Source organism: Meridianimarinicoccus sp. MJW13 (genome assembly GCF_014901205.1).
Lineage (GTDB): Bacteria > Pseudomonadota > Alphaproteobacteria > Rhodobacterales > Rhodobacteraceae > Meridianimarinicoccus.
The window spans coordinates 1-230,686 of sequence record NZ_JACNMU010000001.1 but is presented as its reverse complement, the minus strand read 5'-3'; the positions used below and the strand labels follow the sequence as shown (position 1 = coordinate 230,686).

Below are 230,686 nucleotides of genomic sequence, written 5' to 3'. Positions count from 1 at the left end.
CGGCGGCTATGGCGCAGCCGCCCCGCAAGCGCAGGCCACATCTAACCTGCACGAAAAGGCTGCAAAGGCCGATGGCTACGATTCGCCCGGATGGCGGCGGCTTCAGGCGCGCAGCAGTACCCGGCCGGTGTCGCAGCCACGCGAAAGCCGCAACTCGGTCATCGACCTGCAGGCGGTGTCGGCCTTCTCGGAAGGGGACCGGGTGTTTCACCAGAAATTCGGCTACGGCACGGTCTCCGGGATCGAGGGCGACAAGCTGAAAGTCGACTTCGACAAGGCCGGATCCAAGCACATCGTGGCCAAATTCGTGGTTGCGGCAGAATCAGCGGACGACATTCCGTTCTAATCGATTTCTGCAAGTGCAAAAAATACGTATGGAATGCTGGAAACTTGCCGGATATTTCGGTATGCGTTGCATCAGCACGCAACTTTTTGCCGCATTGGAGTTTCAGTATTGCATTATCTCATTGTCGAGGATGATCCGAACCTGAGGCTGTTGTGGCGAACGATCCTGTGCGATCGGGGATATCAGGTGACCGAGGCGGACAACCTGGGCGCGGCGAGTTCGGCCCTGTCGCAGACATCCTATGACGCGGTGATTCTGGATCTCTATCTCGGGCGCGAGAACGGCATGTCGCTGATCGGCGAGATCGAAGCCGTCAATCCCGACTGCAAGGTCATCATCGTGACCGGTGCAGCGGATGTGGCCGAAGGCAAGATGCAAGCCGGATCGCAACTGGTGGTGACGGTGCATCGCAAGCCCGTCGATATCGAGGATCTGATGGAATCCTGCGCGCTTATCGACTCGTCCAGCCAGCGACGAACGGCCTGAAACACTCCTGATACCCTGTCAGACCTGGAACCTGGGGCGACGGCGCTGCAAGGCTGTGCGCGCTCTACGGCTCACATTTTTGTCATGCGCTGAAATAATGTCCGCCCGATCCCTGTCCGCGCAGAACAAAGAAAGCGGCGACACCAGGGAGGAGGAGGGTGCCGCCGCTAAAAACAGAAAACCCAGGGAGGAGGAGGGCCTTCTGAACTTTGTCTGTCATCGAGATGGGGCGAAATTTGCTCGCCAGCGATGATCTGAACCTGATGTAGGTCTTGATCTTTCGCTTTCCATCCCGGGCTGCAGGATCCTTTCTGCCGCCGTTGAAAGAAAGATAGCCTTTTTCTGCGGGCGCACAATAGCCGCCGCTTCAGAGCCGCTATGCGTTTTCTGCATGGGTTGCATCGCCGGGTCCTAAGTTGCAGGTCTGTCGCGCCGCATCATGTATGGCGGGTGAGCAAGTATGCGAGGAACCATGCCGATATCGAAATCCGAAATTCTTGACGCCCTGGGTGGCATCGCGCTTCCCGACGGCGGAACCCTGGTGTCCCGCGATCTGGTCCGGGCCCTGACCGTGGATGGCGCGGCTGTGCGGTTCGTGATCGAGGCGCCCTCGCCGGAGGTGGCCAAATCCTGGGGCGGTGTGCGCGAGGATGCCGAGCGCGCGGTTGCCGCGCTGCCGGGGGTGCAGAAGGCCAGTGCTGCATTGACCGCGCATGGTCCCGCGGCCAAACCTGCCGCGCAATCGGCGCCGCCCAGCCTGAAGGTCGGCAAGCATCCCAGTCCGCAGGCCGGACCGCAGGCGGTGACCGGCGTGGATCGAATCATTGCCATCGGATCGGGCAAGGGCGGGGTCGGCAAATCCACCGTCTCGACCAACCTTGCCGTGGCGCTGGCGCGCGAAGGTCGCAAGGTCGGCCTGCTGGATGCGGACATCTACGGCCCCTCGGTGCCGCGGATGATGGGGATCAACAAACGTCCGGCCTCGCCCGATGGCAAGACCATCATTCCGCTGCAGGCACATGGGGTCACCTTGATGTCGATCGGTTTCATGGTCGATCCCGATGCCGCCGTGGTCTGGCGCGGGCCGATGCTGATGGGCGCGTTGCAGCAGATGCTGGGGCAGGTGGAGTGGGGCAAGCTGGATGTGCTGCTGGTCGACATGCCGCCGGGCACCGGCGACGTCCAGCTGACCCTGTGCCAGAAAACCCAACTGACCGGGGCCCTCGTTGTATCGACCCCGCAGGACGTGGCGCTTCTGGATGCCCGGCGGGCGCTGGACATGTTCAAGCGCCTGAATACGCCGGTTCTGGGCCTGATCGAGAACATGAGCACCTATGTCTGTCCCGAATGCGGTCACGAGGCGCATATCTTCGGCCATGGCGGCGTCGAGGCCGAGGCCGAGAAGCTGGACGCCCCCTTCCTTGGGGCGCTGCCGCTGGATCTGGATGTGCGGCTGGCCGGGGATGATGGAACCCCCATCGCGGCCACCGACAGCCCTCTGGCAGCGCCGTACCGGGCGCTGGCCCAGCGACTCATTCAGGGTGGTATGGCCTGAGTCGCACCCTTCGGCAGGGGAAATCGCGGCACTTCTTGCCATTTTCGGGAAATCGGAGGAGATTCAAGGCGCGTCCTGCCAAGGGCGCGCTTTTCGCGTACTGCGCGTAATTGGTGGTTGGTGGTGTATTGAACTACTAAATATTGTGTTAAGAGGGGACCATTCCTAGATCTGGTATGTCGTTAACCAGTTTTTCCCCTGAATTCCCATAAAATCCCTTGCCAAATCGACGGGCCGTCTGCCATAGTCTCTACACGATGAAGACGATCGGTCCTTCGGGGCCACACAAAAAAACAAAATGGCAGGTTACATACAGGCAATCGCTTTCATCCCACAAAAAGAAGTTCCGCCACGCGCATGAGCAGTCCCCCAAAGACACGCGCGCAGGTGGGCGCCCCATCGAGGGACAGGAAAACGGCGGATTGAGCGGTGGCAGCGGCGCAATCCGCCGTTTCCACGTTCAGAACAGATGAATTGAGGCCAGGGCAGTGGCACGACGGTTCAGAGGTGAACACACCCAGAAGGTGGACGGGAAGGGGCGCGTGTCCATTCCCGCCACCTTTAAACGTGTGATCCAGGCCAATGATCCGGACTATGAAGACGGCGGTGCCGCCACCCTGATCATCGTGTTCGGCAACGAACGCCGGAACTATCTGGAATGCTACACCATCACCGCCATGGAGAAGATCGAGGACGCCATCGAGCGGATGCCCATGGGCTCGCCCCAGCGCATGGCGATGGAGGATTTCTTCTCGGCCAAATCCGAAGAGGTGCAGGTCGATGGCACCGGTCGGCTGGTGTTGCAGAAGAAGTTGCGCGACAAGATCGGGCTGGGCGGCGAAGCGCATTTCAAATCCGCCGTGGATCGATTCCAGATCTGGGACAAGCCGACCTATGACGCCGAACAGGGCGCCGCCATTCAGGCTGTCTTCGACGACATGCCCACCGACGCCGACCCGCTGACGCTTCTGGCCCCGTATCTGGAGAGCTGAGAGATGCCCTCCGATGCTGCCCGCCCCCATATCCCGGTCCTGCTGGCCCCGCTGTTGCAAGCGGTGGCGCCTGTGCAGGGGCACTGGATTGACGGCACTTTTGGGGCAGGGGGGTATACCCGCGGATTGTTCGCGGCCGGGGCCGATCATGTGACCGGTGTGGATCGCGATCCGCTGGCGATCGAGATGGCAGCCCCCATGCAGGCCGACTACGGCGCCCGGCTGACGCTGGTGCAGGGCACGTTTTCCGAATTGGATGCCTATGTCGATGCGCCCGTCGATGGCGTGGTGCTGGATCTGGGCGTGTCGTCGATGCAGCTTGATCTGGCCGAGCGCGGCTTTTCCTTCCTGCGCGACGGCCCGCTGGACATGCGGATGAGCCAGGATGGCCCCTCGGCGGCGGATCTGGTGAACTCTGCCGATGAAAGCCTGCTGGCCGACGTTCTGTATCACTATGGCGAAGAGCGTGCCTCACGCCGGATTGCGCGGGCCATCCTGCGCACCCGTGCTGACGCACCCTTCGAGACCACCGGGCAGTTGGCCAAGGTGGTCGAAAGCTGCCTGCCGCGTCCCAAGCCGGGGCAAAGCCATCCCGCGACCCGGAGCTTCCAGGCGCTGCGCATCGCGGTGAACGATGAATTCGGGCAGTTGGCCGAAGGGCTGGAGGCCGCCGAGCGGGCGCTGGCCCCCGGTGGCGCGCTGGCCGTGGTGACCTTTCATTCGATGGAGGATCGCGTGGTCAAGCGGTTCTTCCAGGCCCGGTCCGGGCGCGGCGGGCGGGCCAACCGCTATGCCCCCGAAACCGAAACCGTTCCGGCCCAATTCCATCTGAAAAAGGCCTCGGCCATTCCACCGGCCGCCACCGAGCTTGCGGACAACCCGCGCGCCCGGTCGGCCAAGCTGCGGGTCGGGTTTCGCACCGAAGCGCCCGCCACCCTGGTGGATCGCAGCGCCCTGGGCCTGCCGAAACTGAACATGGAGGCATGGTGAGATGCGTTTGATCTTCGGTCTTCTTCTGGGCGTGTCCGTGCTGGGACTGGCCTTCTGGGCGTACCAGGAAAACTATCGCACCCGGCAGGCGCTGGCTGACAACCGCGGTCTGGCGCGCGAGATCGGGCGGTTGCAGGAACATCTGGGCGTGCTGAAGGCGGAATGGGCCTATTTGAACCGGCCCGAGCGACTGCGCGAATTGAGCGAACTGAACTTCGAGCGTCTGCAGCTCTTGCCCATGGCGCCCGAGCATTTCGGGCGACTGGACCAAGTCGCCTATCCGCCGCGCAGTGTGCCCATCGAGCCCGAGATCGTCATTGCCACGCCAGTGGCCGCCGCAACGGAGCAGCGCCCATGACCGATCTCCCCCCCGAAGGCACACCGCGCAAGCCCCTGCGCCCGCTGGCCCGCGTGCTGGAAGCCCGCGACAAGGGCGAAAACCCCGATCTGATCGAGCGTGAGAACCTCAACCAGCGCAATGAACGGCTGCGCGACGGTGCCCGGCGGCAGGCCGAAGGCCGCCTGCTGGTGCTGGGGTTGGCCTTTGTTCTGGCCTTTGGCGCGGTCGGTACGCGCATGGCGGCGCTGGCGACCTCGGCCCCGGTCGAGGCGCGCAATTCGACCTATGGCAGCCAGATCACCTCGGCCCGCGCCGATATCGTCGACCGCAATGGCCGGTTGCTGGCCACCAACTTGACCACGCAGGCGCTTTATGCACATCCGCACGACATGGTGGATATTCCCCATGCGGTGCGCGAACTGGCCAAGATCTTCCCGGACATCGACACCGAGAAGGTGCAGGCACGGATGCAGGACGGGCGGAAATTCATGTGGATCCGCAAGACCCTGTCGCCCGAGCAGATCCAGCAGGTACACGACATCGGCGATCCGGGCCTGCTGTTCGCTTCGCGCGACATGCGCGTCTATCCCAACGGCAAGATGGCCGCGCATGTGCTGGGCGGTGCGCGCTTCGGCGAAGAAGGCGTGGCCGCGGCCGAGATTCTGGGCGTGGCCGGGGTCGAAAAAGCCTTTGACGCGCGCCTGCGCGATCCCGCCTTGCTGGTCGAGCCGCTGCAACTGTCCATCGACACCACCGTTCAATCGGCGGTGCGCGAGGTTCTGGCCGGCGGCATGCGCCTGATGAACGCCAGGGGCGCCAGCGCAGTGGTGATGGACATTCACACCGGCGAAGTTGTCTCGATGGTGTCGCTGCCCGATTTCGATCCCAACGACCGCCCGCAGCCGCTGACCAGCGGCGATCAGGCCGACAGCCCGTTGTTCAACCGCACGGTGCAGGGGGTCTATGAACTGGGTTCGGTCTTCAAGATCTTTGCCGTCGCGCAAGCGCTTGAGATGGGACAGATTTCCCCCAGCACCATGATCGACACCAAGGGGCCGCTGGTCTGGGGCCGCCACAAGATCCGCGATTTCCATGACTACGGCGCGACCCTGTCGGCCACGGATGTGATCGTGAAATCCTCCAACATCGGCACCTCGCGGATCATTCAGAACGTGGGTGCCGAGAACCAGAAGGAATTCCTGCGCCGGTTCGGCTTTCTGGAAGCCACCGAGGTGGAGCTGTCCGAAGCGCCCTCGGGTCGGCCCCTGTTGCCGGGGCGTTGGGGCGAGATCCAGTCGATGACCATCTCTTTCGGCCACGGCCTGTCGACCAGCCCGATGCATCTGGCCCAGGGTTATGCCGCGCTGCTGAACGGCGGCACCAAGGTCACGCCCACGTTGCTGAAACGCGATGCCCGCAGCATCGGGCCGCGGGTGGTGTCGGAAGACACCTCGCGCCATGCCCGCGAGATGCTGCGCGCGGTGGTGGTGCGCGGCTCGGCCCGGTTCGCCGAAGTGCCCGGCTATGCGGTGGGCGGCAAGACCGGGTCCGCCGACAAGCCCAAGCCGCGCGGCGGATACTACAAGGACAAGGTTTTGGCGACTTTCGCCGGCGCCTTCCCGATGCATGACCCGCGCTATGTCTTCGTCATCACCCTCGACGAGGGCTATGAGATCGTGAACGATATTCCCCGCCGCACCGCCGGATGGACCGCCGTTCCGGTCAGCGCCGAGGTGATCCGCCGCGTCGCGCCGCTGTTGGGAATGCGGCCCGAGATTGCACCCGGCCCCGATGCTGGGATACGAGAGGCGCGCAACGGCGGCTGAACGAGGGTGGATATGGACGCGGATCAGGCAAAACGCAGCTTGGCAGAGCTTGGTCTGCACGCCCAGGGCGGGCAGGAGGCCCGGATCACCGGCCTGTCCATCGACAGTCGCGCGGTGCGGCCCGGCCATTTGTTCGCAGCCCTTCCCGGCGCACGGTTGCATGGCGGCGAGTTCATCGGCACCGCACTGCGCATGGGCGCGGCCGCCATCCTGACCGATCGCGAAGGGGCAGCCCTGGCCCAAGAGGCGCTGGCGGTAGCCCGCGACAGGGCGCTGGTGGTGGCCGAGGATCCCCGGCAGGCGCTGTCCTATGCGGCGGCCCTGTGGTTCGGCAGCCAGCCCGAGACCTGCGTGGCGGTCACCGGCACCAATGGCAAGACCTCGGTGTCCAGCTTTGCGCGCCAGATCTGGACTCATCTGGGCCGCGAAGCCTGCAATCTGGGCACCACCGGCATCGAAGGCGCCTATGAAGCGCCGTTGCAGCACACCACCCCCGACCCGCTGACCCTGCATCGCCATCTGGCCGAGATGGCCCGGCAGGGGATCACCCATCTGGCGATGGAAGCCTCCTCGCACGGGCTGGACCAGAAACGGCTGGACGGGGTGCGGCTGGCGGCGGCGGGGTTCACCAATTTCTCGCAGGATCATCTGGACTATCATCAGGATTTCGAAAGCTATTTCGCGGCCAAGGCGGGGTTGTTCGACCGGGTGCTGTCCGAGGATGGCATCATCGTCAGCAATCTGGACGACCCCAAGGGGCGGGTGGTGGCAGAGCACGCCATGGAGCGCGGGCAAGAGGTCATCGGCATCGGCCGGCACCCGGATGCGGCGCTGCGGATCGAAGGCCAGCGGTTCGACACCACCGGGCAGGATCTGCGGTTTTCCTGGCAAGGCCGGCCCCGGATGGCCCGGTTGAACCTGATCGGCGGATTTCAGGCCGCCAACGCGCTGCTGGCCGCCGGTCTGGTGATCGCCGCCGGGGAAGATCCCGACGATGTGTTCACCACGCTTGACCGGCTGAAGACCGTGCGCGGGCGGATGCAGCATGTGGCCAGCCGCGAAAACGGCGGCGCGATCTTTGTCGATTACGCCCATACGCCCGATGCCATCGCCACGGCGCTGACCGCGCTGCGGCCGCATGTATTGGGTCGGCTGATCATCGTGTTCGGCGCGGGCGGCGATCGCGACACCGCCAAGCGTGTGCTGATGGGGCAGGCGGCCGCGCAACACGCCGACCTGTGCATCGTCACAGACGACAACCCGCGTTCGGAAGATCCGGCGGCGATTCGGGCCATGGTCCGCGACGGCTGCCCCGAGGCCGCCGATGTGGGCGACCGGGCCGAAGCGATTCTGCGCGGCGTCGATGCAGTGGGACCGGGCGACGCGCTGCTGATCGCCGGCAAGGGCCATGAAACCGGCCAGACGATCGGCGACGATGTGTTCCCCTTTGATGACGCCGAGCAAGCCTCGGTCGCCGTGGCTGCCCTGGAAGGACGCCTGACATGACCCCATTGTGGACCGCCGCCGAAGCCGCCGAGGCGACCGGGGGCAAGGCGTTTGGCGACTGGCAGGCGACGGGGCTGTCCATCGACAGCCGCTCGATCCAGCCCGGCGATCTGTTCATTGCCCTGAAGGATCAGCGCGACGGACATGACTTCGTGGCCGATGCCTTGGCCAAGGGCGCCGCCGCCGCGCTGGTCGCCCATCGCCCGCGTGGTGTGGCCGACGATGCACCGCTGCTGATGGTCGAGGACGTTCAGTCCGGTCTGGAGGCCTTGGGCCGGGCAGGACGCGCCCGCACAAGGGCGCGGGTCATCGCGGTGACCGGCTCGGTCGGCAAGACTTCGACCAAGGAAATGCTGCGGGCCACCTTCGCGCCACTGGGCCGGGTGCATGCCGCCGAGAAAAGTTTCAACAACCATTGGGGCGTGCCGCTGACGCTGGCGCGCTGCCCGGTGGACGCGGATTTCGCGGTGATCGAGATCGGCATGAACCATCCCGGCGAGATCGCGCCGCTGGCCGCGCTGGCCGCGCCCGATGTGGCGCTGGTCACCATCGTGGCAGAGGTGCATCTTGAGGCCTTCCCCAATGGGCTTCCCGCCATCGCGCATGAAAAGGCAGCGATCTTCTCGGGCCTGAAACCCGGCGGCTGGGCAGTGTTCAATGGCGACCTGGAGGTCTCGGGCATCCTGTCCGAAGCGGCCCGCGCCGCCACCGACAACTGCGTGTCCTTCGGGGCGCTGGATTTCGCCGATGTCCGGCTCAGTGGGCTGGAGGTTACGGCAGACAGCACCCTGTTCACCGCCCATCTGGAAGGAGCAGGTTTCCCGGTGCGGCTGAACACGCCCGGTCGCCATTTCGCGCTGAACGCCCTTGGCGCGCTGGCCTGCGTCGCAGCAGCGGGTGGCGATGTGACAAGGGCCATTGTCGGCCTGTCCCATTGGACGCCCCCCGGCGGGCGCGGCACGCGGGAGACGGTCGATCTGCCGGGGGGCGGCAGCTTCGCGCTTCTGGACGATGCCTATAACGCCAATCCCACCTCGGTCGGCGCGGCGCTGGAAACCCTTGCGGCCAGCACCCCGAAAGGCGCGCGCATCGCGGTTTTGGGCGACATGCTGGAACTGGGGCCAGACGAGGCGGCCCTGCATGCGGGTCTGGCCGCCCATCCGGCCATGGAGGCACTGGATCGCGTCCATTGCGTCGGCCCGCGCATGAAGGCGCTGCACAAGGCTCTGCCCGAGGCAAAACGGGGTCATTGGTGCAAGACCGCCGCCGAAATGGCAGGCATGGCACCCGATCTGGTGCGCCCCGGCGATATCGTGCTGGTCAAGGGCTCCTTCGGGTCGCGGGTCGGGCAGGTGGTTGACGCGTTGCGGAAGATCGGCGATGCCGCACCGCAGACTTCCAGAAAGGCAAACTGATGCTGTATTGGCTGGCGGCCTTTTCCGATGGCGGCGACTTTTTCAACCTGTTCCGCTACATCACCTTCCGGGCCGGGGCGGCGTTTTTCACGTCCCTGATCTTTGGCTTCCTGTTCGGGCGGCCCCTGATCAACCTGCTGCGCCGTCGGCAAAGCAACGGCCAGCCGATCCGCGAGGATGGACCGGAAAGCCACAAGCTGACCAAGGCCGGAACACCGACCATGGGCGGGGTGCTGATCCTGGGCGCCCTGTTGTTTTCGACGCTGCTCTGGGCGCGTCTGGACACGCCGTTCATCTGGATGGTGCTGTTCGTGACCTACGGGTTCGGCGCCATCGGCTTTGCCGATGACTATGCCAAGGTCAGCCAGAACAACACCAAGGGCGTGCCGGGCAAGGTGCGGCTGGGATTGGGATTTCTGATCTCGGGCATCGCCGCACTCTGGGCCATGTATTTTCACCCCGCCGAGCTTTCGGGCGCGCTGGCCTTTCCGATCTTCAAGGATGTGCTGCTGCCGATGGGGGTGCTGTTTGTTCCCTTCGCAATGATCGTGATCGTGGGGGCTGCCAACGCGGTGAACCTGACCGACGGGCTGGACGGGCTGGCGGTCATGCCGGTGATGATCGCGGGCTCGGCGCTGGGGATCATTGCCTATGCGGTGGGCCGGGTCGACTTCACGCAGTATCTTGACGTCCACTACGTGCCCGGCACCGGTGAATTGCTGATCTTCGTGGCGGCCCTCGTGGGCGGCGGGCTGGGGTTCCTGTGGTACAACGCGCCCCCTGCGGCGGTGTTCATGGGCGATACCGGATCGCTGGCCCTGGGCGGGGCGCTTGGCGCCATCGCGGTCGCCACCAAGCACGAGATCGTTCTGGCCATCGTCGGCGGCATCTTCGTGGTCGAGGCGCTGTCGGTCATCATCCAGGTCGCTTACTTCAAACGCACCGGGCGGCGGGTGTTCCTGATGGCACCGATCCATCATCACTTCGAGAAGAAAGGCTGGCACGAGCCGCAGATCGTGATCCGCTTCTGGATCGTGTCGCTGATCCTGGCCCTGATCGGGCTGGCTACGCTGAAGATCCGCTGAACCGAACGGAGGATGCCCTTTTGTACCATGCCCGCCGCACGTTGATTTCCCTGGGCAGATGGCGGTTGGCCGTGCTGGCGCCAATGTTTGTGGCCCTCGGGCTGGCGGGATGTGCCCCGGTGCCCCTGGATGCGCCGAAACCGGTCAGCCGCGCCCTGGTGTCCGATGGCTCCACCATGCTCCAGCGCATCGCCCGGACGCACACCAGCGACAATCCCGACGGCGACTCCTCGCTGGTTACGCTGGAAGACGGCAATATCGCGCTGGGGGCCCGCCTGCGGCTGATCGAACGGGCCGAGCGCACACTCGACTTGCAGTACTTCCTGATGAAGCCCGATCTGGGCAGCGCGCTGGTGCTGACCGCCTTGCTGGATGCGGCGGATCGTGGCGTGCGGGTGCGCGTCTTGCTGGACGATGTCTTTACCACAATGTCGGACGACGCGCTTGGGCTTCTGGATGTGCATCCGGGCATCGAGGTGCGCATCTTCAACCCCTCGCCGCGCCCGGGGTGGAAAGCGGCGGGCTTTGTCACCGATTTCAACCGCGTCAACCGGCGCATGCACAACAAGTCCTTCGTGGCCGACGGAAGCTGGGCCATTGTCGGCGGGCGCAACATCGCCGATGAGTATTTCCAGATCGATACCAGCTCTGAGTTCGCCGATTTCGAGATGCTGGTGATCGGCCCGGCGGTGCAGGGGATCTCGGCCAGCTTCGATCACTATTGGAACGACGGCTGGTCAGTGCCCATTGGCCAGTTGCAACGCGACCCCAGCCCCGAGGAACTGGCCGAAGTTCGTGCCAACCTGGTGGCGCGTCTGAAACCGGCCCGGAATGTTTATGAAGGGGCCGTCAACGATCCCTTCTTCAAGCGTCTGTCCGCCGGGCAGATCCCGAGTTTCACGGGAAGGGTCGAAGTTGTTGTGGACGATCCCGCAAAACTGAAGGTGCCGGTCCCCGAGGGCCAGAAGATTCTGGCGCAGGATTTGCTGACCCGGATGAAAAACGCGAAAAAGCGCGTGGTTCTGCTGACGCCCTACTTCGTGCCGGAAGACTATGGTGCCCGGCTGTTTTCCGACCTGGCCGAACGCGGTGTGCGCGTGCAGATCGTCACCAATTCGCTGGGATCGACCAATCACGCTTATGTGCACGCGGGCTATAGGCGTCATCGCGAGGCGCTGCTGGCCGCCGGGGTGGAACTTTATGAGATCCGCTCGGACACGCCGCAGGCCCTGGGTCTGGTCCCGGAAGGCGATGAAACCGGCCTGGTAATGCACACCAAGCTGGCGGTGATCGACGATGACGCGGTGTTCGTCGGCTCGCTCAACCTCGACCCCAGGTCGATCAAGCAGAACACCGAGTTTGGCACCTTCGTGCGCAGCCGCGCCTTCGCGGGTGCCGTCTGGTCTGCACTGGACAACGATCTGCCCTTGTACACCTACCGGGTGGTCGCGGGCCCGGACGGGGATCTGCTGTGGTACTACGACGCGCCGGGGGCGGCGTCGGTGACCGATCGGGAACCCGGCGCAACGGCATGGAAGAATTTCGTGGTGGGCCTGACGGCCTTTCTGGGGATCGAGGAACAGCTCTGAGCCTGCGCGGGTCCGGCTGTGCCGTGCCGCCCCTTGACCCCGGTCCCCGGCAGCGCGCAGGTTGCGCGCCGACAATTGGAGTGTAGCTATGATCCCGGTGCGCGGTTTTGACGGACAGGTGGTGGCGGTGCTGGGGCTGGGGCGCTCGGGCCTTGCAGCGGCGCGCGCCTTGCAGGCCGGCGGGGCCGATCCGGTGGTCTGGGATGACGGCGCCGAAGGCCGGGCGCGGGCCGAGGCCGAAGGATTCACCCTGCGCGACCTGACGCGATCCGGGGCCTTCGACGATGTGGCCTGCCTTGTGGCCTCTCCCGGCATTCCACATCTCTTTCCAAAGCCCAACCCGGTGATCCATGCAGCCCTTGAGGCCGGGGTGCCGGTCGACAACGACATCGGCCTGTTCTTCCGGTCGTTCGCGACCGAGGATTGGGATCGCTTTGAAAAGGCGCCCAAGGTGGTGGCAGTGACCGGGTCGAATGGGAAATCGACCACCTCGGCCCTGATCCACCATTGCCTGACCGATGCGGGCCGTCCCAGCCAGTTGGCCGGCAACATCGGGCGCGGGGTGCTGGACATCGATCCGCCGGAAGATGGCGGCGTGGTGGTGCTGGAACTCAGCTCGTACCAGACCGACCTGGCCCGCGCGCTGACGCCGGATATCGCGGTGTTCACCAACCTGTCCCCGGATCATCTGGACCGCCACGGAGGCATGGGCGGCTATTTCGCTGCCAAGCGCCGGTTGTTCGCCGAAGGCGGGCCGGATCGCGCCGTGATCGGGGTGGACGAAGACCCGGGCCAGTTCCTGGCCGGGCAGATGGCCGAAGGCCCCGGCGACGACCGGGTCATCCGCGTGTCGGTTACCCGCAAGCTGGCCGGCATCGGCTGGAACGTACATGCCCGGAAGGGCTTTTTGTCCGAGACCCGAAAGGGGCGGCAATTGGCCAGTATCGACCTGCGCCCGATTTCCGGGCTGCCGGGCACCCACAACCACCAGAATGCCTGCGCGGCCTACGGGGCCCTGCGCGCCCTTGGCCTGCCGCCCCGCACCATCGAAGCAGGGTTTGCCTCTTTCGGCGGGCTGGCCCACCGCAGCCAGACGATCGCCGAGATCAACGGGGTGCGCTATGTCAACGACAGCAAGGCCACCAATGTGGACAGCGCGGCACAGGCGCTGAAGGCGTTCCACCGCATCCGCTGGATCGCTGGTGGGCTGGGCAAGGACGGCGGCATCAGCGGTCTTGCCGCCGAGTTGGGCAATGTCGAGAAAGCCTATCTGATCGGCCATTCCGCCCGCGATTTCGCATTGCAGTTGGCCGACACGCCGCACGAGATCTGCGAAACGCTGGACGCCGCCGTGGCCCGAGCCGCGGCAGAGGCCGCGCCCGGCGATACCGTTCTTCTGGCACCCGCCGCGGCCAGTTTCGACCAGTTCCCCGATTTCGAAAAGCGCGGCGAGGCGTTCATTGCGCTTGTCGAGGCACTAGCGCCCGCCAGCTAGGGGGCTCCCGCCGCCGTGTCGACCTGTCGGTCGAAAGGCGTTGGGCCGGGCGCCGCTGCGCGGCGCAAGATGAGTATTTGACCCAAGAAGAAGTTGCCACGGCGCAGGGGTTCTTCTTGGCACAAATACTCACAGCACCGCTGCCGCCAACCGGGCCACTCGACGGTCCGGGCGCTGTACGCCTGCTGCTTTCAGTGGCGTGGTCGAACACATTGGTGTAGGGTTGCTGAAAGCCCGGATACACGGGCACGGCAGAGCAGACAGTTTGGTACGGGCATACCCATGACAGAGATGGCGCACGGGGCGATTCCGCGAAGCGCGGGAGAACCGTTGATTCCGAAATGGTGGCGGACCATCGACCGGTGGTCTCTGGTCTGCGTGCTGGCCTTGTTCGGCATCGGCATGTTGCTGGGGCTGGCAGCCTCGCCCCCCCTGGCCGAGCGCAACGGGCTGTCGCCGTTCTACTACGTGCAGAAGCAGGCGATTTTCGGGGCCATGGCCTTTGTCGTGATGCTGTTCTGTTCGATGCTGGATCCACGCGAGGTGCGGCGGCTGGGGGTCATTGCCTTCGTGGGCGCGTTCATTGCCCTGATCCTGCTGCCGGTGTTCGGCACCAATTTCGGCAAGGGCGCCGTGCGCTGGTACTCGCTTGGGTTCGGCTCGTTGCAACCCTCTGAGTTCCTGAAACCGGCCTATATCATTCTGGCGGCCTGGCTCATGGCGGCCTCGCAACAGGTGGCCGGACCGCCGGGGCGGCTGATGTCGGCAGCCCTGGCGCTGGTGATCGTTCTGATCCTTGCGATGCAGCCGGACTATGGGCAGGCCTGCCTGGTCCTGTTTTCCTGGGGGGTGATGTATTTCGTCGCTGGTGCGCCGATCGTCCTGCTGATCCTTGTGGCCGGGGCGGTCGTTGCCGGGGGGGTGCTGGCCTACAACAGTTCGGAGCATTTCGCGCGCCGCATCGACGGCTACCTGTCGACCGAAATCGATCCCACCACTCAGATCGGCTATGCCGCCAATGCCATCCGCGAAGGCGGCGTGTTCGGCGTTGGCGTGGGCGAGGGGGAAGTGAAGATCTTTCTGCCCGATGCCCATACCGATTTCATCATCGCGGTTGCGGCCGAGGAATACGGGCTGGTGCTGGTTCTGGCGATCATCGTGCTCTATTGCGCCGTCACCGTGCGGTCGCTGCTGCGTCTGCTGAAGGAGCGTGACCCCTTCGTGCGCTATGCCGGCACCGGGTTGGCCTGCGTTCTGGGAATGCAGGCGATGGTCAACATGGGCGTGGCGGTGCGGCTGTTGCCCACCAAGGGCATGACCCTGCCGTTCGTGTCCTACGGCGGCTCGTCGGTGATCGCGGCGGGGATCACCGTGGGCATGTTGCTGGCCCTGACCCGGACCCGCCCGCAGGGACGCATGGCCGATGTTTTGAGACACCGGAGTTGAGAATTTGAGCCAACCCTTGCTTGTCATTGCCGCTGGCGGCACCGGCGGCCATATGTTTCCCGCCCAGGCGCTGGCCGAGGCCATGTTGCGGCGAGGCTGGCGTGTAAAGCTGTCCACCGATGAACGCGGTGCCCGCTATGCGGGCGGCTTTCCGCATACGGTCGAGGTCGAACAGGTGACCGCGGCGACGTTTTCGCGGGGCGAAGGGATTGAAAAGGCCCTGGTGCCGCTGCGCATCGGGCGCGGCGTCCATGCCGCCTGGCGGCAGATGAAGCGCGAGACCCCCGCCATCGTGGTGGGGTTTGGCGGATATCCGTCGGTGCCGGCGCTGGCGGCGGCCAGCCTGCTGAAGCTGCCCCGGCTGATCCACGAACAGAACGGCGTTCTGGGGCGGGTGAACAGGTTCTTCGCCCCGCGCGTCGACGCCATCGCCTGTGGCACATGGCCCACGACCCTGCCTGAGGGGGTCGAAGGCATACCCACCGGCAATCCGGTGCGGGCCGAGGTGCTGGAGCGTGCCGGTGCCCCCTATATCCCGCCCGGCGATTACCCCATGCATCTTTTGATCATCGGTGGCAGCCAGGGCGCGCGGATCCTGTCCAACATGGTGCCGCAGGCCATCGTTGGCTTGCCCGACGACCTGAAGGCGCGTCTGCGCATTTCGCACCAGGCGCGGGGCGAGGACGAAGAACGCGTGCGGGCCTTCTATGATCTGCACAACCTGCAGGCCGATGTGCAGCCCTTCTTCCGCGATGTGCCGGCCCGGCTGGCGGAATCGCAACTGGTGATCTCGCGCTCGGGCGCCTCGTCGGTGGCCGACATCTCGGTGATCGGGCGGCCGTCGATCCTTGTGCCCTATGCCGCCGCCACCGGCGATCACCAGACCGCAAACGCGCGCGGGCTGGTCGATGCCGATGCGGCCATCCTGATCCCCGAAAGCCACCTGACCCAGCAAATCATGACCGAGCAGATCGCGGCGGTCCTGCAACACCCGGATGCCGCTGTGAAGATGGCCCATGGCGCTTTGGCGCAGGGCAGGCCAGATGCCACCGATCGCCTTGTGGCGCTGGTCGAGACTTACGCCGACAAAGGACAGAACAGATGAAGCATTGGGAAGCCCGCATGAACGCCGCCACGAAACTGCCGCTGGAACTTGGAGCCATCCATTTTGTCGGGATCGGCGGGATCGGCATGTCGGGCATCGCCGAGGTGCTTCTCAACCACGGCTACCAGGTGCAGGGATCGGACCTGAAGGCCTCGAAGATCACCGAGCGACTGGCCAAGCTGGGCGCACGGATCTTCGTGGGGCAGACTGCCGAGAACCTGGCCGAGGCCGATGTTGTCGTGATCTCGTCAGCGATTAAGCCGGGCAATCCGGAACTGGACGAAGCCCGCCGCCGTGGCCTGCCCGTGGTGCGCCGGGCCGAGATGCTGGCCGAGCTGATGCGGCTGAAGTCCAACATCGCCGTCGCCGGAACCCACGGCAAGACCACCACCACCACCATGGTGGCGACGCTGCTGGACGCAGGCGGCATCGATCCGACGGTCATCAACGGCGGCATCATCCACGCCTATGGTTCGAACGCGCGGATGGGGCAGGGCGAATGGATGGTGGTCGAGGCGGACGAAAGCGACGGCACTTTCAACCGCCTTCCGGCCACCATTGCCATCGTCACCAACATCGACCCTGAGCACATGGAGCATTGGGGCGATTTCGACACGCTGCGGGATGGATTCCATGAATTCGTCTCGCGCATTCCGTTCTACGGGCTGGCGGTCTGCTGCACCGATCATGCCGAGGTCCAGACCCTGGTGGGCCGGATCACCGACCGCCGGGTGCGGACCTTCGGCTTCAACGCGCAGGCCGATGTGCGCGCCGTGAACCTGCGGTACGAGGGCGGTGTGGCCCATTTCGACATTCGCCTTCAGTTCGAGGATTCGGTGATCGAAGGGTGTACCCTGCCGATGCCGGGCGATCACAACGTCTCGAACGCGCTGGCGGCCGTGGCCGTGGCCCGCCACCTGGGCATGAAGCGCGCGGAAATCCGGCAGGCGCTGGCCAACTTCAAGGGCGTCAACCGGCGCTTTACCAAGGTCGGCGAGGTCAACGGCATCACGATCATCGACGACTATGGCCATCACCCGGTGGAAATCGCCGCCGTGCTGAAAGCCGCGCGACAGGCCACCGAGGGCCGGATCATCGCCGTGCATCAGCCGCACCGCTATTCGCGCCTGCATTCGCTGTTCGAGGATTTCTGCACCTGTTTCAACGAGGCTGACGTGGTCGGCATCGCCGAGGTTTTCGGAGCTGGCGAAGATCCCATCGAGGGCGCCACCCGCGAAGGTCTGGTTCAGGGGCTGATCGCCCACGGCCATCGCCACGCCCGCGTCGTCACTTGCGAGGATGACCTTGTGCGTCTCGTCCGCGAACAGGCCCGCCCCGGTGACATGGTGGTGTGCCTTGGGGCCGGGACGATCAGTGCCTGGGCCAATGCGCTGCCGGGGCGGTTGGACGTTAGTAGATGAATGAATGATTTCGAGTACAGAGAATGGGCAGAGGGGCGTCCAGATGATGATTTAAGGACCATCACTTACCGTTCGGCGATCCGTATCGCGCCGTATTTCTGGAAAGAAGTTCCCCCATGTGCAGATGAAGGGCGCCAAATCGTTGATGATTGGTGGAAAGTCGAAAACCAACATCCAAACGCGTTCGTGCTTGTTCGCGCCCTTCTGTTCGGCTCATTTTTAGTCGATGGAAAGTCTGTTCCCGGTGCACTTGCCGATTCGCGCCTTTCGATTGTGGAAAAGCTTCTGGATGCGGGGAAAGCAGTCAACAATTTCCTGGATGCAAGGAGTTTCGGGGATGACGCGGCCGTCAATGCTGCGGCGCTTCTTCAAGGAGATGACGACTGCGATTCGATCGTCCACGATATTTCGGACGGATGGGAACAAGGCACGACAGGGTTCATTGAATCAGTAGCAAGAGACTGTGAGTTTCTTGGAAATGGGAGGTCTCTGAAAGATGTCCCAGTTTGGGCCAAACTTGACTACAATACCTCCGCAGGTTGGGATGAAGTGCGCGCGGCGTGGGCTGAAGCAGGCGATGGCTGGCAGTTTTGGATTGACTGGTATGAGGACGCTCTAGCAGGCGGGGTTCCGGATTGGGATCGGTTGTACGATATCGCCCTGATTCCAGATGAGATCTGGGACGGCGGGCACGACATACTGAATCCGGCAATACTCGAAATCATTACTAATCATCGCACAATCGACAGTGTGGAAGCGCGTACGCCCAATTGTGAGGACATACGCCTTGATCATTACACTGGACTACTGACAGCATTGCCGGTTCCCTGTCTGGATACAAATCTCTCCCGACACATAATCGGCCGCGTTCAAACAGCTATCGATAGATTTTCAGTTCACTACCAATCCAACAGCTCAAATTTTGGACCAGTTTTCCGTGAGTGTTCGGCCGATGATCTTAAGTATCTGCGTGAGGACCTTGAAGACTGTTGTGGCTACGATTTAGCCCTGCACGATGCTATTGATGAGTGCCTTTCCTCGTTGCGGCGGAAATTCGAGAAAGAACGCTTGAACGCCGATCCGGACGTTCGACGCTTGCTGGATGTTCTGGAGAGGGCGACAATCGATATCTATGCTGGCAGCGAGTCGGCCCGCGAGGTGTTGGAGAAGCGCGCTGACGAAACTTATCGCAGAATTTCGATCGAGCATCATTTGCAGTTCAACGAACTATGCCAAAGTATGGCGGCGCAATCAGATCTACTATTGCAAAGGTCGATTCATGATGACCTTGATGTGGCCGACGATGCGTCCGCGGATCCCGAACTTCGGCGTAAAGCGCGGTATCGGACAATCAGCCGTTTGCCGAGAGGCGCGAGAGCCGTTCACTACAGCCGGTTCGTAAGCGGCGAGCGTGTTGTCGATCCTCCCAGGAAACCGGACAGTAAGTTGTGGGTTGCAACGGTCCTGGGCCCGTCTGGCGCAGCGATCCTTTCAAAGCTCTTGGGGTCTTGATCTCAACGTTCCTACCGTCGCCGCCCGGGTTTCAGGGCGTGGGGCAAGCCTGCGCGATGCGCGTGGCCGGCCAGTCGCGATCCAACACCAGCGGCATCAGGTTGAGCATCCCGTCGTCGTCGATCAGCGTGGCAAGTTCGGCCACCATCGCGCCGATCTGTGCGGCCAGTTCGGCCTCGCGGTTTGGGTCAAGTTCGCCATGGGAATAGGCCATGGGATCGCCGGTCAGGCGCGCGGCCAGGGTGGCGATGCGCGCCGGGCTGACCGGGTGGGAACTGGCGTCGCGCCCGGCCTCATCCAGCGGATCCAGCCACCAGGCGGCCATGTAGTACCAGAACACCCCCATCGGCAGCCCGCCCAGCCGTTCGAAATGATCCAGCGCGAAGGCGTCGGCGGCGATCTCTTGTCGCTGGCTTTCGGCACTGGGCAGCTCGCCTTCGTGGTTCAGCAGGATATGGCCCAACTCATGCGCAAGGATGAATTGCAGGCCGGAACTGACGATCTTGCCCGAGACGTTGTAGGTGAATTCATCGGCAAAGGCGGTGTCGCGGTCGATGTTGAAAGCGCGCAGCGGCGAGGGCAACGGGCGCCCTTCGCGCAGCTTGGCCCAGAGATAGGCCTGGATGGCCTCGGGATTGCAGTTCTGGCTTTCAACCCAGGCGAACAGCGTGGCGACATCGTCGAAAAAGCGGATCGACTCAATCGGGAAATAGATCACGCCGCGGCCGGGGTGGGCAAAAAAGTCCAGTGGCGAGCGGCCCAGTTCGGGAAACTCCAGCCGCACCTGTGACGCGCGCGGGCGCAGATCGCGCGGCAGGTTGCCCAGTATGTCCTGTGTGAACACACGCTGGATGTCGGGCGTGGCCGCCTGGAAGGTGTGGCGCATCTCGTCAGGCGTATAGAGTTGCGCCGACACCGGGGCGGCGAGCAGGGCAAGGGTGTTGGCAAGGGCCCTCAGCACAGCGGGTGCAGCGCGGACCAGGCGGTGCGCGCCTCCTGTGACGGGGTGGGGCCGCCCGTGTTGCGGGCCCAGTCGGCGAAATCGGATCGGTTGCCCCAGGCCGGTTGCCACAGACCTGCCAGCAGCGACAGCTTCACGTCGGTCACGTCGATTTCGGTCCGTGCGGAAAGGGTCTGCCCGTCGATCAGGCAATTCAGGCTGCGCAACTGCCGCTGTGCGACGGAAGCGTCATAGCCGGTGCCCGTGGTCTGCGGGCTGGGGCCGGCATCGGGATAAAGCGGCGCCACGCCGGTAAACCCGCCGGCCGGTGTCCCGCCTTCGGCCACCTGCATCCCTTCTGGCGCGGCAACCGGGGTGACTTCGATCGGGTGTTCCAGCGAGACCCAAGCGTAGCCGATCAGCGCCATCAGCACGAAGACCGGTGTCGAAAACACGAAGGAGCCGCCAAGCCCCAATGGCGCGCCCTCGGCCAGATTGATCTTCTGGACCGTGCGCCAGAAGCCGATCATCACCACCAGTGCCACCAGCAGGACAACGGCTGTCAGGGTCAGCCGTTCGGCAATGCGGAACAGAATGATGGTGTCCATGAGGCACTCCTTGTCCTTGGGGAAGTGTTGGCCATTTCCCGCACCCGATCAAGTCAGGTCACCGCGACCCGCAGTTCTATGCGTGACAGGGCGGGGGTTTCGCGTTACCCCGCGCCGGAACCCTGATCCTGATCCATATCCGGAAAGCCGACGTGCCGACGACCCCTGCAAGACCCCTGTCTGACCTGACCTGGCTGCGGGTGGGCGGCCCCGCCGAGATCTTCTTCCAGCCCACGGACCTGGAGGATCTGAAGGCGACGCTGGCTGGGCTCGACCCCATGGTGCCGGTGTTTCCCATGGGCGTGGGGTCGAACCTGATCGTGCGCGATGGCGGCATCCGGGGCATGGTGGTGCGGCTGGGGCGCGGGTTCAACCAGATCCGAATCGACGGCGATCTGGTGGTCGCCGGAGCCGCGGCGCTGGATGCCCATGTGGCGCGCAAGGCTGCGCAAGCCGGGCGCGACCTGACGTTCCTGCGCACGATTCCCGGTGCCATTGGCGGGGCGGTGCGGATGAACGCAGGCTGCTATGGCCAATATGTCGCCGATCATTTCGTGTCCGCGCAGGCGGTGAGCAGAGCGGGCGACTCGGTGACCCTGAGCGCCGATGATCTGGCCTTCGGCTATCGCCACAGCACTTTGCCCGACGGCTGGGTGTTGACGGAAGCCACCTTCCGCGCCCCAGCAGGCGATCCGGAGGAGCTGGAGGGGAAGATGGCCGAACAGTTGGCCAAGCGCGATGCGACCCAACCCACCAAGGACCGCACGGCCGGATCGACCTTCCGTAACCCGTCGGGGTTTTCCTCGACCGGGCGGGCCGACGACGTGCATGACCTGAAGGCCTGGAAGCTGATCGACGACGCCGGGATGCGGGGCGCGCGCAAGGGCGGGGCGCAAATGTCGGAAAAGCACTCCAACTTCCTGACCAATGCCGGGGGGGCAACCGCCGCCGATCTGGAAGATCTGGGCGAGGACGTGCGAAAAAGGGTTTTCGAAAACAGTGGCATCACGCTAGAGTGGGAAATCATGCGTGTAGGCGAAAAACCCGGCTGAACGGGACGCCCACACCAGAAGATCAGACCGGAAAAATCCGGCGGTTCGAGCAGCGGGGCCAGGCGCCCCACAACAGATTGAGGCAGGGTCATGTCGTCCAAGACAGATCCCTTGGTGGCCGTCCTGAAAGGCGGGCCGTCCGCTGAGCGTGACGTATCGCTCAGTTCGGGGCGGGAATGTGCCGTGGCCCTTCGGGCGGCGGGCTTTCGTGTGACCGAAATCGACGCGGGGGCCGATCTGCCCGCGCAACTGGCCGCGACCGCGCCGGACGTGGTGTTCAACGCCCTGCATGGCCGCTGGGGCGAGGATGGCTGCGTGCAGGGCCTGCTGGAATGGCTGCGCCTGCCTTATACCCATTCAGGCGTGCTGGCTTCGGCGCTGGCGATGGACAAGACCCGCACCAAATCGGCCTATGCCGCCGCCGGCCTGCCAGTGGTCGAGAGCGGGATTTTCGACGCCGATGCCGTGCGCGCCGGGCACGTGATGACGCCGCCCTACGTGGTGAAGCCCAACAACGAAGGCTCCTCGGTCGGGGTCTACCTGGTGCACGAGGCCGCCAACGGCCCACCGCAACTGGCCCCCGAAATGCCGGGCCGGGTGATGGTCGAGCGATTCGCGCCGGGCCGCGAAATGACCACCACCGTTCTGGGGGCGGGCGTCGGCGGGGACGCATCGCGTGCGTTGACCGTGACCGACATCCTGATGGACGGCTGGTACGATTACGAGGCGAAATATGCCCCCGGCGGCTCGCGCCACGTGCTGCCCGCCGATGTGCCGACCGAGATTTTCGAGGCCTGTCTGGATTACGCCGTGCGCGCTCATGAGGCGTTGGGATGCCGGGGCGTATCGCGCACCGATTTCCGCTGGGACGAAAGCCGCGGGTTGGACGGGTTGATCCTGCTGGAAACCAACACCCAGCCGGGCATGACGCCGACCTCGCTGGTGCCCGAACAGGCCGCACATTGCGGCATCGACTATCCGACCCTCGTGCGCTGGATGGTGGAGGACGCCTCATGCGACCGTTGATCCACCGCCGCCGCGACCTGAACGATCCCGCGCCCAGCCGCGCGGCCTATCGCATGACGCGGTTGTGGCTGTCGCCGCTGTTCCGGCGTCTGGTCACGGCGGTGATGCCCGCGGCCCTGATCTTTGGGGGGGCGGCGGCTTGGGTCACCCAGCCCGCGCAGATCGACATGGTGAAGACCTGGACCGGGGATATCCTCGCCTCGGTCGAAGCCCGTCCCGAGTTCCAGATCCGGCAGATGGCGGTGACCGGGGCCTCGCCGGTGCTGGCCGAGGCGATCCGCGCACGGCTGTCGCTGGAGTTTCCGGTCAGCTGGTTCCGGCTTGACCCGGAACTGTTGCAGGCCAGCGTCGCCGAGCTGGACGCGGTGGCGCAGGTGCAGGTGTCGGTCGAACTGGGCGGTGCCCTGAGCATCGCCGTGCGTGAACGCGAACCGGCGGTGATCTGGCGACGGCCCTTCGCGCTGGAGATGCTGGACGCCACCGGCCATCGCATCGCCTATATCGACCATCGCGACGGTCGCCCCGACCTGCCGCTGGTCACCGGAACCGGGGCCGATGCGGCCATCCCCGAGGCGCTGGCCCTGATCGCCTCGGCCGAGCCGATCCAGGACCGCCTACGGGCCCTGACCCGGCGCGGCGAACGGCGCTGGGACATCATGCTGGATCGCGACCAGGTGATCCGGCTGCCCGAAACCGGCGCGCAGCAGGCGCTGGAACGGACGCTGGCGATTCATGCGGCGCTGGATCTTCTCAATCGCGACGTGCCGGTCGTGGACATGCGCAATCCGGGCCGTCCGACGGTCCGGCTGGGGCCGGGGGCGATGGACTACCTGCGCCTCACCCGCTCATTCGAACAGGGACTTGCAAGCCAATGATGGACGTATTCGAAACGCAACGCGCGATGCGCCAGATGCGCAAGGCCGCCATGCAGCGCGGCGTGGTGGCGGTTCTGGACATGGGCACGCATCAGGCCACCTGCCTGATCCTGCGATTTGATGGCGGCGACCTGCCCACGGTGGACGGGGTCGGACCGATGGCCGGGCAGTCGCAATTCCGGGTGATCGGGGCCGCGACGACACGGGCACGCGGTATGCGGCATGGCGAGATTTCGGCCATGCAGGAGACCGAGCGGGCCATCCGCACGGTGGTGCAGGCCGCCCAGAAAATGGCGCAGGTGCGGGCCGACCATGCCATCGTGTGTTTCTCGGGCGCCAATCCGCGCTCGTACGGGGTCACAGGCGAGATCGACGTGACCGGGCAGGAGGTCAGCGAAAGCGATGTGGCCGCCGTTCTGGGCAGTTGCGACACGCCGGATATTGGCGGTCATCGCACCATCCTGCACGCGCAACCGGTGAACTTTGCGCTCGATTATCGCTCGGGCCTGTCGGATCCGCGCGGCCAGATCGGCAACACGCTGACCACCGACATGCATCTTCTGGCGGTGGATCGGGCGGTTGTGCAGAACATCCTGCACTGCGTGAAGCGCTGCGATCTGGAACTGGCCGGGCTGGCGTCATCGGCCTATGCGGCGGGCATTTCGGCGATGGTCGAGGACGAGCAGAAACTGGGCGCCGCCTGCATCGACATGGGTGCAGGCACCACAGGCATCTCGATCTTCCTGCGCGGCCACATGATCTTTGCCGACACGGTGCGCATCGGCGGTGCACATGTGACCCAGGACATCTCCAAGGGGCTGGGCATTCCGCTGGATCTGGCTGAACGCATCAAGACCCTGCATGGCGGGCTGGAGGCCACCGGGCGCGACGACCGCGAGATGATCCCGCTGACCGGCGAGACCGGCGATTGGGAACATGACCGGCGCGAAATCTCGCGATCCGAACTGATCGGCATCATGCGGCCCCGGGTCGAGGAGATCCTCGAAGACGTGCACGCCCGGCTGGAGGCTGCGGGCTTTGACCATCTGCCCAGCCAGAAGATCGTGCTGACCGGCGGCGCCAGCCAGGTGCCCGGACTGTCGGCGCTGGCCACGCGGATGCTGGGCCAGCAGGTGCGGCTGGGCCGGCCGCTGCGCATCCAGGGGATGCCGCAGGCGGCGGCGGGACCGGGGTTTGCGGCCACCGTGGGGCTGTGCCTTTTCGCGGCACATCCACAGGACGAATGCTGGGATTTCGACATCGAAACCCACCGTTATCCGGCCAGATCCCTGCGTCGCGCCGTGCGCTGGTTCAGGGAGAACTGGTAGATTGGCGGCGCGAAGCCGCCAAATCTTGTGGTTTTTGACCCAAATGTACAGATTTTGGCGTGACCCAGCGCCACGGGGCGGATACACTCGCTGCCAATGAGCACGCGCGGGCGCAAAGTCCGTAAATTAACTACAGGCGGATCCAGACATGACATTGAACCTGACTATGCCCGAGCAGGAAGATTTGACTCCGAAGATCACCGTCTTCGGTGTGGGCGGGGCCGGCGGCAACGCGGTCAACAACATGATCGAAAAGGCGCTGGAAGGCGTCGAATTCGTGGTGGCCAACACCGATGCGCAGGCCCTGCAGCAAAACCGGTCGGTTTCCAAGGTGCAGATGGGCATCAAGGTGACCGAAGGTCTGGGCGCGGGGGCGCGGCCTTCGGTCGGTGCGGCGGCGGCGGAAGAATCGATCGAACAGATCGTTGATCATCTGGTCGGCAGCCACATGTGCTTCATCACCGCCGGCATGGGGGGCGGCACCGGTACCGGGGCGGCCCCGATCATCGCGCAGGCCGCGCGGGAACTTGGCGTTCTGACCGTCGGCGTCGTGACCAAGCCGTTCCAGTTCGAAGGCGCCAAGCGCATGCGCAAGGCGGAAGAGGGGATCGAATGCCTGCAAAAGGTCGTCGACACCCTGATTATCATTCCGAACCAGAACCTGTTCCGTCTGGCCAATGAAAAGACCACCTTTACCGAGGCCTTCTCGATGGCCGACGACGTTCTGTACCAGGGCGTCAAGGGTGTCACCGACCTGATGGTCCGTCCGGGCCTGATCAACCTCGACTTCGCGGACGTGCGCGCCGTGATGGACGAGATGGGCAAGGCCATGATGGGCACCGGCGAGGGCGAGGGCGAGCAGCGCGCGATCCAGGCCGCCGAAAAGGCCATCGCCAACCCGCTGCTGGACGAGATTTCGCTGAAGGGCGCGCGCGGCGTGCTCATCAACATCACCGGCGGCTACGATCTGACCCTGTTCGAACTGGACGAGGCCGCCAACCGCATCCGCGAGGAAGTGGACCAGGACGCCAACATCATCGTCGGCTCGACCCTCGACACCGACATGGAAGGCTGCATGCGCGTTTCGGTTGTGGCCACCGGCATCGATGCCGCTGTGGAAGCTGCCGACACCCCGGTGCCGCGCCGCAGCCTTGCGACGCCGCTGACCAACAAGGTCGCCGCCGAGGAAAAGCCGGCAGAAGCCGCCGCACCGGCACCGGTGGAAGCGCCCGTTGTCGCGCCTGCCGCGGCCATGGCCCAGCCCGCCGCCGCACCGGTGGTGGCAGAGGAGCCGACGCTGTTCCACGATCTCGATCCGCAGCCGCAAGCTCCGGCAGCACAGCAACCACAGGCCAGCGATGACCTGCCGCCGCCCGCCTATGCGCCGGCCCCGGCTGGCGATGCCGCCGGCATCGCCGCGCGGTCTGCCGGAACCCCGTCTGCCGAAACCCTGCGGCGCCTGGAAGCGGCGGTCCGCAAGGCTCCGGAAGGCTACGAGACCGCAGCGCGGCCCGCCGCGCAACCGGCGGCAGCCCCGGTGGCTGAACCGAGCCATGACAAGGCCCGCTTCGGGATCAACTCCCTGATCAACCGGATGACCGGCCACGGCACTGAGCAGCGCCCGGCAAGCCCCACCGCACGGCAGCAGCCGCCGATGCAATCGATGCCCCAGGACCTGCCCGAGGATGACGCCGACCTCGATAAAATCGAAATCCCGGCCTTTCTCCGCCGCCAGGCCAACTGATTTTTTACACGGTCTGAAACAATTGAAGGGTCGCGTGAAGCGGCCCTTTTTCTTTTTAGAGCAATATCTTGCTGCGACTGCGAAGGCCTATGAGCGAAAACCCGCCGACCTGATTTTTGGGATGTTTCAGACCGACATGAAGATTGAGTTGAGACATCGACCCCCCTCCCATACCTAACATCTGCAAACTGTTGAAACTGTTGAAGCAGGATCACTCCCAATGCAGATGACCGTCGCAAAAGACATGCACTTCAAGGGTACCGGGCTCCACTCGGGCCGCCCTGTGCATATGATTGTGCACCCGGCACCGCGCAACCACGGGATCGTGTTCCGCCGCAGTGATCTGACCGGCGAGGCCGCGGTTCTGGAAGCCCGCTGGGATCGCGCCGAACAGACCCCGCTGTGCACCCGTCTTGTCAACGATCACGGCACCCAGCTGTCGACCATCGAACATCTGATGGCGGCCTTTGCAGGTCTGGGCGTCACCAACGCGCTGGTCGAGGTCAACGCGCCCGAGGTTCCGATCCTCGATGGCAGCGCGGCCCCCTTCGTGCGCAAGATGCTGGCCGCGGGTCTTGTCCGTCAGGCCGGACCGTTGCACGTGATCCGCATCCTCAAGCCGGTTACCGTCACGCGGGGCGATGCCATGGCCACGCTGACCCCGTCGCACGGCTTCCACATCGACTTCCGCATCGACTATGACGATGCTGCCATCGGCCATCAGGCCCGCTCGCTGAACATGCGCAACGGCGCTTTCGTCCGCAACCTGTGCGACAGCCGGACCTTCTGCCGCCAGTCCGACGTGGACGCGATGCGCGCTGCCGGGCTTGCCCTGGGTGGCACGACCGAGAACGCGGTGGTCTTTGACGGCGACGTGGTGCTCAGCCCCGGTGGTTTGCGCCATCAGGACGAACCGGTGCGCCACAAGATGCTGGACGCGCTTGGCGATCTGGCGCTGGCCGGTCTGCCGATCCAGGGCCGTTATACCGGTGTTCGCGCCGGGCACAGTCTGACAAACGCGCTGCTGCGGGCGGTGTTCGCCGATCCCGAGGCCTTTGAAATCGTCGAATGCGACGCCGAAATGGCCCAGTCGCTGCCCGGCGTCGGGGTGCAGGCCAGCGATCTGGCGCTCTGCGCCTGACACCTTCCGGCAGAAAACGGCGGAACGGCGCGCAATTTTTGCGCGCCGTGTTCTGCAATCCCCATTTTTCCCGCCAATCTTTCATGATAACCCCGTCTCAATTGAGGACAAAACCTCGGGATTGGTAAGAACAGGCATGCGCGCATCCGGGTCACTGCGGAAATCGATTCTCGTGCTTCTGGTGGCAGGAGGGCTGGGTGGCTGCGTGGGCAACCGCGAGCCCAGTTTCGAGAACTTCTCGCCCAAGGAAATCTACGATCGGGCCGAATACGAGCTTGAGACCGGCAACCTTGAGGATTCGGCGCGCTACTTCGGCGAGGTCGAGCGGCTGTATCCCTATTCGGAATGGGCCAAGCGGGCGCTGATCATGCAGGCCTATGCCTTCCACTGGGATCGGAACTATGAAGAGTCGCGGTCGGCCGCGCAGCGCTATATCGACTTCTATCCGGCGGATGAAGATGCCGCCTATGCGCAGTACCTTCTGGCACTCAGCTATTACGATCAGATTGACGACGTGGGCCGCGACCAGGGCATCACCTTCCAGGCGCTGCAAGCCCTGCGCACGGTGATCGAACGCTATCCCGACAGCGAATATGCCGACTCGGCGATCCTGAAATTCGACCTGGCCTTCGACCATCTGGCGGGCAAGGAGATGGAGATCGGGCGCTTCTATCTGGGCAAGCAGTACTACGCGGCGTCGATCAACCGGTTCCGCGTGGTGGTCGAGGATTTCCAGACCACGAGCCACACGCCCGAGGCGCTGCATCGTCTGGTCGAGGCCTATCTCGCCCTTGGCCTGATCGAGGAAGCCCAGACCGCTGGGGCGATCCTGGGCTACAACTATCAGGGCAGCGAATGGTACAACGACAGCTATGCGCTGTTGACCGGGCAGGGGCTGTTGCTGGAGCCTGTTGGCTCGAACTGGTTGAGTGGCATCTACCGTCAGTCGATCCAGGGAAAATGGCTCTGACACACACCACGGCATGACGGGAGACAGCGCCGCATGTTGCGGGAACTGGACATACGCGACATCCTGATCATCGACCGGCTGGAACTGTTGTTTCAGCCGGGGCTGAACGTATTGACCGGGGAAACCGGAGCCGGGAAATCGATCCTGCTGGACAGCCTGGGTTTCGTGCTTGGCTGGCGCGGCCGTGCCGATCTGGTCCGGCAAGGGGCCGAGCGTGGCGAAGTCACGGCCCTGTTCGACATTGGCGACGACCACCCCGCGCAAGCGGTTCTGGCCGAGGCCGGTCTGCCCGGCGGGCGCGAGTTGCTGCTGCGCCGCACCAACTCTCCCGATGGACGCAAGGCCGCCTGGGTCAACGATCGCCGCTGTTCGGGCGATGTGCTGCGCGCCCTGTCCGGCACGTTGGTTGAATTGCACGGCCAGCATGACGATCGCGGCTTGCTGGACCCGCGCGGTCATCGCGCGCTTCTGGACGATTTCGGCGGGCATGGCGCGCTTCAAGCAGCCGTGGCCGGTGCGTGGAAGGCGCTGGCTGCAGCCCGCAAGGAAGAGGCCACGGCCCGCGCCCGTCTGGATGCCGCGCGGGCCGAGGAAGACACCCTGCGCCATGCGGTCAAGGAGTTGGACGATCTTGACCCGCAGCCCGGCGAAGATGCCGAACTGGACACCCGCCGCCGCCTGATGCAGGGCGCCGAGAAAGTGCGCGACGACGTGCAGCGCGCCGCACAGGTGCTGGGCGGCGAGGGGGCCGAAAGCAATCTTGCCGGGGCCATTCGCTGGCTGGAAGGGGCGGGCGAGTTGCTGGAGGACAAGATCCAGGAGCCACTGGCCGCGCTGGACCGGGCGATGACCGAACTGGCCGAGGCACAGGCCGGGGTCGAGGCTTGTCTCGACGCGCTGACCTTCGATCCGATGGAGTTGGAGCAGGCCGAGGAGCGGCTGTTTGCGCTGCGGGGGCTGGCCCGCAAGCATGGCGTTCTGCCCGACGAACTGGCTGAACTGGCCGGTGATCTGCGCACACGCCTCAAAGCGATCGATCACGGCGCCGAACACATCGCGGGGCTGGAGGCGGCGGTCATTGCGGCGCAAGCAGACTACGACACCGCCGCCGAGGCGCTGCAACGGGCCCGGCAGGCGGCGGCCCGTCGTCTGGATGCGGCCATGGCGGCAGAACTGGCCCCTCTGAAGATGGAGCGCGCAGAGTTCACAACCGAGGTTCTTCCCGCCACTCCGGGGCCAGATGGCATCGACGCGGTGCAATTCACCGTGGCCACCAATCCCGGCGCGCCCTCGGGTCCGCTGGACAAGATCGCCTCGGGCGGAGAACTGTCGCGTTTTCTTCTGGCGCTGAAAGTCTGTCTGACCGCCGGCGACACCGGGCTGACCCTGATCTTCGACGAGATTGACCGTGGCGTCGGCGGGGCCACGGCGGATGCCGTGGGGCGGCGTCTGGCAGCCCTGGCCGCGCGCGCCGAAGGGCAGGTTCTTGTGGTCACGCATTCGCCGCAGGTAGCCGCCCTGGGCCAGCATCACTGGCGCGTGGAAAAAGCCGTGTCCGAAGGGCGGACCCTGTCGAACGTGGTGCCGCTGGATCCCGACGCCCGAGTCGATGAAATTGCCCGGATGTTGGCGGGCGACCAGATCACCGATCATGCGCGCTCTGCCGCGCGGGCGCTGCTGGCGGGATAGGGCCGGTGTTACGCCCCCTCCGCATCACCCGGACCCGCCCCGCGCAGGGCCACCGGGTTTACGGTCGGGCGGGGGTGTAGCATGGGCTTGCGGCTGGGACGGATTGCAAGGCAGGCAGTGGCGCGATTGCGCAGCCATCTTGTCAGCATCCGCGACGCGCTGCGCCTGAAAGGGCCGGGCACCATCCAGTTCTGGTTCATCGCGCTGCTGGTGGGCTGCGTGTCGGGACTGGCCGCCATGGGGTTCCGCAAGGGCATCCAGGTGCTGCAGACAACGTTTTACGGCACCGACGACGTTTCCCTGGCGTCGGTGGCGGGCGAATTGCCGTGGTGGTGGGTGCTGATCATCCCGATCCTTGGCGGGCTGGCCGTGGGGATCATCCTCGACCGGTTCACCGACGATGGCCGCGTGCGCGCGGTGGCGGATGTGATCGAAGGCGCGGCCCTGCACGAGGGGCGGCTGGAGCGCAAGGCCGGCATCGCCTCGACGGTTGCCTCGCTCATCACCCTGTCTACCGGCGGCTCCACCGGACGCGAGGGGCCGGTGGTTCATCTGGCCGGAGAGATCTCAAGCTGGGTCAGCCGTCGGATGCACGCGGACGGTTTGCACGGGCGCGAATTGCTGGGCTGCGCGGTGGCGGCGGCGGTTTCGGCTTCGTTCAACGCGCCGATTGCCGGGGCGCTGTTCGCGCTGGAAGTGGTGCTGCGGCACTTCGCGATTCATGCCTTCGCGCCCATCGCCATCGCCTCGGTTGCCGGTACGGTGATCAACCGGCTGGAGTTCGGCGGGGTGACCGAATTCGTCCTTCCGGGAATGAACACGCTGGATTTCTTCATCGAACTGCCGGCTTTTCTGCTGCTGGGGCTCGTCTGCGGGCTGGTGGCCGTGATCTTCATGAAGCTGGTGCTTTGGACCGAAGGCGTGGCCAACGACATCCAGGCCGAAACGGGTCTGCCGCGATGGGCGCGCCCGGCGGTGGCCGGGGTCTTTCTTGGGGCGCTTGCCATCTTCTTTCCGCATATCATCGGGGTCGGCTATGAAACCACGGCCCGCGCCCTGACCGGAGAGTTGGTGCTGCACGAGGCGGTGGTCTTTGCCGTTCTGAAATGCGTTGCTGTGGCCATCACCATGGGCGGGCGCATGGGTGGCGGCATCTTCTCGCCCTCGCTGATGATGGGGGCGCTGACCGGGCTGGCTTTCGGGCTGATCGCCACCGGGGTTTTCCCCGACGTCTCGGGCAGCGAGACGCTTTATGCGCTGGCGGGCATGGGGGCAGTGGCGGCGGCTGTGCTGGGCGCGCCCATCTCTACCACGTTGATCGTGTTCGAGCTGACCGGCGACTGGCAAACCGGGATTGTCGTGATGACCTCGGTGGGATTGTCCACGGCGCTGGCCAGCACCATGGTGCATCGCTCGTTCTTCCTGACGCAACTGGAACGGCGCGGGATCCATCTGGCCGGAGGGCCGCAGCAATACCTGCTGGCGCTGCACCGGGTGTCCGTGGTCATGCGCAAGCCCAACCACCCCCACTATCCGGGGGAGGAGGCCGCACGGGCGCTGATCACTGAGGGGCTGAGCCTGGATCGCACCGCCACGCTGGAACAGGCGATGCCGTTGTTCGAGCAAACCGACAGCGATTTCCTGCCGGTGATCCAGCAAGGCGACCCGCCCGGAGAGGTCGTGGTGGTGGGCGCCCTGTATCATCTGGACGCCCTGAAGGCCTATAACCGCGCCCTGGTCGCCACCGCTGCCGAGGAGCATTCCTGAGGGTCAGTGTTCCTCGACGGTGACCTTGTCGGTGTCGAAGGTCAGATGATCCTTGATCGCCGCGGCCGCAGCGGTCGGGTTCTCATAGGACCAGGCCGCATCGTCGATCACCTTGCTCTTGGTTTCGATCGAGTAAAAGCTTGCCGTGCCCTTCTGCGGAGAGTCGGTCGACGTTTCGGACTTGTCGAAGAAGGCCATGGCTACATCCGCGCGGGGAATGAAGATTTCCCGCGCGCCGTCGCCGTCGACCAGTTCCAGCGCGTTCTGGGTTTCGGCATAGACGGCGCCCGAGGCGTAGACCACATATTTGCCAGGCAATTCGCGGATGGTGAGCGCGACACCATTTGCATTGGACGTATCGGACATGCGTTCCCCTACTCGTTTCAACTTTTGTGTATGGCCCGATCCTTAGACCGGATCGGGCCGACATACACGCAAAAATCCGTCTCAGAGCGGATCGGTCGCGCGAAGCAACCAGTCGTGCGCGGCGCCGTCCAGCAAAGGTGACAGCCGTTTGCGGGTTTCGGCGTGGTAGGCATCGACCCAGTCGCGCTCGGCCCGGCTCAACGCGTCGACCTCGATCAGGCGGCGGTCGATGGGCACATGTGTCAGGGTCCGGAAACACAGCATCTCGCGGTCGTCGCCACCGGGCAGGGGCGGGGCCTCGTGCGTGAGGATCAGGTTCTCGATGCGGATGCCGAAGGCGCCTTCGCGGTAGTATCCCGGTTCGTTCGACAGGATCATGCCGGGGCGCAATTCCTCGTTCCCCGTGCGCGAGATCCGCGCCGGACCTTCATGCACCGACAAATAGGCGCCAACGCCGTGGCCGGTGCCGTGGTCATAGTCCTGACCGGCGGTCCAGAGCGCGAAGCGCGCCAGCGCATCCAGATCGCGCCCTGTCACCCCCTTGGGAAACCGCGCACGGCTGAGCGCGATAACCCCCTGCAGCACGCGGGTATGGGCGGCCACGGCGTCGGGATCGGCAGGGCCACCGGGCACAAGTACCGTGCGGGTGATATCGGTGGTGCCGTCCTCGTACTGGCCGCCGCTGTCAATCAGGAACACCCCGCCCGGTTCCAGAGCGCGATTGCTGTCCTCGGTCACGCGGTAGTGCACGATGGCGCCGTTGGGACCGGCCCCGGCGATGGTGTCAAAGCTGATATCCTTCAACGCGCCAGTTTCGGCGCGCAGGGCTTCCAGACGGGTGACGGCGTCGATCTCGGTCACCGTACCGCCGCCGGCGGTATCGTCCAGCCAGTGCAGAAAGCGCACCATGGCGGCCCCGTCGCGCAGATGCGCGGCTTCGGATCCGGCGATCTCGACCGGGTTCTTGCAGGCCTTGGGCAGAACGCAGGGATCACGGTCGAGCGCAACCTCGGTGCCGGCGTCGGTCAGGTACATCTGCACTGCCTGCGGCGCGCTGGACTTGTCGATGCGCACCGGGCCGGGCAGACCCTGCAGGGCCGCGCCGAAGCGGTCCTGGGGCGCGATGCGAACCGCGTCGCCCAGATGATCCTCCAGCCCGGCAAGCTTGGCCGGATCGGTGAACAGATCCACCGCACCGTCGTCATGCAGGATAGCAAAGGCTTGTACGACGGGAATGCGGGGAATGTCGGCGCCGCGGATGTTGAGCAACCAGGCGATGCTGTCGGGCAGCGTCAGGACCGCCGCGCGCTGTTCGTCCTTGCGCAGGTCGGCGGCCAGATCGGCGCGCTTGTCGGCCGCACTCTTGCCTGCCAGTTGCGAGGGATGCGCCCAGGCCTGTGCGGCAGGCGCGGCGGGGCGGTCGGTCCAGACCTGATCCACAAGGTTTTCGCAATCCACCAGCGTGATCTGGGTGCCGCGCAGGTCGCGGCGCAGGGTGTCGATTTCCTGCACCGTGTGCAGCCACGGGTCAAAACCGATGCTCATGCCCGGCTTTGCGTGAGCCTTCAGCCAGTCCGACAGGCCGGTCGCAGGCCAGGCTACCGGTGTGAACACCGCCGGATCCACCTGCGCGCGGACCTGCACCGTATAGCGCCCGTCGACGAAGACCCCGGCGAGATCGGGCAGGATCGCGGCAAAGCCCGCCGAACCGGTAAAGCCTGTCAGCCAGGCCAGACGATTGTCGCAGTCGGCCACGTATTCGCCCTGATGGGCATCGGCGCGGGGCACCAGAAACCCGCTCAGCCCGGCCGTCGCGATGGCCTCGCGCAGGGCTGCCAGACGCGGCGCGCCCGTTGCGGGGTTGGAAGTTGTCTCGAAGGATTGGAACAAAACGCTCTCCGCCCTGAAAGTTGCCGCGCGCGCCGGGATCGGCGCGCGAGCAAAGCCTAGCAAAGCCCCCGGCGGGCGAACAGGGGGCAGGCGGTCAACTGGCGCGGGCAATGCCCATGACGCGGGCGCGGGCGCGCGGGTCGCTGTCGAACAGGGCGGCCAGTTGTTCGGTGATGGCCCCGGCCAGTTGTTCCACATCGGTGATGGTCACCGCGCGGTCGTAATATCGGGTCACGTCATGGCCGATGCCGATAGCCAGAAGCTCGACCAGCTTTTTCTTCTCGACCATGGCGATGACATCGCGCAGGTGCTTTTCAAGGTAGTTGGCCGAGTTCACCGACAGGGTCGAATCATCCACCGGCGCACCGTCCGAAATCACCATCAGGATCTTGCGTGCCTCGGGCCGTACCGCCATGCGCCGATGCGCCCATTCCAGCGCCTCGCCGTCGATGTTTTCCTTCAGCAGCCCTTCCTTCATCATAAGTCCCAGATTGGGCCGGGTCCGCCGCCATGGTGCGTCAGCGGATTTATAGATGATGTGGCGCAGGTCGTTCAGGCGACCGGGCTGTTGCGGGCGGCCTTCGTTCAGCCAGTCCTCGCGGCTTTGGCCACCCTTCCACGCGCGGGTGGTGAAGCCCAGGATCTCGACCTTCACGTCGCAACGTTCCAGCGTCCGGGCCAGCACGTCGGCACAGATCGCCGCGATCGAGATCGGGCGTCCACGCATCGAGCCGGAGTTGTCCAGAAGCAGCGTCACCACCGTGTCGCGGAACTCCATGTCCTTCTCGACCTTGAAGCTGAGCGGGGTGGTCGGGTTGGCAACCACGCGCGCCAGTCTCCCGGCATCCAGAATGCCCTCTTCGCGGTCGAACTCCCAACTGCGGTTCTGCTGGGCCTGAAGGCGGCGCTGCAGCTTGTTGGCCAGACGGCTGACGGCCCCTTTCAGCGGCTCCAGCTGCTGGTCAAGGTAGGCGCGCAGGCGTTCCAACTCGACCGGTTCGGCCAGATCCTCGGCGCGGATTTCCTCGTCGTACTGGGTGCTGAAGACGCGATAATCGGGATCGGCATCCGAAACCGGCGCGGGTGGCGGCGGGTCCAGCGGCGCGTCGCCGTCGGGCAGGTCGGACTCTTCGGAAATCTCGGCATCGGCCATCTGATCCATGGTGACCTGCGCTTCCGAGGCATCGCCGGCATCCTCCTGCGATTGCTCGGGGGCGGCGTCGCTGTCTTCTTCGCTGTCCTCGTCCTCTGACGGGGTGCTGTCGGGATCCTGATCGTCTTCGGAGGAGGCCTCGTCCTCCTGATCTTCATCCGGCCCTTCGGGGTCATCCCCCAACTGGTCGCCATAGCCCAGATCGGTGATGATCTGGCGCGCGAAGCGGGCAAAGGCGGTCTGGTCGGTCAGGCAGTCTTCCAGCCCCTCAAGGGTGGTGCCGGCCTTGGCTTCGATCTGGCCGCGCCACAGGTCCATGACGTTGTCGGCCCCTTCGGGCAGGGGGCGCCCGGTGGCCAGGTGGCGCAACAGATAGCCCGCCGCGACCGACAGGGGGGCGTCGGCAATTTCCTCGATCTGGCCATAGCCCTTCTTGGCCGCTTCCGTGGCGATCTTGGCGTCGATGTTGCCGGCGGTGCCGGGCATGGCGCGGGCGCCCACGGCCTCGCAGCGCGCGGTTTCCAGCGCGTTGTAGATATCGCGCGCCAGCTGACCTTCTGGGGTATAGCGCGCGTGGGTGACCGCGTTGTGATAGCGCCGCTTCATGGCATAGGCATCCGCGGTGCCGCGGGCCAGCAGCACCTCGGCCTTGGTCATGCGGCGGCTGACCTGCGGCAGGCGCATGTTGTCGTCGGTCATCCCCGAGGGATCGACCGAGAAGCTGACGCCGATGTCCGGATCATCGGCCAGAACCCGCGTAGCTTCGGCGAGTGCCTTCTTGAACGGATCGGCGGGATTGTCGGATTTTGCAGACATGACAGCCTCGGCAGCGGGTCGGTAAGGGATGGCGCCGGTCAGGCCGGGCCGTTGCCCCGTTTATGTCCTGTCCGGCGAGGCTTGACCAGAGGCGGCGCGCGGGCGCGGCAAAGGTCTAGGGGCCGGGCTTGTGGGCGCGAAGGTCCTGCCACAGGTGCTGGGCCTCGGCCCAACGCAGGTCTGCCCGTACCCGGTGGCTGCCCAGCACGCGCCCCACCGCCCGCTGCACGTCCGGATCCCTGCGTCCCGGCGCATCGGGTGCAAGCAACAGCCTTTCGACCGTGGACAGATCGTTGAGGTCGCCGAAGACATCCTGCAACCGCTTCAGCCGCCGCAGCGCGGATTTCGTGCGTTTTCGGGGCAGAAGCGGCGCGAGGAACTCCATCGCGTAGCGCAGTTTCTTCAATTCCTTGCGCAAGGCGTGGCGGGCATCGATGGACAGGGTTTCGATCCCTTCGGCGCGTGTCTCGCAGGCTTTCCAGCGGTTGTGGATCGCGCGGCGGACCAGCTTTTTGGCCGGTCGCGACAGGCGGTAGTCCTGGGCGAAATCATCCGGACGCAACCAGCCACGGGTTTCGATGAAACGGGCAAGGTCCAGCAGGAAGGCTTGCGTCCGGGCCGAGGTCAGAACCTCGCGCACCCTGTCGCGCTGCGTCTGGCGCCGGGGCACCAGCAGGTCGGTCAGCAGGGCAAAGCCCGGCTCTTCGGGGCAGGCTTCGGCCTCGGGCGCCAGCAGATCGGTCAGTGCCATGTCCAGATCGCGCAGCAGCCCGACCTCCCGGCTCAGCCAGCGGGCCTCGGCGCGCAGCCGGGTCAGATTAGGATGGCCGATGACCGGGCGAAACAGGGCGCTGGCGCTGCGAAGGCGACGCAGACCGATGCGCAACTGGTGCGCGCCTTCGGGATCATCCCTGTCGCGGAATGTATCGATGTTCTGGGTGATCTGGTCGAAGCATACGCGCAGCACCTCGCGGGCGGCGGTCTCGCCCGTCTGTTTGGGGGTCAGGAGCACCGGATGGGCGTGGCGAGGGGCTGGAGGCTCGGCAATGCGGCCTTCGGCGGCCAGCATGTAGCCGCGTGCCGCCTTGGAGATTGGGGCGAACCGCAGCCCGCCTTCGGGAAACAGCCGCGCTGTCAGGGTGAACAGGGCCGAGATCTCGCCGCGCACCAGTTCCAGTTCGACCTCGTGATAGGGTTCGCAGCGCTCCCCGGCCCGGATTTCTCCGCGGTCGATGGCCAGTTCCACGCGGCCCTCGGCGGCGATGTCGACAAGGGCGGCGGTCCGTTCCATCCGGGTTTCGCAGATCGGCGCCAGATCTCGGCGGCGGCACAGCGCGGTGATGCGGTCGCGCAGGCCGGTGTCAGGGATCAGCTTGAGGCGCAGGGTTTCGCCGTCCGCCGGACAATCGGATTCCTGCGTGGTGTGCAGCCCGCCGTGGCGCTTGTTCTTGGCCTTGACGGTCTGGACCCATCCGGCCCCATCGAACCGCAGCCGCAGGGCAATACCGTTGTGGCGCAGCACCTGATCCGGCGTGTCATAGTAGATGCTGCGCAGCAGCCGGGTGGTGGGCGGCGTGACCAGACCCGGCAGGCCGGGCACCTGCGTACACAGCGCGGCGGTCTGTTCCGCGCTGGACACGAATTTCAGTTCGATTTCATCCATTCCCCAGTCGTAGGACAGGGCCGGAGCCGCGACAAGTTTCGCGCGGGCATGGGCAGGACGCAAAACGGCCCGCGACAAGGCGCGGGCCGTCACAGACACTATAAGGGGTGGACTTAGCCCAGGCTGATGCTGGCAGCGCTTTCGGGCAGTTCCTCGTCAAAGCAGCGCTGGTAGAACTCGGCAACGGTCTGACGCTCCAGCTCATCGCATTTGTTCAGGAAGCTCAGGCGGAAGGCATAGCCCACATCGCGGAAGATCTCGGCGTTCTGGGCCCAGGTGATGACGGTCCGCGGGCTCATCACCGTGGACAGTTCGCCATTGGTAAAGGCGGTGCGGGTCAGATCGGCGACGGTGACCATCTGGCTGACGGTCTTGCGCCCGGCCTCGGTGTTGTAATGCGGGGCCTTGGACAGGACGATCATCACCTCGGCGTCGTGGCTGAGATAGTTCAACGTCGCCACCAGCGACCAACGGTCCATCTGCGCCTGGTTGATCTGCTGGGTGCCGTGATACAGGCCCGTGGTGTCACCCAGACCGACGGTGTTGGCGGTGGCAAACAGGCGGAAGGACGGGTGCGGGGTCAGGATCTCGTTCTGATCCATCAGCGTCAGCTTGCCGTCATGTTCCAGAACCCGCTGGATCACGAACATCACGTCGGCGCGCCCGGCGTCGTATTCGTCGAAAACGATGGCGCAGGGGTTGCGCAGCGCCCAGGGCAGGATGCCTTCCTGGAATTCGGTCACCTGCTTGCCGTCGCGCAGCTTGATCGCATCCTTGCCGATCAGGTCGATGCGGCTGATGTGGCTGTCGAGGTTGACCCGGACCGCAGGCCAGTTCAGGCGTGCGGCCACCTGTTCGATGTGGGTCGATTTGCCAGTGCCGTGATAGCCCTGGATCATCACACGGCGATTGTGGGCAAAGCCGGCAAGGATCGCCCGCGTGGTGTCGGGATCGAACTTATAGGTCGGATCCAGATCCGGTACTCGGTCGGATCGGTCGGCAAACGCCTTGACCGTCATGTCCGTGTCGATGCCGAACACATCGCGGACCGAGATATTTTCCGTGGGTTTGCTGTTCACATCCATAGTTCGTCCGCCATCGTGCCGCTTCAATACATTGCGCCGTGGTGCAACATATCCCCGCCGCGTGCAAGAGGCAGGTCGGATCGAAGAGGGCGCCGGGGGCGTGTCAGTCCGGGCCGCGCGCGGCAATTGCCGTGCCCGCCGCCCAGCCCGAGGACCACGCCCACTGGAAGTTGTAGCCGCCCAGCCAGCCGGTCACATCGACAACCTCGCCAATGAAATGCAGTCCCGGCACGGTGCGCGATTCCATGCTGCGCGACGACAGACCGGCGGTGTCGACGCCGCCCAGCGTGACTTCGGCCTTGCGGTAACCCTCGGTGCCGGTGGGGCGCAGGCGCCAGTCGGTCAACCGGTCCAGCAGCGGGGCAAGGGCGGCGTCCGACAGATCGGCCAGCCGCCCCTTCAACCCGCTGTCGCGCACCACCTGCGCGGCCAGCCGTTTTGGCAGAAGTCCGGCCAGAACCGTTTCCACGTCCCGACGCCCGGCGCGCTGGCGTTCGTCCTTCAGGCTGCCCAGGAAATCCAGATCGGGGCACAGGCGCACGGAAATATCTTCGCCCTCGCGCCAGAAGTTCGAAATTTGCAGGATCGCGGGGCCCGACAAGCCGCGATGGGTAAACAACAGGGCTTCGTCGAAACTGGTGCCGTTACACGACAGGCGCGCCGGGCAGGCCACCCCTGCCAGATCGCTGAAACTGTCGCCGAAGGTCAGCGGCACAAGGCCGGGGCGGGTGTTGGTCAGCGCATGGCCGAACTGCTCGGCAATGCGATAGCCCAGACCGGTGGCGCCGATCTTGGGGATCGACTTGCCGCCCGAGGCCACCACCAGCGCGCGGGTCGTGACCGTCAGCGGTTGGCCGTCGCGGATCAGATCGACCCGGAACTGCCCGTCCACATGGGCGATCTCGCGCACCTCGGTCTTCAGCCAGACCTCGGCCTGCGCGGCGGCAACTTCGTCCAGCAGAAGCCGGATCACCCGTTCGGATTTCTCGTCGCAGAACAACTGTCCAAGGGTCTTCTCGTGCCATGTCACGCCGTGCCGCGCCATCAGGTTGACAAAATCCCATTGCGTATAACGGCTGAGCGCGGACTTGGCGAAATGCGGGTTGGCCGACAGGAAATTCTGCGGCCCCGCGTACATATTGGTGAAATTACAGCGTCCGCCGCCCGAGATGCGGATCTTCTCGCCGGGGCGATCCATGTGGTCGATCACCACAGCACCCGGTCCGGCGTGGGCTGCGCACATCAGGCCGGCGGCGCCAGCGCCAAGGATCAGGGCGGGAAGGGGCGTGGGAGCGGGCATACAACCTGTCCGATGTCGGGGCGGCAGGTTGCGCCTTGCCCGGTGTGGCGGCTCAGTCCCGGAAGGACCGGCTTTCCTTGATCTGATCCCAGGCCCAGACGACTTCCTGCAGGCGATCCTCGTCCGAGCGGTCGCCGCCGTTCATGTCCGGGTGCAGGATCTTGATCAGGCTGCGGTACTGCTTGCGGATCTCGATCTTGGTCCAGTGGTCCTTGGCTTCAAGGATTTCCAGCGCGCGGCGCTCGGTGGGCGGCAGGCGGCGGGTTCCGGTGATCGACTTGCCGGGGTTCTGCGTGGCGTTCTCGCCCAGCACTTGATGCGGGTCGTCCACGCCCAGCCGCGACCAGGCGCGCTGTTCCTCGGAGGGTTTTCCGAAGGGCTTGGTCGGACGGTCCCAGACACGATCCTTGTCGATCTGGGCGTTCATTTCCTCTTCGGTGCTGCCGTTGAAGAAGTTCCATTTCAGGTTGTACTCGCGAACGTGGTCCTTGCAGAACCACAGGTACTCGTCCAGGTGATCGGGCGATTTCGGGGCACGATACTGGCCAGCCAGATCGCAACCGTCAAATTCGCAGACGCGGGTCGAGGTTTCGAATGCCCCGGACATGCCGCGTTTGCCACGGGTCCGCTTTTTCTTGGCCGAGGACACCGACATGTCAAAACCAAAAGGATCACTCTTTGCCATGGGCATACTCCTGTCCGACTCGCGCAAGACCGTTTTCTTCGAAGGCCGCAGAGTTTAACCTTTCTGACGCCAAGAAAAAGGGGGCAGAACCGAAAATGACGGTTGCCGAGGAAATCGAGACGCGGCTTTCACAGGCCTTCGGGCCGGAACGTCTGGAAGTTGTTGATGAAAGTGAGATGCATCGCGGACATGCGGGCTATCAGGAGGGTGGCCAAAGTCACTTTCGTGTCCAAATTGCCGCAGCCGAACTGGCGGCAATGAGCCGATTGCAGCGGCATCGCGCCGTTCATGCGGCCATCGGCAAGGATATTCTGGCGCGTATCCACGCGCTGGCGCTGGAGATCGACGCCTGATCGCGGTCAGCGTGGCGGGCAACTCCAGTCGGTCACGGTGAAATAATCGGCAGGGTAGAGCCGGGCTTCGGTCAGCTCGGCCACCTGCGTCTCGTCATAGCGGTTAAGGTACTCCCAGACGACCCGGCCCTCGGCGTCGGTCTGGAAGGCGCGTCCGCCTTCGAATTCGGTGATGATGAAGCCGCCGCCCGGCACCGGGTCGTGCTTGCCCCGGATCACCGACAGGAACGCCTGTCCCGGCGCCATTCCGGCCGCGATCGAAGTCGCGCGAGTCTCGGGATCGATGCGCAGGATGTTGCTGACCATCGGCGTGTCGGGCAGGGAGCGGTCGAGCGGGCCGAGGTCGGTCAGGAAGCGGTTGTTGTTGAACACCGTGATGGTGCCATCCGCGCTGAACTCGGGATCATGCTGACGCAGCCAGGGTCCGGTCTGGTGCCACTTGACGTGCCAGTCGTCGGGATCGACCACGAACACGAGGTTATGGGTGCGCAGCGACAGCATCAGATCGCCTGCCTCGAACATCGGGAAGGCCGGGGCCAGTTCGGTGCTCAACTCGGTGATCTTGTTGACGTGGACAAGTTCGTCTTCCCAGTCGTTGCGCGGATCGAAACTGAAACCGCCGGCGGTCATCACCCCCTGCAGCTCGTTGTCCCACAGGATTTCAGGGACCGACTTGCGTTCGATGACCTTGCCGTCGCTATCCAGCCGCAGGATCAGATCCTCGGGATAGGCGACCTTTTTCTGCAGCCGGGTGACGGGGGGATAGAGATCCGCGGTATCCGTCCCCAGATAGGCGCGTCCCGGCACCCAGTAGCCGCCCGTTTCGGCCTGTTCGATGGAATGGTGGGTGATCTCGGGCACCGTCCACGTCACGTCACCACAGCGCGACAGCTTCACGCTGCCGCCGTATTCCCAGTTGAACACCAGCGACCCATCGGGCAGCGCCAGCGAGCCGTGAGTGTCGATGTTGCGGTCGGTGGCCGGGGCAAAACGCAAATGCGCCGGGTCGGGGAAATGCTCGGAAAACCGCAGCGGCCATTCGGCCAGCAGGGTGCCGTCGCGGCGCATCAGCCGGGCCGCGTTGCCGCCGTCGAAGAAGCCCGCGATCAGGATGGTGACGCCGTCGTCGGGCAGGCTGTTGACCGTTACCCCGTCGCCGGGCTTGCGCGCCGGTTGCAGGAAATGAATCGGCTCGCCGTCGGGAACAAGGTTCTCGCGCTCTTCGAAGACAAGGCTGACCTTCTTGGTGAAGCCGATGAAGGATCGGTAGAGCGGGTGGCGGCTGTGGGCCAGGTACAGCCCCGCCAGAAAGGTGACGGCCAGCACCGACAGGGTCAGGGTCGTCAGGAAGACCCATTTGGCAGGGTCACGCGTCTTGTCCGGGGTGGCCATGGGCTCAGCCTTCGTCCGTTCGGTCTTCCGCGCGGTCTTCGGTTCGATCATCCGTCCGATCTTCCAGCAACCGCAGCGCGGCCTTGGTGGCCTCGTCCTCGGACATATCCACGCTTCGGCGGAACACCAGCATCGAACGGAACACGGTCTTGGTGCTGGTCAGTCCCTGCCGCTCTTCAACGGGCAGGGTCTCGGCGCGCAGGAAGTCCCAGCCGTCCCTGGCCTCCTGGTTCAGTGCCTCGGACAGGGTCGCGGCAAAGCGGCTGCTGGCATCATTGCCGCCCTTGCCTTTCACGCCACGGGCGGGGGCGGGGGTGACCTTGTACTCAAAATGCGACATTGGGAACCTCTTGGCGTTGCCGGGCAATTATCGGCCTCAGATGCCCCGCGGGAAGGCCCCAACATGTCGCGTGAGCGAACGCGCGTCCAGCCGTCGCGTTGAGGTCACAGGGCCGGGCCGTGCCAAAGGGGGGGGCGGGCAAGGGCTTCATTTACCATTTCCGCCGAAACTGGCCCCGCGTCAGGGCTTTTCGCGATATTTTCGACGCGGGCGGAAAGCCGGTTCCGGTCTTGCCGGAAGGTCCGGGGTTCCATGAAGATTCAGATTTCAACAAGTCTGTTGTGTGCCGCGCTTTCTGCCTGTGGCCCAGCCGATCCCGTGGTTCTGTCCTCTGACGCGCCGGTGCAGCCGGGGCATCAGGAACTGGATCGCGGCAAGGCGTTCCGCAAGGCGGTGGTGGGCTATCAACTGCGCGGCGATGGGGTCGATGTCACGGTCGAGCCTGACGGCCTGCTGGTTGGCACCTATCTGGGCAAGCCTTTCGTCGGCAGTTGGGACTATCGCCGGGGCCGGTTCTGCGCATCTTTGCAGGAGGCGGACCTGCGCCGCGCTGCCGACCGGCGCTGTTTCAGGGTCGTCACGCTGGGCCGCCGGGTGATTCTGCATCCCGTGGCCGAGGGTTGAACGGCAACGGGCCGCCCTTGCGGACGGCCCGGCATTTTCAGGGACAGATTGGGCGGATTACTGTGCCAGCTTGGCCGCCACGATCTGGTTGACCGCCTTGGGATTGGCCTTGCCGCCGGTGGCCTTCATGACCTGACCGACGAACCAGCCCGCCAGCTTCGGGTTCTGCCGGGCCTTTTCCACCTGCGCCGGGTTCTCGGCGATGACCTTGTCGACGGCGGCCTCGATGGCGCCGGTGTCGGTGACCTGCTTCATGCCGCGATCTTCGACGATCTGCGCCGGATCACCACCTTCGGTATAGACGATTTCGAACAGATCCTTGGCGATCTTGCCCGAAATATCGCCTTTCGAGATCAACTCGATGATGCCGCCAAGCTGCGCCGCCGAGACCGGGCTTTTGGTGATGTCGTGGTCTTCCTTCTTCAGGCGGCCGAACAATTCGTTGATGACCCAGTTCGCGGCCAGCTTGCCGTCACGGCCCTTGGCGACCTCCTCGAAATAGGCCGCACTTTCGGCCGAGGCGGTCAGCACGCCGGCATCGTATTCGGTCATGCCGAATTCGGTCACGAAGCGCGCCTTCTTCTCGTCGGGCAGTTCCGGCAGGGTCGCGGCGATCTCGTCCACCCAGGCCTGTTCGATTTCCAGCGGCAGCAGGTCGGGGCAGGGGAAGTAGCGATAGTCATGCGCCTCTTCCTTGGACCGCATCGAGCGGGTTTCGCCCTTGTCCGGGTCATACAGGCGGGTTTCCTGCACAATCTTGCCGCCGTCTTCCAGAATGGCGATCTGGCGGCGGGCCTCATGGTCGATGGCCTGCTGGATGAAGCGCATCGAGTTCATGTTCTTGATTTCGCAGCGCGTGCCCAGATGGCTGAAATCCTGGGTGGCCTGGTATTTCTCATAGGCCCCCGGTGCACAGACCGAGACGTTCACGTCGGCGCGCAGGTTGCCGTTCTGCATGTTGCCGTCACAGGTGCCCAGATAGCGCAGGATCTGGCGCAGCTTGCTGACATAGGCGGCGGCCTCTTCGGGGCCGCGAATGTCGGGACGGCTGACGATTTCCATCAGCGCAACACCGGTGCGGTTCAGGTCCACGAAGGACATGTGCGGGTCCATGTCATGGATCGACTTGCCCGCGTCCTGTTCCAGATGGATGCGTTCGATCCGCACCAGACGGGCCACGCCCGGCCCCATGTCCACCAGCACCTCGCCCTCGCCCACGATGGGGTGATACAGCTGGCTGATCTGGTAGCCCTGCGGCAGGTCTGGATAGAAATAGTTCTTGCGGTCGAAGGCCGAGGTCAGGTTGATCTGTGCTTTCAGGCCCAGCCCGGTCTTGACCGCCAGTGCCACGCAGCCCTCGTTGATGACCGGCAGCATTCCCGGCATCCCGGCGTCCACAAAGGCGACGTTTGAATTGGGCTCGGCGCCGAATTGGGTCGAAGCGCCGGAAAACAGCTTGGCGTTGGAGGACACCTGCGCATGCACCTCAAGGCCGATCACCAGCTCCCAGTCCTGCTTGGCGCCTGCGATCACTTTCGGCTTGGGGGCCTCATAGGTGAGGTCGAGCATCCTGTCTCTCCTGCTGTCAACGGAACGGGTTCTAGGGCAGGGGCGCGGGGCTGGCAAGGGGCGGTGCGCGGGGGCCGCAGCAGGCGGTTGCCGTACCCAACCTTTGGCCCGCACACACAACCCTTCACAGTCGCGGGAGGGTGGGATGCGCAGCCCCCCTTGAGCAGGTATTCAACGTTCGACCCTGACAAGATGGAGATCCCCCATGTTCCGCACTTCCCTTCTGGCCCTGGCCTTTTCCGCGACTGCCACCTCGGCGCTCTGGGCTGGTGAGCAGTTCATCGATGAAACCGGCTATGCCGTGTCAGGCTATGACGTGGTGTCCTACTGGACCCTCGATCAGGTCGCGGTCGGCCAGTCCCAGCCCGCCCCGGAAAAGGGGCGTGCCAGCCTGACCGCCGACTACAACGGCGCCACCTTCGCCTTTGCCTCCGACGCCAATCGCGCCGCCTTCCTGGAAGATCCCGAGAAATACCTGCCGCAATACGATGGTCACTGCGCCTATGGTGTGGCCAAGGGCGGCAAGGTGCCGGGCAATCCGACGCTGTGGCGGATCGTGGACGGCAAGCTGTACCTGAACATCACCCAGACCGTTGTGGGCTTTTGGGAAGAGGATATTCCGGGTAACCTGCAACTGTCCGAAAGCAACTGGGTCGGGCTGGAAGAGGCCCCGGCCTCGGGCAACACCATTCCCAAGTGGTCGTCCGACGCGCCGCAGGCGAACTGACAGGCGGCCATTGGCCAGGGAGGCGAAGGCATCATGCGACTGCGACCGGGCGGCCCGTTATCGCGGCGAACCCTGCTTCTGGGCGGGCTCAGCGGCGCAGCCCTTGCCGCCGGGGGCTGGTACGCATGGATCCTGCGCCGACCCTTCGACGGACGGCAGATCACCCCGATCGAAGCGCATGATCTGGCCGCCGCAGGCCAGATCTTCCTGATCGACATTCGCCGCCCCGATGAATGGGCCGCCACCGGCGTGGGCGCGGGGGCGATGCCGCTGGACATGCGCCGCCCCGATTTCACCGAGGCCCTGGCGCGGCTGACCGCTGCCGATCCGGCAAGGCCCATCGCGCTGATCTGCGCGCGCGGGGTGCGGTCCAGCCAGTTGACGGCGCGGCTGGCCGAACAGGGGCTGACCAATCTTGTGGATGTGCCCGAAGGCATGGTCGGCTCGCGCGCCGGCCCCGGCTGGGTGGCGCGCGGCCTGCCGGTGCGGCAGGTACCCGGATGAGGGCGCGCGCGGCGTTGCTGCTGGGGGCTGCGGTTGCCTTGTGCGGTGGCGCGGCCTCGGCCTGTTCCGATCCGGGGGCCGTCTGCGAGATCGATGGCGGCACCTATCACGTGGCCTTGCCCGAGGCGGTCGAGGGGCCGATCCCGGCCCTGATCTGGCTGCACGGCTATGGCGGAACTGGCGCGGGCAGCCTGCGCACGCCGACCGTGGCGGCCCCGTTTCTGGCGCGGGGCTGGGCGGTGATCGCGCCCAATGGTTCGCCCATGGCGGGCAACCGGGCGGGCTATCGCTGGGACTTCCGCGGGCGCAACCCGGACGGGCGCGACGATGCCGCCTTCCTGACACAGGTGCGCGATGACGCGGCGGCCCGCTTTGGTCTTGATCCCGGTCAGGTCGTGCTGGGCGGGTTTTCCAACGGCGCCTTCATGGCCACCTATGTGGCCTGCGACACGCCTCGGGCTTTCACGGCCTATGCGCCGGTGGCGGGCACGTTCTGGCGGCCGCATCCCGAGACCTGCGAGGGCCCGGTCCGTCTGTTCCAGACCCACGGTTGGCGCGACACCACCGTGCCGCTGGAAGGCCGCCCCCTGGGCGGCGGCCGGTTCCTGCAAGGCGATGTGTTCGAGGCCATGAGCATCTGGCGTTCCGCCAACGGCTGTGCACGTCCCGATGCCAGCACCACAGGGCAGACCGATGGGTTCTTGCTGCGCCGCTGGTCGGATTGTGCCGAGGGGGCGGCGCTGCAATTCGCGTTGTTCGACGGCGGCCACACGGTGCCCAAAGGCTGGGCTGATCTGGTGCTGGACTGGATCGAAGACGCGGGCGGCGACTGAGCGCGCCCGCGCCTGCGGGCCTCAGGCCGGTTTGCGCCAGGGCTGGCCCTTGATCCATGCCACGCCAAAGGCGGTCAGGGTGATCAGCGCCATGCCAGTCAGATTGACCAGCCAGAAGTTCGGGGTGGTGCGCCCGATCACGTCCAGCCATGCGCCCAGGACCCGCGCCAGCCACATGGAGGTGATGAACACCGCCAGCGATTGTTGCCCGACCTTCAGGATGCATTTCAGGACAAAGCCCCAGGCCCGCGCCGCAAGGCCGGTGCCATGGGCGCGGATGTGCGACCCGCCGGGCCCCGCCAGCACCCAGAACACATAGGCCAGAAGCAGGAAGTGCACATAGCGCAGCAGCCCGAAGTCGGTCTTGGCGATCAGCACCCGATAGTCGGCCCGCCAGTCCTTGATCCAGTCCACATGGATAAAGATCTGCCAGCGGGCAAAGGGGATGGTCACCAGCAACAGAAGCACCGCCAGCAGCACCAGATCCTTGCGCACCGGTGGCGCGGGCAGCCAGCCGCGAATAAAGGCAAAGCCGGTGAAGAAGATCAATTGCCAGCCGAAGGGGTTGAAGAACCACTCGCGATCCGTCCAGGGTTCCGCCGGCAGCGACAGCGCGCCGGTCTGCGTCACCAGCCAGATCGCGGCCGAGGCGCCCAGGGCCAGGTACGGATGGATCCGCGCCAGACCCATCATCAGCGGGATCATGGCCAGGATCACCAGGTACATGGGCAGGATGTCGAAGTAATTCGGCACGTAGCGCAGGGTCATCAGCCCGATCAGCTGTTGCTGGGTATTGTCGACGAAGAACGGATACAGGTTCAGGTCGCCGATATAGTCGCGCTCGAACAGGCCCGTGGCGTCCAGCGCGGCCAGGGTCATCGCCACCGCGAAGAACAACCCGATATGGGCCCAGTAGACCTGCCAGACCCGGTAGGAAATGCGCAGCGCCCCCATGCCCCAGCCGCGATCTGCAAAGACCCGGCCAAAGGCGATGGCCGAGGCCATGCCCGAGCAGAACACGAATATCTCGGTCGCGTCGGAAAAGCCGAACCGCGCCGGGATCCAGTTGGTAAAGGTGTTATAGGGGATATGCGCCATCAGGATGATGAACATCGCGATGCCGCGATAGAAATCCAGACGGATATCACGGACGCGGGCTGCCGGCGCAGCCGCCGCCTGCGCAGGCCGGGCCTGCGGGGGATCGGAACTCAGGGCACTCATGGGATCGGGTCTTTCCGGGTCGTTACTGGGCGGGCACCGCCATCGCGGGACGCCTCAGGTCGTTGATCATCTCGCGCCGCTGGCGGGCAAAGCTGTCTTCGGCCCCGTCGCGCAGGGCGCTGCGCGCGGCCAGAATATCCTCGACCGGGCCCAATTGCCCCGCGCGAATGCCCGCATCGATGGTGATGCGTTCGAAGACATCCCGCTGGGCATGGCTGCCGCCGGCCCGCTGCATGGCCGGACGGGCGGCGGTGAGGCTTTGGAACGCCTGCGCGTAGTTGCCTTCGCCGAAGGCTTCCAGCCCATGGGCCGCCGCCACACCGGGATGGTCGAACACCGGCGCATAATCAGTGGCCTGCGCCTGACCATCGGCCACGATGCGCGCCACCAGCTTGTGCGCGGCGGCGTCGCGGTCATCGCTGACCAGCGCCAGCAGATAGTGCAGATCGGCAAAGATCAGGCAGCCGTCGCCGACGCGGGATTCCGACAGATCGGCCAGTTCCTCCCAGCGGTTGCCCACGGGCACGCCTTCCAGTTCCAGCCGCATCAGCAGCGAAGTGGCGTTCGAGATATCGCGGTAGTCGTCGGTATGCTCGGCCCGGATCTTGTGGTCGTAAAGGTCCAGCACGGTGGCGTGGTCGCCCTGATCCAGGTGCATCAGCGCCTTGTGCCACCAGACGTGGAAGCGGAAATTGTTGCAATGGGCCCAGGCGGCTTCCTTGCCGCTCAGCCAGGCCAGCCCGCCCCGGCTGTCGCCGGTCATGTCGTGCACATGGGCCACCGCATGCAGGCCCCAGGCGTCGTCGGCGGCGCGTTCCAACCCGGCCTCGCCAGACTTGCGGGCCTCGGCGAAATGGCCGTTTTCTTCCAGCGCGAAGGCGTGGCAGCCCATGAGATAGCCCCTGGCCGCATGATCTTCGCCGATCCGGGGCAGGGCGGTGTTCAGCCGCGCCAGCATCCGGCCCTTGTGCCCAAGGATGAAACGGATGGCATGGCTGATCTTCAGCGCCAGCGTGTCGGTGGGGTCGGTGTCCAGCACGCTTTCGACCCGGTCCGCCGCGCGTGCGGGGCTGCCGTCCAGCCAGGCGGCCAGCGCGTCGATGAAGGCGCGTTCGCGGGCGCTGTCGGCGCGGCCCTGACGGGCGGCCTGCAGCGCCTCGCGCGCCGTGGGGATCAATTCGCGCCGTCCCAGCAACAGCAGGAACAGCCCCTTGGTGGCGTGCCCGAGCGCAAACTCGGGCGCGGCCTTCAGGGTGGCCCCAAGATGATCCGGTGCCGAGGCCCCATGCGCCAGAAAGGCCAATTGCAGCGCGTTCCACGCCTCCACCGCGGTGGAGGTGTCCAACGAAACATCGCTGCCAAAAAGATCTGTCTGCACGGTCACGTCTCCACCTTGTTCAATTCCAGTTGTGGGAAGCGATCGCGGGCCTGTCCAGCGATGAAGCCCGAACCAACGGGTTTGTGTTCGAACGTGTGAAGAAGATGCGGCCAGATGCCCCGAAATACAGCCTATTCGGGTGGCTGTTTGGCGGAAAGGAAGGCTTTCAGTGCCTCGGTGTCGGCTCCGAAATTGGGGGGCGCGTGGTCGTAGCGGACCGGCGTGGCCGAAAGCTTCAGCGGATTTCCCAGCAGACGCACCGGCCCGGCTGGCCCCGGCATCTCGACCACCGCGTCGCGGGCCTGGGCCTGATCCGAGCCCAGGGCGCGGTCCAGCGTGTTGACCGGGCCGACCGGCACCTTGCGGGCTTCAAGCCCGGCGATAATGGCGTCGGTGGTATGGTCCCGCAGGGCAGCGGCGATCTGGGGCAGCAGGTCGTCGCGGTGCTTCAGCCGTGCCGGATTGGTGGCAAAGCGCGGGTCATCGGCCAGGTTCGCAAGATTCAGGAAATCGCAGAAACGGCGGAACTGGGCGTCATTGCCCACCGCTACGATCACATGGCCGTCGTGCGATTCGAAGACCTCATAGGGCACGATGTTGGGGTGGGCGTTGCCGCGCCGCTGGGGCAGGTTGCCCGAGGTCAGGTAGTTCACCCCTTCGTTGATCGTCCAGGCCATCTGGCTGTCGACCAGCGACAGGTCGATGTGCTGGCCCTCGCCGGTGGTCTCCCGGTGGCGCAGGGCGGCGAGGATGCCGATGGTGGCATACATCCCGCACATCACATCGGCGATGCCCACGCCCACTTTCATCGGCATGCCGTCGGCGGCGCCGGTCAGGCTCATGATGCCGCCGTAGCCCTGCGCCATCAGGTCATAGCCGGGCTTTTCACGGTTGGGTCCGGTGTGGCCGAATCCCGAGATCGAGCAATAGACAAGGTCGGGATGGCGCGCACAAAGTGTCTGGTGATCCAGCCCGAACGGGACCAGCCCGCCGGGTTTGAAGTTCTCGATCACGATATCGGCGCGGGCGGCCAGGGCTTCCAGCATGGCGCGGTCTTCCGGATTGCCGAGGTCCGCCGCCACGGACCGCTTGTTGCGGTTGGCGCACATGAAATAGGCCGACAGGTCGCTGTCGCTGCCATCCGCCTGGGGGGCATAGGGGGGGCCCCATTGCCGGGTGTCGTCGCCGCCGGTCTTCGGGTTTTCGATTTTCCAGACGGTGGCGCCCAGGTCGCCAAGAAGCTGGGTGCAGGTGGGACCGGCCAGAATACGGCTAAGGTCCAGCACGACGATCCCGTCCAGTGCACTGCGGGGTTCAGATGCGGCCATCATAGGCCTCCTTGTCGAAGATTGCGGCGATAACAGTAAAGCGGTCGGCAGTGAGCGCGTCGCGCAGGGCGGCTTGCAGCCCGGCGCGATCGGACACCGTGACGCCATGGCCACCAAAGGCCTGACCGATGGCGGCATAGTCATGTCGGGCGAAGTCGACGGCGCTGTTGGGCAGTTGCCGCTGGCGCTGTTTCAGCTCGATCAGGGCAAGGCTGGCATCGACGAAGACCACGATGATCGGTTTCAGCCCGCGTTCCTGTGCCGTGGCCAGCTCGCCCGCGACCATCAGGAATCCCGCGTCGCCGGTAAAGGCCACGACCGGGCGGTCCGGTTCGACGATTGCGGCGCCCAGGGCCAGCGGGATGGCGCAGCCCATGGTGCACAGCGCCGAGGATTGCAGGAGGCTGCGCGGGCCGGGGCAGGTCCACATCTGCGACAGCAGGATGCGATGCGCGCCGCTGTCGACGGTGGCAATCGTGTCGGGCGGCAGGGTGGCGCGGGCGGTGGCGACGATGGCGCCGGGCCCCCAGTCGGCACCCGTGGGAAAGGCGCAGGCCAGCGCGGCCCTGGCGGCATCCGGCGCCTTGTCGGACCATGTGGCACGGGGTGGGGCCCCTGCGGAAAGGGCCTTCAGGCTTTCGGCAACCCCGGCCTGAAAGGTCAGGCTGGATTGATGCATGTAGTGATGGTTGGGCACCGGGGCGATCTCGATCACCCGGTCCAAACTGGCATCCCAGATGTTGCGCCATCCCGGCCGCATCTCGATGGGATCATAGCCCAGCGTCAGGATCAGATCGGCGCTTTGCACCAGCGGCACCAGCGTGGCATCGGCCAGCGGTGACAGACCGGCACCGCCCAGACACAGGGGGTGCGATTCGTCCACGATCCCCTTGGCGCGATAGGTGGTGACGAAGGGCACGCCATGGGCTTCGGCAAACGTCTGCACCGCCGCGCCTGCGCCCTCGTTCAGGGCGTCCAGCCCGACCACCATGATCGGGCGATCGGCTTCGGCCAGCCATGCGCGGGCGGTGTCCAGATCCGGCCCGGCGGGCGCGGCAGGAGAGGCCAGCTGTCGCCGCGCGAAGGGTGAGGGCGGCGGGGCGGCAGCCACCGCCACGCTGATCGGAACATCGACGTGCACCGGGCCGGGGCGGGGCTCGGTGGCGATGGTGACGGCCTTGTCGGCGATCACATCGGCACTGCCCGTCGACAGGCGCAGGCTGGCCTTGGTGATCGGTGCGAAAACGGCGGCGTGATCCAGCACCTGATGGGTGTAGGTCTGGGCCTCGTCCTCGTCCACACAGCCGGTCAGAACGATCAGCGGCACGCGGTCCTGATGGGCGTTGCCGACCGAGTTGATGCCGTTCAGCGCCCCCGGTCCCAGAGTGGCGATCAGGATGCCCGGCGCCCCGGTGCGCGCCCAGACCGCCTCGGCCATGAAGCCGGCGGCGTTTTCATGCTTGACCAGAACAAACTCGATCCCGGCGCGGTTCAGGGCGTCCACAAGGGTCAGCACTTCGCCGCCCGGCATCCCGAAGGCATGGCGGCACCCGGCCTGATAAAGTCGTTGCGCCAGAACATCGGCGGCGCGGGTCTGTGGCGTCATGGGGGCCTCCGTCCGAGCGGGGCCAGAACGCCCCGACCACTGGCTATCACGGCGAGCGCTGGTGTCCATTGTGCTTCTGTCACACCCGCGCGAGAGCGCTGCCCAGAAACTTCCCCGATTTCGGGATTTCACTCTTGACGGGTCCGCCCCAGTCTCTTAGTCAGCGCGCACTCTCTGGCGGAGTAGCTCAGTTGGTTAGAGCAGCGGAATCATAATCCGCGTGTCGGGGGTTCAAGTCCCTCCTCCGCTACCAGTTCCCCCTCTCACATCCTTGGTCGGCCCGGTTTTGCGGCACAATGTCCGTCGGGCATTCTGGAAACCTGTTGTTTCCCGCAACACGTTATGACGGGTCCGAATCGAGAAACATCGACGCGGGCAGGAAAGCCCTGCTTGAGTTTCCTCAATGGGCAGGGATGACTATCCGGATATGAATGTATCTCCCCGAGTGCCGCGGATCGCCGGCCATCGTGCAAGACGGGAACCTTGATTTGCAAAGCGCACAGGCACTGAATCGGATGGGCGGATTGGGCATCGGGCTTGGCCTTGGTCTGCTGATATTGGCCGTTCTGTCGACCTTCGCCGGACCGGTGGCCGAGTTTGCCACAACCCGGCCCGTGGGGCAGGGATCGCTGGTCATCTATCTGGGGGTTGCGGTCACCGCGTTGGCCAGTTCGGCCCTGATCTATGCACCGGGTATCCTTCTGGCGCTGGGGCTGTCGGGACCTGTGCAAGGCATGACCTCGGTGGTCCTCAAGGGGCTGATCTGGTCGATGCTGTGGCTGACGCTGGCGCCCGGTGTTGTTTCGCTGGTGCTTCCCCAGCCTCTGACCGGGGTTGGGTTCAGTCTGTTTCTGATCCTGTCGGCGCTGCCCGGTGCCCTGCTGGTGGCGCATCGCGGATTGCCCGAGGGCGCGGCCCTGAACGCCGGACAGGACATGGCCGCGCTGTTGGCGGTGCCCTTGCTGCTGCTGGCCCTGCTGCTGCCGAAATTCGTCTGGGAGAACTTCAATGGCGACGGGGTGCACAGCTATTATTCCCTGCGCAACATGGTCCTGACCGGCTCGCCTTTCTGGCCGAAAGAGGCGGGTAACATGGCCTCTTACCCGTCCTTGTCCACCTCGTCGGCGGTGGTGTTCAGCTCTTTCACCCTGCGGTTTTTCGGCGAGAACGAATTGTCCGCGCGGTTGTCGGTGCTGCCGCAGATGTCCTTCCTGACGGTGGCGGTTCTGGGGCTGGTGCGCTGGCGCCGTCCGGCACCGCTTGGCAACGGGGCGGTGGTCGCCCTTGGTCTGGCGCTGGTGCTGTTCGCCGCCACCCTCGGGTGGCACGCCACCTATCATCCGTCGTTTGCAGATATTGCCCTGCCGCTGGCGCGCGAACCGCTGGTGGTGGTGGCCGCGCTGGGGGTCATCTGGTTCTTCCTGCAGCGCGAATACCTCTGGCTGTTCGCCTTTCTGCTGCTGCTGCTGCTGTCGATCCCCTCGGCGGTGGGCCTGATCGGCATGTGGCTTGGCGCGGTGTTCCTGGTCTGGCGGCCGATTCCCTGGGCGCGCCTGTTTCTGGCCGGGGGGCTGACGGTGGCGGCCATGGCGGTGACCATGGTGGCACCAATGGTCATGGTGCATTTCGGCCTGCCGGTGCCGGGGGATGAGTTCAGTTCGGGCAACCTGCTGCGCCGGTTGCGCTTTGTCTCGGTCGCCGAGGTCGAGCGGTTCTGGTTCTGGCTGGTACCTTGCGGGTTGCTGCCGGGCCTGGCGGTGCTGACGTGGTTCTGGCAGGACCGCCTGTCGCGGGCCTTGTCGCTGGTGGCGCTGGGATATTTCGCGCTGTTCTACCTGCAGGCTTACCGCGTGTTGCCGCATCATTTCGCGCCGGTGCCGATCCTGTCGCTGATCGTGTTCTGGCGTCTGGCGCCGGTGGTGACGCGTCCGCGGCTGGCGACCGGGCTGGCACTGGCCGGTGTGGCGGCGGGCCTGTGGCTGGCGCGGCCCGACGATTGGGCGCCGAACACTGCCAGCACGTCCTTTGCCGCCGGCTGGCGTCTGGAGTCCATCGATCCGGGCGCGTTTCACGCCGAGGATGTCCGGGTTCTTCAGGATCTGATCAGCCTCGCCTTTTCGGAACAGGCGCTTGCCACCGAGGGGCTGGTGCGCGGCGCAGCCTCGCCGATCATGCTGTATTACTACGTCACCTCGACAGATCTGCCGGACATGCCGCCAGAATTCATCATGCGCAAGGGGGCTGCGCTGCCAGGCGAGGTGCTGATGGCCGAAAGCGACGGTCATGTCCTGGTGGCGACCTCGCCCGAGGCGGCCGAGGTCGGCTTGCTGCCGACACTGGCGCAATCCTCGGTCAACGCGCGGTTCTACGTGCCGCGGCGCATCCTGTTCGGAACCGGGCCGAAAGACGGACCGCGTCCGGTCTGGGATCTGGCCGCGCTGACCGGGCTGCGCTGAGGCGTCAGTCTTCGGTGGGGGGGGCGCTGTCCGGTGCGTCCTTGGCTGTTGGGGCTTCCACCCAGAACATCAGCAGCTCATAGAACACCGCCAGCACGATCGGTCCCATGAACAGGCCGATCAACCCGAAGGACAACGTGCCGCCGATCACGCCCAGCAGGATCACCAGCATCGGCGTGGTCAGACCCTGCGCCATAACGATGGGCCGCAGAATGTTGTCGACGGTGGCGACCGGGACCATATAGGCGGTGAACAGCAGGGCCGGCAACGTCCCCATCGAGGTCCAGGCCCAGATCACCAGCGGCAGGATCACCACCGCCGCGCCGACCTGGACGATGGCCAGGATCAGGGCGGCCAGCGCGAACAGCCCTGCCGCCGGTACTCCGGCCACGATCAGACCGATGCCCAGCAGCATTGCCTGCAGCAGCGACACCCCGATCACGCCGCGCGCCACGTTGCGGATCGTGGCACCGGCCAGGTCCACGAAACCCGCCCCACGGTCGCCAATGATCCGACGCCCGAAATGCCGGATGCCGTCGGCCAGTTTCTGACCCGGCAGGAAAAGGAACCCGGCGATGATCATCGAGATGGTGAATTGCAGGATGCCGCCCGCCAGACCGGCGGCGATTTCCAGCAGATGAGTGCCCAGGTTCAGGACCGTTGCGCCATAGTCATGCAGGAAGGTTTCCAGATTGCCGGTCAACATGGTCCAGGCGTCGTTCAGATTGGGACCGATCACCGGGATATCGGCCAGCCACGTCGGCACCTTCAATTCAAGGGACTGGGTGCGGATCTTCTCGGCAAAACCGGCGACCGACCGGACGGTGCTGGTGACCAGCGCCGCCGCCGGGCCCAGGATGACCGATAGCCCGACCAGCGTCAGCAGGGTTGCCGCCAGTTTCCTGCGGCCGCCCAGACGGGCCGCCAGCCACGCATAGACCGGGTGCAACGCCACCGCCAGGACGACCGACCAGGTCACGATCGCCGCGAAAGGCGCCACCAGCCGCAGTGACAGATAGGCAAAAAGCGCCAGAAACCCCATGCGGATGGCCACGTCGATGGCGATGGCGTCCGTGCTGCGGGATGGTTTGGGGGCGGGAGCGTCGGTCATGAATCTGGCCTTTCGGATGCGCCCGGATCGGACGGGGGGCGTGAGGACGAAGTGTGGCGCGGTCGGACCGAATTGCCAAACGCCCCCACGATACTGCCGATCAGCACCGCGACATACAGGGTTCCGACGGCGGCCTCGAACCCGGCGCAGATCCGGGCTAGGGGATCCACCGGAAGAATATCGCCATAGCCCAGCGTGGTGATGGTCACCAGGCTGAAATAGACTAGCTGGCCATGCTCGGCGGGACCGTCGCGCAGGGCAAAGGCGCCGGGCCGCAGGTTTTCAATGTGAAGATAGAGAACCGACCAGACCAACGCCAACAGCACATAGCCGAACACGGCCCCCATCAGGCTGTCGAAGCTGCCGGCGCGCTCGCGCATCAGATAGGTAAAGACCAGCCACAGGGTGCCACCCAGCAGAAAGGCGGTCTCGACTGCCAGAAGCGAACCGGTGTCAAATCCGAACCTGTCCACCATACTGGTCAGGAACCAGATCACGACAATGAAATTTCCCACAACCTGCTTTTGCCCGGCAACATTGGCGGACTGGATGGTGCCGATGAAAGTCAGGGCCAGCAGACAAAGCGTGAGTGTTTCCACCCAGTTCGCCTTGCCGAAGGCGGGCTCCAGCAACATGCTGACGACCAGAAGGACAAGCAGCAGGCTCCACCTGCGGCGGGCAACGGCGGCGTGATAGCGTTTCAGCACGGTCATCTTCGACAGTTCTCGCGAGACGGTTATACAGACAAGGCCACGCCGTGGCGGCCTTGTCCATGTCAGAGAAGGAAATCAGGGATTGCGGGAAGGGGTCAGACCTTGGTGAACTTGCCCCGGTCGATCACGATGCCCCGCCCGTCAAAGACGTTGCGGCTGTCGAACACCAGACGGGCATGTTCGGCCACCAGCGCGTAGTCCACATGGGTGTGATCCGTGGTCACCAGCACCGCATCATAGCCCGCCAGCGCCCCGGCGCTCAGATCGATGCTTTGACGGCCCGCCAGATCGGGATCGTCGCGGGTCAGGGGCATCACCGGGAAATAGGGATCGTGGTAGTCCACCGTGACGCCCGCGGCTTCCAGATGACGCAGGATGGCAATGGCCGGGCTGACGCGGCTGTCTTCGATATCTTTCTTGTAGGACACGCCCAGCAGCAGCACCCGGGCTTGCGCCGCCGCCACACCGGCCTTGACCGACACATCGGCGATGATCCGTTGGGCGATGGTCGCCGGGGTGGTGTCTGTGTAGCTGCGCGCCAGATCGACCAGCGGCAGCGAGGATCCCACGTCGCGGGCCCGCCACGACAGGAACACCGGCGACACCGGGATGCAGTCGCCGCCGATCCCGGGACCGGGATAGAAGGGCATGTAGCCGAACGGCTTGGTGGCGGCGGCGGGAATCACGTCCCAGATGTCGATGCCCATCTGGTCCAGCGCCACCTTCATTTCGTTCACATAGGCGATGTTCACGGTACGGAAGGTGTTTTCCACCAGTTTCACCGCCTCGGCGATGGCGCAACTGTCCACCGGCACCGCCTGGGACACGACCTTTTCGTAGAAGGTCTTCAGCAGGTCGCGGGTGGCGGGATCGTCGCCACCGACGATCTTGGGGATGGTGTTGGTGTGATGCACTTCGTTGCCGGGATCCTCGCGCTCGGGCGAGAACCCCAGGAAGAAGTCCTTGCCCGCGCTCAGGCCGCTGTCTTCCAGCAGCGGGCGCAGCACCGTCTGGGTCGCGCCGGGCCAGACCGTACTTTCCAACACCACCAGCTGTCCGGGTTGCAGATGCGCCGACAGGCTGGCGCCGGCCTTGCGGACATAGGCCAGATCAGGGTCACCGGCACTGTCCAGCGGGGTTGGCACGCAGATCAGGATGATGTCGGCAGCGCGGATCGCGGCGAAATCGTCGCTGGCCCCGAACCGCCCGCTGGCCACCGCAGTGGCAATGCGATCCTCGGCCAGATAGGTGATGACCCGCTGGCCGGCATTGATCGCCGCCACGCGGTCGGAATTCAGATCCACCCCGGTCACCCGGAACCCGGCCTCATGCACCGTCAGGGCCAAGGGCAACCCCACGTATCCTAGGCCGATCACGGCCACATGGGCCTGATCCGATTTGATTTTGTCTTTCAGGGTGCTGCTAAGCGAAAACTCGGTATTCATGGGACTATACGGCGTTGAACAAAGGGACCGGGCCACCCTAGCACACTCCGGCAGCAAACCACGAGTTGCAGGGCGATCTGGTTAAACTGTCGCGGCGTCAGGTCGCGGGGCAGGGCGTTGCGCCCCGCTTCTGGTCAACGGACTGGCAGCACGCCCGCGGATTCACCAACCCGCCCGATTGCGACGACGCAGCCTTGGCCACGGGGCAAACGGGGTGCTAGACCTTGAAGCAACGGACGATTTGAAGGGTTTCAGGTGACATGAAGGTATTGATCACAGGCGGCGCAGGGTTCATCGGCTCGCATCTGGCGGATCGGCTGGTGGCCGAGGGGCACAGCATTGACGTGCTGGACGATCTGTCCACGGGGCGGCTTGAGAATCTGTCGGACGCGATGGCCAGCGGCAAGGTGACTTTCACCGAAGGCAACATTCTGGATCGCGATCTTGTCGAACGGATGGTGGCCGAGGCCGATCTGGTCTTCCACCTGGCCGCCGCTGTCGGGGTCAAGTTGATCATGGAGGAACCCAGCCGCTCCATCCTGACCAACATCAACGGCACCGAGAACGTGCTGACCGCAGCCCTGACCGACAAGACGCCGGTCTATGTGGCCTCGACCTCGGAAGTCTACGGCAAGGCCCGCAAGTTCCCCTTCTCGGAAGACGACGACCTGACGCTGGGGGCGACCAAAAACCTGCGCTGGTCCTATGCCTGCGCCAAGATGCTGGATGAATTCCTGGCGCTGGCCTATGCCCGCGAAAAGGATCTGCCGGTCGTGGTGCTGCGGTTCTTCAACACCACCGGGCCGCGCCAGACCGGGCGCTATGGCATGGTGCTGCCCAATTTCGTGCAGGCCGCGCTGGAGGGCCGTCCGCTGAAGGTGCACGGCACCGGCGAGCAGACCCGTTGTTTCGGCCATGTGAAAGACGTGATCGAGGCGCTGATGCGGCTGATGGAAACCCCCGAGGCGCAGGGCCGTGTGTTCAACATCGCCAATGACGAGGAAGTGTCGATCAAGGCGCTGGCCGAGCAGGTGATCGCCGCCACCGGATCGACCTCGTCGATCGAACTGGTCGCCTATGACACGGTCTATCCCGAGGGGTTCGAGGACATGAACCGCCGCCTGCCGGATGTCTCGCGCCTGAAAGAAGTCACCGGGTTCCGGCCCGAGCGGCCCCTGTCCGAGATCATCGACGACATCATCGCCGAGAAACGCGCCCAGATGGCTGGCTGAGGGGCTTCCCCGTGGCCGATATCGTCATCGGATCCGGCCCTTCCGGCATTGCCGCCGTGAAGGCGCGGCTGGCGCTGGGGCGCGCGGTGATCCTTCTGGACGGCGGCAAGACGCTTGAGCCGGAACAGGCAGGCGCGCGTGACGCGCTGGCAGACGCAGACCCCGCGACGTGGGCGGCGGTGGATGTGGCGCGCTACAAATCCGGTCAGTACGGTGCCACGCCGGGTCAGATCCGCAAGTTCGGCTCGGATTTCGCGATGGAGCCCGCGGCGGAAACCTTTGCCGAGGCCGGGCCGGTTGCCCTGCGCGCCTCGCGCGCTGTGGGCGGGCTGTCGAACCTCTGGGGCACGGCGGTGCTGCCCTATGCGGCGCGCGACATGGCGGGCTGGCCGATCACGGCGCAGGATCTGGCGCCGCATTACCGCGCGGTGCTGGGATTCCTGCCAGTGTCGGCGCGCCGCGATGCGCTGGCCGACCTTCTGCCCGACGGCTTGCCCGAAGCGCCGTCGCTGTTGACGCCTTCGCCGCAAGCGCGGGTGCTGCTGGCGCGGGCGGAGGCACGCGCCGACAAACTGGCGGCGCAGGGCCTTCGCATCGGGGCGGCGCGACAGGCGGTGCGCGCCGATTGCCGACAGTGCGGATTGTGCCTGCATGGCTGTCCCACCGGCACCATGTGGTCGGCGGCAGACACGCTGCGCGACATGCTGGGCGATCCCCGGCTGGACCATCGCCCCGGACAGATCGTGCGCGCCATCGGCGAGACCGATACGGGCGTCGAGGTTCACCTGTCGGACGGACGCCGGGTGTCGGGCGACCGGCTGTTTCTGGCGGCCGGGGTTCTGGAAACGGCGCGGATTCTGCTGGCGTCGACCGGGTTCGAAGCCGACAGCCTGACCCTTCGCGAAAGCCAGCACGGGTTCCTGCCTGCCCTGCAGATCCGGCCCAACCGGCGGCGGCCCGACCGATTGCCGCATCATACGCTGCCGCAGATGTTCGTGGAATTGTCCGACGACGCGGTCTCGCCGCATCTGGTGCACGGGCAGGTGTATACGTGGAACGATTTCTATGCTCGTGATCTGCTGCAGACCTATGGCGCGAAACTGCCTTTCAGTGCGCCGGTCTGGCCGGTGCTGGCGCGGCGGCTGATCGTGACACAACTGTTCCTGCATTCGGATCATTGTGCCCGCATTATCCTGCGGCGGGCTGCCGATGGCCGGCTTCAGGCGCAGGTCAGCTTGCCCGAAGACACCCATGCCCGCCTGCAATCTGCGGGGCGTACACTGGCCAAGGGACTGAAACACTTGGGGTTGGCCGGGCTGCCCTTCGCCACCCGGCTGGGCGCGCCCGGTTCCAGCTTTCACGTTGGGGCAAGCCTGCCCATGTCCGAAACGCCCGACGCGCGGGGGGCGGACCCCCTTGGGCGGCCGGCGGGAGCCTCGCGGCTGCATGTGGTGGATGCCTCGGTCCTGCCGGCGATCGCTGCCACCACCATCACCCTGCCGGTGATGGCCAACGCCTATCGCATTGCCACCGAAGCGCCCGCGTAGCTGGCGCCGTTTTCGAAGGCCCCGGCGTCCAGCACCTGCGCCAGTTCGGTCTTGCCCGCACGGTGGGCCGCGCGCGCCAACGCTGCGCCGTATTGCGCCAGAACCCGATCCTCGCGCCAGGTGGATGTGAAGGCCTGCCGGGCGGCGGCGGACAGGGCTGCCCGCTCTGGCGCGCTGCCTTGCAGGGTCGTCATTGCCGCGATCAACTCGTCCTCGGTTTCGAACAGGGTGCCGGCCCCGGCATGTTCGACGATCTCGGGGAAGGGGCCCAGGCGGCGGGCGATGACCGGGGTGCCCAGACGGAAGCTTTCGATCAGGATGATGCCGAAGGTCTCATAGCAGACCGAAGGCACGATCAGCCCCAGCGCGCCCCGATAATAGGCCGCCAGTTCATCCGGGGACTTGCGGCCCAGGAAACGGATGCGCGGGTTGTCCTTTGCCAGATCCTTCAGGGCCGGAGCATAGTCGCCATCGCCCAGGATCAGCAGGTCGGCATCGGGATATTTGTCCATCGCCGGGAACACGTCTTGCAAGCCCTTGATCTTCTCAAGCCGTCCGACGAACAGGAAATAGGGGCGGGGATGCCCGGAGAAGGGTTCGGTGGCCTGGTGGTCGAGATCGGGCAGGAAATAGGGCAGCACCTCCATCTCTTGCCGCAGGCCGAAATCGCGATGCTTGCGGCGGCTGAATTCGCTTTTCGCGACGATCAGATCGGCCTTGTCCATCTGCCGGTCAAGATAGCCGGTATAGCGCCACACCTGCGGCGGGCGCTTGAAGCTGAGCACGCAGCGCAGGCAGTCCTTCTTGTCGCAAAGCTCCCGGTTATAGCGCCACAGCACATGCGAGGGGCAGACCAGCCAATGCTCATGCGCCTCGTAAAGTTTCAGGCCGCTGCCATAGTCCAGGATGCCCGGCCCGCCCACCAGCGACACGTTGTTGTACCAGGTGATATCATACGCCCGTTCCGCCGTGATCTCGCGCAGGCGGGCGGCATGCACCACCGGGCGACCGGTCTGCTGGGTCAGCAGGTTCGACGCGAGGCCCGAGCGGCTGCGCAACCCGATGCGGATGACCCCGTCGTCGGGCGGATCGCCCGCGGGGGGCTTGCCGCCGAGGATCAGGAAGGAGTCCTCGTCATGCACCACTGTCACCCGATGGCCGCGCGCCACCAGCGCCTGCGCCATCCGCTGGGTGCCGATGGCATCGCCGCCGAAGGAATAGGGCGGGTAGAAGGTGGTGAACATCAGGATGTCGAGGCTTCTCATGAGGGCGTGTCCTGAGTTTTGGGAGCAGCAGCGGGTGCGGCAGGCCGGAACAGGCCGCTGAGATAGCTTTGGGTCATGGCCAGCCGCCGGCGCATGGTGATCATGGCAACGCCGGCATAAAGCCCGATGCCGACCACGGCCTTGATCAGCAGTGTCGGGAAGGCGGGAAGCCCCAGAAGGTAGGGGTCGATCACCCGAAGACCCAACACCATGATCAGACCGCCGAACAGCGTGGCGAAATGCGGGCGCATCAGGCGCGAGATCGACAGGCTGGCATGACGTCCGATCAGCCACCAGCGCAGCGGCGACAGCAGATAGGCAGTGGCCACATAGGCGATCACCATCCATTCCAGCTTCTGCCCACTCAGCGCAACAAGGGCCAGCGTGCCCGAGATCAGCGCCGCATTGGCCAGGAAGGCCAATTCCCGCACATGACCGAAGGCAAAGGCAAAGGCTTCTTCAATCTTCGCGATACACAGGAAAAACCCGTAGAACGCCAGAACCGACAACACCGGGGCTGCGGGCAGCCACTTCTCGCCGCCAAACAGCACCACCACCTGTTCCGAGACGATGGCCAGCCCGAAGAAGGCCGGCAAGGCCACGAAACTGGCAACGCGCAGGATATCCAGCAGCAACTCGCCAGCGGTGTTGCCGATGCTGCGCTGCGCGGTGAACGACGGCAGCGCCGCCATGCGCAGCGGGGTAACGATGAGAAACGAGCAGATCTCGACCAGCCGCCATGCGATCGTGTAGAACCCGAGGCTGGCCGGACCCAGGGTGGCGCCAATGACGATCGAGGGCATCTGCGCATTGGCCATCTCGGCCCCGCGCATCCCGATCACATGCGAACCGAAAGACGTCAGCATCCGCAGGCGCCGGGGGTCGAATTGCAGGCTGGGGCGCCAGTCCACCGCGCGCCAGGCCAGCACCACGTTTGTCAGGTTCAGCGCGATCCGCTGAAAGATCAGGGCCCAGACGCCGAAGCCGGTCAGCGCCAGTCCCAGCCCGACGATGCCACCGCTGACAACGCCCGCCACTGCCCGGATGGCCAGCGGGCGCAGGCGCAACTGACGGCGCAGCAGGGCCACCGGCACCGCGGTGATCGCCGTGGTGAAGACAATCGGCACCGCGGCCCACATCAGGTATTGCACCTGCTTGATGCCATAGAAGGACGCGACCAGAGGTCCGCCCAGAAACAGGATCAGCGACAGAAGGGCGCCAAAGGCCGCCAGCGCCCAAAACACCGTGTTGATGTCCGAATCCGTGATGTCGCGGGCCGAGAAGACGTATTCCGACAGGGTTTCGCGCACCAGACCTTCGCCCAGAATGACCGGCACGATGGCCATGGTGAGCAGGCCGAAGGACTCGGCCCCCAGCAGGCGCGACAACAGCATGAAAACAAGGAAATTGACCAACTGTTCCGACCAGTTGCCCACGGCCATCCAGGCGACGCCTTTGGAAAATCTTTGTTTGGTCGCCATGGTTACATTGTCCGGTCGGTACGGCCCCTGTCCTTCGCGGCACGACGAAAAACGCCCACCACATGCGATTCTGAAGATCGCGGGCGCCACTGGCTACTGATTACCGTGGCCTCGTTAATGGAGTGATACACCAGAATCACCCTGCAACCAGTTGGTTTTCTGGACTTGTCTTTGTGACCATCGGCACTTCTTGGGGCCGAATCGGGGGTTGAATGTGTCTGCGGACTCACCCGCGCAGCCATCCCGAGAAATCCTCGCCCAGCAGATCGCCCAGTTGGGCAACGTCGTCCTGCAGGCGACTCACCAGAATCGCGCGGGCTTCCGGGGTGATCGCGGGGCGCTGGTCGCGCAGGTTGAACCCGGCGATCCAGTCGCGCACCTGCCAGCGCAGGCGGCGTGGCAGCACCGCGCCGAGCGTTCCGGTGATCGGATTGGGCTTCATCAGGAAATCCTGAAACGCCGCGTTGCGCGGCACGCCCCCGGCATTGTGCCGCTTGTCGACATTGGGCCGATGCGCGGTGTCAGCACCGATGAAGGACTGAACCTCGGCCACCATGGCGGCAGGATCGGCGTCGAAATCCTCGTACCGGCGCACAAGGATCTGCGCGCGGGGAAACAGGGCAAGAAATCGGGCCAGTTGTTCGCCGTAGCGCGGGAAGCGGGAATATCCGAACATCGGCTGCCAGCCCTTGGCAAGTCGGCTGTCCTCGGCCTTCAGCGCCTCGGTGAAGTCGGTCAATGGTTCGATCCGCAGCTTTTGGGCGCGCATGAAATGCGAAAACGCCTGCTCGATGGGATTGCGCAGGATCACCACAAGCCGCGCCTCGGGCACGTGATGATGGATGCGCGCGGCCGAACGGGGTTCGTAGAGGTACAGCGGCGAGGCCTCGCCCAGGATCGCGCCCTCGGGGGCGGGGTCGAACAGCGCCTGATAGCGGGCCAGATCGGTGATCGAATTGTTGATGAAATCGGCGCCCGGTCCCTGGCAGTCCAGGTTCAGCCCCTCGTAGCAGAAAAAGTTCGGCTCCTTGCCGTCGGGCATGAACACATCCGGCGCCTGCCGCAGGTATTCATACAGGGCCGTGGTGCCGGCGCGCGCGGCCCCGATGATCAGGAAATCAGGCATGCGCGACATCGGCGGTCTCCTTGTCCAGTTGGGCTTTTGCGCGCGGCCAGTCTTGCAGCGCGAAAGGAAACGCCCAGTGAACGGATGAATGGTTCACGCCGACGTCCCTTTCAGTTTTCGGTGGCTGGGTGTTCCCGCGCCCCGTCCGGGGACAGGGTCACATGGCGCACCCCGCGATCGGGAAGGGCCGCTGCCGCAGCGGCATTCTGCGCCTCACCCATGTCTTTCAGGTAAATCGGCTTGCCGGGGGGCAGCATCGGATCGTTGAGCACCAGGGCCGGGCCGATGTCGCCCGGGGTCGTCACGAACACCAGATCATGGCCAAAGCGGCCTGCTTCGTGGAGGGCCTCAAGCCCTGCATAGTTTTCGCGGTACTGGTGGTATTTCTCGGCCCCGCGCCACGGCAGGAAAACCATCAGGGCGCTGAGACACAACGCCCAGATCACGCTGCCGGCGCGTTTCGCGGTTTCTTCCGGCGCGCGCGACATGAAGGCGGTCAGCCCGCAGGCGCTGATCCAGAACACCGGCAGACAGGCGATGTACCAATAGCGCGGGCCGACGAAGAAGGTGCCGGTGAACCAGTAGAAGAACATGCCGCCGATGGTGCCCAGCAGCACCAGCCCGAGAAACAGGTCGAACCGGGTGATCCGCCGCCAGTTGCCCCAGGTAAGCGCCAGCCCCGCCGCCAGGAAGGATCCCGTCGCCCATCCCAGGGCCTCGCGGTTCAGGGATGCCAGCCCGTTGGCGGTGTTGATGGCGCCCTCGAACGGGCTGTGGCCGGGACGGAAATCCAGCGCACCCCAGCTTTTCGCGGGCGGGCCAAGGTCGGGACCGAAGCCAAAGGCATTGCGGGTGTCGGGCCAGTAGCCCTCAAGATAGGCGGCCAGCGGCGCCACCAGCGGATTGCCGGTGATCGCGAAGTTGGCAATCAGGTAGATCGCGCCGGTGGCGATGCAGCCCAGAGCATAGCCAAGGATCGGACGCCAGCCAAAGGGCCGGTGCGCCACAAGGGCCAGCCCGGTCAGCACGCCGATCAGAACGCCCTCGAATTGTCGTGTCGCGAACAACCAGCCCATGGCCAGGCCCCCGGCCACGGCCCAAGCCACTGACAGCGGGCGCGCATCGCCATGCCGCAGGAAGCCGCCGCAGCTCAGACACCACCACGCCAGCACTGCCATGAACACCGCCGTCGAATGGGTCATGTACGAGCCGCCGACCGCCAGCACCCAGGGCGAGAATGCCATCAGCAGCGCCACCAGATTGGCCTGCGCCACCGCGCCGCTGCTGCGCAGGGCAAAGCTGCGGGCCAGCAGCACCGTCGCGCCGGTGAGCAGCGGGTTGACCAGCCACGGCATTCCGGCAGCAATCCCCAGCGCCAGCAGGATCGGCCAGCCCGGCGCGGTGGTCGGGATCCAGCGTCCGTCCACGATGTCCAGAAGGTAGTATTCCAGGCCAGGTCGCAGCGCCTCGGGTGGGGCCGGGGCGGTCAGCGCGCCTTGCAGGTACAGCTTGGCCTGCAGGATATAGGGCACCTCGTCGCCCACATGCGGAATCGCCTGCATCGCCAGAACGCCCATCGCCAGACTGCCTGCAACCGCCAGCGCCGCGAAGATCAAGCCCGGCAGGCGCAGCCCAAGATCCGGTCCCGGCACCAGCAACAGCCCGCCCAGGGTCAACAGGTGCAATCCGATCAGGCCGCCCCACAGCATGATCTGCACCGCATAGCTGGGCAGAAAGTCATAGGCGACGTAGAGCGTCGGCGAGACCGCGAACAGCGCCAGCACGCCCATCAGCACGACCAGCCGCAGCCCGCCGCCCCAGCCGATCCGCCGCTGCAGGCCGACCCGGATATCGGGAAGCAGCACCCAGATGGTCACGGCGGCCTGAAGCCCCAGCGCCGCCAGGCCAAAAACGACCCGCAGCGACAGCGGCGTCAGCTTCAGCGCCGGGAAGTACTGATCCTGAACCAGCATCCACTGGCCCATCGAGCCCAGCAGGAACACACCGGCCAGTGCCGCGAAATCGCGATAGCCGCGCAGGGCCACGAATCCACAGAACAGTCCGGTCAGAACAATCGGCAGAATCGGCCAGACAAGGGGATGCGACAGGCCGGCCACGGCGGCTGCGGCCGGGGTGGCGGCAAGGGCTGCAGTGGCGGCAACCAGCGTTCCGGTGGCGGCGATGCGGGCGGATTTCACACAAAGCTGGGGCACGATGACCGATCCCTTGACCAAATACTGCACTCGACGGCGTTGCTGTCAGGGTAGCGGCCCGCCGACACAAGCTGCAAACAATAAACCCCTTCGAAGGAAAGATATTCCGGTATTCCCACGGGCGGACAGGCGCAGGTTGACGCAGGGACGGGCACCAGCGCGGCGGACTTGTTTTCAAGCTTGCATCGCACGGGGGTTGCACCCACAACACGCTTCCCGGACAGTGCCGGGATGGTTGGAGCAAGTCAGGTGGGCGAAGTGCAGGACATCGACTATGGAATCGACGCGTGGGGACATGACCTTGTGACGGTCCTGCCCGACGGCAATGTCGGGCTGCGGGATCCGCTGGCGCCGGGCAGCCCTCCGGTGGCCCTGCCGATGATCGTCGAGGATTTGCGGGCCCGTGGCATCGGCACCCCGATCCAGCTGCGCGTACAGTCGTTTCTGGACTACGGGCTGAACCGCCTGTGCGATGCCTTCGACGCGACCATGGCCGAGGTCGGCTACAAGGGCGCCTATCGCGGGGTCTTTCCGATCAAGGTCAACCAGCAGCATGAAGTCGTCAGCCGCATCGTCGAGGTTGGCCGGGCGCGCGGCTATGGGCTGGAAGCCGGCTCGAAGCCCGAGCTGATCGTCGCGCTGGCGCAGCCGCTGGCCGATGAAAGCCTGATCATCTGCAACGGCACCAAGGATGACGAGTTCATCCGGCTGGCGATCCTGTCGCGCAAGCTGGGCTTCCGCACCGTGATCGTGCTGGAAAGCCTCAACGAGTTCGAGATCGTCCGCCGCGTGGCCGAGGAGTTGGACACCAAGCCGCTGCTGGGCGTGCGGGTAAAGCTGACCCAGTCGGTGGGCGGCAAATGGGAAGCCAGTTCCGGCGACCGGTCGATCTTCGGTCTGGGCACCTATGAGCTGGTACAGCTGATCGACCGGCTGGAAGACAGCGGGTTGATGGAGTGTCTTGTGCTGCAGCACAGCCATCTGGGCAGCCAGGTGCCCAATGTCATCGACGTGCGCCGCACCGCCACCGAGGCCTGCCGCTTCTTCACCGAGTTGCGCCGTCTGGGCGCGCCGTTGACCTACATGGATCTGGGCGGCGGACTGGGCATCGACTACACCGGCGAAAAGCGCCCCTCGGAAAACTCGGTGAACTACTCGGTCGAGGAATATTGCTTCGCGGTGGTCGAGACCGTGGCCCACGCCATGAATGACGCCGGCGAGGCGCATCCGACCATCGTCACCGAGTCGGGCCGCTTTGTGGTGGCGTTGTCGTCGATGCTGATCTTCGACGTGCTGGACGCGACCCTGTATGACGTGCCCGACAAGCCCGTCGCCCGCGACGGCGATCATCATCTGTTGACCGACCTGATGGCGGTGGAAAGCTACCTGGATGGCAACCGCGTGCAGGAATGCTTCAACGACGCGGTCTATTACCGGGACGAATTGCGCGCCCTGTTCCGGCGCGGCGTGCTGGACCTGCGCCAGATGGGCCGGGCCGAACGCACCTTCCTGTATACCCTGTCGCGGATCAGCGAGGTCGAGCGCGCGCAGGATGGCGCCAGCGAGTTGCGCGACCAGCTGGAAAACTACGTGGACTATTACCACTGCAATTTCTCGATGTTCCAGTCGCTGCCGGATGTCTGGGCCATCGATCAGATCCACCCGGTGATCCCGTTGCAGCGGCTGAACGAGGCTCCGACCCGGCGCGCGGTGCTGACCGACATCACCTGCGACAGCGACGGCAAGATCAAGCGCTTCGTCCTGGGCGACGGCATGCACAAGGCGCTGCCGGTGCATGATCTGCGCGACGGCGAGGACTATCTGATCGGTGTGTTCTTCGTGGGCGCCTATCAGGAAACCCTTGGCGATCTGCACAACCTCTTTGGCGATGCCAATGTGGTGACCATCGCGCTGGACGGCGAGGGCGGGTTCACGGTGGAGCACGAGGTCGAGGGCGACAGCATCGCCGAGGTCCTGTCCTATGTGGAATACGATCCGCAGGACTGCCTAGCGGCCTTCCGCAAGCGCGTCGATCAGGCGGTGGCCAAACGCGCCGTGACCTCGCAAGAGCGCCGTACCCTGATTTCGGCCTACAAGGACAGCCTGTCGGGCTATACCTATTTCGAATAGGCCAACACGAACGCATGATCGCCCCGCGGGTCCGACGACCCCGGGGCAGACCCAGAATGAGGGAGACAAGCGAATGGGCAATGTTCTGGTTGTAGGGGCGGGGGGCGTCAGCTCGGTCGCCGTGCACAAGATGGCGATGAACCCCGATATCTTCGGGCCGATCCATCTGGCCAGCCGCACCAAGTCCAAATGCGATGCCATCGCGGCCAGTGTGAAGGCACGCTTCGGCATCGATGTGACCACCCATGCACTGGATGCGATGGATGTGGCCGCCACCGTGGCGCTGATCCGCCAGACCGGGGCCGAGATCGTGGTGAACCTGGCGCTGCCCTATCAGGACCTGGTGCTGATGGATGCCTGCCTTGAGGCCGGGGTGAACTACATCGACACCGCCAACTACGAGCCCGAGGACGAGGCCAAGTTCGAATACAGCTGGCAGTGGGCCTATCAGGAGAAATTCCGCGACGCCGGGCTGACCGCGATCCTGGGGTCGGGCTTCGATCCGGGGGTGACTTCGGTCTTTGCCGCATGGCTGCGCAAGCACAAGCTGAAGACCATTCGACAGATCGACGTGCTGGACGCCAACGGTGGCGACAATGGGCAGGCCTTTGCCACCAACTTCAACCCCGAGATCAACCTGCGCGAGGTTCTGGCCGAGGCGCGGCACTGGGAAGGGGGCGAGTGGAAGACCTCCCCGGCGATGACCCACAAGGTGGAATTCGACTTCCCCGGCGTCGGGCCGAAGAACATGTACCTGATGTATCACGAGGAACTGGAGAGCCTGTCGACCCATTTCCCCGAGATCGAGCGGGCCCGCTTCTGGATGACCTTCGGGGATGCCTATATCACCCATGCCAAGGTGCTGGAAAACGTCGGCATGACCCGGATCGACCCGGTGATGCATGACGGCAAGGAGATCATCCCGATCCAGTTCCTCAAGACCCTGCTGCCCGATCCCAGCGATCTGGGTGAGTTGACCAAGGGCAAGGCCTGTATCGGCGATATCGCCACCGGCGAGGCTGCCGACGGGTCGGGCGAGAAGACCTTCTACATCTACAACATCTGCGATCACGAGGAATGCTACGCCGAGGTCGGCAGCCAGGCCGTGGCCTATACCACCGGGGTTCCGGCGATGATCGGCACCGCCATGGTGCTGAAGGGCATCTGGCGCGAGCCGGGGGTGTGGAACATGGAGCAGCTGGACCCGGATGCCTTCATGGACATGCTGAACACGCAAGGGCTGCCGTGGCAGGTCGAGGAACTGGACGGCCCCGTCGCCTTCTAGGGCAGGGCGCGGCGCGGCCGGGGCATCGAGCCCCGCCCGCGCCGGTCACAGGCCCAGGGGCCTGTTCCGGGCCCCGCTCGACCCATTTTACGGCCCTGCTTTCTGGAGTGCGCCATGCCCCCCATCGATATCGCCGCCGACAGCCGCGCGCGGTTTGCCCGCTTCGACCTGACCGCGGTGCCGTCGCCGTGCTTCGTGATCGACGAGGCGCAGGTGGCGCGCAACTGCGAGATCCTGGCCGAGGTGGCTGAAGCCTCGGGCGCGCAGGTGTTCCTGGCGCTCAAGGCCTGTTCGATGCCGGCGCTGGCGCCGGTGGTGACGCGCTATCTGGCGGGCACGGCGGCCTCGGGCCTGCACGAGGCGCGGCTGGGGCGCGAGGAATTCGGCGGGCAGGTCGCCACCTTCAGCGCCGGATTCAAGCCCGAGGATCTGCAGGAGGTTCTGGCCCTGTCGGACCACGTGATCTTCAACTCGCTGGGTCAGTTGCGGCGCTTTCAGCCACTGGTGGAGGAAGCACGGCGGAGCGGCGAGGATGTGGAAATTGGCCTGCGAATCAATCCGCAGCACTCCGAAGGCTGGACTGACCGCTATGATCCGGCGGCCCCCTGTTCGCGCCTGGGCCATCCGGTCTCGCAGATCCGTGCCGAGGATCTGGCGGGTCTCGACGGGCTGCACATGCACACCCTGTGCGAGCAGGGGTTCGCACCGCTGGCCCGCACCTGGGAGGCGATCGCCCCGACAGTGGGGCCTTGGCTGGACGGCCTGTCCTGGCTGAACCTGGGCGGCGGCCATCACATCACCCAGCCGGATTACGACCGCGCGGGGCTGATCGCGCTGATCCGCAGGATCCGCGACCAGCACGGCGTCGAGGTCTTTCTGGAACCCGGCGAGGCGGTGGTCCTGCACAGTGGCATCCTGGTGGGCGAGGTGCTGGATCGCACCGAGAACGATGTGCCGCTGGCGATCTCGGACCTGTCGGCCACCTGCCACATGCCCGACGTGGTGGAAGCGCCCTATCGTCCCGATTTGCTGGGCGAACGTCCCGAAGGCACCGGCGGCGAGATCCGCATCGGCGGGCCGTCTTGCCTGGCCGGCGACGTGATCGGCGATTTCCGCCCGGCAACGGAGTTTGCGGTCGGGGAGCGTTTCGCCTTTCTGGACCAGACCCACTATTCCATGGTGAAGACCAACACCTTCAACGGGGTGCCGCTGCCGGCGCTTGCCCTGTGGAATTCCGACACCGACCACCTGAATGTGCTGCGCGAATTCGGCTATGACGATTTCCGTATGCGGCTGGGCTGAGGAGCCGTCATGACCCCATTTCTGGATGGCGAGTTGAGCGCCGCCGAGTGCGACCCCGAAACCGCGAAATTCCGGGTGATCCCGGTGCCGCTGGAGCGCACGGTGTCCTACGGCGCGGGCACGGCCGGCGGTCCGGCGGCCTTGCTGGACGCCAGTGTCGAGCTGGAGCGCCTGTGGCGCGGGGTGGAGCCCTGCGAAGCCGGGATCTACACCGAAGCGCCGGTCGATTGTGACGGCCCTTTGCCCGACGTGATGGCGCGAATTGCTGCCCGCACGCAGGCGGCGGTGGCCGCGGGCCGGGTGCCCGTGGTGCTGGGCGGCGAGCATTCGCTGAGCTATGGCGCGGTGCGCGGCGTGGCAGCAGCACTGGAAGGCCCTGTTGGCATCGTTCAGATCGACGCCCATGCGGACCTGCGAGTGGCCTACCAGGGCGAGCGGCACTCCCACGCCTCGGTCATGCAATTGCTGGTCGAGGAGGACAACATCGCGCTGGCGCAATTCGGAGTTCGCGCCCTGTGCGCACAGGAAGCGGACTATCGTCGCAAGTTCGGGGTGTTCCACGTCGATGCCGAGGAATTGGTCACTGGCGGGCTGCACGCGGTGGGTCTGCCCGAAGACTTCCCGCAGCAGGTCTATGTCAGCTTCGACGTGGATGGGCTGGACCCGGCCGTGATGCCGGACACCGGCACACCGGTGCCCGGAGGATTGGGATTTTGGCAGGCACTGCACCTTGTTGCCCATGCCCTGAAGGGGCGGCGGCTGGTGGGGTGCGACGTAGTGGAACTGGCGCCCCGGCCCGGAGGGGCCGTGTCGGATTTCACCGCTGCGCAGGTGGCTTATGGGGTGATGGCGCTGGCCTGAGCGTGTGCTGTATTGCAGCGGCGAGAGATTTCTTGCCTCCGGCGGGAGTATTTTCGCCAAGAAGAAAACAGGACGTTGATCCGGTTTTACGGCCGGAGGCTCAGGCGCGGGCGCAGCGCCGGCACGGCGCTGCCGGGCCCAACCGGCGGAGATGCCTTGCATCGACAGAGGGCGGGAGCCGCCCCCCGTTTGTGGGTCAGTCCGGGTCGGTTTCGCCCATCTTGCAAACAGCGCGCCATTCGGCGTCGGTGACCGGCTGCACCGACAGGCGGGTGTTGTTGACCAGAACCATGTTTTCCAGCGCCGGATTGGTCTTGCAATCGGCCAGGGTCACCGGTTTGGCAATTGGGCGGATGGCCTTGATGTCGACGCACTCCCAGCGGTCATCGTCGGTGGTGCTGTCGGGATGGGCCTCGGCGCAGACTTCGACGATGCCGACCACGGCCTTTTCCTTCTGCGAGTGGTAAAAGAACCCGCGGTCGCCGATCTTCATCTGGCGCATGTGGTTGCGGGCCTGGTAGTTGCGCACGCCGTCCCATTCCTCGCCCGCCGCGCCCTTGGCCACTTGATTGTCCCACGACCAGGTGGAGGGTTCGGACTTGAAGAGCCAATAGGCCATCAGCCGATCACCCGGTTCCAGGTCTGGATCTGCACCGAGGCGAAGAGACCGGCCTTGGCGTAGGGATCGCTTTCGGCCCAGGCTTCGGCCTCGGCGCGGTTGTCGGTGTTCAGCACGATGATGGAGCCCGCCATCTCGCCAGCCTCGTTCAGGACCGGTCCGGCCTGGGCGACGATGCCGGTGTCCTTGAGATAGGCCAGATGCGCCTCGCGGTTGGCCTTGCGGGTTTCCAGCGCGCCGGGTTTGTCCTGGCAGATGAGCACGTGCAGCATGGGGGTCTCCGTGTGATGTAGTCTGGCGCAGGCTAGGGCGCGGGCCGGGGCGGGACAAGCCGCCTTTCGCGATCAGGCCTTGGGGCCCTTGCGACCGCCGCCCAACAGGGCCGGTCCATCCGGGTCCAGCGGCCAGCGCGGGCGGGCGATCAGGGGAGCGTTGTCGGTCAGCCCCGCGCGCAACCGTTCCAGTCCGGCCCAGGCGATCATCGCCGCGTTGTCGGTGCACAGCGCCAGCGGCGGGGCCACGAAGGCGAGGCCGTGCTCGGCGGCCAGCGTGGACAGTCGGCGGCGCAGCGCGTCATTTGCGGCAACGCCCCCGGCGACGGCGATGGCCGGGGCGGGGGGCTGAAGGTCCAGATAGGCGGTCAGCGCGCGGCGGGTCTTTTCGGTCAGAACATCGGCCACTGCCGTCTGGAACCCGGCGCTGAGGTCGTTGACGTCCTGCGGATAGAGGCCATCTTGCGCCGCAAGCAGCTGGTCGCGGGCCCGCAGCACCGCGGTTTTCAGCCCCGAGAAGGACATGTCGCATCCCGGACGGTTCAACAGCGGGCGCGGGAAGGCAAACCGGCGGGCGTCCCCATCCCGTGCCGCGCGTTCCACCGAGGGGCCGCCCGGTTGCGGCAGGCCCAGCAGCCGCGCGGTCTTGTCGAAGGCCTCGCCCGGGGCATCGTCGATGGTGCCGCCAAGGCGGGTGAACCGGTCCGGGCCATGGGCGATCAGGAACTGGCAATGGCCCCCGGACACCAGCAGCATCAGGTAGGGAAACGCCAGCCCGTCGGTCAGGCGCGGGGTCAACGCATGGCCGGCAAGGTGGTTTACCCCCACCAATGGCAGACCCGCCCCGGCCGCAAGCCCCTTCGCGCACATGACGCCGGACAGCACGCCGCCGATCAGGCCCGGACCCGCCGTCACCGCCACGGCATCGACCTGGTCCAGCCGCAGACCGGCCCGGGACAGCGCCTGTTCAACCGCAACGTCGATCTTTTCTGCATGGGCGCGGGCGGCGATCTCGGGCACCACGCCGCCAAAGGCTGCGTGCAGTTCGTCCTGACCGATGACCACGTTGGACAGGATCTGTCCTCGGCCCTCGGCATCGGCGCGCACAACGGCGGCGCCGGTGTCGTCGCAGCTGCTTTCCAGGCCGAGCAGGGTGAGGGGGGCAGGAGACATGGGCGGGGCGATCGGTGGTGTTGTGTCGGGGATGCCTGCCAGCTACCACTGGCGGCGCAAGGCGGCAAGCATCCGCCGCACCAGCGTCGGAGACCCGCAATGATCCTGCTTCTGACCCGCCCCGCCGCGCAATCGGCGCGCTTTGCCACGCAGGTGCGGGCGCGGTTCGGCGACAGGTTTCGGATCGTGATCGCGCCGGTTCTGGATATTGTCGAACGACCTGCGGCTTGCGTCTTGACCCAAGACGCCACCTGGGAGGGTGTCGGGGCCCTGGCCTTCACCTCTGAAAACGCGGTCGCGGTGTTTGCCCGGCACGCCGTTGAACGGCGCTTCCCGGCGTATTGCGTCGGCGCACGCACGGCGGAAGCTGCGCGGGGCATCGGGCTGGAGGCCTTGCAAGGGCCGGGAGAGGCGCGCGGACTGGTGCGCCTGATCGCCCGGCACCCGCCCGAAGGCCGCCTGCTGCATCTGGGCGGCGTGCATCTGGCGCGCGATCTGGTGGCGGATCTGGCCGATCTGGGGATCGCGGCGGCGCATCTGGCGGTCTATGATCAGCAGCCCCGCCCGCTGACCGACGAAGCCCGGACCTGCCTGAGCGGCCCGGCCCCGGTGCTGGTCCCGATGTTTTCGCCGCGCAGCGCCCGCCTGCTGGCCCCGGAACTGTCCCGCGCGCGCGCTGAATTGCGGCTTGCGGCAATCAGCCCTGCTGTTGCCGAGGCAGGACAAGTGCAAAGTGGCGCCCGAATGGAAGTTGCGCCCACCCCCGATGCCGATGCCATGCTGGATCTCATTCAGCGTCTGTCGGAGCGGGGATGATTTCTTGAGCGTGACCGTAGCGCGGGATATGCTCCACGCTGGAGACAGGGAAGGAATTTGGTTTTGAGTTCCAAGGACAAGAAAAACGATCCGGAGCAGACCCCCGAGATCGAAGACAAGCTCGATGGCGCTCAGGAAAGCGAAATCGGGCAGGATGCCGACGATGTCGAAGGTGCCAAGCCTGCGGATGAGGCCGGGGAATCGGTGGAAGACGCCGAGTTCACGGATCTGACCGAAGGGGGTGACGACACCGCCGAGGATCAGGCGTTGGCCGAGGACGTCTCGGAAGACGCCGAATCGCTGGCCGAGGATGACGTTGCCGCCGAGGATGACAGCGTCACGCCCGAGGACATCGAAGGCGATCTTGCCACGGATGCCGATGTGCTGGCCGAGGCTGCGGTGTCGGAAACGGCCGAAGACCTGTCCGAGGCCGAGAAACTGGCTGCCGAAGACACCGAACCTGTCGCAGAACCCACGCCCGAGCCTGCGCCCGTCGCGGCCCCCGCGCCGGCACCGGCTGCGGAGAAATCCGGCGGGGGCTTCATGCCTGCCGTGCTGGGCGGCCTCGTGGCTGCGGGCCTGGGCTTCGGCGGCGCCACCTACCTGGGATCCCAGGATGACGGCACCTCGCAGTCTCTGGCGACACAATCGGAACGTCTGGGTACATTGGAAGCCCGGATCGGCGAAATCGCTGAGGCCGTGTCCAAACCCGCCGACACCGGCGCCGAAGATCAGATTGCCGCCCTCAGCCAGCAGCTTCAGGGCCAGTTGGGCGATGTGGCGACGACCCTTCAGGGGCAGTTCGGCGACATGGCGTCCCGGCTCGAGGCCGTGGGCAGCACCGTGGGCAATGTGGAAAGCTCCCTCAGTGGTGCCATTTCCGGTGTGCAATCGGGGCTGAACGATCTCGACACCCGGCTGGCCGCGATCAACGATCGCCTGACCGCCGTGGAAAAGCGTCCGCTTCAGGAAAGCTCGGAAACTGCCAAGGCGGCGTTCGAAGCCTATGAACGCGAGCTGGACGGGTTGAAAAAGACCCTGGAAGAAGCCCAGGCGCTGAACGAACAGGTCAACGCCGAAATGGCCGCGGTCACCGACCAGGCCCGTGCGCTGCAGGAAGAAGCCAAGTCGCAGGCGGCCGAGGTCGCCGCCACGGCGCAGGCCCAGGCCGCGGAAGTTGCCGCCGCAGCCCAGGCGCAGGCCGCCGAAGCTGCTGCCGCGGCAGAGGCCAAGGCCAATGCCGCCGCCATGCGCGAAGCGCTGGCCAGTCTCGACGGGGCCATCCAACGCGGTGCGCCTTATGTGACCCCCTTGGCGATCCTGTCTGACCTGACCGAGGTGCCCGACGTGCTGAGCGCCCATGCCGAGAACGGCGTGCAATCGCTGGCGCAACTGCGCAGCAGCTTTCCGCAAGAGGCCCGCGCGGCGCTGGACGCTTCCATCCGCGAAACCGTGGCAGACGACACGACCGGGCGCTTTGTCGCCTTCCTGAGGTCGCAGACCGGTGCCCGGTCGCTGACACCGAAAGAAGGCAACGACCCGGACGCGGTTCTGTCGCGGGCCGAGGCGGCTTTGGTCGCCGGAGATCTGGATTCTACCCTGGCCGAATTGGCACTGTTGCCGCCGGCGGGTCAGGCCGAACTGGCGGACTGGATCACGGCGGCGCAGTCGCGCCGTGACGTGACCACCGCCGCGTCGGATCTGGCTGCAACCCTGCTGGCCAACTGAGGAGGCCCCCCATGCTGATTTCGCTGATCAAGATCCTTCTCTTTGTGGCCATCATCGCCGCCCTGATTTTCGGGGTGGAACTGCTGATGACCGAGGGCGAGGGCCTGCACCTTGCCGTGGCCAACTGGGAATTCACCCTCGGTCCGGTTCAGACCCTGGTGGCCGCCGCGCTGCTGCTGCTGACCGTCTGGATCGTCCTGAAACTGCTGGGGCTGCTGATTGCCACCCTGCGGTTCCTGGCCGGGGATGAAACCGCCATCACCCGCTATTTCTCGCGCAACCGCGAACGGCGCGGCTTCAAGGCGCTGTCCGAAGCCTTTACCGCCCTTGCGGCGGGCGAGGGTAGCGAGGCCGTGAGCCGGGCCTCCAAGGCCGAACGTCTGCTGCAACGTCCCGATCTGACCAACCTGATCCGGGCGCAGGCTGCCGAGATGACCGGTGACAAGACCAAGGCCATGGAAGCCTACAAGAAGCTGCTGGGCGACGATCGCACCCGTTTTGTCGGTGTGCGTGGCCTGATGAAGCAGAAGCTGGCCGAGGGCGACACCGACACCGCGCTGAAGCTGGCCGAAAAGGCCTTCGTGCTGAAGCCGCGTCACGCGGAAACTTCGGACACGCTGTTGCAGTTGCAGGCGCAGAAATCCAACTGGAAGGGCGCTCGCAAGACGCTGGGGGCCAAGCTGAAATACGGCTCTGTCCCGCGCGATCTGCACAAGCGCCGCGATGCGGTGCTGGCGCTGGCCGATGCCGAGGCGCGCATTGCTGCCGGTGATCTGGACATGGCCAACGACGAGGCGATCGAGGCCGCGCGCCTGTCGCCGGCACTGGTGCCTGCCGCCGCCATGGCCGCCCGCGCCTATACCGCGATGGGCAAGCCGCGCAACGCCGTCAAGGTCATCAAGACCGCCTGGACCGCCGAGCCGCACCCCGATCTGGCCGCGGCTTTTGCCGCCATCGAGCCCAGTGAAACCCCGGCTGCCCGGATCAAGCGGTTCGGCAACTTGCTGAAGCTCAAGCCGATCCATCCGGAAAGCAAGATGCTGCTGGCCGAACTGGAAATCGCCGCCGAGAATTTCCCGGCAGCGCGCAAGGCCCTGGGCGATTTGCCCGAGACCATGCCCAACGCCCGCACGCTGACCCTGATGGCGGCGATCGAACGGGGCGAAGGTTCGGACGACACCACCGTCAAGGCCTGGCTGGCCAAGGCGCTGACCGCGTCGCGCGGACCGCAATGGGTCTGCGAGAACTGCGGCCACGTCCACGGCGGCTGGACCGTCATCTGCGACAACTGCGATGCCTTCGATACCTTGAGCTGGAAGGAAGCCCAGAAGGGCGGTGCCGTGGTCGATGGCACCGGCATGGCCATGCTGCCGCTGATCGTCGGCGCGCTGGAGGACAAGTCCGAAGAGCCAGAACCGACGGCAGAACCCACCGAGGTGGAGGAGCCCGAGGCCGATATTCTGGACCAGACGGCCACCGAAGTGGAACAGGTCAAGGAGGCTGAAAAGGTTGCAAACTAGGGCTTTCCCCCGCCGGAAAGTCCTGATAGCAACCGCGCCATCGCCGCTGTAGCTCAGCTGGTAGAGCACGTCATTCGTAATGATGGGGTCGGGGGTTCGAGTCCCTTCAGCGGCACCACCAAACTCTACAGAACCAGCCAAAGACATCCACGAAGCCCCTTGAAACAAGGGGCTTCGTCTTTTTTTAGTGGCTGGCTGGTGGCGTTCGATCGCGTCCCATGCCTGCCCCTAGAATAGGGGTATATTTTGGGGGCACGCTGGACTGCGCTGCTGAGAACGGACCCCCGATGCCACAGTCCCAAACCCACCCGGAATAGTAGAGCCCTTCACCGTCGCTGACTTTTTGGGGGGAGTTTGCATTTTTTCGGGGCGTCCGGGTCCAAGTCATGGCGCTTCAAGGACAGGATTGACGGCAAGGTGCAGTTGTTGGCGATCGGAGACTATCCTGCTGTCTCCGTGGCAAAGGCGCGGGCTGCAAGGGCTGATCTTCTCTCCGGCATGCGTCCTTCCCAAGCAAGGCAAGAGGCCAGGAGAACCGGGCTGGAGCTTCAATCGCGGACCTTTGCGGCATTGGCGGACGGCTTCCTGATCAAAGTCGCAAAGGCAGGCCGTGCTGCTGCGACAGCCCAGACCTTGGGGGAACAACGTTGATCGGCCGAACAGGCCCCCGGAATTTTCTTGTTTGGGATGAAAACTGGCGGCAACATCGATTTCAAATGCATCAATTGGCGTGTTTGGGCTCCCCAGCTGCGTTCGAAACAGACCGAACGCCAAGGAGAACCATGTCAAATCTATTCGCCACACTCACCAAATCCGTCATTGTCCTTTATGGATTGAACCCCAGCCCGTCCGGCGCGGCCGATGCCATCGTCAACACATCCGCAGGAACAAGTAACGGGGTCGCATCCGGGGCACATTCAACGGCACGAAATTTGTGACGAACCTCAGCAACGGTGTGATGACGTTCAGGTTCCTCGGGGGTTTCACCGTTGCCTCTGACACGAATGTCCGGGCCGGAGGCAGCAACGGCGCGGCTTTCATGGCCCTGAACAACGCCGATATCGGCGACAATGTGAACTTTGACTTTTCGGCAAGCGGCCGCGTTTCCGGTGCAGGTGGTGGCGATGGCGGCTTTTGTGGCGGGCGCGGGTTCTTTCAGCTTGGTGCCCTGGGTGCTGCTGGCGGTTCGGCCACCGCTGGAGCGTCGGGCGGTTACTGGGCGCGTGACAGGTATTTTCACTATGCGGCAGGGGACGCCCAAGATGGACGTCACGGTAGTGCAGCCGTTACACGCTACTCCTCTGCACTTGGCAGCGACGGCCAATCCGGGAAGACGGGAATCAATGGGGGACTTGGCGGTATACGCGGTGCAGCCACCAATCTGTTTTACCAGGATGCGGCGGGTGGCAGCCCGGGTAAAGGCGGGGATGCTGGCGCGTTCGCGGCGTACAACGGTGCCGGAAATTACGGCGCTCGCCATCCTGGGGGCGTATGAAGTCTGGGCCACCCTGGTGCCGGAAAAGGCCAACCTGGTGAACTTCGGGGCGAATGGACAGTACCGAAGTGTATTCACGTCGGGACAGACAAACAGCATCGCCTATCTGTCGGCAAACGTGCCGCTCCCGGCCTCGGTGGGGCTGTTGCTGGCAGGGCTGGGCGGCCTGATGGGCGTGGCGCGGCGCAGGCGCGTCGCCCAGGATCCGGGGCACGAGAGGCGGTCTGACGCCGAACCCGGAAATCCTGTGTAGAGGGCGTAACGCCGTCAGGACACAGCGCCTTGCGGTGCGGGCTCATCCGGGTCCGCATCTTGCCCTGTCGCCGTGTCGCTATCGGGCTCGAACAGGTCCAGCATCACGATGGTGATCACCAGGATAGGGATGGCAACGATGCCGCCGATCGGCCCCCAGATCCATAGCCAGACCACCAGAGACACGAAGATCAGCAGCGGATTGACCGCCATGTGCCTGCCCAGCAACGCGGGCGTCACGAACTGCGATTCCAGCAGGTTCAGCAGAAGATAGGCGGCCACCGGGGCCAGAACCATCAACCCGTTGAAGGCCACCAGCCCGGCCAGCAGCAGCCCGACCGTCACCATCATCGGGCCGACGTAGACCATGAAATTCAGCAAGGCGGCCGCCGCCCCCCAGATGAAAGGGCCGGGCACGCCGATCAGCGACAGCACACTGCCCAGAAAGACACCCAGCCCCGCGTTGATCAGCGTGATGGTGAAGAAATACCGCGCGACCATACGTTCCGCCGCATCGAAGCGGCGCAACAGGACAAGGGTGTCCGCTGAGGTGCCGATCAGCCGCGCCAGCCCCCGATAGATACTCTTGCGGGTCAGCAGGAAAAAGAACAGCGTGCCGCAGAAGATCAGCAGTTGCGCCAGCACGAAAGGGGCCAGCAGCAGCGCGTCGGTCACGCCGGGCATCTCTGGGGCGGTGGATTGCGCGTCAGCGCCGGTCTCGGCACCAAGGGCGGCGCCGACCTCGCGGTTCACCGCATCGATCCCGCGAAACAGGTCACGGATATCCTGAAGGGTGGCGCGCAGTTCCCACTTGATGCGCGGCAATTCCTCGACAAGGCGCCCGACCATCGGTTCCAGCAGAAACGCCAGCGCGAACAGGCCCGAGACGCCCAGCAGAAGCACCAGAACGGCGGACAGTCCGACGGGCAGGCCGACACGCTCCAGCGCCTGAGTGATGGGGGCGAGGATGACCCCCGCGACCACGCCCATTGCCATTGGCGCGAAGATCTCGGCCCCCAGTTTCAGGGTTGCGAAAACAAGGATGACCGCGATGGCGATGGTTGCGACCCGAAGCACGGGATCGCGCGTGGAAATGAAGCTTTGCATCCCCCCTCAACGCGGCCGCGGCGGAAAAGTTCCATAGGTTTTTCTTGGAACAACCGGCGCGGTGGCGCGTTCAATCCCCGTAACCAAATTGAAAAGGAGACCGCCATGAACTGGGACGAAATCGAAGGCAAATGGATGCAGTTCAAGGGCAGCGCCCGCGAGAAATGGGGCAAGCTGAGCGATCAGGAACTGGAAGAGGCCAAGGGCAACCGCGAACAACTGCTGGGGCTGATCCAGGAAAACTACGGCAAGACCCGCGAAGAGGCCGAGGAAGCCATCGACAGCTGGCTGAAGTCGATCTGATTTCGCACCCGGCGGCCCTGAATGGGGCCTGCCCATTCCAAGATCAGGCCGGCATCCGAAGGGATGCCGGTCCTTTCGTGTGTGCGCAGTGGTTCGCGTCCTTGATGACGCCTGGTCGTCCGTGTCAGATCAGCGGCCGGGTCATCGGTGTCCGATCCGTGGGCAACTGCGCGATCTGGCAGAGCCGGTCATAGTCCAGGATGTTGAGCGACCCGTCCCGCCAGGTGGCAACGCCCTGCTGGCGCAGGCGCGTCAGCGTCTTGTTGGTATGAACCAGTGACAGGCCAAGCGCATCGGCCAGGTCCTGTTGTCGATACGGCAGCGGCATCCGGGCCGCGGAAATCAACCCAAGGGCCGCGCCACGATCATGCAGCCGCACGAAGGCGCGCGCGATCCGTTCAATGCCGCTCATGTGGCCGAGGATGGCAAGGCTTTCGCCCAGGAAGTGTTCCTCGACCGCTGCGATCCATGTCAGGTCGAAAGCGCGTTCCGGATGATCCTTGAACAATTGCCAAAGCGCCCGCCGGTCGAACACGCACAGCCGCATCGGGGTGGTCGATTCCACCGAATGCTGCATTTCGTTCATGACCCCGGCCTGCAGCCCGATGAAATCGCCAGGAAGGACGAAGTTGATGACCTGACGCTCTCCGCTGTCGAGGGTCTTGTAGCGCAGTCCCATGCCTTCCAGCGGTGTATAGAGTTGCGGGCTGTTGGAGCCTTCCATCATCAGGGTGGTGCCGCCCTCGACCACCAGTTCGCCGGTCTTGAACTTCTGCATGAAGGCAACTTCACCATCGCTCATCGGCGCGAAAATCGGCCGGTTGCGCAACGGGCAGTTGAGGCACTTTGTTCCCATGAGCTTTTTCCATTCGGCTATGTCGCAGTTTAATGCGCGGCGTCGGAATTTCGGTCACCAAGGGGGTCCACAGGACGGGAACCCCGACATGAACGATCGCCTGATCACCTCGAAGAACAACGCGGAACCGGACGCGGGTCCGATCTTTCTGGTGCTGGAGCGCGACCATCTGGTCGCCGAAGACATGCTGGGCACGCTTCGTCATCTTGGGCCGTGCCGGGCGATCCACCTGTCATCGCCCGACGAGTTGTTCGCGTATCTGCAGGATGGCATCCAGATCTCGGCGGCATTCCTGGAAATGCGCCTTGCCCAATTGATCGACAGTCCGATCCTGCAACCGCTGATCGACCGCGGCGCCCGCATCGTCCTGACAGTCGGAGAGGATGACGCGGACCGGGCCGAGGCGCAGGGATGGCGCATGCTGGCGCGTCCGTTCACCGACCTGATGATCCGCGATATCCTGGCCGAGTCGCCCAAGGCGACGGCCTAGCGGCGCCCTTTCCGCGCGGCGCGCCCGGCCTGCATGCCGGTTGCGAAACCTTCTGCAATACGAATGAAGGGATCGCCCGGTGCGGCAGGCGGGGGCGGCGGGGTCTTGTGGGACGGTGCGGAGGGTGACCACGCACCGGCGGCCAGCAACCCGGCCCCAAGGGCCAGGAACAGCAGCCCCAGAACCACGCAGGCCGCCAGCGCGCCATGATGCGCCGCGATCAGGATCCACAGGGCCGCGCTCAGCAGGCCAAGGCCGACCAGACCGAACACGATCCCGGCCACCCCGAAGGCGGCACTGCGCACGGTCTGACGCAGGCGCGCCTCAAGGCCTGAAACGAGTCCGGCCATTGATCACCTCCGCCCGAGCAGCAGACCCAGAAGGAACCCTGCGCCGACGGCCAGACCAACGGCCATGGCCGGCTGTTCCCGTACTGCGTTGGTCGTCCGCTCCCCCAGTTCCTCGGCGCTGCGCAGCATCGCATCCACCTGATCCTCGCCCGCCGCACGGGCCTGGGCGGCTTTCTCGCGGGCACCACTGATGGCGGCATCCCGCGACGAGCTGGCCAGCGAGGCAAAGGCACTCGACAGGCCAGAGATGTCTTCTTTCAGCGCGTCGATCTGTTTCGACAGCTCGGCAATGTCCTGACTGGGCGAGGCGGTGGTGGGTTTGGTCTGTGCCATGAGGAAAGTCTCCTGTGGGAAAGATGTCTGTTCAGGCAATCAACGGTTTCGCAGCCTTCAGGTTCCCGATTTTCTTGTGGCCTGTCCATGTGATTCCGGATGCCACCCCGACAGCCGCGAAAAAAACTTCGGAACAAACCGGTCCGCTTGCGGGTTCCTTCCCCAGTCGCAACAGACAAACCATGATGGAGGTTGTTATGCTTTACTGGGCCCTTGTTTTTCTTGTTGTCGCCCTGATTGCCGGTGTTTTCGGCTTCGGCGGGATCGCCTCGGCCTCGGCCGGGATCGCGCAAATCCTGTTCGTGATCTTCCTGGTCCTGTTCGTGGTCGCCATGGTGGCGCGCGCCCTGCGTGGCCGGGCGCCCTGACCGGCACGGCGACAAGACAACGATATCGTAACGCGTGAGACTGGGTGAGTGAGACGCCCCCGCACCGAAAGGGCGGGGGCGTTCTCGTGTCAGGTCTTCAGCGTGTCGGTGCTGGCAAAGAACATCGCCTGACTGACCGCCGATTGCACCTGTTCCTCGGAATAGGGCTTGGTGATCAGGAAGGCCGGTTCGGGACGTTCGCCGGTCAGCAGCCGCTCGGGGAAGGCGGTGATGAAGACCACCGGCACCTCGCCCAGTTCCTTCAGAATGTGATTGACCGCATCTATGCCCGAAGATTTGTCGGCCAGTTGAATATCGGCCAGGATCAGGTCGGGCGGATCGCGACGCGCCAGTTCGACGGCCTCGTCACGGGTGCGGGCATTGCCGGTCACATCGTGCCCCGCGCCTTCGACGATGGCCATGATGTCCATCGCGATGATCGCCTCATCCTCGATGACCAGGATCCGGCCCTGGATGGCGTCCGACATTTCCCGTCGCGCAATGGTCAGAAGCTGTCCGGCTTCTTCCTCGGTCGCGCCGATGATGCTGGCGATGTCGCTGACACCGAAGCCTTCGATGCTGTGCAACAGTAGCGTCTCGCGGGTGTTCGGCGTCAGCGCGGCAAGCCGCTTCTGCGCCTGTGCTTCGGGGGCGGACATGCCCCCGGTTTCCGCGATGGGAGATCCTGAGGAGGTCCAGATCTGGTGAAACGCCCGGAACAGCGCCACTTTCGGCGGCAGCTGGCGATTGAAAACCGCGTCATCGGACAGCATCGTCTCAAGCGTGGCGGCGGCATATTGATCGCCCGATTTCTGGCCGCCGGTCAGCGCCCGCGCATAGCGTCGAAGGAAGGGCAGGGCCGCGGCCACCTGCTGCGCCATGTCGGGCTGGCTTTGGGTTTTGGTCATGTGTGTCCTCGAAAAAATTTTCCGGTCTGCGGGAACCAAACGCCTGTGCGCGTGTTACGTTCCCATCGGAATGCAAAAAAGCGCTCGAACGAGCATGGCAGAAAACTTGGTGCAATGGCAAAAATCCGCAAAGCTGACAGTTTGGACAAGCAGATCGACGACAACCTTCGCCGGGTCTATTCGGACGCGGTGAACGAGCCCTTGCCGGATCGGTTCGCCCAGTTGTTGCAGCAGCTGCGCGATGCGGAAGCCGGGCGCGATACCGCCGAAAAAAACGGCGAGGACACCAAGTGACCGACATTCAGGATCCCAAGGACGAGCTGGTCGAACACCTGCCCGCGATGCGGGCGTTTGCCCAAAGCCTGACCCGCAATTCCGCCGCGGCCGACGATCTGGTGCAGGACGCCGTGGTCAAGGCCTGGGGCAACTTCGACAAGTTTCAGGTGGGCACCAACATGCGCGCCTGGCTGTTCACAATCACGCGCAACACCTTCTATTCGCAGTATCGCAAGCGCCGCCGCGAGATCGAGGATCCCGATGGTGCGCTGGCCGGGCAATTGTCGGAAAAGCCGGCCCATGATGGCCGTCTGGTGATGTCGGACTTCAGGACCGCCTTCGATCAGCTGAGCGACGAACAGCGCGAGGTTCTGATCCTGGTCGGCGCCGAAGGCTTTTCCTATGAGGATGCCGCCGAGATGTGCGGTTGCGCCGTGGGCACCATCAAGAGCCGCACCAACCGCGCCCGCAAGCGTCTGGCCGAACTGATGCATCTGGACGAGGACGAGGCGCTTGAAATGACAGACGCGGCGACGCTGGCGGTCGTGAAAGGTTCGACCGCCGCATGAGCGGCACCAAGACGGCGCGAGGTCGGACCCTGCAGCCGCGTCTGGCGGTGCAACTGGCCCTGGTTCTGAGCATCGCGATCCTGCCGCTGGGCCTGATCTCGGTCTACCAGACCTATTCGGTGCTGAAAGAACGCCAGTCGCTGTCCACAGCAGCCCTTCTGGAGGAAACCCAGCGCGCCGTATCCGACAGCCGCGAGGTGATCCGCACCGCCGTTGGTGCGGCCGAGACGCTGGCCATTCTGGTCTCGGCCTCGGAGTTTACCGATGACGCCTGTACCGCGGCGATGGCCCAGATCGCCGAGAAATCCCGCTGGATCCTGTTTGCCGGTTACCGCGATCTCGCGCGGGGCCTTGTCTGCGGGTCCAAGAACCTGTCCCCCGACGAAGATCCGCTGACGGCCCTGCCGGCTGCGGATCTGGCCGTCGAGGACATCGGGATGACACCGCTGGCCATTCTCAGCGGGGTGGCCACCGTCAACATCACCGTGCCGGTTCTGCGCAACGGCACCTTTCTGGGCACCGTGTGGATCGCCGTGCCCGCCGAAGCCCTGAACGATGCCCTGGCCCGCGCAGCCCCGGATGTGGACCTGGTGCTGTTCCAGTCCGAGGGAGAGATCATTGCCACCGAGGAGTATGCCGATGACCGGCGCTCGGTGCTGCCGAAGGACCGCACGCTGGAAGATCTGGCGCTTGCGGGCCGCCAGACCTTTCGTGGGGAAAACCGCAAGGGGCTGACCCGTGACTTTGCCATCGCACCCATCGTCGACGGTCGCGTCTATGCCCTGGGAAGCTGGGAACCGCGCGAGTTTGGCCTGACGCTTCCAACCTACAAGCGGCTGATGGCGCTGTATTTTCCCATCGTGATGTGGGTGGTGGCGATTGTCGTGGCCTATGTCGGCGTGCAGCGGCTGGTGATCCGCCATGTGCGGCGGCTGCGGTCGTGGATGCGTCTGTATTCCAGCGGGCAGGCGGGGCTGGAGAACGCGCGGCTCGACAATGCGCCCGAGGAACTGGAGGTCGTCGCCGAAGCCTTTCGCGCCATGACCACTCGCCTGTCCGAGCAGGAGCGCCTGCTGGAGGCCGACCTCAAGGAAAAAACTCTGCTTCTGCGCGAAGTGCACCACCGGGTGAAGAACAACCTGCAACTGATTTCAAGCATGCTGAACATGCAGATCAGGGCGACGGACAGCCCCGAGGCCAAGCGCCTGTTGCGGCGGGTGCAGGACCGGGTGATGGCGCTGTCAGCCATCCACCGCTATCTCTATCTTGCCCGAAAATTGTCGTCGCTGCGGGCCGATGAATTGCTGGAAGAGATCATCCAGCAACTGGTTGTCGTAGGCACGCTTGAAGACTCGGGACATCAGATCAGGGTGTCGACCGCGTTGGACCCGGTCGAGATCAGCCCCGATCAATCCGTGCCCCTGTCACTTCTGGCCACCGAAGCGGCAATCAACGCGGTGAAATACTGCGGGGCCACGGGCGATGCCCCGGCTTGGATCGATATTGCACTGCGCAAGGCGGACGGTGACAACATCAGCCTGAGCGTGGTCAATTCCCGCGCCGCGGACACCGGCGAAACCACCATGGACATGCCCAAGGGCTCGGGGCTGGGCGCGCGGCTGATCCAGTCGTTCGTGGCGCAATTGAACGGCACGCGCGAGGTCATCGAACATCCCGATCGCTACGAAATGCACGTGGTTTTTCCGCTGTCCTGGGCGCAGGACGGTGAGGACGACACATCGGATTGATCCCGGCAGCGACACCCGCGCGGGGCAGCAGATCGCTCCGGCGTTCACGGCTTCGTGGTGAGGAGTGGAAATGGCAGCCAAGCTGTGAGACACTTTCCCCGCAGCAAGCGCTGCGCTTCAGGGAGGGATCAGCATGTGCCAAGTCTTCGCCGGGCAAGACCCGGACCGCTACGCATCCACCACGCGCAGGCTGCGGCTGAACGGTCAAAGCACCAGCCTGCGGCTGGAAAACGCCTTTTGGGACATCCTTGACCAGATTGCCCAGGCCGATGGCGTCTCGACCCCGGCCTTCATTTCGAAATTGCATTCCGAGGTGCTGGAAACCCGCGGCGAGCCGGTGAATTTCACCTCGCTTCTGCGCACCGCCTGTCTGGTGTTTGTCGCCCAGCCGGCCGCGGACGCGCATCACGATACGGGCACTGCCTTCGCCGCGGAATGACCCGCCGGTCTTTTCCGGGGCTGTAGTAAACGGCTACTACCCGGCCCCGTGACCGACACGGCATCCTGAACTGGACCGCAACCGGACCAATTCAGGAGAGATCCGTGGCAAAAGCCATTCATACCATGATCCGCGTCCTCGACGAGGCGCGTTCCGTCGACTTCTATCGCCGGGCCTTCGGCCTTGAGGTGGCGCATCGGCAGGATTTTGAAACCTTCACGCTGCTGTATCTCAGCAATGCGGAAAGTGACTTTGAAGTCGAACTGACCGTGAACAAGGGCCAGACCGAGCCGTACGACCTGGGCAACGGTTATGGCCATCTGGCGGTGTCGGTCGAAGACATCGATGCCGAACACGCCCGGTTCGAAGCCGAAGGCCTGAACCCCCGCAAACTGGTGGAGTTCGCGCCGGGCGGCACGCGGTTTGCCAGGTTCTTCTTCGTCGCCGACCCCGATGGCTATCAGATCGAAGTGCTGGAGCGCGGCGGCCGGTTCAAGTGACCTGACATCGACACCGATGGCCCGCGCCGGATCGCGGGCCGACCATGGCTTATGAGGAGGAGAAGACCATGAACACCCCCAAAACCCCAAGGGGCATGACCCGGCGGCAATTGCTGTCGAATGCCGCGATCCTTGGCACAGGTTTCGCGGTCGGCGGCGGGTTCATCGCCGCGGCGGATGCAGCCTGGGCCCGTGAAGTGCAAGCCCTGCAGCCGCAAACCTTCGCCACGCTGGTGCAGATGGCGCGCGATATCTATCCCCACGACAAGGTTGGCGACGAATTCTACGTACTGGCCGTCAGCGGCTATGACACCCCCGAGGCCGCGCCGGCGATCGAAGCGGGCATTGCCGCGCTGGATGCCGCCGCCCGTGGCAAGGGCTTTGGCTCGTACCTCGATACCGGTTGGGAGCGCGACCGTGTCGACATCCTGCGGGGGATCGAGGACAGCGCCTTCTTCCAGCAGATCCGGGGCGGGCTGGTCACCGGGCTTTATAACCAGAAAGCGGTCTGGCCGATCTTTGGCTATGAGGGCGCCTCTTACGAGCAAGGCGGCTACATCGACCGCGGTTTCAACGACATCAACTGGCTGTGAGCCACCTGGGAGGACACGAACATGGCTGCACCTTTTGATCTGACCGACGACAGCGTCGTCGTCATCATCGGCACCGGCGCGGGCGGGGGCGTTCTGGCCAACGAACTGGCGCAGAAGGGCGTCAGCGTCGTCGCGCTGGAAGCGGGCGGACGCTATCTGCCGGAAGACTACGTCAATGACGAATGGGAAAGCTTCGGGCAGTTGGCCTGGACCGATCCGCGCACCACGTCGGGCGACTGGCGCGTCGCCAAGGATTTCAGCGGGCTTCCCGCGTGGATCGTCAAGGCCGTCGGCGGTACTACCACTCATTGGGCCGGGGCCTCGCTGCGGTTCCAGGATTACGAATGGAAGGCAAAGACCACCTATGGCGACGTGCAGGGTGCCAACCTTCTGGACTGGCCCATCGACGGCGCCGAGATGGCGCCCTGGTACGATCTGGCCGAGAAGAAGCTGGGCGTGACCCGCACCAATGGCTGGCCAGGACTGCCCGGCAACAACAACTACAAGGTGTTCGAAGCTGGCGCCAAGGCGCTTGGCTATGAAGAAGTGCACACCGGCCGGATGGCGATCATGTCCCATGACGACGGCGACCGGACGCCGTGCCAGCAGACCGGGTTCTGCTTTCAAGGCTGCAAATGGGGCGCCAAATGGTCGTCGGCCTATACCGACATTCCGGCGGGCGAGGCCACCGGCAACCTGGAAGTGCGCGAGCGCGCCCATGTGGCCCGCATCCTGCACGACGACACCGGCAAGGTCACCGGCGTGGAATACTACGATGCGGACGGCAATCTGCAGATGCAGAAGGCGCGGATCGTCTGCGTGGCGGGCAACTCGTTCGAATCGCCGCGCCTGCTGCTGAACTCGGCCTCGGAAATGTTCCCGGACGGGCTGGCCAACAGCTCGGGGCAGGTGGGGCGCAACTACATGCGGCACATGACCGGATCGGTCTATGCGACCTTCGACAAGCCGGTGCGCATGTGGCGAGGCACCACCATGGCGGGCATCATCCAGGACGAGGCGCGGCACGATCCGTCGCGTGGCTTCGTCGGCGGGTACGAACTGGAAACCCTCAGCCTGGGCCTGCCGTTCATGGCGGCGTTCCTTGATCCCGGTGCCTGGGGACGCGAGTTCACAACCGCGCTGGACAGTTACGAGAACATGGCCGGCATGTGGATTGTCGGCGAAGACATGCCGCAGGAAACCAACCGCGTCACGCTGAACATGGACGTGACCGACCAGTACGGGCTGCCGGTGGCGAATGTGCATTTCGACGATCACCCCAACGACATCGCCATGCGCAACCATGCCTATGCGCGGGGCATCGCCGTTTATGAGGCGGTGGGCGCAACCCGCGTCTTCCCGACCCCGCCCTATCCGTCGACGCACAACCTGGGCACCAACCGCATGTCCGAGAATCCGCGCGATGGCGTGGTGAACCGCTGGGGCCAGACCCATGACATTGCCAACCTGTTCGTGTCGGATGGCTCGCAGTTCACCACCGGTGCTGCCGAGAACCCGACCCTGACCATCGTGGCGCTGGCCATCCGTCAGGCCGACCATATCGCCGGAGAGATGTCGCGCGGCGCGCTCTGATCGGGCCTTGGAATGATTAACGGCGGCGTCCCGAGGTTTCGGGGCGCCGCCTGCCTTTTGGGCGTACCCAAGGCAAGATGCGCTGACGTGTGGCCCCTGGGCCGGCGTGTTTCTGTGGCGCGGTCCATTGCGGGATTATATGTCCTGTATGTCAGCTGTCCGAACACAGACGGGGAGGGCCATGCGAAGACTGTTGCCGCGCCTCGGTCTGGGGCTTCTGGGCTTTCTTGTCCTGCTGTCGGCGCTGGGATGGCTGCTGCTGGAATCCGCGCTGTTCTCGCCCCAGCGCCGGGCGTTTGTCGAAGACCGGTTGAGCATCGCGATCGGCCAGCCTCTTGTGGTCACAAAGGACGTGCGTGTCCTGCTGGCCCCCACGAGCCACTTCTATCTGGCCGGGGTCGAAATCCCGAGCCAGAACATCACGGGCATCAACCTTGCGCGGCTTGACCTGATGGAGTTCGACCTTGATCTCATCGCCATGGCGCGGGGGCAGCCAGGTCTGGACAATCTGGTTGTGAAGGGCGCCCAGATCAACCTGTTGACGCAAGCGGACGGCACGACAAGCTGGACCCCATCGGCTGCAGATCTGGCTGACAAGGCCAGGCAATTGGACACGTCCGGCACCCCGGTCAACTCCAGGGACGGCAAGGGTATCCTGTCGTTCCTGAGTGGGCGCACGGCCCTGTTCACCTCGGTCGGGTTGAAGGTCGACGATGCGAATTCCGGGTTCAGCTTCGACTTCGATCTCGACACCCTGTCACTGGCACAACTGGACGGAGGCCGCCGGGTCGGGTTGAGCAGCAAGGGTCTTATCAACGGCCACACCTTCGGGATTTCGGGCAACTATCCGCAAGGCGCGCCCTTCACCACGGCGGCGACCTTCGGCGATCTGACCATGTCCTTTGACGGCCAGCCGATGCCCGCCGCGGCGGGGGGCGGGTTTCGCGCGACCTTCGATCTGAAGACCGGCGACATTGGCGATCTTCTGGAAGTGCTGAAGCTGCAGCGCGTGCTGGAGGGCGACGGCAAGCTGTCGGCCGATGTGGAAAGCCAGGCCGGACACGTGAAGGTCGCCAACCTTGCCGCCAGCATCGATTTTTCGGAAGGGCAGATGCTGACCGCGACGGGCAGTATCGCGGATCTGGCACGCGGGCAGGGTCTGGATCTGGTGATTGCGGGGCGTCTGCATCCGGAAAAACGCCCGCCCCCGCCCGCAGGGCTGGTCCGGGATATCAGGCTGGCCGGGTTCGAGGCGCATATCGTCGGGCAAGGCCAAGACTTCGAAGTGCGCAATCTCGAATTCCAGACCAACGCTTTTGACAACGGGCTGGAACGACTTGGTCCCGCCCGGATCGAAAAGATCTACAGAACGCCCGATGGGCGGCTGGCCATGGATGGCATCTCGCTGAAGGCCGGTCCGGTTGATGCGCCGATCCTTGATGCCAGCGGCTATATCCATGACGTGCTGCAACTGGATGACCTTGCCTTTCACGGCAAGCTGGCCGGCGCGGCGACGCTGCTGCTGCCCGATCTCACTCCAGTTCAGGCAGGCTTGATGGGCCGGGTCGAGGCGGTGTTCAAGATCGACGACACCGCAGGCGATCTCAGCCTGTCCGAGTTGAAGGCGCAGACCTCGGGCACCGATCTGTGGGATATGACCCTGTCGGCCCGGTTGGGCGATGTGACGGATCTGGAAGGCATCGACGTCGACATGGATCTGTCAGTGGCCGATACGGCGCGGCTGCTGTCCGCGCTGGATCTGAAGGTGATCGACGCCGGGGCGCTGGATCTGACCGCCAGCGTAAAGGGCAACGGGACGGCCTTCACCAGCACCTTGGGGCTGGCCAATGGCAACTCGCATCTGAAGGCGATGCTTGACACCAGCATCGCGCGGCATGTTCCGGTGGTGCGCGGATCCCTGCACAGCGATCTTGTCCGCATCGACACATTTCAGGACACGCTGGCGGCGGTCGTCGAGTTGGTCACCCTTATCAAGAAGGACCGCAAGCCCAAGGTGCAACCGCTGGTTCTGCCCAAGGATGACAACGCGGTGCAGCCACTGGTCCTGCCGAAAGACGACGCCAACGTGCAGCCGCTGGTGCTGCCCGACAGGGACGCGCCAAACCTTCTGGACCCCGAAACCCTGTTGACCGAAGCCGATGTCGACATCGCCGTGGACATTCGCAAGATCACCGGCCAGCGGGGGGTGTCCTCGGTATCCAGCACCCTGAAAGCACGCAAGGGTCAGGCCAGCCTTGGCCCGCTTGAGGTGTCCTATGGCGGGGGATACTTCAACCTCGACCTTGCCTCGGATCTGGTGAACGCGCCGAAGTACTTGTCGGTGTCGGGCAGCACGCGTGGCTGGGACCTCCAACATCTTCTCTCGGTGGCCGGGGTGAAACTGGATGCCGATGGCACCCTTGGCGGACCGCTGAACCTGCGCGGCAACATCAGTTCGCTTGACACCTTCCTGAACACGATGCGGGGCAGCGCCACGATCTCGATGGCCGAGGGGCACATCGCCACCAGCCTGCTGGAACTGGCGGGTCTGGGTGTTGTGCCCTGGCTGTTTTCGCCGGAATTGCGGCACAGCGCCACCAGGATCGTCTGCGTCCGCGCACCGTTGCGCATCGATGCGGGCCGCGTGTCCTCGGACCGGCTGGTGGCCGAGACGACGCGGGTGCAGGTGGTTGCCAGGGGCAGCATCGACTGGCTTCGCAACACGATTTCGGTGCGGGCCGAACCGCGCCCGGTGGGCAAGCCGCTGGATCGCAGTGCCTGGCCCATCGATGTGACCGGCAAGCTGACCGATCCGCAGGTCAACCTGCAGGCCGGCGGAGCGCGCAGCCGGCGCGCCGATGGCGCCGACAAGATGCCCGCCGACCGCAAGCCCTGCGTGCCGGACATCTACCAGTTGCAGTAGGGGCCTATTTCGCCAGATGCGGCGCGGGCTGTGCCTTCTGGCACGCCAGCACCGCGTCGATGGTCTTGCTGGTGCCGGTCAGATCCAGGCGGATGCGATGACCGCCCTCGCCGGAAACTGTCACCTCCTGCCGCTTGGCGAATTCGGTCAGGAAGGCGGGATTGTCGAAGAAGGCATAGCCGCCGGGGGTGCCGTCATGGATCTGGCCAACAACCTCCCCGGCAAATCGCGCATCCCCGAAGTCGAAGGTCAGCGTGCCCTCGTCGCCTGCCTTGATATCGGTCCAGGCCGGGTTGTAGGCGGCGAAAAACCCGCCCTCCTGCACCGGCACGGCACCAAGCTGCACCAGCGTGCCATCATCGAAGGTCTTTTGCGCCAGACAGGCCGGTCCCCTCGCCGGATCGACAAGGATCTGCCACGCGCCGTTGTCGGACCAATGCTCGTATGGTTGGGCCGCTGCGAGCGTGCTGCAGGCGGCTAGGCCAAGGGCGATGGGAATGCGGAACATCGGGCCTCCGGGGCAGGGGGAGTTTCCGCCCAGTCTAGGCGCTTTGGCGCAACCTGTCTTGGGGCCGTTTGATCCCTTGGGCCATGTTCACGGGTGGTGGCTCCTTCCCGCCGGTCCCTGTATAGCTGTGCTGCTGACCCGCGGTGCGCCGGGGTCGCGTGGGCGTTTCATGGCGGGCAAGGGGCATAGGACGTGACAGGGGCAACGCCGGATTTCCGGCAGTACATCGGCGGAGACTGGAGCGTACCGGAAGGCATGCCTGCCATCGCCCAATGCGATCCGGCAACCGGGCAGGCGCGGGCGCCGATGCCGGTGTCCACCCGCGACGACGTGGCCCGTGCCGTGGCCGCCGCCGCCGCCAGTGGCTGGGAAGGGTCGCCCAAGCCCGCCCGGCTGGACCTGATGCGCCGCCTGCTGGAGGCCGTGGCCCGGCGCGAGGGGGATTTCACCGCCCTGATTTCGGACGAGATCGGCGCGCCGGTAGACTTCGCCCGAAAGCAGCAGGTCGGCGCGGCACTGGGACATCTGCAGGCCACCCTGGCCGCCGCAGACGCCGCAAGCGACGACCAGGCCGTTGCCCCCGACAGCCCCGAACATCGGGTGCGCTATGAGGCCCTGGGTCCGGCCGCACTGATCACGCCGTGGAACTGGCCATTGAACCAGGTGGTGCTGAAAGTGGGGGCTGCCCTTCTGGCCGGATGTCCGATGGTGCTGAAACCTTCGGAACTGTCGTCGCGCACGGGGGTTCTGTTTGCCGAATGCATGGCCGAGGCGGGCACACCGCCGGGGGTGTTCAACCTTGTTCTGGGCGGGGCCGAATCCGGCGCCGCGCTGGTGGGCGCGCACGCCATTCGCGTGGTGTCCTTCACCGGGTCCACGGGTGCCGGGCAGGCCATTGCCGCCGCCGCCGCGCCGGGGTTCAAGCGCACGATCCTGGAACTGGGGGGGAAATCGCCCAACCTGCTGTTTGCCGATTGCGATCTGCCGGTGGCGATCCAGCAGGGGATGGCCCATTGCATGCGCAACGCCGGGCAATCCTGCAACGCGGCCTCGCGGATGCTGGTGGAACGGTCGGTCTACGACCAGGCGGTCGCTCTGGCCGCCGAGGCCGCTCGTGACACCGATGTTGGCCGCCCCGATGCCAACGGCGCCCATATCGGCCCGCTGGTCAGCGCGGCCCAGTGGCAGCGGGTGCAATCCTACATCGCGCTTGGCCGGTCCGAAGGTGCACGGTGCATTGCCGGGGGCGAAGGATTGCCCGCCGGTCTGGACGGGGGGTTTTATGCCCGTCCCACGGTGTTTGCCGATGTGACGCCGCAAATGCGCATCTTTCAGGAAGAGATCTTCGGCCCGGTGCTGACGATGACGCCTTTTGACGACGAGGCCGAGGCGATTGCACTGGCCAACAATTCGGACTTCGGACTGGCGGGCTATCTTCAGACCGGCAGCCCCGAACGGGCCGATCGCGTGGCGCGGGCGCTTCAGGTCGGGATGGTCCAGGTCAACGGCCAGTCGCGGGCCGCGGGCGCGCCCTTCGGGGGGCGGAAATCCTCGGGCGTTGGCCGCGAGGCCGGCTTGTGGGGCATTCGCGGGTATCAGGCAGTGAAGTCGATCTCGGGCGCGGCCTTCCACGACGACTAGAGGCCACTGTGCGTCGGTGAACAGCGGCGGTGGAGTCTTCGCTCTACCCTGCGCAGATCCTGCCGCTATCTTTGTCCCATCATCAAAGGAGCCCCGGCATGCAGATCGACCCCAAGGACATCCATGTTCACGAGACCGACAGCAAGGGCCGCTACAGCTATCGCAGCGGTCCCGATCAGCCCGAGGCCGAACTGACCTGGTCCAAGCTGGGTGCGCATCAGATCATCCTCGACCACACCGAGGTGCCCGATGCCTATCGCGGGCAGGGGGTCGGGGTGGCGCTGGTGGCCCATGCGGTGGCCGAGGCGCGGGCGGCGGGACTGAAGATCACCCCGCTGTGCCCCTTCGCCGCCGCGCAATTCCGCAAGCATTCCGACTGGGCCGATGTGCTGGCCTGAGCAAGGAGAACGACCATGAGCTGGAACCCCGCCATCGAGCCGCAATGCCCCGAAGCCGGCCGAGAAGATTCGATCGAGACCCTGATCATCCCGCGTGCCCGCGACATCGGCGATTTCGAGGTGCGCCGCGCCTTGCCCGCGCCCCGGCGGCAGATGGTCGGCCCGTTCATCTTCTTCGACCAGATGGGACCGGTAGAATTCCTGTCGGGTCAGGGCATCGACGTGCGACCGCATCCGCATATCGGGTTGGCCACGGTGACCTATCTTCTGAAGGGCGAATTCCAGCACCGTGATTCGCTGGGCACCAACCAGATGATCTATCCCGGCGAGGTGAACTGGATGGTGGCGGGCAACGGCGTGACCCATTCGGAACGCACCAGCGCCCAGACCCGCGCGCAGCCGTCCAGCCTGTCGGGCATCCAGACCTGGGTGGCCCTGCCCGAAGAGGCCGAGGACAGCGACGCGAAATTCGAACACCAGAAGCAGGAAGCGCTGCCGCTGCTGGACGGCGAAGGCAAGCAGGTGCGCCTGATTCTTGGCAACGCCTGGGGGGAACGGGCTCCGGTGACGACCTTTTCCGAGATGTTCTACGCCGATGCGGTGCTGCAGCCCGGTTCAGCCCTGCCGCTGCCCGACAACCATGAAGATCGCGGCCTTTACGTGCTGGAAGGCAGCGTCCAGATCGCCGGTCAGACCCATGACGCGGGCCGGATGATGGTGTTTCGCCCCGGCGATGCCATCACGATCCGGGCGGGTGCACAGGGGGCACGCCTGATGCTGCTGGGCGGCGAGACCCTGAACGGCCCGCGCTACATCTGGTGGAACTTCGTGGCCTCTTCGCGCGAGAAGATCGAGGCTGCGAAAGCCGCGTGGAAAGAGGGCGACTGGGCCCATGGCCGATTCCAACTGCCGCCCGGCGACGACGCCGAGTTCATCCCCGCCCCCTGATGCGACAGGATACCCTTGCCAGCGGCGTAAGGATAATTTGCCTGCCCACTTTGAGCCGTGCGAAGGTGCTGTTATAGCTAAATCATTCCGCCGCGTCATTCCGGGTTTCGGGCGCGCGGCGGGGGACCTTCGTTGCGCAGGGGGCTGACGGCGAAGGGGGTCAGGTCGGTGCGGTTCCTTTCAGGGCCGTGCGGGCAGGCGGGCAGCGTTCCCGTCCGTCCGGGTTTGACCGGTTTGTAGTGTTCCAGCCCCCGATCTGCCGGAACATCTGCGGGTGGCCGCCAGAGGTGGGGTGAAAGCATGAGATCAACTCCCAAACGTATTCTCGTCACGGGAGGCGCGGGTTTTCTGGGCTCGCATCTTTGCGAAAAGCTATTGAAGCAGGGGCACGAGGTGCTCTGCGTCGACAATTATTTTACCGGCCGTCGGGCCAATGTGGCGCATCTTCTGTCCGAACCGGGATTCGAACTGATGCGCCATGACGTGACCTTCCCGCTGTTTGTCGAGGTGGACGAGATCTATAACCTCGCCTGTCCGGCCTCGCCGGTGCACTACCAGCACGATCCGGTGCAGACGACCAAGACATCGGTGCATGGGGCGATCAATATGCTGGGGCTGGCCAAGCGGGTCGGGGCGAAGATCCTTCAGGCCTCGACCTCCGAGGTGTACGGCGATCCGACCATCCACCCGCAGACCGAGGATTACTGGGGCAACGTGAACCCCATCGGCTTCCGCTCGTGCTATGACGAGGGTAAGCGCTGTGCCGAGACGCTGTTCTTCGACTACAAACGCCAGCACAACCTGCGTATCAAGGTGGCCCGCATCTTCAACACCTACGGGCCGCGGATGCATCCGCAGGATGGCCGCGTGGTGTCGAACTTCATCATGCAGGCCCTGGAAGGGCGCAACATCACGATCTACGGCGAGGGTGATCAGACGCGATCCTTCTGCTTCGTGTCCGACCTGATCGACGGTCTGATGGCGCTGATGGCCTCGCCCGATGAGTTCACCGGACCAGTGAACCTGGGCAATCCCAGCGAAATGACGATTCGCGAACTGGCCGAGAAAGTGGTGGCGATGACCGGCACCGGCTCGAAGATCGTGTTCGAGCCTTTGCCCAGCGATGACCCGATGCAGCGCCAGCCCGATATCACGCTGGCCAAGACCAAGCTGGGCTGGGCACCGAAAGTCAAGCTGGACGACGGGCTGGCCGCCACCGTGGCCTATTTCCGGGACAACTGGGCGCGGCTGGAGGCCCAGCCCGGTCTGAAAACCGCCAAGCAGAACTGATCCGCCAATGACCAGCCGTGACCTGCATAGCACCGCACATTCCGGCGAAGGGCTGCTGTCCTACCTCTGGTACGCGGTCGCCCTGATCTGCTGCCTGTATGTGGCGGTGCTGAACACGCTGCCGTTGTTCTACTTCGACTCCGTTGGCTATTATCTGAAGGGCACCAACGTGCTGAAGATGCTGGGGGTTCTGGACCCGGCAGCATCGGGGGCCGGCGGGGCCGGCGGCGGTCTGGGCGGGGCCGGCGGCACCGAGAAGGCCGGCATCGATGGGTCACATTCGGTCTGGTACTCGCTGGTGCTGGCCATCTTCGCGGGCTTTGCATCGCTGAAACTGGTGCCGCTGGTCAACGCGTTTCTGGTGCTGCTGACGTCCACTCTGGTGGTGCGGGTGGTGTCGCGTGTCCATGGGTATGGTCTGAACCTGCCGTTCGCGGCGTCTTTCCCGATCATCGTGGCGGCGGTTTCGTCGCTGCCGTTCTACGTCGCTTTCCTGATGCCCGATATCCTGACGCCGCTGTTGCTGCTGGTTGTGGCACTGTTGACCGGCTATGCCCGACAGATGCGCTGGGGCGAGATCCTTCTGGCGCTGGCCATCGGCACGATGGCGGGCGTGTTTCATATTTCGCACCTGCCGATTCTTGCGCTGCTGCTGCCACTGTCGGCCCTGGGCGCGCTGGTGGTGGACCTGCGCCGCTGGTGGCTGGCTCCGCTGCTGGTGGGGATCATGCTGGTGCTGGGCGTTGCCGAGAAAAGCGCCTTCACCATCGGGGTTCAGGAAGTCACCAACGAAAAGGTCGTCTACAAGCCCTTCATCACCGTGCGCCTGATCGAGGACGGCCCGGCCTACCGCTTCATGGAACGCACCTGCCCGGACGAGAGCATCCCGACCTGCGCGCTGTACGAGGCGCTGCAATGGTCCGATGACCCGTACCGGCTGACCGCCTCGCACATCCTGCTGGAAGAATCACCGCGGCTGGGGTCGTTCCTGCTGATGACGCCGGAAGATCAGCGGGCGGTGGCCGAGGATCAGATCCCCTTCTTCTTCCGGGTGCTGCTGAACGATCCGCTGGGCACAAGCTATGCCTTCCTGCAGAACACATGGTTGCAAGCAATGGGGTTCAGCGTGTGGATGACCCTGCCGCATGACGACATCATCACCCGCGCCCATGGCTATGGCGGGGATATCGTGACCCTCTTCGTGCACGGCACCCTCTCGGCCGACAAGAGCTGGCTGCCCGCGGTCGAACGGGTGCACGAGGTCGTCTATGCCCTGTCTTTGCTGGTGATCGTCTATCACCTGCTGCGCCCGGCGCCCTTCACGGCCCCGATCCTTGTGCTGGTGGTGATGGTGTTCCTGGGTATCCTGGTCAATGCTTTCGTCTGTGGCGGGGTTTCGCAACCGGCGGCACGCTATGGGGCGCGGGTGATCTGGCTGCTGCCCTATCTGGCGGCGCTGCTGTCGCTGGTTCGGTTTGCATGGCTGGATCGGGCGCGGTTCAAAGAGTGATAATATGAAGCAACCCCATTTCCTCGCTTTTTCTTTACCTTGGGTCGATAATTGGTGCTCATACGGAAATTCCGGAATCCCTGTTGATGGCTGAACCGCGTGTGTTGAAGATTTGTGTTGTGATGCCGGCCTACAAGGCCGAACACCTGCTGCCCAAGGTGCTGACGCCGCTGTTGCAGATGCAGGCGGCCGGTGAGGTGGACGAGGTCCTGGTCGTGGACGATCAAAGCCCCGATGGCACCCGGGCTCTGGCCGAAAAAATGGGCGCGCGGGTTCTGGTCACCCCGGTGAACGGCGGGCCGGGGGCGGCGCGCAACCTGGCGGCGCAAAACACCGATGCCGATATCCTGTGGTTCGTGGACAGCGACGTGATCGCCTGGCCCGGCGGCGCGGCCCTGCTGCAAGAGGCATTTGCCGACCCTACGGTGCATGCGGTGTTCGGTTCCTATGACACCACGCCCGAGGGCAAGCCGTGGTATTCGCGCTACAAGAACCTGATGCATCGCTACTATCACCAGCACACCGGGCAAGAGGTCACGACCTGGTGGGCCGGTTGCGGCGCCATCCGGGCGGATGTGTTTCGCGATGTGGGCGGCTTCGACGTGACGACCTACAAGGTGCCCTCGATCGAGGATATCGAACTGGGCGACCGGATCGCGCGGGCCGGGGGCAGGATCCTGGTTCTGCCGCGCCTGCAAGGCAAGCATCTGAAGGTTTGGACCCTGCGCAATGGCATCTTTACCGATATCTTCCGCCGCGCCCTGCCGTGGTCGCGCCTGATGATCAATCGCGGCGGGCTGGTGAACGAGTTGAACGTCAGCCTGTCGGAGCGGTTCAAGGCCGTGGTTGCCGGCCTGCTGCTGCTGTCATTGCTGGCCCTGCCGTTCGACGGCGACATGTTGTGGCTGACGCTGCTCTTGCTGGGGCTGGCCGCCTGGTTGAACCGCGACCTGATCGCCTTCATGAAGGCCAACGGCGGGCCGGTCTTCGCGGTGAAGGCCTTTCTGTATCACCAGCTCTACTACGTCTATTCCAGCGCCGCCTACGCGTGGTGCCTGTTCGAATATCACGTGTTGGGCCGCAAGGGACGACTGCATGTGCCGTGATCCCTCGAGTCAATGGGACCATGGATGAAATGTCATGACGAGTAAGCCCAGAACGGGCACGACGGGAACCGGGAACATGGACGGAATGGACAAGGCGATGGCGCCGGAGACAGGCCTGGACGGGATGGCGTTGAGCGTCGTGATCCCGGCCTTCAATGAAGAAAATGCCGTCCGTGCGACGGTCGAGGATGTGCGCTCGGCGCTGGATCCCACAGGCATCGACTATGAGATCATCGTCGTCGACGACGGCTCGGAAGATCGCACCCGGGAAGAGGCTGTTGCCTCGGGCGCGACGGTGACGTGGAACGATGCCAATTCCGGCTATGGCGCCACGCTGAAGCGTGGCGTGAAGATGGCGCAGTTCGAATACATCGCCATCATGGATGCCGATGGCACCTATCCGGCACGCTACCTGCCCGCGATGCTTGAAATGTGCCGCCAGCAGGACATGGTGGTCGGTGATCGCGGCGCGGCGATGAAGAACGTGCCGATGGTGCGACGCCCGGCGAAGAAATTCCTCAACTGGCTGGCGTCCTTCATGGCGCAGCGCAAGCTCAACGACATCAACTCGGGCCTGCGGGTGTTCCGCACCAAAGAGTTGATCCCCTTCCTGCCGCTGCTGCCGCAGAATTTCTCGTTCACCACGACGATCACTTTGTGCATGGCCTGCAACGGCAAGCGGATGATCTACACGCCCATCGAATACGGAAAACGGGTGGGCAAATCAAAGATCAAACCCATCGATTTCCTGAACTTCATCATTCTGATCCTGCGGATGATCACGCTGTTCAATCCGCTGCGGGTGTTCCTGCCGGTAGGGCTGGTGCTGTTCTTGCTGGGGTTCTTCAAGTCGCTCTACGATCTGACCCAATGGAACCTGAGTGAAACGGCGGTCTTTGCCTTTCTGGCGGCGATCATGGTCTGGTCGCTGGGTCTGATCGCCGACATGATCTCGCGTCTGCATCTTCGACCCTGATGGGTTCAGTCATGGGATGCGCCCCGCAGGGGGCTGCGTCCGCGCATAGGTTCGGCGCATTGCGCCAAAGGCTCGGAGGCCGACGAAATGGCTGAGAACAGGATCAAGGTGCTGGGGGGCGGCCCGGCGGGGATTGCGGCGGCCTTTGCATTGAACCGCAACGGCCCGCATCCGGCGGGGGTCGAGGTTCTGGATGCCGCCCCGCGACTGGGCGGCAACTCGGCGTCCTTTCAGATCGAGGACATCTGGTGCGACCACGGCTCGCACCGGTTTCACCCGGTGGCCGATCCGCATGTTTTGGCGGATGTGAAGGCGCTGTTGGGCGAGGATCTGCTGTTGCAGCCCCGGCACGGGCGCATCCGGCTGGGCGGGCGCTGGATCCATTTCCCGCTCAAGCTGGCCGACGCGCTAATGCGCCTGCCCAAACCCTTCGCGGCCTCGCTGGTGCGCGACATGGTGCTGGGCAAGTTCCGCAAGCCGCGTGAAGGCGACGCGACGTTTTCCAGTGTGCTTTACGACGGGCTGGGCCCGACGATTTCCGAGAATTTCTACTTTCCCTACGTGAAGAAACTGTGGGGGCTGGACCCGGACGAACTGGCCGTGACCCTGGCCGAACGGCGGGTGTCGGGCAGTTCTGTTGGCAAGATCCTGGGCAAGATGATGCGGATGCTTCCGGGTCTGCGCAGTCCGACCACCGGGCGCTTCTACTATCCGAAGAAGGGTTTCGGGCAGATCTCGGAAACCATGGCCCAGGCGGCGGCGGACAAGGGCGCGACCTTCACCCTGAACACGCCGATTTCCGGGATCGTGCGGGAGGGCGACAAGGTCGTCGCCATCACCACGGGGCAGGGCGATGACGCGGTGCGGCATGACGCCGACCTGGTGATGTCCACCATTCCGATCACCGCGCTGGTGCGGGCCATCACCCCGGCAGCACCGGACGAGGTTCTGAAAGCCGCCGATGCGATCCGCTATCGCGGCATGATCCTGATCTACCTGGTGCTGGAAACCGACCAGTTCACCGAATACGACGCCCATTACTTCCCCGAGCTTTCGACCCCGATCAGCCGGATGTCCGAGCCCAAGAACTACAACTCGGCCAGCACCCCGCGCGGTACCACGCTGCTGTGCGCTGAATTGCCCTGCGATCCTGGCGAGAAATGGTGGGACATGACCGATGCGGAACTGGGCGAGGCCTTCTGCGGCTGGCTCGGCGACCTCGGTCTGCCGGTGACCATGCCGGTCAAATCCTGCGAAACCCGCCGCCTGCGCCATGCCTATCCGGTCTACGATCTGGACTATCAGGCCAATTTCGACGTGATGGATCGCTGGGTTTCCGGGCTGGACGGCGTGCTGAATTTCGGGCGGCAGGGACTGTTTGCCCATGACAACACGCATCATGCCTATGCAATGGCTTATGGTGCGGTAGAGTGCGTTAACGAAGATTTGTCGATTGATCGCAAACTCTGGTCGGAACGCCGGGCCGAGTTTGCCAAACACGTTGTGGAGGATTGAGGATGTCCAGTACCCCGATCGTTGATATTCTGATGTACCACTCGATCTCGCAGGGCAGTGGGCCGACGACCATTCCGCCGGACGTATTCGCCGAACAGATGGATGCGATTGCCGAAGCCGGTCTGCCGGTGATCACCCTGGACGATCTGGTCGAAGCGCGGAACATGGGCAAGCCCCTGCCAGAGCGGTCGATCATCATCACCTTCGACGACGCATTTCTTGATTTTGCCGAAGCGGCCTATCCGGTGCTGCAAGGGCACGGGTTTCCCGCCATCGTCTATCTGCCCTCGGACTACGTGGGACGGGAAGAATTGTGGATCGGCTCGGGCGCCACACCGCGCAAGCTGATGGACTGGCCCAAGATCAAGGAGTTGGCGGCGGAAGGCATCCAGTTCGGCAGCCATGCCGTCACCCATTCCGACCTGACGATGGTCACCGATGACACGCTGGCGATCGAGTTGAATGTTTCGAAGGCCGAGATCGAGGATGAACTGGGCCGTCCGGTCGACCATTTCGCGCCGCCCTACGGCCTGTTGAATACCCATGTCATCAATCTGGCCTCCAGCATCTACAAGACCTGTGTTGGCACGCGGTTGGCGCAGGCCGGACCGGTGGACAACCTGCACGAACTTCCGCGCATCGAGATGCACTATTTCCGGGACATTACACGCTGGAAGGCGCATCTGGCCGGGCGCGGCGGGGCCTATCTTGCGCGCCGCAAGGCGCTGCGCTGGGTGCGCGAACGCCTGCCGTGGATGTAACCTCGACGTCCTAGTCGATCGGGCGCCCGATAAACCAGACCAGCGGGGCCTGCGGGCGATCCGGCAGGATCACGGACACCCGGTTGCGGCCTTCGGTGGCCGTCACCGTCGCCAGAAGCTGCGCCCCCTTGTCGTTGGGGCGGAGCGTGCCCTCGACCGGATTGCCGTCAAACAGCACCTGCGCGTCCGTCGCGGTCTTACCATTCAGCCGCAGCTTCAGGGACAGGGGTTCGCCGGCCTGCGGCGAACCCGAGATCCGTAGTTCGCCGTCAGATTTCGGCACGCGGGAGTAGATGCGTGTCCACTCCGGGGCGAAAACATCGGTGAACCGATAGGTGTAGAGCCCGCCCGCGCCGATCAATCCCGCAAGGATCAGCCATTTCAGCGGCCGCATCCCGCGCCAGGCACGCCGCAGGGCCGGGCCTTTCGGGGTTTCCTGTGGCCGCGGTGCAACCCGCGCGGCGAATACCAGAACACCCGACAGGGCCAGCGCGCTGCTGGCCAGCCCGAACACCAGCCACATGGGCCGGGAAATGCCCTCGGCCCAGGTGCCATAGTGCAGCGACTGCAGGATCCGGGCCAGCTTGCGCCCCGGCACGGCCTCGTCGGCGGGATAGGCGCCCAGCACCTGCAAGTTGGCGGGATCAACGAAAACCAGCGCCGTGCCACCTTCCAGCGTCGCGTGATGGGTCACCCCTTCGATTTCGAACCGCTGTTTCCTGGTGCCGGGCAGGCGCAGGCGTGTGACCTCCATCCCGCCGACGGCATCGCCGGCCAGTGTCGCCACCTGGTCCAGCATCGCACCGTCCAGTCCCGGCGGCAGCACGGTCTCGCGTTCCAGGGTCGGGATAGGCTTCAGGGGGGCCGGGCGAATGCCGAAATGCCCCAGCAGGAAGTACGAGGCCGAGACCGTGGCCACGATCAGGAACGGCGCCGTCCACAAGGCGATCAGCCGATGCACGCCGCCCCACCATCCACGCGATCCGACCGCGCCCGCCGGTGCCCGGAAAAAGCCTTTCCAGAAGCGGCGATAGGTGATCAGACCGGTCACCACCATGCCGAACAGGATGAACGAGAACGACAGCACCGCCAGGTCGCCAAGCTTCATCTTCATCAGGAAACTGACGTGGAAGGCATGGAGGAAACTGCGCAGCCCGTTGACCTTCGTGGTGCCGATAACCTCGGCGGTGACCGGGTCGGTCCAGATGTTGATCTGCTGCCCCCAACGGGTCACGGCAAAGGTGGTGTCGGCCAGAAACCCGCCGCCGCGGGGGGTGATGGAATTGATCTGCACATCGGGATAGGCGTCGCGCACCGACGTGAAGATCTGCCCGACACTGGCAGGGGTTTCGAGGGGTGCGGAATCGGTCCGCATCTGCGGCTGCATCACCGCTTCGATCTCGACCCCGTAGAGCAGCAGCGAGCCGGACAACAGGACCAGGAACATCAGGATCGATAGGTTCAGGCCAACCCAGGCGTGAAGTTTGAAAACGGTCGTGCGAAAGGCGCGGGACAACATGAACGATATACTCCTGACGGCGGCATCTGCCTGAGGTCATTCCACAAATTTCTAACTGTCGGCGGCGATCGCCAGATATCTGCCGACGCCAATTGCCCGTCGAACTGGATACAGTATTCGGGGCAGGGCGGGAGAAATAGGGCCAGACGGATCCTGACAGCCGCAGCGTTCCAGTTTATATTCCAAATATACAACGTGAGCGCCAGCGCAACTATTGCCGCAAAGACGCAACGAATCATCCCGTTGATTCTTGGGGCAAATGTTGAAAATCGACTTGCCCAACTGACATGTGAGAGATCGTCCCCGCAACAAGGCCGGGAAATCGCTATTCGTGACACAAAATGGCGCAGCGTCGTTCATCTATTTCCGAAATTGAAGGTATGCTCAGGAACATTATTGTAACGTCGCGGAAAGGAATCGTGGTAGACCGTTGAGGTGGGAAATTTGCGACGTCCGCCCGCGACCTGACGTGGGGCCGCGAGACGGCGTAAATGTGTGTGTGAATGGTGGGAGCGCTTCTGGTATGTGGAGACACACGAGTAAACAGTGGGGGCAGTTGCCATATGGCCGACGGGATGAACGGCCGGCATACCCAGATCCGCAGATGTCCGTGTCCTCAATCCCTGTTGTCGTGACCTGCGGCACGGGGTTATCTGGTGGACCTGCGGACGTTTCACTAGCATGGCAAAGAACAGCGGAATTTCATTAGATATATGTCGAATTTCCTTGGTTGCTTGGGATGGTAATATTGGTGGCTGAACAATGAGTGAGACTGATACCTCAAAAGTCGTGGTTGTCGGGGGTGGTCCAGCAGGGTTGACGGCGGCATATGAACTTCAGAAACTCAGCAATAAGCACACACCGGTTGTGTTTGAAGGCTCTGACCTTGTCGGCGGGATCTCGCGGACCGAGTCGAACAAGGGCTATCGCTTCGATATCGGCGGGCATCGGTTCTTCACGAAGGTGACCGAGGTTGAGGCCATGTGGCACGAGGTGCTGGGCGATGATTTCATCACCCGCCCCCGCCAGAGCCGCATCTATTATCGCGGGCGTTTCTTCGACTACCCGCTGAAGATCTTCAACGCGCTGTCCAATATCGGGCCCTATGAAACGGTCCGGATTCTGGTCAGCTATCTGAAATGGCAGATCCGCCCGTATCGCAAGGAAGAGAGCTTCGAGGAATGGGTGATCAACCGTTTCGGCGGCCGTCTCTACATGCATTTCTTCCGCAGCTACACCGAGAAGGTCTGGGGCATCGATCCCAAGGAAATCCGGGCCGATTGGGCAGCACAGCGGATCAAGAACCTGTCGCTGTTCAAGGCGGTCTGGAACGCGATTTCCGGCGCCAATGACACCGCCTCGCTGATCGAGGAATTCCAGTATCCGCGCCTTGGTCCCGGCATGATGTGGGAACGCTGCGCGGAACTGGTCGAGAAGCAGGGCGGCGAAGTGCACATGCGCTCGGCCGTGGTGAAAGTGCATCGCGATGACATGCGGGTGACCGGTGTCGACGTGAAACGCTGGGCCGAGGATGGAACCGATCTGGGCACCGAACTGGTGGAGGGCGACGAATTCGTCAACACCATGGCGCTGCGCGACCTGATCCTGGCCTTCGATCCGCCGCCACCGCCGCATGTGATCGAAGCGGCCAACAAGCTGCGGTACCGGGATTTCCTGATCGTGACGCTGGTGCTGAACCAGGCCGATCCCTTCCCGGACAACTGGATTTACATCCACAGTCCGCAGGTGAAGGTGGGCCGGATCCAGAACTTCTCGGCCTGGTCGCCGGAAATGGTGCCGGATCCCAACACCGCCTCTATCGGGATGGAGTATTTCTGTCAGGAGGGCGACGGCCTTTGGACCATGTCCGACGAGGAGTTGCGCGCACTGGCATCGAAAGAACTGGACGAACTGGGGCTTGCCTCGGCGGATACGGTGATCGACGCGGCCATCATTCGCCAGCCCAAGGCCTATCCGGTCTATGACGGCGAATATCAGGACGTGCTGAAGGTGCTGAAAGATTGGATCGTCTCGCTGGAAAACTTCCAGACCGTCGGTCGCAACGGCCTGCACCGCTACAACAACCAGGATCACTCGATGCTGTCGGCCATGTATGCCGCGCGCAACATCGTGGGGGCCAATCATGACGTTTGGGAAGTGAACGTCGAACGGTCCTATCACGAAGAGTTCGAGCTGAAGAAGGAAGACGACGCGGACGCACAAAAGAGCGTGGCCGCCGCCTGATTTCATTTCCTTGGTCGTGACAAGGCCGCCCTGTTCAGGGGCGGCCTTTCGCGTTTCAGGTTGTCGCCGGGGCAGCGGGAGGCACCGCGAAAAGACGCCCATCCCGAAAGGCGCGCCCGGTTTGCACCAGCAGCCATGCGATCAGCCCCGCCAGCGCCAGCGTCAGCCCGTTGCCAAGCCAGACAAGCGCCGGAACCTCAAGGCTGCTGCCGATGCGGATACAGGCCGCGGCCAGCGCCGCCCAGGGGAAGGTCAATCCCCAGTGCGGCAGGCCGAAGGGCTGTTTCAGATAGATCGGCATACGCACCGCAACCAGCAATGCAAAGCTCAGCCCCATGCCAAGAAGGATCACCGCCACCGTGTCGACTGTCCCGGTGACTGACATCCACGCAGCCGCCCCGACAGACGGCGGGGCGACCAGAATGGCCAGCGTCGGGCGCAGCGGGGCCGGGGGCGGGCCTAGCGTCAGAAGGCGCAGGAACACCAGCGGCAGAAGCATCAGCCAGAAAGCCAGACCCGCCGCCATGAATACCCACGAGATCATCTCAAATCCCAGTTGTCCGCCGCCGATCGGGGCAACGATATTGCCCACCGCCGGGATGAACCACGCGGGCGACACCTGGGCCAATTGAAACTCGCGCTGGCCGGTCCAGGCCGACAACACGCCAAGGCTCAGCCCCGCTTGCGCCACGGCTCCGAGGATCCAGATCCAGCGGGCCAAACCAGGCAGCAGCGGGACCAGCGCGGTTCCGGCCAGCATCGTGGCGATGGCAATGGCCGGAAAGAACACCAGGTTCAGCGGCGTGTTCCAATCCGCCACAACCGCCGCGCGATGACGCAGGAACTTGCGGCCATAGCCGCCGACGGCCACCATCAGGCCTGCCAGCCCCAGCAGCACAAAGGGCCAGGACAATGCCGGGCTGGCGCCCATGGCAGCTAGGCTGGCCTGCACCGCAAGGCTCAGGCCGAACAGCCCCATAACGGCGGGAAACAGGCCGATGGGCCAGCGGGCCGGACGATCGACAGGCGGGGCAGGGGGTGTGGGCTCGGTCATGGGATACACTGCTTTCCTTGAATATGACCTGCCATAGCAAGGGCGCGCGCCCCTGCGCCAGTGTCCGAATTGCCTCGGGTCAGTCCGAGCCGTCGAACCAGTCGCGCGACAGGTGAAACGCCTTGGCCATCACGGTGGGCAGGTCGTCGGGATCGAAGGCGTCGCCCGAAATGAACTGGCCGCGGGACGCTGTGCTGGTGTCGGGCAGAAGCGCCACCTGAAGCCGCAGGCGCAGGTGGAAATGCGTGAACGTATGGCGCACTTCACCGGTCAGGGGGGTCCAGTGCCCCGATGCCGGCGGCGGCGTGGGGGCGGGATCTTCGGCCCAGTCGCTGCCGGGCCATCCCAGCATCCCGCCCAACAGGCCCGAGGGCGGGCGCCGTTCCAGCAGCCATGCGCCGTCGACACGACGTCCGACAAAGGCGGTGCCCTGCCGGATCGGCTTGGGTGCCTTGCGGGTCTTGCGTGGCAGTTCGGCGGCGATGCCCTGGGCATGGGCGGCGCAGTCTGCACGCCACGGGCAGAGGCTGCAGGCCGGATTGCGCGGCGTGCAGATCGTGGCGCCCAGATCCATGACCGCTTGCGCGTAGTCTCCGCAGCGGTCCGGAGGCGTCAGGGCGGTCGCCCGCGCGGTCAGCTCGGGCTTGGCGGCGGGCAGCGGGGTCGGCACCGCGTGCAGCCGGGCCATCACCCGCTCGACATTGCCATCGACCACGGTCGCGGGCTGGTCGAAGGCAATCGCGGCAATGGCGGCCGAGGTATAGGGGCCGATCCCCGGCAGCGCCTGCAAGCCCTCGCGGGTGTCGGGAAACCTGCCGTCCAGCTCGTAGGCAATCACGCGGGCGCATTTCAGCAGGTTTCGGGCGCGCGCGTAATAGCCCAGCCCGGCCCAGGCGGCCATCACGTCCTCGTCCGCCGCTGCCGCCAGATCCTGCACCCGCGGCCAGCGCTTGGTGAAGACATCGAAATAGGCCTTCACCGCGGCCACGGTGGTCTGCTGCAGCATGACCTCGGACAGCCAGACCCGGTAGGGATCGGCGCGCCGCCCCTGCCGCGACTGTTCCGGCGGCACGCGCCATGGCAGCGTGCGGGCGTGGGTGTCGTACCAGTCCAGCAGACGGTCAGAGAGAGGATGGTCACACAACTGTCAGGCGGCTCCTGCGGTTTGGGTCTGGCCCTCGGGTACAGCTCAGTTAGGATGGCGCGCGAAAGCGGACAGGGCCTGATGTCGAAAAGCGGATACAATGGCAAGCGCAAGACGCGGTGGAGCAAGGGGTTTGCCCAGGCGGGCGGCCTTGTGCAGCCGCAGATCAAGCGCGCCAGCGAAAGCCGCGGCTTCGCGGTCAGCCGCCTTGTGACCCATTGGGCCGAGGTGGTCGGCCCCGACATTGCCCGCCTGTGCCGCCCGGTCAAGGTCGGCTATGCGCGACAGGGCATGGGCGCGACCCTGACCCTGCTGGCGCGCGGCGCCGCCGGTCCGATGCTGCAACCGCAATTGCCCGCGATCCGCGACCGGGTGAATGCCTGCTACGGCTATAACGCCGTGTCCCAGATCCGCATCACCCAAACCGCCGCCACCGGCTTTGGCGAAGGGCAGGCAGGGTTTGACGGCCCGGCCCGGCGCGTCGACGACCGGCCCGTATCTCCGGGCCCCGAGGCGCAGGCGCGCGGCGCGGAAGTGGCGGACGAAATTTCTGATCCCGGTTTGCGCGCGGCGCTGGCCGGTCTTGGCGCGAGTGTTCATGCGCGCCGCAATCCCCAAGGAGACCCTGATGCATCGTCGTGATTTTCTGGCCACCGGCCTCGTTTCCGTGGCCGCCCTGACCGCCGGTCTTGGCCTTGCCGGTCCGGCCTTTGCCGAGATCGCCGAGATCGAAGACATGGTCATGGGCGATCCGGACGCCCCGGTGACCGTGATCGAATACGCGTCCTTCACCTGCCCGCATTGCGCCAACTTCCATGCGACCACCTTCAAGGAGTTGAAGAAGAACTACATCGACACGGGCAAGGTCCGCTTCATCCACCGCGAGGTATTTTTCGACCGCTACGGCCTTTGGGCCGCGATGGTGGCCCGTTGTGGCGGGCAGTTGCGGTACTTCGGGGTGGCCGACCTGATCTATACCGATCAGCAAAGCTGGACCCAGGGAGAGCCGGCCCAGATCGCCGACAACCTGCGCCGCATCGGGCGCACCTCGGGGCTGAGCAACGACCAACTCGACGCCTGCTTGCAGGACGCCGAGAAGGCGCAGGCGCTGGTGGCGTGGAACGATGCCAACACCAAGGCCGACGGCATTTCGGGAACCCCGTCTTTCGTGATCGAGGGCGAGTTGTATTCGAACATGAGCTACGCTGACTTTGCGGCGCTTCTGGACGAAAAGCTGGCCGCGAAGTAACGGGCTGGCCGCGCCGGGCTAGCGGGCCTTGCGCGGCAGCTGATCCAGCGCTTCGGACAGCGCGGTCTCGTCGGTGAAGCTCAGCCGCACCGGCAGGGCCAGGACCTGTCCGCGCATCCGGTCGGGCAGGCGCACCGCATCCTTTTCCGTGGTCACCAATTGCAGGCCCCGCACCTTGGCTTCGGATTCCAGCCGGGTCAGCAGGGCCGGCGATAGGTCCTGATGGTCGGCCAGCGGCACGGTCTGCACCAGATCGGCCCCGAGGCTGCGCAGGGTGCGGAAGAACTTTTCGGGAATGCCGATGCCCGCGAAGGCCAGCACCCGCAGCCCCTGCCATGTCATGCCGGTTTGCAGCGGTGCCAGATGGGCGCGCGCCCGTGGCACCGGGATCTGTGCTGCCCATTGTGTATCGAACGCTGCCTGATCGTCCTCGGCGCCGATGGACAGCAGCAGGTCGGCCCGTGCCAGACCGGTTGCCACCGGTTCGCGCAGGGGGCCAGCCGGAATGGTGCGGCCATTGCCAAAGCCGGCCCGCGCATCGACCACGACAATGGACAGATCCTTGGCCAGTGACGGGTTCTGGAATCCATCGTCCAGAATGATTGCATCCGCACCGCTGGCGACCGCCAGTTGTGCCCCTTCCGCCCGGTCGCGGGCCACGAAGGTCGGCGCGAAGGCGGACAGCAGCAAGGGTTCGTCCCCGACCTGCGTGCTGGTGTGGCGGCGGGCATCCACCTGCAGCGGGCCGGTTTCCGAGCCGCCGTGGCCCCGGCTGACGATGGCCGCCGACAGCCCGCGCGCGCCCAGCCGTTCGACAAGGGCCATGACCGTGGGGGTCTTGCCAGTGCCACCGGCATTCAGGTTGCCGACGCAGATCACCGGGACCGGCAGGCGTAGCGGCGTGCCCTTGCGCAACCGCCGCGCCGTGCCGGCCGCATAAAGCGCGCCAAGCGGGGCCAGCATCCGGGCCTGCCAGCCGGGGCGTTCGGGCGACCCTTGCCAGAACCGCGGCGCCTGCATCAGGGGGTGTCCTCGCCATCCGGGCGGGCGGGCGCGCCGGGCAGATGGTCCAGGATCAGGGCCAGTGCCTTGTCGGTGACATCCGCGCCGCTGGAGCTGATCTCCCAGGCTGCATAGGCCATCGGCGCGCGGTGGTCGGGGCGGATCAGATCGGTGACCGCTTGCGCCAGCTCGCGCGCGTCGGCAACCTGTCGCGCGCCACCGAAGGCCCCCAGCCGCTGATAGATATCGCGGAAGTTGCGCACATGCGGGCCGTGGATGATGGCCGAGCCGAGGGCGGCGGGTTCGAACGGATTGTGGCCGCCGATATCGACCAATGAGCCGCCCACGAAGCTGAGCGGCGCAAGGCGGTACCACAGCCCCATCTCGCCCACCGTGTCGGCCAGCAGGATCTGGGTTTCGGGGGCCGGATCTTCGCCGGTGCTGCGCCGCGTCACACTGAAGCCCGCGGCCCGCACCATGGATTGGATGTCATCGCCGCGCTCGGGGTGGCGGGGCACGAGGATCAGCAGCAGGCGATGGGAGGTGCGGCGGGCTGTGCGATGCGCTTCCAGCACCTGTGTTTCCTCGCCCGGATGGGTCGAGGCCGCGACCCAGATCGGACGGTCGCCGATCAGCTTTTCCAGCCGGGCGCGTTCGGCCTCGTCGCAGGGCGGCGGCGGGGTGCCTTCCTTGAGGGTGCCGGTGACGGCCAGTTTCTCGCGCGGAAGGCCCATGCGCCGCAGGGCGGCGGCGGTGCGGTCGTCCTGCGCCTGCACGGCGGTGAAACAGCGCATCAGGGCGCGCGCAGAACCGGGCATCCAGCGCCAGCGCCGGGCCGAGCGCGCCGACATGCGGGCGTTCAGCAGCAGCAGCGGGATGCCGCGCCTGCTGGTTTCGGTCAGCAGCGCCGGCCAGAATTCGCTTTCTGTCCAGATCGCCAGATCGGGCTGCCAGTGGTCAAGGAAGCGGCGCACAAAGGGGCGCACGTCGATGGGGACGAATTGATGCGTGGTGCGTGGCGGCAGGCGCGCGGCGAGGATATCGGCCGAGGTCACGGTGCCGGTGGTGATCAGGAAACTCACCTCGGGATCGGTTTCTCCGAGCCGCTTGATGACTTCCAGCAGGGACAGGGATTCGCCCACCGAGGCGGCGTGCAGCCAGATCAGCCGACCCTCGGGGCGCGGGACCGACGTGCCGCCCCTGCGTTCCTCGATCCGCGCGGCGGATTCGCGGCCATCGGCCAGACGCCGGGCCAGCAGCCGGTTGCCATAGCCGGTGGCGTGGGAGGAAAAGGCCAGATAGGCGCAAAGGGCAGGCGCGAAGCCCATGGGCGGGCTCAGTCGCCGAGTTCTTCGGTCGAGGACGCCGCGAGTTCTTCGTCCCGCAGGCGATGGATATGGGCGATGAAATATCGGGTATGGGCATTGTCCACGGTGCGCTGCGCCGCCGATTTCCAGGCGTCATAGGCGCTTTGGTAATCCGGGAACATGCCGACGATGTCGATGTTTTCCACGTCCTTGAACTGGGTTTTGGACGGATCGACGAGTTCACCGCCGAAGACGAGATGCAGTCGCTGGGCCATGGCAAAAGCCTTTGTGATTTCGGTTCGGGCGACCATTGTGCATTTGCGGCACAGGGTCAAGAAGTGGGCAGGTCGCAGGGCCGGGACCGGGGGCGCAAACCGGGGCTGGAAACGGTCTGGAAAACGTATGGCCCGCGTATGGCTGGCGACGGGCCACCTCCGGCGGGAGTATTTGTGCCAAGAAGAAATCGGAAGGGATGCGCTCAGCGCAGCTGGTGCATCAGGGCGTCGTGGATGGATGGACCGCCGGCGATCAGGCCCGACGAGACCGGATGTTCGGTGTTGAAGCGCAGCGCGTGGCCGTGGCGGTCGGAGACGCTGGCCCCGGCCTCGGTCGCGATCAGGCTGCCGGCGGCGATGTCCCATTCCCAGGTGTCGCGGAACACCAGCATGGCATCGAAGCGGCCTTCGGCCACCAGGCCGAGGCGGTAGGCCAGCGAGGGACGGTAGTGGCGTTTGATCGGCGGCAGTCCGTTGGGCCAGTATTTCGGTGCGACGCTGAACTTGTTGGCCAGAAGTGTCGCGCCATCCAGCGCGGTGCGCGGGCTGGCGGTCAGCGGCGCACCGTTCAGCCGGGCGCCGCCGCCCAGCGAGGCGGTGAAGGTGAAGCCGCGCTGGGGCATGTGGACCGCGCCGGCGATGACCTGGCCGCGATGGGCCACGGCCAGCGAATGGGCCCAGCTGCCGCTGCCTTCGAGAAAGGACCGGGTGCCGTCGATCGGATCGATGATGAACACCGTGTCGCGGGCAAGGCGGTCGGTGCTGTCGGGAGTTTCCTCGCTGAGCCAGCCATAGTCGGGACGGGCCGCCTGCAAGGTTTCGGCAAGGTAGGTGTTGACCGCGTAGTCGGCCTCGGTCACCGGACCTGCGCCGGGTTTTTCCCAGGTTTTAGGGTTGCGGCGGAAGAATTGCAGGGCGATTTCGCCGGCGTGCTCGGCGGCCCGGCACAGCAGGTCCAGATCCTTCTGTGCGGTCGGGGGCCGCGTGTCAGGCGCCGGCAAGGGTCATGCCCTCCACCAGAAGCGAGGGCACCACGCGGCTGAGGTGCGGACGTGCGTCATTGGCCGGGATCAGGCGGCCCAGCATGTCGCGCAGGTTGCCCGCGATGGTGCATTCGTTGACCGGGTAGGCGGGCACGCCGTTTTCGATCCAGAGGCCCGAGGCACCGCGCGAATAGTCGCCCGTGGTGGGATTGATGGTGGCGCCGATCAGCCCGGTGACCAGCAGCCCGGTGCCCATCCGGGCCATCAGCTCGGCCGGGGTGTGCGGGCCTTGTGTCAGGGCGACATTGGTCACGCTGGGGCTGGGCGGCGACGACGGGCCGCGCGCCGCGCTGGCGGTGCTGGACAGGCCCAGCCGACGCGCCGTGGCCAGGTCCAGTGTCCAGCCCTGCAGCACGCCGTCCTTGACGATGGCGCGCGGGGAGGCGGTCAGCCCCTCGGCATCGAAGGGGCGCGAAGAATGGCCGCGAAGCTTGCGCGGATCCTCGATCAGGTCCAGCCCGGCGGGCAGCACCGGTTGGTCCAGCGCGTCGCGCAGCCAGGATGCGCCGCGGGCGATGGCGGTGCCGTTCACCGCGGCCAGAAGGTGGCCGATCAGCGTGGCCGCGATCCGTTCGTCGAACAGCACCGGGTAGCTGCCGGTTTTCGGCTGCCGCGCCCCGGCGCGGGCGAGCGTGCGTTCGGCGGCGGTGGTGCCGATCTCTTCGGGGCTGAGCAGGTCGGCGGCGAAGACGCGCATGTCGCCGAAATAGTCCCGCTCCATCCCGGTGCCGGTGCCGGTGATGGCGACGCAGGACAGGCCGGTGCCGGTGCGGCTGTAGCCGCCCGAAAACCCGTTGCTGGCGGCAAGATGCACGCGGCGGCGGCTGTAGGTGGCCTGCGCCGAGGACACTTGCGCGATGCCGTCCAGCGCCAGGGCGGCGGCTTCGCAGCGGCAGGCCAGGTCGCGCAGGTGATCGGGGGCGGGTTCCGGCGCCGGATCGGCCAGGTCGAGGCCGGTGGCATCGCGGTCGCGGCACAGCTCCGTCGGATCGGCCAGGCCGATATGGGGATCCTCGGGGGCTTCGCGCGCCATCGCGACGGCGCGTTCGGCCATGGCGGCCAGCGTGTCGGGGGAGGTGTCCGAGGCCGAAACGCAGGCCTGCCGCTGGCCCACCAGCACGCGCAGGCCGATATCTGTGCCCTCGGCGCGTTCGGCCTCTTCCAGCGCGGCGTTGCGCACGCCGATGGACAGCGAGGTGCCGTCCAGCGCCAGTGCATCGGCGGCATCGGCGCCGGCCTTGCGGGCAGCATCGAGCAGGGCTTGGGTCAGGTCGGAAAGGCGGTCCGGGGACATGGGGTTCTTTCGATCGGGCGCAGGGCAGCCGGTGGCGGCCCCGCGCGGGTCAGGTTGCCAGACAGGTAGCGGCTTCGGTCCGGGTTTTCAAACCCGCAGCGCAGCGCCGGTCAGCGGACCCGGTTGCCGTTGATCACCAGCCCGCCGCCGGGTTCGGCGGTGATGGTCGAAGTCAGGCTGTCGTCCGCGCCGGGGGTGGTGAACATGCCCAGCATCAATTGCACGCCCATGGCCTGATCGCTGGCCAGAAGGCCTGCCGCCGACAACTGTTGCAGCAGGGTGACGATGCCGGTGGCCGTGACGTTCAACTGGCCCACCGGCTGGGTCAGGTTGGGGGCGGGGGGATCGCCCATCATGTTGACCGTGAAATCGCCGGTGGCGGCGACTTCGGCCCCCGCGAAGCCGAGCGTCAGGGCGTTGATCCGCAGGCCGGTGGGCAGCAGGTCGGGCAGCGGCATGTCGGGTTGGGCCTGTGCAGACAGGCCCGGCGCGGGCGGCGCCGGGGTCTGGACCGTGTCGCGCACGATCAGGTCGGCTTCGATGTCCAGGTCCAGATCGGCGGGCGTGCGGGGCAGGGCGCGACCGGGATCGAGCATGTTCCACAGGGCATCGTCGAGGCTGAGTTGCGACAGCTTCAGGGCCAGCCGGGCGATCTGCGCCTCGGGGGCGGCGGCCATCGGGATCGTCAGCGCCGCCACCATTTCGGGCAGGGTGACATTGATCGGCGGGACCGGAAACTGGTCCGAGGCAAAGGTGAAGGCCAGCCCTTTCGCGGTGACATCATAGGACGCGCGCGTCGCGTCCACCGCCAGCCGCGCCGCGGTGCTGTCCTGGCGCGAGGTGGTTTCGACCCGGCCGATCTCGGGGCTGGTCTGCAACGAGCGGGTCTCGGCCTGCCCGGCGGTGAAACTGCCGGCCACGGACCACGTGCCGGATCGGGTGCCGGGCTCGAAGCTGGCCGCGCCGTCGAGATCCTGCTGCGCGGTGGCTGAACTGGAGGTGACGCCGGTGGCCGGATCGGTCAGATCCAGCGTCATGGCGGCGCGTCCGGCGGTGAAGCGGGTCGACAGCGGCGCGCCCGCCGCCGGGTCGGTGCCCGCCACGGTGCCCGCAAGCCGGTCCAGCGTGAGGTCGCCCGCGGCTTCCAGCGGGGTGGTATCCTGTACCAGTTCGGTCAGGCGCATCTGGAAGCTGTCCGAAGCAAAGGCATAATCCGGCGCCGCGATGTCGCCGGCCACCGACAGGGTCAGCCCGTCGCCGCCCAGATCGAAGCGGGCCGACAGAGCGTCGGACGGGGAGTCGGTGCCCTGGGTCGCGATGTGCAGTTCCTGCCCCGGTGCGATGACGACTGTGACTGTGCCGTTGCCGCCGTCCTGCAGGGCGATGGTGTCGAGCCGCGCGGTCAACGCGCCGCCCTCGTGCAGGGGTTGGGTCACGGTGACGCCGTCCAGCCGCAGGGTGCGGCCGTCGGGCTGGCTGCGTTCGGCGGTGACGCTGCGGCCTTCGCTGGCGATGCTGTCCTGCCAGCGCTGCCAGAGTGCGTCCGGGGTGATCTCGGCCTGCGCGGAAAGCGCTGTGGAGGCGAGGAACGCGGCAAGGGCAAGGCGCGCGGGGGCGGTGCGAAGTGCGGGCATGAAAAACCTCTGTCGGGCGGTGTTTGTTGCAGTCCGGGTCAGGCTGGGCCAGACTTCGGCCGGAATGATGTCTGCCTGAAAGGTGGGGCATCCCGGCGGCAGAGGAAAGAGGACATGGATCACGTTTCTGGAAAAACTGTCCTGATCACGGGGGCAAGCCGGGGAATTGGCGCGGCAGCGGCGCGGGAATTCGCCCAGGCGGGGGCAAATGTGGTGCTTCTGGCCCGATCGCGCGAACCGATCGCGGATCTGGCCGGAGAGATCGGAGAGACCGCCCTGGCGGTGCCCTGCGACGTCTCGCGTTACTGGGAGGTGTCGGCGGCGGTGGATGCGGCCGAGGCCACCTTTGGTCCGGTCGAGGTGCTGGTCAACAACGCCGGTGTGATCGAGCCCATCGCCCGGCTGGTCGAAAGCGACCCCGAAGACTGGGCCAAGGTGCAGGAAATCAACACGCTGGGAGTGTATCACGGCATGCGCGCGGTGCTGCCCGGCATGATCACGCGCGGGCACGGGACGATCCTGACCATTTCGTCGGGGGCGGCATCGCGGCCGCTGGAGGGGTGGAGCCATTATTGTGCCTCGAAAGCCGCCGTGAAGATGCTGACCGAGCAGGTGCATCTTGAGGCCGGGGCAGCCGGGGTGCGCGCCATCGGCCTGTCACCGGGCACCGTGGCCACCGAGATGCAGGTGCAGATCAAGGCCAGCGGCGTGAACCGGGTGAGCCAGATGGACTGGTCCGAGCATATCCTGGCGGAATGGCCCGCAAAGGCGCTGGTCTGGCTGTCGGGACCTGCGGCGGATGATCTGGTTGGCACCGAAGTGTCGCTGCGCGATGAAGCGATCCGACACCGCATAGGATTGAACGCATGATAGACCTGACACGGGACGGCGATCTTTGGACCGTCACCCTGAACCGGCCCGACAAGGCCAATTCCGTCACGCCCGACATGCTGGCGCGCATTGCCGAGATCGCCGAGCAGGCGCGGGGACAGGCGCGGGTGTTCGTTCTGACCGGCGCGGGCAAGGTGTTTTCGGCGGGTGCCGACATCGAGGCCGCCAAGGCCGGTCTGGCGGTCGATCCGGTCTGGGAACGGCTGTCGGGTGCCATCGCCGGTTTGCCCTGCCTGACCATCGCTGCGCTGAACGGGACGCTGGCGGGCGGCTCTTTCGGGATGGCGCTGGCCTGTGATCTGCGGATCGCGGTGCCGGGGGCCAGGTTTTTCTACCCGGTGGCCAAGCTTGGGTTTCTGCCGCAACCGTCGGATCCCGGTCGGCTGGTGGCGCTGGTGGGACCGGCGCGGGCGAAGATGATCCTTCTGGCCGGGGCGAAGGTCGAGGCCGAGGAGGCGCTGGCCTGGGGGCTGGTGGACCGGATCGTTCCGCGCGAGGCGCTGGGCGCCACGGTGGCCGAACTGGCCGAAGCGTCGCTGTCTGCCGCGCCCGATCACATTGCCGCCATCAAGGCGCTTGCGACCTGAGTCGCACCCGCATGTGGCATCGGCACCAGAGCGCGGCGACGCGGACCCCCTGTCTGGCGGGTCGGACGGCAATGCGGAACCCCTCGGCCGGGCAGGAGTTGAGAGTTGAGGGTAAGGAGAGCGCCCGACCGAAGGTGTCTTCTGTGTAGAAAAGCGGGGTGTCGCTCGGCGAGGGGGCGCGGATCTGGAAAGTTAACGCGCCGGTCATCTGTCGGGCGCTGACGGTTTCGGCAACTACCTGCAAACGCGCGGAAATTTCGTCTAATCGCCCGGTATGCGTGTGTTTTCCGGCTCGGGCCAAGCTGTTGGCGTGGTTAAAGACGCGCGCGCGTAAAAGGCGAGGGCCTGGACTGTTTCCCGGCCGGGTTGTGCATCGTGGCGGTAGAGCGTCCGATTCGACCCTCGGGCGCGACCACGAGCATTACAGGGATGACAAGCGGCGGCGGATTGGTGCATGGACGCCGGACCCCAAGCAGGAAGGTGCCCAATGTTGCCGATTGAATCCGACCGCCCAAATGCTGTGCCGAATGGCGGGCCGATGACGTCCGAGGTGATCCATGGCTGAGCTGCGCACGCCACGGCGCGCGGTGAACGCGCTGTTCTTCCTCAATGGCGGGCTCTACGGCGTCTGGGCCTCGCGGATTCCGGCGATTGCCGACAAGCATGGGCTTGGTCCCGGCACGCTGGGCCTGTTGCTGCTGTTGCTGGCGGCGGGCGCGATCGTTGCGTTTCCGCTGGCGGGTCGGGCGTCGGATGCATTGGGCGCGGGGCGGGTCAGTCTTGGTCTGGGCGCGGTCTATACCTTGACGCTGTTTGCCATCGGGCTGGCACCTTCGATCTGGATGCTGGCCGTGGCCCTGCTGCTGTGCGGGGCGCTGTTCGGCGGGCTGGACGTGGCGATGAACAGTTGGGCCGGAGAGGTCGAGCGGCACATCGGCCGCCCGATCATGTCGTCGTTCCATGCCATGTTCAGCCTTGGGGCCGGGGTTGGCGCCGGCTCGGGCTATCTGGCGGTGCAGGCGGGACTGGGACCGGAGGCGCATTTCCTGCTGGTCGGCGGGGCCATGTCCGCCATCTGCCTGTGGGCCGGGAACATCGGCTGGCAATCGCCCAGACGCGCGACCACTGCCGGCAGCCCGGTGTTTGCCCTGCCGCGCGGCGCGCTGCTGGCGGTCGGCCTGATGACCTTCTGCTCGGCCATGGGCGAGGGCGCGATGGCGGATTGGAGCGCAATTTTCCTTGTTGTTTCAACAGGTGTCGACGAGGCGCGCGCGGCGCTGGGGTTCGCCGCGTTCTCGGTGGCGATGGTGGCGGTGCGGCTGATGGGCGACCGGATCATCCTGCGGTTCGGCACGGTACGGTCGGCGCAACTGGCCGGGCTGGCGGCCTGTTTCGGCACCACGCTGGCAGTGGTGTTCTCGGGCAGTTTCTGGATGGTCCTGCTGGGGTTCGTGATCCTTGGCACTGGGTATGCGCTGATCTTCCCGCTGGCGTTCTCGCGCGCGGCCAATGATCCCGATATCGCGCCCGGGGCGGCCATCGCCAGTGTCGCGACGCTGGGCTACGGCGGCATCCTGCTGGGGCCGCCGGTGATCGGCTTCGTGGCCGAACTGGCCTCGTTGCGGGTGGCCTTTGGGCTGCTGGCACTGATGCCGCTGCTGATTGTCGGGCTGGCGCGCACGCTGAGGACGGCCCCGACGGACGTTTCGGCGACGGGCTAGGCACGGGTCTTGGGCGGGGACAGAAATGTGGCCCCCGCCGGGGGGAGGCGGGAGCCACTGGGGGACGCCGGTGATCAGGCGATCGAGATGTCGTCCAGGATGAAGGCGTTTGCACCGGTCAGGAAACTGACCGAGACGACGTCGTGGAAGCTGTCATCAAAGGTGACCAGCCCGGTTGATCCCACGGGGGCGTGGTGCGTCGCGCCATTGGACGCGGTGAACGTCAGCCCGCCCCAGTTCCCGATCAGATCGACCGACTCCAGATCGAAAGCCGCCCCATCAGCCCGGCTGAGGACATGGGTTCTGTTGGGCGAGTTGCTGCGGAGTTCGAGATCCGCATCAGCGTCGTGCTGATGAATGATATGGATGTGGTTCTCCAGAGCCGCAAAGACAAATCCGTCTTCTTCGTGCTGGCCGGAGGCCACGGGTGCGCCGGTCTCAAACTCGATGACATTGGGATCACCGCTTTGAAGGTAAGGTGTCGTGCCCTGCAGATCCTCGAAGACGATGTTGTCGATATAGAGACGATCCTGATCATTGCCTCGGGTGGTGTCGTTGTCCAGATTGCCGTCGAAATCCCAGTCGACCCAAGCCACGTCTGTGAACATGGTGCCGAAATCAACGGTGCCATGGCTTCCGATTTCCAGCGCGCCGGTGCCTGGTACGGTGATGCTATGGGTGGCGCCATTGGAGCCGGTAAAGGTCACCGACCATCCGTCGCCGTCCGTATCCTCGAATCTCACCAGATCAAGGGATTTCAAACTGAAAGTTCCGGTGCCGCCTACGCCCTCGATCCGACCCAATCCATCTTGCGCCGAATAGTCGAAGTCTACTGTCCTGATGTTGGCGTCAACGCCCGATAGGTCGGAATATGTCGCCACAATCAGGAAGTCGTCGCCCCGTGGCCCGACTTGCAGGCCTTGGTCAACCGTGACCCATTGCGTGCGCGTGCCGTCGATGGCGGTGTAGATTTCAAATCCTCCTTCGACATCCATCACCCCTGACACCCCATCGTCGGCGCCGTTGATGGTGATGTTGACGGTGGCAAAATCGGTGTCGCCGTCCAGATCGGATACCAGGTAGGTGAAGCTGTCGGTCAGCGTGTCGCCGTCGTTCAGCGCCTGGATGGCCGGGTTGCTGTTGTCGAGGGCGTAGCTGTAGCTGCCGTCATCGTTCAGCACCAAGGTGCCAAGGGCCGGCCCCTGTACCAGAAGAACATCCCCGACCAGATCGGGCACGCTGTCATTGGTCAGGACGTTGCCGGTCAGCACCGGGCCGTCTTCGGTCACCATGGCGGTGTCGTCATTGGCCACGACGGGATCGTCCTCGGGCGAGATCTCAACGCCATCCACGAAGAGTTCCAGCTTCTCGACGCGGTTCACGCGCAGGGTCTGGCCCTCGAAGCAGGTGAAGGTGAAGAACTCTTTCGCGGCGTCCTGCGTGTGGCCGTCGGTCACCGCCGACAGGAAGGCCAGATAGGCGGCCACCTGAAGCTGGACCTGGGGGTCGGCCCAGGTATCAGAAGTCATCAGCAGGCGGATGGTGTCGAACCCGATGCCGCCATCATAAGTGTCGCGGGACCCGGCGTTGGCCGCGACATCATAGATCAGCAGATCGTCGCCGCGCCGCCCGCGCACCGTATCGTTTCCCGCGCCGCCGCTGAGAATGTCGTCGGACCGGGTGCCGTGAATGTCTTCATTGGCCGGGGTGCCGGCAATGGTGAGTCCTGTTGTGGTAGACATGAGATGATCCTCCCGAACAAAGTGGTGAAGCAACGCTGGTACTCGGGAACTTTCGGCCGACGGCTGTACGTATTCCTATGTCTGCATAAAAATCGGTGCAATCGGACCCCAACATCCCGATTATACCGCCGTTGAGATGGTTAACCCTATGACAAGGATCATTGTTTTCAGTATTTCGGTGGGCAAAGGGGCGGCCCGGACGGCGCATCCCGCCTTAACCAGAACAGTTGCGCAGCCTTGCCTCGGGGCCGGACATCCCGTTCATTCGGCCTTGCGTCAAGTCGGCCCCTTGCTTGGGGGGGTATGGAAAAGCCACTCTGTGCCCAAAGCACATATGTGGTAGCCATACGCGTGGTCGATGCGGGTTCGGCGCGAAAAAGGCGACATTTGTTTCGGAGGCAATTTTGGGCGGAATTACGGCATTTCTGGACAGGCATTCCTGGTTGGCGCGCGTGGCCTACCTGCTGTTTTCTGCGGTGATGTGGCTGAAGAACCTGCTGTACTGGAGCGGCTATCGCTGGTTCGGGATCGTGCCGCGCCGGATGTCGGACCGCGGGCAGGATCGCTGGGTCATCGACGAGGTGTTCAAGGGCAAGACCGGTGGGTTCTTCGTGGAACTTGGCGCATTCGACGGGTTCTCGGAAGCCAATACCTTCGTGCTGGAAAAACGCTACGGCTGGCGCGGTCTGTGCATCGAGGCCAACCCGGTGAACTACAAGAAGCTGACCGAGGTGACCAGGCGCGACTGTACCTGCGTGCCGCTGGCGGTCGATCCGGTGGCGGGCAAGCTGGAGTTCTATCTTGACGGCCAGCGCTCCAGCCTTGTGGTGGAGGAGGCCGATCACGCCCTCGACAAGATGGAGCTGGACAAGGCCCGCGCGGAGGGTCGGATCGTGTCGGTGGAGACCCTGCCGCTGGCCGAGATCTTCGACCGCTACGACGCGCCCCGGGTCATCGACTATTTCAGCCTGGACGTGGAAGGCTCGGAAACCCGGATCCTGCGGGAGTTTCCCTTTGATCGCTACACGTTCCTGACACTGACGGTGGAACGCCCGACGCCCGAGTTGAACGAGATCCTGTTCGCCAACGGCTATCACTTCGTGCGCAATTCGCTGTACGACACCTTCTATGTGCACGATAGCCTGCCGGGGTTCGACAGCCTGCCGCGCAAACCGTTCGAACAGCTTCCGGCAAAGGCCTTCTGATCCGGCTCAGGCGGCAGGGTCGTCGCGGTCCGCGTCATCGCGCACGGCGTTGACCTGCGGCTGGCAGATGATCTGGTCGATGATGTAGAGCGGGCGGTTCTTGGACTGCATGTAAAGCCGCCCCAGGTAGCCGCCGATCACGCCCAGCATCATCAACTGGCCGCTGCCAAGGATCAGCACGGCGGTCATGGTGGTGGTCCAGCCCTGCACCACATTGCCCGACAGGAAGCCCCAGACCGTGTAGCCCATGAACATCACGCCGATCACGGCGCAGATGATGCCCAGCCACAACGAGATTTTCAGCGGCAGAACCGAGAACCCGGCGATGGCATCGACGGCGAAATGCACCATCTTGCGAAACGGGTACTTGGTTTCTCCGGCCAGTCGTTCCGAGCGGATGTACTCCAGCGGCTCCTGCCGGAACCCGATCCACGACACCATGCCCCGGATGAAGCGGTGATGTTCGGGCATCTGGTTCAGCGTATCCAGCGTGCGGCGGCTCATCAGGCGGAAGTCGCCGGTGTCGGTGGGGATCTCGATCTCGACCAGCTTGTTGAGCACCCGGTAGAACAGGCGGGCCGAGTGTACCTTGAAGGCGGTCTCGCCGCGCCGTTCGGTCCGTTTGCCATAGACCACGTCAACGCCGTCATCCATGCGCGCCATCATCTTGGGCAGCAATTCCGGGGGATCCTGCAAATCGGCGTCGAGGATCAGGATGCGGTCGCCCCGCGCGATCTGAAGACCGGCGGTCAGGGCCAACTGGTGGCCGTGGTTGCGCGACAGGATCACCGCGACCACATGGGGATCGGCGGCGCTGAGCTCTTCCATCATGGCGCGGGTGCGGTCGGAGGAGCCATCGTCCACCAGCACGATTTCGTAATCCTCGCCCACGGTGTCGCGGCATACCGAGGTGACCCGGCGATACAACTCGGGCAGCACGGCCTCTTCGTTGTAGCAAGGGGAGACGACCGATAGGGCCGGGGATCTTGGGTTAGTCGACGTAGCGGACACCCCTGGGAACCTCCTGAAAACACACCTTGGACGCGCAGAATGGACGTCGCGTCATATCCGTTCTAGTCGGTTGCGGGCGCTTCCCCAAGCCACAGATCAGCGGCATTTTTACATTCCCTTTCAGCCGCGCTGCGCCAGCGGCAGCGCGTCGGCCACGCGGGCGGCATTGGCCATCAGGGTGAAGGTCAGGTTCTTGGCGGGCAGCGCCGGAAAGACCGAGCCATCGGCCACATGCACATTGGCGAACCCGCGCAGGGCGCCATCGGGGGATGTGGTCAGCGGCGTCTCGGCCTGTGACATCGGCAGGGTGCCGGTGTAATGCACGCTGGCGCCCATGGGGCGGATGTGGGTCATGCCCGGTGCCAGCGGGGCGCGCATCATGCGGAATGCCCGGCCCAGATCGCGCAGCGCGGCGCGGATGCGCGGGCGTTCGCCCGAGGGCGGGCGATAGCGGGCCGACAGGACCGGGCCGTCGGCACCGGGCTCCAGCGTCAGCCAGTTGCCATCGCGCCGGGTGTCATGGAAGTTCAGGTTCACCACGCCCAAACCGCTGCGCAGCCGGGCCAGAACCGCGCTGGCCACGGGCAGGGGCAGCGGCAGTTGTTGCAGCACCGGGTGCAGGTCGCCGGCCGTAAACGTGGTGATCTGGCCGTGCACATAGGGCCGCTCCGGGGTGGCCGCCAGCCCCATGGCCAACTGGTGATACTGATAGGCATCCACCGGTGCGCCGCGTCCCAGCATGCCCAGGTTCAGGAAGGGGGCCAGCACCTGCCGGTTGTCCATCAGCCCGTGCAGGCGTGGTGCTGCGCCATTGCGCTCGGCCAGGGTTTGCAGCACCAGCCGCCCGGTTTCCAGCGTGCCGCAGGACAGCAGGAAGTGGTCGGCCTTCAGGTGCAGGGTAGCACCGTCTCGGCGGCGCACACGCAGGGTGGCGATGCGGCCCGTCCCGTCGCCCTCCAGCGCTTCGGCGGCCAGATGCGGCAGGTAGGTCAGGCCGGGATGATCCAGCAATGCGGCCAAGGTCTGCCCCGGTGTATAGAGCGCGCCGGTCGGGCAGCCCCACAGGCAGCGCCCGCAAAGGGTGCAGCCGCGCCGGTCCTCGCGATCCTCGGCCAGCGTGGCCTGCCGGGATCGGCCCAGACGGAAGCCGGGCAAGGCCTTTTGCAAGGCCGTGCGCCGGGTGCTGTAGCTGTCCAGAAGGGTTGCGCTGGCGCGATCCAGGGCCACCGGGTCGTGCAGGTGGTCGTGCAAGGGCAGGTGTGGCGACAGGTCATCGGGCGCGCCGCCAATGCCGATCCGCTGCGCCACAAGATCGTAATAGGGTGCCAGATCCCGCGCCGTGATCGGCCAGTTGTCCAGATCGGCGGCATCGAAGGGATAGGCCCCGGCGGTCCAGGCCTCGGCCAGCCCGCCGGTGGTAAAACTGCGCAACGGGGCGAAACCGTCGCCTGTCAGCACGCGCGGCTGCGGCGACGGCTGGAACACGAAATCCTTGGACGGCGGCAGGCCATAGTATTCCCGCGCGCCCCCGGGGTCGGGCAGATGCACCGCCTGAAAATCCGCGCCCAGGAAAAAGGCGGCGGGATCGTCCAGTGCCGCGGGCAATTCCGAAAACGGGGTGTCGGGCAGGGGATAGCCGGCGTGCAGCCCGCCCGCATCCACCAGCGTCACCTGCGCGCCGCGCGCCAGCAGGGTCTGGACCGCATGCAGGCCGCTGGCCCCGGCGCCGACGACCAGAACGCTCATGCGGGGCCGGAGCCGCGGTTTTGAAGCGACAGGATCAGGGCGGCAAGCCCGCCCGCGACGATGGTGGCCAGGCCACGCAGCCCCTGAAGGCCGGTGACCAGCGTGGCGCGCAGCGGGCCCTCGGCGGGGACGGTCTGGAACGCACGCGCGGTGGGCGGCAGTTTTTCGACGATGGCCAGCAGCAGGATCAGGCGGCGGCGAAACAGGCTCTTGCGGGCGAAGAAGCTGGTGTAGCCGTCCATCAGGCTCAGCGCCATCGGGCTGCGGCGGGAAAACCGCAGAACCGCCGCATCGAAGCTGCCCGGTGCGGGGGTCAGGGCGAAGCGGGCGATCCCGTCCAGATAGGCGGCCTCGGCCTGCGGGCCGGGCAGGGTGCCGCACAGGTGGCGGCTGATGTCCCGGCATTCCTGCACCAGCGTGTCGCGCGGTTCGGGATCGGGGGGCGTGGTGTTGCTGGGCGCGCGGGCGGGCGGCGGCGGCGGATCGCCCGAGATCGCCTCGGCCAGCATGTCCTCCAGCGACACCATCTCGGGCCGCAGCCGATCCATCAGCCAGTTGTCGCGGGCGGCGGAATCATTGGCGAAGACCGCGAACTGCCCGGCGGTGGCGGGCATGACCGGGCGGGCGACAGGTTCCATCACCGCCAGCAGGGCCTGTAGCGGGGTCAGGGGCAGCGGCAGGAACTTCGGGGACTTGCCGGTGATCTCGGCATGCATCCGGGTCAGGAAATCACGAAAGCTCAGCCGCTCCGGTCCGCCCAGATCCAGCACCTCGCCCGCAGGCTCGGCGTCGATCAGCGCGTCGATGGCGCGGGCCACGTCGTCCACATGCACCGGCTGCACGTCCACAGGACCGCCGCGCGCGGGCAGCGGGATGATCGGAGCCCCGGCGATCTTGCCCAGTGTCGCGGCAATGGGGGAGCCCGGTCCGAAGACCAGCGTCGGGCGCAGGATGGTGTGCGGCAGACCGCTGGCGGCCAGTGCTGTCTCGGCGGCCTCTTTGGTCTGGGCATAGGGATAGTGGCGCTTGTCGGGATAGCCGGCGGCGATGGTGCTGACGAAGATTATGGCCTTGACGCCTGCGGCCTTGGCGGCCCCGGTCAGGGCTTCGGTGGCCTGCTGGTTGGCGGCGGCATAGGCTGCGGGCGCGGCCTTGCCGGTCAGCGCGGCCATGTGCAGCACGCGGTCTGCGCCTTCAAGGGCCGCGCGATAGCTGTCAGGCCGGTCCAGATCGCCCTTTATGGCGGTGCAATTGGCGGGCAGGTCGGGCAGGGCCGCCGGATCCCGCAGAAGCAGGGTGCAGCTCACCTGGGGCCGCTGCGCCAGACGCCGCAAGACCTGCCGTCCGACGAAGCCGCTGGCGCCCGTCACGAAAAGCTTCATGGCGCCGTCTCCTTCAGAATTCACCGTCGCTGAATGCCCAGAACCGTCCTGCCAGATAGCCAAAGCTGCTGACCAGCACGATCATCACTGCCAGCGCCAGATTATAGGAAAGCCCGGCGATGTCGACGATGATCAGGACACTCATCTGGCTGATGACAAGGTTGATCGCCGAGATCACGAAGAATCGCGGCATCGAGCGTGAAACTTGCGCCTGCGAGCGGAAGGTCACATGCCGGTGGCCATAATAGGACAGAAAAAACCCTGTGCAGAAAGCCACCAGATTGCCCCAAAAGGCTTCCATATGCAGGATGTGGACGCAGAACAGGCCGACGGCGATGTGAACACAGGTCACGATCCCGCCCATGAAGCCAAAGGTGATCAGACTGCGCATACTCGCCACTTTCCGCAAAGGTACCAACGGGACGACTATAAAGTGGTCCCTTCCTTGGTGGAAGCGGTGAACTGACACGGCGCAGCTTAAAGTTGTGCCGCGATGGTGGGGTCGCGTACCGATTTCAGGCCCGGCTGCGCGCCGTCCAATCGGTGATATAGGCCCGTTCCGACGGGGTGGGTGCGGCGGGATTGCCGGGTGTGGTCGGCGCCGGGGCGGTGTCCACAGGTGCGGGACGGGCCAACAGGGCCGCGCCCTGGCTGGTGCCGGTCGAGCCGTGCATGGCGCGCACCGGCGAGCCGGTGGCGACAGACAGCATCCGGCCATAGCAGCGGTTGCGGGCGAAGGGGCCTTCGACCAGAATCGGGCCATCGTGACCGACCAGTTCCAGACACCGCGCGGTGACCAGTGCCAGATAGAAGCCCACCGCCACGCCGCGCATGCCGGTGCCGATCGCGGGCTCCTGCCCATGCCAATGGGCTGTCTGCCCCTTGAACGGGCCGGTTTCCGACACCACGGCGGGCAACAGCATCACGCCGCCGGACAGCACCGCGTCGATATCGGCCTCGGTCGGCTCAGGATAGGCGCCGCCGCTGGCCAGATCGTGTTCGCGCCCGCCCATGAAGCGGGCCGAGGGCACCGGGTTGCCGAAGGCGTCGGTGTTGATGAGCGTGTCGCGCGACGGGTCCAGATCGACCCTATGCCCGCCCACGGACATGACGATCACCCAGGTGCCCGACGAGATCACCGAGAACGGCCGGGGGTTGCCCAGAAGATGCGGTAGTAGCGAGGCGTTGCTGTCGTGGATGCCGCAATGCACGGGGGTATCCGGGGCCAGTCCGGTGCGTGCCGCGATCTCGGGCAGGATCGGGCCCAGCACATCCGCCGAGGGCCGGGCCGGGGCCAGCTTGTCGGCAATCTCCAACGTGTCGACCAGCGAGGAGAATTCGCCGGTGCGCGGGTTCCACAGATCGGTGTGGCAGCCCAGCGAACTGACGTCTGCCGCCGTGACCCCGGTCAGCCGGGCGCCCCAGTATTGCGGATAGGTCAGGATCGTTTCGGTGCGGGCCTTCAGGCCGGGATCGGTGGCAAACTGCCAGTGCAGTTGCGCGCCCACATTCAGCCCCATGCCCAGCCGGGGCGAGCCGGTTTCGGAGAAGTCAGGCCGCAGGCGATCATAGTCTTCGGCCAGATCGTCGGGGCCGGGGTGTTCATAGTCCAATATCGGCGCGGCCAGACCCCCGTCGGCATCCAGCAGCACCACGGATGCGCCGTGGGTGGTGATCGAAATAGCGTCGATGCCGTGCTCGGCGTGAAAGCGGGTCAGCGCCTCCAACAGGAAGTCCCAGTGCCCGTCCACATCGAAATGCGGCCAGGGCGGGCCGGGCAGCACAAGGTTGGGCCGTGTGACCACGGCTATTTCCGACAGATCGGCCAGATCGACCAGCGCCAGCTTGGCGTTGGTCTTGCCGATGTCGATGACGGCGACATGTCCCTGGGTCATGGCATGTGAAACACGGGCACAAGTGGCACCGCCACGGGTTCGTTGTCATCCTGGGTGCGCATCAGGTCGGCCATATGCGCCCACCATTTCTGCATCACCGGGCTTGCGGGCAGATCGTCCATGCGGTGATCGTCGCTGCGCCAGAGCACGCCGAACAAGGTATGGGTCTCGGGGTCCAGATGGATCGAATAGTCCGCAATCCCGGCCTCTTTCAGCAGCGTGACAAGCTCGGGCCAGATGGCATCGTGGCGCGCCTTGTATTCGGCTTCGCAGCCGGGGTTCAGATGCATCTTGAAGGCGAACTTCTCCATCATTTCCTCCACATCGCCCAAAGGCGGGGCAGGGCGATGACGCCGATCAGCAGGGCGCCGATGACGATGGACATGACGATGCCCGGCACGTTCAGCAGGCCCAGACCGAAGGTGACCAGCCCCATCACGAAGGCGGCGATGAAGACGCCGGGAATTGTGCCGGACCCGCCCAGGATGTTGACGCCGCCCAGCACGACCATGGTCACGACTTCCAGTTCCAGCCCGGTGGCGATCGACGGCCGGGTCGAGCCCAGCCGCGAGGTCAGGCAGATCGAGGCGACCCCGGCCATCAGCCCGGTCAGCAAGAACAGGATGAACTTCACCCGCGCCACCCGGATGCCCGAGAACAGCGCGCCGGTGGGATTGTTGCCGATGGCATAGACCGTGCGGCCGAAGTTGGTCCTGTGCAGCACCACGCTGTAAATGATGGCCAGCAGCACGAAGAGGACGAATTCGAAGGACACCACCCAGAACACATAGCCCTGCCCGAAGAAGGCGAAGTCCGCCGGGTAGCCGCGAAACGCCTGGTCGCCCAGCACGATATAGCTGATGCCGCGAAACAGGCTCATGGTGCCGATGGTCACCACGATGGAGGGCAGGCCCAGCCGGGTGACCAGCACGCCATTGAACGCGCCGCACAGCAGCCCGGTGCCCAGACCCACAAGGATCAGGACCGGGGTGCCGGCGCCAAGTTGCAATGCCGCGCCCATGGCGGTCGAGGCCAGCGCGATGATCGAGGCGACGCTCAGGTCGATTTCGCCCGAGATGATCAGCAGCGCCATGGCAAAGGCGATCATCGCCTTCTCGGTGAAGTTGAAGGTTGCGTCGCTCAGGCTCCAGGCGTTCAGGAAGTAAGGCGAGGCAAAGCTGTTGGCGATGAAGATCGCGATGGCCACCAGAAGCAGCAGGCTTTCCCAGCTTTTCAGACGGGTGGCCAGCGGCGATTGCAGCCGGTCGGGGATGAAACGCTCGGTGGTGCTCATGCCGTGTGCTCCGCGGATTTCAGGATGATCCGACCCTTCTCGCGATTGGCGCGGGCATTGAAGGCGACGGCGATGATGATGGCGCTGCCCGAGATGGCAAGCTGCCAGAAGGGCGAGATGTTGACGACCGGCAGGGCGTTCTTGATGACCCCCAGGAACAGGGCGCCCAGAAGTGCGCCGCCCACGGTGCCGATGCCGCCGGCGATCGAGATGCCGCCGATCACGCAGGCGGCGACCACGTCAAGCTCGAAGCCGCCGGCGATATCCACATAGGACACCGCATAGCGCGACACCCAGAGGTAACCGGTCAACCCCGCCAGCGCGCCCGAGATGGCAAAGGCCCAGAACTGGGTCTTGCCCACGTTCAGACCGGTGTAGGTGGCCGCATGCGGGTTGCCGCCGACCGCATAGAAAGCACGGCCCAGCGTGGTGCGGGTCATCACCAGGGTGAACAGGATGACGGCGGCGATGGCGATCCAGCTGAGCATCGGCAGGCCCAGGACCTGGGCGCGCGGGAAGGCCTTGAAGGCGTCGCTCATCTCGTGGCTGTTGACCCATTTGCCGTCCGACAGCAGGAAGATCATGCCGCGGAAGATGGTCATGGTGCCCAGGGTCACCACGATCGGCGGGATCGCCAGTTTCCACACCAGCAGCCCGTTGATCATGCCAAGGGCGGTGCCAAGACCCACGGCCACCAGCAGGATCACCACGATGGGCAGGCCGGGGGCGGCCACGTTGATCATCGACACCACCATGCCGGTCAGCGCCAGGTTGGCGGCGACACTCAGGTCGATGCATTTGGTCAGGATCACGATCATCTGGCCGACGGCCAGCAGGATCAGTGGCGAGGTATCGTTGAACACCCCGGCCAGATTGGCCGGCGTCACGAAGCCGGGAAAGCGGGTGGCGATCAGCGCCAGCAGCACCCCGATGGCGCCCAGCAGGATGACCTCGCGCGAGGCCAGAAGCCGTTTCAACATCTGTTCGGCCTTTCTCAGATGCCCGCGGCGTGGCGGACAAGGGTTTCGGGGCTCAGGTCATCGCCGGCCAGTTCCGCCGCGATGCGCCCTTCGCGCATCACGATGACCCGGTCGGACATGCCGAGGATTTCAGGAATTTCCGAGCTGACCATGATGACGGCCAGACCCTGCGCGGCCAGTTCGGCCATGAATTCATGCACCGCCGCTTTCGAGCCGATGTCGATGCCCTTGGTCGGCTCATCCAGGATGATGACCTTGGGTTGGGTGGCCAGCCATTTGGCGATGACCACCTTTTGCTGGTTGCCGCCCGACAGGGTGCCCAGTTCGGTGTCCAGCGAGGCCGCGCGCAGGTCGAGCCGCCGTGTGTATTCGCGGGCCAGCTTGAATTCCTCGGCCAGCCGCAAAAAGCCCCGGTGCGAGGTTTTCGACAGCGACGGCAGGGTGACGTTCTGGAAGATCGGCAGCGCGGTGATGGCGCCCTGCTTGCCGCGATCCTCGGGCACATAAACCACGCCGTTGTGGATGGCATCGGCCGGAGAGCGGATCACCCGAACGGTGCCATCGATCTTGGTGACGCCCTTTGGTGGCGTGGTGATGCCGAACAGCGCCTGCATCAGTTCCGACCGGCCCGCGCCGACCAGACCGTAGAAGCCCAGGATCTCGCCCCGGCGCAGGGTAAAGCCGATGTCGGCGAATTCGGTGGGATGGTCATAGCCGGCGACCTGCAGGATTTCCTCGCCGATCTGGCTGTTGCGGGTCGGGAAGATCTGGCTGACATCGCGGCCCACCATCATCTTGACCAGGTCGGATTCGGTGACATCCGAGATATGCCCGTCGCCCACGAATTGCCCGTCGCGGAAGACAGTGAAGCGGTCGGCGATGCGGAAGATCTCGTCGAACTTGTGGCTGATGAACAGGATCGCCTTGCCCTGTGCCTTCAGCTTGTCCACCAGTTCGTACAGCTCCTGAATTTCCTTGTGCGACAGCGCGGCGGTGGGTTCGTCCATGATGACGACACTGGCGTCGATGGACAGGGCGCGGGCGATGGCGACCAGATGCTTGTTGGCAATGCCAAGATCGCGCAGCTTGTGCGAAGGCTCGATCTCGGCCCCGACGCCGCGCAGGATCTCGCGCGCCTTGCGTTCCATGGTGGACCAGTCGATCAGGCCGAAACGGTTTCGCGGGGCGTGGCCAAGGAAGATGTTCTCGGCCACCGACAATTCGTCGAACAGCACGGTTTCCTGATGGATCGCGGTGACGCCGGCATCGGCGGCATCCTGTGCGGTGGCGAAGGTCACCGCCTGGCCGTTGACCCGGATCGCGCCGCCGTCAGGCTGGTAGATGCCGGTGAGGATCTTGACGACCGTCGATTTGCCCGCGCCATTCTCTCCGATCAGGGCGGTGACCTGTCCGGGATAGAGGCCCAGCCTGACCTCGGACAGGGCCTTGACGCCCGGAAAGGTCTTGGTGATCGCGTCAAGCGCCAGGATCGGTTCCGGGGCGCCCGCCGGGGACACCGGTGCGGCAGCATTTCTGGCCATCTCTGCCTCTTCTTCTGTCTGGAGAAATCTGGGGGTGCGGGGGGCAGGGCCCCCCGCGAGGTGACGCGCCGGGGCGCGCGGGCCTCAGAAGATGCTCTTGAACTGATCGATGTTCGAGCTGTCGTAGACGAAGGGATCGGCCATGGCAGCGGCGTTGGTGTCGTCCAGGGTAATCGATCCCATGCGGCCGATCTCGATGGTGGCGCCGGGCTCGGCAACCGCGTTTTCGCTGGCCAGCTGATAGGCGATCATCGTTGCCGAATAGCCCAGGTCGATCGGGTTCCAGATGGCGAAAGACTTGGACGCGCCGCTTTCGATGGCACCGGCCATTTCCGACGGCAGACCCAGACCGGTCACGTTGACTTCACCGATCTTGCCGGCATCGGCCACGGCCTGAGCGGCAGCCACGATACCCACCGAGGTCGGTGCGATGATCGCATCCAGATCCGGATAGGACTGCATGAGACCCTGGGCTTCGCGATAGGATTTGTCGGCCAGGTCATCGCCATAGACGGTCGCCACGACCTCGATGCCCGGATAGTTGCCCATCACCTTGTTCATTTCCTCGATCCAGACGTTCTGGTTGGTCGAGGTGGTGGTGGCCGATAGCAAGGCAACCTCGCCGCCATCGGGCAGGTGGTCGGCGGCCAGCTTGATGATCATGTTGCCGATCAGCGGGTTCGACGACGGGTTCAGGTGGACCTGACGGCCCTCGGGCGCGACGCCGCTGTCCCAGGAAATCACGGTGATGCCGCGCTGCATGGCCTTCTTCAGGGTCGGCACCAGCGCGTCCGTGTCATTCGACGACACGGCGATGGCATCGACGCCCTGCGCGATCAGCGAGTTGATGACCTCGATCTGGCCTTCGGCGGTGGTGTCGGTCGGACCGGTATAGATGACCTCGACGTTGCCCAGTTCGGCGGCGGCTTCCTCGGCGCCCTTGGCGGCCGCTTCGAAGAAGCCGATGCCCAGGGCCTTGACCACCAGCGCGATGCGCATGGTGTCATCGGCCATGGCCGTGGTGCCCATGAAGCTGGTGGCCAGGCTGACGCCGGCCAGAAGTTTGGTGAAGTTGCGACGGATCATGATGAGTTCCTCCCTATGGTCACAACGGAAACAACGTCCTAGGACGCTGCGCTTTCTTTCTGGCCGCGGCCCGTGTGGGCCACGATCAGTCGGATATCTGCCGCTTCAAGCATGGCGGCGGTCTTGTCGGTGATGCCTTCGTCGGTGATCACCGTGTCGATACGGGTCAGCGGGCACAGCACCAGGCTGGACCGGTTTTCGAATTTCGAGCTGTCCACCAGAACCACCAGTTCGTCGGCCTGGTTGATGAGCTTCTGCTCGGCCTGGATCAGCAGCGGATCGGTTTCCATCAGCCCCACCGGCCCCAACCCCTGCGCGCCCATGAACATGCGGCGGGCATAGAAGTTGCGGGTCACGTCATTGTCGAAGGGCGACAGGATGATGTTCTGTTCGCGGTAGATCGCCCCGCCCGACAGCATGATGGTGTTCTTCGAATGCTTCAGCAGATGCTCGGCAATCGGGAAAGAGTTGGTGAAGACCTGGCAGCGGCGCGAGGCCAGGGGATGCACCATCTGGAAGGTCGTGGTGCCGCCGTTGATGATGATCGGTTCGCCATCGGCGCACAGGTCCACGGCAGCCCGGGCAATCGCCTGCTTTTCCTGCGTATGCATGGTTTCGCTGACTTCGAAAGGGCGCCCCGACAGGCCGACGAATTGCGGCGGGGTGACGGCCTCGGCCCCGCCGCGCACCTTGCGCAGCTGCTTCTTGGCATCCAGAGCCGAGATGTCGCGCCGGATCGTGGCTTCGGAAGCATCGGTCAGCGCGCACAGCTCGGCCACGGTCACGACCGGCCGATCCTGGACGGCGGACAGAATGATTCCGTGGCGTTCTTTCTCGTGCATGGCGTCCTCCCTGTTGCACAACCTGCGTGGATTCGTGGCGTTGTGTCAATCATAAAATGTCATAATCAATCATGCTGCATTGCAGTATGACCAAAGATGATTGTTTATGATTGACAACAGGGCTTCCAGATTTCACCTTGTGCGAGACATTACGCACCGGGCGCGCCGCGCTCATCGGGAGGAAGACATGCTTGAATCCGCAGAAAAACAGACACTTGAGAGCCGTTGGGACGAGAGCGTCGCGGATGGAATGAGCGAATCGGAGCTGCTGCTCTACCGTTCCAATATCCTTGGCGCCGACAAGCGCGTGACCAATTACGGTGGCGGCAACACGTCGGCGAAGGTCATGGAAACCGACCCGCTGACCGGCGACGAGGTCGAGGTTCTTTGGGTCAAGGGCTCGGGCGGCGACATCGGGTCGATCGAGATGGATGGTTTCGCGACGCTGTACATGGACAAGCTGCAGGCGCTGAAGGGCCTGTATCGCGGTGTCGATTTCGAGGACGAGATGGTCGGCTACCTGCCGCATTGTACCTACAAGCTGAACCCGCGGGCGGCGTCGATCGACACGCCCCTGCACGCCTATGTGCCGCGCAAACACGTCGATCACGTGCATGCGGATGCGATCATCGCGATTGCCGCTTCGAAGAACTCCCGCGAACTGACGCGGCAGATCTTCGGTGACAAGATCGGCTGGCTGCCGTGGAAAAAGCCGGGCTACGAGTTGGGCCTGTGGCTGGAAAACTTCTGCGTCGAGAATCCCGATGCCGACGGCGTGGTTCTGGAAAGCCACGGGTTGTTCACCTGGGCCGACACCGCGCGCGATTGCTATGACAAGACCATCGAGGTCATCAACACCGCCACCGCATGGCTGGCCGAGAAGACCGAGGGCGTTGCAGCCTTTGGCGGGGCCCGTCATCAAAGTCTGTCGGCTGCAGATCGCCGCGCCGTGGCCGCCCGCCTGATGCCCGCCATTCGCGGGTTCGTCTCGGGCAACCAGCACATGGTTGGCCATTTCAACGACAGCGATGCGGTGCTGGAATTCGTCAACTCGGCCAATCTGGAGCCGCTGGCGGCCCTTGGCACCTCCTGCCCGGACCATTTCCTGCGCACCAAGATCCGCCCGCTGGTGCTGGAGTTCGATCCGGCGCAGAACAACCTGGACGCTGTGCTGGAAGGCCTTCCGGCACAGGTTGCGGCTTATCGCGATGACTATGCGGCCTATTACGCCCGCTGCAAGCATGACAACTCCCCGGCGCTGCGCGACCCCAACGCGGTGGTTTACCTGGTGCCCGGTGTCGGCATGATCACCTTTGCCAAGGACAAGGCCACGGCCCGCATCTCGGGCGAGTTCTACGTCAACGCCATCAACGTGATGCGCGGTGCCTCGTCGGTCAGCGAATACGTCGGTCTGCCCGAACAGGAAGCCTTCGACATCGAATACTGGCTTCTGGAAGAGGCCAAGTTGCAGCGCATGCCAAAGCCCAAATCGCTGGCGGGACGCGTGGCGCTGGTGACCGGCGGGGCAGGCGGCATCGGCGCGGCCACGGCGGAACGTTATCTGGCGGAAGGTGCCTGCGTGATGCTGGCCGACATCAACGAGGAGGCGCTCGGCTCGACCTCGCAGACCCTCGCGTCGCGTTTCGGCAAGGACGTGGTGCGCACCATCACGATGAATGTCACTGACGAGAACGCCGTCGCGGCGGCCTTTGCCGAAACCGCGGTTGAATTCGGCGGCATCGACATTCTGGTGTCCAACGCCGGCATCGCCTCTTCGGCGCCGATCGAGGAAACCTCGCTGGCGCTGTGGAACAAGAACATGGACATCCTGTCCACCGGCTATTTCCTGGTCAGCCGCGAGGCCTTCAAACTGATGCGCGTGCAGGACATGGGCGGCGCGGTGATCTTTATTGCCTCGAAAAACGGTCTGGCGGCCTCGCCCAACGCGGCGGCCTATTGCACCGCCAAGGCGAGCGAGATCCATCTGGCCCGCTGCCTGGCGCTGGAAGGCGCAGAGGCCGGCATCCGGGTCAATGTGGTCAATCCCGACGCGGTGCTGCGCGGCTCGAAGATCTGGGAAGGTGAATGGCTGGAACAGCGTGCGGGCACCTATGGCACCGACAAGGACGGGCTAGAGGAAATGTATCGCCAGCGTTCGATGCTGAAACGGTCGGTCCTGCCCGAGGATATCGCCGAGGCCGCCTATTTCTTCGCCGCCGACACCTCGTCCAAATCCACCGGCAACATCCTGAATGTCGATGCCGGCAACGTGCAGGCGTTCCCGCGCTGAGCGCGGGACCCCAACGGGAGGAATGAGCATGAGCAAGACCTATGACATGGCGCGCGAGACCTTCGCGCAGTGGGGGATCGACAGCGAAACCGCCCTGCAGCGTCTCGCGAGCATCCCGATCTCGATGCATTGCTGGCAGGGCGATGACGTGGTGGGGTTCGAAGCCAGGACCGGCAGTTCCGGCGGTGGCATTCAGGCCACCGGCAACCATCCCGGTCGCGCCCGCACGCCGGACGAGTTGCGCGCGGATCTGGAGTTCGCCTATGCGCAGATCCCCGGAAACCATCGCCTGAACCTGCACGCGATGTATCTGGACACCGATGAGAATCCTGATCGTGACGAGATCGAGTTTCGGCATTTCGCGCCGTGGGTGGACTGGGCCAAGGGGCAGGGGATCGGGCTGGACTTCAACCCGACCTTCTTTGCCCACGCCAGGGCAGACGACAACCTGACCCTGAGCCATCCCGACAAGGGCATCCGTGACTTCTGGATCGAACATGGCAAACGCTCGCGCGAGATCGCGGCGCAGATGGGCGGGGCTCTGGGCAGTGCGGCGGTCAACAACATCTGGGTGCCGGATGGCTACAAGGACACGCCCATCGACCGCATGGCGGCGCGGGCGCGGCTGGAAGCCTCGCTGGACCAGATGCTGGCCGATCCGCTGGGCGCGGCCCAGATGCGCGACGCGGTGGAAAGCAAGTTGTTCGGCATCGGTGTGGAAGCCTGCACCGTGGGCAGCCATGAGTTCTACATGGGCTATGCGATCCGCAAGGGCACGCTGCTGTGCCTGGACATGGGCCATTTCCACCCGACCGAGAACGTCGCCGACAAGCTGAGCGCGGTGTCGCTGTCGCTGGACGAGATCCTGCTGCATGTCTCTAGGCCGATGCGCTGGGACAGCGACCATGTGATCCTGCTGGACGAGTCCATCCTGTCGATGGCGCAGGAACTGGTGACGGCGGATCTGCTGGACCGGACCCGGATCGGGCTGGACTTCTTCGATGCCACCATCAGCCGTACGGCGGCCTGGGTGATCGGCACGCGCAACATGCAAAAGGCGCTGCTCAGGGCGCTGCTGCTGCCGCTGGACCAGCTGACCAAGGCCGAGACGGCGCTGGATTACACCACCCGCCTGACCCTGACCGAAGAGTTCAAGGATCTGCCCTTCGGGGCGGTCTGGGACGAGTTCTGCGCCCGTCAGGATGTGCCCACGGGCCTGCCCCTGATCCGCGAACTGGATGCCTATCAGGCGGCGGTCGCCAGCCGGGGCTAGACCCGAGGGTCAGAAAAAATCCGGCGTCGCGGATCGCAGGACGATCCGCGGCGCTTTTTCGTGTCTGTCAGGTGCCGGACGGGCGCAGCACCCGCGCTTTCAGTCGCCGCCACAGCGGTGTTTGCGACACGAAGATCAGCACCACACCGATGAACAGCACTGTGGACAGCGGGCTGGAGAAGATGCCCGCGAAGAAGCGGCCCAGATCCTCGCGCTCGGAAATGATCGCGCGGCGCCAGTTGTCGTCCAGCAGCCGCGACAGGATCACCCCAAGGATCACCGGCCCCAGCGGATAGCCGTAGTGACGCAGGAAATAGCCGAAGACGCCGAAGCCCAGCATCCAGTAGACATCCGCGATCGAGTTGTTCACCGCGTAGGCGCCGACGATGGACAGCAGCAGGATCAGCGGGATCAGCACCGACCGGGGCATCTCGACGATCCGGGTGAACAGCTTGATGCCGGTCAGGCCGAAGATCAGCATGAAGACATTGGCCGTCAGCAGCGCGCCGACGATGAACCAGAACATCTCGGGCCGGTCGATCATCAGCATCGGGCCGGGGTTCAGCCCGTGAATGAACAGCGCCCCGATCATGATCGCCGTCACCGCATCGCCGGGGATACCCAGCGTCATCATCGGGATGAAGGCGCCCCCCACGGCGGCATTGTTGGCGGTCTCGGGGGCCACCAGCCCCTCCATCGCGCCATCACCAAACGGCCGCTCGGGGTGTTTGGTGACGCGTTTGGCATGGTCATAGGCCATCAGTGCGGCGATATCGCCGCCGGTGCCGGGCAGGGCGCCGATGACAACCCCGATGGTCGAGGTTTGCAGCGACAGCGGCAGGTGTTTTCGCACCGTGGCCAGCGACGGCACGATGCGGTCGATCTTCTGGCGGATCGCGGGCTTGTCCACGTGGTGCAGTTGTAGCAGTGCCTCGGACACGCCGAACATGCCGATCATCACCGCGATGAAGGAAATCCCGCCCTCAAGGATCTGCAGATCGAAGGTGAACCGTTCGGTGAAGGTCAGCGGGTCGCGCCCCACGGCGCCGATGGCAATGCCAAGGGCCCCCGCAAAAATGCCCTTCACAAGGCTGCCGGTGGACAGCGACCCCACCAGCAGGATGCCCAGCAGCGCCAGCAGCATGTAGTCGCGCGGCTGGAACCGCAGCGCGAAGTCCGACACCAGCGGGGCGGCCAGCGCCAGCACGCCGATGCCGACGAAGCCGCCGATGCAGGACATCACCGTTGTGACGCCGATGGCGGTGCCGGCCTCGCCGCGCCGGGCCATGGGATAGCCGTCCAGCGCCGTGGCAATGGCCGAGGGCGCGCCGGGGATGTTCAGCAGGATCGCGGTGCGTGCGCCGCCATAGACGCCGCCCATGTAGATGCCGATCATCAGTGAAATCGCCGGGTAGACATCCCACGTGAAGGTGAAGGAGATCAGGATCGACACCGCCATGGTCACCGAAAGACCCGGAATGGCGCCGACATAGATCCCGGCAAAGGTGCCAAGGGCAACAAGCGCCAGAAGCTGCGGCTCGGCAAAGACGGTCAACAGGGGTGTCAGCACCTCCATCAGCGGCCCCCCGCGCCGAGATCGCGGAAGATCTGGATGAACTCTGCCTCGGGTACGATCCCCGGCGGCATCAGGACGGTAAAGACAATGCGGAAGATCAGCCAGATCGCCAGCAGGCTACCGGCTGAGACCGTCAGCGCAAAGCCCCAGCCGCGCCCGGACAGGATGCGGATCGACACCATCAGGAACAGGCCCGAGGTCGGCAGAAACCCCAGCGGTTTGAGCAGCAGCGCATAGGCGATCAGCAGCAGCACGAAGATCACCACCACGCCCGGCAGGATGTCACGGCGCAGGGTTTCCCCGGCGCTGCGGGGCAGTCGGGCGGTGCGCAGCACCACGATCATCGAAGTTACCACCATCGCCGTGGTCGCCGCCATCGGCACCGATCCGGGGGCCGACAGCGCCTCGAAGCCGGAAATGCCATAGGCGCTCCACAACAGGGCAAGGCTGGCCAGCAGCAACAGGACCACGAAGGCCAGTTCTCCGGGCCGGCGGGCATCGTCACAGCCGCCGGGGGTGGCATCCGCGGTGCCGTCGTGATGGTCGGGGTCAGGTCGTCTCATGGGGGTCCTTGCCGCCGGACAGGTGGCGGCCTGCAGAGAAACGGCGCCGCGCTTCGGGGGAAGGGCGGCGCCGGTAGGGGCCGGCGGCTGTCGGGCCGCCGGTCTTGCGATCATTCACCGGGGCGCGCGATCCCGAACTCTTCCGGCGAGGCCTTGGTGTGGCCGCCGTCCTGCAGCAGCCAGGTCGTGCCCTGCTGCCATTTGGTCAGGAAGTCGGTGGCCTCCTGTCCGGAAATGCCCATCAGCTCGAACCCGCGGTTTTCCATCAACTCGACAAACTCCGGGTTCGCGACGCCCTGGGCATACGCGTCTGACAATTTCGCCACGACCTCATCGGGCGTGCCCTTGGGGGCGAAGACCCCGAAGAACGGCCCCCACGGCAGGTAGGTTTCAAACGCCGGGTTGAAGGCGGTGACCGGGGGCACGCCGGGCAGCTTGTCGGTCTCGGCCACGTCGAAAACCGCCAGCGGCTTCATGGTGCCGGCGCGGATGCCTTCGATGGCGATGCCCAGAACCGCAGGCATCACGTCCACCGCGCCGCCCTGCAGGGCGGTCAGCGCCGGGCCGTCGCCGTCATAGGGCACGGCGATCACGTCCAGCTCTCCCTCGACGGTGTTGATCATCGCGGTGATGACCGATGGCAGCCCGCCCGGCCCGGTGGCACCGAAGCGCACCTCGCCGGGGTTGGCCTTCACATAGGCGACCATTTCGGCGTAGTCGTCAAAGGGGGCATCCACATTGGCCACCACCAGCGGCGTGCCGCGGGCCAGGATCGAAACCGGGACGAAGTCGTTGTAATCCTTGTCGCCCAGACCCATCACCTTGTAGAGCAGCGGGTTCTCAGCGCCCATCAGCAGGGTGTAGCCATCCGGGTCGGAGCTGGCCACATGGTTCAGCGCGATGGCGCCCACGGCGCCGGTCATGTTCTGCATCACGATGGTGCCACCAAGGGCTTCTTCGGCATGCGGCGTGACCGAGCGCATCACGGTGTCCGTAGAACCACCGGCGCCCCATTGGATGATGCCCTGGATTTCCTTGGTTGGATAGTCTTCTGCCTGCGCGGCCCCCAGGCCGATTGCCAGTACCGAGACGGCGCTCAGGATGACGTGTTTCATGTGGTCTCCTCCCCATGCGTGATGATCTTCTTGGGCAGCACCGGCTGCCTGACGCCTGCGACTATCATCGCAACCGGGCGGGAAGGTCAAATATCAATCCGCGAAATCAAGGCCGTGCCGGGCGCTGCGGGGCGGCAGGTGCGGAGTGCGGCGGCTTGACCGGCGTCAAGGCCGACCCCTAGGGTGATACCATCCCGACACAACCTTATGGCCCGATCGCGTGCAGCTGTCTTTCTCTACCCTCGGGCTGCTTGTCAGCCTGACCCTGCCCACGGCCCTGCTGGACCGCTGCAGCCCCCATGAAAGCAACGTGGCGTTGGGAGAACTGGCGCGCGAGCGTGTGGCGCTGACCGCCACCGCGAACGAGATCATCGTCGGGTTGCCAGTGGCCGAGGGCAGCCGGGTGCAGGCCGGTGACCTTCTGGTGCAGCTCGATCCCGCGATACGGATGGGCAACCTGGCGCTGGCAAAGGCCGATCTGGCCAATGCGCAGGCCAATCTGGACAAGCTGCGCGACGGGCCGCGCGCCGAGGAGATCGCCATTGCGCGTGCCGAAGTGGACGGCGCCCGCGCCAGCTTGACCGAGGCCGAGGCGAACTTCGAACGCAACAGCATTCTGGTGGAACGCGAAGCCATCACCCAGGCGCGGCTGGATGCCAACCGGGCCGTCCGCGACGCCGCCCGCGCCAAGCTGGAGGCGACGCAGGCGCGCCTGCTGGAGCTGGAAAACGGCGCGCGTCCCGAAGACATCGCCATGGCCGTGGCCACGCTTGCGGCGGCGCGCGCGCGGCTTGACGTGGAACAGACGCACCTGGACAACCTCGCGATCACGGCCACCCGCGACGGCGTGCTCGACAGCCTGCCGTGGAACCTGGGCGAGCGGGTGACGCTGGGCAGCCCGGTGGCGATCCTGCTGGCCGGGGACCGGCCCTTTGCCCGCGTCTATGTGCCGGAACCGGCGCGGGTGAAAGTGAACGAGGGCGACGAACTGCTGGTCAGTGTCGATGGGCTGGACGAACCCATGCGCGGGGTGGTGCGCTGGATCAGCGTCAACGCTGCTTTCACACCCTATTACGCCCTGAACCAGGAAGATCGCAGCCGCCTGATGTATCTGGCCGAGATTGACCTGCCCGGCGCGGCGGCGGCAGCACTTCCGGTGGGCATGCCGGCGCAGGCGCATCTGCCGTGACCATTTCCCAACAGACCGACCCCGAGGTCGTGGTGTCCACCGCCGGGCTGACCCGCCGCTTCGGGCCCAAGACCGCCGTGGACGCAGTGGATCTGACCATCACGCGGGGCGAGATCTTTGGCTTTCTGGGCCCCAACGGCAGCGGCAAGACCACCCTGATGCGGATGCTCACCGGTCTGCTGATCCCGAGCGAAGGCCGGGCGCGGGTGCTGGGCGTCGATTTGCCGGGCAAACCCGAGCCGTTGAAACAGAAGATCGGCTACATGACCCAGAGCTTTTCGCACTACCGCGATCTGACGGTGACCGAGAACCTGGATTTCGCGGCGCGCATCTACGGCCTGCCGCGCCGCCGCCGCAAGACGCGCATCGAGACCCTGCTGCAACGCTATGATCTGGAAGCACAAGCACATCAGATCGCCGGCAGCATGAGCGGTGGCCAGCGGCAGAAGCTGGCATTGGCCGCAGCGGTGCTGCACGAGCCGCTGTTGCTGTTTCTTGATGAGCCGACCTCGGCCGTCGATCCCGAAACCCGGCGGCAGTTCTGGGCGCGGTTGTTCGATCTGGTGGACGGTGGCACAACAATCATCGTGTCGACCCATTTCATGGACGAAGCCGAGCGCTGCCACCGCATCGCCATCCTGGAAACCGGGATCACGCGGATCGAAGGCGCGCCGCCCGACCTGATGGCGGGGCTGAAGGCCAATGTGATCGAGGTGACCGGTGACCAGTTGCGCCATGCGAAGGACCTGCTGGACGCCGACCCGGCGGTGTTGTCCTCGGCCCAGATCGGCGCGCGGCTGCGGGTGCTGGTGCGCAAGGATCAGGCTGACCCCGAGGCCCATGTGGCCGCATTGCTGCACGACGCCGGTCCGGTCACCTGCCACCGGACCCGCGCCAATCTTGAGGACGTCTTCGTTGCCGCGACCGGGGGCGGGGCCGCGCGCCCGGCCGAGGCGGCCGCGTGATCTCGATCGGGCGCATCGGCGCGATCCTGAAAAAGGAATTGCTGCAACTGCGCCGTGACCGGATGACCTTCGGCATGGTCATCATGATCCCGCTGATCCAGCTGGTGCTGTTCGGCTATGCCATCAACACCAACATCCGCCACATCCCCGTGGGGCTGGTCGATCAGGATCAGAGCGGGCTGAGCCGGATGCTGGTGCAGATGGTGGGCACCACGCAGGTGGTGGATTTCACCCAGACCTATGCCACGCCACAACAGGCGCAGCAGGCCCTGACGGCGGCCGAGGTGCGCGCGGTCCTGATCATCCCGCCGGATCTGCCCGCGCGGCTGGTGCGCATCCCTGCCATCGGTGCCGCGCCGCCGCCGGCGACGGATATGGCCAGTGCCCGCCCGGTGGCGCAATGGATCGTCGACGGCTCGGACACGATGATCGCCGCCGGGATCAAGAGCCTGCGGTCCATGCCCCTGACCGAGTTGTTCCGGCAGCCGCCGAACCGGGTGGTCCCGACCTTCGAGGTGGCGCTGTTCTACAACCCCGAGCAACGCTCGGCGGTGAACATCGTGCCGGGGCTGGTGGGGATCATCCTGACCATGACCATGATCATGTTCACCTCGGCGGCCATCGTGCGCGAAAGCGAACGTGGCAACATGGAGATGCTCATCAACACCCCGGTGCGCCCGATCGAGCTGATGATCGGCAAGATCATCCCCTATATGGTGATCGGGCTGGTGCAGGTGGCGATCATCCTCGGGCTTGGCTACCTTTTGTTCAACGTGCCGGTAAACGGCTCGCTTTGGGTGCTGCTGGTGGTGACGCTGCTGTTCATCGGGGCCAGCCTGTCGCTGGGGCTGGTGCTGTCCACCATCGCCACCAACCAGCTTCAGGCCATGCAGATGACCGTGTTCATCCTGTTGCCGTCGATCCTGCTGTCGGGGTTCATGTTTCCCTTCGACGGGATGCCCGGACCGGCGCAGGCCATCGCGCAACTGCTGCCAGCCACCCATTTCATGCAGATGATCCGGGGCGTGGTGCTGCGCGATGCGGCGCTGATCGACATGGCGGGGGGGATGCTGTGGATGGCGGGTTTCATGGTCTTCGGCCTGATCGTCGCCACCCTGCGCTTTCGCAAGCGGTTGTAGCCGTCGCGTTCAGAAGGTGACCCGCGCCCGCAGGCTGGCGACATAGACCCGGTCCTGCGTCGGGTTGGCCGCAGGATGGATGACCATTTGCACCGACGGCGTGATCGCCAGATGCTCCAGCAGTTGGAAACGGTAGAACAGCTCGCCGGTGTATTGATCCTGCAACCCGTCTTGCGACGGATCCCCCCATCCGGCAGCAATCCCCAGAACGCCGCCCGCCGCGCGGTCGTTCACGTCGAAGCCGACACCCAGCCCGGCCACGAGGTCGGATTTCAGCAGGCTGGCCTTGCCATCGGAATGGCCGCCGAACACGAAGGGCATCCAGCGGTCGTTGAACAGGTGGCTGGCGGCGAAGGTGACGCCGCTGCTTTCGGGAATGCCCGCTTCGGTGCGGGCGTCCTGATGCCAGAGTTGCAGCTTGATCTGATCCCAGCGCCAGCGGTCCGGCGTCGTCGGATGGTAGCGCACCTCGACCGACTTGTAGAACTCATGCGCGCCGATGGTGTCGAACGGGTTGCCGGTGGTCTTGCCGTTGGCATCGTGGATCCCGGCCACCACCACCAAATGTTCCCCCAGCTGGGCACCGATCCCGCCGCCAAAGGCCCGCCCCGGGGCCGGTTTCGAGAGGCTGCTTTGCATCGCCGTGTTCTGGAACCCGCGCATCGAGGACGACAGGGCGTGGGTGTTGTACCACGAGATTGCGCTGATCTTGCCGAAGATGAACTTGAACTTGCCGTCCAGCAGCGACTGCCGCCAGGCGTATTCGGTGACGGCAAAGCCGAAGTCGCTGAACCCGGTTCCGGATGAGGTGAAGCTGCCGAACTGATAGGCCAGTTGCGACGGCGGAATCTCGGTGCCGGCGGTTTGGCGGTGTTCCACGCGGAAGGTGAACTTGCCGACGTTCCTGGTTCCGCGTCCGACCAGTTCCCAGGCGCCCTGGATCTGCCCGCGGGCCGCTGCAGCACGGGTTTCGCCCAGGCTTTGGCTCGCCGCTTGTCCCAGCGCCTGATAGCTGAAGGACAGTTGCAGGCCGGTATTCTGGTAGAGCCGCGTTTTCCAGGCGAACCAGGGTTGCAGGGCGGTTTGCGCGCGCGCCCAGTCCAGCAGGCTTTCGCGCCGGATATCGTCTTGCGAAAGATCCTCGGCCACACCGCCGCCGCCTTCCAGCGGCGAGGTCAGGTTGTACCCCGAATGTGTCCCAGCCCCCTGATCGACGCCGCTCAGCGCGCCTTGGGATTGCGCGTTTGCGGTCCCGGCCGACAGCGCCAGAAGCCCCAGACCGGCAACGCTGCCCAGGGATCGGCGGAAGGCCCGTCGCGAAGGGGGAATTGTCCTCATCCGCCGGACGCCGGGTTCCGCGCGGAAAATTGTTGGACTTCGTCACCGATCCCCTTGTTGGTCTCGTCCGCCGGGTCCTGACCCTCGCAAGCATCCACGGCGGCAAGCGCATGCGTGGCGCAATGCACGGGACGGGGGGCTTTGGTCATGGGATGTCTCCTTGCCGTCATCCGCTGCCGCTGAACTGACCAGTCGGGCAGGGGTCTTGAGGGGAGAGAACGGGCGCATGGGACAGGCCCGGATGCGCGGGTCAGGAATTGGCGGGGCGGCGACATTTCCGCCCCGTCCGTTTGTCAGTTGGTACAGATCAACCGGCCAGCGACGCGTTGCAGGCGCGGGCGGCTTCGATGGCCTTCTTGGTGCCGGTCAGGTCGATCACGAAGGCGATCGGCTGGTCGGGGAAGGCGATCATGGTCTGGCTCTCGGCGATGGCGGTGACCAGGTCGGGATTGTTGGTCAGGACATAGCCGCCCCGGTAGTCGGCGGCGAGCTTGCCGCTTTTGATCGCGTGGGTTTCGCCGACAAAGACCTTGCCACCGACACCAAGCGCGATGTCACCGGATGCCGCTTCAATGTCGGCCTGGGTGAAAACGCCCACATAGGCAAAGTCGCGGTCGGCGGTCAGGCCCATCTGCATGGCATTGCCGGCCTCGTCGGTGCGTTCGATCAGGCAGGTCTTGGTCGAGCCGTCCGCATAGACGGTCCAGCCTTCGACGGTATCATAGACCGTAAACTGGTCGCTGCTGGACGGGATCGGGCTGTCGGACGCAAATGCCGGCGCGGTGGCCAGCAGCATGGCAGCGGCGGCCAGCGTGAAAGGTTTCAGGGACATGGTGAACTCCGTGTTGAGAAGGTTGTTGCAGACGATCAATTCGCCTGAAGGGGCAAGGGCTGCAAAACGATAAAGCCCTTGTCCCACATATAATAGAATCGCCCGCCGTAACCCGGAGAAAGCAGCGTATTGAAGCTCATGGGCTCGAAAAAGGGCGATTGCGCCAATAGGTCGCCGGTCCTGGCGTCCAGCCAGATCGCCTGCTGGCGATAGCTTGGTGCCGAGGTCTGGTTCAACGCCTCCAGCGTGGTGCCGGGTTCGGCCCGCGCGGTGCCCAGCACACGTGCGTCGGCCGGGCCATACAGCGCCTGCAGGGCGGTGGTGGCGCCGTCGCGGGTCCAGGCGGTGGTCATGGCGCCGCTGTTCTGATCGAAGGTGATCCCGGCAATCTGCATCATGTTCTGGTCGGCCGAGAACACCATGCTCAGTTCGGGATCGATGGCGGCCTTGGGCGGCGCCCAGCTTTGGCCGGTGGGCAGATCGGTGCCGAAAGGGTACAGCCGGGTGATGCGGGTCGGGTCGCTCTGGTGGATCGCGACGATGGCCGAGGCCACCTTGCTGGGCAGGCCGTTGACCTGCAGCACCACCCAATCGCCCAGGATGCCGGGGGCGTCGCCGGTGGTCTGGCCCGGATCAAGATAGGTGTCGATCACCCAGTCGGTGTCCTGCGACAGCCTCCGGCTCTCGGGATCCCAGTAGAAGCGATAGGCCTTGGCGACCGAGGGCGCATAGATGGCGATCCGCCCGTCATGCTGGGTGATGGTATGCGGGACCACGGCGTTTTCCGGCACGCCGATCTGGTCGTAGATCTCGAAGGTGTCGGGGTTCACGGCCAGAATCGTCGATCCGGGGGCCGCGGCGATGCCGCCGGGGCACATGAAGGCTGCCAGCGTGCCCTGAATCTGGCAGGGCGTGGCGCGGGTCTGGTTCTTGATGATCAGCGTGCCGTCAGGCGCAATGGTCAGATGCTTGAAGTTGCTGCCTTCGGTCGGGGCAACCCCGCTGGGCAGCGACAGATGCTGCAGGATGCGCCCGGTCTCGCCGTCCAGCTTCACCAGATGGTTGCCGAAGGCCACGGGGATATTGCCATCGGGCAGGATGTTCAGATTGGCCGCCCCGACCCAGGCGCCCGAGACATTGCCGTTTTCAAGGATCGTGCGCCAGATTTCCTTGCCGGTGGTGGCGTCGACCTTGGCAACCCAGGGGCCCACAGGCATCGGGCCCTTGGCCGGGGGCAGGTTGCCGCCGGTCAGGTACAGCTCTCCGGGGTAGCGGTTGTTGATGAACAGCACGCCCTGATAGTCTTCGGGGCTGCGCCACATGAACACCTGGTTGTCGCCCTTCATGGATCCAAGGAACGAGGCACAGGGGTAGAACTGGCTGCGGGTGGCATCCGCAACCTCGGCGCCGTTGAGCGACTTGAAATAGCCCGGCGTCTCGCGCTGTTGCGCACAGTCCCATTCCTGCTGGATGCGGGCCAGATCGACGGGAAAGGGTCCGTTTGCATCGGGCGCGGGCGGCGGGCTGTCCTTGGCCATCCCCGGCAAGGGGGCGGTCAACAGTGTCGCCAAAAGCAGCGCGGACAGGAATTTCATCAAATCGTCTCCGGGTCGCGTCATCAATGTGCGGTGTGGCCATTGCCTTTGGTCCGCTGAACCAAAGGGCCGGCACGGCTTTCAGGCTTGCAGACTAACGGGCTGGAAAACGGATGATTTAGCATTTCGCGCCAAAATTCAGACGTGGGCGCAAGATATTTTCAGGAGGCGCGTTTCGCAGCCTTTTCAGCGAAACTGGGCGGTTTCCCGGTCCAGCGGCGCACGGCGCGGGTAAAGGCGGATTGCTGGGCATAGCCCAGACGTTCGGCCACGTCCCCAACCCGTATTTCGCCACGGGTCAGCAGGTCTTCGGCGATCCGGCGGCGCACGGTCTGCAGTTCGGTGCCAAAGCTGGTGCCTTCCTCTGACAGGCGGCGTTGCAGGCTGCGTACGCTGGTGCCGGCACTTCGGGCCACGCGGTCGATTTTCGGCGCGCCGTCATGGATCATGGACCCCAGGACCGCGCGCACCGAGGCCGCCAGGCTGGCATCCTCGGCCAGTGGCGGCACTTGCAAGGCCATCAGTTGCGGCAGGCGATCCCGCGCGGTGCTGCGGAACGGCGCGCCCAGAACATTCGGCGTCAGTTCGATGCGCAGCACCTTGTCGGGCGCGGTCGTCAACGATGGGCCGAAATGGGGTTGCAGATGCGCCATTCCGTGGGTCGGATGCGGCACCATCTGAACCCGGACATGTGCGGGCGGGCGGGTGCCGTTGAAGGCGCAAATGGTCTGCAACAGGGCCGTGAACAGCCCATGCACCGCGTGCAGCGCCTCGTCATCGATGTCGAAATCGAAGCGCTGGGTCAGGACGAACATGCCGTCTTTCTGGTCCAGCCCGATGTGTTCATGGCTGGAATGAAAGGGCAGGGCGCGCGACACGCGCATCAGCGCCTCGGCCGGGCTGCGCGCACCAAGTGCCACCTGCCCGATATAGCCCAGTTCCGGAAGGCTGGCCTGGGTCACGATCTGCGGTCCGATATCGGGGCCATAGGTGCGCGACAGCGCGCGCATCACGTCCAGTCCGTTGCGCAGCGGGATCGGGTCGATGGGTGACAGGTGAAACCAATAGGCCAGATCCGCCTCGTCCAGAAGCTGCGCGGTGTTGCGCCCGTGGGTTTCGGTGAACCGGACAAGGGGCAGCAGATTTGCCGCGCGGATCAGGGGAATTGTCTTGGCCATCACATGTGCTCGCGGTGGGGTACCACACTGACCTTGGGGCAGACGGGGGCCGGGTGCAACGCCACGGCGGATCAAGGGGCCGTGGCGTTGCCGCATCGGGCGCAGGCGGTCAGCCCGCTTCTTCGGAGCGTCCGGTTGCCGGTTCCAGTGTGGGTGTCAGGGCGGTCAGCCGTGCGCGAAGTTCGGCATCCATGTCAAAGCCCATGGCGTCCAGCGAGGGCTGGAGTTGCGGGACCGAGCGGGCGCTGATGATCGGCGCGGCGACACCGGGATGGCTGGCCGCCCAGGCCACGGCCAAAGTGGCAGGCGATTGCCCCAGGTCCTCGGCCAGCGACTTCAGGTTCGCTGCCACATCCTGCATCCAGGCATCGCCATAGCGCACGCGGTAACGATCGTCGGTCTGCAAGCGTCCGCTTGCGCCGTCAAGATACTTGCCAGTCAGCAGGCCGCCGCCCAGTGGCGAATAGGGCACGACCGCGATGTCCTGATCGGCGGCCATGGGCAGGATCTCGACCTCCACCTGTCGTTTGACCAGATTGTACATGGGCTGCATCAGCGAGATGTTCAGGTCGAACCGGCGCGCCACCGCCACCGCCTTCATGGTCTGCCATGCGGCGAAATTCGACACGCCCACATGGCGGATCTTGCCCGCATCGCGCAATCCGGCGAGGGTTTCGAAGGTCTCTTCCAGCGGCATGTCCGGGTCGAAACGGTGCAGATACAGGCCGTCGACGCAGTCCAGCTTGTGGCGGGCGCGGCTGATGTCGAACTGCGCAAGGATGTTGTCGCGGCCCGAGCCACCGGTCGAGGCAACCTTCGAGGCCACGAAAACCGCCTCGCGCTCGTCCCGCACCATCTCGCCCAGCCAGGTTTCCGACAGCCCGCCGGTATAGACATGCGCGGTGTCGAAGAAGTTGATGCCGGCCTTCCGGCAGGCGGCATACATGGCCTCGGACGCGGCTCGGTCCGCGCCTACACCAAACTGCATGGCGCCGAAGCAGAAGCGCGACAGGGGGGAGCCGTTCAGGGTTTTCAGATCATGCGACATGTGGAGACGTCCGTTGTCAGGAGGTGTGCCGAAGTCTAGGGCAGAAAAGCCGGTGATCAAAGCTGGCGCAGGCGATGCCGTTCCAGCAGGCCAAGGATCATGTCGCGGGCCCGTTCGCGGTGCGCGCGGTGCAGATCACGGGCGCGCTGCGGGTCGGCCTTGGCAATGGCTTCGAAGACGCCACGGTGATCCTCGTTTGACTGCACTGGCAACGGGCGCATGAACAGGGTGACGGCGCGGGCGCGGCGGACCTGATCGCTCATCATCGCGGTGATGGCCATGACGCGGGCGTTGCCGCCCAGACGCACCAGTTCGGAATGAAACCGGTCGTCGGCCTCGGCCCAGGTGTCCAGATCCTGACGATCAAGTGCGGCGTCCATATCGGCGATGGCCCGCGCCAGATCGGTCAGATGGGTGGCGGAATAGCTCTGTTCGGCGGCCCGTTCGGCGGCCAGGCTTTCCAGTTCGGTCAGCACGTCATAAATCTCGCGCATGTCCTCGGGAGAAATCGGCAGGATGCGCACGCCCTTGCGTGCCCGCAGTTCCAGAAGCCCCTGGCTTTCCAGCGTGCGGGCGGCCTCGCGGATGGGCGTGCGCGACATGCCCAGGCGCTCTGCCAACTCGCTTTCCAGATGGTCGGACCCGGCGGGCAGTTCGCCCGAAAACACCAGACGCCGCAATTCGGTGATGGCGCGGTCGGTGTTCGAAACCGGCTTGTCGACCTGTGTTTTCACTCTGCCTCCAACATGATCTTGCGCCCCTCCTGCGCCGATTTGTAGATCGCGGCTTCGATCTCCATGACCGACAGGTAATCCGGGGCGAGGTTCTCCAGCGGCGCACCGTCCAGAAGGCCAGAAACCACATGGGACTGCAAGGCGTGGACGCAGTCGCCGCCGAAACCGTCCCAACTGTCAGGCGGCAACAGGGTTTCGGTGTCGGACCCGCCGAAACGGCGCAGGGTGACGGCGCCGTCGCCGGTCAGCGTCAGCGTGCCTTCGGTGCCTTCCACCAACGCCTCACCCATGGTGCGGCGGGTGTTGTCGGCGGCGTGGTCCAGGCAGCGATTGCCGTCGAACAGGGCGCGCACGCCGCCGGGATGTTCGAACAGGACATGGCCCGCATCCTCGCCGGCGATGACCGGATTGACCTTGCGCAGATCGGCATAGACCGAGACGGGGTCGCCCAACAAATACCGGAAGGTATCGACCCAATGAACGCCGGTTTCGCGGATCAGGAAGGGGTTCATCTGCTGAAAATAGGGCTGACGATCCAGATAGGCGCGCGGGCCCTGCCCGTCGCCGGGGCGCAGGCGGAAAGTCACTTGCAGCACCTCGCCCACCGCGCCGTCGTCGAGCGCGGCCTTGATCCGGCGATACCACGGCTGGAAGCGGAAATTCTCGTGCACGATGATCCGGGCCCCGGCAGCCTCGGCCGCAGCGATGGCCTGTTTGGCCTCGGCCAGATCGTTGCAGAAGGGCTTCTGGCAGATGATGGTTTTTATCCGGGCGTCCAGTGCGGTTCGGATCGCCTCTGCATGGGCCACGGGCGGCAGGATGATGTCCAGCACATCGGGCCGCGTTTCGGCCAGCATCCTTGCCAGATCATCAAAGGCGGGCAGGCCGGTCTTGCGCGCCTTGTCGATGTGCCGGTTGTACGACCCCACCAGCGCCACCCGATCCAGGCGCGCCCAACTGTCGTACTGGAACTGGCTGAAATAGCCAGCACCGGCGCAGGCGACGCGCAGGGTTGCGGGGGCACTCATGCGGTGCGGCCTTTGCGGGCGGGAGTTCGGGTCGGTCGCATCATTCCTCGTTCCTTAGGGTTCTGTGCGGCAATTGCCAGCCCGCCGCAAACAGTGTTTGACAACGTGTAATTTAATGAATACGCAAATAAACGCAATAAAGAACGCACAACTGTCGGGAGGACGTGTTGATGAAGAAGATGTTTGGAACGTTGGCGGGGGCCGCCCTGCTGGCCGCAGTGGGAACTTCCCCGGCGGCCGCGCAGGACTATCCCTATCGTGACATCACCACAGCGGTGGTCTGGGGGGCCGGTGGCGGCACCGACACCATCAACCGCATGATCATGGCCGAGATGGAAAAGCATCTGCCGGTGTCGATCAACGTGATCAACCAGACCGGTGGCGTCGCCGGATCGAACGGAATGGTCTACGTGATGAACCAGCCCGACGATGGCTATACGCTGGTCGGCCTGTCGGAATCCAATGTGACCGCCGCCGTGCAGGGGGGCTGGGACAAGAAGTTCGACTATTGGTATCCGTTCATCGTCGGCGGCTCGCCCGATCTGATCTCGGTGCCGGCCAACAGCCCTTATTCGACGCTGGCAGAGCTGGTCGAGGCCGCCAAGGCCGCGCCGGGGTCCATCCCTGCCGCCGCCTCGGGTGCCGGATCGATCCACCATCTGAACCTGCTGGCCATCGAGAAGGGCGCGGGCGTGACCTTCAAGTTCGTCCCCTACAAGGGCTCCGCGCCGGGTCAGGAAGCTGCCATTGCCGGCGAAGTCGCGCTGGTCGTGACCTCGCTGGCCGAACAGGCACCGCTGATCGCAGGCGGAGAGTTGAAGCCGTTGGCCATGCTGACCCCTGAAACCGCCGAGATCGCGGGCATGACCGTACCGTCGGCCTTCGACCTCTACGACGGGTTGGACGCCTACTTGCCGCTGAAGCAGGCCATCGGATTTGCCGTGCACAACTCGGCGTCGGATGACGTCAAGGCCACGCTGACCGAGGCTTTCAACGCTGCCATGGCCGGCGAGGCCGTCGCCGAATGGGCTGCGGCCAACAACTATGACATCGGCGGCCAGTCCGGGCCCGAGGCGCAGGCGCTGTTCGAGACGCTGGAAGCCAATTTTGCCTATACGCTGCAGGATCTTGGCGTGGCAACCGTGGACCCGGCCTCGCTGGGTATCGAGAAGCCCTGATCGACGCGCAATCGCAACGATGTGGGGGCGCCGATGTGCGCCCCCTCTGACAGGCCGGGAGGGGCTAGGTTTGGAACCCAGCGAAGACAAGAGCATCATGCGCGCCCGCGACTTCTGGGCGGCCCTGATCCTGATGGCCGTTTCGGTCTTCTTCCTGTGGCGCACGGCGGATATTCCGCTGTTCAACACCACGCAGGGCGGGGTGGCCGGGGTGGCCTGGTACAATTCTGCTGCCATCGTGCCGCTGGGCATATTCCTGGCCATGCTGGTGCTGTCGGTGGTGCTGCTGGTGGTGGCCATTCGGGCGGGCGGCGCGCAGCGGGCGCTGACCGCCGTCGGGCTGGGCTGGGACCGGGACGAGGCGCTGCGCTTTGCGACGCTGGCGGTGATCTTCCTGTCCTATATCGCGGCCTTGGTGCCGCGCGTGGATTTCATCATCTGTTCGGGGTTGCTGATCACCGCGCTGATCTATGGCTATCACGAAGGGCGCACCGGGCGCATGACGCTGGCCGCCGGGATCATGGCCCTGGCCGGGGCCGCCGCGATGGTCCTGCATTTCCCGCAATCCGAATGGAGCGCTCACGGCGATGACTGGATCGCGCTGGTGCTGTGGATCGGGCTGACCTGCTGGATGCTCTGGAACGGCCATAGGTCGAGAGTGTTCCGCATCACCCCATGGATCGCTGTCGGCGCGCCGCTGATCCTTGTCTGCGCCATGGCCTTCGGCTTTCGCCAGAACGTGCCGAACCGAGGCGGGCTGATCTTTTCGAAGATCGAATACCACTACTACGTGACCCTGCGACCGCTCTGGAGGACCTGAGGTGGAATTTGTCCTGTCCCAACTTGCAGGCTTCGGCGGGGCCTTTGCGGCACTGGTGGTCGATCCGCTGACCTATGTCTATCTGGTGACTTCGGTGTTTCTGGGGATCACCTTCGGCGCGCTGCCGGGGCTGACGGCGACGCTGGCGGTGACCATTCTGACCGGCTTTTTCGGCAACAAGATCCCGCTGGACTATTCCCTGATTGCCCTGCTGGGGGCCTATGTCGGGGCGATCTACGGCGGTTCCTACCCGTCGATCCTGCTGAACATTCCCGGCACTGCGGCCAGTGCGGCCACCGCCATGGACGGGCACCCGCTGGCCAAGGCGGGCCGGGGCGGCGAGGCCTTGGGCCTGACCACCACGGCCAGTTTCATCGGCACGCTGATCGGCACCTTCGCGCTGCTGGTCTTTGTCTGGGCGCTGCTGCTGGTGTCCAAGAACATCGCCAGCCCGGAAAAGGCCCTGCTGGCCCTGTTTGGCATCCTGTTGTCGGGCACGTTGATGAGCGAGGATCTGGTGATCAAGGGCTGGATCGCCGGGCTGATCGGTCTGGCCATGGCCATGGTCGGCATGGATCCGCTGCTGTCCGAGCCGCGCTATACCTTCGGCTGGTCCTACATGATGTCGGGCTTCCAGGTGGTGCCGGTGCTGATGGGGGCCTTCGCGGTGCCGCAGATCATCGAAGGGCTACGCCATGCCGACGTGGGCAAGCTGGTGCAGTTCCGCGACCGGATCGTGCCCAATCTGGCAACCGTGCGCCGCTACCTGCCGACGATCACCCGGTCGGGCGTGATCGGCACCGGCGTCGGCGCATTGCCCGGCGTGGGCGAGGATGTGGCGGGCTGGGTCAGCTATGGCGTCGGCAAGACCGTCTCGAAGGATGGCAAGAACTTCGGCAAGGGCTCGGTTGAAGGGCTTCTGTCGGCGGAAACCGCCAACAACGCCTGCATCGGCGGTGCGTTGATCCCGCTGCTGGTGCTGGGCATTCCCGGCTCGCCGCCCGCCGCAGCCCTGATGGGCGCGTTCAAGATCAACAACGTCATTCCCGGCCCGACCATCGACCCCGCGATCATCCTGCGCGTGGTGGCGATCCTGGTGCTGGCGTCTTTCACCATGTTCCTGATGGGGCTGTTCACGGCGCGGGTTTTCATCCGCATCTTGCGCATCCCGCAGACCGTGTTCCTGCCGGTCGTCATGGTGCTGACCACCATCGGATCCTTCAGCGTCGGCGGCGGCATCAATGATCTCTACCTGATGCTGGGCGTCGGATTCGTGGCCTATTTCATGAACATGCTGGCCTTTCCCATCGCCCCGCTTGTGATAGGCGTGATCCTGGGCGGGCTGTTCGACGAGACCTTCCGCAGGTCGCTGTTCCTGTCGGACGGGGATCTGTCGGTCTTCGTGTCCCGGCCCGGTGCGGCGATCCTGCTGGCGCTGAACGTCGCGCTGATCCTGAGCCAGATCCCATTTGTGCAGCGCGCCTTCGGGCGGCTGAAGCGGAGGACCGCCTGATGTACGCCGTAACCGTCACCTTCACCATCGCAGCCGGACGGATGTCCGAATTCCTGCCGCGGATGATTGCCAACGCGCGAACCTCCCTGAACGACGAACCGGGGTGCCAGTTGTTCGACGTCTGCACCGATCCCGACCTGCCCGACACGGTGTTCCTGTACGAGCTTTACGACGATCGCGCGGCCTTTGACGCGCATCTGCACAGCGCCCACTTCAAGGCCTTCGATGCCGCGGTGGCCGAGATGGTCACAGACAAGCAGGTGCGCTGCTTCGCCGAGGTGCGCTCATGAGCAGCTGGGAAATCCATGCCATTAAATACGCCGACCGCAATGCGCGGGTGCGCGGCGACAGCTTCGTCTTCGACGACAACCACGACGCGCCGCATCCGATGGATTACTTCATGTGGCTGCTGCGGCGCGGCGACGAGGTCATTCTCGTCGACACCGGCTATGACGATGCCGAGGCTGCGGCCCGCGCCCGTCCGATCCGGCTGGACCCGGTGGCCGCCCTGGCCCCGCTGGGCGTGCGTCCCGATCAGATCACCAAGGTGATCGTGACGCATCTGCACTATGACCATGCGGGCGGGCTGCGACTGTTTCCCAATGCGACGCTGCACATGCAGGCCGCCGAAATGGCCTATGCCACGGGGCCCTGCATGTGTCACGACACGCTGCGGATGCCCTTCACAGCAGGCCATGTCTGCGAGGCGGTCACGCGGCTGTTCTCGGGGCAGGTGGTGTTCCACGACGGCGATGGGCAGGTGGCCGAAGGCGTCACGGTGCATCGCATCGGCGGTCACAGCCGGGGGCTTCAGGCAGTGCGGGTGCGGACCGAAAGCGGCTGGATGGTGCTGGCCTCGGACGCGGCGCATTTCTACGAAAACCTGTTCGCCCGCAAACCGTTCCCGATAGTGGTGGACGTGCAGGACATGCTGGACGGGTTCGACCGGCTGCTGGGGCTGGCCAGCCATCCCGAACTGATCATCCCCGGCCATGACCCGCTGGTGTGCAAGCTGTTTGCCCCCGGCGTGGCCGATCACATACGCCGTCTCGATCCCGGCCCAATCGCCGAGGTGCCGCGATGACCGAAGAGACCCGCCTGCGCGAGGACATCTGCCGCATCGCCAAGTCGCTGTTCGACCGCGGCCTGACCTGCGGCGCTTCGGGCAACATTTCGGCCCGGTTGTCGGATGGCAGCCTGCTGATGACGCCCACCGGAAGCTCGATGGGGTTTCTGGACCCGGCGCGGATCAGTCGGCTGGATGCAGACATGCGGTTGCTGTCGGGCGACCCGCCGACCAAGGAAATTCCGCTGCACAGCGCCTTTTACGAGACGCGGCAGCAAACCGGGGCGGTGGTGCATCTGCATTCCACCCATTCGGTGGCCCTGTCGATGCTGCCCGACACCGACGCCGACAACATGCTGCCCGCGCTGACGCCCTATGGGATCATGCGGTTGGGCAAGGTGCGCCGACTGCCCTTCATCCTGCCCGGCGATCCCGCGATGGCGGAGGCCGTGCGCGGGCTGGCGGGCAAACGCTCGGCGGTGGTGCTGGCCAATCACGGGCCGGTGGTGGCCGGCAAGGATGTCTGGGCCGCGACCTATGCCATCGAGGAACTGGAAGAAACCGCGCGGCTGGCGTTGCTGACGCGCGGCTGCGGAGCGGTCGGGCTGACAGACGCTCAGATCCAAACCGTCGTCCGCAGGTTCGACATTGACTGGGAATGAAAGGAACGGCCGCATGACCACGAAGGCTCGGATTGCGCTGATCAAGGGGGACGGGATCGGCATCGACGTGGCCGAGGCCGCCATGCAGGTGGCGCTTGCCGCCTGCGAACAGGCCGGAGCGCCGGAGCTGGTTTTTGACGAGATCCGCGCCGGGGCCGGGTATTTCGCCGAAACCGGGCAGGACATCGAACCGGGGGGAGAGCAGCGCGCCGGCGAGGCCGATGCGATCTTCCTGGGCGCTATTGGTCTGCCCGCCATCCGTCACGAGGACGGCACCGAAATCTCGCCGCATCTGCGCCTTCGGGATCGCTATGGCCTGTATGCAGGCATCCGCCCGGTGCGCGCCTATCCAAATGCGCCGCAGCGTCTGGCCGATCCGCGAGCCGCCGGGCTGGATCTGATCATCCTGCGCGAAAGCACCGAAGGGCTGTTCTATTCGGCAGCCGCCCACAAGCGCGCCGAAGTGATCGGCGACAGCGAGGTGCGCGAGACCCTGCGGATCACCCGCGCCACCACCGAGAAGCTGCACCGCTTCGCCTTCCGTCTGGCCGAGAAACGCCGCGCGCGCGGAAAACGGGCGCGGCTGACCTGCGTGGACAAGGCCAATGTCTTCACCTCGATGGCCTTCTTCCGCAAGATCTTCGACGAGATCGCCCGCGACCATCCCGACACCGAGATCGGCTACAACTATGTCGATGCGCAGGCGCTGGATCTGGTGCGGCGGCCGTGGGAGTTCGACATCCTGGTGATGGAGAACATGTTCGGCGACATCCTGTCGGATCTGGCCGGGGGTCTGGTCGGCGGCATGGGCATGGCCGCCTGCGCCGAGATCGGCGACAGCACCGGGTTGTTCCAGCCCGCCCATGGCAGCGCCCCCGACATCATGGGGCAGGACAAGGCCAACCCGCTGGCGGCGATCCTCAGCGCCGGGCTGATGCTGGACTATCTGGCCGATAAGACCGGAGTGGCCGCCTATGGGCGGGCCGCAGAACTGGTGGACCGGGCGGTGGATGCGGGGTTTGCCCGGAACCGGCTGCGCCCGATGGAGTTTGGCGGTGACATGGGCACACTTGCCGTTACCGCCGAGATTATTTCGCAGATTGCCGCCGCAACCGAAACACAGGCGGCGGGCTGAATGCCCCTTGAACCGCAGGAGACGTCATGACCGTAGTTCTGGGCGCCATCGCCGATGATTTCACCGGGGCCACCGATCTGGCCAACACGCTGGTCAAGGAAGGCATGCGGGTGGTGCAGGTCATCGGTGTGCCGGATGCGGACACCGATGTGGGCGATGCGCAGGCCGTGGTGGTGGCGCTGAAGTCCCGCACGGCGCCGGTGGACCAGGCGGTTGGCCAGTCGCTGCAAGCGCTGGACTGGCTGCGTGCTCAGGGGGCCGAACAGATCCTGTTCAAATACTGCTCGACCTTCGATTCCACCGAACGCGGCAACATCGGTCCGGTCACCGATGCCCTGCGGGCGGCACTGGACACCGATTTCGCGCTGGTCTGCCCGGCTTTTCCGGCCAACGGGCGCACGATCTATCAGGGGCATCTGTTCGTCGGCGATCAACTGCTGTCGGACAGCCCGATGAAGAACCACCCGCTGACGCCGATGCAGGATGCCAACCTGTTGCGGCTGATGGATGCGCAAAGCGAAGGCCGCGCCGGGCTGATCGGGCTGGGCGATGTCATGGCCGGGCCCGAGGCGATCCTGGCGCGGATCGCGGCATTGCGGCAGGCCGGTATCAACCACGGCATCACCGACGCGGTGCGGGACGAGGATCTGCGCCATATCGGTCGCGCGGCGGCGCGGCATGTGCTGGTCACCGGCGGCTCGGGCATCGCCATGGGTCTGCCCGACAACCTGCGGGCACAGGGGCGGCTGGATCCGGCAACACCTACGGTCACGCCAAAGGTCGCGGGCCGGTCGGTCGTCTTTGCAGGCAGTTGTTCCGAGGCGACGCGCGGTCAGATCGCGGCGGTCCGTGACCTGTGGCCGGTGCGGAAGCTGGACGTGGACCGGATTGCCGCGGGGCAGGACGTGGTGGGCGAGGTGCTGGACTGGGCGGGCGCGCAGCCAAGCAACGCCCCGATCCTGATCTATGGCTCTGCCGATCCCGAAGAAGTCCGGCGCACGCAGGAAAAACACGGCGTCGCGCGCGCGGGCCAGATGGTCGAGGATGCCCTCGGGCGCATCGCCACCGGGCTGCACGCGTCGGGGTTTGCGCGCATGGTGGTGGCCGGGGGGGAAACCTCGGGCGCGGTGGTATCCGCGCTTGGCGTCACCGCGCTGCGCATCGGGCCCGAGATCGCCACGGGTGTGCCGTGGACCGAAGCCGTGGGGGGTACGCCGTTGGCACTGGCCCTGAAGTCGGGCAATTTCGGCGGCCCGGCGTTCTTTCAAGAGGCTTTCGCGGTTCTGGATCAGGGCTGACACTGTGGCCTGACGGCAGCGGTCACATGGCGGCAAAGATGCCATGGCCGTCGTCCCCGTGGCGGGTACAGTTGCGCCCGTCAGACTGAAAGCAGCGTGTGCCAGCGACGGATCGCCCAACACACCGCACGCGCCAGCGCCCGGTTGCCCCTGACAAGTCGCACCAACAACCAGAGGCGGCCAACGCGGCCTGGGGGGTCGTTACGTCAGGTCTCGCTACGGGTGCCGGATCGCGATAATCTGGGTTTGGTCCTTTGGACAGCGCCGTTGCGCTCGGCCTAGGCTGCGGCATCCGGGGCCTGCGCAGAAAACCTCGCGTGGGATCCAATTCTGGAAGGGAGCACCCGTGAAATCCATTCGCCGAATTCTGATTTCATCTCTCTTGACTGCAAGCCTCGCAACGGCCGCCGGTGCCGATGACATGCGGTCCAAGCAGCTTGTGTTTGCAGCGGGGACAACGGGCACACAGGTGAGCGACAGCCTGACCGGCCGCGAAACGGTTCTGTACAAGGTCGGCGCCGAAGCCGGGCAGACGATGACCGTGTCTTTGACCGTCAACAACACGGCGGGCTATTTCAACGTCTATGCGCCGGGCGCGGGGCCGGGCGACGCAGCCCTTGCCGTGGGCTCTCTGATCGGGCCGATGATGCCTGACCTCAACCGGTTCGAAGGCATCTTGCCGACCTCTGGCACCTACACGATCTCGGTATATTTGTACCGTGCGGCGGCGCGGCGGGGAGAGGTTGCGGACTATACCCTGGATGTTGCCGTGACAGGTGCAACCGGCGAGGTGGTGCAGGGCGACTTTGCCGATGGTCTGGCGGGCGGACCGGATTTCTATCAGGTGGCCACCTCGGCAGGCGGGCCATTGAACCTGCGTGCAGGGCCGTCACAAGGAGCCGCCGTCGTGATCGCACTGGCGAACGGGACCAACCTGAGCAACCTGGGCTGCCGCATGGCCGAGGGCCGCCGCTGGTGCCGGGTGGCAACGCTGGCCGATCCCGGTGACGAGGGCTGGGCCGCAGGCGATTTCCTGATCGAGGGCAGCGGGACGCCCGCGCCCGCCCCGACGCCCGCATCGGATGCCGCTGTCGGGGGAACCGATGAACAGCGCGTGCACTTTGATCCGGGCGCATCGGGTGCGGAATTGAACGGCACGCTGCCCCCCGGTGCCTCGCACCGCTATGTCCTGGGGGCGAAGGACGGACAGTTTCTGACCGTGCGGGTGGCCGGGCAGGGGCCGGGCCTGTCGTATCAGATCTTCAATCCCGATCGCAGTTTCCTGCTGGATCAGATGTCTCGGGAACAGGACTATCGCGGCCAGCTTTGGCAGTCGGGCGATCACGTGGTCGAGGTCATCAATCGCGGCAATGACACCGCAAGCTACACCGTGACCTTCGGCATCGAATGACCGGCGACACGGGCCTGACAAATGGGCCCATCGCTGCAAACTCTTGACCCCTTAGAAAGGAATACACCCATGGGAAAACTCTTGATTGGCGTAATCATGCTGGTCGTCGGCCTGTTGATCGGCGCCTTCGTCGGCGCGCCGATGATGATTGGTACGGCCGCAGGTGTGGGCATTGCCACCGGGCTTGGCGCCGGGATCTGCACCACCGTTCAGGCCGCACAGGATGAAGGCCTGCTGAGCGCCGAGCAGGTTGACCAGGTGCTGACCCGCGCCAGCCGCAACCTTGATACTGACGGCAGCTACGACGGTGAAATCGTCGGAAGTGCGGCCCAGTGCGAAGAGGTTCTGGCCAATCTGAAGGAAGCCGCCGCCAAATAGGCACACTGCGCGCTGGACATCCAAGACCAAGGCCGGGACCGCGAGACCCGCGGTCCCGGTATTTCTTCCCCCGGTTTGCGCAGCTCAAGGCGCCCCGGTGGGATGGCGCGCCATGAACCGCCGGATGCTGGCCGCATCCGGTTGGCGCCCCGTGAAGATCTCGACATAGCCGGGCATCAACGCAAGGCGCTGGTCCAGATCCTCGGTCACCTGCAGCGAGATATAGCCGATCTGGGTGTAGATCATGGTGAGCGCGCGCAGTTCCGCCTCGGTGCGGTCATAGCCGAACCGCAGGAACATCCCCACCATCGCCTCTTTGCGGCGCGCGTCGGCCTGATCAAGCCGCTGTTGCAGATCAGGATCATTGCGCGCCCAGTTGCGGATCGCCAGATCCAGCCGCGAGTCGAACAGGCTGTCGTCCAGCCAGCAATCGAACAGGTTGAACACAGCCTCGCAGATGCTGGCGGCATAGGCATCGCAACGTGCGACCAGATTGCCGGTGTTGGTGTCTTCCCAATGCCGGATCATCGCCTCCAGCAGCGCCTCGCGATCCTTGAAATGCCAGTAGAACCCGGTGCGGGTCAGGCCCAGCCGCTTGGCCAGCGGCATGATCTTGACCGCCTCGACGCCGCTTTCGGTCAGCACATCGTAGGCAGCCTTCAGCCAGATTTCTTCGGTGGCACGAGGACGGGCGGTGTCGGGCGGGGTCATGTTGGGAGTGTGGATTTACTTGACAGGTATGTCAAACAGCCCAACACTTATGTCAACAATTCGAGTCGAAAGGCACCGGCGATGCGTGAAGGGGTGGCGGAGAAACGCAGATCACGGCGGCGCACGCGGGGTGCCGGTGGCGCCCCCCGCAGCGGTGTTCCGGGCCAGAACCCGCATCTGGAAGTGCCTTTCATCACCCGTGGCATCCCGCCCTATGATCTTCTGGGCGAAGACGGGCTGGTTCGGATCGAGGCCACCGCCGACCGTATTCTGGCCGAGATCGGTGTTGAGTTTCGGGATGATCCCGAAACCGTGCAGTTGTTCCGCGACGCGGGCGGGCAGGTGACGGATCTGGGCGCGGGGCGCAGCAATATCCGGTTCGAACCGGGCCTGATCCGCGAGATCCTGCGCAGCGCGCCCGCGCGCTTCACCCAGCACGCCCGCAACCCGGCGCACTCGGTCGAGATCGGCGGCGACGCGGTGGTCTTTGCGCCCTCCTATGGGTCGCCCTTTGTCATGGATCTGGATCGCGGCCGCCGCTATGGCACGATCGAAGACTTTCGCAACTTCGTGAAACTGGCGCAGTCCAGCCCGTGGCTGCATCATTCCGGCGGCACCATCTGCGAGCCGACGGACATCGCCGTGAACAAGCGGCATCTGGACATGGTCTATGCCCATATCCGCTATTCGGACCGGGCTTTCCTGGGCTCGATCACAGCGCCCGAGCGGGCCGAGGACAGCATCGAGATGTGCCGCATCCTGTTTGGCGCAGAGTTCGTGGACCGCCATTGCGTCATCATGGGAAATTTCAACACCACCTCGCCGCTGGTGCTGGACGGGGTCACGACGCGCGGCATCCGGGCCTATGCGGCGGCCGGGCAGGGCTCGATCCATCTGCCGTTCCTTCTGGGCGGGGCGGTGTCGCCGCTGACCATGGCCGGATCGGTGGCGCAATGTCTGGCGGAAAGCATGACCTCCTGTGCGCTGACGCAACTGGTGCGCCCCGGCGCGCCGGCGGTACTGGCCAGTTTCCTCAGTTCCATGTCGCTGCGCTCGGGCTCACCCACCTTCGGCACGCCGGAACCGGCGCTGGGATCGCTGGTCATGGGGCAGTTGGCGCGGCGTCTGAACCTGCCGCTGCGCTGTGCGGGCAATTTCAGCACCTCGAAACTGCCCGATGCGCAGGCGATGCAGCAGGCGATGATGTCGATGCTGTCGGCGGTGCAATGCGGGGCCAACTACATACTGCATTCGGCGGGGTTTCTGGATGGGTTGCTCAGCATGTCCTACGAGAAATTCATGCTGGACGCGGATCTGTGCGGGGCCTTGCACGCCTATCTGAAGGGGGTCGAGGTCAGCGACGACACGCTGGCCTTCGACGCACTGGCCGAACACGGCCCCGGCGAGCATCTGTTTTCCACCGCCCACACCCTGCGCCACTACAAGACGGCCTATTGGGACAGCGCGCTGGACGACGCCCAGCCCTGGGAAACCTGGGATGAACAGGGCGGCGCCGACGCGGCGACACGGGCCAACCGGCGCTGGAAGGCGGTGCTGGCCGACTATGTCCCGCCCGCGCTGGATCCCGGCATCGACGACGGGTTACAGGACTTCATGGCTAGGAAAAAGGCGTCGATGGCCGACGCGTGGTACTGAGGTTGCCCATGTCCAAGGATCCCTTGCTTCAACCCTATCAGCTCAAGCATCTGACCCTGAGAAACCGGATCATGACCACCAGTCACGAACCGGCCTACCCCGAGGACGGGATGCCCAAGGACCGCTACCGGGCCTATCACGAAGAACGGGCCAGGGCCGGTGTCGCGCTGACCATGACCGCCGGATCGGCGGCGGTGTCAAAGGACAGCCCGCCGGTGTTCAACAACATCCTTGCCTACAAGGACGAGGTGGTGCCGTGGATCCGCAACCTGACCGACGCCTGCCACGACCACGGCTGCGCGGTGATGATCCAGCTGACGCACCTTGGCCGGCGCACCGGCTGGAACAAGGGCGACTGGCTGCCGTCGGTGTCGTCGTCGCGGCATCGCGAACCCGCGCACCGTTCCTTTCCCAAACTGATCGAGGATTGGGACATTGACCGTATTCTTGGCGACTTCGTCGATGCCGCGGAGCGCATGCAGGCGGGCGGCATGGACGGGATCGAATTGCAGGCCTATGGCCATCTGCTGGACCAGTTCTGGTCGCCGCTGACCAATGATCTGACCGGCCCCTACGGGGCGGATACGCTGGAAAACCGGCTGCGGTTTCCGCTGGATGTGCTGGCGGCGGTGCGCAAGCGGGTGGGGCCCGAGTTCATCGTCGGCTTCCGCTATACGGCGGACGAGGCGCAGAAGGGCGGCATCACGGCCGAGGAGGGGGTCGAGATCTCCAGACGGCTGGCCGACACCGGGCAGGTGGATTTCCTCAACGTGATCCGGGGCCGCATCCACACCGATCCGGCGATGACCGATGTGATCCCGGTGCAGGGCATGAAGAACGCGCCGCATCTGGATTTCGCGGGTGCAGTGCGCAAGGCCACAGGCATGCCGACCTTCCATGCCGCGAAGATCCCCGATGTGGCGACGGCACGCCACGCGGTGGCGGCGGGCCTGCTGGATATGGTCGGCATGACGCGGGCGCATATGGCCGACCCGCATATCGTCCGCAAGATCGTCGAAGGCCGCGAAGAGGACATCCGCCCCTGTGTCGGTGCCACCTACTGCCTGGACCGGATCTATCAGGCGGGCGATGCCCTGTGCATGCACAACGCCGCGACCGGGCGGGAACTGACCATGCCGCATGAGATCGCGCGGGCGGCAACCCGCCGCAAGGTCGTCGTGGTCGGCGCCGGTCCGGGTGGGCTGGAAGCGGCCCGTGTCGCCGCCGAGCGGGGCCATGAGGTGGTGGTTCTGGAAGCCGCCGCCGATCCGGGCGGACAGGTGCGGCTGACCGCGCAATCGCCGCGCCGGCGCGAGATGATCTCGATCATCGACTGGCGCATGGCGCAATGCGCCGCGCGGGACGTGGACTTCCGCTTCAACACCTGGGCCGAGGCCGCGGATGTGGCCGCGATGCATCCAGACGTGGTGATCGTGGCCACCGGTGGTGTGCCCAACACCGGGCTGTTCGAAACGCGGGGGGAACCGGCCCATGTGGTCAGCACGTGGGACATCCTGTCGGGCGATGTGAAGCCCGCCGGGTCCGTGCTGATTTATGATGAAAGCGGTGATCATCCGGGGCTCCAGGCCGCCGAAATGGCGGCCCTGGCCGGATCGACGGTCGAGGTGATGACCCCCGACCGGGTGTTTGCCCCAGACATCATGGCGATGAACCTGGTGCCTTACATGCGGGCGCTGCAGGACAAGGACGTGACCTTTACCGTGACACGGCGGCTGCTGGACGTGCGGCGCGACGGCAACAAGCTGACCGCCACCATCGGCACCGACTACAGCGATCACCGCTTCGATGCGCAATACGATCAGGTGGTGGTGAACTATGGCACCCTGCCGCTGGAGGACCTGTATTTCGACCTCAAGCCGCTGTCGTCAAACGGCGGGGCGGTGGATCACGATGCGCTTCTGGAAGGTCGGCCCCAGACCCTGTGCCGCAACCCGGACGGCCGGTTCCAATTGTTCCGCATCGGCGACGCGGTCAGCGCCCGCAACACCCATGCCGCGATCTATGACGCGCTGCGGCTGGTCAAGGACATCTAGGCGCTGGCTGCCAGGGGGCGGGCCATCAGGACATCCACCTGCGCGACGATCCGATCGATTTCGGGTATGGTCTGACCCAGTGCACGGCCACTGAGCTGGATGATCTTGTCAACGCGTTCGATGTTCGGAGCACCCGCTGCGATGGCACGGGCGAAAGAGGAAGGCCGGACCAGGCCACGCGCGGCACGTGCATAGTGCGAAAACGGAACGATATCGCCGTCACCCGCACCGGCAGCGCGCACGACCTCCAGCGTCTGGTCATATATCCTCTGGCTGGCTTCGGGATCCGCGCCAACGGCCTCGGCAATGGACACGATGCTTCCATCCGGTCCGACACAACGGCAGTTGCCGGCCATCAGCATGGGCCATTTGGCCATCGGAACATGCAGTGCGTTATGCGCAAGCAGGCGCACTGGCAGCGGTCGACCATCCTGACGATAGGCAGACACATCGCGCGAGAGCGTTTCCAACAGTTCTTGATGTGCAGCCTGTTCGAATGGAGCCACCTTGAAATTCGACGCCAGCGTGACCGACAGTTCGTTGGTCCTTTCGGGATCCATGCGCACGGCCTGGGCGTCGGGACTGGCGGCCGAGATCAGCGCCGGGTCAAGATGCTGCCACACCGACCACGCGGTGTAGGCCGGGCGCAGCTGTACGGTGTCGAATGCGTTCAGGCGCGCCAGGAAGGGCGGCGGCAGGGCATTCATCAGCGATACAACCGGCAGGCCGGATGCGCCGATCCGGCGTACAAGCCCGGCCACATCCTCGGACGCGTATTGCGGCTCGCTCATGGCAAGGAACACCATGTCGAAGGGCGACAGATCCACATCGACCCCGGCAAGGCACAGCGCGTTGTCCTTGACCGTTCCGATGGTGCCCGGCGCTGACATCGTGGTGTTGGGCGTGCCGTCCCGCTTCAGGAACGAGATCTGCGCGCCGTCGCTGGCAATACTGGATTGTTCCGAGGCGCGGCACACCACAGTCACACGATGGCCGGCCAACAGGATGCGAACCGCGGGCAGCAGCCCATAGGCCGCCCCCAGCATCAGGATGTTCATCTTGGACATGTCTGGCTCCTCTTCATACTTGTTTCTTGGCCAACTTGCTTTGGAAGGACAGCGGGATGTCGGCCAGCCGATAGATGCCCAACCGCGTCAGCAGCGGGCGCAGGGCAATGCCCAGCAGCACACCGAAAGCCAGTTGGAATACCACGCTGGCCCCTCGCAACTCGCCACGTCCGAAGATGTCCGAGAACACCGATCCGGTCGCATGGTGGGACAGGTAGATGATCAGCGAATGTGCCGCCAAGAGCATCACGACGCTGGTTACGATCCGCGGCAGTGTGATCTGAGGCATCAGCACGCAGAACAACAGTGCAATGACCCACCAGCCTTCGGCGTGAGATCTGTAGAACAGGGCGCTGACCGCAAAATGCAGCAGCACGAAGGCGAAGCTGGCCACCACCCGGCGCTGCGTGTCGGCAGCGGCAACCACGGCGCCAATGACCAGGAACGGCATCGTCGTGGTCGGCCATGAGAGCAGGTAGAACGAGGTCTTTTCGAAGTCGCCGGTCCACTGGGCCAGCGCCGCGATGGTGCCCACCCCTGCCAATTCAGAGATGCAGAACAACCCGACCAGGCTGCGCCACAGATCCCGCCGCAGCAGTGCACGGATGCGGGGCACGGCCAGCAAGACACTGATCACCAGGAACATCTGCAAATAGCTGTGCAGGAACCACAGAAATTCCAACTGGATCTGGTAGTGATCCCGGCCAAGCACCATGAATTCGAAAAAGGGTGCCAGATTGCGATAGGGCAGCAACGTGGACAGATGGGCGTCGTTGTCCATCACCGTGTGTTTCAGATAGTAGACCAGCGAAATCGCGGCCATGGGCACTATGAGCCGCGCCATCAGCGTCAGAATCCGTCCGGCATGGTCGTCCCGCAGAATGGCGGGCAACTGCATGCGTACGAAGGCAAAGCCGGTCAGAACAAACAGGATGATCGAGGCTCCGACCGGCAGCTTCAACCCGGTGTGGAAGGCCACGATCACCGCAATGGCAAGGGCCCGGATCAGGATGAAACTGTCCATCCGGCCCATGGCGATCCAGCGTTTCGACGCCGACCCGCTGGATTTGGCCGCCGGTTGTTGGGCGGCCAGTTCCGAAACGGTCAGCCATTGCCAGCCGTCTGGCAGGGTGAAGCCCGCGCCTTCCAGATCCAGTCGCGCCTCGATAGTGCCAATGCTGTCGATGCCCAGATCGGCCAGCGACTGGTTGCGTGCGACAAAGGTGCGGTTTGTGTTTCGGGCCAGCAGCTTCGAAATCGCGATCTCTTCCGCACCTTTCGGCTGGGCATCGGGCTTGCCAGTCTCGGCTCTGGCCGCTTTTGCCGCCAAAGCCACCAGCGCAGGCTTGTCGACCTTGCCATTGGGCGTGGCCGGGAATCCATCAAGCACCAAGATCTGCGCAGGCACCATGTAGGCGGGCACGTTTTGGGCCAGTCGCGCCTTCACGGTCCCTTCGGCGACGGAGGTGCCGGGCGCCAGCACGAACAGAAGGATGCGATCGTCCGCAACCAGGGCCGTCGCCTGCTTCACCCCGGAAATCCCCTCGGCAAACGCCTCGATCTCGCCCAGTTCCACCCGGAACCCGTTGATCTTGACCTGACCGTCCCGTCGTCCGGCAAAGGTGATCTCGCCGCCCGGCATCATGTAGGCCAAATCGCCGGTGAAATGGCGCAGCGCGCCCGCGCCCTTTGTCTCTGACAGCTTGTCGTTGGCCCCGATGATCGGGTCGGCCAGCATGGCCGTCAGTTCGCCGACCTCGCCGATCGCCACCGGTGTTGCGTCTTCTGCCAAAACCGCCGCCCCTGTCCATGGCAGTGTTCGCCCCAAGGGAATTTCCCCGGCGGGCGGCGCGTTTCGCTGGATCTCGTGGATCAGGAAGGCTTGTGGCGTTTCGGTGGTGCCGAACACGTTGAACTGGCGGGCTTTGGGCACGCGCGACTGCCATTCCGCGACCACGGACCGGGGCAGGCGCTCTCCGCCCCAGAAAATGGCGCACAGATGGTCGAAGCGGTGGTCCCGGGAAGCGCCCGTTGTCAGCAGCCTTGCGGAGGCAGGGCTGAACCGCACGACGTTGCATTGTGCCGTGGCCATGAGTGCGCGCAGCCGCTCGGGCGTTGCCATTTCGCAGGGTGTCGGAACCGCCACGGTGCCACCATGCGACAGGGGCAGAAGCACGTCGCGCAGGGTTGGATCATGGGCCAGGCCCGCCATCATCATGGTCACAACGGGGGTGTCCAGCGCCAGTGTCGCGGCCTGCCAGGCGACAAATCTCTGAACAGTCTGATCGGGATGGCTGATCAGTTTCGGCTGACCCGTCGTGCCCGATGTGAACATGTGGCAGGCCGCGTCTCGGGGTGGTCCGTCGATCACCCTGGCCCTGGCTGGATCGCCACACGCAACCAGCGTCCGCCCGCTGCGCAGGTCCGGCGGCAATTCCGCCCCGGCCTCGATGACGAAGCGCGCCTCAAGCCGGTCGAACATTTGGGAGATGCGCGCCGGCGGATAACTGGCATCAATGATCGCAAAGGACGCCCCGCTGGCGGATACCGCCAACAGGGCTTCGACCAATGCGGGATCGCGTTGGGCGAATATCACCACGCAATTGCCGGGCCCGGCTCATGCGTCCTGCAGGCCTGCCACTCTGGCCCGAAGACGGTCTGCCAATGCCTTGTAGGTCAGGCGGTCCTTCGAAGTGACAAGTGCCACGGCATCCGGGGTCCGCGCTGCCCATTCCAAGAACGCGTTGTGCAGGCGATGCCTGGGGGTGGGGTCCGTTGTGCCTTGCGGCAGCAATGCTTCGGCACCGGAGCGGGCTTGCTTGAGAATGTCCCGGCAGGAGGCCGCAGGATCCGCCAGAACGGCGCGCAGCAATCGGGCTTGCTGATCCAGAAAAAGCCGCGCGCGGGTGTCGGACAAATGCGCCTTGTCATAGAACGCCCGCGCGGTCAGAACGCCGCCATCCTCGGCCCAGACAAGGTTCAAATCGAATTCCGTCCGGCGATCCAGAAACTCGCGCGGGCCGACTTCCAGCGCGCCAGCCTTGATGCGCGCCGCCGGTGGGAACATGTTGATCGAAACGCTCGGTCCTTTCTGGGCGGCCAGAACGGCATCAAGGATCGGCGCACGCTCCAGCGCGACGGTGTTTCCCACCTGCTTGGCAAGATCCCGTGCGAAGCTGCCAAACGCACGGCCCGGATCAAAGCTCAGATCAAGGGGCAGGGTGTTGGAATAGGGCCCGACGATGGAATTGGAAGCCCCGAACACCTTGCGCCCTGAGGTCTGAAAAAAGCTCGACACCTGTGTTTCACCGGAATAGCCGTGCAGCCCCAACGCGTAGACGGCCGAGAACAGACCGAATTTCGTTGTGCCGATCGACTTGGCGGTCATCCGCACCGAGCGAGACAGATCGTCAAAGGACCGCTCGACGAAATGGCCTGCCGAGGATTCTTCGCCGGTTTCGAACCCGTCTCCGATCAGGCGCACGGGTTGTGGTAGCGCCGTCACCAGATCATTGACAGCGCGCAGCTCGGACGGGTCCTGGGCCGCTTTGATATCGATGTCGTAGTAGGAGGGCGCCGACGGCAGATCCTCCCCGGCATAGAGCTTGAGCAATTCCCGTGTCATCACGCCGCGAGAAAATCCATCGGTGGTGGCGTGATGGGCCGCAATGGTAAACCGCCATTGCTCGCCAAGGTTGGCGACGAGAACACGGATCAGCGATCCTGGCACCCTTGGATCCACGTCTTCGAAAACCAGCGGCAATGCCCAGGACCGGAACGCAGAGAGGCTGTCATCTGCAAGCCTGCAGCTGTGGTACTGAAACTGCGGTTCTTCGGAAATACGCGCCTGAACAGCCCCTTGAATGATGTCAAAAGAGGTGCGCAACGCGTCATGACGCAGAACCAGTTGCGTTGCCGCTGCCCGAAACCTTGTCTCGTCCAGTTGGCCCTGCACGAGATGGCCCATGGAAATCATGTACGACCCCGCCTCGGCGAGTTCGGACCTCACATAGCGGGTCTGGTTGGGCGTGGCCGTGACGGTTCTGAAATTGAACGCAGCAATGCGCTGAGCAGCACCGGACATGTCGTATCGTATACTCCTGATGCTGCGCGAGAGTTGTGAAGTCAGGCAGCCGCTTCACTCACAATTAAGCTATGGGTTGTTTGAATGTGTTGCAACTCTACTTTTCCGGGAATTCAGGAAACGTGCCCTTCGGCCGGGTTTTTGTCGTGGTAGCAAAACCGTTGCCAAGTCCAATCTTGCCCCGTAGCGTTCGGTGTGGGGGAGACGTTGCTTGAAAATCACCAAACCAAACTGTGGCAGGCAAGCGCCCGTTTCCCATGCCGGGACCTTTTGATCGTGTGAGTTGCTGCCCTGATGGAACGATTTTTCTTCAAGAAGATTGAGCTTTGGTTTGTTCTCCTCCTGCTTCTCCTTGCCGCGATCGGCGCGATCCTGTTCGGCGCCGCGGTCCGCAACGAGACGCTGGGCCACAGTCGCTTCGGGGCGTTCGGAACCTTTGCCTACAAGCTTGCTGCGGCCCCCGCAGACCTACAGGACGCATTGAGTGCAAAGGACGACAACTGGATGTCGGTCCGGGATCCGCATCGCTTTCCCGGTCTCTCGGGCTGGAACTTTGACCAATCTACCCCTGAGGAGCGTCCTGACGGGTTCATCCTGCTCAGCCGCTATGACCGTGCGGTCGAACGTCATGTGGTGGAACTGGTCGACCTGAAGTCTGGCGCGACCGAACACCGGCTGGTGACCCGCCCGGAAGAGTTCTTCGCCGGCTGGACCCCGGAAATCGAGAACGACATCGCAACGGCGCATATCCCCAAGCGCTTTCGCGCCATCCATCCCTATTTGCTCGAAAACGGCGATCTGCTGATCAAGGACCATCACTCTCCGCTGGTGCGCCTGACCCCCTGCGGCGATCTGGTCTGGCGCAGCAAGCGCGGCTACTATCATCACGCCCTTGAGCGTGGACCGGACGGGCATTTCTGGCTGCCCGACAAGCTGCCGCTGGAAGCTGACTACACGGTCAATGACAACTTCGGAAATGTGGCCATCGCGCAGATCAGCGAAGACGGAGAGGTCCTGTACAGTCGGTCCATCGGTGATGTCCTGATCGAACACGGATACGAGTACCTTGTTTTCAACTCGAGCGAATACAACAACAACCCGATGCACCTGAACGATGTGCAGCCGGTTTTCGAAGACGGTCCCTATTGGAAACGCGGCGATGTGTTTCTCAGCTTCCGGGACTCCTCGATGGTGCTGCAATTCCGCCCCGAAACCGACGAGATCATCTGGATGCGTCGGGGGCCGTGGCGGGCACAGCATGATGTCGATATCGTCGACGACCACACCATTGCCATCTTCAACAACGACGTGATCAACACCTCGGGCCGCGCCTATGTGCGCGATGCCAACAAGATCAGCTATTACGATTTCCAGACCGACAGCGTCAGTGGCCCGCAAGACGATGCGCTGGCGGAACTCGAGGTGAAGGCCCTGTTTGGCGGGCTGTTCGAACGTCTGCCGGGCGGCTTCGTGATGGTAGAGGAAACCTCGCAGGGGCGGCTTGTGATCCTTGATTCCGAGGGTCAGGCGGTGGTCGAATATGTCAATCGCGCCGAGGACGGTCTGGTCTATTTTCTCGGCTGGACCCGGTACATGAGCCGCGCCGATGGTGCGCGGGCCGTCGAAGCCATCAAGGCGGCCAACTGCGAAAGCTGACACAAGGGATCGCGGGGAAGACAGGCCGCTTCTGCCGGTTTCGGTTCCAGCCGCTGGGCGGTGCGGGACGTCTTTGATGGGTGGGCCTGCCGCTGGCCGCCGGTCACCTAAATAGGCCGCCATGGCCAGTGTTTGCGCCGCACGCCATTGAAGACCGGCCTGCGACCGCTCTAGGTTGCGTCAACGAAATGCGCAGGGGATTTTCAGGGCATGGGATTTATCGGGACGCCCACGGGCAGGCATCCAAGGCGCGGTCTGCGGCCATGAGGCTTGCGATTGCCCTCAGCGGGGGCGGCGCTGCCGGGATCGGGCATGTGCCGGTGCTGGAGGTCGTGGACGAGTTGGGGCTTCACCCGATGGCAATATCGGGCACCTCGATGGGGGCAATGATTGGTGCGGCGTATTCCGCGGGCATGTCGGGCCGGGACATTCGGGAGTGGATCCTGAGCATTGCCGACAATCCAGCCCGCGAGATGAAGCGGTTCCTGGCGTCCAGACCGGGCCGGTTCCCGATCATGCCGGGATCTCTCAACGCGCATCACGCCGTTCAGATTGCCTTGCCACCGACCATGCCCGACCGGTTCGACATGCTGGGGATCCCCTTCACGGCAGTTGCGACGGATTTCCACGCGCGCGAAACGGTGTTTCTGCGCGAGGGGCTTCTCAAACCCGCGCTGGCGGCGTCGATCGCGATTCCGGGCGTGTTTCGGCCCACGCTTCTGGACGGGCGGGTGCTTATGGACGGGGGCGTGACCAACAATCTTCCGCTCGATGCGCTGCCGGATGCGGATCTGGTGCTCGCGGTGGATGTGGCCAGTGTTACAGCGCAGGACAGCAGCGAGGTGCCTGGCCCGATGGAGGCCGCAGTCGGGGCGATGCGGATCATGATGCACCGGATGCTGAGGCAGCAGCTTGAAGATCGGCCCGGGGCGGTTCTGATCGCTCCGAAGGCCAGCGCCTTCCCGGCATTGGCATTCCTCAAGGCCGCCGAGATCCTTGAGGTGGCGACGGCCGACAAGGACGCCATGAAGCGCAAGCTGGAACGGGCGCTGGCCTGACACGGCACGGAAGCGGCGGCGCGATCCAGCGGCCGCCAAACCGTGTCTTCATCTATGTCACGCTTCAGGGGCGCTCCCATCCTCTCTGTTTCCGGTGAATTCGTGGGCATCGCGCTTTCTCCAATGCCCCGTTCAGTCTACGTATTCTGGAACTTCGAACACATACACGACAACCGGGCGGCGCGTGCCTGCCCAAAAGACCGTCGACAAGGAGAACCGCCATGCGCCTCGCATTTGCCCTTTGCATTGCCCTTGCGATCCCGCTTTCGACGACAGATGCCACGGCGCAAACAGAGACTTTCCAGGATCGCGTTGCAGGTGCCGAGCTGCGGTCAGGGGCATTCGACCTGTACCAGAAAGACGGCGAGCTGTTGCTTGCGATCCCGCGCGACATGTTTGAACGCAGACTGATCTGGTACGCCGAAGTGTCCGGGTATCCCACCGATGCGGTGGCTTTGGGCGGAAACGCCCTGGGCGCACGACTGATCCAGTTGGAACGGCGCCCGGATCGCGTCATGGTGCGGTCCCTGTCTGGCACCGCGTTCGAAAAGGTCTCGGGTGATCCGCATTACACCGGCGGTCGCGACAAGCTGCGCCCGGTGAACCTCGCCGTGGAGCGCGCCAATCTTGGTCCCATCATCGTCGATTTCCCGATCCTTGCGGAAGACGACACCGGGGCCGTACTTGTGGATTTGCGCGATGCGTTCGGGGGCGATATCGTCGGCTATTCGGTCGCCGCGCTGCTGGCCTCCACCGGTCTCGCGCCCGGGCCGAACGACCCTGACCGGTCCTACGTTGTCGAGGCGTCGGTTTTTCCCGACAACCTCTTTGTCCGGTCGCAACTGACCTTCGAAGCGACCGATCAGTCCGGGCTGGCACAGCCGGTTTCCGTGGAAACGGCGCATTCGATTGCCGTGCTGCCGGAAACCCCGATGGAGCGTCGCGCCCATGACGACCGGGTCGGCTTCTTCTTCACCGAGTATCTGGTTTATGAAAGCGCGTTCGGCGATGTGCAATCGCGCGACCGTGCCGCCCTTCGCTTTCGTCTTGAACACGCCGAACCGGATGCGCCGCGTCCGTCGGACCCGGTTGAACCCATCGTTTTCTATCTCTCGCGTGAAATCCCCGAACGGTGGCGTCCCTACATTCGCCAGGCGGTCGAGGACTGGCAGACCGCATTCGAGGCCGCGGGCTTCACCAACGCGATCATTGCCCGCGATGCGCCAAGCCATGAAGAGGATCCTGACTGGTCCCCGGAAGATGTCCGTCACAGCGTGATCCGCTGGGTTGCGCAACCGGTGCAGAACGCCATGGGTCCGAACATTCACGACCCGCGTTCCGGCGAAATTCTTTCCGCCCATATCCTGGTGTGGCCCGACGTGGTGAACCTTTTCAGCCGCTACTACTATATGCTGATGCATCGGACCGACCCCGCCGCGGCCAAATTACCGCTGCCGGAGGCGTTGCAAGGGCGCATCCTGCGCTATGTAGTGTCCCATGAGGTCGGCCATACGCTTGGCCTGCGGCACAATCATCGCGCCTCGACGGCCTGGACAACGGCACAGCTGAAAGACCCTGAATTCACTGCGCGGAACGGCAGCACGTCTTCGATCATGGCCTATGGGCGCTTCAACTACGTGGCGGCCCCGGATGATGGCGTGTCTCGGTTCATTCCAATCATCGGACCCTACGACCGGCACGCCATCCGATGGGGCTATTCCACCGGACTGAACGCAGAGGAACTTGCGGCCATCGCAGCAGAGGCGGAGGATCGCCCGGAACTCAGGTGGGGCGCCGGCGAGCTTGGCGAAGAATATCTTGCCCGGTTCGATCCTCGGGTTCAGACCGAGAATATCGGGGCGGACCGGATATCGGCGACGCGCGCCGGGATCGATGCGTTACACGCCAGTCTGGCGGCGCTGCCTACGGCTGTTGAAGAGGCGCGCAATCCAGAGGCGCTGCTGGTTGTCACCTACGACGAGGCGCTCAGCCGGTACGTCGGGATCGCGGGAAGTGTCGGCAAACTGATCGGCGGCGTTTCTCAGACGCTTGGTGGTGACAGGCCGTTTGCCTATGTCGACCCGCAGGAGCAACGGCAGGCGGTTGAGTTTCTTGCAGGGGAAGCCATTCTAGGTCTCGATGCCTTCGCCGAACCGGGGTTGCTGGCCCGCTTCCGACCCATCGGCGGGCTAATCACTGTCGAAAGCGCGGCGGCGGAGATCATGAGCGAGGTCCTGAACCGCGAGCGCGTCAGGATGGTTTACATGCAGCGGAAATTGCATGGCGACGCGTTCATGTCTTTGCAGGACTACATCGGACAGATCACAGAGACCCTGTTGGCCGACCTTCCGTCAAAGGGCCTTGTTTCGCCAGCACGGCAGGGCGCAATTCTGGCCTATATCGACATCCTGACGGACCTGACCGCCGAGGACGGCAATGGCGAGGATCTGGCTGCGCTGGTCGACGCCGGGTTCCCCATGGAAGTCGCCATGGTTGCGATGGGCGAACTGAAAGGGACGTCCATTGGCGAGATTGCGACCGCGGAGCTTGAGCGCATGATCGCGTTGCTGGGTGCGGGGTCGTCCGAATCCGGCGAAGGGGAAGAATAGGGCGGGGGGGCTGACAGAGCGGCGCTGGAAATGATGGACGGAGCAATTCCTTTCCTGTTGGACGCAGCCTGGTGGCGCGCTAACCTTGGACAGGAATGGACAGATACGGACATCTGAAAGAGGTTCTCAATGCACAAAGTTGTCGGTCTTTGCCTGGTCCTGGTCGGTGCGGCCAGTGCTGCCCAAGCCTTTGACAGGCAGACAACAAACGCCCTGAAGACCTGTCACGACTACCTTTGGCAAGTTCCCGAGTTCATGGATATGCCCAATGCAGCGATTTCGGTCTTTCCTGCATCTCAGAATGGCGACACCATCATCGTGAACTGGAATGTGAACTGGGACGAGCCGACCGTGCGGGCGGCTGGAAACTGCACCGTCATCGACGGGAATGTCGAAGGTTTCGAAGACTACACGAAGTGACGTCTCGCAAATGACAGACACCGACCGCAGCACCAACCCACGGGCTGAAGGCACGCGCTGGAAAGGGTGCCAGCGCAGATGACGTGCCAATGGCAACAACCCTTGGCGCTTCGGCAGTGCTTGCTGGACAATCACGTCTCACATGAAGCGGATGAGGCATGAGACGGGTGGCATGGTTCGGCTTGCTTTCCTGCATGGTGCTTGTGGTCGTCGTTTTGGCGGTTCCACAGGTTCGGTTCCTGTTCTTCGGGCTTCCGGAAAAACGGCTGGAAGGAAGTCCGATTTCCGAGGGGAAAACAGGCCCGGCGCCGGTGGCCGAGGTGTCCCGAAATGAAGTGCACCAGGCGTTGCGGGACGCGGGGCTGAGCGAACAGCCGCTTCTGGGGGACATTTCCATCGCCGGCCATCTCGCCCGGCTTGATGAGGGTGCGGTCACATCCGCGCAACTGATGGAATATGCGGATGGGCTCAGGGTTCTCGCGCTTCGAACCGGCGACGCCGGCCGCCAGATTCCATCCGCGTTCTGGGACGTGGATACCGACCAGTTGCGCGCAGATGGTTGGGACGCCTATGGCGTTGTCGAAGCGCTTGCCTCGGCAGAGGGCGAACCCTATCTTGCGGCGCTTGGCGCGGCCTACACCCGGTTTCACGCCTTCAAGCTGGCTGATCTGTCGGGGGCCGACACCGATGATACGGCGCTCGACACGGCGCTGGACCTGTTCGAGCCCGCCAACGACCTGATTGATGCGGTGCCGCCGGAGCATATGCTGGAAACGTCTGAGTTCATTGGCGGAAAGGAACAGGCGGCCCTTTACCTTTGGCAGCAACTGGTCGTGGGGTCGTCGCGCCGCAACCCGCTGACACATATCAAGTTGTTCAACCATGGCTTCACCACGCGGTTCCACGTCGGAACGATCTGGCAATACGACACCGGGATTGCTCAGGACAACTCTACGATCTGGGGCGTTTCCGGCTTTGCGCCCGTGTTCGTAGGCCCGCCCGAGAACAACAACCAGATCGAGCATATGTCGATCAGCATGACGGTTCAGGGCATCCTGCGCGAGCCGCTTTTGCTTCTTGAAGCCTTCGAGGAGATCGAAGCCCTTGTGGGGTCGTCATCCGCAGGCGAGGCCGCTGCCGACGACGCGTTGAATGCTGCAATCCAGCAGGCGTTCCTTCCCGGTTTCGAGGACGATCTTCCGTCGGCGGTTGACGCGCTGCGTGGGCAATTGCGCGCGCGCTAGTGGCTGCCATTCCCGCGCGTGGGTGCAATTCCATAACAGATGGTTGTGGGAACGCCGCCTGCCACAGACGCGTTCTCACAGGTGTGCCGCTTGCAGGGGCGCGGCGTTGCGCGTGCGGACCAGCGGCGGGCACCACGAGCAAGTCGGCGGATCTGACGGCCATGATCCCATTCCTTGCCTTTGGTCCTTACCTGATACAGATTTATAGGCGGGGCCGGGATGTCTGTATTGCTGCTGGGTCTGTAGGACACCGGACATGCGCGGAACCCTGCTTTGGGAGGAGTGTGTCATGACATCAAAGATCGAAGGGTCCACACCACCGGACAATCAGGCGCCGCAACGGGGCCTGCCCAAGGTGAACAAGGTGACGGCGGATGATATCACCGCGTCGCTGAAAGAAGGGTTTTCCGACTTTCTGGCGCGCCCCGTCATGAGCGGCTTCTTCGGCCTGTTCTACGCGGTGTTTGGACTGCTGCTGGTCTGGTGCCTGGTCTGGCTCGACATGCTCTGGATGATCGTTCCCGCGGTGGTCGCCTTTCCGCTGGTCGCGCCTTTCGCGGCTGCCGGGCTGTATGAAATGTCCCGCCGGCTGGAGGCAGGGGAGAGCTTCGGCTGGTCTGAAATCCTCACCGTCATGGCCAATCAGCGCAAGCGCGAGATGGGCTGGATGGCCTTCGTCACCCTGTTCATCCTGTGGGTCTGGTTTTACCAGTTCCGCACCGTGTTGGTGATTGTCCTGAAGGATTCATCCTTTTCGGATCTGGACGGGTTCCTGCACACCGTGTTGTTCACGCCGCAGGGCTGGACCTTTCTTGCGATCGGGGCCTGCGTTGGGGCATTGCTGTCTGCGGTCCTGTTCTCGGTGACCGTTGTGGCCATGCCCATGCTGCTCGACCGGGACATGGATTTCGTTTCCGCCATGATCACTTCCGTTCGCGTCGTCGTGGAAAACCCGGCGGTCATGCTCACCTGGGCGGCAATCATCACCGTGACCATGCTGTTATCGCTGGTTCCGGCGTTTCTGGGCCTAATCTTCACCCTGCCGATCCTTGGCCACACCACCTGGCATCTTTATCAGCGGGCGGTGGCCCCGGCGGAGGGGGAGTCCGTGCAGCCATCCCTCTGACTGGCTAGGTGCCTTTTCGAGTGACGGGAAGAAAAGTCCGAAAAAAGGTCATTGGGGAGCGCGTCCCCGGACCGCCGGAATTGTGCAAGTACAGCAAACTGTGAACGCGTAGTTCGCCTGTCCTGAAAGCGGCCGGAACAATCGGCTGTACGTTTCCAAGGCAGGCCGACAGCCATATGCGCGTGAATCCAAGATGATCTCGGCACCGCCAAAAGCCGACTTGGAGCCGGTTGTGATCAGATCTTTTGACGGTCGCGACAGTCCGGGTTTGCAACTGCCCACCGTGGTGTCAGGCGAAACGATCTACTGCTCTGCTGCGCACTCGACTGCGGCAAAGCACACCTCGTGTCCACCCAAGGGAATGGAACCGGTCCTGTCCCGGATTCCTGACAGCATCAGCGTGGCGATATCGACCTCCTCGCCAGATACGGTCACCAGGGTTACATGGTCTTCCGACATCCCGAGATCCGGAAATTGCTCGCCACTTGTTGTTGCGAGTTGGATGTAATCCCGCCCGTGTCTTTGTCTATAGTCGTAGACATGCTCGTGGCCGTTGAAAACAGTGTAAGACCGGTCGGACAAAGCGGCTTCGATGGACGAGAAAGCCACATCTCCCTCCCGTTTCCAGGCCGGTTTGTGAACGAACAGGAAGGTCCAACGGACATCTGGATTGTCTGCAATGACCGCCCGAAAATACGCGGCCTGTCCGGCGCTGATCGTGCCCGAAGCGCGTTCCGGCATCTGGTTGTATTCGGTCGCCGCGAAGGCTTTGGGCCCTTCTGTCTTGTAGATTTCAACCGCTTGTGCACGGGCGGCCGCGATCTCGTCTATCCGGGACGGGGTGTTGTCTTCGGTGTCGAGTACCAGGAACAGGACATCCTTGTAGCGGAAATGGTAAAAGCTTGGCCCGAGCCGTGCCTGCCAGATGTCCTGCGACAGTTGCGTCGACAGGTCGTGATTGCCCCCCACGTAGAAGATCGGTGCTTTCAACGCCTCCACTCTGCGGTCGTAGTCCTCCCATTCACGCAGATGCTGGTCGCGGTCCACGTCACCGCCTTCGATCAGGTCGCCGACGCTGATTACAAATTCGGGGCGCAGCAGATTCAACTGCGCCATGGCGATTTCGAACACTTGGGGTCGCTCGCCGCCTGTCAGGTCGGAATGGATTGCGAACATGAACCGGTCTTCTCCAACGTCAAAGACCTTGTCGGTCCATGGGGTGGGGCCATCCGCGATGCCGTGCGAAAACGGCTGGGCGACAATGGACACGGCCGAAAGGAGGAGAGTGGCTGTTGCGGCGACCAGGTGTTTCATACTTGTGTCCCTAGAACACGATCCGTGCCCGCAGGCTGAGGATGGTCAGGTCGTCCTGACCGGGATCAAGCAGCGGGTTGTTGATATACTGGATCGAGGGCGTGATCTGGAGATCCGGTGAGATATTGAAGCGGTAGAAGACTTCGGTGGTGAACTGGGTGTCATCGATATCTTTCGCCTCGGCCCAGTTGAGGCCGATACCCGCAAGGTCAGTGTTCCGTCGGTACCAGCCCAGACCGGTGGAAAGAGACCGTTGGTAAAGCGAGGCGGTGCCATCGGAAACGCCGGCCCGCAGGAACGGCATCCATGTATTGTCGAAGAACCAGGCGGCAGAGAAGGCGGCACCCTTGTCTTCGGCCCGGCTGCCATCCTCGGCCTCGTCCGATTGCCAGACGGTCAGGTGGACATTGTCGAAATAGATCCGGTCGATGCCGCTGGTATAGCCGATCTCGATGGATTTGAACGTTTCACCGGTTTCGAACACATCGAAACTCGGCTTGGTCGGGTCCCCGTTCGCATCGGCCACCGCACCCACAACATAGAAGTTCTCTCCCAACTTCGCACCGCCCGCAATCCCCAGGCCGGGATTGGGCGCGTTGATCGTGGGATTGGTGTTGAATGCCAGGTTCTGGAACGAGGTCCAGGGACTGACAAGGCCATAGACATCCACGAAATCGGTCAGGTCAAGTTGACCGAACTGCAATGTCCATCGCCCCTTTGCATCCCGCTGGGACCAGAAAAGGTTCGTCAGCATCGTGCCGTTGTCGTTGAAGCCAGTGCCGGTGATCGACATTGCGCCGGAATCAAAGCCAAAGAACTGGGGCGCGATGGCGCCGTAGGCGTGCCGGTTTTCGACCTTGAAGGTCAGCGACCCGTTTTCGGTGGCCTGCCAATTGCCATAGAATCGGAGGATGCCACCGCCGGCCTGTCCTTCGCCCAGGTCGCTGTCGCTCCTCTGGCCGAGCGCAAGGTAGTCGATGTTGAACCGCAAGCCATTGTCGGCCAGCCCGTCTTTCCAGGCAAAGTACCCCGGCAGCACGTTGCGTGGAAAGTCTGTGCGCGGCTGCGGATCGGTGAGCCCGTCGCCGGGTGTCAGGTCCGCCTCGACGGATGACGGGCCAGAAAGGCCCTGTTGGGCCCATGCGGCATGCGGCAGAAGCGTCAGGGCCAGCAGCATTGCCCCCGCGTAAATGAATCTCGACATGGGGTCTCCCGCTTGCCGGTTTTGGCTTGGTTCGCTTTCAGCTTTGCGCATCGGTCACAAGCGTGCGTGCCAGATCGGTCTGGTCGATCGCAACCGAACAGTCGGTCGCCGACAGTGCCGTGACATTCAGTGCCGAAAACCGCATCGCCTTTGACCGGTCCCCGACAGTGTCTGCCAAAGCCAAGGTGCACGCACCCCGGTCGGATCAACCGGGGTGCGGCCCTGCGCTCAGAGGTTTCCGAAATATGCGTCGCGGCTTGGTTCGGCGGGTTTGAAGGCCGGGGCGTTTTTGCCGGGCAGCCAGTTCTTGTAGACGTCCCCATCCTTCATCACGAAATCCACCCGGTCGCGCGAGATGGCATTGATGTCCTCCAGCGGGTTGCCATCGACCAGAATGATGTCGGCGTAGCCCCCTTCGACGATCGTGCCCAGGGTGCCCTCCTTGTAGGGGTTCATGCCGCCCGACCAGGACAGCACTTCGGCGGCATTGCTGGTTGCGGTTTTCAGGGACAGAAGCGTGTTGTTTACAACCTTGTCGTTGAACCAGATGATGTTGTCGGCCTGACGCACCACGTCGGGTCCGAACATGTCGCCGCCGGTGACCATCAGCAGGTCATGCTTGACCGCCCATTCCATCATCTGCTGTGCGCCTGCATTGACCTGGGCGGCCTTGGTTTTCTGGTCGGCGTTAAAGAAGGTGATGCTCTCGGGATCGCCGAAAGCTTCCAGCGACTGGACCGCTTGAACGGAAAGGGCGACGCCCTCTTCCTTCATGCGGATGATGGTATCTTCCGAGACGAGGAAGTTGTGTTCGATCACGCGGACACCGGCGTCAATCGCGCGGTTGACCGACCGGTCGTGATAGGCGTGCACCAGCACGTAGGTGCCGTAGTCTTCGGCAACGCCAACGATCGCCTCAAGCTCTTCTGGCGAGTACTGGGTCGTGTGCAGGGGATCGAATTCGCTGGCAACGCCGCCGCCCGCCATGACCTTGATCTGGGTGGCCCCGGCGCGCAGGTTGTGACGCGCCGCGCGGATCACCTCGGGAACGCCATCGGCGATGAAGCCGAACATATGGGCTTCCAGGTCATCCACGTCGCCGGGAACATCGTTGAACGATCCGGTGTCGGCGTGGCCGCCGGTCTGGCTCAGGAAGCCTCCGCTGGGGTAAAGGCGCGGTCCGGGGATGATGTCGTTGTTCACCGCCTTCGCAATGCCAAGGATGTTGCAGCCCGCGTCGCGCGCGGTGGTGAAGCCCTGGTCGAGATAGTCTTGCAGGACCAGCCCGGTGTAGGCGCCGTTGGCCATCTGGTCGTAATTGTCGCGAAACTCCAGCATGCCGTTCCGGATGCACAAGTGCGAATGCATGTCGATCAGGCCGGGCATCAGCGTGCGCCCTTCGCCATCCACCATGACGGCATCCGGGGCGTCGATGGCATCGGCGGACACCTGCGAGATGAGATTGCCTTCGACCAGGACCGAGCCGTTCTCGATCAGGGCATCGCTCATTCCATCGAAAATATTGACGTTGGTGAAGAGCACCTGGCGCGGGGCGTTGTCCTGCGCGAAGGCGGCGGTCGCAAACCCAGCGGCCAGCGCAATGCTTGCAGCCGAGGCAAGGAATCTCATCATATATATCTCCCATTGGATCAGACCCCGATGCGGGGCGTTTGAGTGGGAAACACTATAGCGCTAGAATATTGCTTCTCTTGTCTTTCAGGGTCACGAGGAACGGGTTTTTTACCCATCCAGACTGTTCTTGAGAGTTTTTCCTATTCCCGCGGCTGTCAGACGCTACGCTGCGTGACAAGGGGCGTGCGGATATCAAGCCAATGACACACAGACTGCCACTCGTCAAACTGAGCCTTCTTCGTCCGTTTGTGGGTGAATTCCATGCGCGCGGCATCGACCCGGAACCGGTCTTCGACAGCGTAGGCCTGACCGAAGAAGCAACCCTTGACCCGGATCTGTCCGTTCATGTCATGGTTGCCACCCAGTTTGTCGAGAACGCGGCGGACGTGGCCAACGATCGGTTTCTCGGCGCGCGCGTGGGCGCCAAGCTTGATCTCGGCGGCTGGCCAATTCTTGCAGATGCGGAAGCCCGGGCGACCACCGCCGGAGACTACCTTTCGATCTTCATCGCGGGCGCCAACGAGGTTTCAAGTTCGGCCACTGAGTATCTCAATATTTCCGGTCAAACTGCGACCTTGGGCGAAAGACGAACCTTCAAGCCGACGATCCTGCCGGCACAGAACGACGCGTTCATGCTGGCGCTGGGCTGGGCCATCCTCCAGCGGGCACTTCGGGACGGGATCGACCCCTCGAAAGTGACCGTTGTTGTCAGCGATCCATCGGTCCTTCCCCCGGAGTTCGACCTGATGCACCCGGTGAAAGGCAACCGGATGGGGTTCAGCATTCGTTTTCCGACTGCGTGGTTGTCGTCATCGTTCGATGCACGTTCTCCCGATCTGACCCCGATGCAGCGGCGCGACGCCGATGTCGGCGAATTCGTGCATTCCTTTCGGCAAGTGGTGCGCGCCTACATTGGGCAAGGCGCCCTGAGCGCCGCGGATTGTGCCGTCCTCGCATCGATGAGCCAGCAGAAACTGAAACGCCGCCTTGCTGCCGAAGGAACCGGGATCAGCAAGGAGATCGACTTTGTCCGGCAAGAATATGCCCGTGCCGCCCTTTTCGAGACCAACCGGTCCATCTCTGACATCGCCACTGCATTGGGCTTCACGGACGTTGCCAATTTCACCCGAGCCTTTCGCCGCGCAAACGACATGACACCAACCACGTACCGAAGCCTGCAAAGAACCCAGAAGGACGGATCCGCTGAATAGGTCACCGAACCTTGCATGCATCGCCTCACATGCATCGACCGCAGAGCTCCGCGATCTGTGCGGTCGACCCCATCCGGGTTTGCGCGTGCTGCGAAGGGCGCCTTCGACGGGCCGCACCGCAGCAATATGAAAGGGTGCCCGAGGTCGGGATCGGGCCGTTCACGCGCGCGCACTCAAGCCGGGACACTGCGCATGGGTCAGATGCTCGGCTGATAGCCCATTCGCGAAAGGGCGTCACCGAAAACGCCCCGGTCCGTATCGGCGACAAACATTGCGTGGACGGCTCGTGGCAGGACGACCTTGGAATTTGGCAAGGCGCACCGGATTTCGTCCGCGCAGGCGTCCAATCCGGGCCGGTCCCCGAGCGCCACGCTTGCAACACTGTCGAACAACGGAAGCCAGAAGTTCGATCGGAACGCGGAAGAGCGGGTTCGGACGGCCAGTGCTTCCCAATCAGCGGCATCAAACAGGGACACGATTTCGGACGCCGTGGCAAAGAAGGATTTTTCCGGATCAAGGACATCCCTGTTCCGCATCGGAAGGCGACACAAGGATCGAAGTAGCACGACATCCGCATCGATTCCCGACAGGCTGACCGCTGCCGGAATACTGCAGGCTGCCTGTCGGGCCGCTGTCTTTTGATCTGTGGCAAGGCAGGCGTATCCCAGCGACAGCACCGCGGCTGCGTTGTCCGGTTCCCATTCAACGGCAGCCGCGGCCATCTCCAGGGCGCGACTGCATCCTCCGCTTTCCGGGCCGATCGCAAAGACCTCGCTGATCCGGCACATGTCCGCCTTCAACGCCAGGGTGGTCGCGGACCGGTATCCGGTGCCTTCCAGCGCCGCAAAGGCATTCATCGCCCGTTCCGCCCAGACAGAGGACTGGGTGCACATGAAGCGGTAGGCCAGCAGGATCAGCGCAAGGCGGGAACTCGGCCAGATCCGCGCGGCCTGGTTCGGAACCAGACCGCTTGCCGGATCGGCCAAAGCGTCCGCAACCAGTTGCACGAGAGGGTCCTCGGGCTGTCCGGGGGAATGACCAACCGTCATGGGCAGTTCGATTCCGGCAACAAGCGCCTCACGATCTGTCCGGCAGAGCGTCAGCCAAGCTCTGGAGGGCCCGGGGTCGGACGGTGAAAGATGCAGATGTGCCGAGATATGGCAGGCATTTTTCCGGGCCTCATGGCAGGCTTGCGCCGCGCTCGTCGCAGTTGCCGGGCACAGCACGAGGGCACCGTCCAGCAAAAGCGGAGACCTGGCAGATCGGCACAGGATCGCGGCAAGCAGCGCGTCTTCACGATCCGGCTGTCCGGATCCCGAAAGACTGAACTGAACCCTCAAACCACCAGGTCTGGGTTCAACTGCTGCCAGTGATTGCCGGGATGCAGCCAGACAAAGCAGGTACTTTCCCTTGGGAATCTCCAGCCGTTGTGCGCCGGCGGGCTGGTCGGCGAAATAAAGCTTCAGGGCGGTCCGCAGGCGACCTACTTCGATACGCGCATGGGGGTCGATTGCCGGATCGAAATCGGGGCCCTTGCCGAGGATCTTGCATGCAATCTGCTGTTGGGTGGTGCCAGCCCCTTCCGGATCATCCGACGTGTCGGCAATGAAAAGCAGCAGCCTGCGCAATCGGTCGGACGCCTGAAACACCGGATCTCGGGCGACACGTCGCGCAAGCGCCTTCACGCCTTCGGTTTCGATCAGGCCGTCGGGTCCGTTCATCCAGCGGTGTCCTCCCCCGGTGCGGATCAGGATTTCCGTTACGTTAGTTACTTACCACCTGTTCGGCGCCGGTGCTACGCGTTTGGGACGATTGCGCAAACAATGGGAAGGACCAGCGATGAAAGGCATCGACTGCCCGGCAGATCTGCGTTTGCTCGCATGCCTGACCTGCGTCGCCTTTCCCTTTGCAGCAACGTCCCAAGAGCAGACCGATGCACCGGATTTCGACTACGGCGAGTTTGGCGTGGTGTTCGAGAACCCGGTCGCGCGCGACGGCTATCTTTCGTTCGGGGCGGTCGGTCGGGCAGGGCTGCAATATTTCGAGTTCAAGGAGCGCGTACAGGACGAGGCAGGGTTCTACTGGGTGATCGAGGATCGCCTGATCAACCAATGGGCTGACGGATCCAGGATCAATGACAACGAGTTGAACGTGATCGCCCGACTTGATTTCGCCGGCGACGCCCCGGGGCACACTTCGCTCAACATCTGGGGGCAGTTCGCCAACAGCCTGGGGGGCAACACGGCTGGCCAGTTCCAGTCCGATCTCGGAATCCTGTCGCCGTTGAATGGCGGAAACGGCGGGCCGGACAATTCCGTCGAGATCCTGCAGATGCTGGCGCTGGAACACATCACGGCGGACGAGCGCTTTCGGTTTCAGATTGGCAAGTTGGCCATGCGGACATTGGTCAACCTGAACCGCTATGCGCATGGCGACAGCGAGATGTTCTTCTCTCCCATGCTCGGCAACAACCCGGTGGTGCCTTACACCGCCTTGCTTGGAAACGGCATCTTCGCGCAGTGGAAGGCCGAGACCTGGTATCTCTCCGGCGTGGTGCGGGCGCCGGATGTGGAGACGGGTCTCAGCCTTGAAGCCTTGCAGGACGGCAATCGGGAGTACGTGATCGAGGCGGCGCTGCAACCTGCCATTCCCGGGCTCGGCTATGGCGAATACCGCCTGACCTGGTCGCTGGACACGGCCACCGACACCCAGTCCGAAGTCCGCAGCCTGTCCGCCAGTTTCGATCAGGACATCGGCGATCGGCTGGGTGCCTTCTTCCGGTATTCGGTGGCCAAGGATACCTTCCGCGCCTTTCGGGAACGCACCGCCATCGGTTTCCAGGTCAAGACACCTTTCGGGTTCCGCTATGACCGGATCGGCGTCGGGGTCTGGCAGGGCGATCCCACGGACGAAAACCTCGGCATGGAGCGCGGCTTCGAGGCCTACTACCGCGCCCAGGTCTCACGTGCCTTCGAGATCACCCCGGACATTCAGTACATTGCCAACCCCGCCCTGTCCGGCGCCGACAGCGAGGTCGTCTTCGGCCTGCGCTTCCGGCTCGTGCTTTAACTTTCAGTCTTCGAATTCGAACAAGGAAACGCAATGAAACACCCCCTGACAGTCCTTCTGCTTGCCGGACTTCTGCTGCCGGAAACGACGTTCGCCCAGATGATGGGAGCTGCCGACACACCCGCGGAAATAGATCCGATCAACGAGGGCGAAGAGCCGTTGATCCGATTGAACAAGGACGACCCCAGCTATGATGTCTGGCGCAAGATGCGAGACGACCTGTCCAGCGGGCGCGAGCCGGGCCCAATCAACGTGCAGCGATACGTCGGCGGGTTCCCTTGGGTCGGTATTCCCACGTTCTTCCATCTGCCCGTTGCCCTGACCCCGGCAGACCTGAAGGCCGGAGAGGTGGAAGTCGCGATTTTCGGTGCCGAAATGTACAACGGGATGCGAGTGCAATCCTACGGCCCGATGGAAATGCGCGCGCCGATGAAGTCCGAGATCTACCACATGTGGGGGGCCTTCACGATGCCGGAGCTCGACTCCGGGCTTGCGGCCCTCGAAGAACTGACCGTTGTCGACTACGGCGACGCTCCGGTTCATCCGCTCAGCATGGAGAAATCCATCCCCGAGGTGCGCAGGATGGTCGCCGAGGTGGCGGGGGTTGAACTGGAAAATGGAAAGCGAACCATTCCGATCATCATCGGTGGCGGACACGTGCTGATGTATCCGGACGCTGCGGGGCTTGCTGACGTCTATGGCAAGGGTAACCTGACGATCGTTCACTTCGATGCTCATGCCGATCAGGCACCGGTGGGATTCGGTGTTTTCAACACGCACGGAAACCCTGTCCGGAAACTTGTGGAAGAAGGGTTGGTCAATGGTGAGGACATCATCCAGATCGGTTTGCGTGGTCCGAATTCGACCGACATGAACGGTGTCGCCTGGAATCGGTCCGCGGGCCTGCGCTATCACATGATGGCCGAGATCGAACGCCGCGGCTGGCAACCTGTGGTCGATGATGTGCTTGCCGAAGCCCGCGCCAACGGCAAGCCGCTGTTTCTGTCTTTCGACATCGACGTGGTGGACCCGGCGTTCATTCCCGGCACCTCGACGCCCGAGCCGGGCGGGCTCTACATGCGCGAAGTGCTGCCGCTGGTGCGTCGGATCTGCGCCGAAAACAATCTGGTGGGCATGGAAATCGTCGAACTCCGCCCCGAGCGCGATCCAGGCTACACGAGCGTTCTCAACTCCAAGGCGGTCCTGCGCCAGTGCCTGAACGGCATTGCCATGGCCAAGAACGGTTTGCCCGACAACTATCTGCACACGGATCTGGTCGATGACGGCAAGTGAAACCACGCTACGCCGGGGCGGGCGCCCGTGGCGCCTGACCGGCTGGATGCGGCGGCTAGATCCGGTGGCATTGTTTTTCGCCGCGGCGCTGGCGATATTCGTCGCCAATGCCCTGCTTGCGCCCGACACGCGGGAGGTGATCGATGTCACTTCGGAACAGGCTGCGGTGCTGGTCGAAAACCACGCCGCATTAGTGGGCCGCCCTCTGTCGCCGCAAGAGTCGGCGCAGGTCGTGGAACGCTACATCAATGACGAGGTGCTGGTCCGCGAGGCGGTGGCGCGGGGTCTGCATCTGAGCGACGCGAAGCTGCGCGCCCGGATGCTTGCCAAGATGGACTTTCTGCTGATGGACGAGGCACCGGACCCGACCCCAGAAGAACTGGCGGCCCTGCGCACCGCCATGCCCGACCGCTACAGCCTTCCCGAAACCATCAGCTTTGAACATCGCTTCTTTGGCGACAACGAGACAGCTTCCCGCGACGCGTTGGCGAAACTGACCGCGGGAAGCGACCTTCCCGAGGGTGCCGCAAATAGGTTCTGGCTGGGCGAGTGGATGGAGGGATACAGCGAAGCCCAGATCCAGACGGTGCTGGGCCCGGAAGTGTTCGAAGCCATCGCCGAACTGCCGCCGGACACCTGGAGCGGGCCGCTGCAGACCGGACGCGGGTGGCACGTGGTGCGCCTGACCTCGGTGACCGGACCACAGCCGCTGCCCGCCCAGGAACTCGACCGACGGCTGCGCGAGGATTTTGCCCTTCGGCATCATGTCGAAACCCGGGACAAGCGCATCCTGGATATGCGGAAAGCCTATGATATCCGCCTGCCGTCCGACGCTCTGCCGGCATCCTCGGGCGCGGCATTTGCCGCAGGAACGCGCTGACATGATGTCCCTTCTGCGTCTTCTCATCCTTGCTCTCACAATTTCCGGACCGGCCTTGGCGCATATGGACGGCATGCCTCAGGGTCCGTCGGTGCCAAGCGGTTTTCGTGCCGAAGCCATGACCGCCCCAGAGGCCGCACTTGGCCTCGCACAGATCCGCCTCGTGAGTACGGCTGAGGGATACGTGACCGTTCGGGCGCGCGTGACCGGCCCGGACCCGGTGACGGCACCGATCTGGCCGCTGCATTGCATCAAGAGCGTCGCGCCGGTTGCCGAGCGGTTGCACAATGGCTGGCGGCTGACGGAAACCCGGCACTGCGACGCGGCACAGGGTGCCATCCTGTTTCCGTGGCGTGTCGAGGCCGCGCGAACGATCGTTATGCGCAACGGAGACAAGGAAGAGCATTTTCTGCGCGCGGGCGGCCGTGGCGTTGCGGTTCCGATGGAACTCGTGGCCACCAGCAGCATGCCGTTCGCGTCGATCGCCACGCGCTATTTCGCCGCCGGTGTTCACCACATCCTTGGCGGCGCGGATCACCTCGCGCTGATCCTGTGCCTGCTGCTTCTGGCGCGCGGGCGGTTGCTGGTTTTGGCGGTTACCGCCTTCACGCTAGGCCACAGCCTGTCGCTTGCGCTCGGGGCGCTTGGCATGGTTCGGGTGCCTGCGATTCCCGTCGAGGCCTGCATCGCACTTTCCATAGTGGTACTGGCGCGGCAGGTGGTGCTGGCTCAGGGGCTTCGGGATCGAGACCTGCTTCCTCTGGTCGGGATCGGCCTGCTGCACGGTCTTGGATTTGCCGGCATGTTGGGCGAGTTCGGCTTGCCGACCGGCCCGTTCCTGTTGGCGCTTCTGAGCTTCAATCTGGGCATCGAGGCTGGTCAACTCGCGTTCATTGCCGTGCTCGCCGTCGGCTGGCGGCTTGGCATGGCCATTGTACCGACGATGGCAGGGTTCGGCCGCGTGCTCGTCGCTCCGGCAGTCGGAACGATCGCCGCATTCTGGACGCTGCAGCGGCTGGCGCTGATGGGCTGATGTCGAGCAGGTGGGCAGAAGCCGGAACCATCACTCGGCCGAAAGGATCAATCCCCCCCAAACAACGAGCAGGACGAGCGGGAACACCACCCGCGCGGCCCGCCCGCAGGTTCGCGGTCTTGGCCTGAAACGGCGCGAAAGCGGGCTTCGGTATCGGCCTAAATGGATGTGCAGAAAGCGTTTTTCCTGCAGTCGGGGAAGACGGGCCTGGGTGGCGGAGCCCGCCGCGAACCTTGGCTCTTGCAAGGCTGACGCCGGATGTGACCCTAGGGCAACAGGCTAGGCTTGATAGGCACCCCTGCGCGCATAGGTTGCGAAAAGCTTGAGTTTGAATCGGTCTGCCCGTTGTCTGGTAGGGGAACAGTATCAGCGCCGGGGGCCGGTCCGAGATGAGAAAATCAAGCAACCTGTCATACCTGCAATTCCTTTCTGCGATGGCCCTTGCGGCGGGGTGGATTCTGGGCCCGGTTCCGGACGCCGAGGCGCAGAACGTCTGCACAGTGGTCGGCAGCGTCTGCACCTTCCCGTCCACGAACGCACCGGCCGTCTACACGTTCACGGGGACCAGCGGCAGCCAGACCACGGACGGCGAGTCGGGGCCGGACTATACCTTCGATATCCCGACCGACATCGACATCAACCTGCCCTTCACCACCGCCTACCAGGGTATTTACCTCAAGCAGATTGGCGGTGACGGCTCCTACAGCGGGCCGTCGGACGGTGGCAATGGTGGCGACATCACCGTCAGCGGACCGCAAACCGTGACCACCACCGTGTCCGGCAACCTTGACATTGGCGATGCTGCGGCGGGCATTCTGGCCTGGACCCAGGGCGGACCGGGCACCGACAACAACGAAAACAACAACAGCGACGGCGCACCCGGCGGGTCCGGCGGCGCGATCCGGCTGGCGCCAAACAGTGCCTTCACCGACGTCACGCTTCAGGGTGGCGCTCCTGACATCTCTACCACCAATGATTTCGTGGGCATCGAGTTGCGGTCCTACGGCGGGCAGGGTGGCCGCCTGAACGGGGGCGTCAAACAGGACTATGACGGCGGCGATGGTGGAGACGGTGGCGATATCTCCTGGACCAGCGGATCTGTCACCGTCGGGACCACCACCGACCCGCTGGTCGCCGACAGCGTCGTCGGTCTGCGCGCGCGCTCGGTCGGAGGGGCGGGCCCGAACAACTACAACTCCTACGACCAATCGGACGATGGCGGCGGCGGCTACAGTCATGGCGGTACGGGCGGCGATGTCACCGTTACCAACCAGGGGGCGGTCAGCGTCGTCGGGCGCACCAGTGCTAGCGGGGCGACACGTGGCATCCACGCCCAGAGCAGCGGCGGCGATGGCGGCTGGGCTTACAACGTCGGCGTCTCGGCCTTCATCGAGAACGGTGGACCCGGCGGTGCGGGCGGCAAGGTCGACGTTACGGCCATCGACACGATCACTGTCGAGGATACCGGAACAAGCGCCGCGCCGGATGGCAGTGCCGCCATCTTTGCCCATTCCCAGGGCGCGGAAGGCGGCGTCGGCCAATCGCAGAAAACCGGCGGCAGCGGCGGCAACGGCGGCACGGTGGATGTCTCCGTCGGCGCGACCATCCATGCAACCGGCATCAACACCGACGCCATCTTTGCGCTCAGCAAGGGCGGGCAGGGCGGCGCGGGCTTGTCGAACGCCAACAACTCTACCGGTGGCGACGGCGGCTCCGGTGGCAGCGTCTATGTCAACGTCAATCCGTCTCAGACTCTGACCATCACCGCACAGAGTTCTGCCGCGGGACAGGACAGCGGCCGGGGCATCGTCGCGCAGTCGCTGTCCAATGTCGGCGGCCTGGGCAGCAACGGCAACGAGTTTGCCGGCAATCCGGGTGACGGTGGATCGGGCGGGAACGGCAGCGCTGTCAGCGTGTCCGTCGGGGGCGGAACCATCAGCACCGATGGCACCAACGACATGAGCGCAGGACTGGATTTCGGGGCTGGCGTCTTTGCCCAGTCCATCGGCGGTGGGGGCGGCGATGGCGGGGACTTCAGCAACTTCCTGCGCGGCTCGGGCGGCTCGGGCGGCACGGGGGGATCGGGCGATACGGTGTCGATCCTCAACAATGGCACCATCAACACCAAAGGGGCGCAGGCCAATGGCATCCTTGCCCAGTCCATCGGCGGTGGCGGGGGTGCGGGCGGCGCGGCGGACGGGCTTGTGATCGCCTTGGGCGGTTCGGGTGGCTCGGGTGGATCAAGCAGTGCCGTATCGGTGTCCAATGACGGCACCATCACGACCCAAGGCTACAATGCGACCGGTATACTTGCCCAATCCATCGTCGGCGGTGGCGGGTCGGCGGGTGTCTCTGGCGCGACGGTGAGTATCGGTGCGACCGGGGGCAGCGACAGCAGCACGGCGGCGGGATCGACGACCGTCTCCAACATTGGCTCGATCAGCACAACCGGCGATGCGGCGGTTGCTGTTCTGGCGCAATCGGTCGGTGGCGGGGGCGGCAGTGCGGCGGGAACCTCGGGATCGAGCAGCACCGGCGTGCTTGCCATCGGGTCGGCCGGCGGTGGCGCAGGGGTCGGCGGCAGGGTCGAGGTCACGGCCATCGGAACCCTGTCGACCAACGGCACCTTTGCACCGGGGCTTCAGGCCCAATCCATCGGCGGCGGGGGCGGTGCGGGCGGCAGCGCCTTCGGCATCGGCATCTTCAGCATTCCGGGCGCTGCGATCGGCGGCCAGTCCGGCGGCGGCGGCAACGGCGGTTCGGTCAAGGTCACCAACGGGGAAGGGGCGCGTGTGCGCACGGTCAGCACCTCTTCGGCGGGTCTGCTTTTGCAATCCATCGGCGGCGGCGGCGGGTCCGGGGGCATTGCGCAAACCGGCGGCATTCTTGACACGTTCCAGTTTGCCATCGGGGGGTCCGCATCGGCGGCAGGCGCGGGCGGCGCCGTCACAGCGACGCTGTCGAACTCCAACATCACCACCGAAGAGTCGCTCTCGGCGGGGATCGTCGCGCAGTCCATTGGCGGCGGCGGCGGGTCGGGCGGATCGGGTACCAGCAAGGCTGCCAGTTTCCTCAACATCGGCCTGACCGTCGGCGGGCTTGCCAACGCCGGCGGCGACGGTGGCGATGTCGCTGTCACGCTGACCGAGCAAACAACCATCTCGACCGGCGGCGGCAACCCGGCCACGACGAACGATTCCATCGGCATTCTTGCGCAGTCCATTGGCGGTGGCGGCGGCACCGGCGGTGCGACCGCGGCCAGCGCCATCACAACAGGTGTGCCGCTCGACCCGACTGATCCGGACTTCACGGTGACGCTCAACGCGCAATTTGCACTTGGCGGTCGCGGTGGTGCGGGCGGAGACGGGCAGGCAGCCACGGTCACCCTGTCGGATCAATCCTCGATCCTGACCTATGGTGCCGGTGCGCATGGCGTGTTGGCCCAGTCCATTGGCGGTGGCGGCGGGTCTGGTGGCGATGCCTCGACCGCGACGACGACAATCCCGGATTCAACCCAGCAATACGGCCTGACCATCAACGGCGCCCTTGGCGGTGCGGGCGGCAATGGTGGCAACGGGGGGACGGCCAGCGTGGCCCTTGGCAGTTCGACACCGGCGGGAATCCCGTCGGTTGTCACCACCACCGATGCCTATTCGAACGGCGTGGTCGTACAGTCCATCGGCGGCGGTGGCGGCAACAGCGGCGTCCCGTCAAGCAAGACCGATACGATCCGCGGCGCGGCAACAGTGGCGCTGACCTTCGATCTGGGATCAAGCGGCATCATCGAAAGCGGCGAGAGCGGCGCGACAGGCGGCACCGCCGATCTCACACTCTACCAGGACGGCATGATCCTGACCTCGGGCGCGGGGTCGCGCGGGGCGGTTGTGCAATCGATCGGCGGCGGCGGCGGCACCGTGCAGGGCGGAGAGATTCAGCTCGGTGCCAGTATCAAGGGCAGTGGCGAAGAGGCCGTCGAAGACGACGAGAACGACACGTACACCGGGACGGTGACCGTCAACGTTGGCATGAAAAGCGGTCAGGGCGGGGGCAGCGGCCTGGTCACGGTGAACAGCATCTCGGGCAGCGGGATCCAGACCAAAGGGGTCGATGCGGACGGCCTTCTAGTCCAGTCGATTGGCGGTGGCGGCGGTTTGGGCGGCAGTCTCGGGTCGGCCGGTGAAGACAGCGGCAGCGGCCCGTCGGCCTTCGCGCCCCAGGACGACAGCGACGACGATATCGATGTGTCCCTGACCGTCGCGGTCGGCGGTGCGGGCGGCACCGGCGGCAGCAGCGGTGGCGCGACGTTCGACTACAACGGCGAGATCCAGACAACCGGTGACTGGGCTGACGGCGTCGTGGTTCAGGCCATCGGCGGCGGTGGCGGTACGGGCGGCACGGCCATGGCCTCGGGTACCGGCGAGACCGCGCAGGTCAACATTGCCGTAGGCGGAACCGGCGGGACGGCGGGCAATGGCGGCCCCGTCACGGCGAGTTTTTCCAGCGGCACCGCCTCGGTTATCACGTTGGGATACATGGCAAACGGCCTTGTCCTGCAGTCCATCGGTGGCGGCGGCGGGCAAGGCGGTGATGGATCTGCCATGGCTGCGGGCACGCTGACAGTCGGCAGCGGCGTCGGCGGCAGTGGCGGGACTTCCGGCACCGGCGGCACCGTGACCATTCCGGCCTCGGGCAACAGTTTTATCGACATCACAACTGGTCTCGACGACTCGCATGGGCTCATTGCCCAGTCCATCGGTGGCGGCGGCGGCATTGGCGGGGCCGGCAGCGCCGCATCGCAGGATGACGCAGGCAGTCATTCGGTGGCCATCATCGTCGGTGGGCAGGGCGGCTCGGCGGGCGATGCGGGCGACGTTTCGCTGACGTTTGGGTCCACCATCCAGACCACTGGCGACCGGTCTTTCGGCATTGTTGCCCAGTCCATCGGCGGGGGCGGGGGCATTGGCGGTGTTGGCAGCGCCGATGGCGTCAAGAGCGTTCAGGTAGGCGGGTTTGGCGGCAACGGCGGCAACGGCGGCGCTGTCAGCCTTGACCTGACGTCGGGAACCTCCATCACGACCAGCGGCTCCGGGGGACACGGGATCATCGCGCAATCCATCGGCGGCGGCGGTGGCATCGGCGGTGACCTGTCGGTCGGCCCGTTCGACGTCACACCCGGCTTTCTTCAATCGGCCGATGGTGTCGGCGGTGCTGTCAGCGTCACCGTGGACGGCACGATCACGACGACCGGGGCAATGGCACACGGGATCATTGCGCAATCCATCGGTGGCGGCGGTGGCCTTGGCGGCGATGGCAGCGGCACTTTCGCAGGCTCCACGGCCGGTGACATGGGGTCTGCATTCGGGTCAGGCGACGTGACCGTCACCACGCAGGGCGCCATCTCGGCAACAGGCGCAGACGCGGTGGGTATTTTCGCGCAAAGCATAGGCGCGGCCAACACCGGCACCGATGTCGGCACCGTGGCCGTCAACGTGTCGGCGGATGTGACCGGCGGCAGCGGCGCGGGCGTCGGCATTCTGGTCGCCTCCGGCACCGGAAATACCGTGACCATCACCAACGGTGCCACGGTTACGGCCCAGTCGGGCACCGCGATCACCTATACCACCAACGGAACCACGGTGAATGGCAGCACGACGGATGTGCTGGTTCAGGATGGAACCGTGATCGGCGATATCCTACTTCGCGACAGCCGGGGCGAGGTCGCGGGGACGATCACCAACAACAGCCGCAATTCCCTGCGCGGTGCCGGGCTATACGCTGCCAACGTGGTCAACAACGGGCGTCTGGTCATCGGCAACGGTCGCGGTGGTCACACGCTTCGCATCGGTGGAAACTTCGTTCAAACCGGCGCAGGCATCACCGAAGCGACCATCGACTTCGTCAATCCTGCGGGCAGTGACAGCCTGCAGGTGGCCGGAAATGCCACGGCGAACGGGGCGATCGCGATCAATGCGACGACGCTTCTGAAGGACAGCGCGGTGACCCTTGTGTCGGCGGGTGGCACGCTGACCGGGGCGCCGACGGTGATCGGCACTGCCGCGGTTGATTTCGCGGCCGAACTTGTGGGGAATGGGATCGCCTTCAGTGTCGCCGATACCCATTTTGGCAGCGCATCCGCGTCCCTGACCGCCAGCGAACGCAGCGCCGGGGCGCACCTTGATGCGATCTTCGACAATCGGTCCCGCAGCTATGGGACGCTGCTGGCCAACATGAACGTGCTGGCCGGCAATTCGGGCGGCGGCACGGCCTATGCGCAGGCCCTGTCATCCCTGACCCCGGGTGCATCCCAGGCGATGGCGGCGGCGCAGGTGCCGCTGACGCGCGGGCGGCTGGACGGTGCCATGAATTGCGCGCGTCGCCTTGGGATGTCCCTCTCGGCAGACGGGGAAAACTGTTACTGGGCCGACGGCAGCCGGGGCTATACGGACCAGTCCGGCACCAATGGTTATGACGGCACGACCTATGGCTTCAGCGGCGGTGCGCAGGTCGATGTCAATGAAGACTGGATCGCGGGCTTCGCCGCGGGTTACGAACATTCGAACTACACCGGCAACAACAGTCTTTCGAGCGTCGAAGGGGACAACGGGTTTCTGGCGGTGTCGGTGGGGCGTCGCTTTGGCAACTTCACGCTGTCCGGCGCGCTGGGGGGCAGCTGGGGCAGTTTCGACACGGAACGGCGTGTTTCGGTGCCGGGGTTCACCGGCACGGCAACGGGCAAGTCCGACCTCAACACGCTGAGCGGACGCATTCGGGCCGCCTATACCATGGCGGACACGCCACAAGGCTATGTCATGCCGATCCTCGACATCGATCTCGTGCACACGCGCGCTGGCGGCTACACGGAAAGCGGTGCCGGGATCTTCGATCTTGATGTTGCTTCCGGGTCGGCCACCGCCATCGTGGTCACGCCATCGGTCGAGATCGGCACGCGCATGGTTCGGCAGGGCGGCTGGGACATCGGCGCCGCGACGACATTGGGCATCAGCCTGTCGTCCGAGGATGACTGGTCAACCACAGCACGTCTTGTTGAGGCACCTGCCGGAGCGGGCAATTTCTCGACCAGTGTGCCGATTGCGCCCGTCGTGGGCCAACTCGGGCTTGGGCTGTCGTTTGCCAATGCAGCGGCTGGGATGGACATCAAGGTGGAATATCAGGGCTCGGTCGGTGACGATTACCAAAGCCATCGTGGCCTGCTGCGCTTCACCAAGAGGTTCTGAGCAGCCAACGGTACATGGGAAAAATGACGGCGCGGGCAGAGGGTTCTTTTGCCGTGCCGTTCTTGGAAGGCGCCATGGGATCGGCCCCCAGGGTCTCGCCTGAGGGGGCGGCCCCGGCACACGACGTCGGTGTTCGAAGGAAAACTCGTTCAGTACCGTGGCGCGCGTATCGTTGAGTGCGCCTTCCAGTCGTGCCTTGAGCGCGTCAATTCGAAAGGAGGGAACAGGTACTGAAATCGCGTGGTAGCGGCCGCTCAGATCTGCGCAGGCAAAGCCGATGGCCGAGATGCCAGCGGTGTGTTCGTTGATGTCATGGGCCAGCCCGCATTTCGCAGTTATCTTCAAGCCAATTGAACAGCGCCGCGCTTGCGCTTTCCGACACCCAGCCTTCCTGCGCGATCAGGGTTCGGGCCTGGTCTACGGCCAAGTCCGGCGTGCTGATCCGGCGATTCACCACCACCATGCGCATCAATGCGCCCGCCCAACTGGTGCAGGGCACGCGCTTCCTCGTCGAGGTGCCGATCATCAATACCGGCTGTCACCTTGACTACAAGGAAGGCGATTACTTTGCCGGTTGTCCGTGTCTGGTGCTTTCGGCTGCCGAATGGAGGGTCGAGAAAGACGTGAAGGTTGTCGGCCCTGACACCCAGGCCAATGACCACCCGCTGAACACCGTGATTGGCCCGCAGCGCACGGGCGGCGACAGGGTCAACTTCTGAGGCGGCCTTTGGCACCACATTACCCACCGGCACAGAATGCGGGTCACGGCGCGGACAGCGGGAAGAGGGCAGCACGAGTGCGCCCGATCATTCTGTCTGCCATCGGCTGATGGTCATCGGGTCAATCTTCTGTTCGGAAGACCTGCAGAAACAGCCCGGAGCGATGCCGGGTTGCGGTTCGACGGGGTCTCGCAGGCCAAGGGTTACGTTGCCGCTTCCACAAGACCTGCGACCTCTGCCGCGATGCCGATACCTTCGTGGCCGGGCACAAACGGAGGGTTCGGCTTTGCCGGCCAATCGCCAAGGGCGGCGTGCAGATCAGTCCGCGCAAATGGCCTGTCAAACGCCTTGAACCGTTGCATTGGGAAAGGCGCACCTGATCGAGAGATGCGTGAATCTGTTGCCATGGTTGTCGGGCGGGGCTGGCGATGACGGATCCGAAGCAGTAGGCCTATGCGATCACGTGCGCGAAGCGAGATCCGTTCAAATGGTCTGGGAATATGGATCGGTGGATCGCGCTGTCGTGTCATATCAAGCACGGCCACGAGGATAGCGCGCCATGACGACCCCACGCACCTACAAGCCATCAAGCAAACGGGAAACCACGGCCCGCAAGACCCGCGAACGTATTCGGGCCGGGGCCTGGGAAGTTTTTTCCCGTCATGGACTGGGGCGGGCGTCGATCGCAGAGATTGTCAGTGCCAGCGATATCTCGACAGGCACGTTCTATAACTACTACGGCACCCAGGAGGCAGTTTTTCAAGAGATCCTCGCCGAGATGCTCGACAGGATCAGGTCGATCACGGCGAATGCACGCGCAAAGTCTGATGACCTTGAGACGATGCTCCTGCTTTCCTACAGGGATTTGCTGGACTACATCCTCTCTCTGGATGGTGCGCGCGCATTTATCGCCTGCAATCAACACCAGATCCGTTCCGCGCTTTACGGGCTGGACGGAACAGAAGGGGTGATTTCCGATATTAAACAAGATGTTGTGCGCGGTCTGCCGGGGCTGGACCCTGACTCGCCCGAGGTTGAACTGATCGCACGGATTGTTGTGTCCATTGCGCTCGAGGCTGTGATCCAGCTGCAAGGCGACGGTACCGTTGAAACGCAGGATATCGCCAGGATGATGGCCAGTCTGGTGATTGGCGGCATCGAACGGGTGCAAAATGGAAAACTTGAAACCACCCTCAAGTTTTCCTAGGTACATCGCATAGCTGGTCTGACAGTCCGGGGTCCATCCTCTTGCATGTGCAAGCCAGTAGGGGTGGACGGACGCCCTGACATTTGCGGAAGAGAAGGCCCGTTCATGAAAGATGTAGTGCACCTCGAATTTCCGGCCTTCCGGATCATGCACACGGCTTCCCGCAGTGACCGTCTACCCGATCTGGCAACGCGCAGGGACCGTCTTGCAGCGCTGCGGCGCATGGTGGTCGAGAACCGCGACGACATCACCCGCGAGATTGATGCCGATTTCGGCGGTCGCCCCCGTAAGGAGACGGAACTGCTTGAGATTGTCCCGCTTCTCAGAGGCGTGCGGTTCACCTCGCGCCACCTGAAACGCTGGATGCGCGACGAGCGCCGCCACGTCGCCTGGCCGTTCCAGCCCGGCTCGGCCTGGGTGCGTCATGAGCCTCTCGGCGTAATCGGGATCATCTCGCCGTGGAACTACCCGCTGTTGCTCGCCCTCGGGCCACTGGTTGATGCCCTGGCCGCAGGCAATCGCGCCATGATCAAACCCTCCGAGTTGACGCCCCGATTTTCCGACCTGCTCCAGCGGCTTGTCGCGACCTATTTTGACGCGGATGTGGTGACGGTCGAGACCGGCGGCGTCGAAGTCGCACAGGAGTTTTCCGCCCTTCCGTTCGATCATCTGATCTTCACCGGTTCAACCGCTGTGGGGCGCAAGGTGATGCAGGCGGCAGCGGCCAACCTCACCCCCGTCACGCTGGAGTTGGGGGGCAAGTCCCCGGCCGTGGTGGCACCGGATTATCCACTGGACAAGGCCGCGCGCTCCATTGTTCTGGGTAAGTTCACCAATGCCGGCCAGACCTGTATCGCGCCTGACTATGTGCTGGTGCCGGAAGGAAAGGCCGAGGCACTCGCGCTTGAGATGATCAAGCGCATCGAAACCGCCTTTCCCGCCACAAATGCAAAGGGCGGCTACGCCAACATCATCACCGCGCGACACCGGACCCGTCTGGTGGACGCTGTGCAGGAGGCGCAAGGCAGCGGTGCAACCATCCTGCGGCCTTCGGGGGACTACGGTGAAAAATTCCCGCCGACCCTGGTCATCGGCGCGTCTGAAGAGGGCTTGCTGCTGAACGAGGAAATCTTCGGCCCGATCCTGCCCATTGTACCCTACAAATCGCTGGATGATGCGCTTGCGTTCATCAACCGCCGCGCGCGGCCCCTTGCGCTTTACGCCTTCACAGGGGACCGCAAGGCACGGCAGACGATCCTCGACACAGCCATCTCGGGCGGGGTGACTCTGAATGGCACGTTGCTGCATATCGCGCAGGATGACCTGCCTTTCGGCGGCGTCGGAAACAGTGGCATCGGCGCTTGTCACGGACGCGACGGGTTTCGCCGGATGAGCCATGCGCGTTCCGTTTTCAAACCTGGCTTTTTCAACGCCTTTGAAGTGCTGGGCCCGCCATTCGGCAGGTTGGCAGAACTCCCCATCCGAATTCTTGGCCGCTAGTCGAGGACGCACACCATGACCGAAATGTCCGGCCGTACAGCCCTGACTGCGGGCGGAGCCTCTGGCATCGGTCTTCTGATGGTGACCTGAGCCCCGGCTTTCTTTCGGCTTTCAGGGGGCAGAGCACAGGCAGGGCAACATTGACATCACATCGAGTTGCTTCTGGGTGTCCGTCATTATGACGTGTTGAACAGGGTGCTGAACGTCGTGATGAACGGATGCCTGGGCATGCTCAGGTCAGGGGGCAATGGTGGACTGTTCCGGATCAGCGTTTCCTCCAGGGGCCCCGGTTCTTGATGAGAAGACCATGCAGGCCGTCCCCTCACACGAAGTCGAAATCGCTGCCGGTAACCGTGGTGGACAGCGTGTCGGCCAGGGTCACCTTGTCGGTGCTGGTCGTCAGCGTGATGATCGTGTGATTGCCACTTTGGGTCACGCTCACATCGGCCATGCTGTTCGCTCCGCTGTGGCCCGAGAAATCCAGACGGTCGACGCCATCGGTAAAGTCCTTCACCACGTCCCGGCCAAAATTGTCGGTCCAGACGAAGATATCCGCGCCAGCTCCGCCAAAGTAGAAATCATTGCCGATGCCGCCGTCCAAAGTGTCATTGCCGGCGCCTGCAATGATCGCATCGGCCCCGCCGCCCCCGAAGATCGCGTCGTCATCGTTGCCAGCAAAAAAGACGTCTCCCACGTCGCCGCCAGTCAGCGTGTCATTGCCGTCCGAGCCCACCAGGGTGATTGACGTTGCCATGCCTGTGGCATCAATGCTGTCGTCGCCCGTCAGGCCATTGATCCGTTCGACGTTCAGCCATGACCCAACGGACAAGGCAATACCCGCCGGTGTCGAGATCACCGCCTTGTCGAACCCGGCGCCGCCATCGCTGACCACATCACCGCTTTCACCGATATAAAAGACGTCATTTCCTGCACCGCCGTCGAACGTGTCGTTGCCTGCGGCCCCCAACATGATGTCATTGCCATCGTTGCCGGTCAGCATGTCATTGCCGTCGCCACCGATCAGCACGTCATTGCCAAGCCCGCCGATCAACGTGTCGTTGCCATCATCGCCGAACATCAGGAGCCCTTGGACCACCGTTGAAGCGTCGATCTGGTCGCCGCCAGAGAACCCGTTGATCCGCTCGAGGCCACTCCAGCCGTTCAGCGACACCGAAATGCCCGCTGCGTTGCTGATCTGCGCCTTGTCGTAGCCATTGGCGCCGGTGTCGTTGACGGTGTCGAATTGGTCGATGACGTAGAGATCCGAACCGTTGCCGCCGTCCATCGTGTCTGCACCGCTGCCACCGAACAACTGGTCCGGGCTGTCGCCGCCCTCCAGAATATCGTTGCCAGAGCCGCCAAACAGCAGGTCATCCGCATAGCTGCCGATCAGGTGATCATTGCCGCCTTGGCCAAACAAGCTGTCTGACCCGCCGCCGCCGTCGATGATATCGTCGCCATTGCCCCCCGTGATGACATCGTCGCCGCCAAACCCGTTCAGGTGATCCGGGCCGTCACTGCCTCGGATGTCTTCGGCTACGTTCGTGCCGTTGACAGTTCCGCCTCCTGCAGGGGCCGTCAGGATTGGCGCTGTCGGAACTACCGTCAAGGTGACGGTTGCTTCACTGCTGTCGTCGGTTCCGTCGTTTGCGATGTAGGTAAAGCTGTCTGTGCCAGAAAAACCGACGTTGGGCGTATAGGTGAAGCTGCCATCGCCGTTGAGCATCACACTGCCGTTCGTGGGCCCGGTTTTGACCGAGGCAGACAGCGTATCCCCGTTCACATCGGAGTCATTGGCCAGAATTCCGGCGGCAGATACCGTAAGCGTAGCGTCTTCGTCGACCGAGTAGCTATCGTCGACAACCTGGGGCGCGTTGTTGGCGCCGGTCAGTTGCAAACGCGCAAACTGGGTTTGGTTCACGCCGACCAGCCGGACGATTTGTGTGTCACTCAGGCTGATGATCGTGCTGACAATCGTCACAGGAAGCGCAAGATCGGACAAGTCGATCGCAGCAAAGTCAGGGTTGATCCGGGCAAATTCAAGTGCGATCGGATCACCAAAGCCAAAACTCTCGGAGACGTATTCCGCATTGGAAAACGCTGCGTCGATTTCGGATTGGGCAAAGGCGCGCAGATCCAGCGTGTCCTGGGTGACGTCGAAATCCGTGATCGTGACGATGCCGTCATTTGCACTGATGGTGAAGTCGTCAAAGCCCGTACCGCCGGTCAGGCGATCAGACGCACCGCCGCCATCCAGAACATCGTCGCCTGCGCCACCGTCCAGGGCGTTGGCATATGTGTTGCCTGTAAGATGGTCATCGAAGTCCGTTCCAATGACCGCTTCTGTCGAGGTCATCGTAACGATATTTCTCAGGCTTCCGCCGGATTGCAGAATCCAGCTTGACGTGTCGGTGGTGGCGGCAACCGCACGCGATGCACCCCCCTCAGAGGCCAGAGGCGCTTTCACCAGATCCACCACCACAGCCGATTGACCCTTTGACAGATCCAGCACGTCATCGCCCAGACCCGCGTCGAATTTGGCTGTGCCGCCTGTATGGACCAGGATGTCGTTGCCATCGCCCCCGGCAATCTGGTCATCGCCAGCCCCATCAACAAACGTGTCATCGCCGGACATGCCAAACAACAGGTCATCCCCATCACCGCCGTCGAGGCGGTTGCCTTCACCGTCACCCGCGATCACATCGTCAAACGCGGTTCCGATGACGTTTTCAACACCAGTAAAGCTGTCTCCGGCGGCATCGCCCTGGGTCCCTTGGTTGGTACCGAGATCCAGCGCGACCAGTGCACTTGCAGATGCAAAGCTTGCGGTATCGACCCCGGCGCCGCCAACGAACTGGTCCGCACCCGCGCCTCCGATCATCGTATCGTTGCCATCGCCGCCTGAAAGGAAGTCGTCGCCGTCTGCACCTTCGATCAAGTCGTCGCCACCAAGCCCATCAAGGATGTTGGCCAAATCGTCACCAGTCAGGACGTCCGCAAACTGGGAGCCGACGACATTTTCGATCTCTGAAAGAACGGCCAGACCGACCGCGGCGGCACTGGCCGTCGCCAATGTGTTTGCACCGGTCCCGGTGGATGTCAGGTCAACGCCGACACCGGTTGCCACATTCGAGAAACTGGCCGTGTCGCTGTCCGCTCCGCCGACCCAGGTGTCAAAACCTCCGCCGTAGGCAAACACATCGTTGCCGGCGTCTCCGTAGACTTCATCGTCACCGCCGCCGTCACTGAACATGTTGCCGCCGTCGGTGCCGCGCAACCGGTCATCGTAGTCTGTGCCGATCACGCTTTCGACGTCGCTGTCGGGCAGGGTGGTCAGAACCCGTTGAACCCCTGTAGTCCAATCGGTGCTATCGCCCGTCGTGACAGATTGGGTGGTTTTCGACAGATCGGCATCAATCGCAGATCCGAGGCCCGAGTAGTCAAGCGTATCGTTGCTGTCACCGCCCATGACGATGTCTTCACCACCGGCATAGACAATCAGGTCATCGCCAAATCCGCCAGCAATCGTATCATTGCCAAAGCCCCCGTTCAGGACGTTGTCCAGTGCGTTGCCAAGCAAGGTGTCTGCGTATTGGCTGCCGATCAGACGCTCGATTTCGGTGACGATGTCATTGCCATCCCCGATGTCAAGACTTGCAGTCACGGCACCGGTCGCGCCTGAATAATCAAGCGTATCAGAGCCATAGCCGCCGGAATAGGTGGTCACGCCGGAATGAATGCGGCCTGCAAACCGGTCGTTGCCATCGTTTCCGGCCAACGTGTCAGAACCACCCGTGCCGCCGTCAAGAAGGTCATTGCCACTCGCGCCAACCAGGGTGTTGTCCCCGCCGTCACCCACCAGATGGTCATCAAACTGCGAGCCGATGACGGATTCTATGCTGGTGAACTGTCCGATCGTCCGCAGGCCTGATGTCGGAAGCGTGGTGCCATCGGCTGTACGCGCTTCGTTGCTGGCAGACAGATCGACCAGAACCGAAGACGTGAACTGTTGGTAGCTGACAGCGTCAACACCGCCGCCGCCGTCATAGGTGTCCATGCCACCGAAATACGAGAACGTGTTGGCGGACGCATTGCCAAGCATCGTGTCGTCACCTGTGCTGCCGATGACATTCTCGATGTCAATCAATGTGTCCGTCCCGATTTCGGAACCGGTAACCGTGTTGGCGTTGAGGTCAACCGATACACCTGCCGTCGTGTCGGTGTAGGAAGCGCTGTCGAGCCCATCCCCGCCATCCAGAACGTCATCGCCAGCGCCGCCCATCAACAGGTCGTTGCCGGCATACGCATAGAGGGTGTCAGCATCATCACCGCCGCTGAGCATGTCGTTGCCGTCACCGCCGAACAGCGTGTCCTGGCCAGCCTCGCCGTACAGGGCGTCATTGCCAAGATCACCGTCCAGAATGTCGTCGCCGGCGCCGCCCCAGTAGATGTTGTCCCGAACACCGCCGTTGATTATGTCGTCAAACTGCGTGCCAATAATGTTTTCGATGCCCGACAACACATCATCGTCACCGTGGGTGTCCACAGCCGTTTCCTGCCCCGGCGTGAAGAGGTCGAGCACAATCCCGGAAGAGCCTGTTTCACGGCTGTAGTCCACGGTATCAAAACCACCGCCGCCGATCAGGATGTCCTTGCCTGCGCCGCCGGTCAGAACGTCGTCGCCGTTGTCGCCGTCAAGCTGGTTGGCCAGTCCGTCACCGACAAGCACATCATCGAAAATGGATCCGCGGACATTCTCGACCGTGACCAGTTGTGCCAGCGTGCGAAGTGGACCGAGTGTCGGATCCAGATCCACACCGTCGCGGGTCACGGCTTCGTCCACTGCGGTCAAATCAACTTGAACGGCAATATCCAGTTGGTTGAAGTCTACAGTGTCGCTGCCCGCATCCCCAGCATAGCTGTCCAGGCCAGACCGATAGGTGAAGATGTCGTTGCCAGTCCCTCCACGGGCCGTGTCATTTCCTGTGCCCGCATCAAAAATGTCGGCACCATCGCCGCCCTCCAGAAGGTCGTTGCCAGCACCACCGCCAAGGAAATCGGTCCCGATGCTTCCCCGCAAGGTGTCGTCGCCCGTGCCGCCCGACATCTGGTCGTTGCCTGCACCGCCTTCGATCAAATCGTTGCCGTGGCCGCCGATCAGCTGATCGTTTCCGCCGCCACCCAACATCGTATCGTCACCGGCAAAGCCCTTGAAGATGTTTTCGGCGTTGTTGCCGATGAAGCTGTCGTTCAGATCAGATCCTTCGATCTGCTCGATCGACACCAAAAGATCGCGGTCGCCAGAGCCGTGGATGGCGCTTTGCGTGCCAAGATCCACCTGAATGGCTGATGTATCCTCTTGGTATGAAACAATATCCTGACCCGCGCCGCCTTCGAATATGTCTCCACCGGCACTGGCCTGGAAGAAGTCGTCTCCGTCAAACCCGCGGAAGAAATCTGACCGATCTGTCCCCATCGGCGCCAGATCATCATCTGGCGTGCCAAGATAAGTAGTTCCAACGCTGGAGCCGGGACTAACGGCCCCAAGGCCCGAGAAATCCTTGCTGAAGGCGCCATCCATGGCTTCGAAGGTGAAATTCATGCCAATGGTCGGATCACCCTTGAAGTAGTCCATGATCCGGACAGAGTCGGTGCCTGCGGTCACAAGCAGGTCGATGTCGTCCAAGCTGAAGGACAGGTCGTTCGTCGTGTGCGCCGTGAACAACATCCGGGAAGATCCAGCGGTTTCGCCCGCGATCGTATCGGTGCCAAAGTTCGCGCCAAAGACATAGACGTCGTCGCCGACGCCACCTGACAACAGATCATTGCCCTCGCGCCCGACCAGCGCGTCATCGCCCGCACCGCCAAACAGAACCCCCAGCGCGGTGCCGCCGACCAGCACATCATTGGCTTCGCTGCCGGACATGAAGGTTTCTTCGATCCCGGTGAATTGAACGGAAGCTGCCCCGTGCGTAACCTTCACCCAGGCATCGGTGGCGACCGTGTAAAAGTCCGTAAACGCGGTGAAACTCGGGACACCAGTAACCATCGAGACTGCCGAGTTTACCAGGGCGGTCGCCCCGTCCATCACGCTGAATACCGCCAATTCCAGCGCATCGTCGCTGCCGCTGATCGTCAGGCTGTCAACGCTGCCGGTGCCACCGTCGATCGTGTCATTGCCGCCGATATGCGTGAACGTATCGTTACCGCCTTCGCCCATGAAGTAGTCGTCGCCAAGCCCGCCGATCAGCTTGTCATTCCCGTGCCCGCCATAGGCGACATTGCCTTGGCCTGCCGCAAGGGCGGTTGTGCCATCCCCTTCATAGGCTGTGGCCACAAGTTCGCCGCCAATGAAGGTGTCGTCGCCGGAGCCAAGCAGAACGTGCATCCGTTCGAAATCGGCAATCCGCGTGCCCTGGCCAATGTCGTAGCCGACCCCGGACGCGTAGGTCACATCAAGGAACAGGTCCTGGGAAAAGCCCCTCAGATCCGCGACAAACACATCCTGATCACCGTCCCGCTCGCCGCCCACATAGGCCACACCGTTCTGGTAAACGACCAATTCGTCATAGGCGTCCGTACCTGCGATATCGACGCTTTCAATCTCGCTGTAGGTTACGTGTTTCAGAGAGGGGTCTTCGCGATTGTTCGGGTTTCCGGGGGTCGAATTGTAGTACTTCCAGGTTGTTGCGGTCAGGGATTTCTCGGCAAGCTCCTGCATCGCATCGCGACCGCCATCGGCCCAGACCTGGCCCTTGGGGTTGATGGTCAGCATGTCGGCACCGGTGTCATCCAGCAGACGCACACGGGAATGGCCGGAGCCGCCGTTGATGATCAGGTTGTCGTTTTCCTGGACATTCTGAACCAGCTGACCGTTCTGATAGAAGTTCCCGACTTCGGTCCCGCCAATGATGTCGTCGTAGCCTTGGGAGTCCCAGATGATGATGTCACTGCCGGACTGTCCGTCCAGATGGTCGTTGCCGTCCAATCCATACAGAATGTCGTTGCCGTCGCCGCCGAAGAAATAGTCGCCGTACTGACCGCCGACCAACAGATCCACACCGCTGCCTGCCTGGATGGTCGCCATTTCAATGCCGCGCAGGAACACCCCGTTGTCGAGGAGATACCCCTCGTCGTCGTTGTAGTTCCCCGGAGGGCTGATGCGGAATTCGATGCCGACGTTCTGAGAGCCGAAGTCAGCGACGAAGCGGTCGAAATCCTTGGAAATAGCCTCGCCCGCGTCATACAGGTTACCGCCCTGATAGATCAGGATGTCATCCCCGGCTTCAGAGCCGATGACGTTGACCTTCTCGATCTCGCTGTAGCTGACACTGTCCGTCCCGAATGAGGCCTGGGTTACAGCCGCCTGCGACGACATCGCCAGAATGTTCAATTGGGTTGCCAGGTTGGTGGTGATTTGCCCGAAGGCCGTCCCCAACACGTTGCCCTGGTCATCAAGGAAGGTGTAGCCAAGCGATCCGCCGGACTGGAACGCACTGGTGTCAGCATCGATCGGGCTTTGGAACGCCCCGATGTTCAGTGTATCGACACCGTTCCCGCCGATGATCGTGTCCGCGCCATTGTCTTGCCACAGAAAGATATCGTTGCCTTCACCGCCGTCCAGGGTGTCTGCAACTGCATCCACCCCGCCATACAGGTAGTCGTTGCCGTAGGCCCCGAAAACATAGTCATCCTCATCGCCACCCGAGATGATGTCATTGTCGTCTGTGCCGATGACGTGAATGCGTTCGATATTCCGGATGACCACGTCACCGAAATAGGATTCCTGGTCCGAAACCGCCAGATTCAGGCCGCCGCGCGCGCCCTTGTCGTACTGCCAGGCTTGAAAATCACCAATGAACGTATCGCTGCCAGCACCGCCGTCGTAGCGGGTGCCACCCTGAAAGACCATCAGGTCGTCGCCGCCACCGCTGCCACTGTCGACATTGACACTGACGTATTCAACGTCACGCGAAATCTCGATCCGGCCTTGCTGCGAGCCACCGTTCAGCAGGAGGTAGTGATTGGGTGCGAAGAAATCATCGCTGCCGTCGTCATTGGTGTCGATCCCGAATGAGGGGTCATCCGCACCGTATGTGTCGGCGTAATCTTCAAGATTTGCGCCATAGTATTGCAAAAGCGTGCTGAAATTTGCGTGGGTATCGTCTGCTCCGATACCTTCTCCGCCGAATACATAGCCGGCGAGGGTGTCATCAAACATGTCATAGCGCAGTCCCTGCACGCCAGAACGTACAAACACATTATCAATGCCAGTGCCGCCAAAGATGTAGTCGGTGAACTTCCCCCCAGGATTGGGAATGTTGCCTAGTTCAACGATGGCCACATCATCGCCAGCACCAAGACGCACATAATCGTCCTCAATATCAACCGGTTGCATACCTGCAGGCCCATTGGGGACAAAGTAGACCAGCTTGACAATATCATCCCCGCCATTGGTCAGGATCACATCGCTTTTGGTCCCTGCAACAATATAGTCATCCTGATTGCCTGTCAGGATCGCCATGGCCTCCACGTTGATGACGTCAATGGATTCGCCGGCATATTCCAGCGTGACACCGCCCATGGTATTCGGGTCGCCATCATTGTCGCGCAGGATCGAATTCGGCAGATCCCAATACACCCCGGTACCCCAGGTCGCGAGGTTGGCGACGAACAGGTCATGGGAATCGTTTTCGTTGCCCCCACCGTCGAAAAACTCGCCGCCTTGACCATCTGAATCTGCGAAGTCGTGATAGGAATAGACCAGAACGTCCCCGCGCACGCCGCCGATGACATTGGCTACGTTCCGGGATGTGAATGTTTTGCCGTTGTATTCGTAGGTGTACGAGTCCGCGAAACGCGACGCGAATATGCCGTCGTAAAGAGACTGAATGCCGCTGTCGTGGTTCAGGAAAACACCGGTGGTCAGATTTGATTGCGGCAAGGTGATATTCAGATCAGCCCGTACCGGGGTCAGATTGACACCTTCAACAGCATCGGGGGCGATCAGGACGCGGCTTTTGTTGCCGTATTTCAGTGTGACCGAGTCCCACGTGATCGCGCCTGCCCAGGTGAACAGAACTTTCTGGGTCTCGTTGGAGTAATCGATGACAAAGTCATCCTCGGCGCTGACTTCTGCCTGCGTAGGTTTCTTGAGATAGGCATTCCCGGGATCAAAGGAATCCGCTGCGGCCGTTCTGGCCTGAAAACCAGCCTCGATGAACCCGTAGGCCGCATGTTCGGCAGACGGCAGACTTCTGTCCCAACCGGTTGGGGCAAGATTTCGGTGCGCATAGAAGACGTCATAGACTTCGGTCTGGGTTCCAAAGATCGAACCGCTGACGGGAAAGGAATCATAGTACAGACCGTCGATATCGATGTCGTAACCGCCTTCGGGGAACTCATAATCCCAGACCGGACCGAAATCGAACTCCAGGAACCCGGGCACAAGATCGCCGCCGAAGCTGCCGCTCAGGATATCGATGGTGATCTTGGAATTTACGTTCAGACCCACTGAATGCGAAAACACGCCTGATCCGACCGAGTATTCAGCTGTGACAAGCGCGTTGCCATACCCGACGGCGGGCGCCGTCAGGCTAAGCACATCGCCAAGGTTGCCGTACACCGTTGTGTCGTCTTTCGGATCGTTGGGAGTGCCGTTGTCCGTTGTCAGTGCAATGTTCACATCCGGGACCATCGAAGGCCCCGGTTCTGTTATGTCCAGTCTGACCTGTTCACTCAGCGCGACCCCGATCGTCCCTTGAACGTCAACCATCGTGAACGAGAACTCGATGTCGCCGCCCCCGACTTCCCACTCGTATTCCGCGAACACGACCCGTTCGAGAAACTTGACCCCTGCTGCAATGTAGGGGTTCTTGATATAGCCCAACAGCTCGGTCAGGATGTTGTCCAGATCGGCATCCAGCGTTGCAAAGCGCGTGTCGGAGATCCCACTCCCGGAAACCACGCCCGACCCCTCGGAAGAGCCTTCGGTGTCTGCGCCGGTGGGTAGCCCCAGATAGAACTCGATCCCCCAACCTTCAACTTTTGCATTGTACGTCGGCTTATCAATGGACACGTCCAACAACGGGCCGCCGAGGTCGAGATCGATCAGAGGGATGTTGCCAAAAGTGAAATTGTCGACCCCGCCGGGGATGGGGCCATAAAATCCGATGCCTTTCAGACCTGCCTTGAACTCTGCAACCAGGTCCAGGCCTGCGGTAACCAGCTTTTCCGGATCATCGGATTCGGCGTTGCCAAAGCCGATCGAACTGATGTCGGCCGAGACCACGTAGTAGTCCGAGAAGTCGAAAACCATCTGATCGGCAGCATAGACAGCATAGGGCAGGTCGATGTCGACCGAGATGTCATAGTCCGCCTGCCAGCTTCCGGTCGAACCGATATCGGCCCAGGCCACCAGCCCGAACCGGGCTTCCATATAGGCTGTTGCGCCGATGTTGGTGTTGAATTTGCTGATGCCGATGAATTCTTCAAGGCTCGGCAGTTCGTACACCAGAAGGTCGCCTGTGGTTAGGAAGCCGTCGAAGGCTTCCCCCGGGGACCAGAGCGACTGGTTGGTTGCGGCGAAATTCAGGGTGGTGTTCTTCTTGGCCATTCGATCCTCGCATGTGCAGAAAGAGCAGAGCAAAGAACTCAAAAGGACCAGAGGTATCCACCCTGAGGCACATCATTACAGAGTTTTCCCAGTTTTTGATATTTTATTTATGCCAGCAGCGGTGTGAAAGCCTGGCACTGGGGCGGAGGAAATTTAGGCTGGTTTGAGTTGCCCCCGAAATTTGGACGCTGACGTAGGTTACGACCTGTGGTCGGCTGATACTCGACGAGAAGGAAATCAGAGATCTTGAAACGGAAACGGCAGCAGGCCACTTCGCGCCGCCCGCAGCAGGCTCATCCCGCCGCAACCGTGGTCGACTTTCGCATCGCCGTTCTCATATCAGATGTGGCTTGCTCCATTTTTGCCAGTTAGAGAAGCACCTTGGACATGACTGCGCCGTCCTCGTGGACCGTCAGGAAGTCCAGCGGACGAGAGCCGGGCCGGCCGGGTCACGCCGGGCGGTTGACTGGGTAAGTCACGCAGTGCCCTTGGGCAAACCGCACGGCTTCCTCTGCGACCTTGCGTTTGAGTTCGTTGGCGGATTCCTCTGAGTACCAGGCCATGTGGGGTGTGACGAGGCAGGTGTCGAGCGCCCGCAGCGGCGAGTCCTTTCGCAGCGGTTCGACCTCGACAGTGTCGATGCCAGCGCCCGCGAGTTTTCCCGAGGCCAGCCCCTCGGCTAGCGCATCCTCATCGACGATACCGCCTCGGGCGGTGTTTATGATGAACGCACCCGGCCGCATTTTGGCGATCTCGGGCGCTCCGATCAGCCCATTGGTCTCCTCCGATAGCGGGCAATGGACCGAGACCACGTCAGCAGCGGCAATGAAATCGTCAAATGGCAACTGCTCGGCCCCCGGAACCCGGCTTTTTCCGTCCGGCTTGTACGGGTCGCACAGCACTACGCGCCCGCCGAATGCCATGGCCTTGAGGGCAAACAGCCGCCCGATCCGACCAACACCCAGCACGCCGATCGTCATGTCCTTGATGCGACGCACCGGTATGGACATCCGGTAATCCCATTCGCCGGCACGCGTGCTGTTGGTGATCATTGGGATCTTGCGGACCAGCGCCAGCATTAGTCCAAGCGCATGGTCGGAGACCTCGTTCATGCCATAGTCGGGCACGTTGCATATCTGCACGCCGAGGCGAGTCGCCGCGTCCAGATCAATGGTGTCGACCCCGACTCCGTAGCGCACGATCAGCCCCAGGTCCGGGCAGAGCGCCGCGAGCACCCTGTCGCTGAAGGGGCCGTACTGAGTCATGATGACATTCGCGCCGGCGCATTTGGCGATCAGATCGTCCTCGGTCCGACAGGCGTGATGCTCATATCCGAAGCCGGCATCGGCGAGGACCTTCTCCTCGATGCGCATGGAGGCGTGGTCGCAATCGGAGACGACAATCTTCATCAGCTGATTTTCCTTGTTCGAGTGTTTCTCGTGTCAGCGGCCAAGGTAGCCGCCGTCCACCGGGAGGATGGCGCCGTTGACATAATCCGAGGCCTCGGAGGCCAGGAACAGCAGCGGCCCCTTCATGTCGTCGGCAACACCCCAGCGGCGGGCCGGGATGCGGGCCGTGATCTCGGCATTGCGTCCGGCATCGGCCAGTAGCGCCGTGTTCATGTCGGTGGCCATGTAGCCCGGCGCGATGGCGTTGACGCAGATCCCCTGGCTTGCCCATTCGTTGGCCAGCGCCTTGGTAAGCTGCGCGATACCGCCCTTGCTGGCGGCATAGGCCGGCACCGTGAGCCCGCCGAAGAAGCTGAGCAGCGAGGCGATGTTGACGATCTTGCCGCGCCCCTGGGGCAGCATCACCCGCGCCGCGCGTTGGCAGAGATCGAAGACCGAGGTCAGGTTGACCTCCAGCACCGCGTCGAAATCCTCCAGCGGAAACTCCTCGCTCTTATGCCGCTTCTGGACACCGGCGGCGGTTACCAGGATGTCGAGCCGCCCGCCAAGCAGCGCCAGCGCCGCGTCGAAGCCCGCACCGCGCGCCGCGGCATCGGCCAGGTCCACAATCAGCCCGTGGCAGGCGAAGCCGCGGCCGCGAAATTCCTCGGCAACAGCTTTCGCGCTTTCGCCGGAGCCGAAGATCACCACCTCTGCCCCCGCTTCCAGCAACGCCTCGGCCATGCCCATGCCAAGGCCGCGTGTGCCGCCCGTCACGATCGCCTTGCGACCGCTTACATCAAAACTTGTCATAGCCTTCTTGTCCTCTTGTCTTTCCGATCGGTCACGCCTGGCAGTCCACAAGCACCTTCACCGTGGTCACCGACGGATCGGCGATCATCTCGAAGACGCTTTCGGCCCCCGACAGCGGCACGATCTGGGTCACGACCTTCTCCAGGTCTTCCGCGATCTCCTGCGCATAGGCCACCGACATGCCGAATTCCCTGAGCGTGTAGACGCGCGACCCAATCAGGATCTGTTCCTTGAAGTTCATGTCCCGCAGGTCTACCGCGCGCGGTGCCTTGTGGATGCCGGTCATGCAGATAGTGCCGCCGACCCGCGTCAGCTTCGTCATCTCGGCCGCCGCGCTTTCGACGCCGGAGCATTCGAACACGATATCGACGCCTTCGTTATTGGTGCTGTCGTTGATGTAGTCGACAAGGCTTGTCACGGCGACGTTGACAGTCTCGAAGCCGAACTTGGCGCAAATATCGAGCCGCCCCTGGTCCACGTCGGAGATCACGATGCGCGAGGCGCCTGAATGCTTGAGCACGATCGCGGTCAGCACGCCGATCGGCCCGGCGCCGGTGACGACGGTAGTGTCCAGCAGGTTGAATCGCGCCTGGTGCAGCGAGCGGACCACCACGGCCAGCGGCTCGACCAGCGCGGCAGCGGCATCGGACAGCGTCTCCGGAACCTTGAACAGCACATCCTCGTCGATCCAGGCGTAGTCGGCCATGCCGCCGTCGCGGTCGATGCCGATGAGCTTCAGCGTCTCGCAGACATGCGGCTGCCCGTTCCGGCAGGGCCGGCAGCTGCCGCAGGAAAAAAGCGGATAGGCGACAACCCGGTCGCCGACCGAAAACTGCCCCGAGCCACCAGCGAGTTCTTCGACCGTACCAACGAATTCATGCCCGAGCACCAGTGGGGCCCGGGCTCTTGGGTGCTTGCCAGCAAAGATGCCGATATCGGTGCCGCAGACGCCGCAATAGCGCATCCGGACCTTCACCGCACCGCTTCGCCCAGCCGGAACGGGAACATCCTGTACTTCGACCTTGTTGGGGCCTGTGTAAACCAGAGCCTTCATGTTGTTGCTTCCCTCATGTGCGACCCAATCCGGGGTTCCCACCCCTCGGGTCTTTTTTCGGCGATCCGTAAACACTCGCAGGTGCAGAGCAATTGGACGGTCGGGCGTCAGGCCGCACGATCGTCGGCATCTCCCAGCCTTGACCAATCGAACGTGACGCCAATACCAGGCGCATCCGGCGCGACGGCGAGGTGGTTTTCTATGACGACGGGGCGTGTGGTGTAGCGGTCGATGGGAAATGAGTGCAGTTCGACCCAGCCAGCGTTCGGTTGCCCGGATACCAGCGAGATGTGAAGCTCCTGCATCCCGTGACTGCACACCGGGATGCCATGCCTGCGCGACAGTTCTGCCACGCGCAGCCAGCCGGTGATGCCGCCACAGTTCGACGCGTCGGGCTGCACATACGACAGGCTGGCCTGTTCGAATGCGTATTCGAACTCGTGGATCGTATGCAGGTTCTCGCCCATGGCCAGTGGCATGCCCGTCTCGCGGGCAATCCGGCCGAAGCCCAGGTAGTCGTCGGGGATCGTCGGTTCCTCGAACCACAGCAGGTCAAAGGGTTTGAACGCTTCGGCGGCTTCGATCGCCTGTGGCACCGTCATGGAATAATTGGCATCGACCATGAAGGCGACATCCGGCCCGATCAGGTCGCGCACCGCGGCTATGCGGGCAACGTCCTCTGCAAGGGTCGACTGACCGATCTTGATCTTCACGCCGTTCGCGCCTTTGGCCAGGTAGTCCCGGATCGAGTCCAAGAGCTTGGGCAGCGGGAAATTCAGGTCGATTCCGCCGAAGTAGCAATTGCACGTGTTCGAGGACCCGCCCGCCATCTGCCAGAGCGGCTTTCCGGCGCGCTTGCACCGTGCGTCCCAAAGCGCGATGTCCACGGCGGAAATGGCGAAGGACGCGATACCGCCCCGGGCGACATAATGCACGTGCCACTGCATTGCATCATGAAGCTCCTCGACCTGCGCACCGTCCCTGCCAAGCAGGAAAGGTTTCAGGTCATGGTCGATCATCGCGAGTATTGCGTGGCCGCCCTTGCCGCCGGTGTAGGTGTAGCCGGTGCCCTCGCTGCCGTCCGTGAGCCGGACAGTCACGGTAATCAACTCGAAATGGGTGTGATCGCCGTGCTTGGCATCGCTCAACACCTCGTCAAGCGGAATGGCAAACCGGCGGGCTTGCAACGATTGAATCCCGGTCACGTTAGGCTCCTTGTCTTGAGGCCGTGCGTGAGACCCGCGATTGCAGGAGGATCACGACGAAAAGGAACAGACCGCGCACGACCATCTGCCAATAGGCCGAGATGCTGATCACGCCGCGCCCGTTCTCGAAGTTGAGGATGTTGAAGACGAGGCCGAGAAGCAGTGCCCCTGCGACGGTGGCAGGCACCGAGCCGAGCCCGCCGGTCAACAGCGTGCCGCCGACGACGACCGAGGCGATGGCTGACAATTCCCAGCCGACGCCTTCCAGGGGTTGGCCGGCCCCAAAGCCTGAGGCGAGGATCACTCCGGCGAGGCCCGCGCAGCCCCCTGACAGGATGTAGACGAAAGCCTTGGCGCGGTTGACCGGCAGGCCCATCATCCGGGTTGCGTCCTCGCCGCCGCCGATGGCTTCGACGGTGCGGCCGATGGAGGTCTTTTCAAGGACCACCCAAAGGATCACCGCCAGGATCGCTACGACGATGATCGACCAAGGCAGGATGCCGCCCACATTGCCCATTCCAAACTTGGTGAAGTTGGAGCCCCAATCGACCGAGATCGTCTGCCGGCCCGAAATGACCAGGGCGCCGCCCTTCGCACCCAGCATTGTCGCGAGCGTGGCAATGAAGGGTGGAATGCGCATTCCGATAACAAAAAAGGCATTCAAGCCCCCGATGGCCATCCCTGCCAGAATACCTCCAGGTAGCGCAACCTGGATGCCATAGGGCGAAAGGTAGGCCACGCAGACCGAGGTGAACGCCACCACCGATCCCACGGAAAGATCGATCCCGCCCGTCATGATGACGAAGCACATGCCGAGCGCAATCGCGATGAACATCGAGTTGTAGTTGAGGAACGAACTGATGTTGTAGGCGCCGGCAAAGTTGTCGTAGCGCATGGCGCCAAACAGAATCACGAGTACGAGCGCGAGCCAGACACCTAGCGACTGGCCGTTGCCCTGAAGATATCTGCGCAAGTCGAATGCGTTGGTATCGAGCATGTTCATCACTCCTTCCGGCCCTGCTGAACGTAAACGGCCAATACGATGATGGCGGCCTTGGCGATCAGCGCGACCTCATCGGCAACCCCATTGGCCAGCAGGGTGTATTTCACCAGTTGGATGATCACCGCGCCAAGGATGGCGCCGAAGATCGGAGCCTTGCCGCCCATGAGCAGCGTGCCACCCACGACGGCGGCTGCAATCGCGTCCAGTTCCATCAGATTGCCAATCCGGGCCGCGTCCGAGGCTGAATTGATCGCGACAACGATCAGTCCGGCGATACCAGACAGACCGGCTGAGATGGCGTATACGCCAAGCTTGACGCGCCTCACCGGGGTGCCGGTCAGCCTGGCGGCATTCTCATTCCCGCCCACGGCAAGGATGCGACGGCCGAACATGGTCCTGTTGGCCATCCACCAGACGACGATGGCGATGACGAGCACCAGCCAGCCCTGGAACGGCAATCCGAGGATCTTGCCAGTGCCGAGATACGAAAATCCCGGGTGCGTGAAGGTTTGCAAATTGCCGTTGGTAAGCACCTGTGCGATGCCGCGGCCGGAAATGAAGAAAATCAGCGTCGCGATAATCGGCTGCACACCGAGAAATGCCACGAGCGCCCCGTTGAAAAGCCCGCAAACCACCGAGACGAGGACCGGGACAACGATGGCCAGAAAAAGGCCGAGCGACGGGTTCGCCTGGGCGAAATCTGACAGGAAGATCAGCGGTGCAATCGCCCCGGCCACCGCCATGACCGCGCCGACGCTGAGGTCGATGCCTGCGGTCGCGATGACAAGGGTCATGCCAACCGCGACGATGGCAATCGTCGCAACCTGGCTGATGTTCACGAAAAGCGTTTGCAATTGCAGGAAGTTGGGCGTGATCAGAATGTTGATCAGCAGCAGCGCGGCAAAGGCGACTAGCCCGCCGTGCCTGGAAAGGTGCTTCCAGTCGAATGCGTCCATGGAAAGGCTCCTGCTCTGCTCCGAGGGGGCCTGGCTCTGATCGGTCATGCCGTCGCCCTTTCGTGGGATTGCGCAATTGCGCCGATCAGCGCCTGCTCGGTGATGCCGGGATTCTGGAGTTCGGTCACCGATACGCCGTCTTGCAAGACGACGATCCGATCCGCGCCTTCCACGAGTTCCTCAAATTCCGAGGAAATCAACAACACGCCCACACCCTTTTCGACATATTCCTGAATGATCGACTGGATTTCGAACTTTGCGCCGACATCAACACCACGGGTTGGCTCGTCGAGGATCAGCAGGTCGGGCTCAAGCGCAAGCCAGCGGGCAAGCAGCACCTTCTGCTGATTGCCACCCGACAATTCGCGTATCGGCTGTTCAATGCTGGCCAGTTTGATGCCGAGAGCATCGACAAACTTCTTGACGATCTCTTCCTCCCGCACCCGGTCGATTGTGCCGCGGCGCACAAGCCGGGGCAGCAGGGCGAGGGTCAGGTTCTCGCGCACCGACATGTCCGGCACAATGCCCTCGGCCTTGCGATCCTCGGTCAGAAAGCCGACGCCACCGCGGATCGCCTCGGCGGGATTGGAGAACCCCTCGGGGTGAAGGTGCGTGCTTACCGTTCCGCCGCGCAACCGGTCCATCGCAAAGATCGCCCGTGCCGCTTCGGTCCGCCCCGACCCCAGAAGCCCGCCAAGCCCGACGATCTCGCCTTTGTGGACGGTCACAGAGACATCGCGCAACATGCGATCGGTATGCAGGTTGGTGGCCTCCAGCAGCACCTCGCCTGTTTCGCGCTGACCACCGCCAAGCTCGGTCATCCCGGCGGCAGCGATTTCCTCGGGATCGCGTCCAAGCATGTCGGCGATCAATCCCAGCTTGGTGGTATCGGCAATCTCACGAACCGCCACCGTCTGCCCGTCGCGCATGATCGTGGCACGGTCGCAGATCTGGAACAGTTCGTCGAGAAAGTGCGAGATGTAGATGACCGAGACGCCGCGCGCCTTCAGCCCGCGCACCACGCCAAACAGAGTCTCGACCTCGCGATCATCCAGCGAAGAGGTCGGCTCGTCCATGATGACAAGCCGCGCATTGAGCGACACGGCCCGCGCGATGGCGGTCAGCTGCTGAATAGCGGTGGAATAGGAGCCGAGCGCCTGGGTCACGTCGATATTGATGCCGAAGCCGGCGAGGATCTCGCGCGTGCGCGCGTGGGCGGACGTCCAGTCAATCAGCCCGAGCGCCGTGCGCGGCTCGTAGCCCATGATGACGTTCTCGGTCACCGAGCGGAGCGGAACGAGGCTCAACTCCTGATAGATTGTGGAGATTCCGTTGTCCTGCGCCTCTCGGGGCGATTGCACGTGAAGCGGGCGCCCATCGAACGCGACTTCTCCGGAATCCTTGCGATAGACGCCTGTCAGGATCTTGATCAGGGTAGATTTTCCGGCGCCGTTCTGGCCGATCACGGCGTGAACTTCGCCTGGGGCAATCTCAAGCTCTGCAGAGGTGAGCGCCGCGACCCCCGCAAAGGATTTGTGGATGCCCTGCATTTTCAGGAGCGGTTGCATCGTGGCCCTTTCGCCAGAAATGCACGAGGGACCGCCCGTAAGCGGCCCCCCGGCAGGGGAGGATCAGTAAGCCTCGTCAATGTGGTCGGCGGCGTTGTCCGCAGTGAAGATGCGGTCTTCGACTTTGACCCAGGGCGGGATGGACTCGCCAGCGGCGTATTTCTGCATCACTTCACAGGCCAGCGGACCGAAGAACGGCGAGGATTCCACCGTCACGCCCATCTTGCCGTCGATGATCGCCTGGAGCGCGTCGCGAGTGCCGTCGATGGACACGACAAGAACGTCCTCACCCGGCTTGCGCCCGGCAAGTTCCAGCGCCTGGATCGCGCCAATCGCCATCTCGTCGTTGTGGGCATAGACGATGTTCACGTCGGGATGCGCCTGCAGCAGCGTTTCCATGACCTGACGGCCCATGTCGCGGGCGAAGTCACCGGTCTGGCTGGCGACGATCTCGAACCGGTCGTCCTGCAGGATGCGGTCATCGAAACCCGACTTGCGGTCATTGGCGGGCGACGATCCGGTGGTGCCCTCAAGCTCCACGATGATGCCCTTGTCGCCGTTGAAGTTTTCGATCGTCCACTCGGCGACGCGCTTGCCCTGGTCGATGAAGTCGGAGCCCAGGAACGAGACATAATGCTCGCCGGCCTTGGCAACATTCGGGTCAACCGAGCGGTCGACCAGGAAGGTCGGGATCCCGGCGGCCTGGGCCTTCATCACGGCGGGAATGAGCGGCTTTTCCTCGCGCGGGGGCAGGAACAGCACATCGATGCCCTGCGCGATCATCGAGTCCACATCGGCAACCTGCTTGGCCGCCGAGCCGGCGGCGTCGGTGGCGATCAGGTCCCAGTTGCAGGCCTCGGCCGTATCATGGAAGGACTTGGTTTCGGCGATACGCCAGGGGTTGTTCGACTCCATCTGGCTGAAGCCGACCTTGTAGCGGTCTTTCTGCTCAAGGGGCGGCGGTTCCGCCACGGCCGACATTGTTGTCAGGCCAAGACCAAATGCAATGGCCGTCCCCATCAGGATCCTGCGTTTCATAGTGTTTCCTCCACTGTTGTCTTGCAGCGTTGCGCCGCCTTGGTGCGGGGCTAACCCCAGTTGTGATAGGTGGTCTGCTTGCGCAGATACCCGTCAAACCCGTACTTGCCGTCTTCTCCGCCAAGCCCGGACTCCTTCCAGCCGGTGTGAAAGCCCTGGACCTGCTCGCCGTTGGCGCGATTGAGGTAGATTTCGCCAAACTTGAGCGCATACGGCGCCCGGGCAATCCGGCGGTAGTCGCGCGTAAAGAGATATGCCGAGAGGCCGTATGGTGAGTCGTTTGCCAACTCCACGACCTCTTCGAAACTGTCGAACGTCATCGCCGGGACAACCGGGCCGAAGACCTCGTTCTGGATCAGGCTCGACGTGTTGTCGCCGACCGACAGAACGGTTGGCGCGTACCAGTAGCCCTTTTCGTAGGCACCGTCCGTCAGCGGCCCGCCGTCCAGAAGAACCTCGGCGCCTTCCGCCTTGGCGGTGCGCACCATCTGGGCGATCTTGTCCACCTCGATCCGGCTGACCTTGGGGCCGATATCCGGATCCGCCATGGGGTCGCCGATGGTCAGCGCCTTGGAGCGCGAGACGAACTTGTCCAGGAACTCGTCGCGGATGGCTCTGTGCAGATACATCCGCTCGTTGCAGGTGCAGATCTGGCCGCAATTGGTGTAGCGGGCGACGACGGCCGCCTCGACCGCCTTGTCGATGTCGGCATCTTCCATCACGATGAACGGCGCCTTGCCGCCCAGCTCCAGCCGAACAACCTTCATCGTCTCGGCGCCAGTGCGGTAGATCTGCTTGCCGGCACGGGTCGAGCCCGTCATCGTCACAAGGTCGCTCAAGCGGCTTTCGACCATCGCCTGTCCAGCCACGGCTCCGCGCCCTGTCACCGCGTTGATCACGCCTTTCGGGATACCGGCCTTTTCGGCCAGCCCGCAGATGAACAGTCCGGACAGCGGAGTGATCTCGTGCCCGAGCAACACAAAGGTGTTGCCGGTCACCAGCGCCGGGCCAAGCTTGCGCGCGCAAAGCGCGGCAGGGTAGTTCCAGGCTGTCAGGGCCACGACAACGCCATGCGGGTGACGGCGAACGTGGATTTCTTCGTTCGGAAGGTCCGAGGCAACGATGTCGCCCTCGATCCGACGTGCTCCGCTCGCCGCATGGCGCAGGAACATCAGCACAGCGCTGACTTCTCCACGCGCCTGGCCGATCGGCTTGCCTTGCTCCAGCGTTATGAGGCGCGCGAGGTCTTCGGACCTGGCCTCGACTTCCCGCGCGAGGGCGTTGACTGCCGTGCCACGCGCCACCGCCGGCAGCGCGGCCCAGCCCGGCTGTGCCCGCCGCGCGGCCTCCAGCGCGGCAATGGCGTCCTCCGCGGTCGCCTCGGGAATGGTCGCAATGACCGATTCGTCAGCCGGATTGTCGACCTCCAGACGTCCGCCGGACCCCGCCACCCATGCGCCGTCGATCAACATGCAGGCGTCGGCGATCTCGCCGGGAATCAGATTGGGTATGCTCATGTCTTGGAAGCCTTGGTATGACCAAACTATGCGGCACGCTACTCCCTAGGCCAGAAGCCCGTCAAGATAAAATGAGAACTAATCCAAAAGCGCGCAAAATTTGGCTGGATATAGACATACTAGCTGACAGATCGACAAAAGGCGCGTATAGAGGCAGATATATGATCGGACCAAATTGCAGGGCGGTATGAGCAAAAAAGAAACTTCGGGAATCGTGCAGTTCCCTTCCGAGGGCGGGCGCGCATCGGACGCGATCGTGGATGTGCTTCAGCACCAGATCCTGTCTGGAGAGCTTCCCCACAACATGCCGCTTGCTTCCGAGCGTGACCTGATGGAGAGGTTCGCCGCCAGCAGGACAGTCATCCGCGAGGCGGTCGCAACACTCGCGAGTCGGGGACTGCTTGACGCAAAGCCGCGCTTTCGTCCGATCGTCCGCAAGCCGGGCTACGACACGGCTCTCTCGTCGGTTGGCAGCATCGTCGAACTTCTTCTGGAACAAACGGGCGGTGTCGCACCTCTGTTCCAGAGCCGGGTCTTCGTCGAGCGTGGGCTGGTACGCGACGCCGCTGTTTCAGCCACAAAAGGTGACATTGCCGATCTGAAGTCGGCGCTGCGGCGGAACAAGGACGCGCTCGGGGATTCCGATGCTTTCTACGCCACGGACGTGGCATTCCACGCAGTGCTGTACGAGATACCGCGCAACCCGATCTTTCCGACCCTGCACCGCGCCTACGCGACCTGGCTGGCGCCGCACTGGAGCCGGATGCTTCGGTCGCCCGAGCGCAACCGCGTCAACTACAGCAGCCACGAGGCAATCTACATGGCGATACTGGAGCGTGATCCCGATGTCGCCGAAGCGGAGTTGGTGAACCATCTCCACACTGCCTGGGAGCACGTGCGGCAGACGTTCGACATCGATGAGTAGGAGATTGGGAGGAGGGTCGATGGAGGCTTTTGACCACATCGTCGTCGGTGGTGGCGCCTCGGGATGTGTCGTCGCTGCGCGGCTGGCCGCCGAGGGCGACGCAAGGGTGCTGTTGCTGGAGGCGGGATATTCCCATCATCACCCGCTGCTCGACATGCCGCCTGGCATCTTCAAGATGATCAACGGCTCGAAGTACATGAGGTATCACAGAACGGTGCCGCAGCCGCATTTTCACGGGCGGCAGCACGATATACCGCAAGGCCACGTGCTGGGCGGCGGATCGACCGTCAACGGACAGGTCTACATGCGAGGTCGTCCTTCCGACTACGATCGCTGGGACGCCGCGCTGCGCGGCAGCCAGGACTACGTGCCGTGGGGGTTCGCCGATGTGCTCCAATCGTTCACTGGAATGGAAGACAACAACCGCCTTCTGAACGAATACCACGGCGTCGGTGGGCCGCTGAAGGTGTCCGATCCAGGGTATATCGATCCGCTTTCGCGTGACTGGGTGCAAGCGGTCCAGGCAATGGGCGAGCCATTCAACAGCGACTTCTGCGGTCCCTCGCAGCGCGGTGCTGGCTACTACCAGTTCATGAATCGCGACGGGAAGCGCTCTTCATCGGCCTATTCCCATGTCGAACCGCTGAAGAACAATCCCAACCTGACCGTGCGTCTGCAAAGCGAAGTTCACCGCATCCTGCTGGACGCCGGTCGCGCCGTGGGCGTGATCTATGCCGACAGCAAGGGTGCTCTGCACGAGGTCCGGACGGAGGGGGAAGTGATCGTGACCGCCGGCGCGCTGGTCACGCCCAAGATACTGATGCTTTCGGGGATCGGTCCGGCCGACCACCTGCGCGAGGTCGGTGTCGAGGTGGCACACGACCTGCCTGGCGTCGGCAACAACCTGATCGACCATCCGGAAGTTCCGATCACGGCCTATACCAATGGTCCCTATGGCTATTTCAAGCAGGGCGACGGCTGGCGAATGATCCTGAACGGCCTGCAGTTCAAGCTGTTCGGCTCCGGGCGTGTCTGCTCGACCGGCGTCGAATGCGGCGCGTTCGTCAACCCGATCGACCGGGATGCACCGCCGTCGATCCAGACGTTCTGCGTGGGCATGGTCTATATCGACCGCGATGCGCAACACCTCGTGGAAGACCGGCACGGCATGACCGTGACGACGGTCGTTCTCCAGCCAAAGTCGCGCGGCTGGGTTCGGCTGGCGTCGGACCGTCCAGGCGACATGCCCCTGGTGAACCCGAACCTGCTGAGTCACGAAGATGACATGGAGACGATGGTCGCCGGTCAGAGGTTCTTCTGTGACGTATTCTCGAAGAAACCCCTGGCATCGAAAATCGAAAGGTTGGTCTTGCCGGATGCAGCGTCGCGCGCCTCGGACGAGGGGTTTCGCGAACATTGCCGACGCTTCGTGAAAACCAACTATCACCCCTGCGCCACGGCGAAGATGGGCCATGACAATGACCCGATGGCCGTTCTTGATTCGCGCCTGCGGGTTCGTGGTATCGACGGGCTCAGAATCTGCGACATGTCCGCCGCGCCCGACATTGTGGCCGGCAACACCAACGCGCCGGCGATGATGATCGCCGATCGCTGCGCCGACATGATCATGGGCAGGCTGTAACGCCACCGCAATGCGAGCGGATCGATGTGGTCCGCCGACCAGTGCCGTGGATGGCACGGCGGGGCAAATGCCCTAAATCACCAAGGGAGAAGACCAAGGTAGCGGGGTGGCTCGAAGCCTGGATTGCCGGTGGGAAGTTGGACAAACCTTTACTCAATGACATCGGCGTCTTCCAAGGCTTCTTCCCATTATTGGATAAGCGCCTTGGCGCGCTTGAACTCAGGCGTACCTCGGGCCAGTTCGTGAAGACAATTGCTGAGCATGAGCTTCAATTCTTCATCAGAGTTGTGCTCGTGCGTTGAAAGGCCATCGAGGATCTGCATTCGCTCTACGTCGTTCATTTTCCCATAGTAGGATTCGGTGGTGACCACGCTGTCATGGCCAAGGTTCAGCGACCAGGCCTTCAGCGCTTGGGAGGTTGTGCATATGCGATCTCCAAGCGCCTTCACGCAATGATGGGCGGCATGCGGGGTATAGTGCTTTCCCGTTCCCGAACAGGCTTGCTGGAAGGCGCGCGTTATCGGATCAGTCGTCAGCAGGACCGGGACGTTATCATGGTCCCCTAGCGGCGCCTTCAGGTACATTCCGGCGGGAAAGAGCGCATCGTCAGGGCCAAAGCCCCAGCGCCGAAATCTCTTCCTTCCAGGCGACCACGCAATGCGCAAAGCTCTCGGGCACAGGAAACCAGCGAACCGTGAAGCTCTTGCCGTTCTTGGCGTGCATTTCCCGGCCGTCCTGAACAGCCATCCTGGCTTCGGTGTTCAGATGCTTCAGCTTCATGGAAAGCAACGCGGCGGCCCGCAACACGGTCAGGAAGGCACAAGCCACGATTGCCTTGTTGCGGCGTTGGAGCCGGGTCACTCTGGGCATCGAAGAGATCATGTCCTCGGCGTCGTCAATCGTCGGATACTCCTTCGTTGGGGGTGGCAGGGTTTTGGCCATCTGCTTTCGGGGAAGCGCGAAATACTCGGGCAGCGAGGCGCCAAGCCGGCGGTATCCGTCCTGCGTGCAAAGCCAACGGAAGAATCCTGCCAGATGCGAGGCGCGGTGGCGGATGGTCGAGGTGCTGAGGCCGCCGTCTGAACTCGGACGCTCGCCGCGTTCGATCAGCTGGTTTCGGTAATTGGCCACGTCCGTAGGGCGGACCTGCGAGAAGCACGAACCGCCAATTTATGCGTCGAACTCACGGATGTATGTCAGATGCGCATCCACGGTCTTGACGTCGAATCTTCCCGCGCAGATTTGCCAGCTGTGCAGGATCCTGTCGTTCAAGGATGGGTCGATCTGTGTTTCGGAGCCGTGGTTCTTCCCAACACAAGCAGGGGATGGCCCCTCGCTTTCGTCTGCGTGCGCCAAGCTCGTATTGGTATCTCGCGCCTCGCGCAATCTGTCGTATTCTGTCTGTCCCAGTCTCTTCATCACCGTGCAATCACACTCTGAGCAGACAGCGATTGCCATCGCGCCACGCTTGTCGTGTTGCGGAAAGGAGAGCGATGAGACAACCGGGACAACCGCCACCTTGCACCGCAGGCAAAAGAACTGTCCCATCCGCAGTTGCCGGCGGCCTCGAGCGCGACGTGCGGTGTGAAACCGGTTCAGTTCGGCCCCTCGAAAGATCTGCGGACCAGCGCCGGGAGAGGGCACAAGCCCGCACGATACCCAGTTGGACAGGGTGTTGCGACAGATGCCATAGAGTTTGAGCACCTCGTCCACCGCATAGACGCGATGAACTTTGGCGCGGATCTTGTAGGCTCGGCTCATTTTTCGCCTCCCGGTTTGCGCGCACGTCGGCTGCCATCGCGCACGCGCAGAAGCTTGCGTTCAAAGGTTAAAACATCAGAAAACCGCCAGCGTGTGGTGCCTGTAGAGATCTGCACCGGTTCTCCTCGGCCATCTCGGCGGAATTCGTCACATAGAAATCCAGCGAGACCTCCAGCCCGGTTACGTGAAGGCGCCCGTTCTCGAAGGGCAGCGCTTGATAGGTGACAGCGATGAAGTTCATCAACTCGCGGAGTTCTGCGGGATCGGGATCCTGTATCCGGCAGACGAAGCGGTTTCCCCAATAGTCCGTCTCTCTGCCGGGTCCCATGACATGCGCTGTTGACCGCGACCCGCGCGTGTTCAGCCAGTTCTTGATCTTCCTTGCAATGTTCAGGGAGCGCTGCTCGTCACGGCTATCCCAGCCGATCTCCAGCCAGTCAATCACAGCGCGGGGATCGTAGACAGAAAGATCAATCTCCGGGCGTAGCAGAACACGACCCTGATACAGCGGTTGCTTGGAAAAATTCCGGTCTTCAGCATAGTCGATCCGCAGATCTTCGGGGTCGAATCTCTCGGTGTGTTTCCTGTCGAGAAACAACAGCGGAGCAGAATGACGCGCGCGGACTGCGGCGGGAGGCTTTGTCACAATATCAACCACTTGTTCAAAATCTTTGCAGATCCAAGCATGACAAGAGACGAGGGGAAGCTCAACGCCTCGTGGTGTGATGGATCGGCGCGGAGGGCGTCGGGTCGATTGATGCAGCAGCAGATCTTGTCGCGTTGGATCAGCTTCGGCGTCACGACAGATCAGCAACATCCGGGCTGGCAGACTCGAATGACGTCTTGGGGCGTTGCGATCACATGCAACAGTGGCGATACCATCATGCAGAAATTTGGATGATCGCCCGGTCGGTCACACGTTGACCTCATGCCCCCTATTGGAAGTCCTAACAGGCCGCGGAATTAGTCGCCGCTCGGGAACGTTGTTCTGCCTATAGGGTGAATGCGCCGTTCGTTCGTCAACAAGGGTCCGAGATTTTCGGCCCTCATGCAGTTTCCTTCCGCCTCATGTCC

189 protein-coding genes, 2 tRNA genes and 1 pseudogene (1 of these 192 cut by a window edge) are annotated in these 230,686 nt (G+C 64.2%); 105 read left to right on the top strand and 87 right to left on the bottom strand.

Annotated features, from left to right (window positions below; translation table 11 throughout):
- The 16 genes from H8B03_RS00955 to H8B03_RS00880 form a co-directional block, all read left to right on the top strand.
- On the top strand, window positions 1-346 hold the end of the coding sequence (locus tag H8B03_RS00955; RefSeq protein WP_193139370.1) for an ATP-dependent helicase. The gene continues 2,027 nt to the left of window position 1, outside the view; the window shows 346 of its 2,373 coding nt (coding positions 2,028-2,373); its start codon lies off the left edge, out of view; the stop codon is at window positions 344-346.
- 108 nt (window positions 347-454) lie between these two features.
- Window positions 455-832 carry a response regulator gene (locus H8B03_RS00950; protein WP_193139368.1) on the top strand — a complete coding sequence of 126 codons (378 nt, stop codon included), beginning with the start codon at window positions 455-457 and terminating at the stop codon, window positions 830-832.
- A gap of 472 nt (window positions 833-1,304) precedes the next feature.
- Window positions 1,305-2,387, top strand: a complete 1,083-nt coding sequence (locus H8B03_RS00945) for an Mrp/NBP35 family ATP-binding protein (protein WP_193139366.1) — start codon at window positions 1,305-1,307, stop codon at window positions 2,385-2,387.
- Between the two features lie 488 nt (window positions 2,388-2,875).
- Window positions 2,876-3,379 (top strand): division/cell wall cluster transcriptional repressor MraZ, encoded by a 504-nt coding sequence (gene mraZ / locus H8B03_RS00940; protein ID WP_193139364.1) that lies wholly within the window; start codon window positions 2,876-2,878, stop codon window positions 3,377-3,379.
- Between the two features lie 3 nt (window positions 3,380-3,382).
- A complete protein-coding gene (gene rsmH / locus H8B03_RS00935; RefSeq protein WP_193139362.1) occupies window positions 3,383-4,369 on the top strand; it encodes a 16S rRNA (cytosine(1402)-N(4))-methyltransferase RsmH in 987 nt (328 codons plus the stop codon).
- Window position 4,370: 1 nt separating this feature from the next.
- On the top strand, window positions 4,371-4,727 hold the full coding sequence (locus H8B03_RS00930) for a cell division protein FtsL (RefSeq protein ID WP_193139360.1): 357 nt from the start codon (window positions 4,371-4,373) through the stop codon (window positions 4,725-4,727).
- A complete protein-coding gene (locus H8B03_RS00925) occupies window positions 4,724-6,535 on the top strand; it encodes a penicillin-binding protein 2 (protein ID WP_193139358.1) in 1,812 nt (603 codons plus the stop codon). Before H8B03_RS00930 ends, H8B03_RS00925 begins: the two co-directional genes overlap by 4 nt.
- Before the next feature lie 12 nt (window positions 6,536-6,547).
- Window positions 6,548-8,041: a UDP-N-acetylmuramoyl-L-alanyl-D-glutamate--2,6-diaminopimelate ligase gene (locus tag H8B03_RS00920; RefSeq protein WP_193139356.1), complete on the top strand. Its 1,494-nt coding sequence runs from the start codon at window positions 6,548-6,550 to the stop codon at window positions 8,039-8,041.
- Window positions 8,038-9,456: a UDP-N-acetylmuramoyl-tripeptide--D-alanyl-D-alanine ligase gene (gene murF, locus H8B03_RS00915; protein ID WP_193139354.1), complete on the top strand. Its 1,419-nt coding sequence runs from the start codon at window positions 8,038-8,040 to the stop codon at window positions 9,454-9,456. The genes H8B03_RS00920 and murF overlap by 4 nt, the downstream gene beginning before the upstream one ends.
- Window positions 9,456-10,541 carry a phospho-N-acetylmuramoyl-pentapeptide-transferase gene (gene mraY / locus H8B03_RS00910; protein WP_193139352.1) on the top strand — a complete coding sequence of 362 codons (1,086 nt, stop codon included), beginning with the start codon at window positions 9,456-9,458 and terminating at the stop codon, window positions 10,539-10,541. The genes murF and mraY overlap by 1 nt, the downstream gene beginning before the upstream one ends.
- Before the next feature lie 71 nt (window positions 10,542-10,612).
- A complete protein-coding gene (locus tag H8B03_RS00905) occupies window positions 10,613-12,130 on the top strand; it encodes a phosphatidylserine/phosphatidylglycerophosphate/cardiolipin synthase family protein (RefSeq protein ID WP_193139350.1) in 1,518 nt (505 codons plus the stop codon).
- 88 nt (window positions 12,131-12,218) lie between these two features.
- On the top strand, window positions 12,219-13,625 hold the full coding sequence (gene murD, locus H8B03_RS00900; protein WP_193139348.1) for a UDP-N-acetylmuramoyl-L-alanine--D-glutamate ligase: 1,407 nt from the start codon (window positions 12,219-12,221) through the stop codon (window positions 13,623-13,625).
- A gap of 282 nt (window positions 13,626-13,907) precedes the next feature.
- Window positions 13,908-15,071, top strand: a complete 1,164-nt coding sequence (gene ftsW / locus H8B03_RS00895; RefSeq protein WP_193139347.1) for a putative lipid II flippase FtsW — start codon at window positions 13,908-13,910, stop codon at window positions 15,069-15,071.
- Window positions 15,072-15,075: 4 nt separating this feature from the next.
- A complete protein-coding gene (locus tag H8B03_RS00890) occupies window positions 15,076-16,176 on the top strand; it encodes a UDP-N-acetylglucosamine--N-acetylmuramyl-(pentapeptide) pyrophosphoryl-undecaprenol N-acetylglucosamine transferase (protein WP_193139345.1) in 1,101 nt (366 codons plus the stop codon).
- Between the two features lie 17 nt (window positions 16,177-16,193).
- Entirely contained in the window at window positions 16,194-17,597 is a 1,404-nt protein-coding gene (murC, locus tag H8B03_RS00885) for a UDP-N-acetylmuramate--L-alanine ligase (protein WP_193140096.1), read from the top strand.
- Window positions 17,598-19,109, top strand: a complete 1,512-nt coding sequence (locus H8B03_RS00880; protein WP_193139343.1) for a hypothetical protein — start codon at window positions 17,598-17,600, stop codon at window positions 19,107-19,109.
- A 31-nt stretch (window positions 19,110-19,140) separates the two neighbouring features.
- Here H8B03_RS00880 and H8B03_RS00875 read toward each other — a convergent pair whose 3' ends face one another.
- Window positions 19,141-20,070, bottom strand: a complete 930-nt coding sequence (locus H8B03_RS00875) for an ImmA/IrrE family metallo-endopeptidase (protein ID WP_193139341.1) — start codon at window positions 20,068-20,070, stop codon at window positions 19,141-19,143.
- On the bottom strand, window positions 20,064-20,657 hold the full coding sequence (locus H8B03_RS00870; protein WP_193139339.1) for a hypothetical protein: 594 nt from the start codon (window positions 20,655-20,657) through the stop codon (window positions 20,064-20,066). The genes H8B03_RS00875 and H8B03_RS00870 overlap by 7 nt, the downstream gene beginning before the upstream one ends.
- A 152-nt stretch (window positions 20,658-20,809) precedes the next feature.
- Between H8B03_RS00870 and murB the strand changes: the two genes are divergently transcribed.
- The 9 genes from murB (at window position 20,810) to H8B03_RS00825 (ending at window position 32,249) form a co-directional block, all read left to right on the top strand.
- On the top strand, window positions 20,810-21,709 hold the full coding sequence (gene murB, locus H8B03_RS00865; protein WP_319022415.1) for a UDP-N-acetylmuramate dehydrogenase: 900 nt from the start codon (window positions 20,810-20,812) through the stop codon (window positions 21,707-21,709).
- 90 nt (window positions 21,710-21,799) lie between these two features.
- Entirely contained in the window at window positions 21,800-22,735 is a 936-nt protein-coding gene (locus tag H8B03_RS00860) for a D-alanine--D-alanine ligase (RefSeq protein ID WP_193139337.1), read from the top strand.
- On the top strand, window positions 22,723-23,610 hold the full coding sequence (locus tag H8B03_RS00855) for a cell division protein FtsQ/DivIB (RefSeq protein WP_193139335.1): 888 nt from the start codon (window positions 22,723-22,725) through the stop codon (window positions 23,608-23,610). Before H8B03_RS00860 ends, H8B03_RS00855 begins: the two co-directional genes overlap by 13 nt.
- Window positions 23,607-24,938: a cell division protein FtsA gene (gene ftsA, locus H8B03_RS00850; protein ID WP_193139333.1), complete on the top strand. Its 1,332-nt coding sequence runs from the start codon at window positions 23,607-23,609 to the stop codon at window positions 24,936-24,938. The genes H8B03_RS00855 and ftsA overlap by 4 nt, the downstream gene beginning before the upstream one ends.
- Before the next feature lie 148 nt (window positions 24,939-25,086).
- The gene (gene ftsZ, locus H8B03_RS00845; protein ID WP_193139331.1) at window positions 25,087-26,682 is read left to right on the top strand and encodes a cell division protein FtsZ; all 1,596 of its coding nucleotides are present in this window, start codon (window positions 25,087-25,089) and stop codon (window positions 26,680-26,682) included.
- 220 nt (window positions 26,683-26,902) lie between these two features.
- Window positions 26,903-27,823 carry a UDP-3-O-acyl-N-acetylglucosamine deacetylase gene (gene lpxC / locus H8B03_RS00840; protein ID WP_193139328.1) on the top strand — a complete coding sequence of 307 codons (921 nt, stop codon included), beginning with the start codon at window positions 26,903-26,905 and terminating at the stop codon, window positions 27,821-27,823.
- A gap of 136 nt (window positions 27,824-27,959) precedes the next feature.
- Window positions 27,960-28,793, top strand: coding sequence for an outer membrane protein assembly factor BamD (locus H8B03_RS00835; protein ID WP_193139327.1), 834 nt, complete (start codon window positions 27,960-27,962; stop codon window positions 28,791-28,793).
- A gap of 33 nt (window positions 28,794-28,826) precedes the next feature.
- Window positions 28,827-30,482 carry a DNA repair protein RecN gene (gene recN / locus H8B03_RS00830; RefSeq protein WP_193139325.1) on the top strand — a complete coding sequence of 552 codons (1,656 nt, stop codon included), beginning with the start codon at window positions 28,827-28,829 and terminating at the stop codon, window positions 30,480-30,482.
- Between the two features lie 81 nt (window positions 30,483-30,563).
- On the top strand, window positions 30,564-32,249 hold the full coding sequence (locus tag H8B03_RS00825) for a chloride channel protein (protein WP_193139323.1): 1,686 nt from the start codon (window positions 30,564-30,566) through the stop codon (window positions 32,247-32,249).
- A 3-nt stretch (window positions 32,250-32,252) separates the two neighbouring features.
- Here H8B03_RS00825 and H8B03_RS00820 read toward each other — a convergent pair whose 3' ends face one another.
- The 7 genes from H8B03_RS00820 to H8B03_RS00790 all read right to left on the bottom strand — a co-directional run bounded on the left by H8B03_RS00820 (window position 32,253) and on the right by H8B03_RS00790 (window position 41,207).
- Window positions 32,253-32,615: a DUF427 domain-containing protein gene (locus H8B03_RS00820; protein ID WP_193139321.1), complete on the bottom strand. Its 363-nt coding sequence runs from the start codon at window positions 32,613-32,615 to the stop codon at window positions 32,253-32,255.
- A gap of 81 nt (window positions 32,616-32,696) precedes the next feature.
- Window positions 32,697-34,505 (bottom strand): aminopeptidase P family protein, encoded by a 1,809-nt coding sequence (locus H8B03_RS00815; protein WP_193139319.1) that lies wholly within the window; start codon window positions 34,503-34,505, stop codon window positions 32,697-32,699.
- 94 nt (window positions 34,506-34,599) lie between these two features.
- A complete protein-coding gene (gene cobT / locus H8B03_RS00810; RefSeq protein WP_193139317.1) occupies window positions 34,600-36,474 on the bottom strand; it encodes a cobaltochelatase subunit CobT in 1,875 nt (624 codons plus the stop codon).
- Window positions 36,475-36,589: 115 nt separating this feature from the next.
- Window positions 36,590-38,137 (bottom strand): CHAD domain-containing protein, encoded by a 1,548-nt coding sequence (locus H8B03_RS00805; protein ID WP_193139315.1) that lies wholly within the window; start codon window positions 38,135-38,137, stop codon window positions 36,590-36,592.
- 113 nt (window positions 38,138-38,250) lie between these two features.
- A complete protein-coding gene (gene cobS, locus H8B03_RS00800; protein WP_193139313.1) occupies window positions 38,251-39,222 on the bottom strand; it encodes a cobaltochelatase subunit CobS in 972 nt (323 codons plus the stop codon).
- Window positions 39,223-39,325: 103 nt separating this feature from the next.
- Entirely contained in the window at window positions 39,326-40,522 is a 1,197-nt protein-coding gene (locus tag H8B03_RS00795; RefSeq protein ID WP_193139311.1) for an NAD(P)/FAD-dependent oxidoreductase, read from the bottom strand.
- A gap of 52 nt (window positions 40,523-40,574) precedes the next feature.
- Complete coding sequence (locus H8B03_RS00790) at window positions 40,575-41,207, bottom strand: DnaJ domain-containing protein (protein ID WP_193139309.1); 633 nt, start codon at window positions 41,205-41,207, stop codon at window positions 40,575-40,577.
- 95 nt (window positions 41,208-41,302) lie between these two features.
- Between H8B03_RS00790 and H8B03_RS00785 the strand changes: the two genes are divergently transcribed.
- Window positions 41,303-41,560 (top strand): BolA family transcriptional regulator, encoded by a 258-nt coding sequence (locus H8B03_RS00785; protein ID WP_193139307.1) that lies wholly within the window; start codon window positions 41,303-41,305, stop codon window positions 41,558-41,560.
- 6 nt (window positions 41,561-41,566) lie between these two features.
- On the opposite strand, the gene H8B03_RS00780 is transcribed toward H8B03_RS00785, so the two are convergent.
- Window positions 41,567-43,003 (bottom strand): arylsulfotransferase family protein, encoded by a 1,437-nt coding sequence (locus H8B03_RS00780; RefSeq protein WP_193139305.1) that lies wholly within the window; start codon window positions 43,001-43,003, stop codon window positions 41,567-41,569.
- Window positions 42,957-43,292: a DUF4177 domain-containing protein gene (locus H8B03_RS00775; protein ID WP_193139303.1), complete on the bottom strand. Its 336-nt coding sequence runs from the start codon at window positions 43,290-43,292 to the stop codon at window positions 42,957-42,959. The genes H8B03_RS00780 and H8B03_RS00775 overlap by 47 nt, the downstream gene beginning before the upstream one ends.
- Window positions 43,293-43,544: 252 nt before the next feature.
- Between H8B03_RS00775 and H8B03_RS00770 the strand changes: the two genes are divergently transcribed.
- On the top strand, window positions 43,545-43,916 hold the full coding sequence (locus H8B03_RS00770) for a hypothetical protein (protein ID WP_193139301.1): 372 nt from the start codon (window positions 43,545-43,547) through the stop codon (window positions 43,914-43,916).
- Window positions 43,917-43,973: 57 nt separating this feature from the next.
- Here H8B03_RS00770 and gatB read toward each other — a convergent pair whose 3' ends face one another.
- Window positions 43,974-45,485 carry an Asp-tRNA(Asn)/Glu-tRNA(Gln) amidotransferase subunit GatB gene (gene gatB / locus H8B03_RS00765; RefSeq protein ID WP_193139299.1) on the bottom strand — a complete coding sequence of 504 codons (1,512 nt, stop codon included), beginning with the start codon at window positions 45,483-45,485 and terminating at the stop codon, window positions 43,974-43,976.
- A gap of 205 nt (window positions 45,486-45,690) precedes the next feature.
- Here gatB and H8B03_RS00760 point away from each other — a divergent pair, with 205 nt between their 5' ends.
- The 3 genes from H8B03_RS00760 to H8B03_RS00750 are packed head-to-tail and all read left to right on the top strand — an operon-like array spanning window position 45,691 to window position 47,549.
- Window positions 45,691-46,212 carry a YHS domain-containing (seleno)protein gene (locus H8B03_RS00760; RefSeq protein ID WP_193139297.1) on the top strand — a complete coding sequence of 174 codons (522 nt, stop codon included), beginning with the start codon at window positions 45,691-45,693 and terminating at the stop codon, window positions 46,210-46,212.
- Between the two features lie 33 nt (window positions 46,213-46,245).
- On the top strand, window positions 46,246-46,716 hold the full coding sequence (locus H8B03_RS00755; RefSeq protein ID WP_193139295.1) for a rhodanese-like domain-containing protein: 471 nt from the start codon (window positions 46,246-46,248) through the stop codon (window positions 46,714-46,716).
- Window positions 46,713-47,549, top strand: a complete 837-nt coding sequence (locus H8B03_RS00750) for a PHB depolymerase family esterase (RefSeq protein WP_193139293.1) — start codon at window positions 46,713-46,715, stop codon at window positions 47,547-47,549. Before H8B03_RS00755 ends, H8B03_RS00750 begins: the two co-directional genes overlap by 4 nt.
- Window positions 47,550-47,570: 21 nt before the next feature.
- Here H8B03_RS00750 and H8B03_RS00745 read toward each other — a convergent pair whose 3' ends face one another.
- The 4 genes from H8B03_RS00745 to H8B03_RS00730 form a co-directional block, all read right to left on the bottom strand.
- Complete coding sequence (locus tag H8B03_RS00745) at window positions 47,571-48,770, bottom strand: OpgC family protein (RefSeq protein WP_193139292.1); 1,200 nt, start codon at window positions 48,768-48,770, stop codon at window positions 47,571-47,573.
- Between the two features lie 22 nt (window positions 48,771-48,792).
- Window positions 48,793-50,148 carry a tetratricopeptide repeat protein gene (locus H8B03_RS00740; protein ID WP_193139289.1) on the bottom strand — a complete coding sequence of 452 codons (1,356 nt, stop codon included), beginning with the start codon at window positions 50,146-50,148 and terminating at the stop codon, window positions 48,793-48,795.
- A 131-nt stretch (window positions 50,149-50,279) separates the two neighbouring features.
- Window positions 50,280-51,476 carry a CaiB/BaiF CoA transferase family protein gene (locus H8B03_RS00735; protein WP_394355437.1) on the bottom strand — a complete coding sequence of 399 codons (1,197 nt, stop codon included), beginning with the start codon at window positions 51,474-51,476 and terminating at the stop codon, window positions 50,280-50,282.
- Window positions 51,463-53,082, bottom strand: a complete 1,620-nt coding sequence (locus H8B03_RS00730; protein WP_193139285.1) for a thiamine pyrophosphate-binding protein — start codon at window positions 53,080-53,082, stop codon at window positions 51,463-51,465. Before H8B03_RS00730 ends, H8B03_RS00735 begins: the two co-directional genes overlap by 14 nt.
- Window positions 53,083-53,258: 176 nt before the next feature.
- On the opposite strand from H8B03_RS00730, the gene H8B03_RS00725 reads away from it, so the two are divergent.
- Both H8B03_RS00725 and H8B03_RS00720 read left to right on the top strand, forming a co-directional pair.
- Window positions 53,259-53,335 (top strand) — tRNA-Met (locus H8B03_RS00725).
- Window positions 53,336-53,597: 262 nt separating this feature from the next.
- Window positions 53,598-55,538 (top strand): hypothetical protein, encoded by a 1,941-nt coding sequence (locus tag H8B03_RS00720; RefSeq protein ID WP_193139282.1) that lies wholly within the window; start codon window positions 53,598-53,600, stop codon window positions 55,536-55,538.
- Window positions 55,539-55,542: 4 nt separating this feature from the next.
- On the opposite strand, the gene H8B03_RS00715 is transcribed toward H8B03_RS00720, so the two are convergent.
- The 3 genes from H8B03_RS00715 to H8B03_RS00705 all read right to left on the bottom strand — a co-directional run bounded on the left by H8B03_RS00715 (window position 55,543) and on the right by H8B03_RS00705 (window position 58,807).
- A complete protein-coding gene (locus tag H8B03_RS00715) occupies window positions 55,543-56,649 on the bottom strand; it encodes an AI-2E family transporter (RefSeq protein WP_193139280.1) in 1,107 nt (368 codons plus the stop codon).
- Window positions 56,646-57,362 carry a potassium channel family protein gene (locus tag H8B03_RS00710; RefSeq protein ID WP_193139278.1) on the bottom strand — a complete coding sequence of 239 codons (717 nt, stop codon included), beginning with the start codon at window positions 57,360-57,362 and terminating at the stop codon, window positions 56,646-56,648. Before H8B03_RS00710 ends, H8B03_RS00715 begins: the two co-directional genes overlap by 4 nt.
- Window positions 57,363-57,457: 95 nt before the next feature.
- Window positions 57,458-58,807 carry a nucleotide sugar dehydrogenase gene (locus H8B03_RS00705; RefSeq protein ID WP_193139276.1) on the bottom strand — a complete coding sequence of 450 codons (1,350 nt, stop codon included), beginning with the start codon at window positions 58,805-58,807 and terminating at the stop codon, window positions 57,458-57,460.
- A gap of 260 nt (window positions 58,808-59,067) precedes the next feature.
- On the opposite strand from H8B03_RS00705, the gene H8B03_RS00700 reads away from it, so the two are divergent.
- A complete protein-coding gene (locus H8B03_RS00700) occupies window positions 59,068-60,039 on the top strand; it encodes an NAD(P)-dependent oxidoreductase (RefSeq protein ID WP_193139274.1) in 972 nt (323 codons plus the stop codon).
- Between the two features lie 11 nt (window positions 60,040-60,050).
- Window positions 60,051-61,586, top strand: a complete 1,536-nt coding sequence (locus H8B03_RS19150; protein WP_193139271.1) for a GMC oxidoreductase — start codon at window positions 60,051-60,053, stop codon at window positions 61,584-61,586.
- Here H8B03_RS19150 and H8B03_RS00690 read toward each other — a convergent pair.
- The 4 genes from H8B03_RS00690 to H8B03_RS00675 form a co-directional block, all read right to left on the bottom strand.
- Entirely contained in the window at window positions 61,556-62,851 is a 1,296-nt protein-coding gene (locus H8B03_RS00690) for a glycosyltransferase family 4 protein (RefSeq protein ID WP_193139269.1), read from the bottom strand. The two genes, H8B03_RS19150 and H8B03_RS00690, sit on opposite strands and share 31 nt — an antisense overlap.
- Window positions 62,848-64,332, bottom strand: a complete 1,485-nt coding sequence (locus H8B03_RS00685) for an oligosaccharide flippase family protein (protein ID WP_193139267.1) — start codon at window positions 64,330-64,332, stop codon at window positions 62,848-62,850. Before H8B03_RS00685 ends, H8B03_RS00690 begins: the two co-directional genes overlap by 4 nt.
- 226 nt (window positions 64,333-64,558) lie before the next feature.
- Entirely contained in the window at window positions 64,559-65,467 is a 909-nt protein-coding gene (locus H8B03_RS00680) for a sulfotransferase (RefSeq protein WP_193139266.1), read from the bottom strand.
- 101 nt (window positions 65,468-65,568) lie between these two features.
- On the bottom strand, window positions 65,569-67,671 hold the full coding sequence (locus tag H8B03_RS00675) for a hypothetical protein (protein ID WP_193139264.1): 2,103 nt from the start codon (window positions 67,669-67,671) through the stop codon (window positions 65,569-65,571).
- A gap of 231 nt (window positions 67,672-67,902) precedes the next feature.
- On the opposite strand from H8B03_RS00675, the gene speA reads away from it, so the two are divergent.
- The 4 genes from speA to speB all read left to right on the top strand — a co-directional run bounded on the left by speA (window position 67,903) and on the right by speB (window position 73,249).
- The gene (speA, locus tag H8B03_RS00670; RefSeq protein WP_193139262.1) at window positions 67,903-69,801 is read left to right on the top strand and encodes a biosynthetic arginine decarboxylase; all 1,899 of its coding nucleotides are present in this window, start codon (window positions 67,903-67,905) and stop codon (window positions 69,799-69,801) included.
- 73 nt (window positions 69,802-69,874) lie between these two features.
- Window positions 69,875-71,086, top strand: a complete 1,212-nt coding sequence (locus tag H8B03_RS00665) for a saccharopine dehydrogenase family protein (protein WP_193139260.1) — start codon at window positions 69,875-69,877, stop codon at window positions 71,084-71,086.
- Between the two features lie 114 nt (window positions 71,087-71,200).
- Window positions 71,201-72,388 carry a carboxynorspermidine decarboxylase gene (locus H8B03_RS00660; RefSeq protein ID WP_193139258.1) on the top strand — a complete coding sequence of 396 codons (1,188 nt, stop codon included), beginning with the start codon at window positions 71,201-71,203 and terminating at the stop codon, window positions 72,386-72,388.
- Window positions 72,389-72,397: 9 nt separating this feature from the next.
- Complete coding sequence (gene speB / locus H8B03_RS00655) at window positions 72,398-73,249, top strand: agmatinase (protein ID WP_193139256.1); 852 nt, start codon at window positions 72,398-72,400, stop codon at window positions 73,247-73,249.
- A gap of 196 nt (window positions 73,250-73,445) precedes the next feature.
- On the opposite strand, the gene H8B03_RS00650 is transcribed toward speB, so the two are convergent.
- The 3 genes from H8B03_RS00650 to tsaD all read right to left on the bottom strand — a co-directional run bounded on the left by H8B03_RS00650 (window position 73,446) and on the right by tsaD (window position 75,313).
- Window positions 73,446-73,868 (bottom strand): EVE domain-containing protein, encoded by a 423-nt coding sequence (locus tag H8B03_RS00650; RefSeq protein WP_193139254.1) that lies wholly within the window; start codon window positions 73,866-73,868, stop codon window positions 73,446-73,448.
- On the bottom strand, window positions 73,868-74,140 hold the full coding sequence (locus H8B03_RS00645; protein WP_193139251.1) for a YciI family protein: 273 nt from the start codon (window positions 74,138-74,140) through the stop codon (window positions 73,868-73,870). Before H8B03_RS00645 ends, H8B03_RS00650 begins: the two co-directional genes overlap by 1 nt.
- A 72-nt stretch (window positions 74,141-74,212) precedes the next feature.
- Entirely contained in the window at window positions 74,213-75,313 is a 1,101-nt protein-coding gene (gene tsaD, locus H8B03_RS00640; RefSeq protein WP_193139249.1) for a tRNA (adenosine(37)-N6)-threonylcarbamoyltransferase complex transferase subunit TsaD, read from the bottom strand.
- Between the two features lie 99 nt (window positions 75,314-75,412).
- Between tsaD and H8B03_RS00635 the strand changes: the two genes are divergently transcribed.
- The 5 genes from H8B03_RS00635 to H8B03_RS19195 all read left to right on the top strand — a co-directional run bounded on the left by H8B03_RS00635 (window position 75,413) and on the right by H8B03_RS19195 (window position 80,028).
- A complete protein-coding gene (locus H8B03_RS00635; protein ID WP_193139247.1) occupies window positions 75,413-76,129 on the top strand; it encodes a uroporphyrinogen-III synthase in 717 nt (238 codons plus the stop codon).
- 63 nt (window positions 76,130-76,192) lie between these two features.
- Entirely contained in the window at window positions 76,193-77,857 is a 1,665-nt protein-coding gene (locus H8B03_RS00630; protein ID WP_193139245.1) for a COG4223 family protein, read from the top strand.
- An 11-nt stretch (window positions 77,858-77,868) separates the two neighbouring features.
- The gene (locus H8B03_RS00625; RefSeq protein WP_193139243.1) at window positions 77,869-79,377 is read left to right on the top strand and encodes a heme biosynthesis protein HemY; all 1,509 of its coding nucleotides are present in this window, start codon (window positions 77,869-77,871) and stop codon (window positions 79,375-79,377) included.
- A 42-nt stretch (window positions 79,378-79,419) separates the two neighbouring features.
- Window positions 79,420-79,495: transfer RNA gene (locus H8B03_RS00620), tRNA-Thr, on the top strand.
- A 236-nt stretch (window positions 79,496-79,731) separates the two neighbouring features.
- Entirely contained in the window at window positions 79,732-80,028 is a 297-nt protein-coding gene (locus H8B03_RS19195) for an Arm DNA-binding domain-containing protein (RefSeq protein ID WP_193139241.1), read from the top strand.
- Between the two features lie 175 nt (window positions 80,029-80,203).
- Here the strand turns inward: H8B03_RS19195 and H8B03_RS00610 are convergent, their stop codons facing one another.
- Complete coding sequence (locus H8B03_RS00610; RefSeq protein ID WP_193139239.1) at window positions 80,204-80,650, bottom strand: hypothetical protein; 447 nt, start codon at window positions 80,648-80,650, stop codon at window positions 80,204-80,206.
- A 130-nt stretch (window positions 80,651-80,780) separates the two neighbouring features.
- Between H8B03_RS00610 and H8B03_RS00605 the strand changes: the two genes are divergently transcribed.
- Complete coding sequence (locus tag H8B03_RS00605; protein WP_193139237.1) at window positions 80,781-81,125, top strand: VPLPA-CTERM sorting domain-containing protein; 345 nt, start codon at window positions 80,781-80,783, stop codon at window positions 81,123-81,125.
- 14 nt (window positions 81,126-81,139) lie between these two features.
- Here the strand turns inward: H8B03_RS00605 and H8B03_RS00600 are convergent, their stop codons facing one another.
- Window positions 81,140-82,231, bottom strand: a complete 1,092-nt coding sequence (locus H8B03_RS00600) for an AI-2E family transporter (RefSeq protein WP_193139235.1) — start codon at window positions 82,229-82,231, stop codon at window positions 81,140-81,142.
- Between the two features lie 105 nt (window positions 82,232-82,336).
- On the opposite strand from H8B03_RS00600, the gene H8B03_RS00595 reads away from it, so the two are divergent.
- A complete protein-coding gene (locus tag H8B03_RS00595) occupies window positions 82,337-82,534 on the top strand; it encodes a CsbD family protein (protein WP_193139233.1) in 198 nt (65 codons plus the stop codon).
- Between the two features lie 124 nt (window positions 82,535-82,658).
- Here H8B03_RS00595 and H8B03_RS00590 read toward each other — a convergent pair whose 3' ends face one another.
- Window positions 82,659-83,390, bottom strand: coding sequence for a Crp/Fnr family transcriptional regulator (locus H8B03_RS00590; RefSeq protein WP_193139231.1), 732 nt, complete (start codon window positions 83,388-83,390; stop codon window positions 82,659-82,661).
- Between the two features lie 88 nt (window positions 83,391-83,478).
- Here H8B03_RS00590 and H8B03_RS00585 point away from each other — a divergent pair, with 88 nt between their 5' ends.
- Complete coding sequence (locus H8B03_RS00585; protein WP_193139229.1) at window positions 83,479-83,880, top strand: hypothetical protein; 402 nt, start codon at window positions 83,479-83,481, stop codon at window positions 83,878-83,880.
- Here H8B03_RS00585 and H8B03_RS00580 read toward each other — a convergent pair.
- Together H8B03_RS00580 and H8B03_RS00575 are read right to left on the bottom strand one after the other, a co-directional pair.
- Window positions 83,877-84,230, bottom strand: a complete 354-nt coding sequence (locus H8B03_RS00580) for a phage holin family protein (protein ID WP_193139227.1) — start codon at window positions 84,228-84,230, stop codon at window positions 83,877-83,879. The genes H8B03_RS00585 and H8B03_RS00580 overlap by 4 nt on opposite strands.
- Window positions 84,231-84,233: 3 nt before the next feature.
- The gene (locus tag H8B03_RS00575) at window positions 84,234-84,563 is read right to left on the bottom strand and encodes a DUF883 family protein (protein WP_193139225.1); all 330 of its coding nucleotides are present in this window, start codon (window positions 84,561-84,563) and stop codon (window positions 84,234-84,236) included.
- A 197-nt stretch (window positions 84,564-84,760) separates the two neighbouring features.
- Between H8B03_RS00575 and H8B03_RS00570 the strand changes: the two genes are divergently transcribed.
- Window positions 84,761-84,931: a DUF1328 domain-containing protein gene (locus tag H8B03_RS00570; protein ID WP_193140092.1), complete on the top strand. Its 171-nt coding sequence runs from the start codon at window positions 84,761-84,763 to the stop codon at window positions 84,929-84,931.
- An 89-nt stretch (window positions 84,932-85,020) separates the two neighbouring features.
- Here H8B03_RS00570 and H8B03_RS00565 read toward each other — a convergent pair whose 3' ends face one another.
- Window positions 85,021-85,839, bottom strand: coding sequence for a response regulator (locus H8B03_RS00565; RefSeq protein WP_193139223.1), 819 nt, complete (start codon window positions 85,837-85,839; stop codon window positions 85,021-85,023).
- 114 nt (window positions 85,840-85,953) lie between these two features.
- Between H8B03_RS00565 and H8B03_RS00560 the strand changes: the two genes are divergently transcribed.
- From H8B03_RS00560 to H8B03_RS00525, 8 genes are all read left to right on the top strand, one after another.
- The gene (locus H8B03_RS00560) at window positions 85,954-86,133 is read left to right on the top strand and encodes a NepR family anti-sigma factor (protein ID WP_193139221.1); all 180 of its coding nucleotides are present in this window, start codon (window positions 85,954-85,956) and stop codon (window positions 86,131-86,133) included.
- Window positions 86,134-86,180: 47 nt separating this feature from the next.
- Window positions 86,181-86,684, top strand: a complete 504-nt coding sequence (locus tag H8B03_RS00555; protein ID WP_394355441.1) for an RNA polymerase sigma factor — start codon at window positions 86,181-86,183, stop codon at window positions 86,682-86,684.
- On the top strand, window positions 86,681-88,432 hold the full coding sequence (locus H8B03_RS00550; RefSeq protein ID WP_193139219.1) for a sensor histidine kinase: 1,752 nt from the start codon (window positions 86,681-86,683) through the stop codon (window positions 88,430-88,432). The genes H8B03_RS00555 and H8B03_RS00550 overlap by 4 nt, the downstream gene beginning before the upstream one ends.
- A 133-nt stretch (window positions 88,433-88,565) precedes the next feature.
- Window positions 88,566-88,871: a ribbon-helix-helix domain-containing protein gene (locus H8B03_RS00545; RefSeq protein WP_193139216.1), complete on the top strand. Its 306-nt coding sequence runs from the start codon at window positions 88,566-88,568 to the stop codon at window positions 88,869-88,871.
- 104 nt (window positions 88,872-88,975) lie between these two features.
- The gene (locus H8B03_RS00540; RefSeq protein WP_193139214.1) at window positions 88,976-89,371 is read left to right on the top strand and encodes a VOC family protein; all 396 of its coding nucleotides are present in this window, start codon (window positions 88,976-88,978) and stop codon (window positions 89,369-89,371) included.
- Between the two features lie 68 nt (window positions 89,372-89,439).
- Window positions 89,440-89,964, top strand: a complete 525-nt coding sequence (locus H8B03_RS00535; RefSeq protein WP_193139212.1) for a Twin-arginine translocation pathway signal — start codon at window positions 89,440-89,442, stop codon at window positions 89,962-89,964.
- 21 nt (window positions 89,965-89,985) lie between these two features.
- Entirely contained in the window at window positions 89,986-91,557 is a 1,572-nt protein-coding gene (locus tag H8B03_RS00530) for a GMC family oxidoreductase (protein WP_193139210.1), read from the top strand.
- A gap of 181 nt (window positions 91,558-91,738) precedes the next feature.
- The gene (locus H8B03_RS00525) at window positions 91,739-94,480 is read left to right on the top strand and encodes an AsmA family protein (RefSeq protein WP_193139208.1); all 2,742 of its coding nucleotides are present in this window, start codon (window positions 91,739-91,741) and stop codon (window positions 94,478-94,480) included.
- Window positions 94,481-94,484: 4 nt separating this feature from the next.
- Here the strand turns inward: H8B03_RS00525 and H8B03_RS00520 are convergent, their stop codons facing one another.
- A complete protein-coding gene (locus tag H8B03_RS00520) occupies window positions 94,485-94,988 on the bottom strand; it encodes a hypothetical protein (RefSeq protein ID WP_193139198.1) in 504 nt (167 codons plus the stop codon).
- A gap of 192 nt (window positions 94,989-95,180) precedes the next feature.
- On the opposite strand from H8B03_RS00520, the gene H8B03_RS00515 reads away from it, so the two are divergent.
- From H8B03_RS00515 to H8B03_RS00475, 9 genes are all read left to right on the top strand, one after another.
- Window positions 95,181-96,629 carry an aldehyde dehydrogenase family protein gene (locus H8B03_RS00515; protein ID WP_193139196.1) on the top strand — a complete coding sequence of 483 codons (1,449 nt, stop codon included), beginning with the start codon at window positions 95,181-95,183 and terminating at the stop codon, window positions 96,627-96,629.
- A gap of 98 nt (window positions 96,630-96,727) precedes the next feature.
- Window positions 96,728-97,027, top strand: coding sequence for a GNAT family N-acetyltransferase (locus H8B03_RS00510; RefSeq protein ID WP_193139194.1), 300 nt, complete (start codon window positions 96,728-96,730; stop codon window positions 97,025-97,027).
- A 15-nt stretch (window positions 97,028-97,042) separates the two neighbouring features.
- Window positions 97,043-97,975, top strand: coding sequence for a pirin family protein (locus H8B03_RS00505; RefSeq protein WP_193139192.1), 933 nt, complete (start codon window positions 97,043-97,045; stop codon window positions 97,973-97,975).
- Between the two features lie 300 nt (window positions 97,976-98,275).
- A complete protein-coding gene (locus H8B03_RS00500) occupies window positions 98,276-99,265 on the top strand; it encodes a UDP-glucuronic acid decarboxylase family protein (protein WP_193139190.1) in 990 nt (329 codons plus the stop codon).
- Between the two features lie 7 nt (window positions 99,266-99,272).
- Window positions 99,273-100,775, top strand: coding sequence for a hypothetical protein (locus H8B03_RS00495; protein WP_193139188.1), 1,503 nt, complete (start codon window positions 99,273-99,275; stop codon window positions 100,773-100,775).
- Window positions 100,776-100,861: 86 nt separating this feature from the next.
- Entirely contained in the window at window positions 100,862-101,881 is a 1,020-nt protein-coding gene (locus H8B03_RS00490; RefSeq protein WP_193139187.1) for a glycosyltransferase family 2 protein, read from the top strand.
- 76 nt (window positions 101,882-101,957) lie between these two features.
- Window positions 101,958-102,857 (top strand): glycosyltransferase family 2 protein, encoded by a 900-nt coding sequence (locus H8B03_RS00485; RefSeq protein ID WP_193139185.1) that lies wholly within the window; start codon window positions 101,958-101,960, stop codon window positions 102,855-102,857.
- 87 nt (window positions 102,858-102,944) lie between these two features.
- A complete protein-coding gene (locus H8B03_RS00480; protein ID WP_193139183.1) occupies window positions 102,945-104,372 on the top strand; it encodes an NAD(P)/FAD-dependent oxidoreductase in 1,428 nt (475 codons plus the stop codon).
- Window positions 104,373-104,374: 2 nt separating this feature from the next.
- Window positions 104,375-105,133, top strand: a complete 759-nt coding sequence (locus tag H8B03_RS00475; protein ID WP_193139181.1) for a polysaccharide deacetylase family protein — start codon at window positions 104,375-104,377, stop codon at window positions 105,131-105,133.
- Window positions 105,134-105,143: 10 nt separating this feature from the next.
- Here H8B03_RS00475 and H8B03_RS00470 read toward each other — a convergent pair whose 3' ends face one another.
- Complete coding sequence (locus H8B03_RS00470) at window positions 105,144-106,652, bottom strand: PepSY domain-containing protein (RefSeq protein WP_193139179.1); 1,509 nt, start codon at window positions 106,650-106,652, stop codon at window positions 105,144-105,146.
- Window positions 106,653-107,414: 762 nt separating this feature from the next.
- Here H8B03_RS00470 and H8B03_RS00465 point away from each other — a divergent pair.
- On the top strand, window positions 107,415-108,896 hold the full coding sequence (locus tag H8B03_RS00465; protein WP_193139177.1) for an NAD(P)/FAD-dependent oxidoreductase: 1,482 nt from the start codon (window positions 107,415-107,417) through the stop codon (window positions 108,894-108,896).
- Window positions 108,897-108,951: 55 nt separating this feature from the next.
- Here H8B03_RS00465 and H8B03_RS00460 read toward each other — a convergent pair whose 3' ends face one another.
- Both H8B03_RS00460 and mutY read right to left on the bottom strand, forming a co-directional pair.
- Window positions 108,952-109,950, bottom strand: a complete 999-nt coding sequence (locus tag H8B03_RS00460) for an SLAC1 anion channel family protein (RefSeq protein WP_193139175.1) — start codon at window positions 109,948-109,950, stop codon at window positions 108,952-108,954.
- 79 nt (window positions 109,951-110,029) lie between these two features.
- A complete protein-coding gene (gene mutY, locus H8B03_RS00455) occupies window positions 110,030-111,094 on the bottom strand; it encodes an A/G-specific adenine glycosylase (protein WP_193139173.1) in 1,065 nt (354 codons plus the stop codon).
- 81 nt (window positions 111,095-111,175) lie between these two features.
- Between mutY and H8B03_RS00450 the strand changes: the two genes are divergently transcribed.
- Together H8B03_RS00450 and H8B03_RS00445 are read left to right on the top strand one after the other, a co-directional pair.
- Entirely contained in the window at window positions 111,176-111,736 is a 561-nt protein-coding gene (locus H8B03_RS00450; RefSeq protein ID WP_193139171.1) for a DUF721 domain-containing protein, read from the top strand.
- On the top strand, window positions 111,723-112,343 hold the full coding sequence (locus tag H8B03_RS00445; RefSeq protein ID WP_193139159.1) for a DsbA family protein: 621 nt from the start codon (window positions 111,723-111,725) through the stop codon (window positions 112,341-112,343). Before H8B03_RS00450 ends, H8B03_RS00445 begins: the two co-directional genes overlap by 14 nt.
- Before the next feature lie 18 nt (window positions 112,344-112,361).
- Here H8B03_RS00445 and lpxK read toward each other — a convergent pair whose 3' ends face one another.
- The 6 genes from lpxK to H8B03_RS00415 form a co-directional block, all read right to left on the bottom strand.
- Window positions 112,362-113,363 carry a tetraacyldisaccharide 4'-kinase gene (gene lpxK / locus H8B03_RS00440; RefSeq protein WP_193139157.1) on the bottom strand — a complete coding sequence of 334 codons (1,002 nt, stop codon included), beginning with the start codon at window positions 113,361-113,363 and terminating at the stop codon, window positions 112,362-112,364.
- Window positions 113,363-114,673 (bottom strand): 3-deoxy-D-manno-octulosonic acid transferase, encoded by a 1,311-nt coding sequence (locus tag H8B03_RS00435; RefSeq protein WP_193139155.1) that lies wholly within the window; start codon window positions 114,671-114,673, stop codon window positions 113,363-113,365. The genes lpxK and H8B03_RS00435 overlap by 1 nt, the downstream gene beginning before the upstream one ends.
- An 8-nt stretch (window positions 114,674-114,681) precedes the next feature.
- Window positions 114,682-114,927, bottom strand: coding sequence for a DUF4170 domain-containing protein (locus H8B03_RS00430; RefSeq protein ID WP_193139153.1), 246 nt, complete (start codon window positions 114,925-114,927; stop codon window positions 114,682-114,684).
- A gap of 203 nt (window positions 114,928-115,130) precedes the next feature.
- A complete protein-coding gene (locus H8B03_RS00425; protein WP_193139151.1) occupies window positions 115,131-115,928 on the bottom strand; it encodes a 3'(2'),5'-bisphosphate nucleotidase CysQ in 798 nt (265 codons plus the stop codon).
- Window positions 115,915-117,264, bottom strand: coding sequence for a TldD/PmbA family protein (locus H8B03_RS00420; protein WP_193139149.1), 1,350 nt, complete (start codon window positions 117,262-117,264; stop codon window positions 115,915-115,917). Before H8B03_RS00420 ends, H8B03_RS00425 begins: the two co-directional genes overlap by 14 nt.
- Window positions 117,265-117,374: 110 nt before the next feature.
- Window positions 117,375-118,898 carry a hypothetical protein gene (locus H8B03_RS00415; RefSeq protein WP_193139147.1) on the bottom strand — a complete coding sequence of 508 codons (1,524 nt, stop codon included), beginning with the start codon at window positions 118,896-118,898 and terminating at the stop codon, window positions 117,375-117,377.
- Window positions 118,899-119,012: 114 nt separating this feature from the next.
- Here H8B03_RS00415 and H8B03_RS00410 point away from each other — a divergent pair, with 114 nt between their 5' ends.
- The 3 genes from H8B03_RS00410 to H8B03_RS00400 all read left to right on the top strand — a co-directional run bounded on the left by H8B03_RS00410 (window position 119,013) and on the right by H8B03_RS00400 (window position 122,097).
- Window positions 119,013-119,768 carry an SDR family oxidoreductase gene (locus tag H8B03_RS00410; RefSeq protein ID WP_193139145.1) on the top strand — a complete coding sequence of 252 codons (756 nt, stop codon included), beginning with the start codon at window positions 119,013-119,015 and terminating at the stop codon, window positions 119,766-119,768.
- Window positions 119,765-120,376 carry an enoyl-CoA hydratase/isomerase family protein gene (locus tag H8B03_RS00405; RefSeq protein WP_193139143.1) on the top strand — a complete coding sequence of 204 codons (612 nt, stop codon included), beginning with the start codon at window positions 119,765-119,767 and terminating at the stop codon, window positions 120,374-120,376. The genes H8B03_RS00410 and H8B03_RS00405 overlap by 4 nt, the downstream gene beginning before the upstream one ends.
- A gap of 557 nt (window positions 120,377-120,933) precedes the next feature.
- Complete coding sequence (locus H8B03_RS00400) at window positions 120,934-122,097, top strand: MFS transporter (protein ID WP_193139141.1); 1,164 nt, start codon at window positions 120,934-120,936, stop codon at window positions 122,095-122,097.
- A gap of 74 nt (window positions 122,098-122,171) precedes the next feature.
- On the opposite strand, the gene H8B03_RS00395 is transcribed toward H8B03_RS00400, so the two are convergent.
- Window positions 122,172-123,839, bottom strand: coding sequence for a VCBS domain-containing protein (locus H8B03_RS00395; protein WP_193139139.1), 1,668 nt, complete (start codon window positions 123,837-123,839; stop codon window positions 122,172-122,174).
- A gap of 404 nt (window positions 123,840-124,243) precedes the next feature.
- On the opposite strand from H8B03_RS00395, the gene H8B03_RS00390 reads away from it, so the two are divergent.
- The gene (locus tag H8B03_RS00390) at window positions 124,244-125,044 is read left to right on the top strand and encodes an FkbM family methyltransferase (protein ID WP_193139137.1); all 801 of its coding nucleotides are present in this window, start codon (window positions 124,244-124,246) and stop codon (window positions 125,042-125,044) included.
- 6 nt (window positions 125,045-125,050) lie between these two features.
- Here the strand turns inward: H8B03_RS00390 and H8B03_RS00385 are convergent, their stop codons facing one another.
- From H8B03_RS00385 to H8B03_RS00335, 11 genes are all read right to left on the bottom strand, one after another.
- Window positions 125,051-126,055 carry a glycosyltransferase family 2 protein gene (locus tag H8B03_RS00385; protein WP_193139135.1) on the bottom strand — a complete coding sequence of 335 codons (1,005 nt, stop codon included), beginning with the start codon at window positions 126,053-126,055 and terminating at the stop codon, window positions 125,051-125,053.
- Between the two features lie 120 nt (window positions 126,056-126,175).
- Window positions 126,176-127,801, bottom strand: a complete 1,626-nt coding sequence (locus H8B03_RS00380) for a GMC oxidoreductase (protein WP_193139134.1) — start codon at window positions 127,799-127,801, stop codon at window positions 126,176-126,178.
- Window positions 127,798-129,183: an SDR family oxidoreductase gene (locus H8B03_RS00375; RefSeq protein ID WP_193139132.1), complete on the bottom strand. Its 1,386-nt coding sequence runs from the start codon at window positions 129,181-129,183 to the stop codon at window positions 127,798-127,800. Before H8B03_RS00375 ends, H8B03_RS00380 begins: the two co-directional genes overlap by 4 nt.
- Before the next feature lie 13 nt (window positions 129,184-129,196).
- Window positions 129,197-129,574: a GtrA family protein gene (locus H8B03_RS00370; protein ID WP_193139130.1), complete on the bottom strand. Its 378-nt coding sequence runs from the start codon at window positions 129,572-129,574 to the stop codon at window positions 129,197-129,199.
- Window positions 129,575-129,698: 124 nt separating this feature from the next.
- Window positions 129,699-131,078, bottom strand: a complete 1,380-nt coding sequence (locus H8B03_RS00365) for an FGGY-family carbohydrate kinase (RefSeq protein WP_193139128.1) — start codon at window positions 131,076-131,078, stop codon at window positions 129,699-129,701.
- The gene (rhaM, locus tag H8B03_RS00360; RefSeq protein WP_193139125.1) at window positions 131,075-131,389 is read right to left on the bottom strand and encodes an L-rhamnose mutarotase; all 315 of its coding nucleotides are present in this window, start codon (window positions 131,387-131,389) and stop codon (window positions 131,075-131,077) included. The genes H8B03_RS00365 and rhaM overlap by 4 nt, the downstream gene beginning before the upstream one ends.
- Window positions 131,389-132,372, bottom strand: a complete 984-nt coding sequence (locus tag H8B03_RS00355; protein ID WP_193139123.1) for an ABC transporter permease — start codon at window positions 132,370-132,372, stop codon at window positions 131,389-131,391. The genes rhaM and H8B03_RS00355 overlap by 1 nt, the downstream gene beginning before the upstream one ends.
- Complete coding sequence (locus tag H8B03_RS00350; protein ID WP_193139122.1) at window positions 132,369-133,352, bottom strand: ABC transporter permease; 984 nt, start codon at window positions 133,350-133,352, stop codon at window positions 132,369-132,371. The genes H8B03_RS00355 and H8B03_RS00350 overlap by 4 nt, the downstream gene beginning before the upstream one ends.
- A 14-nt stretch (window positions 133,353-133,366) precedes the next feature.
- Window positions 133,367-134,893, bottom strand: a complete 1,527-nt coding sequence (locus H8B03_RS00345) for a sugar ABC transporter ATP-binding protein (RefSeq protein WP_193139120.1) — start codon at window positions 134,891-134,893, stop codon at window positions 133,367-133,369.
- A gap of 84 nt (window positions 134,894-134,977) precedes the next feature.
- A complete protein-coding gene (gene rhaS, locus H8B03_RS00340) occupies window positions 134,978-135,979 on the bottom strand; it encodes a rhamnose ABC transporter substrate-binding protein (RefSeq protein ID WP_193139118.1) in 1,002 nt (333 codons plus the stop codon).
- Window positions 135,980-136,017: 38 nt separating this feature from the next.
- Entirely contained in the window at window positions 136,018-136,821 is an 804-nt protein-coding gene (locus H8B03_RS00335; protein WP_193139116.1) for a DeoR/GlpR family DNA-binding transcription regulator, read from the bottom strand.
- A gap of 187 nt (window positions 136,822-137,008) precedes the next feature.
- Between H8B03_RS00335 and H8B03_RS00330 the strand changes: the two genes are divergently transcribed.
- Both H8B03_RS00330 and H8B03_RS00325 read left to right on the top strand, forming a co-directional pair.
- Window positions 137,009-139,111, top strand: a complete 2,103-nt coding sequence (locus H8B03_RS00330; protein WP_193139114.1) for a bifunctional rhamnulose-1-phosphate aldolase/short-chain dehydrogenase — start codon at window positions 137,009-137,011, stop codon at window positions 139,109-139,111.
- A 28-nt stretch (window positions 139,112-139,139) separates the two neighbouring features.
- Window positions 139,140-140,384 carry an L-rhamnose isomerase gene (locus tag H8B03_RS00325; protein ID WP_193139111.1) on the top strand — a complete coding sequence of 415 codons (1,245 nt, stop codon included), beginning with the start codon at window positions 139,140-139,142 and terminating at the stop codon, window positions 140,382-140,384.
- Between the two features lie 67 nt (window positions 140,385-140,451).
- Here the strand turns inward: H8B03_RS00325 and H8B03_RS00320 are convergent, their stop codons facing one another.
- The 3 genes from H8B03_RS00320 to H8B03_RS00310 all read right to left on the bottom strand — a co-directional run bounded on the left by H8B03_RS00320 (window position 140,452) and on the right by H8B03_RS00310 (window position 143,638).
- Window positions 140,452-141,960, bottom strand: coding sequence for a tripartite tricarboxylate transporter permease (locus tag H8B03_RS00320; protein WP_193139110.1), 1,509 nt, complete (start codon window positions 141,958-141,960; stop codon window positions 140,452-140,454).
- Window positions 141,960-142,523 carry a tripartite tricarboxylate transporter TctB family protein gene (locus H8B03_RS00315; RefSeq protein ID WP_193139108.1) on the bottom strand — a complete coding sequence of 188 codons (564 nt, stop codon included), beginning with the start codon at window positions 142,521-142,523 and terminating at the stop codon, window positions 141,960-141,962. The genes H8B03_RS00320 and H8B03_RS00315 overlap by 1 nt, the downstream gene beginning before the upstream one ends.
- 110 nt (window positions 142,524-142,633) lie before the next feature.
- Entirely contained in the window at window positions 142,634-143,638 is a 1,005-nt protein-coding gene (locus tag H8B03_RS00310) for a tripartite tricarboxylate transporter substrate binding protein (protein WP_193139106.1), read from the bottom strand.
- A 220-nt stretch (window positions 143,639-143,858) separates the two neighbouring features.
- Between H8B03_RS00310 and H8B03_RS00305 the strand changes: the two genes are divergently transcribed.
- From H8B03_RS00305 to H8B03_RS00295, 3 genes are read left to right on the top strand one after another with little or no spacing between them, the layout of a single operon-like run.
- On the top strand, window positions 143,859-144,827 hold the full coding sequence (locus tag H8B03_RS00305; RefSeq protein WP_319022414.1) for an HlyD family efflux transporter periplasmic adaptor subunit: 969 nt from the start codon (window positions 143,859-143,861) through the stop codon (window positions 144,825-144,827).
- On the top strand, window positions 144,824-145,792 hold the full coding sequence (locus H8B03_RS00300) for an ABC transporter ATP-binding protein (protein ID WP_319022413.1): 969 nt from the start codon (window positions 144,824-144,826) through the stop codon (window positions 145,790-145,792). Before H8B03_RS00305 ends, H8B03_RS00300 begins: the two co-directional genes overlap by 4 nt.
- Window positions 145,789-146,931 carry an ABC transporter permease gene (locus H8B03_RS00295; RefSeq protein WP_193139104.1) on the top strand — a complete coding sequence of 381 codons (1,143 nt, stop codon included), beginning with the start codon at window positions 145,789-145,791 and terminating at the stop codon, window positions 146,929-146,931. Before H8B03_RS00300 ends, H8B03_RS00295 begins: the two co-directional genes overlap by 4 nt.
- Before the next feature lie 9 nt (window positions 146,932-146,940).
- On the opposite strand, the gene H8B03_RS00290 is transcribed toward H8B03_RS00295, so the two are convergent.
- The 8 genes from H8B03_RS00290 to H8B03_RS00255 all read right to left on the bottom strand — a co-directional run bounded on the left by H8B03_RS00290 (window position 146,941) and on the right by H8B03_RS00255 (window position 154,684).
- Window positions 146,941-148,269, bottom strand: a complete 1,329-nt coding sequence (locus tag H8B03_RS00290; protein WP_193139103.1) for a carbohydrate porin — start codon at window positions 148,267-148,269, stop codon at window positions 146,941-146,943.
- A complete protein-coding gene (locus H8B03_RS00285) occupies window positions 148,266-148,418 on the bottom strand; it encodes a hypothetical protein (protein ID WP_193139101.1) in 153 nt (50 codons plus the stop codon). The genes H8B03_RS00290 and H8B03_RS00285 overlap by 4 nt, the downstream gene beginning before the upstream one ends.
- A gap of 158 nt (window positions 148,419-148,576) precedes the next feature.
- Window positions 148,577-149,101 (bottom strand): hypothetical protein, encoded by a 525-nt coding sequence (locus tag H8B03_RS00280; protein ID WP_193139099.1) that lies wholly within the window; start codon window positions 149,099-149,101, stop codon window positions 148,577-148,579.
- A 35-nt stretch (window positions 149,102-149,136) separates the two neighbouring features.
- Complete coding sequence (locus tag H8B03_RS00275) at window positions 149,137-150,696, bottom strand: hypothetical protein (protein ID WP_193139097.1); 1,560 nt, start codon at window positions 150,694-150,696, stop codon at window positions 149,137-149,139.
- 161 nt (window positions 150,697-150,857) lie between these two features.
- Entirely contained in the window at window positions 150,858-151,874 is a 1,017-nt protein-coding gene (locus H8B03_RS00270) for a helix-turn-helix transcriptional regulator (protein ID WP_193139095.1), read from the bottom strand.
- A gap of 109 nt (window positions 151,875-151,983) precedes the next feature.
- Window positions 151,984-152,922, bottom strand: a complete 939-nt coding sequence (locus tag H8B03_RS00265) for an aldo/keto reductase (RefSeq protein ID WP_193139093.1) — start codon at window positions 152,920-152,922, stop codon at window positions 151,984-151,986.
- A gap of 56 nt (window positions 152,923-152,978) precedes the next feature.
- Window positions 152,979-153,656 carry a GntR family transcriptional regulator gene (locus tag H8B03_RS19145; RefSeq protein ID WP_193139091.1) on the bottom strand — a complete coding sequence of 226 codons (678 nt, stop codon included), beginning with the start codon at window positions 153,654-153,656 and terminating at the stop codon, window positions 152,979-152,981.
- Complete coding sequence (locus H8B03_RS00255) at window positions 153,653-154,684, bottom strand: Gfo/Idh/MocA family protein (RefSeq protein WP_193139090.1); 1,032 nt, start codon at window positions 154,682-154,684, stop codon at window positions 153,653-153,655. The genes H8B03_RS19145 and H8B03_RS00255 overlap by 4 nt, the downstream gene beginning before the upstream one ends.
- A 170-nt stretch (window positions 154,685-154,854) precedes the next feature.
- Here H8B03_RS00255 and H8B03_RS00250 point away from each other — a divergent pair, with 170 nt between their 5' ends.
- From H8B03_RS00250 to H8B03_RS00205, 10 genes are all read left to right on the top strand, one after another.
- Window positions 154,855-155,862 (top strand): tripartite tricarboxylate transporter substrate binding protein, encoded by a 1,008-nt coding sequence (locus tag H8B03_RS00250; protein WP_193139088.1) that lies wholly within the window; start codon window positions 154,855-154,857, stop codon window positions 155,860-155,862.
- A gap of 70 nt (window positions 155,863-155,932) precedes the next feature.
- Window positions 155,933-156,682 carry a hypothetical protein gene (locus tag H8B03_RS00245; protein ID WP_226925623.1) on the top strand — a complete coding sequence of 250 codons (750 nt, stop codon included), beginning with the start codon at window positions 155,933-155,935 and terminating at the stop codon, window positions 156,680-156,682.
- Between the two features lies 1 nt (window position 156,683).
- The gene (locus H8B03_RS00240) at window positions 156,684-158,195 is read left to right on the top strand and encodes a tripartite tricarboxylate transporter permease (RefSeq protein ID WP_193139086.1); all 1,512 of its coding nucleotides are present in this window, start codon (window positions 156,684-156,686) and stop codon (window positions 158,193-158,195) included.
- Complete coding sequence (locus H8B03_RS00235) at window positions 158,195-158,485, top strand: putative quinol monooxygenase (RefSeq protein ID WP_193139084.1); 291 nt, start codon at window positions 158,195-158,197, stop codon at window positions 158,483-158,485. The genes H8B03_RS00240 and H8B03_RS00235 overlap by 1 nt, the downstream gene beginning before the upstream one ends.
- Window positions 158,482-159,279 carry an N-acyl homoserine lactonase family protein gene (locus H8B03_RS00230; protein WP_193139081.1) on the top strand — a complete coding sequence of 266 codons (798 nt, stop codon included), beginning with the start codon at window positions 158,482-158,484 and terminating at the stop codon, window positions 159,277-159,279. Before H8B03_RS00235 ends, H8B03_RS00230 begins: the two co-directional genes overlap by 4 nt.
- Complete coding sequence (locus H8B03_RS00225) at window positions 159,276-159,923, top strand: aldolase (protein ID WP_193139079.1); 648 nt, start codon at window positions 159,276-159,278, stop codon at window positions 159,921-159,923. Before H8B03_RS00230 ends, H8B03_RS00225 begins: the two co-directional genes overlap by 4 nt.
- A 13-nt stretch (window positions 159,924-159,936) precedes the next feature.
- Window positions 159,937-161,058, top strand: a complete 1,122-nt coding sequence (locus H8B03_RS00220; RefSeq protein WP_193139077.1) for an isocitrate/isopropylmalate dehydrogenase family protein — start codon at window positions 159,937-159,939, stop codon at window positions 161,056-161,058.
- A 26-nt stretch (window positions 161,059-161,084) separates the two neighbouring features.
- On the top strand, window positions 161,085-162,356 hold the full coding sequence (gene otnK, locus H8B03_RS00215) for a 3-oxo-tetronate kinase (RefSeq protein WP_193139075.1): 1,272 nt from the start codon (window positions 161,085-161,087) through the stop codon (window positions 162,354-162,356).
- Window positions 162,357-162,825: 469 nt separating this feature from the next.
- The gene (locus H8B03_RS00210) at window positions 162,826-163,767 is read left to right on the top strand and encodes an SH3 domain-containing protein (protein WP_193139073.1); all 942 of its coding nucleotides are present in this window, start codon (window positions 162,826-162,828) and stop codon (window positions 163,765-163,767) included.
- 69 nt (window positions 163,768-163,836) lie between these two features.
- Complete coding sequence (locus tag H8B03_RS00205; protein ID WP_193139071.1) at window positions 163,837-164,145, top strand: hypothetical protein; 309 nt, start codon at window positions 163,837-163,839, stop codon at window positions 164,143-164,145.
- An 84-nt stretch (window positions 164,146-164,229) separates the two neighbouring features.
- Here H8B03_RS00205 and H8B03_RS00200 read toward each other — a convergent pair whose 3' ends face one another.
- Window positions 164,230-164,856, bottom strand: coding sequence for a TetR/AcrR family transcriptional regulator (locus tag H8B03_RS00200; RefSeq protein ID WP_193139069.1), 627 nt, complete (start codon window positions 164,854-164,856; stop codon window positions 164,230-164,232).
- Window positions 164,857-164,937: 81 nt separating this feature from the next.
- On the opposite strand from H8B03_RS00200, the gene H8B03_RS00195 reads away from it, so the two are divergent.
- Together H8B03_RS00195 and H8B03_RS00190 are read left to right on the top strand one after the other, a co-directional pair.
- Complete coding sequence (locus H8B03_RS00195; RefSeq protein ID WP_193139067.1) at window positions 164,938-166,512, top strand: trimethylamine methyltransferase family protein; 1,575 nt, start codon at window positions 164,938-164,940, stop codon at window positions 166,510-166,512.
- 8 nt (window positions 166,513-166,520) lie between these two features.
- Window positions 166,521-168,566 (top strand): FAD-dependent oxidoreductase, encoded by a 2,046-nt coding sequence (locus H8B03_RS00190; protein WP_193139065.1) that lies wholly within the window; start codon window positions 166,521-166,523, stop codon window positions 168,564-168,566.
- Here the strand turns inward: H8B03_RS00190 and H8B03_RS00185 are convergent.
- The 3 genes and pseudogenes from H8B03_RS00185 to H8B03_RS00175 all read right to left on the bottom strand — a co-directional run bounded on the left by H8B03_RS00185 (window position 168,563) and on the right by H8B03_RS00175 (window position 173,717).
- Complete coding sequence (locus tag H8B03_RS00185; protein WP_193139063.1) at window positions 168,563-169,633, bottom strand: ketopantoate reductase family protein; 1,071 nt, start codon at window positions 169,631-169,633, stop codon at window positions 168,563-168,565. The genes H8B03_RS00190 and H8B03_RS00185 overlap by 4 nt on opposite strands.
- Window positions 169,634-169,646: 13 nt before the next feature.
- Window positions 169,647-172,235: pseudogene (locus tag H8B03_RS19190) on the bottom strand (AMP-binding protein); the annotation flags it as partial.
- Between the two features lie 15 nt (window positions 172,236-172,250).
- Entirely contained in the window at window positions 172,251-173,717 is a 1,467-nt protein-coding gene (locus H8B03_RS00175) for a condensation domain-containing protein (RefSeq protein ID WP_193139059.1), read from the bottom strand.
- Between the two features lie 294 nt (window positions 173,718-174,011).
- Between H8B03_RS00175 and H8B03_RS00170 the strand changes: the two genes are divergently transcribed.
- The 6 genes from H8B03_RS00170 (at window position 174,012) to H8B03_RS00145 (ending at window position 181,830) form a co-directional block, all read left to right on the top strand.
- Window positions 174,012-175,373, top strand: coding sequence for an arylsulfotransferase family protein (locus tag H8B03_RS00170; protein WP_193139057.1), 1,362 nt, complete (start codon window positions 174,012-174,014; stop codon window positions 175,371-175,373).
- Window positions 175,374-175,636: 263 nt separating this feature from the next.
- Window positions 175,637-176,431, top strand: coding sequence for a patatin-like phospholipase family protein (locus H8B03_RS00165; protein WP_193139055.1), 795 nt, complete (start codon window positions 175,637-175,639; stop codon window positions 176,429-176,431).
- A 221-nt stretch (window positions 176,432-176,652) separates the two neighbouring features.
- Window positions 176,653-179,040: a zinc-dependent metalloprotease gene (locus tag H8B03_RS00160; protein WP_193139053.1), complete on the top strand. Its 2,388-nt coding sequence runs from the start codon at window positions 176,653-176,655 to the stop codon at window positions 179,038-179,040.
- Window positions 179,041-179,169: 129 nt separating this feature from the next.
- Window positions 179,170-179,460, top strand: coding sequence for a hypothetical protein (locus tag H8B03_RS00155; RefSeq protein ID WP_193139051.1), 291 nt, complete (start codon window positions 179,170-179,172; stop codon window positions 179,458-179,460).
- Window positions 179,461-179,618: 158 nt separating this feature from the next.
- Window positions 179,619-180,704: a hypothetical protein gene (locus H8B03_RS00150; RefSeq protein WP_193139049.1), complete on the top strand. Its 1,086-nt coding sequence runs from the start codon at window positions 179,619-179,621 to the stop codon at window positions 180,702-180,704.
- Between the two features lie 289 nt (window positions 180,705-180,993).
- Window positions 180,994-181,830: a DUF2189 domain-containing protein gene (locus tag H8B03_RS00145; RefSeq protein WP_193139047.1), complete on the top strand. Its 837-nt coding sequence runs from the start codon at window positions 180,994-180,996 to the stop codon at window positions 181,828-181,830.
- 303 nt (window positions 181,831-182,133) lie between these two features.
- Here the strand turns inward: H8B03_RS00145 and H8B03_RS00140 are convergent, their stop codons facing one another.
- The 3 genes from H8B03_RS00140 to H8B03_RS00130 all read right to left on the bottom strand — a co-directional run bounded on the left by H8B03_RS00140 (window position 182,134) and on the right by H8B03_RS00130 (window position 185,980).
- On the bottom strand, window positions 182,134-183,144 hold the full coding sequence (locus tag H8B03_RS00140; protein ID WP_193139045.1) for a metallophosphoesterase: 1,011 nt from the start codon (window positions 183,142-183,144) through the stop codon (window positions 182,134-182,136).
- A 10-nt stretch (window positions 183,145-183,154) separates the two neighbouring features.
- On the bottom strand, window positions 183,155-184,348 hold the full coding sequence (locus H8B03_RS00135; protein WP_226925622.1) for a carbohydrate porin: 1,194 nt from the start codon (window positions 184,346-184,348) through the stop codon (window positions 183,155-183,157).
- A 228-nt stretch (window positions 184,349-184,576) separates the two neighbouring features.
- Window positions 184,577-185,980 (bottom strand): amidohydrolase family protein, encoded by a 1,404-nt coding sequence (locus H8B03_RS00130; protein ID WP_193139043.1) that lies wholly within the window; start codon window positions 185,978-185,980, stop codon window positions 184,577-184,579.
- 200 nt (window positions 185,981-186,180) lie between these two features.
- Here H8B03_RS00130 and H8B03_RS00125 point away from each other — a divergent pair, with 200 nt between their 5' ends.
- Window positions 186,181-187,191, top strand: coding sequence for an AraC family transcriptional regulator (locus H8B03_RS00125; protein WP_193139041.1), 1,011 nt, complete (start codon window positions 186,181-186,183; stop codon window positions 187,189-187,191).
- A 197-nt stretch (window positions 187,192-187,388) separates the two neighbouring features.
- Here the strand turns inward: H8B03_RS00125 and H8B03_RS00120 are convergent, their stop codons facing one another.
- Window positions 187,389-188,912: a hypothetical protein gene (locus H8B03_RS00120; RefSeq protein WP_193139039.1), complete on the bottom strand. Its 1,524-nt coding sequence runs from the start codon at window positions 188,910-188,912 to the stop codon at window positions 187,389-187,391.
- 118 nt (window positions 188,913-189,030) lie between these two features.
- Between H8B03_RS00120 and H8B03_RS00115 the strand changes: the two genes are divergently transcribed.
- From H8B03_RS00115 to H8B03_RS00080, 8 genes are all read left to right on the top strand, one after another.
- Window positions 189,031-190,260: a carbohydrate porin gene (locus tag H8B03_RS00115; RefSeq protein WP_193139036.1), complete on the top strand. Its 1,230-nt coding sequence runs from the start codon at window positions 189,031-189,033 to the stop codon at window positions 190,258-190,260.
- A 33-nt stretch (window positions 190,261-190,293) separates the two neighbouring features.
- Complete coding sequence (locus H8B03_RS00110; protein ID WP_226925621.1) at window positions 190,294-191,553, top strand: agmatinase family protein; 1,260 nt, start codon at window positions 190,294-190,296, stop codon at window positions 191,551-191,553.
- Complete coding sequence (locus H8B03_RS00105; protein ID WP_193139034.1) at window positions 191,540-192,433, top strand: peptidyl-prolyl cis-trans isomerase; 894 nt, start codon at window positions 191,540-191,542, stop codon at window positions 192,431-192,433. The genes H8B03_RS00110 and H8B03_RS00105 overlap by 14 nt, the downstream gene beginning before the upstream one ends.
- A gap of 1 nt (window position 192,434) precedes the next feature.
- Window positions 192,435-193,466 (top strand): HupE/UreJ family protein, encoded by a 1,032-nt coding sequence (locus tag H8B03_RS00100; protein ID WP_193139032.1) that lies wholly within the window; start codon window positions 192,435-192,437, stop codon window positions 193,464-193,466.
- Between the two features lie 389 nt (window positions 193,467-193,855).
- Window positions 193,856-200,701 carry an autotransporter outer membrane beta-barrel domain-containing protein gene (locus tag H8B03_RS00095; protein WP_193139030.1) on the top strand — a complete coding sequence of 2,282 codons (6,846 nt, stop codon included), beginning with the start codon at window positions 193,856-193,858 and terminating at the stop codon, window positions 200,699-200,701.
- Between the two features lie 350 nt (window positions 200,702-201,051).
- The gene (locus H8B03_RS00090) at window positions 201,052-201,420 is read left to right on the top strand and encodes a hypothetical protein (protein WP_193139028.1); all 369 of its coding nucleotides are present in this window, start codon (window positions 201,052-201,054) and stop codon (window positions 201,418-201,420) included.
- A gap of 559 nt (window positions 201,421-201,979) precedes the next feature.
- Window positions 201,980-202,627: a TetR/AcrR family transcriptional regulator gene (locus H8B03_RS00085; RefSeq protein ID WP_193139026.1), complete on the top strand. Its 648-nt coding sequence runs from the start codon at window positions 201,980-201,982 to the stop codon at window positions 202,625-202,627.
- A gap of 105 nt (window positions 202,628-202,732) precedes the next feature.
- The gene (locus tag H8B03_RS00080; RefSeq protein ID WP_193139025.1) at window positions 202,733-204,127 is read left to right on the top strand and encodes a coniferyl aldehyde dehydrogenase; all 1,395 of its coding nucleotides are present in this window, start codon (window positions 202,733-202,735) and stop codon (window positions 204,125-204,127) included.
- A 322-nt stretch (window positions 204,128-204,449) separates the two neighbouring features.
- On the opposite strand, the gene H8B03_RS00075 is transcribed toward H8B03_RS00080, so the two are convergent.
- The 10 genes from H8B03_RS00075 to H8B03_RS00030 all read right to left on the bottom strand — a co-directional run bounded on the left by H8B03_RS00075 (window position 204,450) and on the right by H8B03_RS00030 (window position 225,239).
- On the bottom strand, window positions 204,450-214,445 hold the full coding sequence (locus H8B03_RS00075; protein WP_193139023.1) for an S-layer family protein: 9,996 nt from the start codon (window positions 214,443-214,445) through the stop codon (window positions 204,450-204,452).
- Window positions 214,446-215,191: 746 nt separating this feature from the next.
- Window positions 215,192-216,151 (bottom strand): C-terminal binding protein, encoded by a 960-nt coding sequence (locus H8B03_RS00070; protein WP_193139021.1) that lies wholly within the window; start codon window positions 216,149-216,151, stop codon window positions 215,192-215,194.
- 33 nt (window positions 216,152-216,184) lie between these two features.
- Window positions 216,185-216,943, bottom strand: a complete 759-nt coding sequence (locus H8B03_RS00065; protein WP_193139019.1) for an SDR family oxidoreductase — start codon at window positions 216,941-216,943, stop codon at window positions 216,185-216,187.
- A gap of 31 nt (window positions 216,944-216,974) precedes the next feature.
- On the bottom strand, window positions 216,975-217,997 hold the full coding sequence (locus H8B03_RS00060; RefSeq protein ID WP_193139016.1) for a zinc-binding dehydrogenase: 1,023 nt from the start codon (window positions 217,995-217,997) through the stop codon (window positions 216,975-216,977).
- A 107-nt stretch (window positions 217,998-218,104) separates the two neighbouring features.
- Window positions 218,105-219,202 (bottom strand): mandelate racemase/muconate lactonizing enzyme family protein, encoded by a 1,098-nt coding sequence (locus H8B03_RS00055; protein WP_193139015.1) that lies wholly within the window; start codon window positions 219,200-219,202, stop codon window positions 218,105-218,107.
- A gap of 1 nt (window position 219,203) precedes the next feature.
- Window positions 219,204-220,199: an ABC transporter permease gene (locus tag H8B03_RS00050; protein ID WP_193139013.1), complete on the bottom strand. Its 996-nt coding sequence runs from the start codon at window positions 220,197-220,199 to the stop codon at window positions 219,204-219,206.
- Between the two features lie 5 nt (window positions 220,200-220,204).
- Window positions 220,205-221,161 carry an ABC transporter permease gene (locus tag H8B03_RS00045; RefSeq protein ID WP_226925620.1) on the bottom strand — a complete coding sequence of 319 codons (957 nt, stop codon included), beginning with the start codon at window positions 221,159-221,161 and terminating at the stop codon, window positions 220,205-220,207.
- 44 nt (window positions 221,162-221,205) lie between these two features.
- A complete protein-coding gene (locus H8B03_RS00040; RefSeq protein WP_226925619.1) occupies window positions 221,206-222,729 on the bottom strand; it encodes a sugar ABC transporter ATP-binding protein in 1,524 nt (507 codons plus the stop codon).
- A gap of 63 nt (window positions 222,730-222,792) precedes the next feature.
- Window positions 222,793-223,767, bottom strand: coding sequence for an ABC transporter substrate-binding protein (locus H8B03_RS00035; protein ID WP_193139009.1), 975 nt, complete (start codon window positions 223,765-223,767; stop codon window positions 222,793-222,795).
- 50 nt (window positions 223,768-223,817) lie between these two features.
- Window positions 223,818-225,239, bottom strand: coding sequence for an aldehyde dehydrogenase family protein (locus tag H8B03_RS00030; RefSeq protein ID WP_193139007.1), 1,422 nt, complete (start codon window positions 225,237-225,239; stop codon window positions 223,818-223,820).
- Between the two features lie 232 nt (window positions 225,240-225,471).
- On the opposite strand from H8B03_RS00030, the gene H8B03_RS00025 reads away from it, so the two are divergent.
- Window positions 225,472-226,209, top strand: a complete 738-nt coding sequence (locus H8B03_RS00025) for an FCD domain-containing protein (protein ID WP_193139005.1) — start codon at window positions 225,472-225,474, stop codon at window positions 226,207-226,209.
- Window positions 226,210-226,228: 19 nt separating this feature from the next.
- On the top strand, window positions 226,229-227,851 hold the full coding sequence (locus tag H8B03_RS00020) for a GMC family oxidoreductase (RefSeq protein WP_193139003.1): 1,623 nt from the start codon (window positions 226,229-226,231) through the stop codon (window positions 227,849-227,851).
- A gap of 188 nt (window positions 227,852-228,039) precedes the next feature.
- Here H8B03_RS00020 and H8B03_RS18905 read toward each other — a convergent pair whose 3' ends face one another.
- From H8B03_RS18905 to H8B03_RS00005, 4 genes are all read right to left on the bottom strand, one after another.
- Window positions 228,040-228,435: a hypothetical protein gene (locus tag H8B03_RS18905; protein ID WP_226925618.1), complete on the bottom strand. Its 396-nt coding sequence runs from the start codon at window positions 228,433-228,435 to the stop codon at window positions 228,040-228,042.
- Window positions 228,436-228,457: 22 nt separating this feature from the next.
- Window positions 228,458-228,982: a hypothetical protein gene (locus H8B03_RS18900; protein WP_226925617.1), complete on the bottom strand. Its 525-nt coding sequence runs from the start codon at window positions 228,980-228,982 to the stop codon at window positions 228,458-228,460.
- Between the two features lie 39 nt (window positions 228,983-229,021).
- On the bottom strand, window positions 229,022-229,612 hold the full coding sequence (locus tag H8B03_RS00010; protein ID WP_193139001.1) for a hypothetical protein: 591 nt from the start codon (window positions 229,610-229,612) through the stop codon (window positions 229,022-229,024).
- Between the two features lie 67 nt (window positions 229,613-229,679).
- On the bottom strand, window positions 229,680-230,429 hold the full coding sequence (locus H8B03_RS00005; protein ID WP_193138999.1) for a hypothetical protein: 750 nt from the start codon (window positions 230,427-230,429) through the stop codon (window positions 229,680-229,682).
- Window positions 230,430-230,686 lie beyond the last annotated feature (257 nt).

Excerpts from the sequence above, each read along its gene's own strand:
- H8B03_RS00785 (WP_193139307.1), top strand. The coding sequence starts at position 41,303 with ATGACGGTTGCCGAGGAAATCGAGACGCGGCTTTCACAGGCCTTCGGG.
- H8B03_RS00930 (WP_193139360.1), top strand. The coding sequence starts at position 4,371 with ATGCGTTTGATCTTCGGTCTTCTTCTGGGCGTGTCCGTGCTGGGACTG.
- H8B03_RS00200 (WP_193139069.1), bottom strand. The coding sequence starts at position 164,856 with ATGACCCCGCCCGACACCGCCCGTCCTCGTGCCACCGAAGAAATCTGG.
- speB (WP_193139256.1), top strand. The coding sequence starts at position 72,398 with ATGACCCCATTTCTGGATGGCGAGTTGAGCGCCGCCGAGTGCGACCCC.
- H8B03_RS00230 (WP_193139081.1), top strand. The coding sequence starts at position 158,482 with ATGAGCAGCTGGGAAATCCATGCCATTAAATACGCCGACCGCAATGCG.
- H8B03_RS00590 (WP_193139231.1), bottom strand. The coding sequence starts at position 83,390 with ATGGGAACAAAGTGCCTCAACTGCCCGTTGCGCAACCGGCCGATTTTC.
- lpxC (WP_193139328.1), top strand. The coding sequence starts at position 26,903 with ATGCAGATGACCGTCGCAAAAGACATGCACTTCAAGGGTACCGGGCTC.
- H8B03_RS00505 (WP_193139192.1), top strand. The coding sequence starts at position 97,043 with ATGAGCTGGAACCCCGCCATCGAGCCGCAATGCCCCGAAGCCGGCCGA.
- H8B03_RS00080 (WP_193139025.1), top strand. The coding sequence starts at position 202,733 with ATGAAAGATGTAGTGCACCTCGAATTTCCGGCCTTCCGGATCATGCAC.
- H8B03_RS00880 (WP_193139343.1), top strand. The coding sequence starts at position 17,598 with ATGAATGATTTCGAGTACAGAGAATGGGCAGAGGGGCGTCCAGATGAT.
- H8B03_RS00775 (WP_193139303.1), bottom strand. The coding sequence starts at position 43,292 with ATGTCGCATTTTGAGTACAAGGTCACCCCCGCCCCCGCCCGTGGCGTG.
- H8B03_RS00060 (WP_193139016.1), bottom strand. The coding sequence starts at position 217,997 with ATGAAGGCTCTGGTTTACACAGGCCCCAACAAGGTCGAAGTACAGGAT.
- H8B03_RS00345 (WP_193139120.1), bottom strand. The coding sequence starts at position 134,893 with ATGGCCAGAAATGCTGCCGCACCGGTGTCCCCGGCGGGCGCCCCGGAA.
- H8B03_RS00470 (WP_193139179.1), bottom strand. The coding sequence starts at position 106,652 with ATGTTGTCCCGCGCCTTTCGCACGACCGTTTTCAAACTTCACGCCTGG.
- H8B03_RS00190 (WP_193139065.1), top strand. The coding sequence starts at position 166,521 with ATGTCCAAGGATCCCTTGCTTCAACCCTATCAGCTCAAGCATCTGACC.
- H8B03_RS00700 (WP_193139274.1), top strand. The coding sequence starts at position 59,068 with ATGAAGGTATTGATCACAGGCGGCGCAGGGTTCATCGGCTCGCATCTG.
- H8B03_RS00525 (WP_193139208.1), top strand. The coding sequence starts at position 91,739 with ATGCGAAGACTGTTGCCGCGCCTCGGTCTGGGGCTTCTGGGCTTTCTT.
- H8B03_RS00790 (WP_193139309.1), bottom strand. The coding sequence starts at position 41,207 with ATGGCAAAGAGTGATCCTTTTGGTTTTGACATGTCGGTGTCCTCGGCC.
- H8B03_RS00220 (WP_193139077.1), top strand. The coding sequence starts at position 159,937 with ATGACCACGAAGGCTCGGATTGCGCTGATCAAGGGGGACGGGATCGGC.
- H8B03_RS00495 (WP_193139188.1), top strand. The coding sequence starts at position 99,273 with ATGACCAGCCGTGACCTGCATAGCACCGCACATTCCGGCGAAGGGCTG.
- H8B03_RS00465 (WP_193139177.1), top strand. The coding sequence starts at position 107,415 with ATGAGTGAGACTGATACCTCAAAAGTCGTGGTTGTCGGGGGTGGTCCA.
- H8B03_RS00730 (WP_193139285.1), bottom strand. The coding sequence starts at position 53,082 with ATGACGCCACAGACCCGCGCCGCCGATGTTCTGGCGCAACGACTTTAT.
- H8B03_RS00555 (WP_394355441.1), top strand. The coding sequence starts at position 86,181 with ATGCGGGCGTTTGCCCAAAGCCTGACCCGCAATTCCGCCGCGGCCGAC.
- H8B03_RS00535 (WP_193139212.1), top strand. The coding sequence starts at position 89,440 with ATGAACACCCCCAAAACCCCAAGGGGCATGACCCGGCGGCAATTGCTG.
- ftsA (WP_193139333.1), top strand. The coding sequence starts at position 23,607 with ATGATGGACGTATTCGAAACGCAACGCGCGATGCGCCAGATGCGCAAG.
- H8B03_RS00750 (WP_193139293.1), top strand. The coding sequence starts at position 46,713 with ATGAGGGCGCGCGCGGCGTTGCTGCTGGGGGCTGCGGTTGCCTTGTGC.
- H8B03_RS00070 (WP_193139021.1), bottom strand. The coding sequence starts at position 216,151 with ATGAAGATTGTCGTCTCCGATTGCGACCACGCCTCCATGCGCATCGAG.
- H8B03_RS00650 (WP_193139254.1), bottom strand. The coding sequence starts at position 73,868 with ATGGCCTATTGGCTCTTCAAGTCCGAACCCTCCACCTGGTCGTGGGAC.
- H8B03_RS00580 (WP_193139227.1), bottom strand. The coding sequence starts at position 84,230 with ATGGCCGGACTCGTTTCAGGCCTTGAGGCGCGCCTGCGTCAGACCGTG.
- H8B03_RS00665 (WP_193139260.1), top strand. The coding sequence starts at position 69,875 with ATGGGCAATGTTCTGGTTGTAGGGGCGGGGGGCGTCAGCTCGGTCGCC.
- H8B03_RS00165 (WP_193139055.1), top strand. The coding sequence starts at position 175,637 with ATGAGGCTTGCGATTGCCCTCAGCGGGGGCGGCGCTGCCGGGATCGGG.
- H8B03_RS00405 (WP_193139143.1), top strand. The coding sequence starts at position 119,765 with ATGATAGACCTGACACGGGACGGCGATCTTTGGACCGTCACCCTGAAC.
- H8B03_RS00635 (WP_193139247.1), top strand. The coding sequence starts at position 75,413 with ATGATCCTGCTTCTGACCCGCCCCGCCGCGCAATCGGCGCGCTTTGCC.
- H8B03_RS00870 (WP_193139339.1), bottom strand. The coding sequence starts at position 20,657 with ATGGACACCATCATTCTGTTCCGCATTGCCGAACGGCTGACCCTGACA.
- H8B03_RS00145 (WP_193139047.1), top strand. The coding sequence starts at position 180,994 with ATGACATCAAAGATCGAAGGGTCCACACCACCGGACAATCAGGCGCCG.
- H8B03_RS00550 (WP_193139219.1), top strand. The coding sequence starts at position 86,681 with ATGAGCGGCACCAAGACGGCGCGAGGTCGGACCCTGCAGCCGCGTCTG.
- H8B03_RS00355 (WP_193139123.1), bottom strand. The coding sequence starts at position 132,372 with ATGAGCACCACCGAGCGTTTCATCCCCGACCGGCTGCAATCGCCGCTG.
- H8B03_RS00110 (WP_226925621.1), top strand. The coding sequence starts at position 190,294 with ATGAAACACCCCCTGACAGTCCTTCTGCTTGCCGGACTTCTGCTGCCG.
- rsmH (WP_193139362.1), top strand. The coding sequence starts at position 3,383 with ATGCCCTCCGATGCTGCCCGCCCCCATATCCCGGTCCTGCTGGCCCCG.
- H8B03_RS00710 (WP_193139278.1), bottom strand. The coding sequence starts at position 57,362 with ATGACCGTGCTGAAACGCTATCACGCCGCCGTTGCCCGCCGCAGGTGG.
- H8B03_RS00855 (WP_193139335.1), top strand. The coding sequence starts at position 22,723 with ATGCGACCGTTGATCCACCGCCGCCGCGACCTGAACGATCCCGCGCCC.
- H8B03_RS00325 (WP_193139111.1), top strand. The coding sequence starts at position 139,140 with ATGAGCAAGACCTATGACATGGCGCGCGAGACCTTCGCGCAGTGGGGG.
- H8B03_RS00400 (WP_193139141.1), top strand. The coding sequence starts at position 120,934 with ATGGCTGAGCTGCGCACGCCACGGCGCGCGGTGAACGCGCTGTTCTTC.
- H8B03_RS00570 (WP_193140092.1), top strand. The coding sequence starts at position 84,761 with ATGCTTTACTGGGCCCTTGTTTTTCTTGTTGTCGCCCTGATTGCCGGT.
- gatB (WP_193139299.1), bottom strand. The coding sequence starts at position 45,485 with ATGCTCGACCTCACCTATGAGGCCCCCAAGCCGAAAGTGATCGCAGGC.
- recN (WP_193139325.1), top strand. The coding sequence starts at position 28,827 with ATGTTGCGGGAACTGGACATACGCGACATCCTGATCATCGACCGGCTG.
- H8B03_RS00040 (WP_226925619.1), bottom strand. The coding sequence starts at position 222,729 with ATGCAACCGCTCCTGAAAATGCAGGGCATCCACAAATCCTTTGCGGGG.
- H8B03_RS00760 (WP_193139297.1), top strand. The coding sequence starts at position 45,691 with ATGTTCCGCACTTCCCTTCTGGCCCTGGCCTTTTCCGCGACTGCCACC.
- H8B03_RS00395 (WP_193139139.1), bottom strand. The coding sequence starts at position 123,839 with ATGTCTACCACAACAGGACTCACCATTGCCGGCACCCCGGCCAATGAA.
- H8B03_RS00380 (WP_193139134.1), bottom strand. The coding sequence starts at position 127,801 with ATGAGCGTTCTGGTCGTCGGCGCCGGGGCCAGCGGCCTGCATGCGGTC.
- H8B03_RS00500 (WP_193139190.1), top strand. The coding sequence starts at position 98,276 with ATGAGATCAACTCCCAAACGTATTCTCGTCACGGGAGGCGCGGGTTTT.
- H8B03_RS00290 (WP_193139103.1), bottom strand. The coding sequence starts at position 148,269 with ATGAGGACAATTCCCCCTTCGCGACGGGCCTTCCGCCGATCCCTGGGC.
- ftsW (WP_193139347.1), top strand. The coding sequence starts at position 13,908 with ATGACAGAGATGGCGCACGGGGCGATTCCGCGAAGCGCGGGAGAACCG.
- H8B03_RS00235 (WP_193139084.1), top strand. The coding sequence starts at position 158,195 with ATGTACGCCGTAACCGTCACCTTCACCATCGCAGCCGGACGGATGTCC.
- H8B03_RS00195 (WP_193139067.1), top strand. The coding sequence starts at position 164,938 with ATGCGTGAAGGGGTGGCGGAGAAACGCAGATCACGGCGGCGCACGCGG.
- H8B03_RS00035 (WP_193139009.1), bottom strand. The coding sequence starts at position 223,767 with ATGAAACGCAGGATCCTGATGGGGACGGCCATTGCATTTGGTCTTGGC.
- H8B03_RS00025 (WP_193139005.1), top strand. The coding sequence starts at position 225,472 with ATGAGCAAAAAAGAAACTTCGGGAATCGTGCAGTTCCCTTCCGAGGGC.
- H8B03_RS00410 (WP_193139145.1), top strand. The coding sequence starts at position 119,013 with ATGGATCACGTTTCTGGAAAAACTGTCCTGATCACGGGGGCAAGCCGG.
- lpxK (WP_193139157.1), bottom strand. The coding sequence starts at position 113,363 with ATGCAGGCGCCGCGGTTCTGGCAAGGGTCGCCCGAACGCCCCGGCTGG.
- H8B03_RS00645 (WP_193139251.1), bottom strand. The coding sequence starts at position 74,140 with ATGCTGCACGTGCTCATCTGCCAGGACAAACCCGGCGCGCTGGAAACC.
- H8B03_RS00020 (WP_193139003.1), top strand. The coding sequence starts at position 226,229 with ATGGAGGCTTTTGACCACATCGTCGTCGGTGGTGGCGCCTCGGGATGT.
- H8B03_RS00860 (WP_193139337.1), top strand. The coding sequence starts at position 21,800 with ATGTCGTCCAAGACAGATCCCTTGGTGGCCGTCCTGAAAGGCGGGCCG.
- H8B03_RS00715 (WP_193139280.1), bottom strand. The coding sequence starts at position 56,649 with ATGACCGACGCTCCCGCCCCCAAACCATCCCGCAGCACGGACGCCATC.
- H8B03_RS00520 (WP_193139198.1), bottom strand. The coding sequence starts at position 94,988 with ATGTTCCGCATTCCCATCGCCCTTGGCCTAGCCGCCTGCAGCACGCTC.
- H8B03_RS00485 (WP_193139185.1), top strand. The coding sequence starts at position 101,958 with ATGGACGGAATGGACAAGGCGATGGCGCCGGAGACAGGCCTGGACGGG.
- H8B03_RS00005 (WP_193138999.1), bottom strand. The coding sequence starts at position 230,429 with ATGTTGCTGATCTGTCGTGACGCCGAAGCTGATCCAACGCGACAAGAT.
- H8B03_RS00445 (WP_193139159.1), top strand. The coding sequence starts at position 111,723 with ATGCATCGTCGTGATTTTCTGGCCACCGGCCTCGTTTCCGTGGCCGCC.
- H8B03_RS00770 (WP_193139301.1), top strand. The coding sequence starts at position 43,545 with ATGAAGATTCAGATTTCAACAAGTCTGTTGTGTGCCGCGCTTTCTGCC.
- H8B03_RS00185 (WP_193139063.1), bottom strand. The coding sequence starts at position 169,633 with ATGTCCAAGATGAACATCCTGATGCTGGGGGCGGCCTATGGGCTGCTG.
- H8B03_RS00420 (WP_193139149.1), bottom strand. The coding sequence starts at position 117,264 with ATGTCCCCGGACCGCCTTTCCGACCTGACCCAAGCCCTGCTCGATGCT.
- cobS (WP_193139313.1), bottom strand. The coding sequence starts at position 39,222 with ATGGATGTGAACAGCAAACCCACGGAAAATATCTCGGTCCGCGATGTG.
- H8B03_RS00585 (WP_193139229.1), top strand. The coding sequence starts at position 83,479 with ATGAACGATCGCCTGATCACCTCGAAGAACAACGCGGAACCGGACGCG.
- H8B03_RS00135 (WP_226925622.1), bottom strand. The coding sequence starts at position 184,348 with ATGTCGAGATTCATTTACGCGGGGGCAATGCTGCTGGCCCTGACGCTT.
- H8B03_RS00255 (WP_193139090.1), bottom strand. The coding sequence starts at position 154,684 with ATGAGTGCCCCCGCAACCCTGCGCGTCGCCTGCGCCGGTGCTGGCTAT.
- H8B03_RS00780 (WP_193139305.1), bottom strand. The coding sequence starts at position 43,003 with ATGATCGAACCGAAGACCGCGCGGAAGACCGAACGGACGAAGGCTGAG.
- H8B03_RS00030 (WP_193139007.1), bottom strand. The coding sequence starts at position 225,239 with ATGTTGATCGACGGCGCATGGGTGGCGGGGTCCGGCGGACGTCTGGAG.
- tsaD (WP_193139249.1), bottom strand. The coding sequence starts at position 75,313 with ATGTCTCCTGCCCCCCTCACCCTGCTCGGCCTGGAAAGCAGCTGCGAC.
- H8B03_RS00320 (WP_193139110.1), bottom strand. The coding sequence starts at position 141,960 with ATGGAGGTGCTGACACCCCTGTTGACCGTCTTTGCCGAGCCGCAGCTT.
- H8B03_RS00945 (WP_193139366.1), top strand. The coding sequence starts at position 1,305 with ATGCCGATATCGAAATCCGAAATTCTTGACGCCCTGGGTGGCATCGCG.
- H8B03_RS00460 (WP_193139175.1), bottom strand. The coding sequence starts at position 109,950 with ATGACCGAGCCCACACCCCCTGCCCCGCCTGTCGATCGTCCGGCCCGC.
- H8B03_RS00595 (WP_193139233.1), top strand. The coding sequence starts at position 82,337 with ATGAACTGGGACGAAATCGAAGGCAAATGGATGCAGTTCAAGGGCAGC.
- H8B03_RS00075 (WP_193139023.1), bottom strand. The coding sequence starts at position 214,445 with ATGGTTTTCGACTTCTCGGACTACTACGTGGTCTCGGCCGACATCAGT.
- H8B03_RS00565 (WP_193139223.1), bottom strand. The coding sequence starts at position 85,839 with ATGACCAAAACCCAAAGCCAGCCCGACATGGCGCAGCAGGTGGCCGCG.
- H8B03_RS00820 (WP_193139321.1), bottom strand. The coding sequence starts at position 32,615 with ATGTCCGATACGTCCAATGCAAATGGTGTCGCGCTCACCATCCGCGAA.
- cobT (WP_193139317.1), bottom strand. The coding sequence starts at position 36,474 with ATGTCTGCAAAATCCGACAATCCCGCCGATCCGTTCAAGAAGGCACTC.
- H8B03_RS00330 (WP_193139114.1), top strand. The coding sequence starts at position 137,009 with ATGCTTGAATCCGCAGAAAAACAGACACTTGAGAGCCGTTGGGACGAG.
- otnK (WP_193139075.1), top strand. The coding sequence starts at position 161,085 with ATGACCGTAGTTCTGGGCGCCATCGCCGATGATTTCACCGGGGCCACC.
- H8B03_RS00530 (WP_193139210.1), top strand. The coding sequence starts at position 89,986 with ATGGCTGCACCTTTTGATCTGACCGACGACAGCGTCGTCGTCATCATC.
- ftsZ (WP_193139331.1), top strand. The coding sequence starts at position 25,087 with ATGACATTGAACCTGACTATGCCCGAGCAGGAAGATTTGACTCCGAAG.
- H8B03_RS00805 (WP_193139315.1), bottom strand. The coding sequence starts at position 38,137 with ATGGATGAAATCGAACTGAAATTCGTGTCCAGCGCGGAACAGACCGCC.
- H8B03_RS00375 (WP_193139132.1), bottom strand. The coding sequence starts at position 129,183 with ATGAAGCTTTTCGTGACGGGCGCCAGCGGCTTCGTCGGACGGCAGGTC.
- H8B03_RS00270 (WP_193139095.1), bottom strand. The coding sequence starts at position 151,874 with ATGGCCAAGACAATTCCCCTGATCCGCGCGGCAAATCTGCTGCCCCTT.
- rhaM (WP_193139125.1), bottom strand. The coding sequence starts at position 131,389 with ATGGAGAAGTTCGCCTTCAAGATGCATCTGAACCCCGGCTGCGAAGCC.
- H8B03_RS00275 (WP_193139097.1), bottom strand. The coding sequence starts at position 150,696 with ATGAAATTCCTGTCCGCGCTGCTTTTGGCGACACTGTTGACCGCCCCC.
- mraY (WP_193139352.1), top strand. The coding sequence starts at position 9,456 with ATGCTGTATTGGCTGGCGGCCTTTTCCGATGGCGGCGACTTTTTCAAC.
- H8B03_RS00170 (WP_193139057.1), top strand. The coding sequence starts at position 174,012 with ATGGAACGATTTTTCTTCAAGAAGATTGAGCTTTGGTTTGTTCTCCTC.
- H8B03_RS00480 (WP_193139183.1), top strand. The coding sequence starts at position 102,945 with ATGGCTGAGAACAGGATCAAGGTGCTGGGGGGCGGCCCGGCGGGGATT.
- H8B03_RS00690 (WP_193139269.1), bottom strand. The coding sequence starts at position 62,851 with ATGAGAAGCCTCGACATCCTGATGTTCACCACCTTCTACCCGCCCTAT.
- H8B03_RS00835 (WP_193139327.1), top strand. The coding sequence starts at position 27,960 with ATGCGCGCATCCGGGTCACTGCGGAAATCGATTCTCGTGCTTCTGGTG.
- H8B03_RS00010 (WP_193139001.1), bottom strand. The coding sequence starts at position 229,612 with ATGAGCCGAGCCTACAAGATCCGCGCCAAAGTTCATCGCGTCTATGCG.
- H8B03_RS00175 (WP_193139059.1), bottom strand. The coding sequence starts at position 173,717 with ATGTCCGGTGCTGCTCAGCGCATTGCTGCGTTCAATTTCAGAACCGTC.
- H8B03_RS00310 (WP_193139106.1), bottom strand. The coding sequence starts at position 143,638 with ATGAAACACGTCATCCTGAGCGCCGTCTCGGTACTGGCAATCGGCCTG.
- H8B03_RS00050 (WP_193139013.1), bottom strand. The coding sequence starts at position 220,199 with ATGCTCGATACCAACGCATTCGACTTGCGCAGATATCTTCAGGGCAAC.
- H8B03_RS00475 (WP_193139181.1), top strand. The coding sequence starts at position 104,375 with ATGTCCAGTACCCCGATCGTTGATATTCTGATGTACCACTCGATCTCG.
- H8B03_RS00735 (WP_394355437.1), bottom strand. The coding sequence starts at position 51,476 with ATGGCCGCATCTGAACCCCGCAGTGCACTGGACGGGATCGTCGTGCTG.
- H8B03_RS00680 (WP_193139266.1), bottom strand. The coding sequence starts at position 65,467 with ATGTCGCGCATGCCTGATTTCCTGATCATCGGGGCCGCGCGCGCCGGC.
- H8B03_RS00095 (WP_193139030.1), top strand. The coding sequence starts at position 193,856 with ATGAGAAAATCAAGCAACCTGTCATACCTGCAATTCCTTTCTGCGATG.
- H8B03_RS00685 (WP_193139267.1), bottom strand. The coding sequence starts at position 64,332 with ATGGCGACCAAACAAAGATTTTCCAAAGGCGTCGCCTGGATGGCCGTG.
- H8B03_RS00315 (WP_193139108.1), bottom strand. The coding sequence starts at position 142,523 with ATGAGACGACCTGACCCCGACCATCACGACGGCACCGCGGATGCCACC.
- H8B03_RS00335 (WP_193139116.1), bottom strand. The coding sequence starts at position 136,821 with ATGCACGAGAAAGAACGCCACGGAATCATTCTGTCCGCCGTCCAGGAT.
- H8B03_RS00625 (WP_193139243.1), top strand. The coding sequence starts at position 77,869 with ATGCTGATTTCGCTGATCAAGATCCTTCTCTTTGTGGCCATCATCGCC.
- H8B03_RS00120 (WP_193139039.1), bottom strand. The coding sequence starts at position 188,912 with ATGAACGGACCCGACGGCCTGATCGAAACCGAAGGCGTGAAGGCGCTT.
- H8B03_RS00160 (WP_193139053.1), top strand. The coding sequence starts at position 176,653 with ATGCGCCTCGCATTTGCCCTTTGCATTGCCCTTGCGATCCCGCTTTCG.
- H8B03_RS00720 (WP_193139282.1), top strand. The coding sequence starts at position 53,598 with ATGGGCGGATTGGGCATCGGGCTTGGCCTTGGTCTGCTGATATTGGCC.
- H8B03_RS00100 (WP_193139032.1), top strand. The coding sequence starts at position 192,435 with ATGATGTCCCTTCTGCGTCTTCTCATCCTTGCTCTCACAATTTCCGGA.
- H8B03_RS00745 (WP_193139292.1), bottom strand. The coding sequence starts at position 48,770 with ATGAGTGCCCTGAGTTCCGATCCCCCGCAGGCCCGGCCTGCGCAGGCG.
- H8B03_RS00130 (WP_193139043.1), bottom strand. The coding sequence starts at position 185,980 with ATGATGAGATTCCTTGCCTCGGCTGCAAGCATTGCGCTGGCCGCTGGG.
- H8B03_RS00150 (WP_193139049.1), top strand. The coding sequence starts at position 179,619 with ATGAGACGGGTGGCATGGTTCGGCTTGCTTTCCTGCATGGTGCTTGTG.
- H8B03_RS00545 (WP_193139216.1), top strand. The coding sequence starts at position 88,566 with ATGTGCCAAGTCTTCGCCGGGCAAGACCCGGACCGCTACGCATCCACC.
- H8B03_RS00280 (WP_193139099.1), bottom strand. The coding sequence starts at position 149,101 with ATGTCCCTGAAACCTTTCACGCTGGCCGCCGCTGCCATGCTGCTGGCC.
- H8B03_RS00205 (WP_193139071.1), top strand. The coding sequence starts at position 163,837 with ATGGGAAAACTCTTGATTGGCGTAATCATGCTGGTCGTCGGCCTGTTG.
- H8B03_RS00575 (WP_193139225.1), bottom strand. The coding sequence starts at position 84,563 with ATGGCACAGACCAAACCCACCACCGCCTCGCCCAGTCAGGACATTGCC.
- murD (WP_193139348.1), top strand. The coding sequence starts at position 12,219 with ATGATCCCGGTGCGCGGTTTTGACGGACAGGTGGTGGCGGTGCTGGGG.
- H8B03_RS00430 (WP_193139153.1), bottom strand. The coding sequence starts at position 114,927 with ATGGCCCAGCGACTGCATCTCGTCTTCGGCGGTGAACTCGTCGATCCG.
- speA (WP_193139262.1), top strand. The coding sequence starts at position 67,903 with ATGGTTGGAGCAAGTCAGGTGGGCGAAGTGCAGGACATCGACTATGGA.
- H8B03_RS00925 (WP_193139358.1), top strand. The coding sequence starts at position 4,724 with ATGACCGATCTCCCCCCCGAAGGCACACCGCGCAAGCCCCTGCGCCCG.
- H8B03_RS00920 (WP_193139356.1), top strand. The coding sequence starts at position 6,548 with ATGGACGCGGATCAGGCAAAACGCAGCTTGGCAGAGCTTGGTCTGCAC.
- H8B03_RS00045 (WP_226925620.1), bottom strand. The coding sequence starts at position 221,161 with ATGGACGCATTCGACTGGAAGCACCTTTCCAGGCACGGCGGGCTAGTC.
- H8B03_RS00225 (WP_193139079.1), top strand. The coding sequence starts at position 159,276 with ATGACCGAAGAGACCCGCCTGCGCGAGGACATCTGCCGCATCGCCAAG.
- H8B03_RS00365 (WP_193139128.1), bottom strand. The coding sequence starts at position 131,078 with ATGACCCAGGGACATGTCGCCGTCATCGACATCGGCAAGACCAACGCC.
- H8B03_RS00415 (WP_193139147.1), bottom strand. The coding sequence starts at position 118,898 with ATGCCCGCACTTCGCACCGCCCCCGCGCGCCTTGCCCTTGCCGCGTTC.
- H8B03_RS00250 (WP_193139088.1), top strand. The coding sequence starts at position 154,855 with ATGAAGAAGATGTTTGGAACGTTGGCGGGGGCCGCCCTGCTGGCCGCA.
- H8B03_RS00370 (WP_193139130.1), bottom strand. The coding sequence starts at position 129,574 with ATGCGCAGTCTGATCACCTTTGGCTTCATGGGCGGGATCGTGACCTGT.
- H8B03_RS00285 (WP_193139101.1), bottom strand. The coding sequence starts at position 148,418 with ATGACCAAAGCCCCCCGTCCCGTGCATTGCGCCACGCATGCGCTTGCC.
- H8B03_RS00065 (WP_193139019.1), bottom strand. The coding sequence starts at position 216,943 with ATGACAAGTTTTGATGTAAGCGGTCGCAAGGCGATCGTGACGGGCGGC.
- H8B03_RS00795 (WP_193139311.1), bottom strand. The coding sequence starts at position 40,522 with ATGCCCGCTCCCACGCCCCTTCCCGCCCTGATCCTTGGCGCTGGCGCC.
- H8B03_RS00435 (WP_193139155.1), bottom strand. The coding sequence starts at position 114,673 with ATGGGCTTCGCGCCTGCCCTTTGCGCCTATCTGGCCTTTTCCTCCCAC.
- H8B03_RS00125 (WP_193139041.1), top strand. The coding sequence starts at position 186,181 with ATGACACACAGACTGCCACTCGTCAAACTGAGCCTTCTTCGTCCGTTT.
- H8B03_RS00600 (WP_193139235.1), bottom strand. The coding sequence starts at position 82,231 with ATGCAAAGCTTCATTTCCACGCGCGATCCCGTGCTTCGGGTCGCAACC.
- H8B03_RS00105 (WP_193139034.1), top strand. The coding sequence starts at position 191,540 with ATGACGGCAAGTGAAACCACGCTACGCCGGGGCGGGCGCCCGTGGCGC.
- H8B03_RS00115 (WP_193139036.1), top strand. The coding sequence starts at position 189,031 with ATGAAAGGCATCGACTGCCCGGCAGATCTGCGTTTGCTCGCATGCCTG.
- H8B03_RS00510 (WP_193139194.1), top strand. The coding sequence starts at position 96,728 with ATGCAGATCGACCCCAAGGACATCCATGTTCACGAGACCGACAGCAAG.
- H8B03_RS00155 (WP_193139051.1), top strand. The coding sequence starts at position 179,170 with ATGCACAAAGTTGTCGGTCTTTGCCTGGTCCTGGTCGGTGCGGCCAGT.
- H8B03_RS00705 (WP_193139276.1), bottom strand. The coding sequence starts at position 58,807 with ATGAATACCGAGTTTTCGCTTAGCAGCACCCTGAAAGACAAAATCAAA.
- H8B03_RS00265 (WP_193139093.1), bottom strand. The coding sequence starts at position 152,922 with ATGTCGCATGATCTGAAAACCCTGAACGGCTCCCCCCTGTCGCGCTTC.
- H8B03_RS18905 (WP_226925618.1), bottom strand. The coding sequence starts at position 228,435 with ATGTACCTGAAGGCGCCGCTAGGGGACCATGATAACGTCCCGGTCCTG.
- H8B03_RS00560 (WP_193139221.1), top strand. The coding sequence starts at position 85,954 with ATGGCAAAAATCCGCAAAGCTGACAGTTTGGACAAGCAGATCGACGAC.
- H8B03_RS00350 (WP_193139122.1), bottom strand. The coding sequence starts at position 133,352 with ATGTTGAAACGGCTTCTGGCCTCGCGCGAGGTCATCCTGCTGGGCGCC.
- H8B03_RS00490 (WP_193139187.1), top strand. The coding sequence starts at position 100,862 with ATGGCTGAACCGCGTGTGTTGAAGATTTGTGTTGTGATGCCGGCCTAC.
- murC (WP_193140096.1), top strand. The coding sequence starts at position 16,194 with ATGAACGCCGCCACGAAACTGCCGCTGGAACTTGGAGCCATCCATTTT.
- H8B03_RS00660 (WP_193139258.1), top strand. The coding sequence starts at position 71,201 with ATGCCCCCCATCGATATCGCCGCCGACAGCCGCGCGCGGTTTGCCCGC.
- H8B03_RS00825 (WP_193139323.1), top strand. The coding sequence starts at position 30,564 with ATGGGCTTGCGGCTGGGACGGATTGCAAGGCAGGCAGTGGCGCGATTG.
- H8B03_RS00450 (WP_193139171.1), top strand. The coding sequence starts at position 111,176 with ATGTCGAAAAGCGGATACAATGGCAAGCGCAAGACGCGGTGGAGCAAG.
- H8B03_RS00755 (WP_193139295.1), top strand. The coding sequence starts at position 46,246 with ATGCGACTGCGACCGGGCGGCCCGTTATCGCGGCGAACCCTGCTTCTG.
- H8B03_RS00140 (WP_193139045.1), bottom strand. The coding sequence starts at position 183,144 with ATGAAACACCTGGTCGCCGCAACAGCCACTCTCCTCCTTTCGGCCGTG.
- rhaS (WP_193139118.1), bottom strand. The coding sequence starts at position 135,979 with ATGATCCGTCGCAACTTCACCAAACTTCTGGCCGGCGTCAGCCTGGCC.
- murF (WP_193139354.1), top strand. The coding sequence starts at position 8,038 with ATGACCCCATTGTGGACCGCCGCCGAAGCCGCCGAGGCGACCGGGGGC.
- H8B03_RS00085 (WP_193139026.1), top strand. The coding sequence starts at position 201,980 with ATGACGACCCCACGCACCTACAAGCCATCAAGCAAACGGGAAACCACG.